Source organism: Streptomyces sp. NBC_01716 (assembly GCF_036248275.1).
Classification (GTDB): Bacteria; Actinomycetota; Actinomycetes; order Streptomycetales; family Streptomycetaceae; genus Streptomyces.
The window spans coordinates 4703236-4922566 of sequence record NZ_CP109181.1; the positions used below are offsets into that span (position 1 = coordinate 4703236).

228 protein-coding genes, 1 tRNA gene, 6 pseudogenes and 1 riboswitch (2 of these 236 running past the window's edge) are annotated in these 219331 nt (G+C 69.9%); of the genes and pseudogenes, 128 read left to right on the top strand and 107 right to left on the bottom strand.

Features of this window, described 5'->3' with window-relative positions:
* Window positions 1–567: the 5' portion of a hypothetical protein gene (locus tag OIE74_RS20565; protein ID WP_329385724.1), read on the bottom strand. It extends 306 nt beyond the left edge of the window; 567 of the gene's 873 nt are visible here — the first part of the coding sequence; it begins with the start codon at window positions 565–567; its stop codon lies off the left edge, out of view.
* Between the two features lie 244 nt (window positions 568–811).
* Window positions 812–1120: a hypothetical protein gene (locus OIE74_RS20570; RefSeq protein ID WP_329385727.1), complete on the bottom strand. Its 309-nt coding sequence runs from the start codon at window positions 1118–1120 to the stop codon at window positions 812–814.
* Window positions 1121–1620: 500 nt separating this feature from the next.
* On the opposite strand from OIE74_RS20570, the gene OIE74_RS20575 reads away from it, so the two are divergent.
* From OIE74_RS20575 to OIE74_RS20600, 6 genes are all read left to right on the top strand, one after another.
* Window positions 1621–2037 (top strand): hypothetical protein, encoded by a 417-nt coding sequence (locus OIE74_RS20575; RefSeq protein ID WP_329385730.1) that lies wholly within the window; start codon window positions 1621–1623, stop codon window positions 2035–2037.
* A gap of 35 nt (window positions 2038–2072) precedes the next feature.
* Window positions 2073–3878 carry an alpha/beta hydrolase gene (locus OIE74_RS20580; protein WP_329385733.1) on the top strand — a complete coding sequence of 602 codons (1806 nt, stop codon included), beginning with the start codon at window positions 2073–2075 and terminating at the stop codon, window positions 3876–3878.
* Between the two features lie 263 nt (window positions 3879–4141).
* Window positions 4142–4471, top strand: coding sequence for a hypothetical protein (locus OIE74_RS20585; protein ID WP_329385736.1), 330 nt, complete (start codon window positions 4142–4144; stop codon window positions 4469–4471).
* 54 nt (window positions 4472–4525) lie between these two features.
* Window positions 4526–6175, top strand: a complete 1650-nt coding sequence (locus OIE74_RS20590; protein ID WP_329385739.1) for a serine/threonine-protein kinase — start codon at window positions 4526–4528, stop codon at window positions 6173–6175.
* Between the two features lie 76 nt (window positions 6176–6251).
* A complete protein-coding gene (locus tag OIE74_RS20595) occupies window positions 6252–7262 on the top strand; it encodes a C40 family peptidase (protein ID WP_443076369.1) in 1011 nt (336 codons plus the stop codon).
* Window positions 7263–7588: 326 nt separating this feature from the next.
* Window positions 7589–8314 carry a phosphatase PAP2 family protein gene (locus OIE74_RS20600; RefSeq protein ID WP_329385745.1) on the top strand — a complete coding sequence of 242 codons (726 nt, stop codon included), beginning with the start codon at window positions 7589–7591 and terminating at the stop codon, window positions 8312–8314.
* An 18-nt stretch (window positions 8315–8332) separates the two neighbouring features.
* On the opposite strand, the gene OIE74_RS20605 is transcribed toward OIE74_RS20600, so the two are convergent.
* Window positions 8333–9955, bottom strand: coding sequence for an FAD-binding oxidoreductase (locus OIE74_RS20605; RefSeq protein ID WP_329385748.1), 1623 nt, complete (start codon window positions 9953–9955; stop codon window positions 8333–8335).
* Between the two features lie 371 nt (window positions 9956–10326).
* Here OIE74_RS20605 and OIE74_RS20610 point away from each other — a divergent pair, with 371 nt between their 5' ends.
* Together OIE74_RS20610 and OIE74_RS20615 are read left to right on the top strand one after the other, a co-directional pair.
* Complete coding sequence (locus tag OIE74_RS20610; protein WP_329385750.1) at window positions 10327–11160, top strand: hypothetical protein; 834 nt, start codon at window positions 10327–10329, stop codon at window positions 11158–11160.
* Between the two features lie 105 nt (window positions 11161–11265).
* The gene (locus OIE74_RS20615) at window positions 11266–11442 is read left to right on the top strand and encodes a hypothetical protein (RefSeq protein ID WP_329385752.1); all 177 of its coding nucleotides are present in this window, start codon (window positions 11266–11268) and stop codon (window positions 11440–11442) included.
* A 111-nt stretch (window positions 11443–11553) separates the two neighbouring features.
* Here the strand turns inward: OIE74_RS20615 and OIE74_RS20620 are convergent, their stop codons facing one another.
* Window positions 11554–11952, bottom strand: a complete 399-nt coding sequence (locus OIE74_RS20620; protein ID WP_329385754.1) for a metal-sensitive transcriptional regulator — start codon at window positions 11950–11952, stop codon at window positions 11554–11556.
* 210 nt (window positions 11953–12162) lie between these two features.
* On the opposite strand from OIE74_RS20620, the gene OIE74_RS20625 reads away from it, so the two are divergent.
* The gene (locus OIE74_RS20625) at window positions 12163–12783 is read left to right on the top strand and encodes a DUF47 domain-containing protein (RefSeq protein WP_052582416.1); all 621 of its coding nucleotides are present in this window, start codon (window positions 12163–12165) and stop codon (window positions 12781–12783) included.
* 5 nt (window positions 12784–12788) lie between these two features.
* A complete protein-coding gene (locus tag OIE74_RS20630) occupies window positions 12789–13787 on the top strand; it encodes an inorganic phosphate transporter (protein ID WP_329385757.1) in 999 nt (332 codons plus the stop codon).
* Between the two features lie 143 nt (window positions 13788–13930).
* On the opposite strand, the gene pstB is transcribed toward OIE74_RS20630, so the two are convergent.
* The 4 genes from pstB to pstS form a co-directional block, all read right to left on the bottom strand.
* Window positions 13931–14707: a phosphate ABC transporter ATP-binding protein PstB gene (pstB, locus tag OIE74_RS20635; RefSeq protein WP_329385759.1), complete on the bottom strand. Its 777-nt coding sequence runs from the start codon at window positions 14705–14707 to the stop codon at window positions 13931–13933.
* 53 nt (window positions 14708–14760) lie between these two features.
* Entirely contained in the window at window positions 14761–15837 is a 1077-nt protein-coding gene (gene pstA / locus OIE74_RS20640) for a phosphate ABC transporter permease PstA (protein WP_329385762.1), read from the bottom strand.
* On the bottom strand, window positions 15834–16829 hold the full coding sequence (gene pstC / locus OIE74_RS20645) for a phosphate ABC transporter permease subunit PstC (protein ID WP_329385765.1): 996 nt from the start codon (window positions 16827–16829) through the stop codon (window positions 15834–15836). The genes pstA and pstC overlap by 4 nt, the downstream gene beginning before the upstream one ends.
* A 107-nt stretch (window positions 16830–16936) precedes the next feature.
* Window positions 16937–18070 (bottom strand): phosphate ABC transporter substrate-binding protein PstS, encoded by a 1134-nt coding sequence (gene pstS, locus OIE74_RS20650; protein WP_329385769.1) that lies wholly within the window; start codon window positions 18068–18070, stop codon window positions 16937–16939.
* A 156-nt stretch (window positions 18071–18226) separates the two neighbouring features.
* Between pstS and OIE74_RS20655 the strand changes: the two genes are divergently transcribed.
* The 3 genes from OIE74_RS20655 to OIE74_RS20665 all read left to right on the top strand — a co-directional run bounded on the left by OIE74_RS20655 (window position 18227) and on the right by OIE74_RS20665 (window position 20426).
* Complete coding sequence (locus tag OIE74_RS20655; protein WP_329385772.1) at window positions 18227–19195, top strand: phosphotransferase family protein; 969 nt, start codon at window positions 18227–18229, stop codon at window positions 19193–19195.
* A gap of 171 nt (window positions 19196–19366) precedes the next feature.
* Window positions 19367–19813: a hypothetical protein gene (locus OIE74_RS20660; protein WP_329385775.1), complete on the top strand. Its 447-nt coding sequence runs from the start codon at window positions 19367–19369 to the stop codon at window positions 19811–19813.
* A gap of 34 nt (window positions 19814–19847) precedes the next feature.
* Window positions 19848–20426 carry a hypothetical protein gene (locus OIE74_RS20665; RefSeq protein WP_329385777.1) on the top strand — a complete coding sequence of 193 codons (579 nt, stop codon included), beginning with the start codon at window positions 19848–19850 and terminating at the stop codon, window positions 20424–20426.
* 106 nt (window positions 20427–20532) lie between these two features.
* Here OIE74_RS20665 and OIE74_RS20670 read toward each other — a convergent pair whose 3' ends face one another.
* The 7 genes from OIE74_RS20670 to OIE74_RS20700 form a co-directional block, all read right to left on the bottom strand.
* Window positions 20533–21015, bottom strand: a complete 483-nt coding sequence (locus OIE74_RS20670; RefSeq protein WP_329385779.1) for a JmjC domain-containing protein — start codon at window positions 21013–21015, stop codon at window positions 20533–20535.
* Window positions 21006–21239: a hypothetical protein gene (locus OIE74_RS20675; protein WP_329385782.1), complete on the bottom strand. Its 234-nt coding sequence runs from the start codon at window positions 21237–21239 to the stop codon at window positions 21006–21008. The genes OIE74_RS20670 and OIE74_RS20675 overlap by 10 nt, the downstream gene beginning before the upstream one ends.
* Before the next feature lie 26 nt (window positions 21240–21265).
* The gene (locus tag OIE74_RS20680) at window positions 21266–21715 is read right to left on the bottom strand and encodes a hypothetical protein (RefSeq protein ID WP_329385785.1); all 450 of its coding nucleotides are present in this window, start codon (window positions 21713–21715) and stop codon (window positions 21266–21268) included.
* Between the two features lie 90 nt (window positions 21716–21805).
* Window positions 21806–22066, bottom strand: a complete 261-nt coding sequence (locus tag OIE74_RS20685; protein ID WP_329385788.1) for a DUF397 domain-containing protein — start codon at window positions 22064–22066, stop codon at window positions 21806–21808.
* Between the two features lie 107 nt (window positions 22067–22173).
* On the bottom strand, window positions 22174–23037 hold the full coding sequence (locus OIE74_RS20690) for a helix-turn-helix domain-containing protein (protein WP_329385791.1): 864 nt from the start codon (window positions 23035–23037) through the stop codon (window positions 22174–22176).
* A gap of 29 nt (window positions 23038–23066) precedes the next feature.
* Window positions 23067–23594, bottom strand: coding sequence for a DUF6879 family protein (locus tag OIE74_RS20695; protein WP_329385794.1), 528 nt, complete (start codon window positions 23592–23594; stop codon window positions 23067–23069).
* Entirely contained in the window at window positions 23572–23799 is a 228-nt protein-coding gene (locus tag OIE74_RS20700) for a hypothetical protein (protein ID WP_329385796.1), read from the bottom strand. Before OIE74_RS20700 ends, OIE74_RS20695 begins: the two co-directional genes overlap by 23 nt.
* 233 nt (window positions 23800–24032) lie before the next feature.
* Here OIE74_RS20700 and OIE74_RS20705 point away from each other — a divergent pair, with 233 nt between their 5' ends.
* From OIE74_RS20705 to OIE74_RS20715, 3 genes are all read left to right on the top strand, one after another.
* Entirely contained in the window at window positions 24033–24521 is a 489-nt protein-coding gene (locus OIE74_RS20705; RefSeq protein WP_329385799.1) for a helix-turn-helix domain-containing protein, read from the top strand.
* Window positions 24514–24882, top strand: coding sequence for a DUF4180 domain-containing protein (locus OIE74_RS20710; RefSeq protein WP_329385802.1), 369 nt, complete (start codon window positions 24514–24516; stop codon window positions 24880–24882). Before OIE74_RS20705 ends, OIE74_RS20710 begins: the two co-directional genes overlap by 8 nt.
* Window positions 24883–24990: 108 nt before the next feature.
* Window positions 24991–25731: a class I SAM-dependent methyltransferase gene (locus OIE74_RS20715; protein WP_329385805.1), complete on the top strand. Its 741-nt coding sequence runs from the start codon at window positions 24991–24993 to the stop codon at window positions 25729–25731.
* Between the two features lie 109 nt (window positions 25732–25840).
* On the opposite strand, the gene OIE74_RS20720 is transcribed toward OIE74_RS20715, so the two are convergent.
* The gene (locus tag OIE74_RS20720) at window positions 25841–27652 is read right to left on the bottom strand and encodes a bifunctional metallophosphatase/5'-nucleotidase (RefSeq protein WP_329385808.1); all 1812 of its coding nucleotides are present in this window, start codon (window positions 27650–27652) and stop codon (window positions 25841–25843) included.
* A 214-nt stretch (window positions 27653–27866) separates the two neighbouring features.
* Here OIE74_RS20720 and OIE74_RS20725 point away from each other — a divergent pair, with 214 nt between their 5' ends.
* The 12 genes from OIE74_RS20725 to OIE74_RS20780 all read left to right on the top strand — a co-directional run bounded on the left by OIE74_RS20725 (window position 27867) and on the right by OIE74_RS20780 (window position 39155).
* Window positions 27867–28307 carry a DUF1016 N-terminal domain-containing protein gene (locus OIE74_RS20725; protein WP_329385811.1) on the top strand — a complete coding sequence of 147 codons (441 nt, stop codon included), beginning with the start codon at window positions 27867–27869 and terminating at the stop codon, window positions 28305–28307.
* A 38-nt stretch (window positions 28308–28345) separates the two neighbouring features.
* Window positions 28346–28789 carry a PDDEXK nuclease domain-containing protein gene (locus tag OIE74_RS20730; protein WP_329385814.1) on the top strand — a complete coding sequence of 148 codons (444 nt, stop codon included), beginning with the start codon at window positions 28346–28348 and terminating at the stop codon, window positions 28787–28789.
* 38 nt (window positions 28790–28827) lie between these two features.
* On the top strand, window positions 28828–29748 hold the full coding sequence (gene mshD / locus OIE74_RS20735) for a mycothiol synthase (protein ID WP_329385816.1): 921 nt from the start codon (window positions 28828–28830) through the stop codon (window positions 29746–29748).
* A gap of 99 nt (window positions 29749–29847) precedes the next feature.
* Entirely contained in the window at window positions 29848–30282 is a 435-nt protein-coding gene (locus OIE74_RS20740; protein ID WP_329385820.1) for a GntR family transcriptional regulator, read from the top strand.
* Window positions 30279–31178, top strand: coding sequence for an ABC transporter ATP-binding protein (locus OIE74_RS20745; protein WP_329385823.1), 900 nt, complete (start codon window positions 30279–30281; stop codon window positions 31176–31178). Before OIE74_RS20740 ends, OIE74_RS20745 begins: the two co-directional genes overlap by 4 nt.
* Window positions 31175–32131, top strand: a complete 957-nt coding sequence (locus OIE74_RS20750) for an ABC transporter permease (protein WP_329385826.1) — start codon at window positions 31175–31177, stop codon at window positions 32129–32131. Before OIE74_RS20745 ends, OIE74_RS20750 begins: the two co-directional genes overlap by 4 nt.
* 264 nt (window positions 32132–32395) lie before the next feature.
* Window positions 32396–34621: an RNA degradosome polyphosphate kinase gene (locus OIE74_RS20755; RefSeq protein ID WP_329385829.1), complete on the top strand. Its 2226-nt coding sequence runs from the start codon at window positions 32396–32398 to the stop codon at window positions 34619–34621.
* The gene (locus tag OIE74_RS20760) at window positions 34587–35747 is read left to right on the top strand and encodes a CHAD domain-containing protein (RefSeq protein WP_443076175.1); all 1161 of its coding nucleotides are present in this window, start codon (window positions 34587–34589) and stop codon (window positions 35745–35747) included. Before OIE74_RS20755 ends, OIE74_RS20760 begins: the two co-directional genes overlap by 35 nt.
* Window positions 35744–36193 (top strand): NUDIX hydrolase, encoded by a 450-nt coding sequence (locus tag OIE74_RS20765; RefSeq protein WP_329385832.1) that lies wholly within the window; start codon window positions 35744–35746, stop codon window positions 36191–36193. The genes OIE74_RS20760 and OIE74_RS20765 overlap by 4 nt, the downstream gene beginning before the upstream one ends.
* A gap of 142 nt (window positions 36194–36335) precedes the next feature.
* Window positions 36336–36737, top strand: a complete 402-nt coding sequence (locus OIE74_RS20770; RefSeq protein ID WP_329385835.1) for an effector-associated constant component EACC1 — start codon at window positions 36336–36338, stop codon at window positions 36735–36737.
* Window positions 36730–38136, top strand: a complete 1407-nt coding sequence (locus OIE74_RS20775; protein ID WP_329385838.1) for a caspase family protein — start codon at window positions 36730–36732, stop codon at window positions 38134–38136. Before OIE74_RS20770 ends, OIE74_RS20775 begins: the two co-directional genes overlap by 8 nt.
* Window positions 38137–38192: 56 nt before the next feature.
* Window positions 38193–39155, top strand: a complete 963-nt coding sequence (locus tag OIE74_RS20780; protein WP_329385841.1) for a phosphatidylinositol-specific phospholipase C — start codon at window positions 38193–38195, stop codon at window positions 39153–39155.
* Window positions 39156–39233: 78 nt separating this feature from the next.
* Here OIE74_RS20780 and OIE74_RS20785 read toward each other — a convergent pair whose 3' ends face one another.
* On the bottom strand, window positions 39234–39788 hold the full coding sequence (locus OIE74_RS20785) for an RrF2 family transcriptional regulator (protein ID WP_329385844.1): 555 nt from the start codon (window positions 39786–39788) through the stop codon (window positions 39234–39236).
* A 198-nt stretch (window positions 39789–39986) separates the two neighbouring features.
* Between OIE74_RS20785 and OIE74_RS20790 the strand changes: the two genes are divergently transcribed.
* Window positions 39987–40727, top strand: a complete 741-nt coding sequence (locus OIE74_RS20790; RefSeq protein WP_329385847.1) for an SDR family oxidoreductase — start codon at window positions 39987–39989, stop codon at window positions 40725–40727.
* 23 nt (window positions 40728–40750) lie between these two features.
* On the opposite strand, the gene OIE74_RS20795 is transcribed toward OIE74_RS20790, so the two are convergent.
* From OIE74_RS20795 to OIE74_RS20815, 5 genes and pseudogenes are all read right to left on the bottom strand, one after another.
* Window positions 40751–42172, bottom strand: a complete 1422-nt coding sequence (locus tag OIE74_RS20795; RefSeq protein ID WP_443076176.1) for a sensor histidine kinase — start codon at window positions 42170–42172, stop codon at window positions 40751–40753.
* A complete protein-coding gene (locus OIE74_RS20800) occupies window positions 42169–42945 on the bottom strand; it encodes a response regulator transcription factor (protein ID WP_329385849.1) in 777 nt (258 codons plus the stop codon). The genes OIE74_RS20795 and OIE74_RS20800 overlap by 4 nt, the downstream gene beginning before the upstream one ends.
* Window positions 42946–43037: 92 nt before the next feature.
* Complete coding sequence (locus OIE74_RS20805) at window positions 43038–44099, bottom strand: S1C family serine protease (RefSeq protein ID WP_329385852.1); 1062 nt, start codon at window positions 44097–44099, stop codon at window positions 43038–43040.
* A gap of 85 nt (window positions 44100–44184) precedes the next feature.
* Window positions 44185–44679 (bottom strand): annotated as a pseudogene (locus OIE74_RS20810) (SDR family NAD(P)-dependent oxidoreductase); the annotation flags it as partial.
* Window positions 44642–45547 (bottom strand): AraC family transcriptional regulator, encoded by a 906-nt coding sequence (locus OIE74_RS20815; protein WP_329385855.1) that lies wholly within the window; start codon window positions 45545–45547, stop codon window positions 44642–44644. The gene OIE74_RS20815 and the pseudogene OIE74_RS20810, both read right to left, overlap by 38 nt.
* A 142-nt stretch (window positions 45548–45689) precedes the next feature.
* Between OIE74_RS20815 and OIE74_RS20820 the strand changes: the two genes are divergently transcribed.
* On the top strand, window positions 45690–46007 hold the full coding sequence (locus OIE74_RS20820) for a putative quinol monooxygenase (RefSeq protein WP_329385858.1): 318 nt from the start codon (window positions 45690–45692) through the stop codon (window positions 46005–46007).
* Window positions 46008–46083: 76 nt separating this feature from the next.
* Window positions 46084–47043, top strand: coding sequence for an alpha/beta hydrolase (locus OIE74_RS20825; RefSeq protein WP_329385861.1), 960 nt, complete (start codon window positions 46084–46086; stop codon window positions 47041–47043).
* Window positions 47044–47086: 43 nt separating this feature from the next.
* On the opposite strand, the gene OIE74_RS20830 is transcribed toward OIE74_RS20825, so the two are convergent.
* Together OIE74_RS20830 and OIE74_RS20835 are read right to left on the bottom strand one after the other, a co-directional pair.
* Window positions 47087–48109: a LacI family DNA-binding transcriptional regulator gene (locus OIE74_RS20830; RefSeq protein ID WP_329385864.1), complete on the bottom strand. Its 1023-nt coding sequence runs from the start codon at window positions 48107–48109 to the stop codon at window positions 47087–47089.
* Between the two features lie 24 nt (window positions 48110–48133).
* Window positions 48134–49036, bottom strand: a complete 903-nt coding sequence (locus tag OIE74_RS20835) for a response regulator transcription factor (RefSeq protein WP_329385867.1) — start codon at window positions 49034–49036, stop codon at window positions 48134–48136.
* Between the two features lie 398 nt (window positions 49037–49434).
* Here OIE74_RS20835 and OIE74_RS20840 point away from each other — a divergent pair, with 398 nt between their 5' ends.
* The 7 genes from OIE74_RS20840 to OIE74_RS20870 all read left to right on the top strand — a co-directional run bounded on the left by OIE74_RS20840 (window position 49435) and on the right by OIE74_RS20870 (window position 53839).
* The gene (locus tag OIE74_RS20840) at window positions 49435–49689 is read left to right on the top strand and encodes a MoaD/ThiS family protein (RefSeq protein WP_329385871.1); all 255 of its coding nucleotides are present in this window, start codon (window positions 49435–49437) and stop codon (window positions 49687–49689) included.
* A gap of 10 nt (window positions 49690–49699) precedes the next feature.
* Window positions 49700–50962, top strand: coding sequence for a hypothetical protein (locus OIE74_RS20845; protein ID WP_329385874.1), 1263 nt, complete (start codon window positions 49700–49702; stop codon window positions 50960–50962).
* 113 nt (window positions 50963–51075) lie between these two features.
* Window positions 51076–51822, top strand: a complete 747-nt coding sequence (locus tag OIE74_RS20850) for an LmeA family phospholipid-binding protein (RefSeq protein ID WP_329385877.1) — start codon at window positions 51076–51078, stop codon at window positions 51820–51822.
* Between the two features lie 203 nt (window positions 51823–52025).
* Window positions 52026–52133, top strand: a complete 108-nt coding sequence (locus tag OIE74_RS20855) for a putative leader peptide (protein ID WP_023540667.1) — start codon at window positions 52026–52028, stop codon at window positions 52131–52133.
* Between the two features lie 144 nt (window positions 52134–52277).
* Window positions 52278–53117, top strand: coding sequence for a sulfurtransferase (locus OIE74_RS20860; RefSeq protein ID WP_329385880.1), 840 nt, complete (start codon window positions 52278–52280; stop codon window positions 53115–53117).
* Between the two features lie 56 nt (window positions 53118–53173).
* Window positions 53174–53461 carry a DUF1416 domain-containing protein gene (locus OIE74_RS20865; protein ID WP_329385883.1) on the top strand — a complete coding sequence of 96 codons (288 nt, stop codon included), beginning with the start codon at window positions 53174–53176 and terminating at the stop codon, window positions 53459–53461.
* A gap of 96 nt (window positions 53462–53557) precedes the next feature.
* A complete protein-coding gene (locus tag OIE74_RS20870) occupies window positions 53558–53839 on the top strand; it encodes a DUF3099 domain-containing protein (protein ID WP_329385886.1) in 282 nt (93 codons plus the stop codon).
* Window positions 53840–53893: 54 nt separating this feature from the next.
* Here the strand turns inward: OIE74_RS20870 and OIE74_RS20875 are convergent, their stop codons facing one another.
* Window positions 53894–54256, bottom strand: a complete 363-nt coding sequence (locus OIE74_RS20875; protein ID WP_329385888.1) for a DsrE family protein — start codon at window positions 54254–54256, stop codon at window positions 53894–53896.
* A 264-nt stretch (window positions 54257–54520) separates the two neighbouring features.
* On the opposite strand from OIE74_RS20875, the gene OIE74_RS20880 reads away from it, so the two are divergent.
* From OIE74_RS20880 to ygfZ, 3 genes are read left to right on the top strand one after another with little or no spacing between them, the layout of a single operon-like run.
* Window positions 54521–55093, top strand: coding sequence for an FABP family protein (locus OIE74_RS20880; RefSeq protein ID WP_329385891.1), 573 nt, complete (start codon window positions 54521–54523; stop codon window positions 55091–55093).
* A 43-nt stretch (window positions 55094–55136) separates the two neighbouring features.
* Window positions 55137–55574: a Fur family transcriptional regulator gene (locus OIE74_RS20885; RefSeq protein ID WP_329385894.1), complete on the top strand. Its 438-nt coding sequence runs from the start codon at window positions 55137–55139 to the stop codon at window positions 55572–55574.
* A 51-nt stretch (window positions 55575–55625) separates the two neighbouring features.
* On the top strand, window positions 55626–56606 hold the full coding sequence (ygfZ, locus tag OIE74_RS20890) for a CAF17-like 4Fe-4S cluster assembly/insertion protein YgfZ (protein ID WP_329385897.1): 981 nt from the start codon (window positions 55626–55628) through the stop codon (window positions 56604–56606).
* Between the two features lie 64 nt (window positions 56607–56670).
* Here the strand turns inward: ygfZ and dtd are convergent, their stop codons facing one another.
* Window positions 56671–57108: a D-aminoacyl-tRNA deacylase gene (gene dtd / locus OIE74_RS20895; protein WP_329385900.1), complete on the bottom strand. Its 438-nt coding sequence runs from the start codon at window positions 57106–57108 to the stop codon at window positions 56671–56673.
* A gap of 125 nt (window positions 57109–57233) precedes the next feature.
* On the opposite strand from dtd, the gene OIE74_RS20900 reads away from it, so the two are divergent.
* The 3 genes from OIE74_RS20900 (at window position 57234) to OIE74_RS20910 (ending at window position 60193) form a co-directional block, all read left to right on the top strand.
* Entirely contained in the window at window positions 57234–57827 is a 594-nt protein-coding gene (locus OIE74_RS20900; RefSeq protein WP_329385903.1) for an RsiG family protein, read from the top strand.
* A gap of 45 nt (window positions 57828–57872) precedes the next feature.
* Window positions 57873–58877: an asparaginase gene (locus tag OIE74_RS20905; RefSeq protein WP_329385906.1), complete on the top strand. Its 1005-nt coding sequence runs from the start codon at window positions 57873–57875 to the stop codon at window positions 58875–58877.
* A 68-nt stretch (window positions 58878–58945) separates the two neighbouring features.
* Window positions 58946–60193: a GNAT family N-acetyltransferase gene (locus OIE74_RS20910; RefSeq protein ID WP_329385908.1), complete on the top strand. Its 1248-nt coding sequence runs from the start codon at window positions 58946–58948 to the stop codon at window positions 60191–60193.
* A 40-nt stretch (window positions 60194–60233) separates the two neighbouring features.
* On the opposite strand, the gene OIE74_RS20915 is transcribed toward OIE74_RS20910, so the two are convergent.
* Window positions 60234–60404, bottom strand: a complete 171-nt coding sequence (locus OIE74_RS20915) for a hypothetical protein (protein WP_329385910.1) — start codon at window positions 60402–60404, stop codon at window positions 60234–60236.
* A 247-nt stretch (window positions 60405–60651) separates the two neighbouring features.
* Here OIE74_RS20915 and OIE74_RS20920 point away from each other — a divergent pair, with 247 nt between their 5' ends.
* From OIE74_RS20920 to OIE74_RS20930, 3 genes are all read left to right on the top strand, one after another.
* On the top strand, window positions 60652–61542 hold the full coding sequence (locus tag OIE74_RS20920; RefSeq protein WP_329385912.1) for a GntR family transcriptional regulator: 891 nt from the start codon (window positions 60652–60654) through the stop codon (window positions 61540–61542).
* Window positions 61543–61859: 317 nt separating this feature from the next.
* Window positions 61860–62588, top strand: coding sequence for an HAD family hydrolase (locus tag OIE74_RS20925; RefSeq protein WP_329385914.1), 729 nt, complete (start codon window positions 61860–61862; stop codon window positions 62586–62588).
* Window positions 62589–62785: 197 nt separating this feature from the next.
* Window positions 62786–64966, top strand: a complete 2181-nt coding sequence (locus OIE74_RS20930; protein WP_329385916.1) for an aminoglycoside phosphotransferase family protein — start codon at window positions 62786–62788, stop codon at window positions 64964–64966.
* A 28-nt stretch (window positions 64967–64994) separates the two neighbouring features.
* On the opposite strand, the gene OIE74_RS20935 is transcribed toward OIE74_RS20930, so the two are convergent.
* Together OIE74_RS20935 and OIE74_RS20940 are read right to left on the bottom strand one after the other, a co-directional pair.
* Window positions 64995–65765 carry an ABC transporter permease gene (locus tag OIE74_RS20935; RefSeq protein ID WP_329392369.1) on the bottom strand — a complete coding sequence of 257 codons (771 nt, stop codon included), beginning with the start codon at window positions 65763–65765 and terminating at the stop codon, window positions 64995–64997.
* Between the two features lie 10 nt (window positions 65766–65775).
* Entirely contained in the window at window positions 65776–66780 is a 1005-nt protein-coding gene (locus OIE74_RS20940) for an ATP-binding cassette domain-containing protein (protein ID WP_329385918.1), read from the bottom strand.
* A 106-nt stretch (window positions 66781–66886) separates the two neighbouring features.
* On the opposite strand from OIE74_RS20940, the gene OIE74_RS20945 reads away from it, so the two are divergent.
* The 3 genes from OIE74_RS20945 to OIE74_RS20955 are packed head-to-tail and all read left to right on the top strand — an operon-like array spanning window position 66887 to window position 69842.
* A complete protein-coding gene (locus OIE74_RS20945; RefSeq protein WP_329385920.1) occupies window positions 66887–67720 on the top strand; it encodes a TetR/AcrR family transcriptional regulator in 834 nt (277 codons plus the stop codon).
* A gap of 9 nt (window positions 67721–67729) precedes the next feature.
* On the top strand, window positions 67730–69283 hold the full coding sequence (locus OIE74_RS20950; RefSeq protein WP_329385922.1) for a carboxylesterase/lipase family protein: 1554 nt from the start codon (window positions 67730–67732) through the stop codon (window positions 69281–69283).
* Window positions 69284–69308: 25 nt separating this feature from the next.
* The gene (locus OIE74_RS20955) at window positions 69309–69842 is read left to right on the top strand and encodes a GNAT family N-acetyltransferase (RefSeq protein WP_329385924.1); all 534 of its coding nucleotides are present in this window, start codon (window positions 69309–69311) and stop codon (window positions 69840–69842) included.
* On the opposite strand, the gene OIE74_RS20960 is transcribed toward OIE74_RS20955, so the two are convergent.
* Both OIE74_RS20960 and OIE74_RS20965 read right to left on the bottom strand, forming a co-directional pair.
* Window positions 69823–71334 carry an MFS transporter gene (locus OIE74_RS20960; RefSeq protein ID WP_443076178.1) on the bottom strand — a complete coding sequence of 504 codons (1512 nt, stop codon included), beginning with the start codon at window positions 71332–71334 and terminating at the stop codon, window positions 69823–69825. The two genes, OIE74_RS20955 and OIE74_RS20960, sit on opposite strands and share 20 nt — an antisense overlap.
* A 107-nt stretch (window positions 71335–71441) precedes the next feature.
* Complete coding sequence (locus OIE74_RS20965) at window positions 71442–71930, bottom strand: MarR family winged helix-turn-helix transcriptional regulator (protein WP_329385926.1); 489 nt, start codon at window positions 71928–71930, stop codon at window positions 71442–71444.
* An 87-nt stretch (window positions 71931–72017) separates the two neighbouring features.
* On the opposite strand from OIE74_RS20965, the gene OIE74_RS20970 reads away from it, so the two are divergent.
* Window positions 72018–72665, top strand: coding sequence for a TetR/AcrR family transcriptional regulator (locus OIE74_RS20970; protein ID WP_329385929.1), 648 nt, complete (start codon window positions 72018–72020; stop codon window positions 72663–72665).
* Window positions 72666–72712: 47 nt separating this feature from the next.
* Window positions 72713–74821 carry a HelD family protein gene (locus OIE74_RS20975; protein WP_329385931.1) on the top strand — a complete coding sequence of 703 codons (2109 nt, stop codon included), beginning with the start codon at window positions 72713–72715 and terminating at the stop codon, window positions 74819–74821.
* Window positions 74822–74827: 6 nt separating this feature from the next.
* Here the strand turns inward: OIE74_RS20975 and OIE74_RS20980 are convergent, their stop codons facing one another.
* Window positions 74828–75772 carry an aminoglycoside phosphotransferase family protein gene (locus tag OIE74_RS20980; protein WP_329385933.1) on the bottom strand — a complete coding sequence of 315 codons (945 nt, stop codon included), beginning with the start codon at window positions 75770–75772 and terminating at the stop codon, window positions 74828–74830.
* Window positions 75772–76203, bottom strand: a complete 432-nt coding sequence (locus OIE74_RS20985) for a cytidine deaminase family protein (RefSeq protein WP_329385934.1) — start codon at window positions 76201–76203, stop codon at window positions 75772–75774. Before OIE74_RS20985 ends, OIE74_RS20980 begins: the two co-directional genes overlap by 1 nt.
* Window positions 76204–76322: 119 nt before the next feature.
* Here OIE74_RS20985 and OIE74_RS20990 point away from each other — a divergent pair, with 119 nt between their 5' ends.
* Window positions 76323–76817: a GNAT family N-acetyltransferase gene (locus tag OIE74_RS20990; protein ID WP_329385935.1), complete on the top strand. Its 495-nt coding sequence runs from the start codon at window positions 76323–76325 to the stop codon at window positions 76815–76817.
* Here OIE74_RS20990 and OIE74_RS20995 read toward each other — a convergent pair.
* Complete coding sequence (locus tag OIE74_RS20995) at window positions 76796–77500, bottom strand: GNAT family N-acetyltransferase (protein ID WP_329385937.1); 705 nt, start codon at window positions 77498–77500, stop codon at window positions 76796–76798. The genes OIE74_RS20990 and OIE74_RS20995 overlap by 22 nt on opposite strands.
* Window positions 77501–77609: 109 nt before the next feature.
* Here OIE74_RS20995 and OIE74_RS21000 point away from each other — a divergent pair, with 109 nt between their 5' ends.
* Window positions 77610–78812: an epoxide hydrolase family protein gene (locus tag OIE74_RS21000; RefSeq protein ID WP_329385939.1), complete on the top strand. Its 1203-nt coding sequence runs from the start codon at window positions 77610–77612 to the stop codon at window positions 78810–78812.
* Window positions 78813–78873: 61 nt separating this feature from the next.
* Here the strand turns inward: OIE74_RS21000 and OIE74_RS21005 are convergent, their stop codons facing one another.
* The gene (locus OIE74_RS21005) at window positions 78874–79299 is read right to left on the bottom strand and encodes a hypothetical protein (RefSeq protein WP_329385941.1); all 426 of its coding nucleotides are present in this window, start codon (window positions 79297–79299) and stop codon (window positions 78874–78876) included.
* A 696-nt stretch (window positions 79300–79995) separates the two neighbouring features.
* Here OIE74_RS21005 and OIE74_RS21010 point away from each other — a divergent pair.
* The gene (locus tag OIE74_RS21010) at window positions 79996–80955 is read left to right on the top strand and encodes a slipin family protein (protein WP_329385943.1); all 960 of its coding nucleotides are present in this window, start codon (window positions 79996–79998) and stop codon (window positions 80953–80955) included.
* An 85-nt stretch (window positions 80956–81040) separates the two neighbouring features.
* Here OIE74_RS21010 and OIE74_RS21015 read toward each other — a convergent pair whose 3' ends face one another.
* Together OIE74_RS21015 and OIE74_RS21020 are read right to left on the bottom strand one after the other, a co-directional pair.
* Window positions 81041–81901: a class I SAM-dependent methyltransferase gene (locus tag OIE74_RS21015; RefSeq protein ID WP_329385945.1), complete on the bottom strand. Its 861-nt coding sequence runs from the start codon at window positions 81899–81901 to the stop codon at window positions 81041–81043.
* A 146-nt stretch (window positions 81902–82047) separates the two neighbouring features.
* The gene (locus tag OIE74_RS21020; RefSeq protein WP_329385946.1) at window positions 82048–82653 is read right to left on the bottom strand and encodes an XRE family transcriptional regulator; all 606 of its coding nucleotides are present in this window, start codon (window positions 82651–82653) and stop codon (window positions 82048–82050) included.
* A gap of 93 nt (window positions 82654–82746) precedes the next feature.
* Here OIE74_RS21020 and OIE74_RS21025 point away from each other — a divergent pair, with 93 nt between their 5' ends.
* Window positions 82747–83847: an NAD(P)/FAD-dependent oxidoreductase gene (locus OIE74_RS21025; RefSeq protein ID WP_329385948.1), complete on the top strand. Its 1101-nt coding sequence runs from the start codon at window positions 82747–82749 to the stop codon at window positions 83845–83847.
* 54 nt (window positions 83848–83901) lie between these two features.
* Here OIE74_RS21025 and OIE74_RS21030 read toward each other — a convergent pair whose 3' ends face one another.
* Entirely contained in the window at window positions 83902–84531 is a 630-nt protein-coding gene (locus tag OIE74_RS21030) for a helix-turn-helix domain-containing protein (RefSeq protein WP_329385950.1), read from the bottom strand.
* A 127-nt stretch (window positions 84532–84658) separates the two neighbouring features.
* On the opposite strand from OIE74_RS21030, the gene OIE74_RS21035 reads away from it, so the two are divergent.
* The 5 genes from OIE74_RS21035 (at window position 84659) to OIE74_RS21055 (ending at window position 89223) form a co-directional block, all read left to right on the top strand.
* The gene (locus OIE74_RS21035) at window positions 84659–86233 is read left to right on the top strand and encodes an MFS transporter (protein ID WP_443076179.1); all 1575 of its coding nucleotides are present in this window, start codon (window positions 84659–84661) and stop codon (window positions 86231–86233) included.
* A gap of 42 nt (window positions 86234–86275) precedes the next feature.
* Window positions 86276–87472: an MFS transporter gene (locus OIE74_RS21040; protein ID WP_329385951.1), complete on the top strand. Its 1197-nt coding sequence runs from the start codon at window positions 86276–86278 to the stop codon at window positions 87470–87472.
* An 84-nt stretch (window positions 87473–87556) separates the two neighbouring features.
* Window positions 87557–88033, top strand: coding sequence for a helix-turn-helix domain-containing protein (locus OIE74_RS21045; RefSeq protein WP_329385954.1), 477 nt, complete (start codon window positions 87557–87559; stop codon window positions 88031–88033).
* Between the two features lie 17 nt (window positions 88034–88050).
* A complete protein-coding gene (locus tag OIE74_RS21050; RefSeq protein ID WP_329385956.1) occupies window positions 88051–88764 on the top strand; it encodes a hypothetical protein in 714 nt (237 codons plus the stop codon).
* A 123-nt stretch (window positions 88765–88887) separates the two neighbouring features.
* On the top strand, window positions 88888–89223 hold the full coding sequence (locus tag OIE74_RS21055) for a DUF2516 family protein (RefSeq protein WP_329392372.1): 336 nt from the start codon (window positions 88888–88890) through the stop codon (window positions 89221–89223).
* A gap of 98 nt (window positions 89224–89321) precedes the next feature.
* Here OIE74_RS21055 and OIE74_RS21060 read toward each other — a convergent pair whose 3' ends face one another.
* The 3 genes from OIE74_RS21060 to OIE74_RS21070 all read right to left on the bottom strand — a co-directional run bounded on the left by OIE74_RS21060 (window position 89322) and on the right by OIE74_RS21070 (window position 93132).
* Complete coding sequence (locus OIE74_RS21060) at window positions 89322–90614, bottom strand: PP2C family protein-serine/threonine phosphatase (protein WP_329385958.1); 1293 nt, start codon at window positions 90612–90614, stop codon at window positions 89322–89324.
* A 320-nt stretch (window positions 90615–90934) separates the two neighbouring features.
* On the bottom strand, window positions 90935–92110 hold the full coding sequence (locus OIE74_RS21065) for a C40 family peptidase (protein ID WP_329385960.1): 1176 nt from the start codon (window positions 92108–92110) through the stop codon (window positions 90935–90937).
* A 146-nt stretch (window positions 92111–92256) separates the two neighbouring features.
* The gene (locus tag OIE74_RS21070; RefSeq protein ID WP_329385962.1) at window positions 92257–93132 is read right to left on the bottom strand and encodes a class I SAM-dependent methyltransferase; all 876 of its coding nucleotides are present in this window, start codon (window positions 93130–93132) and stop codon (window positions 92257–92259) included.
* 214 nt (window positions 93133–93346) lie between these two features.
* Here OIE74_RS21070 and mshA point away from each other — a divergent pair, with 214 nt between their 5' ends.
* The 3 genes from mshA (at window position 93347) to OIE74_RS21085 (ending at window position 97116) form a co-directional block, all read left to right on the top strand.
* Window positions 93347–94690 (top strand): D-inositol-3-phosphate glycosyltransferase, encoded by a 1344-nt coding sequence (gene mshA / locus OIE74_RS21075; protein ID WP_329385964.1) that lies wholly within the window; start codon window positions 93347–93349, stop codon window positions 94688–94690.
* On the top strand, window positions 94683–95324 hold the full coding sequence (locus OIE74_RS21080; protein ID WP_329385966.1) for a YbjN domain-containing protein: 642 nt from the start codon (window positions 94683–94685) through the stop codon (window positions 95322–95324). Before mshA ends, OIE74_RS21080 begins: the two co-directional genes overlap by 8 nt.
* Before the next feature lie 124 nt (window positions 95325–95448).
* Window positions 95449–97116 (top strand): N,N-dimethylformamidase beta subunit family domain-containing protein, encoded by a 1668-nt coding sequence (locus OIE74_RS21085; RefSeq protein WP_329385968.1) that lies wholly within the window; start codon window positions 95449–95451, stop codon window positions 97114–97116.
* Window positions 97117–97122: 6 nt separating this feature from the next.
* On the opposite strand, the gene OIE74_RS21090 is transcribed toward OIE74_RS21085, so the two are convergent.
* Window positions 97123–98445, bottom strand: a complete 1323-nt coding sequence (locus OIE74_RS21090) for an MDR family MFS transporter (RefSeq protein ID WP_329385970.1) — start codon at window positions 98443–98445, stop codon at window positions 97123–97125.
* 158 nt (window positions 98446–98603) lie between these two features.
* On the opposite strand from OIE74_RS21090, the gene OIE74_RS21095 reads away from it, so the two are divergent.
* Window positions 98604–99365: a phosphoglyceromutase gene (locus OIE74_RS21095; protein WP_329385972.1), complete on the top strand. Its 762-nt coding sequence runs from the start codon at window positions 98604–98606 to the stop codon at window positions 99363–99365.
* A gap of 83 nt (window positions 99366–99448) precedes the next feature.
* Here the strand turns inward: OIE74_RS21095 and OIE74_RS21100 are convergent, their stop codons facing one another.
* Both OIE74_RS21100 and phoU read right to left on the bottom strand, forming a co-directional pair.
* Window positions 99449–99598: a hypothetical protein gene (locus OIE74_RS21100; RefSeq protein ID WP_329385974.1), complete on the bottom strand. Its 150-nt coding sequence runs from the start codon at window positions 99596–99598 to the stop codon at window positions 99449–99451.
* A 177-nt stretch (window positions 99599–99775) separates the two neighbouring features.
* Window positions 99776–100456, bottom strand: coding sequence for a phosphate signaling complex protein PhoU (gene phoU / locus OIE74_RS21105; RefSeq protein ID WP_329385976.1), 681 nt, complete (start codon window positions 100454–100456; stop codon window positions 99776–99778).
* Between the two features lie 267 nt (window positions 100457–100723).
* On the opposite strand from phoU, the gene OIE74_RS21110 reads away from it, so the two are divergent.
* On the top strand, window positions 100724–101983 hold the full coding sequence (locus tag OIE74_RS21110; protein ID WP_329385978.1) for a sensor histidine kinase: 1260 nt from the start codon (window positions 100724–100726) through the stop codon (window positions 101981–101983).
* Window positions 101980–102660 (top strand): response regulator transcription factor, encoded by a 681-nt coding sequence (locus tag OIE74_RS21115; RefSeq protein WP_189110519.1) that lies wholly within the window; start codon window positions 101980–101982, stop codon window positions 102658–102660. The genes OIE74_RS21110 and OIE74_RS21115 overlap by 4 nt, the downstream gene beginning before the upstream one ends.
* Window positions 102661–102860: 200 nt before the next feature.
* Here the strand turns inward: OIE74_RS21115 and OIE74_RS21120 are convergent, their stop codons facing one another.
* The gene (locus OIE74_RS21120; RefSeq protein ID WP_329385982.1) at window positions 102861–103613 is read right to left on the bottom strand and encodes a DUF461 domain-containing protein; all 753 of its coding nucleotides are present in this window, start codon (window positions 103611–103613) and stop codon (window positions 102861–102863) included.
* A 693-nt stretch (window positions 103614–104306) separates the two neighbouring features.
* Between OIE74_RS21120 and OIE74_RS21125 the strand changes: the two genes are divergently transcribed.
* The 7 genes from OIE74_RS21125 (at window position 104307) to OIE74_RS21155 (ending at window position 111896) form a co-directional block, all read left to right on the top strand.
* Window positions 104307–104789: a CarD family transcriptional regulator gene (locus OIE74_RS21125; protein WP_003953493.1), complete on the top strand. Its 483-nt coding sequence runs from the start codon at window positions 104307–104309 to the stop codon at window positions 104787–104789.
* A gap of 506 nt (window positions 104790–105295) precedes the next feature.
* A complete protein-coding gene (ispD, locus tag OIE74_RS21130) occupies window positions 105296–106042 on the top strand; it encodes a 2-C-methyl-D-erythritol 4-phosphate cytidylyltransferase (RefSeq protein WP_329385984.1) in 747 nt (248 codons plus the stop codon).
* Window positions 106032–106577 (top strand): 2-C-methyl-D-erythritol 2,4-cyclodiphosphate synthase, encoded by a 546-nt coding sequence (gene ispF, locus OIE74_RS21135; RefSeq protein WP_329385986.1) that lies wholly within the window; start codon window positions 106032–106034, stop codon window positions 106575–106577. The genes ispD and ispF overlap by 11 nt, the downstream gene beginning before the upstream one ends.
* Window positions 106578–106746: 169 nt before the next feature.
* Window positions 106747–107154, top strand: coding sequence for a PPOX class F420-dependent oxidoreductase (locus OIE74_RS21140; protein WP_329385988.1), 408 nt, complete (start codon window positions 106747–106749; stop codon window positions 107152–107154).
* Window positions 107155–107341: 187 nt separating this feature from the next.
* The gene (gene cysS, locus OIE74_RS21145; RefSeq protein ID WP_329385990.1) at window positions 107342–108763 is read left to right on the top strand and encodes a cysteine--tRNA ligase; all 1422 of its coding nucleotides are present in this window, start codon (window positions 107342–107344) and stop codon (window positions 108761–108763) included.
* 178 nt (window positions 108764–108941) lie between these two features.
* Window positions 108942–109892, top strand: a complete 951-nt coding sequence (rlmB, locus tag OIE74_RS21150; protein WP_329385992.1) for a 23S rRNA (guanosine(2251)-2'-O)-methyltransferase RlmB — start codon at window positions 108942–108944, stop codon at window positions 109890–109892.
* A gap of 207 nt (window positions 109893–110099) precedes the next feature.
* Window positions 110100–111896, top strand: a complete 1797-nt coding sequence (locus tag OIE74_RS21155; protein WP_329385993.1) for a DoxX family protein — start codon at window positions 110100–110102, stop codon at window positions 111894–111896.
* Window positions 111897–112064: 168 nt separating this feature from the next.
* On the opposite strand, the gene OIE74_RS21160 is transcribed toward OIE74_RS21155, so the two are convergent.
* From OIE74_RS21160 to OIE74_RS21170, 3 genes are all read right to left on the bottom strand, one after another.
* Window positions 112065–112781, bottom strand: a complete 717-nt coding sequence (locus OIE74_RS21160; protein WP_329385994.1) for a nucleotidyltransferase family protein — start codon at window positions 112779–112781, stop codon at window positions 112065–112067.
* A 38-nt stretch (window positions 112782–112819) separates the two neighbouring features.
* Window positions 112820–113242 carry a hypothetical protein gene (locus OIE74_RS21165; protein ID WP_078076561.1) on the bottom strand — a complete coding sequence of 141 codons (423 nt, stop codon included), beginning with the start codon at window positions 113240–113242 and terminating at the stop codon, window positions 112820–112822.
* Window positions 113243–113450: 208 nt separating this feature from the next.
* Window positions 113451–114590, bottom strand: a complete 1140-nt coding sequence (locus OIE74_RS21170; protein WP_329385996.1) for an ABC transporter ATP-binding protein — start codon at window positions 114588–114590, stop codon at window positions 113451–113453.
* A 204-nt stretch (window positions 114591–114794) separates the two neighbouring features.
* On the opposite strand from OIE74_RS21170, the gene OIE74_RS21175 reads away from it, so the two are divergent.
* Window positions 114795–114868: transfer RNA gene (locus tag OIE74_RS21175), tRNA-Thr, on the top strand.
* Between the two features lie 128 nt (window positions 114869–114996).
* Here the strand turns inward: OIE74_RS21175 and OIE74_RS21180 are convergent.
* Together OIE74_RS21180 and OIE74_RS21185 are read right to left on the bottom strand one after the other, a co-directional pair.
* Window positions 114997–116610, bottom strand: coding sequence for a tyrosine-type recombinase/integrase (locus tag OIE74_RS21180; RefSeq protein ID WP_329385998.1), 1614 nt, complete (start codon window positions 116608–116610; stop codon window positions 114997–114999).
* On the bottom strand, window positions 116607–117278 hold the full coding sequence (locus tag OIE74_RS21185) for a helix-turn-helix domain-containing protein (RefSeq protein WP_329386000.1): 672 nt from the start codon (window positions 117276–117278) through the stop codon (window positions 116607–116609). Before OIE74_RS21185 ends, OIE74_RS21180 begins: the two co-directional genes overlap by 4 nt.
* Before the next feature lie 111 nt (window positions 117279–117389).
* Here OIE74_RS21185 and OIE74_RS21190 point away from each other — a divergent pair, with 111 nt between their 5' ends.
* The 6 genes from OIE74_RS21190 (at window position 117390) to OIE74_RS21215 (ending at window position 123325) form a co-directional block, all read left to right on the top strand.
* A complete protein-coding gene (locus OIE74_RS21190; RefSeq protein WP_329386002.1) occupies window positions 117390–117629 on the top strand; it encodes a hypothetical protein in 240 nt (79 codons plus the stop codon).
* A gap of 212 nt (window positions 117630–117841) precedes the next feature.
* The gene (locus OIE74_RS21195) at window positions 117842–119104 is read left to right on the top strand and encodes a DUF3631 domain-containing protein (RefSeq protein WP_329386004.1); all 1263 of its coding nucleotides are present in this window, start codon (window positions 117842–117844) and stop codon (window positions 119102–119104) included.
* A 432-nt stretch (window positions 119105–119536) separates the two neighbouring features.
* Window positions 119537–120271 (top strand): DUF2637 domain-containing protein, encoded by a 735-nt coding sequence (locus tag OIE74_RS21200; protein ID WP_329392373.1) that lies wholly within the window; start codon window positions 119537–119539, stop codon window positions 120269–120271.
* Between the two features lie 343 nt (window positions 120272–120614).
* Window positions 120615–121142, top strand: coding sequence for a plasmid mobilization relaxosome protein MobC (locus OIE74_RS21205; protein WP_329392374.1), 528 nt, complete (start codon window positions 120615–120617; stop codon window positions 121140–121142).
* On the top strand, window positions 121139–122782 hold the full coding sequence (locus OIE74_RS21210) for a relaxase/mobilization nuclease domain-containing protein (RefSeq protein ID WP_329386006.1): 1644 nt from the start codon (window positions 121139–121141) through the stop codon (window positions 122780–122782). Before OIE74_RS21205 ends, OIE74_RS21210 begins: the two co-directional genes overlap by 4 nt.
* A gap of 123 nt (window positions 122783–122905) precedes the next feature.
* Window positions 122906–123325, top strand: a complete 420-nt coding sequence (locus tag OIE74_RS21215) for a hypothetical protein (protein ID WP_329386008.1) — start codon at window positions 122906–122908, stop codon at window positions 123323–123325.
* Window positions 123326–123590: 265 nt separating this feature from the next.
* Here OIE74_RS21215 and OIE74_RS21220 read toward each other — a convergent pair whose 3' ends face one another.
* Window positions 123591–124409, bottom strand: coding sequence for a DUF317 domain-containing protein (locus OIE74_RS21220; protein ID WP_329392375.1), 819 nt, complete (start codon window positions 124407–124409; stop codon window positions 123591–123593).
* A gap of 705 nt (window positions 124410–125114) precedes the next feature.
* Here OIE74_RS21220 and OIE74_RS21225 point away from each other — a divergent pair.
* The 5 genes from OIE74_RS21225 (at window position 125115) to hemC (ending at window position 130674) form a co-directional block, all read left to right on the top strand.
* On the top strand, window positions 125115–126074 hold the full coding sequence (locus OIE74_RS21225) for a serine/threonine protein kinase (protein ID WP_329386010.1): 960 nt from the start codon (window positions 125115–125117) through the stop codon (window positions 126072–126074).
* 47 nt (window positions 126075–126121) lie between these two features.
* Window positions 126122–126697, top strand: a complete 576-nt coding sequence (locus tag OIE74_RS21230; RefSeq protein WP_329386013.1) for an ABC-three component system middle component 2 — start codon at window positions 126122–126124, stop codon at window positions 126695–126697.
* A 5-nt stretch (window positions 126698–126702) separates the two neighbouring features.
* Entirely contained in the window at window positions 126703–128718 is a 2016-nt protein-coding gene (locus OIE74_RS21235; protein ID WP_329386016.1) for a DNA recombination protein RecN, read from the top strand.
* A gap of 252 nt (window positions 128719–128970) precedes the next feature.
* Complete coding sequence (locus OIE74_RS21240; RefSeq protein ID WP_329386019.1) at window positions 128971–129441, top strand: hypothetical protein; 471 nt, start codon at window positions 128971–128973, stop codon at window positions 129439–129441.
* 288 nt (window positions 129442–129729) lie between these two features.
* A complete protein-coding gene (hemC, locus tag OIE74_RS21245) occupies window positions 129730–130674 on the top strand; it encodes a hydroxymethylbilane synthase (protein WP_329392376.1) in 945 nt (314 codons plus the stop codon).
* Here hemC and OIE74_RS21250 read toward each other — a convergent pair.
* The 13 genes from OIE74_RS21250 to OIE74_RS21310 form a co-directional block, all read right to left on the bottom strand.
* Window positions 130667–131641, bottom strand: coding sequence for a hypothetical protein (locus OIE74_RS21250; RefSeq protein WP_329386022.1), 975 nt, complete (start codon window positions 131639–131641; stop codon window positions 130667–130669). The genes hemC and OIE74_RS21250 overlap by 8 nt on opposite strands.
* A gap of 154 nt (window positions 131642–131795) precedes the next feature.
* Complete coding sequence (locus OIE74_RS21255) at window positions 131796–131957, bottom strand: hypothetical protein (RefSeq protein WP_329386025.1); 162 nt, start codon at window positions 131955–131957, stop codon at window positions 131796–131798.
* Between the two features lie 103 nt (window positions 131958–132060).
* Entirely contained in the window at window positions 132061–132207 is a 147-nt protein-coding gene (locus OIE74_RS21260; protein WP_329386028.1) for a hypothetical protein, read from the bottom strand.
* A 161-nt stretch (window positions 132208–132368) separates the two neighbouring features.
* Window positions 132369–132980, bottom strand: a complete 612-nt coding sequence (locus OIE74_RS21265) for a hypothetical protein (protein ID WP_329386030.1) — start codon at window positions 132978–132980, stop codon at window positions 132369–132371.
* 7 nt (window positions 132981–132987) lie between these two features.
* A complete protein-coding gene (locus OIE74_RS21270; protein WP_329386031.1) occupies window positions 132988–133137 on the bottom strand; it encodes a hypothetical protein in 150 nt (49 codons plus the stop codon).
* Window positions 133138–133284: 147 nt separating this feature from the next.
* Window positions 133285–133899, bottom strand: coding sequence for a DUF6624 domain-containing protein (locus OIE74_RS21275; protein WP_329386034.1), 615 nt, complete (start codon window positions 133897–133899; stop codon window positions 133285–133287).
* Window position 133900: 1 nt separating this feature from the next.
* Entirely contained in the window at window positions 133901–134443 is a 543-nt protein-coding gene (locus tag OIE74_RS21280; protein ID WP_329386036.1) for a hypothetical protein, read from the bottom strand.
* Window positions 134444–134483: 40 nt separating this feature from the next.
* Window positions 134484–135704: a hypothetical protein gene (locus OIE74_RS21285; protein WP_329386038.1), complete on the bottom strand. Its 1221-nt coding sequence runs from the start codon at window positions 135702–135704 to the stop codon at window positions 134484–134486.
* Window positions 135701–135922, bottom strand: a complete 222-nt coding sequence (locus OIE74_RS21290) for a DUF5999 family protein (RefSeq protein ID WP_329386040.1) — start codon at window positions 135920–135922, stop codon at window positions 135701–135703. Before OIE74_RS21290 ends, OIE74_RS21285 begins: the two co-directional genes overlap by 4 nt.
* 16 nt (window positions 135923–135938) lie before the next feature.
* Window positions 135939–136301 (bottom strand): hypothetical protein, encoded by a 363-nt coding sequence (locus OIE74_RS21295; RefSeq protein ID WP_329386042.1) that lies wholly within the window; start codon window positions 136299–136301, stop codon window positions 135939–135941.
* Window positions 136298–136768, bottom strand: coding sequence for a DUF6415 family natural product biosynthesis protein (locus OIE74_RS21300; protein ID WP_329386043.1), 471 nt, complete (start codon window positions 136766–136768; stop codon window positions 136298–136300). Before OIE74_RS21300 ends, OIE74_RS21295 begins: the two co-directional genes overlap by 4 nt.
* Entirely contained in the window at window positions 136765–137205 is a 441-nt protein-coding gene (locus tag OIE74_RS21305; protein ID WP_329386045.1) for an ATP-binding protein, read from the bottom strand. Before OIE74_RS21305 ends, OIE74_RS21300 begins: the two co-directional genes overlap by 4 nt.
* A complete protein-coding gene (locus tag OIE74_RS21310; RefSeq protein WP_329386047.1) occupies window positions 137192–137533 on the bottom strand; it encodes a recombinase family protein in 342 nt (113 codons plus the stop codon). The genes OIE74_RS21305 and OIE74_RS21310 overlap by 14 nt, the downstream gene beginning before the upstream one ends.
* 312 nt (window positions 137534–137845) lie before the next feature.
* On the opposite strand from OIE74_RS21310, the gene OIE74_RS21315 reads away from it, so the two are divergent.
* From OIE74_RS21315 to OIE74_RS21330, 4 genes are all read left to right on the top strand, one after another.
* Window positions 137846–138952, top strand: a complete 1107-nt coding sequence (locus OIE74_RS21315) for an XRE family transcriptional regulator (protein ID WP_329386048.1) — start codon at window positions 137846–137848, stop codon at window positions 138950–138952.
* Window positions 138953–138972: 20 nt separating this feature from the next.
* Window positions 138973–139551: an HD domain-containing protein gene (locus OIE74_RS21320; RefSeq protein ID WP_329386050.1), complete on the top strand. Its 579-nt coding sequence runs from the start codon at window positions 138973–138975 to the stop codon at window positions 139549–139551.
* A gap of 577 nt (window positions 139552–140128) precedes the next feature.
* Complete coding sequence (locus OIE74_RS21325; RefSeq protein WP_329386053.1) at window positions 140129–140971, top strand: DUF4231 domain-containing protein; 843 nt, start codon at window positions 140129–140131, stop codon at window positions 140969–140971.
* Window positions 140972–141189: 218 nt separating this feature from the next.
* Window positions 141190–142482 carry a PaeR7I family type II restriction endonuclease gene (locus OIE74_RS21330; protein ID WP_329386055.1) on the top strand — a complete coding sequence of 431 codons (1293 nt, stop codon included), beginning with the start codon at window positions 141190–141192 and terminating at the stop codon, window positions 142480–142482.
* Between the two features lie 113 nt (window positions 142483–142595).
* Here OIE74_RS21330 and OIE74_RS38655 read toward each other — a convergent pair.
* The 5 genes and pseudogenes from OIE74_RS38655 to OIE74_RS21355 all read right to left on the bottom strand — a co-directional run.
* Window positions 142596–143221, bottom strand: a pseudogene (locus OIE74_RS38655) (phosphotransferase enzyme family protein).
* A gap of 154 nt (window positions 143222–143375) precedes the next feature.
* Complete coding sequence (locus tag OIE74_RS21340; RefSeq protein WP_329386059.1) at window positions 143376–143654, bottom strand: GntR family transcriptional regulator; 279 nt, start codon at window positions 143652–143654, stop codon at window positions 143376–143378.
* Window positions 143655–143945: 291 nt separating this feature from the next.
* Window positions 143946–144482: a hypothetical protein gene (locus tag OIE74_RS21345; RefSeq protein ID WP_329386061.1), complete on the bottom strand. Its 537-nt coding sequence runs from the start codon at window positions 144480–144482 to the stop codon at window positions 143946–143948.
* A 100-nt stretch (window positions 144483–144582) separates the two neighbouring features.
* Window positions 144583–145581, bottom strand: coding sequence for a DUF4365 domain-containing protein (locus OIE74_RS21350; protein ID WP_329386063.1), 999 nt, complete (start codon window positions 145579–145581; stop codon window positions 144583–144585).
* A 289-nt stretch (window positions 145582–145870) separates the two neighbouring features.
* Window positions 145871–146537, bottom strand: a pseudogene (locus tag OIE74_RS21355) (tyrosine-type recombinase/integrase); the annotation flags it as partial.
* Between the two features lie 273 nt (window positions 146538–146810).
* Between OIE74_RS21355 and OIE74_RS21360 the strand changes: the two are divergent.
* Both OIE74_RS21360 and OIE74_RS21365 read left to right on the top strand, forming a co-directional pair.
* Window positions 146811–147720, top strand: a protein-coding gene (locus OIE74_RS21360; protein ID WP_443076370.1) for an IS5 family transposase whose coding sequence is annotated in 2 segments (ribosomal slippage) — window positions 146811–147257 and window positions 147259–147720 — 909 coding nt in all. Because the reading frame shifts where the segments join, the coding sequence is not laid out codon by codon here.
* A 373-nt stretch (window positions 147721–148093) separates the two neighbouring features.
* Window positions 148094–148936 (top strand): hypothetical protein, encoded by an 843-nt coding sequence (locus tag OIE74_RS21365; RefSeq protein ID WP_329386065.1) that lies wholly within the window; start codon window positions 148094–148096, stop codon window positions 148934–148936.
* A 145-nt stretch (window positions 148937–149081) separates the two neighbouring features.
* Here the strand turns inward: OIE74_RS21365 and OIE74_RS21370 are convergent, their stop codons facing one another.
* Window positions 149082–149978, bottom strand: a complete 897-nt coding sequence (locus tag OIE74_RS21370; RefSeq protein WP_329386067.1) for a PIN domain-containing protein — start codon at window positions 149976–149978, stop codon at window positions 149082–149084.
* A gap of 256 nt (window positions 149979–150234) precedes the next feature.
* Here OIE74_RS21370 and OIE74_RS21375 point away from each other — a divergent pair, with 256 nt between their 5' ends.
* The 3 genes from OIE74_RS21375 to OIE74_RS21385 all read left to right on the top strand — a co-directional run bounded on the left by OIE74_RS21375 (window position 150235) and on the right by OIE74_RS21385 (window position 152441).
* The gene (locus tag OIE74_RS21375) at window positions 150235–150384 is read left to right on the top strand and encodes a hypothetical protein (protein WP_329386069.1); all 150 of its coding nucleotides are present in this window, start codon (window positions 150235–150237) and stop codon (window positions 150382–150384) included.
* Between the two features lie 425 nt (window positions 150385–150809).
* The gene (locus OIE74_RS21380; protein ID WP_329386070.1) at window positions 150810–151478 is read left to right on the top strand and encodes a hypothetical protein; all 669 of its coding nucleotides are present in this window, start codon (window positions 150810–150812) and stop codon (window positions 151476–151478) included.
* A gap of 21 nt (window positions 151479–151499) precedes the next feature.
* Window positions 151500–152441, top strand: coding sequence for a phosphotransferase family protein (locus OIE74_RS21385; protein ID WP_329386073.1), 942 nt, complete (start codon window positions 151500–151502; stop codon window positions 152439–152441).
* A 9-nt stretch (window positions 152442–152450) separates the two neighbouring features.
* Here the strand turns inward: OIE74_RS21385 and OIE74_RS21390 are convergent, their stop codons facing one another.
* Window positions 152451–153845, bottom strand: a complete 1395-nt coding sequence (locus tag OIE74_RS21390) for an NAD(P)/FAD-dependent oxidoreductase (RefSeq protein WP_329386075.1) — start codon at window positions 153843–153845, stop codon at window positions 152451–152453.
* On the bottom strand, window positions 153842–154258 hold the full coding sequence (locus tag OIE74_RS21395; RefSeq protein WP_443076182.1) for a rhomboid-like protein: 417 nt from the start codon (window positions 154256–154258) through the stop codon (window positions 153842–153844). The genes OIE74_RS21390 and OIE74_RS21395 overlap by 4 nt, the downstream gene beginning before the upstream one ends.
* Before the next feature lie 116 nt (window positions 154259–154374).
* On the opposite strand from OIE74_RS21395, the gene OIE74_RS21400 reads away from it, so the two are divergent.
* The 3 genes from OIE74_RS21400 to OIE74_RS21410 all read left to right on the top strand — a co-directional run bounded on the left by OIE74_RS21400 (window position 154375) and on the right by OIE74_RS21410 (window position 156393).
* The gene (locus OIE74_RS21400) at window positions 154375–155235 is read left to right on the top strand and encodes an aminoglycoside phosphotransferase family protein (protein ID WP_329392377.1); all 861 of its coding nucleotides are present in this window, start codon (window positions 154375–154377) and stop codon (window positions 155233–155235) included.
* A gap of 24 nt (window positions 155236–155259) precedes the next feature.
* Window positions 155260–155802 carry a GNAT family N-acetyltransferase gene (locus tag OIE74_RS21405; protein WP_329386076.1) on the top strand — a complete coding sequence of 181 codons (543 nt, stop codon included), beginning with the start codon at window positions 155260–155262 and terminating at the stop codon, window positions 155800–155802.
* An 87-nt stretch (window positions 155803–155889) separates the two neighbouring features.
* Window positions 155890–156393: a hypothetical protein gene (locus tag OIE74_RS21410; RefSeq protein WP_329386078.1), complete on the top strand. Its 504-nt coding sequence runs from the start codon at window positions 155890–155892 to the stop codon at window positions 156391–156393.
* Between the two features lie 42 nt (window positions 156394–156435).
* On the opposite strand, the gene OIE74_RS21415 is transcribed toward OIE74_RS21410, so the two are convergent.
* Both OIE74_RS21415 and OIE74_RS21420 read right to left on the bottom strand, forming a co-directional pair.
* Window positions 156436–157491 carry a zinc-binding dehydrogenase gene (locus OIE74_RS21415; protein ID WP_329386080.1) on the bottom strand — a complete coding sequence of 352 codons (1056 nt, stop codon included), beginning with the start codon at window positions 157489–157491 and terminating at the stop codon, window positions 156436–156438.
* 104 nt (window positions 157492–157595) lie between these two features.
* Entirely contained in the window at window positions 157596–158762 is a 1167-nt protein-coding gene (locus tag OIE74_RS21420; protein ID WP_329386081.1) for an NAD(P)-binding protein, read from the bottom strand.
* A gap of 137 nt (window positions 158763–158899) precedes the next feature.
* On the opposite strand from OIE74_RS21420, the gene OIE74_RS21425 reads away from it, so the two are divergent.
* On the top strand, window positions 158900–159628 hold the full coding sequence (locus OIE74_RS21425) for a pentapeptide repeat-containing protein (RefSeq protein WP_329386083.1): 729 nt from the start codon (window positions 158900–158902) through the stop codon (window positions 159626–159628).
* A gap of 145 nt (window positions 159629–159773) precedes the next feature.
* The gene (locus OIE74_RS21430) at window positions 159774–160394 is read left to right on the top strand and encodes a GOLPH3/VPS74 family protein (RefSeq protein WP_329386085.1); all 621 of its coding nucleotides are present in this window, start codon (window positions 159774–159776) and stop codon (window positions 160392–160394) included.
* A gap of 324 nt (window positions 160395–160718) precedes the next feature.
* Here OIE74_RS21430 and OIE74_RS21435 read toward each other — a convergent pair whose 3' ends face one another.
* Window positions 160719–161216: a hypothetical protein gene (locus tag OIE74_RS21435; protein ID WP_329386087.1), complete on the bottom strand. Its 498-nt coding sequence runs from the start codon at window positions 161214–161216 to the stop codon at window positions 160719–160721.
* A 180-nt stretch (window positions 161217–161396) separates the two neighbouring features.
* On the opposite strand from OIE74_RS21435, the gene OIE74_RS21440 reads away from it, so the two are divergent.
* Window positions 161397–162890 carry a M1 family metallopeptidase gene (locus OIE74_RS21440; RefSeq protein ID WP_329386089.1) on the top strand — a complete coding sequence of 498 codons (1494 nt, stop codon included), beginning with the start codon at window positions 161397–161399 and terminating at the stop codon, window positions 162888–162890.
* A gap of 161 nt (window positions 162891–163051) precedes the next feature.
* Here the strand turns inward: OIE74_RS21440 and OIE74_RS21445 are convergent, their stop codons facing one another.
* Complete coding sequence (locus OIE74_RS21445) at window positions 163052–163627, bottom strand: TerD family protein (protein ID WP_329386091.1); 576 nt, start codon at window positions 163625–163627, stop codon at window positions 163052–163054.
* Window positions 163628–163773: 146 nt separating this feature from the next.
* Here OIE74_RS21445 and arfB point away from each other — a divergent pair, with 146 nt between their 5' ends.
* Window positions 163774–164205, top strand: a complete 432-nt coding sequence (gene arfB, locus OIE74_RS21450; RefSeq protein WP_329386093.1) for an alternative ribosome rescue aminoacyl-tRNA hydrolase ArfB — start codon at window positions 163774–163776, stop codon at window positions 164203–164205.
* Between the two features lie 60 nt (window positions 164206–164265).
* On the opposite strand, the gene OIE74_RS21455 is transcribed toward arfB, so the two are convergent.
* A complete protein-coding gene (locus OIE74_RS21455; protein ID WP_329386095.1) occupies window positions 164266–164847 on the bottom strand; it encodes a flavin reductase family protein in 582 nt (193 codons plus the stop codon).
* Between the two features lie 427 nt (window positions 164848–165274).
* On the opposite strand from OIE74_RS21455, the gene cdgB reads away from it, so the two are divergent.
* A complete protein-coding gene (gene cdgB, locus OIE74_RS21460; RefSeq protein WP_329386097.1) occupies window positions 165275–167164 on the top strand; it encodes a diguanylate cyclase CdgB in 1890 nt (629 codons plus the stop codon).
* Between the two features lie 196 nt (window positions 167165–167360).
* A complete protein-coding gene (locus OIE74_RS21465; RefSeq protein WP_329386099.1) occupies window positions 167361–168404 on the top strand; it encodes a carbohydrate-binding protein in 1044 nt (347 codons plus the stop codon).
* 40 nt (window positions 168405–168444) lie between these two features.
* On the opposite strand, the gene OIE74_RS21470 is transcribed toward OIE74_RS21465, so the two are convergent.
* The 4 genes from OIE74_RS21470 to OIE74_RS21485 form a co-directional block, all read right to left on the bottom strand.
* Window positions 168445–169326: a class II fructose-bisphosphate aldolase gene (locus OIE74_RS21470; protein WP_329386101.1), complete on the bottom strand. Its 882-nt coding sequence runs from the start codon at window positions 169324–169326 to the stop codon at window positions 168445–168447.
* Complete coding sequence (locus OIE74_RS21475; RefSeq protein WP_329386103.1) at window positions 169304–170272, bottom strand: 1-phosphofructokinase family hexose kinase; 969 nt, start codon at window positions 170270–170272, stop codon at window positions 169304–169306. Before OIE74_RS21475 ends, OIE74_RS21470 begins: the two co-directional genes overlap by 23 nt.
* Window positions 170273–170513: 241 nt before the next feature.
* The gene (nagA, locus tag OIE74_RS21480; RefSeq protein ID WP_329386105.1) at window positions 170514–171701 is read right to left on the bottom strand and encodes an N-acetylglucosamine-6-phosphate deacetylase; all 1188 of its coding nucleotides are present in this window, start codon (window positions 171699–171701) and stop codon (window positions 170514–170516) included.
* Window positions 171701–172594 carry an ROK family protein gene (locus OIE74_RS21485; RefSeq protein ID WP_443076371.1) on the bottom strand — a complete coding sequence of 298 codons (894 nt, stop codon included), beginning with the start codon at window positions 172592–172594 and terminating at the stop codon, window positions 171701–171703. Before OIE74_RS21485 ends, nagA begins: the two co-directional genes overlap by 1 nt.
* A 332-nt stretch (window positions 172595–172926) precedes the next feature.
* On the opposite strand from OIE74_RS21485, the gene OIE74_RS21490 reads away from it, so the two are divergent.
* Genes OIE74_RS21490 through otsB form a run of 3 tightly spaced genes read left to right on the top strand, consistent with a single transcriptional unit; the run spans window position 172927 to window position 175333 of the window.
* Complete coding sequence (locus OIE74_RS21490; protein WP_329392378.1) at window positions 172927–174147, top strand: extracellular solute-binding protein; 1221 nt, start codon at window positions 172927–172929, stop codon at window positions 174145–174147.
* Window positions 174148–174159: 12 nt separating this feature from the next.
* Complete coding sequence (locus OIE74_RS21495; RefSeq protein WP_329386109.1) at window positions 174160–174441, top strand: DUF3263 domain-containing protein; 282 nt, start codon at window positions 174160–174162, stop codon at window positions 174439–174441.
* A gap of 49 nt (window positions 174442–174490) precedes the next feature.
* Complete coding sequence (otsB, locus tag OIE74_RS21500; protein ID WP_329386111.1) at window positions 174491–175333, top strand: trehalose-phosphatase; 843 nt, start codon at window positions 174491–174493, stop codon at window positions 175331–175333.
* 26 nt (window positions 175334–175359) lie between these two features.
* Here the strand turns inward: otsB and OIE74_RS21505 are convergent, their stop codons facing one another.
* From OIE74_RS21505 to OIE74_RS21515, 3 genes are read right to left on the bottom strand one after another with little or no spacing between them, the layout of a single operon-like run.
* Window positions 175360–176796 carry an alpha,alpha-trehalose-phosphate synthase (UDP-forming) gene (locus OIE74_RS21505; protein ID WP_329386113.1) on the bottom strand — a complete coding sequence of 479 codons (1437 nt, stop codon included), beginning with the start codon at window positions 176794–176796 and terminating at the stop codon, window positions 175360–175362.
* 59 nt (window positions 176797–176855) lie between these two features.
* Window positions 176856–177038, bottom strand: a complete 183-nt coding sequence (locus tag OIE74_RS21510) for a hypothetical protein (RefSeq protein WP_329386115.1) — start codon at window positions 177036–177038, stop codon at window positions 176856–176858.
* 48 nt (window positions 177039–177086) lie between these two features.
* The gene (locus tag OIE74_RS21515; RefSeq protein ID WP_329386117.1) at window positions 177087–178028 is read right to left on the bottom strand and encodes a glucosyl-3-phosphoglycerate synthase; all 942 of its coding nucleotides are present in this window, start codon (window positions 178026–178028) and stop codon (window positions 177087–177089) included.
* A 117-nt stretch (window positions 178029–178145) separates the two neighbouring features.
* Window positions 178146–178273: riboswitch (SAM riboswitch) on the top strand.
* Window positions 178274–178288: 15 nt separating this feature from the next.
* Between OIE74_RS21515 and thrC the strand changes: the two genes are divergently transcribed.
* The 4 genes from thrC (at window position 178289) to groL (ending at window position 182478) form a co-directional block, all read left to right on the top strand.
* Window positions 178289–179587 carry a threonine synthase gene (thrC, locus tag OIE74_RS21520; RefSeq protein WP_329386119.1) on the top strand — a complete coding sequence of 433 codons (1299 nt, stop codon included), beginning with the start codon at window positions 178289–178291 and terminating at the stop codon, window positions 179585–179587.
* 40 nt (window positions 179588–179627) lie between these two features.
* Window positions 179628–179903, top strand: coding sequence for a MoaD/ThiS family protein (locus OIE74_RS21525; RefSeq protein ID WP_329386121.1), 276 nt, complete (start codon window positions 179628–179630; stop codon window positions 179901–179903).
* Between the two features lie 418 nt (window positions 179904–180321).
* Complete coding sequence (locus OIE74_RS21530) at window positions 180322–180525, top strand: cold-shock protein (protein WP_005315736.1); 204 nt, start codon at window positions 180322–180324, stop codon at window positions 180523–180525.
* A 327-nt stretch (window positions 180526–180852) separates the two neighbouring features.
* On the top strand, window positions 180853–182478 hold the full coding sequence (groL, locus tag OIE74_RS21535) for a chaperonin GroEL (protein ID WP_189110057.1): 1626 nt from the start codon (window positions 180853–180855) through the stop codon (window positions 182476–182478).
* Between the two features lie 154 nt (window positions 182479–182632).
* On the opposite strand, the gene OIE74_RS21540 is transcribed toward groL, so the two are convergent.
* From OIE74_RS21540 to OIE74_RS21560, 5 genes are all read right to left on the bottom strand, one after another.
* Entirely contained in the window at window positions 182633–183466 is an 834-nt protein-coding gene (locus OIE74_RS21540) for an ABC transporter permease (protein ID WP_329386124.1), read from the bottom strand.
* Window positions 183463–184461 carry an ATP-binding cassette domain-containing protein gene (locus tag OIE74_RS21545; protein ID WP_329386127.1) on the bottom strand — a complete coding sequence of 333 codons (999 nt, stop codon included), beginning with the start codon at window positions 184459–184461 and terminating at the stop codon, window positions 183463–183465. Before OIE74_RS21545 ends, OIE74_RS21540 begins: the two co-directional genes overlap by 4 nt.
* A gap of 195 nt (window positions 184462–184656) precedes the next feature.
* Complete coding sequence (locus OIE74_RS21550; protein ID WP_329386129.1) at window positions 184657–185493, bottom strand: DUF4097 family beta strand repeat-containing protein; 837 nt, start codon at window positions 185491–185493, stop codon at window positions 184657–184659.
* A 115-nt stretch (window positions 185494–185608) separates the two neighbouring features.
* On the bottom strand, window positions 185609–186136 hold the full coding sequence (locus OIE74_RS21555) for a hypothetical protein (protein ID WP_329386131.1): 528 nt from the start codon (window positions 186134–186136) through the stop codon (window positions 185609–185611).
* A gap of 123 nt (window positions 186137–186259) precedes the next feature.
* Window positions 186260–187570, bottom strand: coding sequence for an erythromycin esterase family protein (locus OIE74_RS21560; protein WP_329386133.1), 1311 nt, complete (start codon window positions 187568–187570; stop codon window positions 186260–186262).
* Between the two features lie 314 nt (window positions 187571–187884).
* On the opposite strand from OIE74_RS21560, the gene OIE74_RS21565 reads away from it, so the two are divergent.
* Window positions 187885–188892, top strand: coding sequence for a superoxide dismutase (locus OIE74_RS21565; RefSeq protein ID WP_329386135.1), 1008 nt, complete (start codon window positions 187885–187887; stop codon window positions 188890–188892).
* Between the two features lie 81 nt (window positions 188893–188973).
* On the opposite strand, the gene OIE74_RS21570 is transcribed toward OIE74_RS21565, so the two are convergent.
* The gene (locus OIE74_RS21570) at window positions 188974–190341 is read right to left on the bottom strand and encodes a tetratricopeptide repeat protein (RefSeq protein ID WP_329386136.1); all 1368 of its coding nucleotides are present in this window, start codon (window positions 190339–190341) and stop codon (window positions 188974–188976) included.
* A gap of 133 nt (window positions 190342–190474) precedes the next feature.
* On the opposite strand from OIE74_RS21570, the gene OIE74_RS21575 reads away from it, so the two are divergent.
* Window positions 190475–190729, top strand: coding sequence for a DUF6400 family protein (locus OIE74_RS21575; protein ID WP_329386138.1), 255 nt, complete (start codon window positions 190475–190477; stop codon window positions 190727–190729).
* The gene (locus OIE74_RS21580; protein ID WP_329386140.1) at window positions 190713–190934 is read left to right on the top strand and encodes a hypothetical protein; all 222 of its coding nucleotides are present in this window, start codon (window positions 190713–190715) and stop codon (window positions 190932–190934) included. Before OIE74_RS21575 ends, OIE74_RS21580 begins: the two co-directional genes overlap by 17 nt.
* A gap of 22 nt (window positions 190935–190956) precedes the next feature.
* Here the strand turns inward: OIE74_RS21580 and OIE74_RS21585 are convergent, their stop codons facing one another.
* Window positions 190957–191616, bottom strand: a complete 660-nt coding sequence (locus OIE74_RS21585) for a response regulator transcription factor (protein ID WP_329386142.1) — start codon at window positions 191614–191616, stop codon at window positions 190957–190959.
* Window positions 191613–192797, bottom strand: a complete 1185-nt coding sequence (locus OIE74_RS21590) for a sensor histidine kinase (protein WP_329386144.1) — start codon at window positions 192795–192797, stop codon at window positions 191613–191615. The genes OIE74_RS21585 and OIE74_RS21590 overlap by 4 nt, the downstream gene beginning before the upstream one ends.
* 154 nt (window positions 192798–192951) lie before the next feature.
* Between OIE74_RS21590 and OIE74_RS21595 the strand changes: the two genes are divergently transcribed.
* On the top strand, window positions 192952–193536 hold the full coding sequence (locus tag OIE74_RS21595) for a hypothetical protein (protein WP_329386146.1): 585 nt from the start codon (window positions 192952–192954) through the stop codon (window positions 193534–193536).
* Here OIE74_RS21595 and OIE74_RS21600 read toward each other — a convergent pair.
* On the bottom strand, window positions 193533–194417 hold the full coding sequence (locus tag OIE74_RS21600; protein WP_329386148.1) for a hypothetical protein: 885 nt from the start codon (window positions 194415–194417) through the stop codon (window positions 193533–193535). The genes OIE74_RS21595 and OIE74_RS21600 overlap by 4 nt on opposite strands.
* 161 nt (window positions 194418–194578) lie before the next feature.
* Between OIE74_RS21600 and OIE74_RS21605 the strand changes: the two genes are divergently transcribed.
* Together OIE74_RS21605 and OIE74_RS21610 are read left to right on the top strand one after the other, a co-directional pair.
* Complete coding sequence (locus OIE74_RS21605; protein WP_329386150.1) at window positions 194579–194989, top strand: MerR family transcriptional regulator; 411 nt, start codon at window positions 194579–194581, stop codon at window positions 194987–194989.
* Window positions 194990–195106: 117 nt separating this feature from the next.
* On the top strand, window positions 195107–195862 hold the full coding sequence (locus OIE74_RS21610; protein WP_329386152.1) for an SDR family NAD(P)-dependent oxidoreductase: 756 nt from the start codon (window positions 195107–195109) through the stop codon (window positions 195860–195862).
* A gap of 63 nt (window positions 195863–195925) precedes the next feature.
* Here the strand turns inward: OIE74_RS21610 and OIE74_RS21615 are convergent, their stop codons facing one another.
* On the bottom strand, window positions 195926–196186 hold the full coding sequence (locus OIE74_RS21615) for a DUF397 domain-containing protein (RefSeq protein ID WP_329386154.1): 261 nt from the start codon (window positions 196184–196186) through the stop codon (window positions 195926–195928).
* Window positions 196167–197009 carry a helix-turn-helix domain-containing protein gene (locus tag OIE74_RS21620; protein WP_329386156.1) on the bottom strand — a complete coding sequence of 281 codons (843 nt, stop codon included), beginning with the start codon at window positions 197007–197009 and terminating at the stop codon, window positions 196167–196169. Before OIE74_RS21620 ends, OIE74_RS21615 begins: the two co-directional genes overlap by 20 nt.
* A gap of 124 nt (window positions 197010–197133) precedes the next feature.
* Here OIE74_RS21620 and OIE74_RS21625 point away from each other — a divergent pair, with 124 nt between their 5' ends.
* From OIE74_RS21625 to OIE74_RS21635, 3 genes are all read left to right on the top strand, one after another.
* Window positions 197134–197376, top strand: coding sequence for a hypothetical protein (locus OIE74_RS21625; RefSeq protein ID WP_329386158.1), 243 nt, complete (start codon window positions 197134–197136; stop codon window positions 197374–197376).
* Window positions 197373–197606 (top strand): hypothetical protein, encoded by a 234-nt coding sequence (locus OIE74_RS21630; protein ID WP_329386160.1) that lies wholly within the window; start codon window positions 197373–197375, stop codon window positions 197604–197606. Before OIE74_RS21625 ends, OIE74_RS21630 begins: the two co-directional genes overlap by 4 nt.
* An 81-nt stretch (window positions 197607–197687) precedes the next feature.
* Complete coding sequence (locus tag OIE74_RS21635) at window positions 197688–198344, top strand: Uma2 family endonuclease (RefSeq protein ID WP_329386161.1); 657 nt, start codon at window positions 197688–197690, stop codon at window positions 198342–198344.
* A 60-nt stretch (window positions 198345–198404) separates the two neighbouring features.
* Here the strand turns inward: OIE74_RS21635 and murQ are convergent, their stop codons facing one another.
* Entirely contained in the window at window positions 198405–199379 is a 975-nt protein-coding gene (murQ, locus tag OIE74_RS21640; protein ID WP_329386163.1) for an N-acetylmuramic acid 6-phosphate etherase, read from the bottom strand.
* Window positions 199380–199444: 65 nt separating this feature from the next.
* Complete coding sequence (locus OIE74_RS21645; RefSeq protein WP_329386164.1) at window positions 199445–200362, bottom strand: MurR/RpiR family transcriptional regulator; 918 nt, start codon at window positions 200360–200362, stop codon at window positions 199445–199447.
* Window positions 200363–200451: 89 nt separating this feature from the next.
* Here OIE74_RS21645 and OIE74_RS21650 point away from each other — a divergent pair, with 89 nt between their 5' ends.
* Together OIE74_RS21650 and OIE74_RS21655 are read left to right on the top strand one after the other, a co-directional pair.
* On the top strand, window positions 200452–200850 hold the full coding sequence (locus OIE74_RS21650; RefSeq protein ID WP_329386166.1) for a hypothetical protein: 399 nt from the start codon (window positions 200452–200454) through the stop codon (window positions 200848–200850).
* Between the two features lies 1 nt (window position 200851).
* Window positions 200852–201127: a DUF4031 domain-containing protein gene (locus OIE74_RS21655; protein ID WP_329386167.1), complete on the top strand. Its 276-nt coding sequence runs from the start codon at window positions 200852–200854 to the stop codon at window positions 201125–201127.
* A gap of 28 nt (window positions 201128–201155) precedes the next feature.
* Here OIE74_RS21655 and OIE74_RS21660 read toward each other — a convergent pair whose 3' ends face one another.
* Window positions 201156–202031, bottom strand: coding sequence for a glycosyltransferase family 2 protein (locus OIE74_RS21660; protein WP_329386169.1), 876 nt, complete (start codon window positions 202029–202031; stop codon window positions 201156–201158).
* Window positions 202032–202262: 231 nt separating this feature from the next.
* Between OIE74_RS21660 and OIE74_RS21665 the strand changes: the two genes are divergently transcribed.
* Window positions 202263–202805, top strand: a complete 543-nt coding sequence (locus OIE74_RS21665) for a hypothetical protein (protein ID WP_329386171.1) — start codon at window positions 202263–202265, stop codon at window positions 202803–202805.
* 129 nt (window positions 202806–202934) lie between these two features.
* Here the strand turns inward: OIE74_RS21665 and OIE74_RS21670 are convergent, their stop codons facing one another.
* From OIE74_RS21670 to OIE74_RS21685, 4 genes and pseudogenes are all read right to left on the bottom strand, one after another.
* Window positions 202935–203579 carry an HD domain-containing protein gene (locus tag OIE74_RS21670; protein WP_329392379.1) on the bottom strand — a complete coding sequence of 215 codons (645 nt, stop codon included), beginning with the start codon at window positions 203577–203579 and terminating at the stop codon, window positions 202935–202937.
* Window positions 203580–203666: 87 nt separating this feature from the next.
* Window positions 203667–204491 (bottom strand): annotated as a pseudogene (locus tag OIE74_RS21675) (YihY/virulence factor BrkB family protein); the annotation flags it as partial.
* A gap of 212 nt (window positions 204492–204703) precedes the next feature.
* Window positions 204704–205552: pseudogene (locus OIE74_RS21680) on the bottom strand (ThuA domain-containing protein); the annotation flags it as partial.
* Window positions 205553–205722: 170 nt separating this feature from the next.
* The gene (locus OIE74_RS21685) at window positions 205723–208023 is read right to left on the bottom strand and encodes a heavy metal translocating P-type ATPase (RefSeq protein ID WP_329386172.1); all 2301 of its coding nucleotides are present in this window, start codon (window positions 208021–208023) and stop codon (window positions 205723–205725) included.
* Between the two features lie 138 nt (window positions 208024–208161).
* Here OIE74_RS21685 and OIE74_RS21690 point away from each other — a divergent pair, with 138 nt between their 5' ends.
* Both OIE74_RS21690 and OIE74_RS21695 read left to right on the top strand, forming a co-directional pair.
* The gene (locus OIE74_RS21690; protein WP_329386174.1) at window positions 208162–209142 is read left to right on the top strand and encodes a hypothetical protein; all 981 of its coding nucleotides are present in this window, start codon (window positions 208162–208164) and stop codon (window positions 209140–209142) included.
* A gap of 114 nt (window positions 209143–209256) precedes the next feature.
* Window positions 209257–209961 (top strand): copper homeostasis protein CutC, encoded by a 705-nt coding sequence (locus OIE74_RS21695; protein WP_329386175.1) that lies wholly within the window; start codon window positions 209257–209259, stop codon window positions 209959–209961.
* 539 nt (window positions 209962–210500) lie between these two features.
* On the opposite strand, the gene OIE74_RS21700 is transcribed toward OIE74_RS21695, so the two are convergent.
* Entirely contained in the window at window positions 210501–211073 is a 573-nt protein-coding gene (locus OIE74_RS21700) for a signal peptidase II (protein WP_329386177.1), read from the bottom strand.
* Between the two features lie 14 nt (window positions 211074–211087).
* The gene (locus OIE74_RS21705) at window positions 211088–213109 is read right to left on the bottom strand and encodes a HelD family protein (RefSeq protein WP_329392380.1); all 2022 of its coding nucleotides are present in this window, start codon (window positions 213107–213109) and stop codon (window positions 211088–211090) included.
* Between the two features lie 497 nt (window positions 213110–213606).
* On the opposite strand from OIE74_RS21705, the gene OIE74_RS21710 reads away from it, so the two are divergent.
* Window positions 213607–213816 carry a hypothetical protein gene (locus OIE74_RS21710; RefSeq protein WP_329386179.1) on the top strand — a complete coding sequence of 70 codons (210 nt, stop codon included), beginning with the start codon at window positions 213607–213609 and terminating at the stop codon, window positions 213814–213816.
* 119 nt (window positions 213817–213935) lie between these two features.
* The gene (locus OIE74_RS21715; protein WP_329386181.1) at window positions 213936–215279 is read left to right on the top strand and encodes a glycosyltransferase 87 family protein; all 1344 of its coding nucleotides are present in this window, start codon (window positions 213936–213938) and stop codon (window positions 215277–215279) included.
* On the opposite strand, the gene OIE74_RS21720 is transcribed toward OIE74_RS21715, so the two are convergent.
* The gene (locus OIE74_RS21720; RefSeq protein ID WP_329386183.1) at window positions 215237–216880 is read right to left on the bottom strand and encodes a DNA repair helicase XPB; all 1644 of its coding nucleotides are present in this window, start codon (window positions 216878–216880) and stop codon (window positions 215237–215239) included. The two genes, OIE74_RS21715 and OIE74_RS21720, sit on opposite strands and share 43 nt — an antisense overlap.
* A 267-nt stretch (window positions 216881–217147) precedes the next feature.
* Between OIE74_RS21720 and OIE74_RS21725 the strand changes: the two genes are divergently transcribed.
* Window positions 217148–217756: a VanZ family protein gene (locus OIE74_RS21725; RefSeq protein ID WP_329386185.1), complete on the top strand. Its 609-nt coding sequence runs from the start codon at window positions 217148–217150 to the stop codon at window positions 217754–217756.
* 3 nt (window positions 217757–217759) lie between these two features.
* On the opposite strand, the pseudogene OIE74_RS21730 reads toward OIE74_RS21725, so the two are convergent.
* Window positions 217760–217951, bottom strand: a pseudogene (locus tag OIE74_RS21730) (WYL domain-containing protein); the annotation flags it as partial.
* Window positions 217952–217988: 37 nt separating this feature from the next.
* Window positions 217989–219331, bottom strand: partial view of a beta strand repeat-containing protein gene (locus tag OIE74_RS21735; RefSeq protein WP_329386187.1) — the end only. 4162 nt of this gene lie beyond the right edge of the window; the window shows 1343 of its 5505 coding nt (coding positions 4163–5505); its start codon lies off the right edge, out of view; its stop codon occupies window positions 217989–217991.

Genomic DNA, 219331 nt, shown 5'->3' on the forward strand with positions numbered 1-219331 from the left:
GTCGGCGGGAGCATTTCCCTTGGCGTCGAGACCGAGTTTGGCCAGGAACTCCGGAGAGTAGGCCTCGTCCTGCGGCCCCTTCAGTTTCGCGGCAGCGGCAGGCGTGTAGATGGTGTCGACGATCCTGTGCCTGCTGTCGCTGTTGAACATGCCGTCAGAGCCGAGGGCTACCGCGTAGTTGGAGGCCGCGCTCTCCGCCCCCTGCTCATCCTTCGCGAACCCCGAAGGAATCCCCCCGTTCTTCCCCGTCACCGGCTTCACCCCCGACGCCGCCGTCGGGTCCGTGCCCGACGCGTTGTCGGCGCCTCCCGTGCCCGACGCGTCCGTGTCGTCGCCGCCCCCGCGGTTCGCGAACGCGATAGCCGCGATCAGCAGCACCACCACGCCCACCATCGCGATCAGTGAGCGTGAACTCCGTTGGGGGCGGCGGGGGCCCCCGTATCCGTCGCCGGCCCCGCCGTCCGGCAGGCGCGTGCGCGTCTGGCCCATGCCGCCGAAGCCGTCGTCCGCCGTCCGGCCGGGGTCGTTCCCGTGGCCGTGCTGGCCGTGCTCGTCGCCGAAGCTCATGCCGCGTCCGTCCCCTCGACCGGTTCGACCGTGTGCGGTGCCGCTTGCGGTACCGCGTGGCACGACGGGCACGACGGTAGCCGCACTGGTTTCCGCGCGGACGCGGTGTGGTGACTCGACATCAGGGAGACGCAACCTCGGCGGATGGGCGCGACGGACGGATGGTGAGGGGACGGATGGTGTCGATTCGGATGATGTTGAGGGTGGGCCGGGCGGACCCGGCGTGGATCGGACCGAAGTGACGCTAAACAGCCATCCCGTACACAATCGTGAAGACCGTCCCGAGGGACCCGATGATGAAGACGCCGGTCAGTCCGGCGACGATCAGGCCCTTGCCCTGCTCCGCGCTGAAGGTGTCCCGCAGCGCGGTCGCGCCGATACGCTGCTTGGCCGCACCCCAGATCGCGATGGCGAGACAGAGCAGGATGGCGATGGCCATCACCACCTCGACAATGATGCGCGCTTCCGTGCCCAGGTTCCCGAAGGGCCCCCAGCTCGGAGCGATACCACCGATGATGGTGTTGATGTCGCCCTTCTCGGCGTCCACGTCCATGCAACTCACCGCCCCTGTTGGGTTGTTAAGTGACCGCGCCCCGGCGGCACGGATCGCCTTCTATCTTCGCTGATGGAACCGGCCTCGTATGCCGACTTGGCGGGTCTCTTTACCCGATCCCCGCACGTTTGACCGATCCGACCGCCCTGACCTGCGTCGTGAACCGGAGTATGCGAGTACGCGTACGGTCACTCTGTGTATCACGGAGAGTGACTCCGGGCAATGATTGGCGTTGTGCACTCTTGCGCCCGCCGCGGTTTTGCGTCCGTGCGCCATCCGTGCGCCAGTCGCGGGCGGAGGCAGGCCCACCGTACGGGTGAACCTGCCCGGGACGCCGCGACGTTGCCGGGCGCGGCCGATGCCAACGGGGAGCGGGGCTTCGGTCCTTCCGTGGCGGCTCCGTCCGTTCTTCCGCCTCCTTTAGGTGCGGCGTCTGTCCGGTCCCGGGTTGGGACAGTGCCACCCGACATCCCGGACAACAGAGGACAGGGGCGGGTGGCATGACTGGCCATACGGGCGGATTGCGGGCGCTGGCCGACGAGGCGGGCAGGGGGCCGGAGGTCTCGGGCGCGGCGCCGGGGCAGCGGCTGTCGCACAGCGACGGGCCGTGGACGCGGGCGGCGGGCGGGGCGGAGGTGATGCGTACGCAGCTGGCCTGTCTGAAGGCGGAGTTCGAAACGGCGCACGAGGGCGTGGCGGGCGGCGGGGAAGGGCTGAGCGTCGTCGGGGTGCTGGCGACCGTACGTACGTCATGGGAACGGCGCATCGAGGCAACGCGCGACGAGTGCGGAAGCCTGGCGGGGCCGTTGCGGGCGGTGGCCAGGACGCAGGGTGAGCACGACACCGCGATCGGGTCGGGAATCGCCGCGGTTGACGCGGGAGTCGATGCGGGAGTCGACGCGGGGGTCGTGCGGTGAGCGGTGGCGGGCTCACATGGGAGCGGTTACGGGATGTGAGATGCGCCGAGCTGGAGGGCGCGGCGGACGGCTGGGGCAAGGCGAGCAACCGCGCGGACGCGGCACGCGACCGGATCGACAAGCAGCTGCTCGCGGGGCTGACCGCGGCTCAGGAGGGCGAGGCGGCGCGGGCCGCGGTGGGGCGGTTGCGGGCGCTGGGGCGGAACTTGTCGTACATCTACACGGAGTGCGGGCTGGTCCGTACGACGCTGAACAGCCTCGCCCAAGATCTGCGGGGCCCGCAGCGGCAGCTTCAGTACGCGCTGGAGGAGGCGGGCGGCCTGGGGCTCACTGTGCAGGTGGACGGGTCGGTGAGTTATCCGGAGGCGGGGGAGGATCCGTTCACGAAGGAGAGGCTGCGGGGCGGTACGGCGTCGGGCCACGCGTATCTCCGGTCGGCACCGCCGGCCGGGTTCACGAGCCCGAACCCGCTCGCGGCGAAGGCGCAGGCCATCGCGGACCGGATCGCCCGTGCGCTGAGCGGGGCGGCGGAGATCGACGCGCGGTACGCGGAGACGCTGCGGAAGCTGACCGCGCGGGACGGCCTGAAGGTCACGGCCGCGATGTGGGCGGACGCGAGCGGGGACGCGGCGGCGGTGCGCGCGCTGACGGCGGATTACCTCAGGGCGGCGATCCCCCACGAGGCGACGGCGGCGGAACGCCTGGCCTGGTGGCGGGGCCTGACGGCGGAACAGCGGGAGGAGTACCTGGCGGTCCACCCGGACCTGATCGGCAACCTGGACGGCATCCCGGCCACGGTCCGCGACGCGGCGAACCGCGACAACTTGGCGCTGCTGATGGGGAAGCTGGAGGGGGCGGAGGACGACAGGTCGCGGACGATGCTGGCGGGCCTGAGATCCATCGACGGGCAGTTGCGGGCGGGCGGTCATCCGCCGATGTTTCTGCTGGGTATCGGGGACGAGGGGAATGGGCGGGCGATCGTGTCGTACGGGAATCCGGATACGGCGAGGAATGTGTCGGCGTATGTGCCGGGACTGGGGACGGGGTTGGACGAGAGTTTCGCGGAGGACGATTTGAAGCGGGCGAGGGATACGTGGATGGGTGCGCAGGAGTACGACGCGTCCACGGCGTCGATCGTGTGGCTCGGATATGACGCGCCGCAGCTTTCGCTGGACGACATCCCGGGGAATTCGGACGTGATGTTCACGGACCGGGCGGAGGCGGGAGCGTCGGCGTACGGCGGCTTCATGGCGGGGATCGCGGCGACGAACGAGAACGAGAACCCGCATGTGACGGCGGTGGGCCACTCGTACGGTTCCCTGACGGTGGGCCAGGCCGCGCAGAGGGACGGCGGTATTCCGGGCGTGGACGACATTGTGCTGGTGGGCAGCCCGGGAACGGGCGCGGATTCCGCGGACGAACTGGGAGTGGGCAGAGGCCATGTCTACGTCGGCGCGGCGGAGAACGACCCGGTGACGCGAGCGCCGGCGAAGGCGGAGGCGCAGGGCATGGGGATGGGCGCGCTGGGGGGAGCGTCGGCGGGGGCGGTGCTGGGAGGGCCGGTGGGTGCGGCGGTCGGCGGGGCGGGGGGTGCGACGGCGGCGTATTTCGCGCAGGACGCGCAGACGAGGGAGAGCGAGATCTGGTTCGGCACGGATCCGGCGCACGAGGATTTCGGAGCGAGGAGATTCAGGGTGGATGACGGGCCGCATTTGGTTGTGGGTGGGGTGCAGGCGCATTCCAACTATTTCGACCCGGATCGTGACGAGGTGTCGGCTCGTAACGTGGCGAAAATCGTCGCTGGCAGAGGGCACTCCATCAGCAGTCAGGACCCGCGATGAGAATTCCACGATTCTCCTGCGTCCTGCTGCTGATCGCGGTGGCTGGTTGCGGTATTACGTCGGGCGCCAACGCCCCGGAGGGGAAGCGGTCAGATATGAACATGCAGCAGGCGGCCGAGTCGGCAGATGAAATCCTGCAGCAGACGATCGATTCGGTGGAGCCGAGGCTTCGCTGGAACCATGGGCCGTCGAACGACAAAATCTGTACCGACTTCAAGAAGGACTCTCACGGCACGGGGTCGGTGAGGCGTCGCGTAGCGATCATGACCGTCGTCTCGAAGCAGCGACGCGGCAGTTTGCTCGGTGTCGTGGAGCGTGATTGGCAGTCACGCGGGTACGAGATCACCAGCGTGGATACGGACGAGGACCTGCCCGCCATCTATGCGTCCAGTCCGGAGGGGTTTCGCATGAGCGTGGCTGTCGCGGGCGAAGGCCAGTTCTTCTTCTCCATCACCACCCCGTGCTTCGCCGAGTCCGACGTCGCCGAGCCCCGGACCCGGCCGAACACCCCGCACCGTGAGGGTGTGTACCCCCAGCGTCCCGACGTCCACGACGACTTCTGGTCCGCGGTCACACCCACACCCCGTACCTGAGCCGCAGTCAGCTCCGCATGCCCCCGGCCCCGCCCCTGTGGCACAGTCGTTCCCGTGGATGCCCTCAGAGCCCAGGACCCCGCGCGCATCGGTGACTACGTGCTGCTCGCGCGGCTCGGGGCGGGTGGGATGGGGCAGGTGTATCTCGGGCGGTCGCCCGGGGGGCGGCTCGTGGCCGTCAAGGTCGTGCGGGAGGAGATCACCGAGCATCCCGAGGCTCTCGCCCGGTTCCGGCGGGAGGCGGAGACCGTTCGCGCCGTGCGCAGCGCGTACACCGCGAACCTCATCGACGCCGGGCTGGACGCCGCCCCGTACTGGATCGCCACCGAGTACGTCACCGGCCCCACCCTGGCCCGCGCCGTGCACGAGCGGGGGCCGTTTCCCGCCGAGACCTGTCGGCGGCTGATCGCCGCCATGGCCGAGGGGCTGGCCAGTGTCCACGCGTACGGCGTCACGCACCGCGATCTGAAGCCGCAGAACGTTCTCCTGGCCGCTCAGGGGCCTCAGTTGATCGACTTCGGCATCGCCCGTGGGGCCGGCCAGACCGCCCTCACACAGGACGGCCAGGCCCCCGGTACGCCCGGCTACACCGCGCCCGAGGTGCTCGCGCGCAACGAGGTGGGCGATGCCGCCGACATCTTCGCTCTCGGCGCGACCGTCGCCTACGCGGCCACGGGGCGCGCGCCGTTCGGGGTCGGGGACGGCGCCGCCGTGAGTTACCGGGCCGTTCACGGGGAGATCGACATCGCCGGGGTCGAGCCCGCCCTCGCCGCGCTCATCCATGAGTGCGTCGCCAAGGATCCCGCCCACCGGCCCGATCCGGCGGAGCTCATCCGGCGGTGCGCCGTGGACACGGCCCTCGTGGACGATCCCGCCTACCAGCCGCTGGTCGCCATGGCCGACGTGGTGCCGGACACGCCCCAGCGCCCCCAGCACGCGACGCCGCCGGCGATACACCACCTCCCGACCCAGGCACCCCCGCCGTCCGTCCCGACACGCCCCTCCCGGCGCGGTACCCCGTGGCTCGTCGCCACCGCTGTCGGCGCCGTCGTCGGGGTCTCCGTCGCCACGGCCGTGTGGCTCCTCCCGGGAAACGGGGGCGACGGCGGAAAGAGCGACGGCGCCGCCCCGAGCAGCGGTGACCCCAAGAAGCCCGCCAGCGACGCCACTCCCGACGGCCCTCCCCAGTACATCCAGGACATCGGCACCTCGCGGCACGCCTGGAACGGTCTCAGGGACAGTTGCAACCTTCCAGGCGAGGAGGAGCCGCCGCTCCAGTTCCAGTACTCCGTCACCACCCCCGAGACCGACTTCACCGGTGAACTCCCGCCCGGCAAGGTGGAGATCGGCTACCGGCTCAAGTACGAGGAGCCGAACCTTCCCCCGTACTACCTCGCCGTCGAGATCAAGCCTCCCCACCGGCTCGACGCCGACGGACGCCCCGGCACCTCGGACCAGAACAGCGACCGGTTCGGCTTCGTGAGCAAGGCCGCCGATTTGTACGAGGGCGACGAGACCGAGTGGATGTTCCTCACCTACCCCGACGACTTCTCCTTCCGCGCCGACGGCAAGGTCCGGCCCGCGCTGCCGCTCTCCGACGACCCCGGCGAGTGGACTGTCGTCTACCACCACGCCACCTCGGACAAGGCCCACAAGAGCGTCCTGTGCACCGGATTCATGTCCACCGAGTCCGTGTCCGAATAGAACCGACACGACAGACGGAAAAATGGCGGTGAACGTGTCCTGGATGGGGGAGGGTTGAGAGGTGCGGAAATTCTGGATCGGCGGTGCGATCGGGCTCGGGCTGAGCCTGAGCTTTGTCGCGCTGCTCGTCGTCGGGACGTTCTCCGCGGCCGCGGGGCTCGGCGGCGCCGGAGGCGGTGGGGCGGTCGCCCTGGCCAAGGGGGCCGTGCCCGCGAAGTACCAGCGGCTGGTGCAGGACTGGGGCAACCTCTGCCCGGCGATCAATCCCGCGCTGCTCGCCGCGCAGCTCTACCAGGAAAGCGGTTGGGACCCCGACATCGTGAGCCCGGCGAAGGCCCAGGGCATAGCGCAGTTCATCCCGGGGACCTGGGCGGCGCACGGGGTCGACGGGGACAAGGACGGCGACCGCGACGTCTGGGACCCGCAGGACGCGATTCCGTCGGCGGCGACGTACGACTGCAAGCTCGCCGGGTACGTCGACGACGTGCCGGGCGACCAGACCAAGAACATGCTCGCGGCCTACAACGCGGGTGCGTACGCGGTCATCAAGTACGGGGGCGTCCCGCCGTATCCCGAGACGCAGAACTACGTGAAGGTCATCACCACCCTCGAACAGAGCTTCGCCCGCCCCGTCGGCCGCGTAGAACCCTCCCGCCAGGCCGCCGGTGCCATCTACTACGCGCAGAAGAAGCTCGGGACCAAGTATCTGTGGGGCGGGAACGGGACGCCCGAGCAGCAGGGGCGGTTCGACTGTTCCGGGCTTACTCAGGCTGCCTATCGGTCCGTCGGGATCGAGCTGCCCCGTGTCGCCAACGATCAGTACAACGCCGGCGAGCATCCCTCGCGCGATCAGCTCATGCCCGGCGATCTCGTGTTCTTCTCCGACGACCTCACCAACTCGCGGGCCATCCGGCACGTGGGCATCTATGTCGGTGGCGGGTACATGATCAATGCTCCGTACACCGGCGCCGTGATCCGGTTCGACAAAATCGACACTCCTGACTACTTCGGCGCGACCAGGGTCACCGAAGACGGCGCGAAATCGCTGCCGACCGATCTGCCCACCGGGCGGAAGTCCGATACGTGAAACGGCTGACGGGGCGTCGGTCCGACGGGTCGTAGGATGGGCCGCGAGTTGACATCCGGAAGGGTGGACTCGGGCCCGTCACAGGACGCGCGTGGCCGGAATTCTTCGTTCGTTCACCGCTCTGAGCTGCGACGATGTGTCACTCTTCGATAACGTCCTGGAGATCGTCCGGTGAAGTCTGGAACCTGGTGGGGTATCAGGCCGTTCCCTGGACTGGGGCTGTGGCGTTGATCGCGCAGCGCTGACCGCATGCACCACGGGGGTTGGTGGAAGCGACACGCCCGCAGGTGTGTCGTGGTGGGCAACAAGGCAAGGGGCCGCAGCACATGGCTGGACTCGCTATCGATGGGTCGAACCCCGACGTCAGCCTGCTCTACGACATCAACGGTCTGGCCGGGTCGGCCCCCGACTGGTTCGACCGCGGTGCGGAGTTCGCCGGCAAGTACGGGATCATGACCGCGCTCGTTCTCGTCGGGCTCTGGTGCTGGTGGAGCGTGCGGCGGCAGCGGGCGGCCGAGGATTCGGTGGCCGCCGTCGCCGGGCTGCTGTGGGCGCCGCTCGCCGCCGGTGTCGCGCTGCTGGTCAACATCCCGATCCGGGAGTTCGTCGGGCGCGAACGCCCCTACGTCGACCACCCGGGGCTCGATGTCCTCGTGCCCCTCCGGACCGACTTCTCCTTCGTCAGCGACCACGCCACGATGGCCATGGCCCTGGCCACCGGCATCTTCGTCGCGCACCGCGGGTTCGGGCTCGCCGCGATCGGGCTCGCGCTGGTCGAGGGCTTCAGCTGGGTCTACATGGGCGCGCACTACCCGACCGACGTCATCGGCGGACTCGCCCTCGGTACGGCCGTGGTGCTGCTCCTCGCGCCGCTCGCCATGGCGCTGCTCACCCCCCTGGTGTCGGCGGTCTGCCGGTCGGGGCGGGCGGGGCTGCTCGTACGGTCGCGGGCCGCGCGGGACGCCGACCGGGCCGAGGCCGCCGAGGCGCCGGGGACCCGGCCGCTCGGCATCCCCGAGCAGCGGCCCGACGACAACAACCTCGCCGCGTAGGACCTGTCCGGGCGTGTCTCAGAGGGCCTGTGGGAAGTCGAACAGGCGGCCGGGGTCGTACCGTTCCTTCAGCTTCCTCAGCCGTCCCGCCGCCGGGCCGTAGTACGCGGTACGCCAGTCGGTCAGCGACGGGTCGGTGTAGTTCTGGTACGCCGCGCCCGAGGCGTGTCCGCGCAGCGCGCCCTGGCCGGTTTTCAGCCACGCGCGCTGCGCGGTGCCGGATGTGCCGGGGCGCCAGGACGCCACGTACTGCGCGAGCATCCGGGAGCGGCGGTGCACGAAGGCCGTCGCCAGGGGGTCCACCCGGTTGATCGCGCCGCCGAGCGCCGTCAGCGTGATCGTGCCCGACCCCGCGCCGTCGGCGGCCTTGATCCGGCTGAAGTCCCGTACCGCCGACAGCAGGGCGTCGATGCCCGCCGGCGGGAGCGACCGGTCGAAGAAGTCCGAGGTCGCGGCGTACGTCTCCCGTCGCAGCGCGCCGTTCGTCCCACGGCCGGGCGTCGTGCCGGGCAGCCGGCACTGGTCCTCGCCGAGTCCGGCGCAGCCGGCGTACGCGCGCATCGCCTCCTCGTAGGTGCCCGGACGCAGCGAGACGAAGCTCGCCGATGAGCCCGCGCGGTCGGCGAGCCGGTCGGCGGCGTTCTTGAGGTCGGCCTCGCTGCCGAGGGTGAAGGCGGACACCGCGACCGTCGGGTCCGCGCCACCACCCGCGCCGCCGCCCGCGCCCACCGCGACATGGAACGACGACCAGATCTCGTCCGGCTGGTCGGGGCCCCACTCCTGCCAGGCCGCCAGCACCGAACGGGCCTTTGACCACGGCCAGTTGAAGTTCGCCGCGACGCCGGTGGTGGCGGGGTGGGTACGGAAGCGGAGCTCGGTGACGACACCGAAGTTGCCGTTGCCCGCGCCCCGCAGGGCCCAGAAGAGGTCCTGATTCTGCTCGGCGTCCGCGGTCAGGCGCCTGCCGTCGGCCGTCACGACCGTCGCGGAGGTGAGGCTGTCGCAGGTCAGACCGTACGCGCGGGAGACCACGCCATGACCGCCGCCCAGCGTGAGACCGGAGATGCCGACGGTGGCGCAGGAGCCGCCCGGGATCGTGAGTCCCTTCCGGGCGAGCGCCCCGTAGACCCCGGCGAGCTTCGCGCCTGCGCCGATCACCCCGTCCGACGCGGCGTCGCCGAGGCCGTCGAGGGAGGAGACGTCGATGACGAGCCGGCCGTTGCCGCTGGACCAACCGGCGTAGGAATGGCCGCCGTTGCGAATCGAGACGGGCGTGCCGTACCTCCGGGCGAAGGCCAGGCACTCCCTGATGTCGTCCTCGCCGGCGACGTACGCGACGGCCGCCGGCTTCAGGTCGTCGAAGCGGGTGTTGTAGAGCTGACGGGCCGTCGCGTACTCGCCGTCTCCCGGCCGTACGAGCCGCCCCGTGAGCCCCGAGGCGAACGCGGCCCAGGCCGGGGAGGAAGAGGTACGCGCCGACGGGGGCCGGTTCGCCGAGGCGCCCGGCGAGCCCTTTTCGTCGGCCCCGCCTGCCCCGCCTGCCCCGCCCGCCCCGTCGTCCCCGCCGCCGCCCGTGCAGGCGCTGACCGCGCCTGCCGTGGTCATGGCCAGCGCGGCGGCCAGCAGCGTGCGCCGTTCCATCGGGCGGCCCTCCCCGTGTCGGTCCGGTCAGTGTCCCGCCTGATGGGACGCGGCGTCCGTTCTCGCCCGGTCGCGGGAGCGGCGGGCCGGTCCCGACCAGCCGCATGTGCAGCGGGCGGTTAAGAACGAGCCTCGTTCGAAGGTCGATGTGAAGTGGCGTTCGTGGGGGGAGGCGGGCGGATCCGACCTCTCTTGGTCGCGCACCTTCACACCGTACTCGCGCGCGCGTCCCTGGCCACGCGGGTGGTGCGTGACGACGCGCGCGGGGCGTCGTTATGGGGACAAGGCGGCTCTCGGACGGACAGCGCGAGCAACGGCGAGCGACGGCGGACAACTGCAAGCAACGGTAGGGCGTTGGGGGTTGGCAGGCGATGGTGCAGCAGCACAGACGCAAGGGCATGGCGGTCGTCGCCGCTGCCGTGACGGTGGCGGGAGTCGTGGCGGGGAGCGCCGGCTGTTCCGGGAGCGAGGGCGTCATGGCCGCCGACGACCGGCCCGTCGGTGACCCGGCCGCCGTCCTCAGATCCGCCGACGTCCTGGTCGACGCGGGCAGTTCCAAGGCCCGGACCTCACTGGTGATGGCGACGGGCGGGACGCGCGTGACCATCAGGGGCGAGGGGCGGTACGACTTCCGTAAACAGATGGGGCAGCTCTCGGTCGTGCTGCCCACGGACCCCGCGGGCGCCGAGGAACACCGGCCGATCTCCGAACTCCTCGCCCCGGCCGCCCTCTACATGAAGAACCGGGGCGCCGGGGTGCCCGACGACAAGTGGGTCATGCTCGACTCCACGGCCCTGGACGACGGCAATCTGGTCACCGGCGGCGCCACCGATCCGCTGACCGCTGCCGAACTGCTGCGCGCCGCGAAGGACGTGGCCTATGTCGGCGAGCAGGAGCTGGCCGGGGTCCGGGTGTCGCACTACCGGGGCGTCACCGACATCGGGCGGGCCGCGAAGCGGGCGGCGCCGTACGCGCGCGAGGCGCTGGCCGCGGCGGCGCGGGGCTTCGCCGAGGACGTCGTGCCTTTCGATGCCTATCTGGACGACGCGGGGCGGCTACGCAAGGTCAGGCACCAGTTCAGCTACCGGAATCAAGGCCGTACGGTCGCTGTCGCGTCCACCACACTCCTGTACGAGTTCGGGGTGTCCTTCGGGGTGCGACTCCCCCCGAAGGACCAGATCTTCACCGGGAAGATCAAGCTGTAAATGGTCCGGACGTGCCATGCGCGTCACGTCTCACCCTCCTTACCCTAGGAAGTCGGCAGTCGACACCGCCAGGAAGACGACACCGGCAGGAAGAGGTGAACGCACGTGGCTCTGTCGCGCACTCCGACCGTCCAGGACCACGTGGCCCTCGCCGAGATCGAACTCTGCGGAGAGCTGATGATCGCGGCGTCGGCCGCGGACGGTGAGCGGCTCAGTCCGGACCGTATCGACGAAGTGCTGAAGGTGGGCGTGGAGCGCGCCGAGAGATCAGCGCGCTGCTGAGCCCGCTGAACGCACCGGACGCACCGAACGCACTGAGCCCGCTGAGCTGCTGAGTACGTCCAGAGTCCGCCCGGTCCCTGTCCCCGTTCCCCGTCCCGGTCCGTCGGCCCGTCAGGTACGCAACAGCCGCGCGATCGCCTTCGTGGCCTCCTGCACCTTTTCGTCGATCTCGTCGCCGCCCTTGACCGCCGCGTCCGCGACACAGTGCCGCAGGTGCTCCTCCAGCAGCTGGAGCGCGAAGGACTGGAGCGCTTTCGTGGAGGCCGAGACCTGGGTGAGTATGTCGATGCAGTAGACGTCCTCGTCCACGAGCCGCTGGAGACCGCGGATCTGGCCCTCGATCCGGCGGAGCCGCTTGAGGTGCTCGTCCTTCTGTTTGTGGTAGCCGTGCACACCGCGGTCGTGGTCGGTGACGATCTCGTCGCCCGCCACCGTGGCCGTGGCTCCCGTCGCGGTCGTGCCGGAGGTCGCGTCGTTGGTCGCCGCGCCGGCCGCCTCGGTGGTCGTCATCGCGTCCTCCTGGTTGGTGTTCGAGGTGAATGTCCGAAAGGGGAGAAAATACCCCAGGTAGGTATATGGTACCCAGTCGCGCACGAAGGGGCAGGGGCACGTCATGATCGTCGTGTCCTATGCAGCACACTGAAGAACACCGGTTAGCCGTGGCCGGATGATGCGCTTAGCATCAGCCTGACCGAATTCCATGTAACCCGAGGATCCCCCGTGCGCTTTCGTCTGACCCCCAGGGAGACGAGCTTCTACGACATGTTCGCCGCGTCCGCGGACAACATCGTCACGGGCTCCAAGCTCCTCATGGAACTGCTCGGAGCGGATTCGTCCGCCAGAGCCGAGATCGCGGAGCGGATGCGGGCGGCCGAGCACGCCGGGGACGATGCCACGCACGCGATCTTCCACCAGCTGAACTCCTCGTTCATCACGCCGTTCGACCGCGAGGACATCTACAACCTCGCCTCGTCCCTCGATGACATCATGGACTTCATGGAGGAGGCCGTCGACCTGGTCGTCCTCTATCAGGTCGAGGAGCTGCCCAAGGGCGTCGAGCAGCAGATCGAGGTGCTGGCGCGGGCGGCGGAGCTGACCGCCGAGGCGATGCCGCATCTGCGGACGATGGACAACCTCACCGAGTACTGGATCGAGGTCAACCGGCTGGAGAACCAGGCCGACCAGATCCACCGCAAGCTGCTCGCCCAGCTCTTCAACGGCAAGTACGACGCCATGGAGGTGCTGAAGCTCAAGCAGATCGTGGATGTGCTGGAGGAGGCCGCCGACGCGTTCGAGCACGTCGCGAACACGGTGGAGACGATCGCGGTCAAGGAGTCCTGAACCACGTGGACACCTTCGCCCTGGTCGTGACCATCGCTGTCGCGCTCGGCTTCACCTACACCAACGGCTTCCACGACTCCGCGAACGCCATCGCGACATCGGTGTCAACGCGTGCGCTGACCCCGCGCGCCGCGCTCGCGATGGCCGCGGTGATGAATCTCGCAGGGGCGTTTCTCGGCCAGGGCGTCGCCAAGACCGTCAGCGAAGGGCTGATCGAGACCCCGCACGGGCAGCGAGGGATGGGGATCCTCTTCGCCGCGCTCGTCGGGGCGATCGTCTGGAACCTGGTCACCTGGTACTACGGTCTGCCGTCCTCCTCGTCCCACGCGCTCTTCGGCGGCCTGGTGGGCGCGGCGCTCGCGGGCGGGACCGATGTGATCTGGACCGGGGTACTGGAGAAGATCGTCATCCCGATGTTCCTGTCACCGATCGTCGGTCTGCTCATCGGCTATCTGGTGATGGTCGGCATCATGTGGATGTTCCGGCACGCCAATCCGCACAAGGCCAAGCGCGGGTTCCGGATAGCGCAGACCGTCTCGGCGGCCGGGATGGCGCTGGGCCACGGTCTCCAGGACGCGCAGAAGACGATGGGCATCGTGGTGATGGCGCTGGTCATCGCCGATGTCGAGGGGCAGGGCGACGAGATCCCGGTCTGGGTGAAGATCGCCTGTGCGGTGATGCTCTCGCTCGGTACGTACGCGGGCGGCTGGCGCATCATGCGGACGCTGGGCCGCAAGATCATTGAGCTGGATCCGCCGCAGGGGTTCGCGGCCGAGACGACGGGGGCGTCGATCATGTTCGGCTCGGCATTCATCTTCCACGCGCCGATCTCGACGACGCACGTGATCACCTCGGCGATCATGGGCGTCGGTGCGACGAAGCGGGTGAACGCGGTGCGGTGGGGTGTCGCGAAGAACATCGTCATGGGCTGGTTCATCACGATGCCGGCGGCGGCGCTCGTCGCCGCGCTGAGCTTCTGGATAGTGAACCTGGCCTTCGGCTGAGTGCCGATGGCTGGGTGGGCCCCAGGGCCGTGACCCCGTAGCTCATAGACGTGAGTGGGCCCGCCCCCTGGGAGAGAGGGCGGGCCCTTCGCCTTGCGGTGGCACCGCCATGCAGCACCGCAGGACGGCTTTCCTGCCGGGGCCTATCCGAAGCGGCCGGAGATGTAGTCCTCCGTGGCCTGCACGGACGGGTTGGCGAAGATGCGCTCCGTCTCGTCGATCTCGATGAGCTTGCCGGGCTGGCCGACAGCGGACAGGTTGAAGAAGGCCGTACGGTCCGAGACCCGCGCCGCCTGCTGCATGTTGTGCGTCACGATGACGATCGTGAAGCGCTCCTTGAGCTCACCAATCAGGTCCTCGATCGCGAGCGTCGAGATCGGGTCGAGCGCCGAGCACGGCTCGTCCATCAGCAGTACGTCCGGCTCGACCGCGATGGCGCGGGCGATGCACAGGCGCTGCTGCTGACCGCCGGAGAGGCCGGAGCCTGGCTTGTTGAGGCGGTCCTTGACCTCGTTCCAGAGGTTGGCGCCCTTGAGGGACTTCTCGACGATGTTCCCGAGCTCGCTCTTGCGGTACTTGCCGTTGAGCCGCAGGCCCGCCGCGACGTTGTCGAAGATCGACATGGTCGGGAACGGGTTGGGCCGCTGGAAGACCATGCCGACCGTGCGGCGCACGGCGACCGGGTCGACATTGGCGCCGTACAGGTTCTCGTCGTCCAGGAGCACCTTGCCCTCGACGCGGCCACCGGGCGTGACCTCGTGCATACGGTTGAGGGTGCGGAGGAACGTGGACTTGCCGCAGCCGGACGGGCCGATGAAGGCCGTCACGGAGCGGGGCTCGACGGTCATGGAGATGTCGTCGATCGCCCGGTGGGTGCCGTAGTACGCGGTCAGGCCGCTGACGTCGATTCGCTTGGCCATCTGAATCACTGCTTTCTGCGTGACCCCGCTCGGCGGAGCCGGATTTCGGGGCCTCAGCGGCCGGTCTTGGGGGCCTTCCAGCGGGCGATGCCGCGGGCCACCAGGTTGAGGAGCATGACGAAGGCGATCAGTACGAGCGCCGCTCCCCAGGCGCGCGCGTGCGAGGCGTCGGTGCCGACCGCGTACTGCTCGTACACATACAGCGGCAGTGACGACTGGGCGCCGTCGAACGGGTTCGAGTTGATCAGCTTCGTACCGAACACGAGCAGCAGCACGGGCGCGGTCTCGCCGGTGATTCGGGCCACCGCGAGCATCACGCCGGTGGTGATGCCACCGATCGCCGTCGGCAGGACCACCTTGAGGATGGTGCGCCACTGCGGCACACCCAGCGCCAGCGATGCCTCACGGAGCTCGTTCGGAACGAGCTTAAGCATCTCCTCGGTGGAGCGCACGATCACCGGCATCATCAGGATCGAGAGCGCCAGGGCGCCGGCGAAGCCGGAGAAGCCGAAGTCGAGGATCACGATCCACAGGCTGAGGACGAACAGACCGGCGACGATCGAGGGGATACCGGTCATCACGTCCACGAAGAAGGTGACCGCGCGGGAGAGCCTGCCCTGCCCGTACTCCACGAGGTAGACGGCGGTCAGCAGACCGATCGGCGTGGCGATCACCGAGGCGATCGCGACCTGCTCGATGGTGCCGAGCAGCGCGTGGTAGATGCCGCCGCCCTCGTCCGTGTCGAGGAGTCCGCTCATCGAGTGGGACAGGAAGTACCCGTCGACGACCGAGGAGCCCTTGCTGATGGTGGTCCAGGCCAGCGACAGCAGCGGGACGACGGCCAGGAGGAAGCAGACCCAGACGAGGCTGGTCGCGACCTGGTTCTTGCCCTGGCGGGGGCCTTCCACCTTGGCGGTGATGAAGTACGTGCCGGCGATGAAGATCAGCGCGGCCAGCAGGCCCCACTGGATCCTGCTGTCGAGACCGCCCACCACACCGATCAGGCAGCCGAGCACCGCGGAGCCGGCGGCGATGGCCAGCGGGGCCCAGCGGGGCATGCGCGCGCCGGAGAGCGAGCCTTGGGGGTCGTCGGCGACCGCGGGCCGCTTGTCCTGAAGCGTGTGGCTCATGCGTTGGCCCCCGAGTACTCCTTGCGGCGGGCGATGATCATGCGGGCCGCGCCGTTGACCAGCAGTGTGATGATGAAGAGGACCAGGCCGGAGGCGATGAGGGCGTCGCGGCCGAACTCGTTCGCCTCGTTGAACTTGGCGGCGATGTTCTGCGCGAAGGTGCCGCCGCCCGCGTCGAGGATGTGCAGGGAGAGCAGGAAGTTCGGCGAGAGGACGACGGCGACGGCCATCGTCTCGCCGAGCGCGCGCCCGAGGCCCAGCATCGAGGCGCTGATGATGCCGGAGCGGCCGAACGGGATGACCGACATCCTGATGACTTCCCAGCGCGTGGCACCGAGGGCCAGAGCGGCTTCCTCGTGCATCTTCGGCGACTGGAGGAAGACCTCGCGTATGACGTTGGTGATGATCGGGAGGATCATGATCGCCAGCAGGATGCCCACGGTGAACAGGTTGCGGGCGATTCCCTCGCTCGTCTTCTCGAAGATGTACGTCCAGCCGAAGTACTCGTTGAGCCACTTGTTGAGGCCGTCGAGGTACGGGACGAGGAAGACGGCGCCCCAGAGGCCGTAGATGATGCTCGGCACGGCTGCCAGCAGGTCGACCAGGTAGGCGATCGGGGAGGCGAGCCGGCGGGGCGCGAAGTGCGAGATGAAGAGCGCGATGCCGATGGCGATCGGGACGGCGATCACCATGGCGATGATCGAGCTGACGATGGTGCCGAACGTGAGGACGGCGATACCGAAGACCGGCTGCTCGCCCTGTGGGTTCCACTCGAAGGTGGTGAGGAAGTTCCCCTCGTCCTCCGCGATCGCGAGTGCGGCGCGATAGCTGAGGAACGCCGCGATGGCGGCCATGATGACCAGCAGGGTGATACCGGAACCCCGGGACAGACCCAGGAAGATCCGGTCGCCGAGCTGTTTCGGCGCCTTGGGCGCGCCCTTGTCGAGAGTGGGGGGTGGTGGTGCGTCGTTGGGTGCGGCTTCTGTTTCCATCTGGGTTTTTTCTCCGGTCTGCGGAGCCGGGTCGCGGCTCCTGGCGGCGGTGCACCGGAAGACGTGGCCGGCCCCTCTTGTTCAGAGGGACCGGCCACGTCCGGGGGTCAGGACAGGGTGGGGACGATCTCGCGGACCTTGGCCGCGATCTCGGTCGGGAGCGGGGCGTAGCCGGCCTCGCTCAGGACCTTCTGGCCCTCGTCGCTGACGGTGTAGTTGAGGAACGCCTTGACGCTGGGCAGGGTCTCGGCCTTGTTGCCCTTGTCGCAGGCGATCTCGTACGTCACCAGGATGATCGGGTAGGCACCCTCGGCCTTGGTGGCGTAGTCCAGCTCCAGGGCCAGGTCGCTGCCCGTGCCCTTGACCTTGGCGGCGGCGATGGCCTTGGAGGCGTTCTCCGTGGTGGCCTCGACCGGCGCGCCGGCGCCCGTGTCCACCTTGACGGTGGTCAGGTTGCTGGCGGTCGCGTAGGAGAGCTCGAAGTAGCCGATGGCACCTTCGGTGTCCTTGACGCTGGACGCGACGCCGGAGGAGCCGCTGGCGGCCTGGCCGCCCTTGGCCTCCCACGACTTCGAGCTGTCGTCGTACTTCCAGTCGGCCGGGGCCGCGGCCTTGAGGTACTTGTTCAGGTTCTGCGTGGTGCCCGACTCGTCCGAGCGGTGGAAGGCCTGGATCGCGGTGCTCGGGAGCTTGGCGTCCGGGTTGAGGTCGGCGATCGCCTTGTCGTCCCACTTCTTGATCTTCGAGTCGAAGATCTGGGCGAGGGTCTGGGCGTCCAGGACGAGGCTGTCGACACCGGGCACGTTGAAGCCGATGGCGACGGGGCCGCCGACCATCGGGAGGTTGATGCCCTTGCCGCCCTTGCAGACTTCCTCGGAGGCGGTGACTTCCTCGGGCTTCAGGGCGGAGTCGGAGCCCGCGAAGGCGACCTGGCCCTGCGTGAACTTGGTGATACCACCGCCGGAACCGATCGGCTGGTAGTTGATCTCGACGCCGGCGCAGGCCTGCTGGAAGTTCTTGACCCAGAGGTCCATCGCGTTCTTCTGGGCACTCGATCCGGCGGCAAGGATCTGGCCCTTGGCGTCGTCACACTTGATGCTGGACGCGGCCGCGGTCTTGTCGCCGTCGCCGGATTCCTTCGTGTTGTCGTCCGAGCCGCACGCCGAGAGAACCAGGGCGCCGGAGACGGCGAGGGCACCGAGCGCGGTGGCGCGCAGCCGGTTCTTGCGCTGAAGCTTCACTTCGGGTGTTCCTTCCAGAAGCCGCCTGTGTGCGGTTGTTCGCACTTCTACGGCGGCGTGCGTCGAGTTGGTGGGTCCGGCGGTGTGCCGGTCACCGTGTAAGGCCGAAATTAGGCAGATCAGGTGAAGTGGCTGACGGATGGGAGTGAACGGGAGGTGAACCGTGACGGACAGCCTGGTGCGGCTCCGGCGCTGATCGCGGCCCGACACGGCGTGGCGGCGGAGAATGTGCGCCCGATGCTGTCGGGGGTCGCGAACCGGGCATATCGCCTGGGGCCGGATCTCGTTCTGCGGGTCCCGCGTACGGAGGAATTCGTCGCGGACCTGGTGAAGGAGGCGGCGGTGATTCCCGTCGCGCGGGCGGCCGGTGTGCGTACGCCGGCGCTCGTCGCCTTCGACGACAGTCGTACGGTCGTGGACGTGCCGTACATGGTGCTGGAGCGGGCTCCGGGTGTCGACCTGGCGAGCCTCGGCGGTGGCGCCGGTGGGGTGGTGAGTGACGCGTCGCGTGAGGTGGGGGGCGTCTTCCGGGACGTGGGGCGGGACCTGGCCCGGCTGCACCGGGTGACGCCCGCGGGCGCGGGGGAGCCGGCCCGCGTTCCGGTGGAGTACGACCCCGATGCCGGGGCCCCGCACCGGCTGGTCGAGGGTCTGCTGGCGGACGGCATGCTCGACGCGGAGGCCGCGCGCTGGCTGGGTGGCTGGTTCGGCCGTCTTGCCGAGCGGATCCCCGATGGGGTGTCACACGTCCTCGTACACGGCGACATCGCCCCGCAGAACCTGCTCGTGACCCCGGGACCTCCCGGGCCGCTCACGCTCACGGGAATCGTCGACTGGGGCGACGCGATGTGGGCGGATCCGGCGGTCGAGTTCGCCAAGACACCGCTCTCGGGCGTCCCGGCGATGCTCGACGGCTACCGCGAGGGCGGTGCGGCGGACGGGGGTGAGTACGCCTTCGAGGCCCGCGTCCTGCGCTACCACCTCACCTGGGCGCTCGCCCGCCTGAGGAACCCCGCGCCGGTCCCGGGCGAGCGCCATTGGACGGCGCCCCCGGCCGCACGGCTGCTCGGCATCCTGCGGTTCTTCGCCTCCTCGCCGCCCGCGCCCTGGGCGGCTCTCGTCTAGCCGGCCGGCCCCGCCTATATCACCCGCCCCGTGCGGCTCGTGGTGGGGGTGATTACATCCATTTTCCAACTCCCTGCTATGGAACGCCGGTTGGGCGGCGCCCACACTCGGAAGTGCCGGTGGCCGGCTCGTATTCGCGAGGGGTGTGCGGGCAGGGAGAGAGGGAGTGGGATGGGAGTCAGGCACGAGGAAGCACGGCTCCGGGTGTGGATCGTCAGTTGTGTCGTCGGGGTGGCGATCCTGACCGTTTTCGGCACGTTCGTCTTCGGGGGCGCGGGGTGGATCACCGCACCGTTCCGGGGCGCGGCCGAGGAGCGGGAGGACACCGTCGGGTCGGGTGCCTTCCGGCAGTCGAGCTACCAGGAGTTCTTCGATCTGTGCGAGGCCGCGCAGAACGCCGAGGGTTCGATCGAGGCGCTCCAGGAGGAGCGGGACGCCGCTTCGGCCGCCCGCAGAGGCCAGATCGACCAGTCCATCACGGCCCTGAAGGCGACGCGGACCGAGTCGATCAACGAGTACAACTCGAAGGCCGCCCAGGAGCACCGCGCCCCCTTCCGCGACAAGGACCTGCCGTACCGCCTGAACGCCGGGGCCGACAAGACGACGTGCGCCAACTGAGCACCGGCCTTCCGGGGAAATGGGGCAGCACAGCATGAAGACGATCACTCGAATCGCCATGGCCTCCGCGGCGGCGCTCACCCTGATGCTGGGTCTGGCCGCCTGCGAGGACGACTCCAGCCAGAGCAAGGAGACCAAGGCCAAGCAGAAGAGCTACGACCAGCTCGTGGCGAACCAGCCCGCCGGGAGGATGGAGTACTCGCCGACCCGGGAGGCCATCAACCAGTGGGTGAAGACCTGGGGCAAGAAGGGCAAGCTCAGCTACGTCTACATCCAGAACGCCAAGGGTGAGTACGGCTACTTCGTCATGAAGGGCATGCCGGTCGCGCGCTGCCAGATGCTCACGCCGACGGAGAAGGTGGACTCCGACACCAACGGCAAGGCGGTCGTGCCGCTGCCGGGTATGGACGGTACGTACTCGGCGGGCTCGATGTGCGACACGTACTACGGCTTCGATGCCACGACGGGCGTGTTCATGGAGTTCACGGTCGGGACGAACCAGTCGTTCTTCCTCTTCGACCGGCCGATGACGATGCCGGAGTACGCCAGTGCCAAGCAGCTGGGTCCGACCTCTGTGAAGGACGTGAAGGACGGCAGCGGGGTGAAGGACTGAGCCTGGGGCCGAGACCGCGTCCGGGGGTGTGCCCCGGCCGGTCGCGGCCTACGGCGCTGCCCTACCCCAGGGCCGGGGCTGCCCCCGGTACTGGGATCCCGCGCGATCAAGTCATGTACTCCAGCTCGATCATGGCGGCTCGGCGTACGGCGAGGGCGAGTTCGTCCACGTCCAAGGCCGCGAGATACGTCACGAGCGCATCGCGCGTCTCCCGCACACGCTCGGCCAGCGCCGCGCCGCCGATGTCGCCCGGCGCGATGATCCGACGGAACGTGGGCTCCTCAATCGCACCCGCGACCAGCTTCTCGGCCAACCAGACCGGGGTGCGCTCCCGGATGGCGAACGTCAGGTGGACGCTGCCCTCGTCGGCGTCCACCACATGCGGATTGTGGACCCAGCCCCTCGGTAACAGGAGTGACTGCCCCGGGCGGAGGTCGACCACCATGTCCGGTCCGGCAGCCTCCCAGTCCGGGATGTAGTTCTCGCGCCATACCCGCCAGGATTCGTTGAAGTCCCTCATCGGCGCTTCGACGGGTGGGCGCCACAGTTGCCACCGTTTGACGCCCGAGGACTGCACGATCACCGCCATCTGCTGATCCCAGTGGTGGCGAAGCCCCTGATTCGGCCGGGGGCTTTCACCACTGCGATTTCGCTCGCGGGCACGCACCCGGTGGCGACGTAGTCATCGAGAGACGCCGAGGTCACGGTGCGGTCGAGTTCCGTGGTGTCGCGCTGGTAGACGCGAGGTTCGTCCGGCCAAGAGGTCAACAGGTCGGCTACGCCGGTTTCCGGGAGCAGAAGGCTGAGCGACATGGCATCCTTTCCCGCCCGCTGGTCGGTCAGCGAGGCGGCAGCGGGCACGGGATCTCGGGGAGGAAGCGTTGCGGGCAGCACACGACCGAGAACGACACCAGATTCGAGGACTTGGTGTAGTGGACCCAGACGGCGTCGCTGCCCCGTCTGAGCGAGTCCTCCGCGTAGCCGACCTTCGTAGGCAAGTCGAGGTAGGCCCGCTTGCCGTCCTCACGTTCGAAGGGCAGATTCGCTCCGTAGGCCGTCTTCAGCCAGTCCAGGGCGTCGGGGAGATCCGTCCACGCGCGGTCCGCCGAAGTCTGAGTCCGGCGCGTCAGCCAGTGGCCGGTCTGCATGGGCGGCATCGTGGAGGAGAGGAACGCCCGGGTCTGCTCGTCGTTGGGGTGGGTCCCCGGGCGGCGTAGTCCTTCCTGCCCGTACGCGTTCCTGCTGCCGGTCCAGGGGCCGTACCCATGCCAGTGTCCTGACCAGCTCATCGGTGCCTTTCTTGGCGCGTCGTGGGCTGCACCCGGACAGCCCGAGTACAGCCCGCCTCGTGCTGAGCGTGCTGAGGAGGGCGGCCCTGATCACAGCGTGAGGCCCTGTTTCCTCACCCACCCAACGGCGAACTCGTCGAGTTCCTTCTCGGTGAAGCGAAGCTCGCGGCCGGCGCCTTCAGGCTTGCTGTCGTGGAGGACGTACGAAGGCGCGGCGCCGGGAATCGCGGCGACCTCGACGCACGACTCGTGCTCGCCGCCCAGGTTGCCTCCGCAGAAGTTCTCGAACTCTGCTTCCTTGGCGGGGAGGTTGTAGATGGTCTTGAGCGGCTCGATCTCGACTTCTGTCACGGTTGCCACGGTGATCACCTCGCGCTGTGTAACGCTTACCGACGTTGAGTAGAGCATCGGCCCATTCGGCTGCGGACCTCAACGAACTTCTACGGGCTTGCATGGATTCACCCGAGCGCGTCACTCGCGGCCGTGATCAACTCGCGGGCGTTGGCTCCGTAGACCGCGATGTTGGACAGTTCTGTGAACGTGCGTGCGTACTCGGCGACTTCACGCGGCTGCGTCACCGTAAGGCTGGCCGACACCAGTTCCACGGATGCCTGTGCGTCATCGAAAAGAGAGAAGGACTCCGTCGGCCAGGCATTGCCACGCTCGGCCCCCATGGGGATTACGCCGAGGCTCACGGACGGTTGGGATGCCGCTGCGACGAGATGGCCCAGTTGATCGCTCATGATGCGGGCATTTCCGATCACCGTGCGGAGAACCCACTCCTCAACGAGCATGGCGAATCGCTGATGGCCCGAGCGAAGGAGGCGTTGACGTTCCATCCGGGCCACGACAGCGGCATCGACGTCATCCGGAGCATCCCGCAGTGCCACGACCGTGTTGAGTACCGCACGGGTGTAGTCCGGAGTTTGCAGCAGCCCGGGGACGACCCATGACTGGTAGAAGCGGAAGCGCCGGGTTCTCTCGAAGAGGGGCAGTACGGACTGCTGTACCTGCTTGAGGCCGCCCCTGTCCAGGCGCCTCCACTCTACGTACATGCCTTCGATTCCACGCGCCGTCGCTATGAGGTCGGCGGTCTGATCCTCCGCATCGCACAGCCTGGTCCAGAGGCGGACGTCGGCGGCGGATGGTGGTGTCTTGCCGTTCTCGATGCGCGAGGTCTTCGACTCGTGCCATCCGGCCGCCGCGGCCAGAGCGCGCGCCGTCATGCCGGAGTCCTTCCGGATCTCGCGCAGGCGCGATCCGAGGGCCTTCTTGGCCTGCTGAACGCTTGACGACGGGGACGATGGCGACGACGGAGCCACGGGGGAACCATGCCTGTTTCGCTCGTGGTTCAGGACGGCCTGTACTCCTCGTGTGGGACCGCCCGTTCCCACACCGCCTCGAAGGCCGCCGAACAGAGCCGGACGACGGCCGGATCGGCCGTGCGCTCCTCGTCCCCCTCCGGGGACAGTTCGCCTTCCCCGGTGAAGTGGAGGAACACGACCAGGCTGTCGTCGTACAGCCAGAAGTCGTTGCCAGGAAGGGCCAGATCAGAGGCCCGGCGGCGGGGAAGCCAGCGGACTTGCTCGCCACCCGCGGCGTTGCCGGCCGTCAGATGACGTTCGAACCGGATGTAGTCACTGATCGGCTCGGAGACGATGCGAGCCCGCCGAACCTGTACGCCGCGAGCGGTGATCTCCCGCATCAACTCCTGCCAGGGACGCTGATCCGGGTCGCCTTCGGCGGAGACGCTGCCCGGGTCCCGCTGCCAGGCGATGAAGCGAGGATCCGACCGCATGTAGCCGTCCCGCATCTCCAGGTGCACCGCCGAGCGCCTGGCCAGCCGGAACAGTTCGTCAAACGTCGGTTCCGCCGCCACCGCTGACCTCCGGGAAGAACTTGACCATGTACTTGGGGATCTCGGCGACAGTCTCATGGTCGGGCAGATCCATCTGGGACAGTCGCTCTTCGTCAAGCACCTTCAGACCTTGGACCAGGTACTTGTCCGCCACGTCGTCGTAGTACACGGTCGGGGACTTGCCTTCGGGAGAGTTCGGGTCCTTGCCGAGCAGGTGCAGGGCCATGATGACCTCCAGTGTGTCGCGGCCGGCAATCTTTCTCAGGTTGCCCCGAACTCGTATGAGACGACACGAACTTGCATGAACTTGCGCAGATTCGCCGATCCGGGGGCGTCTCCGCAGGGCAGCCGCGCAGGGCGGCTGGGGCGACCACCTGCGGTGAGACCTGCTGTTACGCTACTTCGCTCATCGTTCCCTATTTTCCTATTCTGGCGATGCTTGGAGTAGTATTCGTACACATGGAGAGCGATGATCGCGAGCTGTACTCCGTCGGCGAAGTCGCCGAGCGGCTCGGGCTGCATGTGCGGACCGTGCGGAACTACGTCCGGGACGGGCGGCTGAAGGCTGTCCGGATCGGTAAGCAGTACCGCATCAGCCGCGCGGACTTCGAGGCGCTGACCGGGGGTGCCGAGGCCGAGGAACCCGCCGCGGCCAAAGCTCCGCGCGTGCGGCACGTCGAGGTGTCGAGCATCGTGCAGATCGAATCGGTCGGCCCCGAAGCGGCGAGTCGGCTGAGCACCCTCGTCACGGCCGGCGTGCAGGCCGTGCGGGACACCCCGGAATCCCTGCGTATCCAGGTGGTCCACGACCGGGAGCGGGCCCGGATGAAGATCGTGATCCTCGGTGGGGCCGGGGACACCGCCGCCGTACTGAACATGATCGACAGCGTCCTCGGCCCGGAGAATGGCCTGCTGTCCACCGAAGGACGGGAGAGCGACCATGCCTGATCTGCTCGTGGAACACCACGGCGTACCGGTGCTCGTCTGCGACGCCGGCGGCGCGCCGATCGCGACCGAGCAGGACGCGCTCGACCATCTGATCGGGGCGGCCTTCGCGGAGCCCGTCGAGCTGATCGCCGTCCCGGCGGAGCGGTTCGACGCGAGCTTCTACGACCTCAGCAGCGGTCTCGCCGGTGCGATCCTCCAGAAGTTCTCCAGTTACCGGCTCCGGCTGGCCGTGGTCGGGGACATCTCGGGTCATCTACGGGCCAGTTCGGCCCTGCCCGATCTCGTACGGGAGGCGAACCGGGGCCGGGACGTCTGGTTCGTGGCGGACCTGGAGGAACTCGTCGCGCGGCTCTCGGCCTAGGGCTCGTCCGGCGGATCACGGGCCGGGCCAGGGCCGGGCCGAGGCGAGGGCCGGCCAGTGCCCCGAATCGTGTTGACCGCCCCGGGCAGGCAGTGCTGGAGTCGGCACGTGGACAGCATCCCCGCCAACCGGCGGCTCTGGAACCGGATCAGCAGCGCCTACCAGCACGAGCACGACCCGCGGATCGGCGCCACACCCCGGCTGTGGGGCATGTATTCCATCCCCGACGCGCACCTGCACGCCCTGGGCGACGTCACCGGCAAGCGCGTCCTCGAACTCGGCTGCGGCGCCGGCCAGTGGTCCAGGGCGCTCGCCGCCGAGGGCGCCACCGTGATCGGGCTCGACCTGTCCGAAGCCCAACTCGCCGCAGCGGCCCTCGCGATGGGGGCGGCCCGCTACCCGCTGGTGCAAGGCGCCGCCGAACAACTCCCCTTCGCCGCCGACAGCTTCGACCTGGTGTTCTGCGACTTCGGTGGGCTCAGCTGGGCGCCCCCGCACCTGGCCGTCCCGCAGGCCGCACGCGTCTTGGGCCGAGGCGGGCGCCTGGTGTTCAACGTCGCCAGCCCATGGTTCGAAGCTTGCTACGACGAAGCCGTCAGCCGCGTGACCACGACGCTGCGGCAGGACTACTTCGGGCTGAACACCATCGCCGAAGACGACGGCGCGACCAGCTATCAGCTCACCTACGGCGACTGGGTCAAGGTCCTGCGCGGCGCGGGTCTCATCATCGACGACCTCATCGAGCCGCGGCCCGAACTCGGAACACCCAACGGCTACAACGAAACCGACCCACCCGACTGGGCGCACCGCTGGCCGGCGGAACTGCTCTGGGTAACCCACAAACCGTAAGTTCCGCCACGCCGAGACGTGAAGGCATCCCCTCGCCGGACAGGTCATAGGCGTTCGCGAAAGGGCGGCGGGACGTGTGTCCGTCCCGCCGCCCCTCCCCGCTCGGTGACTACTTGATGATCGTGATCCGGTCCGTCGCCGGCGGCGCCAGCGGCGCCTCGGCCGTGGAGTGCGCCGCCAGGTAGGCGTTGAACAGGTCCAGGTCGGACGGGCCGACCAGCTTGTTCGTGCCCTGGCCCAGGGCCGCGAAGCCGTCGCCGCCGCCCGCGAGGAACTCGTTCATCGCGACGCGGTACGTCTTCGCCGGGTCGAGCGCCTCGCCGTTCAGCTTCACGGAGTCGGTGACGATCCGGGCGGCGCCCGTCTTGGTCATGTCCAGGGTGTAGGTGAAGCCCTTGGAGACCTGGAGGATCTTGTTCGACGCCTCGTTGGAGCCGCTGACCTGCTGCTGGAGCGCGGTGACGAGCTGCGCGCCGGTGAGGTCGACGACGTTCATCATGTTGGTGAACGGCTGGACGGTGAACGCCTCGCCGTACGTCACCACACCGTCGCCCTCGCCGGCGGACGCCGCGTAAACGAGGTCGGCGCGGATACCGCCCGGGTTCATGAACGCCAGCTGCGCGCCGCCCTTGTCGGCCGGTGCCAGTCCTTCGAGCTGCGCGTCGGCGATGACGTTGCCGAGCGGCTGCTCCGGCGTACCGGCGCCGCGGCCGTTGATGTCGGCGGAGATGAAGCCCTGCGGGGCGCCCGCGATCGGCGCCGCGGTCTTGTTCCAGCGGGCGATCAGGTCGGTCATGTCCTTGGCTTTGGCCTGGTCACGGGTGACCACGTGGTTGGCCGACTTCACCTTCGTACGGACGATGTCCTTGGTCCGCAGGTCGTAGGTGAGCGTGGTGTCCGTGTAGACCTTGCCGAACGACGACGCCGATGTGACCATGCGGTCGTTGCCCGCCGGGTCGGGGACGGTGCACGCGTACGCCTGGTGCGTGTGGCCCGTGACCAGCGCGTCGACCTTGGGCGTGATGCCCTTCGCGATGTCCACGATCGGGCCCGAGATGCCGTCGCCGGGGCCGGGGCTGTCGCAGTCGTAGTTGTACGAGGTGGAGGCCGGGGCCCCGCCCTCGTGGATGAGCGCGACGATGGACTTGACGCCCTGGCGGTCGAGCTCCTTGGCGTACTTGTTGACGGTCTCGATCTCGTCGTGGAACTTCAGGCCCTTGACGCCCTCGGCGGTGACGATGTTCGGGGTGCCCTCCAGGGTCACTCCGATGAAGCCGACCTTGACGCCGTTCTTCTTCCAGACGGTGTAGGGCTTGAGGACCGGCTTGCCGGACTTCTCGTACGTGGCGTTGGCCGCCAGGTAGGGGAAGTCGGCGCCCTTGAACTTCTTGCCCTTCTCGTAGCAGCCCTCCGTCGGGTGGCAGCCGCCCTTCTGAAGGCGGGTCAGCTCCGCGGCGCCCTCGTCGAACTCGTGGTTGCCCACGGCCGTGACGTCGAGGTCCATCTTGTTGAGCGCCTCGATGGTGGGCTCGTCGTGGAACAGCCCGGACAGCAGCGGGCTCGCGCCGACCATGTCGCCGGCCGCGGCGGTGACGGAGTACGGGTTGCCCTTGCGCGCGGTACGCAGCGAGCTCGCCAGGTACTCGGCGCCACCGGCGGGAACGGCCTTGACCGTGCCGTCGGCCTGGATCTCGTTGACATTCCCGGAGGACCCGGCGGGCGGCTCCAGGTTCCCGTGCAGATCGTTGAAGGAGAGCAACTGCACGTCCACGGTCCGGGGCTTGGGGTGCCCGTGCCCGTTGCCCCACCCCTGCGCCCCGGCGGCGGGCGCGGCGGCGGCGAGTGCGCCGACCGTGACAAGTCCGGCCACGGCGGCCAGCACCCGCCGGGCCGCGCGGTTTTTCTGCGGTGTAGCTGACATCGGTCCCCTTGTTGCTTCCGCTTGTAAGTTCCGTCAGAGGGAGAAGAGCTGCGACGGGCAGCCTAAAGTCCACGCGCGTAGAGGAACAGGGGTGTTCGGGTTACGACCTGGTTGCCAATACCCGTCAAGGGACGGTCGCCCCCTATCACCCGTATGGCGGACTTCTGAGAGCAGGAACGTCACCGCACACGCAAACGGCACAAGTGTGTACGTCATGGACAGCAAGATCGCGGCGAAAGCCGTCGTACCGGGCCAGGCATCCGAACTGCCTGCCGCCTTCTTTGAGTTGATCGACGATCTCAAGTCGCTCGTGCGTGGTGCGCACGTACGGGCCCAGCTCAAGGTCAACACCGAGATGATCCAGATGTACTGGGACATCGGCCGAACGATCCTGGAGCGCCAGCGCGAGGAGGAGTGGGGAGCGAAGGTCATCGACCGGATCTCCGCTGAACTCCGGACGGAGTTCCCCAATCAGCGCGGCTTCAGCCGCAGCAACCTTCACCACATGCGGCAGATGGCGCGCACCTGGCCGGAGCCAATTGTCCAACAAGCTGTTGGACAATTGCCCTGGGGCCACATCGTGGTCCTCATGAGCAAGTGCGACACCCGCTTCGAGCTGGACTTCTACGCTCAGCACGCCGTCCACAACGGCTGACCGCCGAGGCCGCCGAGCGTGACCTCGAAGACGCCCTCGTGGACAACCTCGTCCACTTCCTGACCGAACTCGGCTTCGGATTCGCCTTCGTCGGACGCCAGTACCCCATCACCGTCGGCACCAGAGAGTTCCGCATCGACCTGCTCTTCTACCACTTCAAACTGCACCGGTTCGTGGTGATCGAGCTCAAGACGACAGAGGCGCAGCCCGCACACCTCGGGCAGCTCGGCTTCTACGTCGGCGCCGTGGACGCCTTTCTGCGCGATCCGGACCGCGACGACGACACCATCGGCATCCTGATCGCCGAGAGCCGCGACAAGGCCTCCGTCGAGTTCGCCCTCCAGCTCCAGAATCAGCCCCTCGCCGTGGGCACGTATGCCGGTCTGCCGGACGAGGTGAAGGAGCTGATGCCCAGCGCGAACGATCTGTCCAGGATCGTGGACAAGGTCCTTCGCCCCGAAGCCGCCGACGGCCAGGGGTGAATCCGGGGGATCGTGCGGGCGCGCCGTACCCTCGACGCATGGATGAAACGGCAGCCCTCGACCCGGGCCGGCAGATCGACACCCTTGATGAGATCACCCCTCAGCAGGCACGGGACGTGCTTGAGCTGCTCGACGCGGCTGCCCGTGCCGACGGGGTGCAGGCCGTGTCCGAGCAGGGGCGGTTGCAGTTGCGCGGAGGGTCGAGGGTCGGGGTGCGGCATTTTCTGCTGACCGTCGGCGGAGAGCTGCTGGGGTACGCCCAGTTGGAGGAGACCGATCCCGTCGAGGCGCCGGCCGCCGAGCTGGTCGTGCATCCGTCGCACCGGGGGCGCGGGCACGGGCGGGCGCTCGGGGCCGCGTTGCTGGCAGCGTCCGGGAAGCGGCTGCGCGTGTGGGCGCACGGCGGCAAGTCGGCCGCCCGGCATCTGGCGCAGGTGCTCGGGCTGTCCATGTTCCGTGAACTGCGCCAGATGCGGCGGCCGTTGGAGCCCCTGGACATCCCGGAGCCGGTGCTGCCCGACGGTGTCACCGTCCGTACCTTCGTGCCCGGCCGGGACGACGCCGCCTGGCTCGCGGTCAACGCCGCAGCCTTCGCCCACCACCCCGAGCAGGGCGGACTCAGCCAGCGCGATCTCGACGACCGCGTGGCCGAGCCGTGGTTCGACCCGGAGGGCTTCTTCCTGGCGGAGCGGGACGGGCAACTCGTCGGCTTCCACTGGACCAAGGTGCACGCCGCCGAACAGCTCGGCGAGGTGTACGTCGTCGGCATCAGCCCGGACGCGCAGGGCGGCGGTCTCGGCAAGGCGCTCACCGCGATCGGGCTGCGGCACCTGGCCGCGCGGGGCCTGCCGACCGCGATGCTCTACGTCGACGCCGACAACACGGCCGCTGTGACGGTCTACGAGCGCCTGGGCTTCACGACGCACGAGGTCGACCTCATGTATCGCACGGAGTCGTAAGCACCTCAGCTGCCAAGCACCCGAAGGGGCGGTGGAGTTGACACCGCCCCTTCTCCGTTCCATGCTTTCACTACTTCCCTAGTGAAAGGGTGCTTGCGGGTGATCGAATTCCGCATCGACCGGCGCAGCGGTGTCGCCACATACCTCCAGATCGTCCAGCAGACCAAACAGGCCCTCCGGCTCGGCCTGCTGGAGCCCGGCGACAAACTGCCCACGGCACGCGAGGTCGTGGAGGCCACCGCCATCAACCCCAACACCGTCCTCAAGGCCTACCGCGAGCTCGAACGCGAGGGCCTGGCCGAGGGCCGCCGCGGCCTCGGCACCTTCGTACGCGGCACCCTCGGCGGCGACTCGGCCGACCACCGCGCCCTGCGCGCCGAGTTGCGCGCCGAACTCGCCGCGTGGACCGAACGGGCCCGCGCGGGCGGGCTGGAGAAGGACGACCTGGCCGCGCTCTTCGCCTCCGTCCTGGACGAGCACTTCGAAAAAGCGGGCCAGCAGAAAACGGACCAGCAACAGGGGGATCCCTCATGACCGCCGCCGCTATCGAGGCCACCGGCCTCGGCAAGCGCTACCGGAGGAAAGGCCGCCCGGCCGTGCGTGACTGCTCGTTCCGCGTGCCCGCCGGCCGCGTCTGCGCCCTCGTCGGCCCCAACGGCGCAGGCAAGTCCACCCTCCTCGCCCTGGCCGCCGGGCTGCTGCCGGCCACCGAGGGAAGCGTGCGCGTCCTCGGCGAGCGTCCCGCCGATGCCCGCGACCGCGTCGCGTACGTCGCCCAGGACAAGCCCCTGTATGGGCAGTTGACGATCCGCGACACCCTGCGCATGGGCCGCGAGCTGAACCCCGGCCGCTGGGACGCCGAGACCGCCGAGCGGATCGTCACCGAGGGCCGGCTCGACCCCGCCGTACGCGTCCGGACCCTCTCCGGCGGCCAGCGCACCCGCGTCGCGCTCGCCCTCGCCCTCGGCAAACGTCCCGAACTGATGCTGCTGGACGAGCCGATGGCCGACCTCGATCCACTCGCCCGCCACCAGCTCATGGGCACGCTCATGGCCGAGGCCGCCGCGCACCACACCACGGTCGTGATCTCGTCGCACATCCTCACCGAGCTGGAAGGCACCTGCGACTTCCTGCTGCTCGTCGACGGCGGCCACATCCGGCTCGGTGGCGAGACCGAAGACCTGCTCACCGCGCACCGGCTCGTCAACGGCCCCGTACGGGACCTCGCCCCTCACACGGTCGTCGAGTCCCGCACCACCGGCCGTCAGCTCACCGCGCTGATCCGGCCCGAAGGTCCCGTCGACACCGACTGGGAGACCCTGCACCCCTCCTTGGAGGACCTGTTGCTCGCCCATCTGCGCTCTCCCGGGGCGCCCGTACTCCTCACCCCCAGCGCCGACCACAACGACCGCGCGGCGGTGACGGCATGAGCGCGCTGACGCCTCGCGGCCCGGCCTGGGTCGCGGTACGGCAGCACCGCCCCGCCCTGTGGACGGCGCTGCTCCTCACGGTGCTGACCGTCGCCTGCGCGGTCGCGGCCCGTGTCTGGATCGGCTCGGCGGGGGCTGTGGTGAGCTGCGGCAAGGGGTGTTTGAACGGTACGGCGGCGAGCGGCTGGTTCCGCTGGGCGGAGAACTACGTCGGGGGCGCCACCGTCCTGCTGCCACTGATCGTCGCGGCGTTCACCGCGGGTCCGCTGATCGCCCGTGAACTGGAAACGGGCATGTACCGACTGGCATGGACCCAGTCGGTGTCGCCCGCCCGCTGGCTCGCCGTCCGACTCGTCGGCACCGCCGCGATCGCCACGGCGGGTGCCGTCCTCCTGGCCGTCACCTTCCGCTGGAGCAGGTCCCGCAGCCAGGAAGACGTGCTCCTGTCCATGTCCCGGTCCTGGAGCGATCGCGAGGTCTACCCCGCCTTGGGTGTGACCGCTGTCGGCTATGTCCTGCTGGCGGTCGCCGTCGGCGCGCTGGCGGCCGTAATCCTGCGCCGTACCCTCCTGGCGATGGCCGTCGGCCTGGCCGCCACGGCGGGAGTCTCACTGGTCTTCGCCTGGGTGCGGCCCTACCTGTGGCCGGTCGTCAAGGCCGAGGGGGGCGCGGAGATGAGCCCCTTCACGACGTCGCCCGATCCCTGGATCGTACGAGAAGGCGTCATCCTCGCCGACGGCAGCCGGATGACCTACACGCAGTGCTTGGACATGGGTTTCTCGAAGTCGCCGTGCGCCCCGGACACCGCTTCCACGGCCGGCACACACTTCTTCGAGTACCACCCCGACTCCCACTTCTGGCCCCTCCAGCTCGTCGAGACCGGCATCGTGCTCCTGCTCGCCACCGCGTGCGTGTTCGGCGCGTTCAAGGTATTGGGGCGGCGGCACGGCTGACCCACGGGGACAGGCGTAGGGTCCCGTCCGCCACAGGGGGGCGGACGGGACCCTCTCCGTTCACCTCGTACGATCCCTGGCACCGCCCCGCCACGCCCCGCCCCGCTTCCCTGCACGTCATGTCGCCGTTACCGGCCATTCAGACGCGCTTGCGACCCTCTCGGAATGCAGCCCGCTGTGCCCCCCACTCCGAACGGCAGGTTCCGGCTCACCCCCGCCGGTTCCGACGCGCCCGTCGTGCCCCCCGCGCGGAACAATGGAGGTATGAGCCAGCAGCCTGCCGAGATCCCGGTCCACCCGCAACCGTCCGTCGGGTCCATCGCCGCACACCGGCCCCACGCGGTCGGCGCGCCCACATCCGATCTGGAGCCCGACCTCGACGGCGACCTCGACTCGTACGGTCAGGACGGCGACACCGGGGGAGGAGAGCTGCCCCAGGGCCGCTTCCTCGACCGCGAGCGCAGCTGGCTCGCCTTCAACGAACGCGTACTGGAGCTGGCCGAGGACCCGGCCACGCCGCTACTCGAACGGGCGAACTTCCTCGCCATCTTCGCGTCCAACCTGGACGAGTTCTTCATGGTCCGCGTCGCCGGCCTGAAACGGCGCATAGCGACCGGCGTCGCCACCCGTTCGGCCTCAGGGCTCCAGCCCCGCGAGGTGCTCGACCTGATCTGGACCCGGTCCCGGGAGCTCATGGCCCGGCACGCCGCCTGCTTCCAGCAGGACGTCTCCCCGGCGCTGGCCGACGAGGGCATCCATCTGATCCGCTGGGGCGACCTCACGGAGAAGGAGCAGGCGCGCCTGTTCACCCTCTTCCGGCAGCAGATCTTCCCCGTCCTGACGCCGCTGGCGGTGGACCCCGCGCACCCCTTCCCGTACATCTCGGGCCTCTCCCTCAACCTCGCCGTCGTCGTCCGCAACCCCGTCAGCGGCCACCGGCACTTCGCGCGCGTCAAGGTGCCGCCGCTGCTGACGCGCTTCCTGGAGGCGTCGCCGCAGCGGTACGTGCCGCTTGAGGACGTCATCGCGGCGCACCTGGAGGAGCTGTTCCCCGGGATGGAGGTGCTGGCGCACCACATGTTCCGGGTCACGCGCAACGAGGACCTGGAGGTGGAGGAGGACGACACGGAGAACCTCCTGAAGGCGCTGGAGAAGGAGCTCACGCGGCGCCGCTTCGGCCCGCCGGTGCGGCTGGAGGTCGAGGAGTCGATCGATCCGTACGTACTGGACCTGCTGGTCCGCGAGCTGAATGTCCGCGACGCCGAGGTGTATCCGCTGCCGGGGCCGCTGGATCTGACCGGGCTGTTCGGGATAGCCGCGCTCGACCGGCAGGAGCTGAAGTTCCCCAAGTTCATCGCGGGCACGCACCGCGACCTCGCGGAGGTGGAGTCGGCGTCGGCGCCGGACATCTTCGCGGCGCTGCGGGAGCGCGACGTACTGCTGCACCATCCGTACGACTCGTTCTCCACCTCCGTCCAGGCGTTCCTGGAGCAGGCGGCGGGCGACCCGGATGTGCTGGCGATCAAGCAGACGCTCTACCGGACGTCCGGCGACTCCCCGATAGTGGACGCGCTGATCGACGCCGCCGAGTCGGGCAAGCAGGTCCTGGTCCTCGTCGAGATCAAGGCCCGCTTCGACGAGCAGGCGAACATCAAGTGGGCACGCAAGCTCGAAGAAGCCGGCTGCCATGTGGTGTACGGGCTGGTCGGGCTCAAGACGCACTGCAAGCTCTCGCTCGTGGTGCGGCAGGAGGGCGAGACCCTGCGCCGCTACAGCCACGTCGGCACCGGCAACTACCACCCGAAGACGGCACGGCTCTACGAGGACCTCGGCCTGCTCACGGCCGACCCGCATGTCGGGGCCGACCTCTCGGACCTCTTCAACCGGCTGTCCGGTTACTCGCGGCGCGAGACCTACCGGCGGCTGCTGGTCGCGCCCAAGTCGCTGCGCGACGGGCTGATCACGCGGATCAACAAGGAAGCGGCGCACCACCGTTCGGGCCGGCCCGCCTACGTACGCATCAAGGTCAACTCGATGGTGGACGAGGCCGTGATCGACGCGTGCTACCGGGCCGCGCAGGCGGGCGTGCCGGTCGACATCTGGGTGCGGGGCATCTGTGCCGTGCGCCCCGGCGTGCACGGCCTGTCGGAGAACGTACGGGTGCGCTCCGTCCTCGGGCGCTTCCTCGAACACTCGCGGATCTTCTCCTTCGGCAACGGCGGCGAGCCCGAAGTGTGGTTCGGCAGCGCCGACATGATGCACCGCAACCTCGACCGCCGTATCGAGGCTCTGGTACGGGTCACCGACCCCGCGCACCGCGCGTCCCTCACCCGGCTCCTGGAGACCGGCATGGCGGACGACACCGCCTCCTGGCATCTGGGGGCGGACGGGAACTGGACCCGGCACTCCGTCGACGCGGACGGCCAGCCGCTCAGGCACGTACAGGAAATGCTCATTGACGCCCGGAGGCGCCGGCGTGCAGCACCATGAAGCAGACACCGCCGGCTCGGTCGGTACCGCCCGGCCTGCCGGGCCCTCCCCCGCGAACGACGCCTTCGAGGCGACCGCGGGGCAGGTGCTCGCCGGGTATCTGAACACCCGGTGCGGGGACTTCCTGCGCAGCCTGCGGCTGTACGGGGAGAGCGGTTCGGACACGGCCGCTGCCGAGGAGGCGGCGTCGGCGCTGCGCTGCTCGGCGCGGCGGATCGGGGGCAGCCTGCACACGTTCCGGGTACTGCTGGACCCGGCGTGGGCGGACCAGCTCCGGACGGAACTGGGCTGGCTGTCCGGCACTCTCGCGCAGGAGTACGCGTGCACGGACCGGCTGCACCGGCTGGTGTCGGCGCTGGCGCGGTTGTCGGGGGCGGGGCCTGCGGGAGCGGCGGTGCCGAAGGCCCGTAGCAACGGCGAGGGTGCAGAGGGCGGCAAGGCCGGTCCGGGCCCGGAGAGCGGCGCCGACCCGGGCTCGGGCGCCACGGCGGCTCCGGGCGCGCTGACCGTGGGGGCCTCGCGCGCCGGGGCGTTGCTGGAACGGCAGTTGACCCTCGCGCGTACGCGGGCGCACTCCGCGGCCCTTCAGGCGCTGGGCTCGTCGCGCTTCCACGCGGTGGCCGACGCCGTCGCCGTACTGGCCTCCGAGGTGCCGCTGGCACCGGTCGCCGGGGCGCCCGCCGCGGAGATCCTCGCGGCGCCGCAGAGCGCGGCCGAACGAAGACTCCTCGACGCGGTGTCCGTGCTGCCGCTGGCCCGCGCCGCGCATCCGTACAACGCGGAGGCCCTGATCCACGGCCTCTCCACGCCCTCGGACGGCGAGACCCAGGACGCGCCGTGGCACCAGGTGCGGCTGCTGCTCAGACTGCACCGGTACGCACAGGAGATCCGCCACGTGGGCGGCGCCCCGGACCCCGTGCTCGCCGACGCGGGCCGTGCCCTGGACCGGCACCGCGACGCGGCCGAGGCCGCCGCCGCGGCGGCGAACGCGGCCCGTACGCCGCGGATCGCCCCCGCGACGGCGTACGCGCTCGGCGTGCTGCACGCGGACCAGCGCCACGAGGTGGAGGCGGCGCGCTACGAATTCCTCCAGATCTGGCAGCGGAGGGCGGCGACCGCCCTATGAGCGAGAGGGCCGACACCAGGGCGGGAACCATCTTGGCCGCGGGCTGCGTGCTGTGGCGGAAGTCGCCGTACCGCGCGGACGGCACGGAGATCTGCCTGGTCCACCGGCCGAAGTACGACGACTGGTCGCACCCGAAGGGCAAGCTGAAGCACGCGGAGGACGCCCTCGCCGGCGCGCTGCGCGAGGTCCTGGAGGAGACGGGCCACCACTGCGCCCCGGGCGCCCGGCTCGGCACCGTCAGCTATCTGGCCAACGGCCGCCCCAAGCAGGTCATCTACTGGGCGGCCGAGGCGACGGACGGTGCCTTCGCGGCGAACGACGAGGTGGACCGCATTCTCTGGCTCCCGCCGCCCACGGCCCGCGACCGCCTGACCCAGCCCCGCGACCGCCTGCTGGTGGACGCGCTGCTGGCGGCTCTGCCGGCGAAAGGCGCGCCGAAGGGGTGAGGGGCGTCGCCTGAAGCGGCCAGGAACACGCCCTGGCCGCAGCCGAGTTCGTGCTCGGTGGGGATGCTCCGGGGCATCCCCGGGACGGTCGAAGTTTCCCCGTTCGTCCCGTTCGCCGTTCCGGGTCTGGCACGATGCCGCCATGACTGACCTCGATGCGCGGGCCGCGGCGTTACGGCTGTCGGTCGATGTGCCGGACGACGCCGTTGGCCGTGACCAACTCGGCTCGCTGTACGCGTGGTTGCGTGAGGTGGACGCACTGCGGGGAGTCGTCGCACTGCGTGGCGCGCCGCCGGTGGCCGGGACCATGGGGGCCGCACTCGATGTGATCACCGTCGCTGTCGGCTCCGGTGGCGCCGCCGGTGTTCTCGCGCGGTCCGTCGTGTCGTGGCTCATCCAGGGACGGCGCTCGGACGTCAAGGTCACCGTCACCACCGAGAACGGCCGGAGCGTGGAGATCGATGTGCGGGGCGCCCGGGATCCGGAGGCGCTGATGCGGCAAGTGGCCGACATGGCCCGGCGGCCGGCGGGCTCGGATGACTGATCTCTGGTATCCGGACGGCGACTCGTCGCGTGTCCTGCTGGTCGGGGCGGCCGACTACGCCTCCGACGAGCTGCCCGGGATCCCCGCCGTTCACGGCAATCTCGCTTCTCTGCGGACCGTGCTGGCCGAGTCGCCTCGTGCTCTGCTGCCTCCCAAGCACTGCCGCGTTCTGGGAGGCCGGGGCGACCGTAAACCGGTGACGCCGGTCTCCGTCGGCGCGGCTCTCGCTTCCGCGGCGCGCGAGGCGACCGATCTGCTGCTGGTCTACTACTCGGGCCACGGGCTCCTCGATGACGGAGGGCGTCTTCATCTGGCCCTGGAGGACACCGATCCCGACCCCGAGACCGTCGCGTTCAGCGCGGTTCCCGTGCAGCAGGTGCTGCGTCTGGTGGGGCGGGCCAGGGCTCGGGCGCGCGTGCTCGTTCTGGACTGCTGCTATTCGGGGCGCGCGGTGGCGGCCATGGCGACCCGAACGGGCATCGTGGCCGACCAGTTGGAGCGCTCGGGGACGTACACCCTCACCTCCACCACGCAGACCGAGCTCTCCTTCGCGCCGCCCGGTGACCCGCACACCGCTTTCACCGGCGCGCTGTTGCGTGCCCTTGAAGGGCCGCGTGTCCTGACGCTGGACGAGATCTACCACTTCGTCGACGACGACCTCAACGGGCGGTCCCTGCCGAGGCCCCAGCGGCGCGCCGTGAACGCGGCCGGCGATCTGGCACTCGTCGAGGCGCCTGTCCGGGCGGCGCCGACGATGGTGCCGGTCCGTCGGTCCGTGTCGGCGGCGGGGCGGGAGACGACCTCGGGGGCCCCGCATGACGGGGGCGATGTCGTGTTCACCCGGCCTCCGGAGACGCGTGAGGAGCGGCGCCAGATTGCCCGTTTCTGCTTGTGGGCCGCGCTTGTTCTCGCTGTGGCCACCTGTGTTCTCTGGGTGGCGTACGGGGCGTCGAAAGCGATGTGGACCGCCGCAGCCCTGCCGTCGTGCGCCGTCGTCTTCGCCGTCCGTGAGAAGGCGGGCGGGACGCTCGTGCTGGACGGCGGCGGAGTCTCCGTACGCGGCAATCCGTCGGCGCCGGACCTGGACATGCACATTCCCTGGGCGGACATCCAGTACATGGGGCTGCTCCACGAGGTCGAGGCCGCCACCGCGAACGAGACCACCGAGAGGCATACGAACGTCATTCTGGTGAGACTCCAGCCGGACTGCACTCTTCAGCCACCGCGCCTGAAGGGGGACACCATCGGGCGCCTCGGCTACCACTCCTTGGGCAGACTCAAGGACTACCGCGCAGATCCGGTCCTTCTGCGCGAGGCCGTCATGCGGTTCAGACCGGACATCTACCGCACCAACAACGAACTCCTCGATCTGGATCTGCGTCTCAGCCAGACCATTTAGGTCCAGACCATTTAGACCCTGTCCGCGCGTCATGTGGGCACGCCATAATTCGGGTCATGGTCACAGACAGCGGATCAACACCCCCCACCAGTAACGGACTTGCCCGTCGAGGAATCCTCGCCGGCGCCTTCGCCCTCTCCGCCACCGCACTTGTCGGTGCGGGCACGGCTGCGGCGGCGACGCGGGCCGAGGCGGCGGCGAGCACCGCCGAGACGGCGAGCGCCAGGGCACGGCGTGCCCTCGCCCCCTCCGACTGGCTCTCCGGGATCGGCGACTCCACTCCCGTACAGCGCCTCACCCTTCCCGGCACCCACAACTCCGGCGCACGCAGCGGCGGTCTGTATGTCGCCTGCCAAGGGACCACCATCGCCGACCAGTTGAACACCGGCGTCCGGTTCCTGGACATACGCTGCCGGGCGTTCGAGAACGCCTTCCCGATCCACCACGCCGCGTATTACCAGAATCTCAACTTCGACGATGTCCTGGTCGCCTGTCGCGACTTCCTCCGGGCGCACCCCTCCGAGACCGTCCTGATGCGCGTGAAGCAGGAGTACTCGTCGGTGGCCGACACGGAGTTCCGGCGGATCTTCGACACCTATCTGGACGGGAAGGGCTGGCGCTCCCTCTTCCGGCTCGACAGCGGTCTGCCCACGCTCGGCCAGGCACGCGGCAAGGTCGTGCTGCTCGCGGACAGCGGCGGGATGCCGGGTGTGCGGTACGGGGACGGCGGGCTCTTCGACATCCAGGACGACTACATGGCGGAGCCGATCGCCAAGTTCTCCAAGATCGAGGCGCACTTCCGCAAGGCCGCGGCGCAGCCGGGCAAGCAGTACATCAACTTCGTCAGCACGGCCGCGCTCCTGCCGCCGCGCTGGAACTCCGACCGGCTGAACCCGCAGGTGCACTCGCTGCTCGACAGCTCGACGGGCGCCGGGTGGCGCGGTCTTGGCATCGTGCCGCTGGACTTCCCCGAGACCAGGGGCGGGCTGGTGGACTCGCTGATCCGCCACAACGGCTGACGGATGTAACGACGGAGGAGAACAGGGCCTGGGGGTCGTCCGGGAGGGCGGCCCACCAGGGGCCCGGCAGGCGCGCGATCAGCGTGCGGGAAGCGACGCGTCGCCGTCCCTGTCGCCGGTGCCGCCTCTGTCGCCGTTGCCGTCGCCGGCGCTCCCGCCCGGCCCGGTCAGCCAGGTGCGGATGCCCCCGAGCGCGGTGGGACCGTAATCCTCCTCGACGCCCCTCGCCAGGTCCGCGACGGATATCGCCTCCAGAGACGCGCGCCAGGCGGCGTCGGCGGCGGCCATCGCGCGCGAGATCGCGCAGGGCCGCGTACAGGCCTCCGGCGGCGAGGCCATCGGCCCGCGCTGCCGGATCTCCGTACAGACGAACGCGGGCCGGTCCCCGTCCACCGCCGTGACGACATCGAGGACCGTGATCAGCTCCGGGGCCCTGGTCAGGACATATCCGCCCGCCTTGCCCTGGACGGATGTGACGAGCCCCGCGCGCGACAGCGCCTGGAGCTGTTTGGCGAGATAGCTGCCGGACACGTCGTGCAGCTCCGCGAGCCTTGCCGCCGGCACCGGCTCCGTACCCGTGGTCAGAACCACGCAGCAGTGCAGCGCCCATTCGACCCCGCCTGACAACTTCATACGCTTGCGCCTCCCCTCGCTTGACGCAGTGCAGCGCCCATTCGACCCCGCCTGACAACTTCATACGCTTGCGCCTCCCCTCGCTTGACTCGGACAAAGGCTATCCGACTAGTATCCCGGACAAGGAGTATCCGAGTTTGGGGTGCGTCCTGCGCGCACCCCCGTGTGCCCGTTGGCGTGCCGTGAAAGGTGGCGGAGATGAAGTTCACGGTGATCGGCGGGACCGGACTGATCGGTTCCCAGGTGGTCGCGAAGCTGACCGACGCGGGACACGAGGCCGTGCCCGCGGCGCTCCAGACCGGCGTCGACCTGCTGACGGGCAAGGGCCTTGATCAAGCGCTGGAGGGTGCCCAGGTCGTGGTCAACCTGGCCAACTCGCCGACGTTCGACGAGAAGTCCTTCGAGTTCTTCCGCACTTCCATGGGCAATCTGCTCGCCGCGGGGGAGAAGGCCGGCGTCGGGCATCAGGTCATCCTCTCCATCGTCGGCGTGGAGCAGGTGCCGCAGCTGGACTACTACCGGGCCAAGGCTCTCCAGGAGGAGCTGCTCCGGGAGGGGCCGACGCCGTACTCGATCGTCCGCGCCACCCAATTCTTCGAGTTCATGAACGCGGTCATGTCCTGGACCTCCGACGACAAGACCGTCCGGCTGCCCGTGACCCCGGTCCAGCCGATGGCCGCCGCGGACGTGGCTTCGGCCGTCTTCGAGGTCGCGACCGGCGCGCCGCTGGGGGGTATCCGGAACGTCGGCGGACCGGACCGCTTCCCGCTCGACGAACTCGGCCGGGTCACGCTGGCGGCACAGGGCGACGCCCGGAACGTCGTCGTGGACGACCAGGCCGGCATGTTCGCGGTGATCGAGGGCGACGTACTGCTTCCCGGGCCGGACGCGCATCTGGCGGGCACGCACTACCGGGACTGGCTCCGCGAGTCGCACTGATCGCGCGGGCCGGCCAAGACGCCTTACGCGCCCGGCCGGCCCGGCGGCGGGGTCGCCGCGCCCGGGATGCGGATCGCCGCCACCGTGCCGCCGCCCGCCGCCGGGCGCAGAGCGATCTCGCCGCCCGTCTGCTGCACGGTGCGGGCCACGATCGACAGCCCGAGGCCCGAACCCGGCAGTGCGCGGGCCGACGGCGAGCGCCAGAAGCGTTCGAAGACGTGGGGGAGTTCCTCCGCCGGGATGCCGGGGCCGTGGTCCCGTACCGTCAGCTCGCCGTGCGCGTCCAGCGCGACCGCGATGGCCGCGCCCGGCGGGCTGAACTTCACCGCGTTGTCGAGGACGTTGACCAGCGCCCGCTCCAGCGCGGCCGGTTCGGCCCGTACGTACCAGGGCCGCAGTGCCACCTCGATCGTCAGGTCCGGCCCGCGCAGCCGGGCGCGTTCCAGCGCGCTCTCCACGATCGTGTGCAGTGCGACGACCTGGAGCGGGCCGGGGTCGGGGGCGTCCGGCCTGGAGAGTTCCTGGAGGTCCCCGATCAGCGAGGCCAGCTCCGTCATCTGCGCCTTCACCGACGCCATCAGCGCCGTACGGTCCTCCGGGGGGATCGCGCGGCCGGTCTCCTCGCTGCGGGCGAGCAGTTCGATGTTCGTACGCAGCGAGGTCAGCGGCGTACGAAGCTCGTGCCCCGCGTCGGCGATGAGCCGCGCCTGGCGGTCGCGCGAGGAGGCGAGCGCGGCTGTCATGGAGTTGAAGGAGCGGGAGAGGCGGGCGATCTCGTCCTCGCCCTCGGCCGGGATGCGCAGGCTCAGGTCCTCCGTCCGCGCGACATGCTCGACCGCGCGGGTCAGCCCGTCGACCGGCCGCAGACCGGTCCTGGCGACCCAGAGCCCGGCGGCGCCCGCCCCGATGACGCCGATGCCCGCGACGGCGGTCAGCAGCAGGGCGAGCCGGTTCAGTGAGGCGTCGATCTCGCCGAGCGGGCGGGAGACGGAGACGGCGACCCGGTCGAAGGGCGGGCCGACGAGGACCCGCTGGGTGTGGACGCGCACCGCCGCGCCTTCCGAGGTGGTGGAGTCGTGCAGCGTGCTCTGCTCCGTGCCGCGAGCCACGGCCACGTCGGAGGGCTGGACCTTCACCGGCTGGGACGAGGCGTCCACGCACCGGCCGCCGCTGTCGTCGACGACCTGGACGTAGGCGAATCCCGACTCGGACGGCTCCGGGGGAGTCTGGACCGTCCCGCAACTGGCCAGTGTGTCCCGTACCAGACTGAGGGGCGCGGAGGTGTTACGGAGCGAGTTGTCGAGCTCCGCCTCCAGCTGGGAGCGGGTCAGCAGCCAGCATGCGACGGCAGCCGCCGCCACAGCCACGGCGACCGCGGTGGCGACGAGCATCGCGAGGCGGGAGCGGAGGGGCAACGTACGCAACCGGCGGGCGAGCGAGGTCACTCCGAACCGCCGTGCCCGCTCGCCCCCGAGGGACCCATGGGACCCCCGGGACCGCCCTCGGCGCGCAGCGCGTAACCCACCCCGCGAACCGTGTGCACCAGCCGAGGCTCGCCGCCGCTCTCTGTCTTGCGCCGCAGATACATCACGTACACATCAAGGGAGTTGGAGCTCGGCTCGAAGTCGAAGCCCCAGACGGCCTTGAGGATCTGCTCGCGCGTCAGCACCTGACGCGGGTGCGCGAGGAACATCTCAAGGAGGGTGAATTCGGTACGGGTCAGCTCCACCCGGCGCGTGCCGCGTGTGACCTCGCGCGTGGAGAGGTCCATCCGCAGATCGGCGAAGGCCAGGACGTCGTCCTGCGGCAGCTCGCCCCCGGCGGAGCCCGCGTACGAGCTGCGGCGCAGCAGCGCGCGGATACGGGCGAACAGCTCGTCCAGCTCGAAGGGCTTCACCAGATAGTCGTCGGCGCCCGCGTCGAGCCCGGTGACGCGGTCGCCGACGGTGTCGCGCGCGGTGAGCATCAGGATCGGTACGGTCGAACCGGTGGCACGCAGCCGGCGGGCCGCCGTCAGCCCGTCCATGCGCGGCATCTGGATGTCGAGCACGATCAGGTCGGGCTGGTAGGCGGCGGCCTTGGCGAGCGCGTCGACACCGTCGACGGCGACCTCGGTCCCGTACCCGTCGAAGGCGAGGCTGCGCTGGAGCGCCTCGCGGACGGCGGGCTCGTCGTCGACGATCAGGACGCGTTGCGCATCGCCTTCGGCGGGGCTCATGTCGTCGCTCTTTCTCTGAACGGCTCTCGGTGACGTCTCTCGGTCTTTCTCGGTCTCTTCAGCCTCGCACGTCAGGTGCGCCGTGGTCGCTGTCACCCGTCGCGCAGTGCGCTCAGGTCCGCCTTGACGGTGTTGACGGGGATGGAGAAGCCGAGGCCGACGCTGCCGGCCGTCGAGCTGTCGGCGCTGGAGCCGCTCGCCGAGAACATGGCCGAGTTGATGCCGATGATCTCGCCGTTCATGTTGATCAGCGCGCCACCGGAGTTGCCCGGGTTGAGCGACGCGTCGGTCTGGATCGCCTTGTACGTGGTGGTGGAGGAGCCCGTATCGCCGTTGAACTGCTGACCACCGAACTCGAACGGCCACCTGCCGCCGCCACCGCCCTGCTGTTGCTGCCGGCCCTGCTCCTTCGACACGGTGACATCCCGGTCGAGCGCGGAGACGATACCGCTGGTCACGGTGCCGGTCAGTCCCTCGGGCGAGCCGATCGCCACGACCTCGTCGCCGACCCGCACGCTGTCGGAGTCGCCGAGTGCCGCCGTCTTGAGACCGCTCGCGCCCTGGAGCTTGATCAGCGCGAGGTCCTTGTCGGGGCTGGTGCCCACGACATCGGCGGTGTACGTCTTACCGGTGCTGAGCTGCACCTTCACGGTCTGTGCGCCCGCGATGACGTGGTTGTTGGTGATGATCTCGCCGTCACTGGTGATGACCACACCGGACCCGGTGGACTGCCCCGAGCTGGACGCGGCCTGGATCTCCACTATGGCGGGGGAGACGGCCGCGGCCACGCCCGCGACGGTGCCCTTGCTGCTCTGCGAGACGGTCGTACCGCTGACGGTGCTCGCGGCGGTGGCGGGGGAGTCGTTCATCAGCGTCTCGGTCAACGCGGCGGTCCCCCCACCCACGACGGCAGCGACGAACGCGGCGGCGGCGAGCAGCGCGACGGGCCGCCTGGCCCGCCGCGCGTGCGTGGGCCCGTGCGCCGGCGCGGCGGCACCCCAGCCCCACGCGGCATGCCCCGGCTGCGCGTGCTGCCCACCGCCGTGCTGCCCACCGCCCGCCGGCCCGTACGGAGGCGGCGGCGGGTACGCCTGGCTGCCGGGGCCCTGCTGGTTCGCGTCTTCGTCGCCGCTGCGACGGTAGTTGTCGTCCATGTCTCCGAGATTCCGCCCGCAAGATGAGAGCAGTCTGAAGACGTCCTGAGAAGCCCGACAGAACCGTGTATGTCCCATGTAAAGACGGCTCACCGGCAAGGGCGAGGGACGCGGTGAACCCCTCGATGGCCATCTTGCCGGCCTTGTAGACGGCCGAGAGCGGCATGTGGCCCAGCACCACGCTGGAGGTCACGTTGACCACCACGCCGGAGCCGCGCTCCCGGAACTGGGGCAGCACGGCCTGTGTCGTCGCCATGACGCCGAACGTGTTGGTCTCGAACACCTCCCGTACCTGGGTCATCGGGGTCCCCTCGAACACGCTGATCGAGGGCACGCCCGCGTTGTTGACCAGGACATCGACGGGTCCCGCGGCCTCGAACGCGGCGGTGACGCTCTCGGGTTCGGTGACGTCCAGCTCGACGATGCGCAGCCGGTCCGACTCCGGCAGGATGCCCGGACGCCGCTTGCGCACGGTCGCGATGACGTTCCACCCCCGCGAGTGGAAGTGGAGGGCGGTCTCCCGCCCGTCATCCGGAAGGTGCTTACGGCATGACGCCCGCGGGCGTGCGTACGGCGTCACGCAGGCGGGCCGCGTCCTGGCTCGGGGGCGCGCCGAACTGGCGGCGGTACTCGCGGCTGAACTGCGACGGGTTGTCGTAGCCCACGCGGTGGCCGACCCCGGTGACGTCGCCCGGGTGGGTGGAGAGCAGCAGCCGGGCCTCCTGGAGGCGGATCTGTTTCTGGAACTGGATGGGGCTCATCGCGGTCACCGACTGGAAATTGCGGTAGAAGGCGGAGGTGCTCATGCCGGACAGACGTGCCACGTCCTCGACCCGGAAGGGCTCGGCGTAGTGCTCGCGGATCCAGCGCACCGCGCGGGAGACATGGCTGAGACCACTGTCGGCCAGGCCGAACTGCCGTACCGCCGCGCTCTGTTCGCCCGTGATCAGGCGCCACAGGATCTCGCGTTTGACCAGCGGGGCCAGTACGGCGCGGTCGCGGGGTTCGTCGAGCAGGCGCAGCAGCCGGACCACCGCGTCCAGCAGTGCGGGCGGGGCGTCGCCGACGGCGATTCCCGACGGCGCGCCCGCGCCGCCCCGGGGGGTGTCCCCGGGGCCCGCCCGCAACAGGAGTTCGGCGACGGCGGACGGTTCCAGCATCAGCCCGAAGCCCAGGGCCGGCAGGCCGGGCTCGGCCTGGGTGAACTGTCCGGTGACGGGCAGGTCGACGGAGGCGACCAGAAACTGCCCCGGGCCGTACTCGTAGACCCGGTCGCCCAGCGCGAGCCGTTTGGCGCCCTGGGCGATGACGGCGAGCACCGTGCCGGACATGGAAGGCGCGGGCGGATCCGCCCGGTCGACCTTCGAGATGAGGACGCCGTCGATGGAGGTGGTCCAGTCGGCGCGGGCGTGCCGGTCGAGCAGGCTGCGGAACTCTTCTAGGGGCATGCGTGCATTGCAGCACCATTTCCCGAGCCGTTCTCAAGGTTGCGAGGATCGTGCAAGTGCGAGGAAGCATCGTTCTAGCGTCTCCGCAGGTCAGGCGGATTCAATGGGATCAGTTCACTCCACCGCTGAGAAGAGGATTCCCATGATTGCCACCTACGGATTCAACGCCACCCTGACCGCCCGCCCCGGGATGGGCGACCGGCTGGTCGACCTGCTGCTGACCGGTCTGAACGAGGGAAGCCCCGGCGCGAGCGAGCACTGCCTCGTCTACCTCGTCTCGCGTTCCGCGTCCGACCCCGACGTCGTCCACGTCACCGAGGGCTGGACCAGCGAGGAGGACCACCACCGGGTCTTCGCCGGTGAGGCCGCCCAGGCCATCGTGGCGCAGATCGACGGGCTGCTGGCCAAGGACTCCGAGTACACCGACTACGTCCCGGTCCGCGGCAGGGCCGCCTTCTGACGCGGCCCCACGCCCGACACCCCACACCCCACGCCCGTCCGAACACCCGGCACCGTCCCATGAAAGGCCAACGGCCATGACCACAGCACGCCCCGCCCTGGACCCCGAACTCAGCGCCCTGCTCGCCGACATGCCCCTGATGTCCCAGCTCACCCCCGACGTACTCGCGCAACTGCGCCAGTACCCCTCGACGCCCGTCGATTCACTCCTCGCGGGCCGGCAGGCCGAGCTGCGCGAAGTCACCGTGCCCGCGGCGGACGGTGCCCCGATCCGGCTGTCGGTCTTCACCCCCGCGACGGCGGACCGCACCACCGGTGCGCCCTGCGTCTACTGGATGCACGGAGGCGGGATGGTCATGGGCGACCGTCTCTCGCAGATCGACATCCCGCTGGAGTGGCTCGACGAGTTCGGCGCGGTCGTGGTCTCCGTGGAGTACCGGCTGGCGCCCGAGGCCACCGGCACCACACCGGTCGACGACTGCTACCAGGGGCTGCTCTGGATCGCCGAACACGCCGAGGAGATAGGCGTCGACCCCACCAGGATCGTCGTGGCGGGCGCCAGCGCGGGCGGCGGCCTCGCCGCCGGCGTCGCCCTGCTGGCCCGTGACCTCGGTACGCCCGCCATCGCCGCGCAGGTGCTGATCTGCCCGATGCTCGACCACCGCAACAACACCGCCTCCAGCCACCAGTTCGCCGGGGTGCCCGGCGTCTGGACCCGCGAGATGAACGAGTTCGGATGGCGCTCGGTCCTCGGCGACCTCACCGACGACGAGGTGCCCGCGTACGTTTCGCCAGCGCTGGCCGAAGACCTCTCGGGCCTGCCGGCCACCTACATCGACACCGGCTCCGCCGAGGTCTTCCGCGACGAGGACATCGACTACGCCTCCCGGCTCTGGGCGGCCGGGGGCCGGGCCGAACTCCACGTCTGGGCAGGCGGATTCCACGGTTTCGACGCCCTGTACCCGCAGGCTCAGATCTCCGCGACAGCCCGCCGGACCCGCACCAGCTGGCTCGCCCGGCTCCTGCGCTCCGCGTGACACCGCCGCGCCCGGGAGCAGATCTCCCGGGCGACGCGACCGCTCAGACGCAGCCGCAGGACCGCCGCACGATCAGTGCCGACGGGAACTGCTTCACCCGTTCCCTGCGGGACCCCACCACCCGCAGGCCGTCGTCCAGCACCAGGTCCACCGCCGCGCGGGCCATCGCCGGGCGGTCGGAGGAGACCGTCGTCAGTGGGGGGTCCGTGAGGCCGGCCTCCTTGACGTCGTCGAAGCCCGCCACCGCCAGTTCGCCCGGGACGTCGATCCGCAGTTCGCGGGCGGCGCGCAGGACGCCGATCGCCTGGTCGTCGGTGGAGCAGAAGATCGCCGGGGGCCGGTCGGGGCCGGCCAGCAGCGTCAGCGCGACGTTGTAGGCGTCGTAACGGTTGTAGAGGGCCTTGAAGAGCCGCCCCTCCGTCGAAAGACCGGCCTCCCGCATCGCGCGGCGCCAGCCCTCGACATGGTCGGTCACCGGGTCGCCGACGACCGGGGTCGACTCGACGCCGCCGAGGCAGGCCACATACGGATAGCCGTGCTCCAGCAGATGACGGGTGGCGAGCTGGGCGCCCCCGATGTCATCGGTGACGACGGCGACGTCGTCGATGCCCTCGGGGCGCTCGTGGAGCAGTACGACGCGGGCGTCCCACGCCTCTATCTCCGCCGCCGCGCGCTCGCTCGGGCCCTGGCTGACCAGGATCAGCCCCGAGACCCGCATACCGAGGAAGGCCCGCAGATAGTGGACCTCGCGCTCGTTGCGGTAGTCGGAGTTGCCGACGAGCACCATCTTTCCGCGCTCGGCGGCGGCCTGTTCGACCGCGTGCGCCATCTCCGCGAAGAAGGGCTGGCGCGCGTCGGGCACCACGACCCCTATGAGGTCGGTGCGCCGCGACGCCATCGCCTGCGCGACCCGGTCGGGCCGGTAGCCCAGCTCCTTGATCGCGGCGAGTACACGCTCGCGCGTGGCCGGGGCGACCGGCCTCGGTCCGTTGTTGATGACGTAACTGACGACCGCGGTCGAAGTTCCCGCCAGTCGTGCCACGTCGTCCCGCGTCACCTTGGCCACGCGCGGCAGTCTACGCGTGGTGACCTACCTCCCGGCAGGCCGGACGGCCCCTTCGCGTACGTCGGCCGTGTCGGCCGAATGCGTGGTGTCGTCGTTCGCGCCCCGCGGCACGCTCTGAACCGCCTCGCGCGCCCCCTCGCGGGAGCCTTCGGGGGCACCCTCCGGCGGGGCGTCGGACGGCGGTCGCGTCGCCTTCACCTTCGCGGCCGCCTCGGCGATGGCCTTCGCCTTCGCCTCCTCCGCCGCGCGCTCGACCTTCTCCGGTGTGACGAAGCGGTAGCCGACGTTACGGACCGTCCCGATCAGCGACTCGTGCTCGGGGCCGAGCTTCGCGCGCAGCCGCCGTACGTGCACGTCGACCGTCCGCGTACCACCGAAGTAGTCGTAGCCCCACACCTCTTGGAGCAGCTGCGCACGCGTGAACACCCGGCCGGGGTGCTGCGCCAGATACTTGATCAGCTCGAACTCCTTGAAGGTCAGGTCCAGGACCCGCCCCTTCAGCTTCGCGCTGTAGGTCGCCTCGTCCACCGAGAGATCACCGTTGCGGATCTCCATCGGGGAGTCGTCCGGCGAGATCTGCTGGCGCCCGGTGGCCAGCCGCAGCCGCGCCTCGACCTCGGCCGGGCCCGCGGTGTCGAGCAGGACGTCGTCGAAGCCCCAGTCGGCGGTGACGGCGGTGAGACCGCCCTCGGTCACCACGAGGACCAGCGGGCAGCCGGGTCCGGTGGAGCGCAGCAACTGGCAGAGCGAGCGGACCTGGGGCAGGTCGCGCCGGCCGTCGACCAGTATGACGTCGGCACCCGGGGTGTCGACGAGGGCCGGGCCTTCGGCCGGGGCCACCCGCACGTGGTGCAGAAGGAGTCCGAGGGCGGGCAGCACCTCCGTCGACGGCTGGAGGGCGTTCGTGAGCAGCAGCAGAGAACTCATCGCCGCCCACCTCCCCGGGTCGGACAGTATTCACATGTCTGCATCGTTGATTCGCCCATTACGTCGGTTCCTCCTCGGTCCCTGCAAGGGGGCACCTCCCACACCGGTGAGGGGGTGGGGGCGTATGTGGCACCACTGACCGGCCGCGCCCTGGGGCCGGAAAGCGCAAAAGGACCCGGGGGCTACATTGCCCGGATCCTCTTCGGAGGAGAATAACCCACGGGCGCTCGCTGTCAGAGGGTGCGGACAGCGAGTCATCGGTTCCACCGGCCGGCTCCGGACGACCGGAGGGGCCGCGGATGCCGTGGCGGGGCTGGGGATCGGCCATCATGGAGCGCCGGCGGAATCCAATGGAATCCGACCTGAATATTGCCGAGAAATTAGCGGGAGGAGTCGCCATGGCAACGGGAACCATCCGCTACTGGGCCGCGGCCAAGGCGGCGGCGGGCGTCGCCGAGGAGCCGTACGCGGCGGACAATCTGGCTCAGGCGCTCGACGTCGCACGCGAGAAACACCCGGGTGAGCTGGTCCGCGTACTCCAGAGGTGTTCGTTCCTCGTCGACGGTGACCCCGTAGGGACCCGCGGGCATGAGACCGTACGGCTTGCCGAGGGCGGCACGGTCGAAGTGCTCCCGCCGTTCGCAGGAGGGTGAACCGCAGAGCATGAGCGACGACCAGCACGACCAGAACCACGGCGCGGGCCGGCACGGGCAGGACTACGGCTCGGGCCGGCAGGGGCAGACGGGCCGGACGGGCCGGAATTACGACTCCGGGCAGTACGGACAGCAGCAGTACGGCGTACCGGGACCGGCCCAGTCGTACTACGACCCGCACCAGCAGCCCTCGTTCCCCGAGCCGTCGCACCAGGAGCCCGGCAACGGGCAGGGCGCGCAGACCTGGGAGGACCAGACCTGGGACACGCAGTACCAGCCGCAGGTCCAGTACCAGCAGCCCCAGCAGCCCCACCCACAGCAGGCCGCCGCCGAGACGGCCTATCTGCCGCAGCAGTCCGCCGCGTACCCGCTGCCGCCGGAGGTCCCGGGATACGGCCACCCGCCGTACCGGCAGCCCGCACCGGCCGCCGTGGCCCCGGCCTCCGCAGTGGCCGCCGCGCAGGCCGCGCCCGCCCCGGACACCTACAGCGCGCCCACCACCATGGGCAACGCCCGCATCACCGACGCCCAGCGCGCCCGCGCCGAGGGCCGGTCGCCGATCATCCCGCCCGGCATCCAGCCCGCCGGGCTCACCGCCGTGCTCGGCCTGCTGCTCGCGGGCGGCGCGGCCATCGGCCCGTACGCGCTGGCCGTCCCGCTGGTGATCCTCCAGGCCGTCACCGCCGCCGGCTGGTTCCGGCTGAACGGCATGTGGCCCGCCCGCCAGGGCATCGCGCTCGCCTTCGCGGGCGCGCTCGTCGCCGATGTCGCGGTGCTCGCCGTCGACGAGGAGCACACACTCGCGGCGATCCTCGGCACGCTCGGCGCGTGGGTGCTGCTCACGGTCGTGCTGCAACTGCGCAGTCACGCGGGGGCCGACGAACGCATGCAGGGCCTGATGGCCACCGTCGCCTCGGCCTCGCTGGCCATCATCGCCACCGGGAATCTCGCCGTAGCGGCGGACGCCGTGACGGTCGGCGCGCTCGCCGTCGCGGCCGCGACCGTCGCCCGCGCGCTCCCGCTGCCCGGCTTCGTCTCGATCGTGGTCGCGCTCGCCGCCGCCGCGGGAGCCGGACTCGCGGCGGGCGAGCTGACGGACCTCGGCGGCCAGGGCGTGGTCCTCGGCCTCGGCGCCGGCGTGTGCGCGCTGATCGGGCTCCGGGTCGCGAGCTACGACTACCCCTCGCGCTTCGTGCACATGACGGCCGGGGTGGCGCTGCCGCTCACGGTGGCCGTGCCCGCGATCTATCTGCTCGGACGGGCGCTGGCCTGACGCCCGTCCGGCGGGCGCGGATCCCCGCCGGGAACCGAACCCGCGCCCCGGGCGTCGATTAGGCTCACCGACGTCATGGGGGCTGGTACGACCAGGGTGGGGGACACCGAGCAATGCGCGCACTGCGAATTCTTCTGATCGTCGTCGTGATCCTCGGCGGGCTGTTCGTCGCCGCCGACCGGGCCGCGGTGTACTTCGCCGAGACCGAGGCGGCGAGCAAGATCAGGAGCAGTCAGGGCCTCAGCAGCGAGCCCGACGTCTCCATCAAGGGCTTCCCCTTCCTCACCCAGGTCCTGGGCTCGGAGCTGGACGAGATAGAGGTCAGCATCGGCGGGATAACCGCCACCACCGAGGGCCGCGAGGTCGAGGTGACCGAGGTGAAGGCCGAGCTCCGCGACGTGCGCGTGAACAGCAGCTTCTCCTCCGCGATCGCGGGCAGCGCGGAGGGCTCGGCACTGATCTCGTACGAGGACCTCACCAAGTCCGCGCCGAAGGGCGCGACGGTCGGCTACGCCGGGGCTGAGCGGGCCGCGAAGGGCCAGGTCAAGGTCTCGGGGCCGCTGGACGAGCTCGCCGAGGGCGCGGGGATCGATGTGCCGGACGCCTTCAAGGGGCTGCTGAAGGAGAACTTCACGACCTACAGCACTGTCTCGCTGGAGGGCGGCGACAAGGTCCGGCTGCGCGCCGACGATCTTCCGAAGCTGCCGGTGCCGGGCGCGAACGACAAGCTGAAAGAGGTCGTGGACTACGACCTGACGATCGACGGGCTGCCGTCGACCATCAAGCTCGACAAGGTCACGGCGGCGGAGGACGGCCTCGGCTTCTCCGGCACGGGCAAGGACGTCGACCTCACGAGCTGACGCGCTGACCCGGTGGCCTGCCCACCGGCCGCCGTATCGTGAGACGCGGATGTCCATCCCGTAGATGCGACAGGGGTACCAGAGACGCCGGGGCCGCGCCCCGGTCACCCGGAACGCCCGGTCGTCCCACATCTCGGACGATCGCGTCTCATCATCCGACACATCGGTGACACCGCACCGTATCCGTCCCTACGATCGGACGCATGCAGTGCTTCATCAGCGGTCTCCAGCAGCGGGGACAGGCGAACCTCACGAAGCGGCGGGCAGTCGACCTGTGCCGCGTCGCCGCCATGCTCTGTCGCACCGCCTGAGCGGGACACGTCCGCCCCGCCACCTCTCCCCGGCCCTTCGACCACGTCAGGGCCACCCGTGCCGTACGCAGCCCGCCGCGCCCCCGTGCCCGGAAGGCGCCGCCGCCCGCACCACCCGCCGCACACTGCCCCGGAGGAGAACACATGAGCCGCAGCGACGTCCTGGTAGACGCCGACTGGGTCGAGGCCCACATCGACGACCCGAAGGTTGTCATCGTCGAGGTCGACGAGGACACCTCGGCGTACGAGAAGAACCACATCCGTAACGCCGTACGCATCGACTGGAAGCAGGACCTCCAGGACCCGGTGCGGCGCGACTTCGTCGACCAGGAGGGCTTCGAGAAGCTCCTGTCCGCGAAGGGCATCGGCAACGACGACCTCGTGATCCTCTACGGCGGCAACAACAACTGGTTCGCGTCCTACGCGTACTGGTACTTCAAGCTGTACGGCCACGAGGGCGTCAAGCTCCTCGACGGCGGCCGCAAGAAGTGGGAGCTGGACTCGCGCGACCTGGTCGACGCGGTGCCCGAGCGCGCGGCCACGCAGTACAAGGCCAAGCCCCAGGACACGTCCATCCGCGCCTTCCGTGACGACGTCGTCGCCGCGATCGGGGGCCTGAACCTTGTCGACGTGCGGTCGCCCGACGAGTTCAGCGGCAAGCTGCTCGCCCCGGCCCACCTCCCGCAGGAGCAGTCGCAGCGCCCCGGCCACGTGCCGAGCGCCCGCAACATCCCGTGGTCGAAGAACGCCAACGACGACGGCACCTTCAAGTCGGACGACGAGCTCAAGGCCCTCTACGAGGAGGAGCAGGTCGACCTGGCGAAGGACACCATCGCCTACTGCCGCATCGGTGAGCGCTCCGCGCTCACCTGGTTCGTGCTGCACGAGCTGCTCGGCCAGGAGAACGTCAAGAACTACGACGGTTCGTGGACCGAGTACGGCTCCCTCGTCGGCGTGCCGATCGAGCTCGGCGCGGCGAAGTAACCGGCCGCGGCGAAAGCAACCCCAGACCACCCGCCTGACTCGGAGGACAGATCCCTATGTGCGGAGCGAAGGCCGGCGGCCCGGACGCCTCGACGATCAAGCCCGGTGAGACCACCATCCAGGGTTCCGTGACCCGTGACGGCGAGCCCGTCACCGGCTACGTACGCCTGCTGGACTCGACCGGAGAATTCACCGCGGAGGTCCCGACCTCGGCGACCGGACAGTTCCGCTTCTACGCGGCCGAGGGCACGTGGACCGTGCGCGCGCTCGTGCCCGGCGGTACGGCGGACCGTACGGTCGTGGCGCGGACGGGCGGTCTGGCCGAGGTGGCCATCGCGATCTGAGCCACGCGGCACGTTCGGCCGGAGGGCCGCGCCCCACGGGAGTTGGACGCTTCCAGACACGGGGCGCGGTCCTTCGTGCCGTCGTAAGCTCGATGTATGTATACGCGACGCCGTCGCCGCTACTTCATGCTGATGGGCGGGTGCATCGCCCTGTTCGTCTCGGCGTGGGCGTTCGTGCGCCTGTGGTCGGTGCCGGTGGCGATCGGCATGTGCGTGGTCGCCATGGTCATCCCGCCGGTGGCGGCGATCGTCGCGAACAGACGCGGCCCGGACGACCGCTGGTGGGACGACCCGCCGGGCGATCCGAAGTCCGGCGACCCCAAGTCGGACGAGTGGTGGGACGAACTCGACGGCCGGAAGAAGCCCCCGTCGAAATGACGCCGTGGAGCGGCCCGCGGAGCGCGCCGTGGAGGGCCCCGCACCACCTGTGCGTCAGTACACCAGCGCCTGTACGCCGTCGGCCATCGCCTCGCTGACGAAGACCTGGGCGCCCGCGATCCGTACGCCTTCCAGCACGTCCTTCTCCGCGATGTCACGCCGCGCCGCGCACTGCGTGCACAGGGTGATCCGGCCCCCCGACAGGACCGACTCGATCAGATCCGGCAGCGGCGCGGCATGCGGCAGTTCGAACGTCGCGGCCCGGCCCGGCAGGGCGAACCACGCCGACTCACCGGTCAGCCAGAGGGACACCTCCACCCCACTGGCCACGGCGACCGCCGCCACGGTGAAGGCCTGCGAGCAGCGCTCGGGGGCGTCGGCACCTGCGGTTACCTTGATCACGAGCTTCTTCGCCATGTCCCGAACTGTAATGCGCGGCCGAGGGCGCGGAGAGCGGCCGGTCCCCACCCATTAGGCTGGGGGCCGGCCTTTGTACCGCCCGTTCCGACGCTCTTCGAGGAGCACCCCGTGCTTGAGGACTTCTTCTCCGCCCTGCTGGCCTTGATCGTCGTAGGTGTCATGGCCTTTGCCGCGTACGCCGTGAAGAAGCTGTACCAGGGCCAGAACTGACCGCGCCCGCTCCTCGCCCACTCGAATCCCTACAGATCGCCTGAGCCGCTCATGATCGAGATCCCGTCCGACCTCAGCCCGGACCTTGTCCCGCTCGCCTTCCTCCTCGGTGACTGGGAGGGCGTGGGCGTCTTCGACTTCCCCGGTGAGGAGAAGGCCAACTTCGGCCAGGAAGTCTCCTTCAGCCATGACGGCAGGGACTTCATCGAGTACACCTCGCACACCTGGGCGCTGGACTCCGACGGCAAGAAGCTCCGCCCCATCGAGTCCGAGTCCGGCTACTGGCGCATCGACAAAGACCGCAAGGTCGAGGTCGTCATGGTGCGTGACCAGGGCGTCGTGGAGATCTGGTACGGGGAGCTCGCCGACCAGAAGCCGCAGATCGACCTCGTCACCGACGCCATCGCGCGTACGGCGTCCGCAGGCCCGTACAACGGCGGCAAGCGGCTCTACGGCTACGTCAACAGCGACCTGATGTGGGTCGGCGAGAAGTCCACCCCCGAGGTCCCGCTGCGCGCGTACATGTCGGCGCACCTGAAGAAGGTCGTCTCGCCGGAGCAGGTCGCGGCCTGGGCGAAGGACCTCGGCGATCTCCCGGACGACGGCATCGCGTTCTTCAAATAGGCGGACCGGCCCCATCGCGGCCCGCGCTGCCTACACTGGGTGCGTGGTGAGCACCGACTGGAAGAGCGACCTGAGGCAGCGCGGCTACCGCCTGACCCCGCAGCGCCAGCTTGTCCTCGAAGCCGTCGACACCCTGGAGCACGCGACGCCGGACGACATCCTCGGCGAAGTACGCAGGACGGCGTCCGGCGTGAACATCTCCACCGTCTACCGGACGCTGGAGCTGCTGGAGGAACTGGGCCTGGTCTCCCACGCGCATCTGGGGCACGGCGCGCCGACGTACCACCTCGCGGACCGGCACCACCACATCCATCTGGTCTGCCGCGACTGCACGAACGTCATCGAGGCGGACGTCTCGGTCGCCGCCGACTTCACGGACAAGCTGCGCGACACGTTCGGCTTCACGACGGACATGAAGCACTTCGCGATCTTCGGCAGCTGCCGCAACTGCACCGCCCGCGCGGCGAGCGGCGATTCGTAGCCGGACCGTACGCCGGGCCGTACCCTTCAGCCGGGTCGTACGCTTGTCGGTATGCAGCGACAGTCAACGACCAGCCCGCTCCTCACCCTGCCCGGTGCCGTGGCCGCCGAAGGACAGGACGAAGGTGTCGCCGCGCACTACGGCGATCTGTTCCGTGAACAACGCGCGCTCGCCGACGGCAAGGGCCTGGTGGACCTCTCGCACCACGGTGTCGTCACCGTCACCGGCGAGGACCGGCTGAGCTGGCTCCATCTCCTGCTCACCCAGCACGTCAGCGAGCTGCCCGCCGGCCGGGCCACCGAGGCGCTGATCCTCTCCGCGAACGGCCACATCGAGCACGCCCTGTATCTCGTGGACGACGGCGAGACGGTGTGGACGCATGTGGAGCCCGGTACGCGCGATGAGCTGATCGCCTATCTGGAGTCGATGAAGTTCTTCTACCGCGTGGACGTCGCCGACCGTACGGACGACTTCGCCGTGGTCCATGTCCCGGCCGGGTCCATCGCGGAGGCGCCGGACGGTGCCGTCGTACGGGAGACGCCGTACGGCCGCGACATCTTCCTGCCGCGCGCGGACCTGGAGTCGTACGCGCGGCTGTACGGCCCGCCGGCCGGGATCCTCGCGTACGAGGCGCTGCGCGTCGAGGGCCATCGGCCGCGGCTGAACTTCGAGACCGACCACCGCACCATCCCGCACGAGGTGGGCCTGATCGGCGGCGCCGTCCATCTGGAGAAGGGCTGCTACCGGGGCCAGGAGACGGTCGCGCGCGTCCAGAACCTGGGGAAGCCGCCGCGCCGGCTGGTCTTCCTGCATCTGGACGGGAGCGAGGTGGTGCTGCCGGGGCACGGTACGCCCGTACGGCTCGCCGCCGACGGCGAGGATGGCCGGCAGCTCGGCTTCATCACGACCTCGGCCCGCCACCACGAGCTGGGGCCGATCGCGCTGGCCCTGATCAAGCGCAATGTGCCGCTGGACGCCCCGCTGTTGGCCGGGAACACACCGGCGGCGCAGGAAGCGGTCGTGGAGGCCTGAGCGGGCCCTTCCCGGTACGCGTACACGAGCGGGTGGGGCACGTGCCGTGGCACGCCCCACCCGCTCACATCTCCAACTGCACCGTGAACGGGCCGTGGTTGGTGAGCGAGACCCGCATGTCCGCCCCGAACCTGCCCGTCTCCACGGTCGCCCCCAGTTCGCGCAGCCGCGCCACGACCTCGTCGACCAGCGGTTCGGCCAGCGCTCCCGGCGCCGCCGCGTTCCAGGTGGGGCGGCGGCCCTTGCGGGCGTCCCCGTAGAGAGTGAACTGAGAAATCACCAGGAGGGGCGCGTTCACTTCCGAGCAGGACTTCTCGTCCGCGAGAATCCGCAGTGTCCAGAGTTTGCGGGCCAGTTGGGCCGCCTTCTCCTTCGTGTCCTCGTGGGTGACCCCCACCAGCACACACAGCCCCTCGCCGACGATCCTGCCGACCGTCTCGGTCCCCGACTCCGTTACGACATCGACGCTCGCGCCGTCGACTCTCTGCACCACTGCTCGCATACGGACCAACCTATCCAGGGCCCGTCGTCCGCCGTATCCAGGGCCGAACGGGTGCAGATCGTCTGCAGGTGCACGTGCAGGGGTGGCACGATGCACGCAGGCGGAGAGAGGGGAAGTAAGCACGCATGAGCACATCTGGTGCCGGGCGGTCGCCCGGTCCTGTACCGATCACCGGCGGTACGACGTCCGGCAGGGGCCCGGGTGCCGGTGCGGGGACGGTCCGTCCCCCGGCACAGTGGGCGGCGGACGGTGAGAACGCCCTGGGGCTGCCGGAGTTGCGGGCGCTGCGCCGGGACGCGACGCGCGACGAGGCCGATCTCAGCTATCTGCGCCGGCTGCTCCAGGGCCGTATCGACATCCTGCGGGCCGAACTGGCACGGCGGGCCGCGCCCGAGACGCCGGTCGTCGACCGGCTCTCCGAGATCCTGGCGGACACTCCTTCGCTCCACAGGTCGTCGGCCCGGCATGTGACTCTTTCCACACCACGGAACGAGGAGTTCCGGCTGCTGGCCGCCGAGGCGCTCGCCGAGGTGGAGCTCTCCGACCTCGCCGCCCGTACGGACGAGGAGCTGCACGCCGCGATGGGCCGGCTGATCCGGCATGAGCAGCAGGTTTCGCAGCGGCGGCATCTTCTCCAACGGACGGCGGACGAGTGCAGCGCGGAGATCGCGCGCAGGTACCGTGAAGGCGAAGCACAAGTAGACGACCTGCTCACGTAATGCCATGACTGCCTTCCGTAGCGGTCCCCGCCCGGAAGGCCGATGATGACGACTCGCAGGACCACGACCGGCGCCGCCGGTGCCGTATCCCCGTCCGCCGCCCCTGATTCCCTTCCTCCGGTCCTCGCCGAGGTGGTGCGGTCCGGCTTCGTGGAGGGCAGGCACCGCGGCTCGCTGGTGCTGCTCGGGGCGGACGGCGGTGTGGAGTTCGCGCTCGGCGACGTGGACGTGCCGGTCTTTCCGCGCTCCAGCAACAAGCCCCTCCAGGCCGCGGCCGTGCTGCGCGCCGGGGTCGAACTCTCCGGTGAGCGGCTGGCGTTGGCGGCGGCGAGCCATTCCGGCGAGGCCTTCCACCTCGATCTCGTACAGAAGATGCTCGCCGAGTCGGGACTGACGGCGGACGATCTGCTGAATCCGGCCGATCTGCCGCTGGACCGGGTGGAGGCCGAGACGTATCTGGCGGCGGGGCGGGTCAGGGACCGGGTCACCATGAACTGCTCGGGCAAGCACGCGGCGATGCTGGCGGCCTGTGCGCGGAACGGCTGGCAGCTCGGTACGTATCTGGAGCCGTCCCATCCGTTGCAGCGTCTTGTCGCCGAGGTCGTCGAGGAGGCGTCGGGGGAGCGGGTCGCCGCGGTCGGTACGGACGGCTGTGGTGCCCCGCTGATGGCCATCGGCCTCACCGGACTCGCCCGCGCCTTCCGGCACTTCGTACTCGCGGAGCCCGGTACGGCCGAGCGCCGGGTCGCGGACGCGATGCGCGCGCATCCCGAGTACGTGGCCGGTACGCGCAGGGCCGACACCTGGCTGATGCGCGAGGTGCCCGGCGCGCTGTCGAAGATGGGCGCGGAGGCCGTGCAGGCGGTGGCGCTGGCCGACGGCCGCGCGCTGGCGTTCAAGGTGGACGACGGCGGCCTGCGGGCGCTGGGGCCGGTACTGGCGCGGGCGCTGGGGCTGCTGGGGGTCGAGGGACCGGTGGTGGCGCGCATCGGGCGGGCGCCGCTGCTGGGGGGCGACGCGGAGGTGGGCGAGGTCCGGGCGGTGTTCTGAGGTCTCTTCCGCCTGGCCGGTGGAAATCCGCAGGACTTCCCACCCTTCCTGTGTTTAGCGTACGGAGCATGGCCATAGACGTCCGAGTGATCAGCGAATCCGACTTCCCCGACTGGCTCCGCGCCCTGAACACCGGCTTCCTCAGGCCGCCAGGACCGAGCGAGAAGGAGGTCGAGGACCGCAGGGCGTACATGGACCCGAGCCGTACGCGGGGCGCGTTCGACGACGGCCGCTGCGTGGCGACGTACCGCACCTTCCCGCAGGAGCTGACCGCCGTCGGCGGCGCCGCGCTGCCGGCCAGCGCCGTCTCCAACGTCACGGTCTCGGCCACGCACCGCCGCCGCGGGCTGCTCAGCCGGATGATCAACGACGATCTGGCGGAGGCGAAGGAGCGCGGCGACATCGTGTCCACGCTGATCGCGGCGGAGTACCCGATCTACGGGCGGTACGGCTTCGGCCCGGGCGCCTGGACCACCGAGTGGTCGATCGACGTACCGCGGGCGGGCCTGGACCCGCGCCGGAGCGGACAGCCGGACGACGGCGGGCGGATCGACCTGGTCGACGGCGCGGAGTCGCGGAAACTGGGCCCCGAACTGCACGACCGGCTGCGCTCGGTCAGGCACGGTGTGATCAGCCGCAACGAGCGCTGGTGGCAGGTACTCACGGGCATGGTGACCCCGCACGGAGTGCCGTGGGTCGAGCCGTTCCACGCGGTGTACCGGGACGCGTCGGGCGAGGTCCAGGGCCTGCTGACGTACCGGGCCGACGAGGTGTGGGGCGACGCCAAGCAGCCGCTGAACACGGCGACGGTGCTCGACGCGATCGCCGTGACGCCGGCGGCGGAGCGGGCGCTGTGGCTGTACGTCTGCTCGATCGACTGGATCCAGACGGTCCGCACGGGGCGACGCGCCCCGGACGACCTGCTGCCCTTCTTCCTCCCGGACCCACGCGCGGCCAGGATCGTCACGCAGGCGGACTATCTGTGGGTGCGGATCCTGGACACCGTTCGCGCGCTGGAGTCCCGTACGTACGCGGCCCCCGGCACCCTGGTCCTGGACATCCACGACCGCGCGTCCCTGGCCTCGGGCCGCTACCGCCTGGACACCACGGCCACGGGCACCACCTGTGCCCCGACGACCGAGTCGCCGGATCTGACGCTGGACGTACGGGAGTTGGGCGCGCTGTATCTGGGGGACGAGTCGGCGGTCCGGCTGTCGGCGCTGGGCACGGTGACGGAGGAGAAGCCGGCCGCGGCGTCCCGTGCGGACGCGCTGTTCCGCACCTCCCGCCGACCGTGGTGCCCGGACCTGTTCTGAGACGGCTTCCGACGGGCCGGCCCGGTGGGCCGACCCGCGGTCAGCCCATTCCCGGCTGCATGAAGAGCAGGGCCAGGACGACGGCGCCGATTCCGGCGCAGGTGGAGCTCCTGAACTTGATACCGCCGGTGAGCATGAGGAACGCTCCCGCGCCTAAGACGCCGTATTTCAGCTGGACGGCTTGCTCGAGTACAAGGGTGAGAACTGGCATGACGGCCCCTCCAGGCAGAGTGGAGAACTCAGAGCTGTGCGGATGCGTGGCACACGTGGCGTGAGGGACGCGACTGGAAGCGCGTGGGGCGAGCCCGTACGACGGTGGACGGGCGACGAGTGGAGCGAGTAGTTCCGCCAAGTTCTTCAACTTGGTTGCCAACTACTGAAGTTGTTCCCGGTTATCGGGTGGTGTAACCAACTCCATGTACCTGACGAGAGATGGCCATAAGTTGTAACGTTCTTGTGTGAACTCTGAACGCAGTGCACTGAACGGCACGGACAAGCCGACGTCGGAGGACGTGGCGGAGGTTCTCCGTGACCGGATGGATTCCGGCGAACTCGCCGTCGGTGACGCCATGCCGACGCAGGCTGCCCTGGTGAAGGAGTTCGAGGTGCAGCGCAGTGTCGTACGGGGGGCCCTGAAGCTGCTCCAGGAGGAGGGGCTGCTCACCGAGCCCACCCGGGGTGCCCCGGCCCGCGTCGCCGACCGCTCAGCCCGTACGGAGGCGGCGGACGGCACGCCCCGGGAGACGATGGTCGCGCTGGGGCCCCGGATCGACGCGGCCTTCGGCGCGCAGGACGTCCGGATAGACGCCCTCTGCCTCACCGCGGAGTCGCTGAGCGCGGCCTTCGGCGAACAGCGCAGGCTCATCGCGACCCGGGACTCCACGCCGGCCACGGTCCGGGTCCGCGTGCTGATGCCCAACCGGGACATCGACCTGGCCTTCCCCCGGATGATCGGCGATCCGGAGGAGGACGACCCGGTCCATCTCCGCTGGCTGAAGATGCGCAACGCGCACGGCACGGTCCTCAGTGACCATCTGCGGGGCCTGGGTGCCGCACACGACATCGACGTGGACGTGCAGTTCAAGGCGCTGCCCTTCACCCCTCCGGTGAAGCTGTATCTCCTCAACGGCACGGAGGCGCTGTTCGCGTACTACCGGGTCACGGAGCGCGAGGAGCAGATCAACCGGAAGCCGGTGGCGGTGTGGGACACGCTGGGCGGCGAGTCTCCGCTCTTCTCGTTCGGGGCGGGGGCCGGGCAGCCCCACCGGGACCACGCGTTCGTCCGCCAGTCGCAGGTCTGGTTCGACGCCCTGTGGACAACCATCGCCACCGACCTCAACCTGGTCTGAAGGCCCGCCGGTTCGGGATCCGGCGCCGCCCGCTTCCCCGGCCGCTCACCAGCCCGGCGGCAGCGCCCGCCTGGGCGTGCGCGCCCGGCGGCCAACCGCCGCCGAACAGCCGGGAGTTGGCTGGCGGCCGTCGGTGAGACACGGGGCATGGGGGGCTGTTGGGGGCCGTATCCGGGGGTCACGGGGTAGCGTTCTTGCGTGGTTCCGCCGATGCCCGAGCCGCCCCGAGAAGACATCCCGTACGGGAGGGGGGAAGTGCCGAAACGTATCCGCACTCCCGACTCCCACCACCGACTGTTGCCGACGGACGGAACGATGTGGCTGACCTGCGCGAGCTCTTCGACTCGACGGCGTGTGTGCTCTTCGACTTCGACGGCCCCGTCTGCGGGTTGTTCGCCGGATACCCGGCGCACCGCGTGGCCGCCGAACTGGTGAGCTGGCTCCGCAGACAGGGCCGGGAATCCCTGCTGACCAGGGACGAGGCCGGCTCCGACGACCCGCACGCGGTGCTGCGGGCGGTCGCGCTCACCGCTCCGGACAGCGGATTCCTCGGGGAGCTGGAGGCCCAACTCACGGAGCACGAACTGCGGGCCACGGATACGGCGGAGCCCACCGAGTACGCGGACGAGCTGATCCGGGCCCTTAGGTCGCGCGGGCTGGGGCTGGCCATCACGACCAACAACTCGGCCCGCGTCGTCGAGCGTTATCTGGAGGCTCGCGGACTGGACGACTGCTTCGGGCCCCACATCCACGGCCGTACGCGCGACCTCCACCGGCTCAAGCCGGACCCGGACTGTCTGCTGCGGGCTCTGGACTCCACGGGGGTCGCCGCCGAGCGGGCGCTGATGATCGGGGACACTCCCGCGGACTGCGTGGCGGCCCGGAAGGCGGGCGTCGCCTTCGTCGGCTACGCGCGTAACCAGCGCAAGTGGAACCTGCTCGTGGGTGCGGGCGCGCCGACCGTCGTCTCCTCGCTGAAGCCGATGCTGGACGTGGTCGCCCGCAAGCCAGGGGGCGCCAGAAACGGTGGTTCTCCTCGTATCTGACGAGGCTTGGCGGGAATTCGCCGGTCAGGTCACCCGATGACCCGTCCGGAGTAACCGTCCACTCACTTGGCGGAGTTTCTGATTCAAGTGGCCGCTGAGCGTCCTGGGTTGGCGGTTAGGATGTGCACCCCACCGTGTGTCGGTAGAACAATCAGAACCACCTCTGTGGGCATTCCCCCGTGAGGTGCAGAGTTCAGGTGTCCGAATATCAGTCGTTGGAACCGCACAGGACCTTCGCGGAGTACGCCCAAAACAAGGGCGTTCGACAGCGAGGCCATCACAACGACAACTATCTGGTGGCGCCGACCGAGGAAGTGGCGGCCACCCTCGGTCTGGAACCTGGCACGAAGGTCATGCTGCGGCGCAGGAATCCGGCCGCGCTGCCCGTCGTGCCACGGACCTGGCCGGACGAGCCGGAGATCCTCCGTTCGCTCAGGGGCCGTCTGGCGTACGTCCCCGAATGCCTCGCCACGATGGGCGACTTCGCCGTGCACACCTATGTGGAAGGCGTCCCGCTCTCCGCGGTCTCCTCCGACGGCCAGATCCTTGACGCCGGGCTGCTCCGGGCGGTCGCCGGCCTGCTGGCGGAGATGACCACCGTTCGCCGCCGGCATCTGCCCGAGCTGCCCCCGTCCTGGCCGCGGGACGGCGCGAGCCGCTCCTTCCTGCGGACCCTCGCGGCGCTCACGGACCAGCAGGTGCGCCGCCCCAACTGGCCTGCTTTCGGCGGGCTGTTCGCCACCCTCGGGGTGCCGGAGGGAGCCCTGAGCGGCTTCGCCGAGAGAGTCCCCGCGATGTCCGCGAGGCCGTTCGGGCTCCTGCACACGGACCTGCACCGCGACAACCTGATTCTCCGCGAATCCCCGTCCGGGACCCCGGTGATCTGCGTCGACTGGGAGCTGGCCTCCTACGGGGATCCGCTGCACGACCTCGCCACCCATCTCGTACGGATGCGCTATCCGGCCGAACAGTGGGACGACGTCAAGGAAGCGTGGGCGCGGGCCGTGGCGGACACCCGCCCGCAGGCCGTGAACGGTCTGGAGACGGACCTTCTCCACTACCTGGATTTCGAGCGCGCGCAGTCCGTCTATCCGGATGTGATCCGGGCGGCCCAGTCGCTGGGCCCCGACGCCGGGCCCGGCAGTCTCAAGAAGGCCACCGAAGCCGTACAGACCGCGCTCGAACTGGCTCGCCGCCCGCTGAGGCTCAGCCGCGTCGCGGGGGCCGCGGAGATCAGCAAGGCACTCCGCCGCTGGGAAGCCTCGCAGCCCGGCCGGGAGGACCGGGCGCTTCACCCCGTCGGTACCGTCCCCTGGGAGCCCGACGACGAAGTCCACGGGTGGAGCGGATATCCCCTGGAAGCCGTCTCACGGGCGCTGTCGGCGGAGGGGGCGGCAGGCGCCGGGCAGGTCTTCAAAGGCACCGGGCACCTCAACACCGTCGTCCGGGCCGGCCGCGACGGTGAGACCGTGGTCGTACGGCGCAGGCTCGACGGCGGCAACCGCCGGGAGCGCGGCTTCCTCGACGAGCATCGGGTCCTCCAGGCGCTCGAATCCGTCCGGCCCCGGGTGCGCGCGCCCGAGGTACTGGCCCGTGGCACCAGCGGCGGCGACGACCGGTTCGTCATCCACTCGTACGTCGGGCCCGTCGGCGGCGCCCATCCGCCCGAGCATCCCGCCGACGGGCTCAGCCTCCGCGAGGCGGACGACCTGGTCGACCAGCTGTGCGCGCTGACGGACGTTCCGACCCACGGGCTCGGCCCCGACGTGGCGCACGGCGACTTCTACCAGTGGCTGAGCGGCCGGCTCATCGACATGGTCGCCGGCCTGCCCAGGGAGTCGCTGCGCCGTGCGGCGGTGCTCGGTCTGCCCAACGCGAACCGGCTCAGGGAACTCCTCACCCACACCTTCGTCGCGCCCCGGAAGCGGGTGCTGCTGCACGGTGACCTCAACCCGTGGAATCTCATCAGGAACGAGAAGCGCGACAGCCTGACGATCATCGACTGGGAGATGGCCGTGGTCGGCGATCCCCTCTACGACCTCGTAAGGCATCTCCATCTCACCCCGCACGGCCCGCAGACCAGGGAGCGGATGTTCCGCCGGTGGTACGGGAAGCTGGACTCGCAGTACACCAAGGGCTGGGAGGAGGACTGGCGGTTCTACCGCTGGATGGAGATCGTCCGCTCCGCCTACATCGACCTCGACCGGCTGCTCACCGGCGAGAGCCTCGACACGCCCAACGTCCGCAGGGCGGTCGACTCGTACTCCCTGACCCTCTCCGGCGCCACCGCCTCGCTGGGGCTGCGGACCAGGCACCTCGACCATCGGTATCTCGCGCTGGACCTGCCGGGCGTTGACCTGATCGGGGCGGACGGCTGAGCGTCGGGTCGTCGAGTGCGTCTCGCCGTCACGCCGTCCGGCTCCTGAACAGCCGCCCCGAGACCCCCACCGCCACCAGCAGAATCCCCCCGCACCAGCCCAGTGCCACCCACGGATCCGTGCCCACCGGCTGGTTCAGGAGGAGGCCGCGGAGGGATTCGATCAATGGGGTGACCGGCTGGTTGTAGGCGAAGCCGTGGATCCAGGGCGGCATCGTGGCGATCGGGGCGAACGTGCTGCTCGGGTATGTCAGGAACATCATGAAGAACGAGAACGCCCCCGCCGCCTCCGGGGAGCGGGTCAGCAGGCCCACCGCCGCCGCCAGCCAGGAGATCGCCAGGATGAAGGCGAGCAGCAGGCCCGCCGCCGCGAGGGCGGCCGGGAGGGTGGGGGAGGGGCGGAAGCCGATCAGGAGCGCCACGCCGAGGACCAGGACCGTCGAGACGATGTTGCGGACCGCGCTCGAAGCGACATGGCCGGCGAGGATCGACCTGCCTCCGACGTCGAGCGAGCGCAGGCGGTCGATGATGCCGCCCTTCATGTCCTCGCTGACGCCCACGGCTGTGCCGGACGAGCCGAAACCGGCGCAGAGCAGCAGGACGCCGGGGACGACGTAGGCGACGTACGGATCGCCCGTGCCGGTACTGATCGCGCCGCCGAAGAGATAGACGAAGATCAGCATCAGCATGACCGGCAGCATGAGCGAGGTGAAGATGGCATCGACGTTACGGCTGCTGAGCCGGGTCGAACGGGCCGTCATCACCAGGGAGTTGTTCAGCACCCGGCCGGCCGGGGACATCGTCGCCGGGTCAGACATGGGCCGGCTCCGCGGTGGTGCGGCCGGTCAGGGCCATGAATACGTCGTCGAGCGAGGCGCTGTGCACCCTGAAGCTCACGACGTCCCGGCGTGCCGGGTCGATCTCGTCCAGCAGCGCCCGTACCCGCGTCGCCGTGCCGTCCGTCGGCAGGCCGAGCGTGAGCGTGTCGGCCGACCGCTGTACGGCGAGGGGCGCGAGGCGCTCGTACGCCGCCGCGTCGGCGACCACCACATCGAGACGATGGCCGGCGACCCGGGCCTTCAGCTCCGCCGCGGTGCCCTCGGCGGCCACCCGGCCCGCGTCGAGCACGGCGATACGGTCCGACAACTGGTCGGCCTCCTCCAGGTATTGGGTGGTGAGGAAGACCGTGGAGCCGCCCGCCGAGAGATCGCGCACCACCTGCCACAGCTCCTGGCGGCTGCGCGGGTCGAGCCCGGTCGTCGGCTCGTCCAGGAAGATCACCTCCGGTTCGCCGACCAGTCCGGCGGCCAGATCGAGCCGCCGCCGCATACCGCCCGAGTACGTGCCGGTGAGCCGCCGCCCCGCGGCCGTCAGACCGAACCGCTCCAGCAGTTCCGCGGCGCGGCCGCGCGCCGCCGCGCGTGAGAGACCGCCGAGGCGCGCCATCATGCGCAGGTTCTCCTCGCCGGTCTGTTTCTCGTCGACCGAGGCGAACTGGCCGGTCAGGCTGACCGCCCTACGCACCTGGCGGCGCTGGGTCCGTACGTCGTAACCCGCCACCCTGGCCGTGCCGTTGTCGGCGTCGGCGAGCGTGGCGAGGATCCGGACGGCGGTCGTCTTGCCCGCGCCGTTGGGGCCGAGCAGGGCGAAGACCGTGCCGCGCTCGACGGTGAGATCGATGCCGTCGAGCACCTTCACCCGCCCGTCCCCACGCCCGTAGGACTTCTCCAGACCGATGGCGCTGATGGCTCGTGTGCCGTGTGTGCCGTGTGTGCCGCGTTCGCCGCGTGTATCGCGTTGCTTCTGGGGACTCATGGCCGCCGCTCCTCCGTTATGCGTATGCCTTACGCTTGATGTGTAAGGGTTACGCATAACTAGGATGGCGTCAAGCGCGGGCAGGCAGGACGGGGAGGAAAGAGACGTGACGGGCGAGAACGACGGGAACGGCGACAGCACGGGAGACACCGGGCTGCCGGCCAGCATCGAAGCCGCCTGGGGCCTGCGCGAACGCCCGACCAAGGGCCGTAAGCCCGGCCTCACCCTTCAGCGGATCGTCGACACGGCCGTCACCGTCGCCACGACCGAAGGGCTGCCCGCCGTCTCGATGGGCCGGGTCGCCAAGAAGCTCGGCGTCTCGCCGATGTCGCTCTACCGGTACGTGGCGGCCAAGGACGAGCTGTACGTGCTGATGCAGGAGGCGATCATCGGTGACCCGCCGGCACCCCCACCGCCGGGCACCGACTGGCGCACGGCGATGGCGGAATGGGCCTGGGCGATGCGCGGGATCTTCTACGAGAACCTGTGGGCGCTCCGTATCCCCGTCTCCAGCCCGCCCGCCACTCCCCGGATGGTGGCCTGGTGGGAGTCGGGGCTGGTGGCGCTGGAGGGGACGCGGCTCGACTGGGGCGAGAAGCTGTCGGTGATTCTGCTGGTCAACGGCTACGTACGGCACGAAACGACGCTGATGGCCGACCTGGCGGCAGCCGTGACGGCCAGCGGCAAGCCGGCGGACGTCGTGCTCGCCCGCTACGGGCGCACGATCCAGAAACTGGCCGACCCCGCGCGCTACCCGTCCGTCGCGGAGATGCTGGCGTCCGGGGTGATGGAGATCCCGGACGAACCGGAGAGCCCGGACCACGAGTTCACCTTCGGACTCGAACGCATCCTGGACGGCATCGAGGTGCTCGTACGGGAGCGCGGCGGGGACAGCGGCGTGGGCGGAAACAGTGGCGTCGGCGGGGCGCGCATTCCGTAAGGTGCGGGCGTGGATCTCTTTCAGACGGTGAACGGGCGGGTACGGGGGCGTCGGACCGCCCCCGATGTCGTCGCGGTGCTCGGCATCCCGTACGCCGCACCGCCGTTCGGAGCCGACCGCTTCAACGCCCCCCGCCCCGCGACCCCGTGGCAGGGCGTACGGGAGTGCGCCGGCTTCGGGCCGATCGTGCCGCAGTCGGCGGAGCTCCCGGGATCGCCCGCGTGGTCACCCGGCGACGAGGACGTGCTCAACCTGAACGTCTGGACGGCCGGGAACGCGGCGGGGAAGCGGCCCGTGCTCGTCTGGATCCACGGCGGCGCGTACACCTTCGGCTCGTCGGCCCAGCCCGACTTCGACGGTACGGCCCTGGTCCGCGCCGGGCTGGTCGTCGTCACCCTCAACTACCGGCTCGGCTTTGAGGGGTTCGGCCACATCCCCGGCTCCGACCGTCCCGACAACCGCGGTCTGCTCGACCAGATCGCCGCCCTGGAGTGGGTGCGCGACAACATCGCGGCCTTCGGCGGCGACCCCGCCAACGTCACCGTCGCCGGGCAGTCGGCGGGGGCGGCGTCCGTGGCGTGTCTGACGGTGATGGAGCGGGCGCGCGGGCTGTTCCACCGCGCCGTCGCGCACAGCGCGGTCGGCCCGGTCTACCCGCGCCAACTCGCCGCCGACACCACCCGGTTGGTGGCGGACGCCGCCGGAGTCCCGGCCACGGCCGACGGGTTGACGGCGGCGTCCCCGTACGACCTGGTCCACGCCTCCGACCAGGTCGTCGCCCGTCTGCGCGAGGACCCGGCGGCGGGGGCACGGCACTACGACCCGGTGCTCTACGGCCCGGTCGCCGACGGCGAGTCGCTGCCCGCCGACCCGCTCGCCGCCGACGCGGCGGACCGCGCCGACGTCGACCTCCTCGTCTGCCACACGACGGAGGAGTACTGGCTGATGGACGCGGTCGGCAGCAGCAAGAAGATCACGACGGACGGTCAACTCGACGCCTTCGCACGGGACTTCGGGCTGCCAGACGATCTCGTACCGGCCTACCGGGCGCTGCTGCCCGACGCGCCGGTGCTCGACCTGTACCTCGCGATCTACGGCGACATGTCCTTCGCCGAGTACAGCAGCCGCCTCGCCGAGCGGCATGCCGGCGCGGGCCGCAGGACGTATCTCTCCCGCTTCGCCAGGCGGCGCGTCACGGAGAGCGGAGTCGTGCACCCCTGGCACTGCGCCGACGTCCCGTTCGTCTTCGGCACCCTCGACGTGCCCGAACTCGCCTTCCTGATCGGCGGCCCGCCGTCGGCCGAGGACCACGAACTGTCGCGCCGTATGGTCCGGGCGTGGGCGGACTTCGCCGCGACGGGGGATCCGGGCTGGCAGCCACTGGACGCGGACGGCGACGCGGGCGGCGAGGCGGACACCGTACGGATCTGGGGGACGGGGGACGCGCACGACGGTGACGCGCACGACGGTGACGCGCACGACGCCGGTGCGTACGACGCCAGTGCGCACGACGCCTTCCGTGCCGCGTGGCGGGGCGTCGACTACAGGGCCGTACACCCCTGACCACCACCCCTGACAGGATGGGCGCATGACCGAGATCCGCACGCCCCGCCTCCTCCTCCGCCGCTGGACCGACGACGACCTCGCCCCCATGGCCGAGATCAACTCGGACCCGCAGGTCATGCGCTGGGTCGGCGACGGCTCGGTCCGCGACCTGGACGAGACCGCCGAGGCCGTCGAGCGCTGGGAGGAGGAGTGGGACGAGGAGGGCTTCGGGCTCTTCGCCGTCGAACTGCTCGCCTCGGGCGAACTGATCGGCTTCGCCGGCCTCTCCGTACCGGAGTATCTGCCCGAGGTACTGCCCGACGTGGAGATCAGCTGGCGGCTCGGCGCCCAGTTCTGGGGCCAGGGTTACGCCTCCGAAGCCGCCCACGCCGTACTGGAGTTCGCCCTCCAGGACCGGGGGCTTGAGCGTCTCGTCGCCGTGAACCGGCTGGGCGACGACCTGTCCGAGAACGTGCTCCGCAAGCTGGACATGGTCCTCGACCGGGAGACGAAGCACCCGGAGTACGGCTTCGCGCTGAACATCCACACCATCGACCTCAGCGAGTACGAGGCCTGAGCACCGCGTACGCCACCACGAACGCGGTCACGAGCAGTCCGGCCCCGACGCCGAAAGCCAGGTGGTAGCCGGAGGTCAGCGCCTCGGCCTCGCTCGCGCCGCCCGCGAGCAGGCGCTCGCTCCGCGAGGCCGCCAGCGTCGACAGGACGGCGACGCCCACCGCCATCCCGATCTGCTGGGTCGTGTTGAACAGCCCGGAGGCGAGCCCCGCGTCCTCCTCTCCCGCGTCGGACATCCCGAGCGACGTCAGCGCGGGTAGGGCCAGCCCGAAGCCGGCGGCGAGCGGCATCAGGGGCAGCACGTCGGTCGTGTAGGTCGCGTCGGCGGGTATCCGGGTGAGCAGTACGAGGAGGGTGATCAGCAGCAGGAGGCCGGTCAGCAGGACGTTGCGCTCGCCGAAGCGGGCGTTGAGCCGGGCGGAGACGCCCAGTGACACGGCGCCGATGACGATCGCGGCGGGCAGCATCGCGAGGCCGGTCTCGCCGGCGCCGTAACCGAGCACCCGCTGGAGGTGCAGCGCCAGGATGATCTGGAACGAGAACAGCGCGGCGACCATCAGCATCTGAACCGCGTTGGCTCCGACGACAGCGCGCGAACGGAAGATCCGCAGGGGCATGAGCGGGGTCGCGGCGGTCGCCTGGCGGGCGACGAACGCGCCGACGAGGGCGGCGGCGAGGGCGCCGAGACCCAGGGTGTGCGCCGAGACCCAGCCGTACCGCTCGACCTTGACGACGGTGTAGATGCCCAGCATCAGGCCCGCCGTGATGAGCAGCGCGCCGCTGACGTCGGCGCCGGCGGCGAGGCCGCGCGTGCGCCTGCCCGTGCCGGTGCTCTTGCCCGCGCCGGTGCTGGTGCCGGTGCTCGTGCTGGTGCCGGTGCCTGTGCCTCTGTCGCCGGGCAGGACGCGGACGGCGAGCGCGAGGGCGGCGAGCCCGATGGGCAGGTTGATGAAGAAGATCCAGTGCCAGTTCAGTGCGTCGGTGAGGAGCCCGCCCGCCACCTGGCCGATGGAGGCTCCGGCCGCGCCGGTGAAACTGAAGACGGCGATGGCCCTGGCCCGTTCCGCCGGCTCGGTGAAGAGCGTGATGAGGATGCCGAGGCTGACCGCCGCCGCCATCGCGCTGCCGACGCCTTGCAGGAAACGCGCCGCGATCAGTACGGCGGGCGAGGTGGCGACACCCGCCAGGAGTGAGGCGGCGGTGAACACACCCGTACCCGCGAGGAACACGCGCTTGCGTCCCAGCAGATCGCCGAGCCGCCCGGCCAGGAGCAGCAGGCTGCCGAACGCGATCAGATACGCGTTCACGACCCAGCTCAGGCCCGCCGGGGTGAAGCCGAGGTCGTCCTGGATGGCGGGCATCGCGACGGTGACGATGGAACCGTCGAGGACGATCATCAGCATGCCGGAGGCGAGGACGCCGAGGGCGAGCGCGCGTGCGGTGTCTGCTGGCGTGCCGCTGCTTTTGCCTGCGACCGTGGCTGACTCGGGCATGGGGTCTCTCCTGTCGATGGATCGCCTCGATGGGCCGACAGGTGAGACCTTAATGGATAGTTCTGTTGCAGACTATCTTTCTCGGAAGTTCCTTGGCGCTCGGCTGCCTACTTCTCGCGCTGTCGCGCCCGCCGTGCCGTCCTCGGAGTCTCGGACGCGGCGGCCAACTCCCCCTCGGCCAGGGCGTTCATGAACCGCAGCAAGGTCTCGCGGTCACCGTCCGAGAGCCCCGCCAGCGCCTGCCGGTGCACGTTGTCGACGATCTCCTGGCTCCGTACGGCGAGCCGGGCGCCCTCCTCCGTGACGGCGATGATCCGCGCGCGCCGGTCCGTGCTTGACGGCTTGCGCTCGGCGAGTCCGGCCTTCTCCAGGGCGTCCACGGTGACGACCATCGTCGTCTTGTCCATGTCGCCGATCTCGGCGAGCTGGATCTGGGTGCGCTCCTCCTCCAGCGCGTGCACCAGAACGCAGTGCATCCGCGCGGTGAGTCCGATCTCGGCGAGCGCGGCCGACATGCGGGTGCGCAGGACATGGCTGGTGTGATCGAGGAGGTAGGAGAGGTCCGGCTCGGTGCGGGTGGGTGTCATGGCGGTCATGTTCATCAGCGTAACAATTCGGCCCGTTGCGGATTATCCGGAAGGGTATTTGCTAGGGAGTCCCGGCCTCTGCGTAGCCTTCGGCCCATGGATGAGACGACGGACATGGCGGACGGTCTGCGCGAGCGCAAGAAGCGGCAGACGTACGAGCGCCTGTCCGAAACGGCGATCGCGCTCTTCCTGGAGAGGGGCTTCGAAAAGGTGTCGGTGGCCGAGATCGCGGCAGCCGCCGAGGTCTCGAAACCGACGCTGTTCCGCTACTTCCCCACCAAGGAGGACCTGGTCCTGCACCGCTTCGCGGACCACGAGGACGAGGCGGCGCGGGTGGTGACCGGTGCGCGCGGGGCGGGCCCGGCGCTGGACGCGCTGCACGCGCACTTCGCCGACGGGCTGGCCCGCCGGGACCCGGTGACCGGGCTCAACGACGATCCGCGGGTGCTGGCCTTCCATGGCCTGCTGTACGGGACTCCGTCGCTGGTCGCGCGGGCGTACGCGTACCAGCGCCGGTCGGAGGCGGCGTTGGCGGGCGCACTGGGAGGCGCGCCCGGGGGGCCGGTAGGGGTGCTGCTCGCGGCCGGGCAGATCGTCGCCGTGCAGCGGGTGCTCGCCGAGGAGAACTGGCGGCGGATCGCGGCCGGCGAGAGCGCCGACCGCGTGTACCCGGACGCGGTGGTGGCGGCGGAGCTGGGGTTCGGGCAGCTGCGGGACGGGTTCGCGTCCGGCGGCCGAACCTAACTGATGCTCGGTATCAAACTTTACTTGGTTGCGTTATTCTCGATGGAATGACGTCACTCGACCATGAGCTGAGCCATGCGCTCGGCGAAGAGCGGACCTACCACGACATCTGCCGTACGGCCCTGAAGGGCATGATCGACGGTGCGGACGAACGGGTCGCCACCGGCGCGGACGTCTCCGCCTCCGGGGCCGACGCGGAAGTTCTCGGCTACCAATTCCGCAGCCATGCCAAGGAGTTGGCGGAACTCCCGGAAGGCCCGCTGTTCTTCGGGCGGCTGGACTTCGGGACGGAGGACGGCGCGGAGGACGGCGCGGACGATGGCACCGGGGACGGTACCAAGGCCGGCGCCGGCGATCACGCCGGGCAGAGCTATCACATCGGCCGTATCCGCGTCAGCGAACACCCCGCGTCCCCGCCCCTCGTGATCGACTGGCGCGCCCCGGTCTCGCGGGCCTTCTACCAGGCCCGCGCCGCCGACCCGCAGGGCGTCGCCGTCCGCCGCCGGTTCGGCTGGGCGCCGTGGAGCAAGGGACTGTCGGAGGACCTGACGGGCCTGGAGGACGAAGTCCTCCGGCGGGCCGGGCCCGGCACCGTACGCGCGAACACCGCCCCCGGCGCGATCCTCGCCGGTGAGATCGAGCGCCCCCGCGTCGGCCCGATGCGCGACATCGTGGCCACCATCCAGCCCGAGCAGGACGATCTCGTACGCGACGAGGTCGCCGTGTCCGTCTGCGTCCAGGGCGCCCCCGGCACCGGCAAGACCGCAGTCGGCCTGCACCGTGCCGCGTACCTCCTCTACACCCACCCCGACCGGATCAAGCGCGGCGGACTGCTCATCCTCGGGCCCAACCGCACCTTCCTCTCGTACATCTCCGAGGTCCTGCCCTCACTTGGCGAGACGGGTGTCCGCCAGTCCACGATCGAGGACGAGGTCGCCCGCCACCCGGTCCGGGCCGAGGACGACGCGGCCACGGCGCTCGTCAAACACGACGTGCGGATGGCGGCCGTGCTGCACCGCGCGCTGTACGGGCGGGTGCGTACCCCCGCCAACTCCCTTGAGGTGCCCGACGGTTCGTACCGCTGGCGGGTTCCGGTGGCGGAGCTGGCACGGATCGTCGCCGACGTACGGGAGGAGGCACCGCCGTACGCGATCGGCCGCGAGCGCGTCCGCACCCGCGCCGTACGGCTGATCCAGCGGCAGGCCGAGCGGCGCGCGGGGGTCATGAACAACGCCTGGCTCCAGAGGATCTCCCGCGCCCGGCCGGTGTCCGCGTTCGTGGACGAGGTCTGGCCGAAGGTGAGCCCGGAGGAGGTCGTGGCGGAGCTGCTGTCCGATCCGGACGGGCCGGCGGGTCCGGCCGACGGCATCCTCGACGCGGACGAGCGGGGCGCGCTGAGGTGGACGCGGCGCCGTTCCGCGCGTACGGTCCCGTGGTCGGCGGCCGATCTGCTGCTCCTGGACGAGGTGGCGGGGCTTCTCGAACGCCAGGAGAGCTACGGCCACATCGTGGTGGACGAGGCGCAGGACCTCTCCCCGATGCAGTGCCGCGCCATCGCCCGCCGCGCCGGATTCGGCTCGCTGACCGTGCTCGGCGATCTGGCGCAGGGCACCACCCCGTGGGCCGCCCGCGGTTGGCGGGAGCACCTGGCGCATCTGGGGGCGCCCGACGCCTCGGTGGCCCAACTGACCGTCGGATTCCGGGTGCCCGGGGCGATCGTGGCGCTGACGAACCGGCTGCTCTCCACCCTGGGGGTGGACGTACCGCCCGCCACGTCCCTGCGCGCGGACGGTGACCTGCGGATCGAGAGGGTGCGGGAGGCGGCGGGGATGGGTGCGGCCGTGGTGGACGCGGTCCGTGCGGCGCTGCCGTACGAGGGGTCGGTCGCCGTCATCGCCGCCGACACCGATCTGGCGCGGCTGCGCGAGGCACTGACCGCCGCGGGTCTTGCACCCGCGTCACCCGGCGAACTGGGCGCCCGCGTCACGCTGTTGGCCGCCTCGCTCGCCAAGGGTCTGGAATACGACCACGTGGTGGCCGTCGAACCGGCCACGATCGTGGCGTCCGAACGACGCGGCGCGCACCGGCTGTACGTGGTGCTGACGCGGGCGGTGTCCCGGCTGCATGTGCTGCACAGCGCGGAACTGCCCTTCTGAAGCTGCCTACTTGGCGCTGCGGGCGCGGTGGTCGGCCAGGACCTCACGGATCACATGGCGGGCGTTGGCCGCGATCCGCGGGTTCGTGTGCAGGTAGTACGGGAGCTGGATCAGCGCCATCGACAGCGCCCGGCCGCGACCTCGCGCCCACGTCGCGTCGTCGGCGGCCAGGGCAGTGCGGAAGCCGTCCCGTACGCCGGCCGGGAAGAGGTTCCAGGCGGGGATCAGGTCGGAGGCGGGGTCACCCACCCCCATCGTGCCGAAGTCGATGACACCGCTGAGCCGTCCGCCGTCCACCAGCAGATTGTCCGGCATCAGATCGGAGTGGACCCAGACGGGTGGGCCGTCCCAGTCGGGTGCGCGCAGATCGGCGTCCCAGGCGGCGGTCGCCGCTTCGATGTCGATGGTCCCGCCCACCGCACCCAGGTCGCCCAGTTCACCCCGGTCGCCCAGCTCGCCCAGCTCGCGCAGGTCGGAGAGGGCGGCGCGGGTCGGGTCGTCGTCCTCGGCCAGTGGCCCGCTCCGGTAGGCGCGCGGCGCGTCCGTGGTGTCGAGCGGGCGCAGTGCCATGACGAAGCCGGCCAGGTCCGCCGCCAGCGGCCCCGGTTGGGCGAGCCGGCCGGCTTCCGGGTGCACACCGTCGAGCCAGCGGTTGACCGACCAGGGCCAGGGGTAGCCCTCGGCGGGCTCGCCCAGGCCGAGGACGGTGGGGACGGGCACCGGCAGACGCGGGGCGAGCCACGGCAGCCACCGGTGTTCCTTCGCCACGTCGGCCACGCCGCCCTCGATACGGGGGAGCCGTACGGCCATGTCGTCGCCGAGCCGGTACACGGCGTTGACGGTGCCGCCGGACGGGAAGTGCTCGACGGGGAGCCCGGCCCAGTGCGGGAACTGCGCGGCGAGCAGCCGGCGCACGAGATCCACGTCGGTCGGCACCTCGTCGGCGTGCATCACGCGGGGTCCTCGGGGCCGGGGTCCGCCGGGTTGTTCCGGGCGACCTCGTACGCGTACGGCAGCAACTCCCGTACCGGCACGGTCCGGAGGCCGTCCTTTGTCGGCACGATGACATCGACGCGCGGGAAGTAGTCCAGCAGCACCTGCCGGCAGCGCCCGCACGGCGGCAGCACACTCCGCCCGTCGCTCCCGTCGCGCCCGACGGCCACGACGGTGACCAGGTCGTACGCGCCGACGGCCGCGGCGGCGCCGATGGTGACCAGCTCGGCGCAGGGGCCACCGGTGAAGTGGTAGACGTTCAGACCGGTGACGATCCGGCCGTCCCGGTCCCGGGCGGCGCAGGCCACGGTGTGGTCGTCGCCCTTGGCGCGGGCGACGATCAGCCGGGTCGCGGTGTCGACGAGCTCATGATCGAGGTCTGCTGTCACGCGCGGAACGGTACTCGCGGCTGCCCCGGCCGGCCCACCGAAATACGGCGTCGGGGCCGCGCCGAACCCGGGCGAAATTGCTGTCCATGACCTGGTCCCGGCCAGGTAGCGTGCCGGACATGGCCGACATTCAGCAGCTCCGACTCGATCACGCTCCCGCACTGCTCGCGTTCGAGCTGGAGAACCGCGCCTACTTCGCCGCGTCGATTCCCGACCGGGGCGACTCGTACTTCTCCGCCTTCGCCGAGCGGCTCGGCGATCTGCTCACCGATCAGGCCGCCGGCCTGCTCTTCTTCCATGTGCTGGTGAGCCGCGACGGCGGTACGGCGGACGAGATAGTCGGGCGCGTCAACCTTGTCGACGTGCGGGACGGCACCGCCGAGCTGGGCTACCGGATCGCGGAGAAGGCGGCGGGCAGGGGGCTGGCGACGGACGCGGTCCGGCGGATCTGCGTGCTGGCCGCCGAGACGTACGGGCTCGGCACACTGCGCGCCAAGACGACCCACGACAACCTGGCCTCGCACACCGTACTGACACGTACGGGATTCGTGCCCACCGGCGAGATCGACATCAGCGGGCGCCCGGGGACGACCTACATCCGCACACTCAGCTGAGTTCCCAGCTCCCGGAATCCGAGGCCCGCCGCCACCCGCCGCGAGGCGTACGGCCGGGCCCGCCACTGCGGCAGCAGACCGGCGCCGAGCGCGTGCGACACGGCGGCCGACGCGACGATCCCGGCCAGGCCCCGGCGGCGCCGGTGCGGGGCGACGAGGACGCACAGATGGGCGACCGCCCGCGGCCAGACCAGGTAACCGGCCGCCGCCACCACATCCTCGCCCTCGCGCAGCAGGAACGCCGGCGAGGTGATCTCACCCAGCCCGCTCTCGTCCGCGTCGGCCGTCCCGACGGCGGCCAGCAGGGCGGCCGGCGCGGAGTCGCCCTTCTCCACCCGCCCAGGAGACCCGGGCACGAACCCGTCCCGCTCCAGGTAGAAGAGCGCGGCAGGCCCCAGCACGTCGAGCACCGGGGCCCTACCGCTCAGCGCCTCGCTGAGCCGGGCCGGGTCGACCAGTTCCGCGCACGACAGCTTCCCCGCCGCCTCGCGCATCGCCTGGGCGCCCCGCACGTCGGGCGCGGTGACGACGGCGGCGTCGCCGATCCGTACGATCCCGGCCCACCCCGGCGGACAGAGCAGCGAGCCGGGCGCGACCACGACACCGGCGGGGGAACCGAACTCGACCTGAACACCGGCGAGTTCGGTCCACAGCGCGCACGCCCGAGCGGTGACGTCGTCCATGCGGCAACGGTAGGACGGAACGCGAGCGTGCCGCGACGGACTTCTCCCGGTGAGGGCGCGGCGAATATTCGTGATGCGCTCAGCGGTGCCGGAGCTAGCATGCGCGGCCATGAGCACCGAACAGTCCGCCAGTTCGTCCCGTATCGACCCGTACCGCATCGACATCCCCCAACGCGACCTGGACGAGCTTCACGACCGGCTCGACCGCACCCGCTGGCCCGACGAACTGCCGGGCGCGGGCTGGGACTACGGCATCCCGGGCGACCAGCTCCGCGCGCTGGCGCACCACTGGCGGCACACGTACGACTGGCGGGCGGCCGAGGCCGAGCTGAACCGGTGGCCGCAGTTCACCACCACCGTCGACGGCGCGCGCATCCACTTCGCGCACATCCGCTCCCCGGAGCCGGACGCCACGCCGCTGATCATGACGCACGGCTGGCCGGGCTCCATCGTCGAGTTCACCGACGTGGCCGGCCCGCTCACCGACCCCCGCGCGCACGGCGGCGACCCGGCCGACGCCTTCCACCTGGTGCTGCCGGGCATCCCCGGCTTCGGACTCTCGGGCCCCACGCGGGAGAAGGGCTGGGAGTACCGTCGGGTGGCCGCCGCGTTCGCCGTACTGATGGAGCGGCTGGGCTACGAGCGGTACGGCGCCCAGGGCGGTGACTGGGGAGCGGCCGTCTCCCGCGAGCTGGGCCGCATCCGGCCGGGCCGGGTCGTCGGCGTACACCTCAATCTGCTGCCCGGCGGCGGCGCGGCGCACGAGCCGACCGGGGCCGAACTGGCCATGCTGAGCCCGCGGGAGCGCCGGCGCACGCGCGAATCCTGGGAGCGGGGACGGGAGTTCGCCCGCGACCGTCAGGGGTACGCCGACATCCAGTCGACGCGCCCGCAGACGCTGGCGTACGGGCTGAACGACTCGCCCGTCGGCCAACTGGCCTGGATCGCCGAGAAGTTCCACGAGTGGACGGACACGACGGACGGCCGCCCCTACGGCGCCGTCGACCGCGACCGGCTGCTCACGAACGTGATGCTGTACTGGCTGACCGGCACGGCAGGCTCGTCCGCCCGTATCTACTACGAGCGGACCCACGCGGACTACTGGGGTTCGCCGCCGGAGCCGTCCCCGGTCCCGACCGCGCTGGCCGACTTCCCGCACGACAACTTCATCCCCCTGCGCCACATCGCGGACCGCACGAACAACATCACGCGCTGGACGTCGTACGACAGAGGCGGCCACTTCCCGGCGCTGGAGGTCCCGGATCTGCTGGTGACCGACATCCGGGCTTTCTTCCGCACCTTGAGGGACTGAACGGGGGCGCCCGGGGGAGCCGGCGGGGCCGGCGTCCGGGCGCCCTGTGCGGAGCGGGAGATCAGGCCGCCCACACGCCGGTGGCCAGGCCGTTCGTCTGGAACTGGAACTTGAACTTGGTGCCGTTCGCCACATTGGTGGCGATCGTGTTCCACTGGCCCGACAGCGCGTATTTGTGGGCCGACTGGCAATAGGGAGCGCCGGAACTCGGGTCGAAGCAGACCTTGATGTATCTGTTCGTGTTGGGCCGGATATTGATGTCGGCGCAGTTGCTCGTGGTCGTGAGCCAGGTGCCGGTCGGGTAGCCCGTCGGGTAGTAGAGGTAGTTCGCCGACTTGGAGTAGGACTTGGCCGTGTCGTAGCAGGCCAGAACCGTGTTCTCGCCCTGCGGCGCGGCAGCGGCGGTGGTCGCGCCGCTGATCGTGCCGGCGGCTGCCAGCGTCAGACCGGCCGCGATGGCGCCCAGCCGGGTGGTGTTGTTCCGCATGATATTTCTTTTCCTTCCGCCCTGTTCTGCTCCGCTGTGCTGAATCCTCGGTCAGCCTCGCAGAGGGCAAAGTGAAGGCAAAGATGATTAATGGACACGTACCCCACGGCATTTGGCCCCTCCGTTTTTACGGAGCAGATCCGTCCGAGGCGGAGAGGAATTGCGGGTCATTCCGAATTTCGCCTTCCGGATTATCGGCGCAGGTCGAATTGCCTGCCGGACCATTTGTGTCGGCTGATCGACGGATACGGAATCGCGCCTTTCGCCGATTCCTGTTGGCGGGTGGGCGCGTCGGGGGCGGCGGCACGTACGAGGGCGTCGACCGCGGCGCGTCTCGGACCCGAGCACCTCGGACCCGGAGCCGACCCGGGTGGCGGCGTACCGCAGGCCCGGGTGCGCCCCGTCGAGGACCAGATTGTCCTCGGCCCGGTACGCCCGGCCCACCTTGCCCGGCCGGCCGGGTCGCCGAGCGTCAGCTTCACAAGACGCTCCGCCACATCACGCGCGTCGACCGGCTGCAGCTTCACGGGGCCCGCCCTGGTCAACGGCTCGCCGGGGTTGGTGATGGCGCCGGGTGGCCGGGGGACCGTGTGGCTGGGCGGCCGGGTGACTGGTGACCGGGGTGACCGGTGGGTCATTACGGGCATATCGTAGTTAGTGAGACAGGCCTCGGTCCGGCGGCGTCGGGAGGTCATCATGGTTGAGGGACTGGTCATAGGGGTCGTAGCGCTCATCTGCGTATGCGGGATCTACGCGATGTCGGCGGCCCGGGTCGTCAAGCAGTACGAACGCGGCGTGGTCTTCCGCCTGGGCCGGCTGCGAGAAGGCATCCGGAGGCCCGGATTCACGCTGATCGTTCCGTTCGTGGACAGGCTGCACAAGATCAACATGCAGATCGTGACGATGCCCGTCCCCGCGCAGGACGGCATCACGCGCGACAACGTGACCGTGCGCGTGGACGCGGTCATCTACTTCAAGGTGGTCGACGCGGCGGACGCGCTGATCCGGGTCGAGGACTACCGGTTCGCGGTCTCGCAGATGGCGCAGACATCGCTGCGGTCGATCATCGGTAAGAGCGATCTGGACGATCTGCTCTCGAACCGCGAGAAGCTGAACCAGGGTCTTGAGCTGATGATCGACAGCCCGTCGGTGGGCTGGGGCGTGCAGATCGACCGGGTCGAGATCAAGGACGTGTCGTTGCCGGAGACCATGAAGCGGTCCATGGCGCGCCAGGCCGAGGCGGACCGTGAGCGCCGCGCGCGGGTGATCAACGCGGACGCGGAGCTCCAGGCGTCGAAGAAGCTCGCGGAGGCGGCCCAGCAGATGGCCGGACAGCCTGCCGCGCTTCAACTGCGGCTGCTGCAGACGGTGGTGGCGGTCGCCGCCGAGAAGAACTCCACGCTCGTGCTGCCCTTCCCGGTCGAACTGCTCCGCTTCCTGGAGCGCGCGACACCGGCCGAGAAGGAACAGGCGGTGCGGGTGGTGTCGGACGCGGTGAAGAGGGCGCCGATGCCCCAAGCGATGGAAGGCAAGAAGGAATTCAAGGACGAGAAGGAAGACGAGAAGGAAGGCGGGAAGGTGGAGAGGAAGGAAGAGAGGACCCACGCCTCCGTCGGTCCGGGAGATATGGGCGGAGAACGCCGAGCCGGACGATGAGGAAGCGCGCCGTTCGAGGGGGGATCCGGACCCCGCCCAACGGGACACCACCGACGGCCCGTTCGGGGAAGCGTGGGGCCGCTGTTCAGATACGGCGTGCGGCCCACACCGTTCGCTCGGTACGGACCGTCAGGTCGTCGCGGCGCAGGATGCTGTGGGGGCCGGCGGTGTCGAGCAACTGGTCGAGCGCGGTGAGGTCTTCCGCCGCCAGCTCCTCGGCGACACCGCCGCGGAGACGGGTCAGGCTGCTGAGCGCGTAGCGGCCGACGGCCTCGGTGTGGGGCGGGCCCAGGTCGACGGTGATGGTGCGTTCGCCCTCGACGGTGAAGCCGGCGGCGGTCAGTTTGGGGCCCCAGTCGGCGCCGCGGTGGGGCAGGTGCTCGGTGTGGTGGCGGTCGATCGCGGCGTGGCAGCGTTCTTCGAGACCGGGGCGGTCCGCCGGGGCGTCCTCGGGCAGGAAGCGCGGGAAGCCGGCCAGTTCGACGACCGCGAACAGCCCGCCGGGCCTGAGCATGTCGTGGACTCGGCGGAGGGCGCGGTCGGGGTCGGCCATGTGGTGCATGGAGGCCGACGCCCAGACCAGTTCGGGCGCGCCGAGCTCGGGCCAGGCCCCGTCGAGGTCGGCCTCAACGGTCCGTACCCGATCGGCGAGACCGGCCGCCTCGGCCTTGTGCCGCAGGCGGTGCAGATGGCTGGTCGATGAGTCGACGGCGATGACGTGCGCGCCCGGGAAGCGCTTGAGCAGGGCGAGGGCGCCGGCGCCGGTCCCGCTGCCGAGATCCACGATGTGGCGGGGGTCCGCCTTGACGGGGAGCCAGGCGGTGATGGAGGCGATGTGTTCGGCGAGTACCTCGGCGTCCAGGTCGAGGATCTCCGACTGGTCGTCGGGGTTGTGGCCCGCTCCGTGGTCGTGGTCGTGGGCCGCGTGCGGGGAGGTGTCTGTCATGGCGCCCACGCTATGGGGATCATGAGCGTGCGGCCGGGTCGCTTTCCGGAAGAGCAAGATGCTGGTGCTCGGCCTGCTCGCCGCGCAAGAAGCGACGCGAGGAAGCGAAGAGGCGAAGGAGCAGGGGTACGGGCCTGGGCCCGGGGTCAGGGCGACAAGCTCTTCTCGTCCCCGGTCCTGTCCCCGCCGTCGTCGCCGCGCTGATGCCCCCGGCGCGCGTCACGGTCGAAGATGCCGAGAATGTCGCACGGCCCGCCTTCGGCGCCGAGCGCGTGCGGCAGCATCGTGGGGAACTCGGCGGCCTGGTTGGTCTCCACGCGGAAGCGCCGGTTCCCCAGGAGCAGGACGGCCGTGCCGGAGAGCACGACGAACCATTCGCGGCCCGGGTGGGCGCGCATCCGGGAGGGGCTGTCGGGCGGCGGGGTCGTCAGGCGCAGCCGTACGACACTCATGCCCGGGTCCGCCCGGACCGCCCAGCGCATCTGCTGGTGCGCGGCGTCGATCGTCGGGCTGGAGATGACGTCGTCCGCCGCCGTCTCGACGAGCTGGTCGAGCGTGGTGTCCAGGGCGCGGGCGAGGGTGACGAGCTGGTCCAGGGCGAGGCGGCGCTGACCGTTCTCGATTCGGCTGAGCGTGGAGGGGCTGAGCCGGGCGCGGCCGGCCAGCTCGTCCAGGGACCAGCCCTGCGCCATGCGCAGAGCGCGGATCCGTTTGCGTACCAGGCTGTCGAGATCGCCATCATCTTGCGTCATAGGCAACATGCTATGCCTCGTACGCAAAACCTGCTTACTGTCGGCCGTACCGGGCCCGCTCGGGCCCCGCTCACCGCGAGGAGAGGTACGCACATGCCGCTCAGGACGTCTGACGACGCGATCAACGCACTCGACCCCCGCTCCGACCTCCGCTCCGACTCCGGCCCCGACTTCCGTTCCGACTCCGGCCCCGACCTCCGCTCCGACTCCCGCGAGACCGTCGATGCCGTGGTGATCGGCGGCGGAGCCGCAGGCCTGAACGGCGCGTTGATGCTCGCCCGCTCCCGCCGCTCCGTCGTCGTGATCGACAGCGGCGCGCCCCGCAACGCGCCCGCCGACGGCGTGCACGGCCTGCTCGGTCTGGAGGGCGTCCCGCCGGCGGAGCTGCTGCGCCGGGGGCGCGAGGAGGTGCGCGGCTACGGCGGCAGCGTGCTGTCCGGCGAGGTGGTCTCCGCCGTCCCGGCCGCCCCCTCCGCCGACGGCGATCCGCGCTTCACCGTCACGCCGGCCGACGGCGGCACCCTGCGGGCGCGCCGACTGCTGGTCGCCACCGGCCTGCGCGACGTACTCCCCGACGTCCCCGGACTGGCCCGGCACTGGGGGCACGGCGTCGTGCACTGCCCGTACTGCCACGGCTGGGAGGTACGCGACGAGCCCATCGGCGTCCTGGCCACCGGCCCGGCCTCCGTCCACCACGCCCTGCTCTTCCGGCAGTTGACCGACGACCTGGTCTACTTCACCCGCGGCACCGACCTGGACGAGGAGACCCGCGCGCGCTTCGCCGCTCGCGGCATCCGGGTCGTCGACACCCCGGTGGCGGCGGTCGAGTCCACGGAGTCCGCCGGGTCCACCGAGTCCAGGGACGACGGCGGGATCGCGGGCGTGCGGCTGACCGACGGGCAGGTCGTGGCCCGCCGCGTTCTCGCCGTGGCGACGAGCATGCGGGTCCGCACCGAGGGCCTGGCCGGTCTGAACCTCCCGACGCAGGACCTGCCCGGCGGCATGGGCCACCACTTCGTCACCGGTACGGCCGGCACCACGCAGGTCCGGGGCGTATGGGTGGCCGGCAACGCCACCGACCCGACCGCCCAGGTCGGCGCGTCCGCCGCGGCGGGCGCGCTGGCCGGCGCGCACATCAACGCCGACCTGGCCACCGCCGACACCGATGCGGCGCTCGCCCTCGTGAACGCCTGAACGCGTGAACTCCTCAGCGCCTGAACGCCCGAGCGCGCCCGCCCTTGTGAACGCTCAGGTGCGTTCTTCGCGGGTGGCGCGCTTCGGCGCCGCCCGCACGTGCGCCCGTTCGCCCTGCTTGCCGATGAGGCTGAGGAACTCGACGGGCCCGGAGCCGGTCACTCCGAACCAGTGCGGGGTACGGGTGTCGAACTCCGCCGCCTCGCCGGGCCTGAGTACGAGATCGTGCTCGCCGAGGACCAGGCGGAGCGTGCCGTTGAGGACGTAGATCCAGTCATGGCCCTCGTGCGTACGCAGGACGGGCTCGACGTCGCCTCCCGGTGACGGGGCGGGCAGGACGAACTTGTACGCCTGGATACCGCCCGGCCTGCGGGTCAGCGGCAGCACGGTCGATCCGTCCTTGCAGGCGATGGGCCGCAGATTGATCCGGGGGTTGCCGGTACGGGGCGCGTCGACGAGCTCGTCGATCGTGACGCCGTAGACACGGGCGAGCGGCAGGAGCTGTTCGAGCGTGGGGCGCCGGAGCCCGGCCTCCAGTCTCGACAGGGTGCTGACCGAGATACCGGTGGCCTCCCCGAGGTGGGTCAGCGTGATGTCCCGGCCGAGGCGCAGCTGCTTCAGGCGGGGACCGACGGCATCGAGGGTGCGGCCCACTTCCGCGGCATCCGTTTCTGCGTCATCCATGCGCACCAGTCTGCCGCCGTTTTGCCGATCGGCAAACAATTTTGCACAACTCGCGGGGACTCGCCACGATCGTCCCCGCCCCGCCAGGGCGATCCCCGCCCGACCCACATCCGAGAGGCCCCGCCCCATGAGTACGAACCGGCCGAGCACGGACCAGCCCGCGCAGGCGGTGAGCGCCGTAACCGCCGCCCCCGACACGGAGATTCAGGACCCGCGCCGGCGCCGCGCGATCCTCATCACGGTCTGTATCGCCCTGATGGCCGTCATCGCCTCGGTGTCCGGCCTCAACGTCGCCCAGCCGGACATGGCTGTCGCGTTCGACGCCTCCCAGAGCTCGATCCTGTGGATCATCAACAGCTACACCCTCAGCCTGGCCGCGCTGCTGCTGCCGCTCGGCGCCGTCGGCGACCGCTGGGGCCGTAGGCCCGTACTGCTCATCGGTCTGACCGTCTTCGGTGTCGCCGGTGCGGCGGCCGGACTCGCCACGACGACCGAGGTCATGATCGCCGCACGCGTCCTGAGCGGTGTGGGCGCGGCGATGATCATGCCCGTCACCCTCGCCGTCATCACCTCCACCTTCCCGGAGGGAGAACGCGGGCGGGCGATCGGTGTGTGGACCGGTGTCGCCGGCGGTGGCGGCATCCTGGGCATGTTCCTGTCGGCCGCCCTTGTCGACGTGGCGAGTTGGCGGTGGCTCTTCGTGCTCCCCGTGGCGCTCGTGCTCGTCGCCGGCGTCATGACGGTGCGGTTCGTACCCGACTCGCGCGAGGCCTCGAAGCACACCTTCGACACGGTCGGCGCGCTGACCTCGGTGCTCGCCGTGGTCGGGCTCATCTTCGTCCTCCAGGAAGGACCCGAACGGGGCTGGACCGCCCCCGTGACGCTCCTGAGCCTGCTGGTCGGCGTCCTCGCCGCCGCCGGCTTCGTGGCGTGGGAACTTCGCCGGCACGCACCGCTCCTCGACATCCGCCTCTTCCGCGAACGGGGCCTGGCCAGTGGGTCCGTGGCGCTGCTCGCGGTCTTCGGCGTGCAGGCCGGGATCTTCGTGGTGCTCTTCCCCTTCCTCCAGGCCGTACTTGGCTGGTCCGGCCTGCGGTCCACGCTGGCGCTCATGCCGATGGCCGTGCTGATGATGGCGACCTCCGGCCTCGCGCCGCGCCTGGCCGAACGCGTCGGCAGCCGCTCGACCATGGCCCTCGGAATCCTGCTGGGCGGCGCGGGCCTCGCCCTCATGGCCACCCTCGTCTCCGTGGACGGCGGCTACCTCTCCGTACTGCCCGGCATGCTCGCCATGGGAATCGGCATGGGTCTGACGATGACCCCGGCCACGGAGGCCATCACCGGCGCCCTGCCCCGGGAACGCCAGGGCGTCGCGTCCGCGCTCAACGACGTCACGCGGGAGTTCGGCACGGCACTCGGCGTCGCCCTCCTCGGAGCGCTCCTGTCGTCCGGCTACCGGGGCGCCATCGACAGCCAACTCGACGCCGTACCCGAGGAAACGGCCGATACAGCGCGCGAGGGCATCGCCAACGCCCTGGAAGCCGCCGACAGTTCGGGCCCGCACGCGGAGGCGCTGATCCGGGCGGCCCAGGACTCGTTCGTCGACGGGTGGCAACAGGCGATGTGGGCGGGCGTCGCGGTCATGGCTCTCCTGCTCCTCTACATCCTCGCCCGAGGCCCTCAACGCCGGTCGCCGCGCTGAGAATCCCGCCCGCGCCCCCGGACGCCCCCCAGACTTCGGCGTATGCGCAGCTACCAATCCCTCTTCCGCACCCCCGAGTTCACACCTTTCCTGCTCTCCTTCGCCGCCCTCGCCGCCGCCCAGACGATCGCAGGTCTGGCCCTCGGGACCCTCGTCTTCCGCGCCACCGGGTCCCCGTTCCTGTCGGCGGTGAGCATGTTCGGGCCGCAACTGGCGCAGTTGCTGGGGGCCACGTTCCTGCTCTCGGGCGCCGACCGGCTGCCCCCGCGCGCGATCCTGTCCGGTATCGCCCTCGCCTTCGCGGCGGGCACGGCGATCCTGGCGCTGCCCGGCCTGCCCCTCTGGGCGGTCTTCGCCGTCCTGCTCGCGCAGGGCCTGGTGGCGTCGCTGGGCGGGGGCGTGCGCGGGGGACTGCTGAACGAGATCCTCACCAAGGACGGCTATGTGCTTGGCCGTTCGGTGTACAACATGCTCTGGGGCCTGACACAGATGGCCGGTTTCGCGACGGGCGGCGTACTGCTGGCGCTCCTGTCCCCGCGGACCTGTCTGCTCCTCGCGGCGGCGCTGTACCTGGCGTCGGCCCTGGTCACCCGCCTCGGCCTCACGGCACGCCCACCACGCACCTCCGGCCGCATGTCCGTCACGGCGACGTGGCGCACCAACGCCCTCCTGTGGTCCTCCCGCCCCCGCCGCCTCACCTACCTCGGCCTGTGGGTCCCCAACGGCCTGGTGATCGGCGGCGATTCGCTCTACGTCTCCTACGCCCCCGAAGCCGCCGGCACGCTCTACGCGTGCGGGGCGCTGGGCATGTTCCTGGGCGACCTGACGGTGGGCCGCCTCGTACCGCCCGCACTGCGCCCCCGTCTCACGACCCCGCTGCGCCTGCTGCTGGCGGTTCCCTACCTGTTCTTCGTCCTGCGCCCGGGAGTCGCGCTGTCGGCGGTGGCCGTCACGGCCGCCTCCGCCGGCTTCGCGGCAAGCCTGACCCTCCAGGAACGCCTGCTGTCCCTCACCCCCACCCACCTCACGGGCCAGGCCCTCGGCCTGCACGCCACGGGCATGGCCGCCATGCAGGGCGCCGGCGCACTCCTCGCCGGCACCCTGGCCCAACTGACCTCCCCGGCAACGGCGATAACCCTGATGGCAACGGGATCACTCACGACGACCCTGACCCTCGCGACCCTCGCCAGACCCAAGGAACCGACCACCCCCGCGAAACCCGCGCCCACGGACTCCTAACCCACAGCCCCGCGGCCGTGTCGGGTGGAACACTTTTGCAAGCGGGTGCTTGCAAAAGTTAGCAAGTGTGGGCACCCTGGAGACATGGCATCACTCAACGTCGGAAATCTCGGTGAGTACCTCCGCGAGCAGCGGCGCAACGCGCAGCTGTCGTTGCGGCAGCTCTCCGAGGCCGCCGGGGTGTCCAATCCGTATCTCAGCCAGATCGAACGCGGTCTGCGCAAGCCCAGCGCGGACATCCTGCAGCAGCTCGCCAAGGCGCTGCGGATCTCCGCCGAGACGCTGTACGTGCAGGCCGGGATGCTCGATGAGCGGGAGCGTGAGGAGCTGGAGACGCGTGCCGTCATCCTCGCCGACCCGTCCATAGACGAGCGGCAGAAGCAGGTGCTTCTGCAGATCTACGAGTCCTTCCGTAAGGAGAACGGGCTCGGCAGCGGGAACACGGAAGCGAAGGCGACCGCGGGACCGGCCGGTAAGGGCGCCGGTACCGGTGACGGGGACGCCGACGGGGATACGCCCGGTACCGCCGGCGGCGGTGCCGACACCCCACCCTCACACTGATCCGGAGGACCACAGTCATGGCAATCGCCGATGACCTGCGCAAGACGTTCAGCGACCCGACCCCCCTCTACTTCGCGGCCGGTACGGCGGATCTCGCCGTCGAGCAGGCCAAGAAGGTTCCCGGGCTGATCGAGCAGCTGCGCGCGGAGGCCCCGGGCCGTATCGACGCGGTGCGCAACGCCGACCCCAAGCGGGTCCAGGACAAGGTCGCCTCGCAGGCGAAGGAAGCGCAGACGACCGTTCAGTCCAAGGTCAACGAGGTGCTCGGGTCGCTCGACACCGACCTGAAGAAGCTCGGCGAGACCGCTCAGGACCTGGCGCTGCGGAGCGTCGGTGTGGCCGCGGAGTACGCGGTCAAGGCCCGTGAGACGTACGAGAAGGTCGCCGAGCGCGGCGAGCAGTCGGTACGGAGCTGGCGCGGCGACGCCGCGGACGGGGTGGCGGAGATCGCCGTCGCCGTCGAGCCCCGGTCCGGCGCGAAGCAGGCGACCCGGCCCGCCGCGGCCAAGCCGGCCGCCGCCAAGCCCGCTGCCGCCAAGCCCGCAGCGGCGAAGACCGCGCCCGCAAAGGCATCGGTCAAGAACGAGACCAAGGCCAAGCCGGAGGCCAAGGCCGCCGGTGCGAAGCCCGCCGCGCGGAAGACCGGCGCCGGCAGCGGCACCACCGCCAACGCCGCCGTCCGCAAGCCCGCCGCCCCCGCGAAGAAGCCCACACCTCCCGCGAGCAAGTAGGCGAACACTCGCCAAGCGGACAGCTACAGAGACGGACCGGGCACCACAGGGGTGCCCGGTCCGTTGTACGGGTACCTTGGCGGCACATGATGGGGACAGAAAGGGGCGGTGGGTAACGTGTTGATGGCCGGCTTCGACGGGCTCGTGGCGATGTTGAGTATCCCGCTGAGCGTGTTCAGCGTCTTCGCGCTGGTCGACGCGTTCATCCGGCGTGAGGACGCGTTCCGCGCGGCCGACAAGCAGACAAAGCCGTTCTGGCTGATCATTCTTTCGATCGCCCTCGTGGTGAGCCTGATCTTCCCGATCCTCAGCTTCCTGCCGATCATCGGGCTGATCGCGGTCATCGTGTACTTCGTCGATGTGCGCCCCGCGATCAAGCAGGCCGGCGGCGGGGGCGGCAGCCGACGGGGCGGCTCCAGCAGCGACGGGCCGTACGGGCCGTACAACGGCGGTCGCTGAGCCGGGCAGGACCGGGCCAGGCCGAGCCGGGCAGGACCGGACCGGGCCGGGCCGGACAGCGCCGATACCGACCGGGCGGAGCGGGGCGGCCGTCCCGCTCAGACCGTGACCGGCGCCGCCCCCGGCACCTGCTCCGCCGCGCGCACGCGGTCCAGCAGCAGCACGGCCACGTCGTCCGTCAGCTCGCCGCCGTTCAGCTCGCGCACCTGAGCCACCGCGGCCTCCAGCAGTTCCTCGCCGCTCAGCCCCCGCGCCAGCTGGTCGGTGATCATCTCGACCATGCCGTCCTGGCCGAGCCGCTGCTTCGTATCCGCCCCGACGCGGCCCTCTATCAACCCGTCCGTATACATCATCAGGCTCCACGCCTCGCCCAGCTCGACCTCGCGGCGCTGCCAGCTCGCGCGCGGGAGCAGGCCGAGCGCGGGGCCGCCCTCGTCGTACGGCAGCAGCTCGGGCGCCCGGCCGTCGCGGACGACCAGCGGCGACGGATGGCCCGCCAGGCAGAGCCCCGCCCGCCGTCCGTCCGGCGCGATGTCGATCGTGCACAGCGTCGCGAAGATCTCCTCGCTCTCCCGCTCGTGCTCCAGGACCTTCTGGAGTGTGGCGAGCAGTACGTCCCCGCTGAGCCCGGCGAAGGTCAGCGCCCGCCAGGCGATCCGGAGCTCCACCCCCAGCGCGGCCTCGTCCGGGCCGTGGCCGCAGACGTCGCCGATCATCACGTGGACCGTGCCGTCGGGCGTACGGACCGTGTCGTAGAAGTCGCCGCCGAGCAGCGCACGGGAGCGGCCCGGCCGATATCGGGAGGCGAAGCGCAGATTCGAGCCCTGGAGGAGCGGGGTGGGCAGCAGTCCGCGCTCCAGCCGGGCGTTCTCCTGGGCCCGCAGCCGGGACTCGGTGAGCTGGCGCTGAGCGACGTCCGCGCGCTTGCGTTCGACGGCGTACCGGATCGCGCGGCTGAGGAGCCGGCTGTCGAGTTCGTCGCGGAAGAGATAGTCCTGCGCGCCCACGCGCACCGCCGCTGCGGCACGCTCGCTGTCACCCTCGGCGGCCAGCGCCAGAACGGCGTGGCGGGGCGCGAGCCGCAGCACATGCTTGAGCGGCGCGAGGCCGTCCAGGTCGTCGTCGCCCCGGCCAGGCAGGGCGAGGTCCACGAGGATGCACTGGATGTCGTCGGTGAGCAGCCGTTCGGCCTCGGTGAGGTTGCGCGCGGTACGGATACGGACCCGGGTGCCGGCCGCGTCGGGCAGTTCCGGCGCGTTGAAGGTGCCCGCGGGATCGTCCTCGATCACCAGGAGCGTGAGGTCGCCTCCCGCGCCGGAGGTCTCCGGGGCGGGCGCACTCTCGACTGTCGAGCCGGTGCGCTGTCGCGGCACCGGTACAGGTACGGCCATCGGTCTGTGAGTCCTTCCCTCCCCCCGAGGGCGCGGTGGAACGACGATCGACGCCCCACCGACCGGGACCCTAGCGCTAGCCGACCTCCGAAAGGAATGGCGTACGGAACGCCGTACGGAGAAGATCCCGCGCCATATGCCGCTTCCCACCACGCATCCGGCACGATCGGCCCATTCGGAGGGCCCGAAACGGCCATGACAAACATCACGTGGGAGGGGGTGAGAGGGACGAGAGGGATGAGGAGGGGTGAAAGGGATAAGGGGTGTACGGGACCTCGCGGGCCCGAGCCCACGCGGAACCGAGCGCCCGCGAACCCGTCCTACTTGTCCGGCCTCACGACCCCGAGAATGAGCATCGAGCCCGCCCCCGTCAGCGTCACGTGCCGGCCCGGCCGCGGCGCGTGGACGATCGAGCCGTCGCCCACGTACATCCCCACATGGCTCGCGTCCTCGTGGTAGATGATCAGGTCGCCCGGCCGCATGTCCGCGACCGGGACGCGGGGGAGCAGCCGCCACTGCTCCTGCGAGGTACGCGGGATGACCTTGCCGGCCGCCTTCCACGCCTCGGAGGTCAGCCCCGAGCAGTCGAACGACCCCGGGCCCTCGGCGCCCCACACGTACGGCTTGCCGATCTGCGCCGTCGCGTACGCGATCGCCGCCTTGCCCTGGGCGCTCGCCTTGCCGTTGATGTCCTTGAGCGTGCCCGAACCCAGCCAGGCCGCCTGCGCCTTGGCCGCTTCCTGCTGCTCCAGCATCAGCAGACGGTCGCGCTCCTCCTTCTCCAGCCCCGCCTCGATCTTCTTGGCGGCCTTTATCTGCCGGCTGATCTCGTTCTTCGCCTTCGCCTGCTTGAGCCGGTTCGCTTCGAGCTTGGTCCACTCGACGCCGGCCTTTTTTGTGTACGCCGTCAAGTCGTCCTGCGCCTTGGTCATTTGACCGAGGAGGTCCTTCGTCGCCTTCTGGCCGCGCTGGATCCGGCCGGCTCCGTCAAGGAAGAGCTGCGGGTCGTCGGTGAGCAACAGCTGGGCCTCGGGCGGCAGTCCGCCCGCGCGGTACTGGGCACGGGCCGCGGCGCCCGCCTGGCGCTTGAGCCTGTCGATCCTGACCTGGCCGTCGACGATCCGGCTGGCCAGCCTGACCAGTTCGGCCGACTGGTTGTCGGCGCGCGCCTCGGCGAGGTTGTACGCGTCGGTGGCCGACGCGGCCTTGCTGTAGAGCCCGTCGATCTTCCTGCGCGTCGCTTCCAGCTTCGAGTCGTCCGCGCCGGTCACCTTGTCCTCCGCTCCCGGCGGCAGCGACCGGTCGAACGGCCGGGGCGCGACCGGCGGATCGCTCGGCGATGCGGGGAGCGCGGGGGAGTTGGGAAGCGCGGGGGATGCCGGAGCCGTCGGCGACGCCGGAGCCGCGTACGCCTGGTTCAGCAACGCCGGTGACGTGAGCACCGACAGAGCGCAGACGACGGTGATCGCGGCTGTGACACAGCGGCGTCGGTTCACGAGCTCCCCCTATCTGATTTACTGTCAGTAACTGTTCTCCGCCGACGTGATCGTGCCACGCCGATCCCCGGAACGACAGAGGGCACTTCCGGCCGACGGTCGTATCCAGGGCGTGCCCTACCCGTGAGGGACGAACAGCCCGCCCCTCACGTTCCCTTGAACGCATCCGTTTCGCCAGAGTTCGGCTTCAGCGCCGCCCATTCCACCGTTACTTCACCCTGCCGCCATCTGCTCCGCCCGCCACCCGCCGCCGGGCCGGCCAGCGGCCAGTCCGCCGACAGATCCTCGACGGCCCTGAGCCACCGCTGCCGCGCGCCCAGCGAGGCGTACGGGGCCGCCGCCGCCCACGCCCGGTCGAAGTCCCGCAGGAACGCGTGCACCGGTTCCCCCGGCACATTGCGGTGGATCAACGCCTTCGGCAGCCGCTCCGCCAGGTCCGAAGGACGGTCGAGCGAGCCGAGCCGGGTCGCGAAGGTGACCGTGCGCGGACCCTCCTTACCGAGGGCGACCCACACATGGCGCCGCCCGATCTCGTCGCATGTCCCCTCCACCAGCAGCCCGCCGGGTGCGAGCCGCGCGCGGAGCCGGGTCCAGACCTCGGCGACCTCGCTCTCCTCGTACTGCCGCAGGACGTTCGCCGCCCGGATCAGCAGCGGGCCGCGGCCGGCGCCGGTCCGCTGCTGTGCGGCATCCGGCAGCGGGATCTCGAAGCCGCCGTGCACGAAGCTGAGCCCGTCCTCCTCGTAAGGAAGCGCCGCCGCGACCCGCGCGGGATCGATCTCGACTCCCACCACCTCGGTACGCGGCTCGGCCGCGCGCAGCCGCCGCAGGAGCTCGACCGCGGTCCAGGGCGCGGCGCCGTATCCGAGGTCGACGGCTACGGGGTCGGCCGAGCGGCGCAGTACGGGTCCGTGTACGGCGGCGATCCAGCGGTCCATACGGCGCAGCCGGTTCGGGTTGGTCGTACCGCGCGTGACCGTGCCCACTGGACGGCGGGGCGAGGAGGGCTGGCGCGCGGGCATGCGCGTGAGCCTAACGACCTGACGAGGCACCGGTCCCGCACCCGACGAGGCACCGGTCCCGCACGCGGGTGTCCCCGACCCCCGCCGATGGTTGAGCGGCCGAGCTAACGATTGGGCAAAGCCGGAAATGAACCGGGCCCGCTCCGGTGTTACGCGCCCATAGAGGGTCCCCCATGCCCTCTCCTAGTCATGCTCCGAGCGAGAGGCCGTCGACGTGAGCCAGTACGTGTCCAGGCTTGCCGGCACCCTGGTGTCACCACCCCGGCTCCGGATTCCCGGCCATCCCCGCAAACCGCGGCGCGTCGCCATGCTCAGCGTCCACACCTCCCCGCTGCACCAGCCGGGGACGGGCGACGCGGGCGGCATGAACGTCTACATCGTCGAGCTGGCCAAGCGCCTCGCGGCCATCAACGTCGAGGTCGAGATCTTCACGCGCTCGACCATCGGCGGGCTTCCCCCGAGTGTCGAGCTGGCGCCGGGCGTGCTCGTACGGCACGTGGACGCCGGTCCGTACGAAGGGCTGGCCAAGGAGGAGCTGCCCGCGCAGCTGTGCGCGTTCACGCACGGTGTGATGCAGGCATGGGCGGGCCAGCACGCCGGCTACTACGACCTCGTCCACTCCCACTACTGGCTCTCCGGCCACGTCGGCTGGCTCGCCGCCGAGCGCTGGCGTACGCCCCTCGTCCACGCCATGCACACCATGGCCAAGGTCAAGAACGCCGCGCTCGCCGAAGGGGACACCCCCGAGCCGGCGGGCCGTGTCATCGGCGAGACGCAGATCGTGCGCGCCGCCGACCGGCTGATCGCGAACACCTCGGAGGAGGCCGACGAACTCGTCCGCTTCTACGAGGCCGCTCCCGGCAAGGTCGCGGTCGTCCACCCCGGCGTGAACCTGGATCTCTTCCGCCCCGCTGACGGCCGGGCGGCGGCGCGCGCCCGGCTCGGGCTGCCGCAGGACGCGTTCGTCCCGCTCTTCGCCGGCCGTATCCAGCCGCTCAAGGCGCCCGACGTCCTGCTGCGCGCCGTGGCCGTCCTGCTGGACCGCGATCCCACTCTCCGTAGGAGGCTGGTCGTTCCGGTCGTGGGCGGCCCGAGCGGCAGCGGTCTGGCGAGGCCGGAGGGGCTGCACAAGCTCGCGGCCAGGCTCGGTATCGCCGATGTCGTACGGTTCTGTCCGCCGGTCGGCCAGGAGACGCTCGCCGACTGGTTCCGCGCGGCGTCCGTGCTGGTCATGCCGTCGTACAGCGAGTCCTTCGGCCTGGTCGCCATCGAGGCGCAGGCGACGGGGACCCCGGTGGTCGCGGCCGCGGTGGGCGGCCTTCCGGTCGCGGTACGGGGCGGGAAGACCGGCTTTCTGATCCCCGGGCACGAGCCGGAGGCGTACGCCCAGGCGCTCGCCCGCTACATCGACCGGCCCGAGCTGGTGGAGCGGATGGGGGAGGCGGCCTCCCGGCACGCCCAGTCCTTCGGCTGGGACACGGCGGCGTCGGCGACGGCGGACGTCTACACGGCCGCGATGCATGATCACCACGGTCGCGTACGCTCGGATCATGGCTGACGAAGCGCGAGCCGACGCGACCGGAAGCACCGACGCGACCGGAAGTAACGCGAGCGGAAGCTCCGACGTAAGCACTGATACGAGCGGAAGCAACGCGAGCCGGAGCACCGACGAGACCGCCCGAGCCACCCGCCTCGTCGAGCGCGGCCTGAAGTCCGCGGCCCTCGACTCCGGCCTGGCGTGGGAGAGTCCCGAGCCGGGCTCCTTCGCCGTCACGCTCCCCGGCACCCGCAAGCTCTCCACGACCTGCTCCCTGCGCGTCGGCCGGCACTCCCTCTCCGTCAACGCCTTTGTGGTCCGTCACCCGGACGAGAATGAGCAGGGCGTCCACCGCTGGCTGCTGGAGCGCAACCTCAAGCTGTACGGGGTGGCGTACGCGGTCGACCGGCTCGGCGACATCTACCTCTCCGGCAGGCTGCCGCTCTCCGCCGTCACCGAAGACGAGGTGGACCGGTTGCTCGGGTCCGTACTCGAAGAGGCCGACGGCTCCTTCAACACGCTGCTGGAGCTGGGGTTCGCGAGCGCGATCCGCAAGGAGTACGCGTGGCGGGTGTCGCGTGGTGAGTCTACGAGGAATCTCGACGCCTTCGCGCATCTGACGCGGGAGCCGAGCCCGCCCCGGCCGACCGGCTGAGTCTCCCCCGCCCCGGATCCGGCCATACCCGCATTCGGTCCTCCCGGGGTCGCCCGTCGGCCCGTGCCCGCCCAGGATCGTCCTGACAGCGACAGCACACGGGCCGGACATACGGGACGGGCTGATGGACCACGACGCGGAGCACCGTGACCACCGGGAGCGCCCTGCGGAGCACTCCGGGCGTGCGGAGCACTCCGGACGTCTGGACCGCCGGCATTTTCTGGGGGCCGCCGCGGCAGGGGCCGCCGGCATCGCCATGGGGGCGGCGGCCGGCTGTGACTCCTCGGCCCCCGGGGGCCAGGAGGCCGCGCCCGAGCGCACCGGTGCCGGTGCCGACTCGACGGACGCCGCTGCCGCGGCCGAGCGGGCGCTGCCCGGCAGTCCCGACTGGCGCATCCGGTCCGTGGGGCCGCCCGACGCGATCGAGGGGTACACCGACAAGGTGAGCGTGGAGCCGGGCGACGAGTTCGGGCTGTGCGTCTCGACCACCGCACGCGGCTTCCGGGTCTCGGCCTACCGGGTCGGCTGGTACGGCGGCGCCCAGGCCCGGCTGGTCTGGCGCTCCGGCCGGGTGGCGGGCCGCGTCCAGCGCGACCCGCGCCTGGACACCTTCACCGACACTGTGCGGGCGGACTGGGAACGTACCCTCGCCGTCCGCGCCGACGGCTGGCCCGAGGGCGCGTATCTGCTGCGGCTGGACGCCGAGAACGCACACCAGCGGTATGTTCCGCTGATCGTCCGCTCGGCGAGTGCCACCGGCCGGACGGTACTGATGCACGCGCCCGCGACCTGGCAGGCGTACAACCTGTGGGGCGGCTACTCCCTCTACGAGGGCAAGGACGGCGCGTACGGAACCCGTTCGCTGGCCGTCAGCTTCGACCGGCCGTACGACAAGAACGGGGCCGAGAAGTTCCTGGTCTACGAACGCGCGGTCGTGGTCCTCGCCGAACGCCTCGGCATCCCGCTGGCGTACACGACCGGCGTGGACGTCCATCTCGCCCCGTCGTCGCTGCGCGGCGCCTCGTCGGTGGTCTCGCTCGGGCACGACGAGTACTGGACCCCCGAGCAGCGGAAGCATGTCACCCGGGCCCGCGACACCGGCACCAACGTGGTCTTTCTCGGTGCCAACACCTGCTACCGCCGGATCCGGCTGGAACGGGAGAACGGCAAGGGGCCCATCCGTACGGTCGTCTGCTTCAAGTCCGACTTCCAGAACGATCCGCATCTCGTCGAGCACCGCACCATGGTGACCACCGACTTCCGGGCGCCCCCGGCCGCCGACCCGGAGTCCTCCCTGACCGGCGTCCTGTACGAGGGTTTCCCCACGGACGCCCCCTACGTCGTCCACGGCGCGGACCACTGGATCTTCGAGGGGACCGGAGTGAAGGGCGGCGACTCCTTCGACCACCTGGTCGGCGTGGAGTACGACCGGGTGACCCCGGGGCAGCCCACGCCGTCGCCGCTGGAGATCGTCGCCCACTCCCCGCTGGTCTGCAAAGGCAACGACAGCCACGCGGACTCCGTGTACTACACCGTTCCCAGCGGCGCGGGCGTCTTCGCCTCCGGGACGATGCGCTGGGTCGAAGGCCTCATGGCGGGGACCCGGGAGAACGGCCGCAACCACGGGATGGACGCGCGGACCGGCGCCTTCGTCACGCGCACGACGGAGAACGTGTTCCGTGCCTTCGCGGCGGGCCCGGCCGGGCGGAGCAAGCCGGCGCCGAAGGACAACGTACGGAGCGTGTACGGGCACGAGGCGACGGAGAACGGGTCCCCGACGCCGGTGACTTGAGCTGTCTCACAGCCGTTCGGGCGCCTCGCTCGGCACGACGCGCTCCGCGACGGGTGCCTCGTGCTCCGCCACAGGGTTCGCCGCCGGATTCTCCGTCAGTTGTCCCTCGCGGTCCCCCGACCCCAGCCCCCTCATCAGCAGCCAGTACCCGCCCGCCGCCACCGTCCCCAGCACCGCACACGCGGACCACAGCCAGTCGGCGCCGTAGTGGTCGATCAGGAAGCCGGACATCAGCGGCGCGATCAGCCCGGCCACCGACCACGACATCGTGTACATGCCCTGGTAGCGGCCGCGCCCGTGGACCGGTGACAGCCGGACCACGAGGCTCGTCTGCGTCGGGGCGTTGATGATCTCCGCCATGGTCCACACGGACACCGCCAGCGCGTAGACCCCCAGCGACCCCGCGAAGGCCGTCAGCCCGAAGCCGTACCCCGCGAGCGCCGAGGAGAGGATCAACAGCCCACGGGTGTCCCGGTGTTCGATGAACCGGGTGACCGGGATCTGGAGCGCCACGATCAGCACACCGTTGAACGCGATGATCATCCCGAAGTCGGAGCTGCTGAACCCGTCCGCGCCCATCGCGACCGGCAGCCCCACGAACCCCTGCTGGAAGATCAGCGCCACGATGAACGACAGCACCACCACGCTCATGAAGCGGCCGTCCCGCAGGACCGTCCGCATCCCGGTCTCCGGCCCGCTCTTCCCGTCCGCCTCGGCGCGTTCGGGCCGGGACTCGGGCAGCTTGAGGAAGATCACCACGGCGCAGGCCAGCGTCATCGCCGCCTCTCCGAGGAATCCGGCGAGATAGCTGAACTCGGCGATGAAGCCCGCCGCGACCGACGAGATCGCGAACCCCATGTTGATCGCCCAGTAGTTGAGCGAGAAGGCGCGCACCCGGTCCTCGGGCTTCACGATGTCCGCCATCATCGCCTGGACGGCTGGGCGTGAGGCGTTGGAGGTCATGCCGACGAGGAACGCGACGGCGGCGATGGCCGCGGGGTCCTGCATGAAGCCGAGCAGCGCCACCGAAGCGGCCGTCGACAACTGCGCGATCAGCAGCGTGGGCCGCCGCCCGAGCCGGTCGGTGAGCACGCCCGCGCCGACGGAGGAGATGACTCCTCCGAGTCCGTGGAGCGAGGCGACGAGACCGGCGTACGACGCCGAGTAGCCGCGCTCCAGGGTGAGATACAGCACCATGAAGGTGGCCACGAAGGCGCCGAGCCGGTTGACCAGCGTGCTCGTCCACAGCCACCAGAACTCCCGGGGCAGCCCCGAGACGCTCTTTCTGATGCTCTCGCCCGTGGCGCGTCTCAGTCCGGCTATGGACATGCGTCGTTCCCCCCGAGGGACGGCGGCCGGTCCGTGCGGACCGGCACTGGCGGAGTAAGTGGCCGAGTGGTCAACCGCAACTTACGTACGGGCGTCGCGGAGCCGCCAGTCAATTGACGGCAGGCGTCAATCGGGCCCGTTCGATTAGGCTCGGGCCCATGGCCGACGCACCGTACAAGTTGATCCTCCTCCGCCACGGCGAGAGCGAATGGAACGCGAAGAACCTGTTCACCGGCTGGGTGGACGTGAACCTCACGGAAAAGGGCGAGAAGGAGGCCGTGCGCGGCGGTGAGCTGCTGAAGGACGCCGGTCTGCTGCCCGACGTCCTGCACACCTCGCTGCAGAGGCGCGCGATCCGCACCGCCACGCTGGCGTTGGAGTCCGCCGACCGCTCCTGGATCCCCGTCCGCCGCTCCTGGCGCCTGAACGAGCGGCACTACGGCGCGCTCCAGGGCAAGGACAAGGCGCAGACGCTCGCGGAGTTCGGCGAGGAGCAGTTCATGCTCTGGCGCCGCTCGTACGACACCCCGCCGCCGGAGCTGGCGGACGGCACCGAGTTCTCGCAGAGCGACGACCCGCGCTACGCGACGATCCCGCCGGAGCTGCGCCCGCGCACCGAGTGCCTGAAGGACGTCGTGGTCCGCATGCTGCCGTACTGGTACGACGGCATCGTCCCGGACCTGCTGACGGGCCGTACGGTTCTGGTCGCCGCCCACGGAAACAGCCTGCGCGCGCTGGTGAAGCACCTGGACGGCATCTCGGACGCGGACATCGCCGGCCTCAACATCCCCACGGGCATCCCGCTCTCCTACGACCTGGACGCGGACTTCCGCCCCCTGAAGCCGCGCGGCACCTACCTGGACCCGGACGCGGCGGCGGCGGCGATCGAGGCTGTGAAGAACCAGGGCAAGAAGAAGTAGCCTTCTTAGAAAGGCACTTGGGGTCATATGTTGCAGGGCCCGGTCCGGGTGGAGGTTCCACCACCGGACCGGGCCCTGGTCCGTCAGCCGCAGCTGCCCCCGCAGGCGCACGGTCCGCCCGACTGGCAGCCGCAGCCGCAGCCCGAGCCGCAGCCGCAGGCGCCGAGGATCGGCAGCCGCGCCCGTTCGAGAGGCGCTTCCTGCTGGGTTTCGGTCATGGGGGACTCGGCCATGGTTTCCTCCTCGAAGGCGTGCATGGGAGTACGGGGTGGCGTCCACGCCCATTGCAACCCCACCGTGGCGGGCGCATCAACGGCGCATGCGCGCAGGCGCCGGCCAGTACCACCCCGATACGCCCCCTGCGCCCCCAGGGCCGAAACCTCCCCGGGCCGACAGAACGGGCCCGGCCGTCAGGCTCCCTCGACCGGTGCCTCCGCCTGCTGGATCTCGTCCGCGTGCTCACCCGTCACCAGGTACACCACGCGCTTGGCCACCGACACCGCGTGGTCCGCGAACCGCTCGTAGTAGCGGCCCAGCAGCGTCACGTCCACGGCCGTCTCGATGCCGTGCTTCCACCGGTCGTCCATCAGGTGCTGGAACAGCGTGCGGTGCAGCAGGTCCATCTCGTCGTCGTCCTGCTCCAGCTGGAGCGCCAGGTCGACGTCCTTGGTGATGATGACCTCGGCCGCCTTCGCCATCAGCCGCTGCGCGAGCTGCCCCATCTCCAGGATGGTCGCGTGCAGGTCGTGCGGCACGGCGTGGACCGGGAAGCGGAGCCGCGCCAGCTTGGCGACGTGCTGCGCCAGGTCGCCCGAGCGCTCCAGGTCCGCGCTCATCCGCAGCGACGTGACCACGATCCGCAGATCGGTGGCGACCGGCTGCTGCCGCGCCAGCAGTGCGATGGCCCTGGCCTCCAGGTCGTGCTGGAGGTCGTCGACCTTCTGGTCGGCGGCGATCACGCTCTCGGCGAGCTTCAGATCCGCGTCCAGCATGGACGTGGTGGCGCGCCCGATCGCCGACCCGACCAGCCGGGCCATCTCGACCAGGTCCTCGCCGATCGAGTCAAGTTCCTCGTGGTACGCGTCCCGCATGGGTGTCCCTCTCTGGATTCTCGTGCTGGTGGTCCGGGGTGTCCGAGTACGTGTGCCGACCCCCGGACGGCGCCGTCCTCGTCACACGGACCGCCAGGGGCAGGGAGTTTCGAGCCCCCTACAGTGCCACGCTCGGCCCGCGAGGAGTCCGGCTGCTCCCTCCCAAGTGAACCGGCACTTTCCCCACAGTGAACTCTGGGCGACGAGTGTTCCAGGAGACACCGGTACGGCTGGGAGAGTGTCGCCCACCGCGCATAACCTGGCTGCATGGACGTGAACGCGGCAGTCGCCGCATTGGCAGCGATCGCCGGGGCATGTACCGGCGTGATCGCCATGCTGGCGTTCCGCTGGAGCGAGCGCGACCAGGCCAGGCCCACCCGTAGCTCACTGCATACGGAGGCCGGTCTTCCGCCCGGCGTCGACACCGTCCTCTCCGTTCTCCGCTCCTCCGCCGTCGTCCTCGACGAGAGCGACTCGGTGGTCAAGGCCAGCTCGGCCGCGTATGCGCTGGGCCTGGTCAGGGGCGGCAAACTGGCCGTCGACCCGATGCTGCACATGGCGCGCGACACCCGCCGTGACGGTGAGATACGTCAGGTGGAGCTGGATCTGCCCAGGCGCGGCACCGGCCGCGGCGAGGCCCTGGCCGTCTCGGCCCGGGTGGCACCGCTCGGCTCCCGTCTCGTCCTGCTCCTGGTCGAGGACCTCACGGAGGCGCGCAGGATCGAAGCGGTCCGGCGTGACTTCGTGGCGAATGTCAGCCATGAGCTCAAGACCCCCACCGGGGCGCTCTCCCTGCTCTCCGAAGCTGTCATGGACGCTTCGGACGACCCCGAGGCGGTCACCCGCTTCGCCGGCCGTATGCAGATCGAGGCGACCCGGCTCACCAATCTCGTACAGGAACTCATCGACCTCTCGCGGGTGCAGAACGACGACCCGCTGGAGGACGCCGAACCAGTACGCGTGGACGAACTGGTCGCCGAGGCCATCGACAGGTCCCGGCATGCCGCGTCCACGAAGCAGATCACCATGGCTGCCGGCGGCGCCGCCGATCTGCGAGTCTGGGGTAACCGCGGCCAGCTGGCCGCCGCCCTCGGCAACCTCGTCGAGAACGCCGTCAACTACTCCCCGGCCCGCACACGTGTGGGCGTCTCGGCCCGGCATGTGTCCGCGCCCGGCGGGGATCTGATCGAGATAGCCGTCACCGACCAGGGGATCGGCATCTCCGAGAAAGACCGGGAGCGGGTCTTCGAGCGGTTCTACCGCGTCGATCCCGCCCGCTCCCGAGCCACCGGTGGTACGGGCCTCGGCCTGGCCATCGTCAAACACGTGGCCGCCTCGCACGGCGGGGAGGTCACGATGTGGAGCTCCGAAGGCCAGGGCTCCACCTTCACCCTGAGGCTCCCCGAGGCGGGCGCCGGACGGGACCGCACACCCACCGGCCCGGACGATGTCGCCCAGCGCCGCTTTCACGACGTCAACGATCTTGACCAATCGACTGAGATCCCTGCCCCGGAGGTCCTTCCGTGACCCGAGTGCTCGTCGTCGAGGATGAGGAATCCTTCAGCGACGCCCTTTCCTACATGCTCCGCAAGGAAGGCTTCGAGGTCGCGATCGCGACCACCGGGCCCGCGGGGCTCGACGAGTTCGAACGCAACGGCGCCGATCTCGTCCTCCTCGACCTGATGCTGCCCGGTCTGCCCGGCACCGAGGTGTGCCGGCAGCTGCGCGGCAAGTCCAATGTCCCGGTGATCATGGTGACCGCCAAGGACAGCGAGATCGACAAGGTCGTCGGCCTGGAAATAGGAGCCGACGACTATGTGACCAAGCCCTTCTCCTCGCGGGAGCTGGTGGCGCGTATCCGCGCCGTTCTGCGCCGCAGGGGCGAACCGGAGGAGGTCGCGCCGGCCGCCCTGGAGGCGGGGCCGGTCCGGATGGACGTGGACCGTCACGTCGTGACGGTCTCCGGCGGCAAGGTCGACCTGCCGCTGAAGGAGTTCGACCTCCTGGAGATGCTGCTGCGCAACGCGGGCCGTGTGCTGACCCGTATGCAGCTCATCGACCGGGTGTGGGGCGCGGACTACGTGGGGGACACCAAGACCCTCGACGTCCACGTCAAGCGGCTGCGCGCCAAGATCGAGCCCGATCCGGGGGCGCCCCGGTATCTGGTGACGGTGCGCGGTCTCGGCTACAAGTTCGAGCCGTAAACCGCCCCGAACCCGAGCAGGGCCCCGCTTTCGCCCGCGTCCTTCGCGGGATTGAGCGCGGGTCCAGATGTCGCGTGCGCGCGGAGCGGTAGTGCGTACGGCTTCGTGTGTACGAGGGCGCCGCACCGGAATGCTCCGGTGCGGCGCTCTTACGCGTACGGCTGCCGGTCCCGGGACTGCCGGTCCGGGAACGCCGCTCGTCAGTTCTCGGTGTTCGCCGACGCGGACGCGGACGCGGCGTCCGTCGGCGTCTCTTCTTCCTGCTCGGTGCCCTCGTCCGCGCCTTCGACGGTGCCCTCATCGGCGCTGCCGCCAGGCGCACCGGTCTCCTCGTCCGCGGGCGCACCGGACGCGCCGTCGGTGGACGCGCCCTCCGTGGACGCACCCTCGGTGGCGGTGCCGCCGGGCTGTTCCGACTCCCCGGCCGCCGGCGAAGGCGGCGCGCTCGGCCCGAAGTCGGTGAAGGGGCCGGTCGCCGGCACGACGAAGGCATCGAGCGCGACGTCGCCGGTGTCGCTGAACTGGAAGACGACCCGCTGGGCGTCGCCGTTGCGTGCCTGCTCGTCGCCGCTCTCGATCACGGCCGAGGCATTGCCCTCGCCGCCGATCAGGACCGAGCCGCCGCCGGGCACGGTGAGCGGACCCTTGCCCTTCGCCGGGGTGATCTTCACCGTGGCACCGCTGTCCGGCAGCGTGATCGCGTCGAGCGTCTGCTGGGTGCGGCCGTTGTTGAAGACCTTCGCCGTGACGATGGCGGGGCCGTCGCCGGTGGCTTCCGGCTGGGTGACGACCGTGGCGTTCTGGACGGTGATGTCGCCGATCGAGGTCGCGGCGTTGTCAGGTCGGACGCCGAGCGTCTGCGCCTCGATGCCGGCACCGCACGCGGCGAGCGAGGCGATCGAGAACGCGATGGCAGACGCGGCGAGGGTGCCGCGTCGAAGGCTGCGGCTCACGGCGGCGGCAACTCCTTGGACGTACGGACAGGCTAATGACGGATCAACGATGGTTCAGCGGGCCCAGGTTACCGAGCCCCCCTCACGCCCTCGCACCCGACCCGCCCTCAACGGCGCCCGGCACACGGCGGTCCCGCCGCCCGTCCTTCTCGGCGGAGTACGGAGCGGACCGCGCGGCGGAGTACGGAGGGGAGCACGGAAGTGAGTGTCGGGGACATGTTTAGTACGCCGTTCACATAAGTCCGGTGATCAATTCCCCGACCCGACACACATTCCTTACGAATTGCGCCCGACGGCTTCGGAATCCCATGCCATACGCGGCGCGATACGCCACTTCATACCCGGCCCGATACGTCGCAGGCGAGGGCCCGGGTGATCGAATTCGGATTGGGTTCGCACTTCCGTCCGTACGCGTGACCGACATCCGAACGGAGTATGGGAAGTTCCGCCCTTGGAACCAGACAAATGGTGACGTTTACCCCCTCAGGGTGGGGGTTCCGGTGGTGGAACGTGCGTGTTTCCGACCGGCTTCGCAGCCGCTCCCACCTGCGAATACCCGCTTCCGGAAGCCGCTCGCAGCACGTTCCTATTGCTGTTGTCAAGCCCCGAGAACCGTCCTGACCTGCGAAAACGCCATTCAGAAGAAGCCGTTCCCGTGTTACCCTGGATAGCCACGGAAGGGGTACCTGTCACATGACGTTCAAGGTTGGCGACACCGTGGTCTATCCCCATCACGGGGCCGCGCTGATCGAGGCTATCGAAACTCGCCAGATCAAAGGCGTGGACAAGACCTATTTGGTGCTCAAGGTCGCCCAGGGCGACCTGACGGTTCGTGTCCCCGCGGACAATGCGGAGTTCGTCGGAGTACGCGATGTGGTCGGTCAGGATGGGCTGGACCGGGTCTTCGAGGTGCTGAGGGCGCCGTACGCAGAAGAGCCGACGAACTGGTCCCGGCGCTACAAGGCAAATCTTGAGAAGCTCGCCTCCGGCGATGTCATCAAGGTCGCCGAAGTGGTCCGTGACCTCTGGCGTCGGGAACGAGAGCGTGGACTCTCCGCAGGTGAGAAGCGCATGCTCGCCAAGGCGCGCCAGATTCTGGTGAGCGAGCTCGCTCTCGCGGAGAACACGAACGAGGACAAGGCCGAGGCCCTGCTCGACGAGGTTCTCGCGTCCTGACCGGGGCCTGACCCGGACGTCCCGGCTGTTCCACACGGTCGATGTGCGCGACAGCGCGCACCTGCCCCGATCAGCAGCCGGGCGTGAACAGGACTGTGCACGACAAGGTCGTACGACAACGTCCATGCACGAATGCCGCGGTGCCCGCTGACCAGCAGTGATTTCTCATGTTGCGTCGCCGGGCACTGCGGCATGTCCGGGGATCACACGGGTGGAATCTTTGTCAGGAGCCTGTCCGGGGCCTGATCCAGCGGCTTCCACCGGGCCCTAGGATCTACTCTCGGCTGTGACACCCCGTCACACCAACCGAATTTCCCGCAGTTCCCGTGTCCGCATTCGCATCCGGCACACACGCCTGTACCGGTTCCTGGTGTGCCGGGCCCGGGGCAGCTGGCGCAGCTGGTCTCAACCAGTGTCACGGAAGGGTCCGGTCAAGGTGCCGCGCCCGGCACGCTTGAGGCCATACCCATGTCGGCCGAGGAAACAAACCTGCCGGAGTGCAACCGATGTCAGACGAATCGAGCCGACACCGCACCGCCGCCGTGATCCCCGCGGCGGGCCGTGGCATACGGCTCGGCCCCGGCGCCCCCAAGGCGCTGCGCGCCCTCGGGGGCACCCCGATGCTGGTCCACGCGGTCCGGGCCATGGCGGCGTCCCGCGCGGTCTCCCTCGTGGTCCTGGTGGCCCCGCCGGAGGACACCGCGGCGGTGCGGCTGCTCCTCGACGAGCACTCGCTGCCCACCCGTACGGATTACCTCGTCGTGCCCGGCGGCGGGACCCGCCAGGAGTCCGTACGGCTCGGCGTGGAGGCCCTGCCGGACGACATCACGACCGTTCTCGTCCACGACGCCGCCCGGCCGCTCGTGCCGGTCGACACCGTGGACGCGGTGGTCGACGCCGTACGGGCCGGCGCGCCCGCCGTCGTACCGGCCCTGCCGCTCGCGGACACCGTCAAAGAGGTGGAGCCCGGCGAGCGGGACCAGCCCGAGCCCGTCGTGGCCACGCCCGAGCGCGCCCGGCTGCGCGCCGTACAGACCCCGCAGGGCTTCGACCGCGAGACGCTCGTACGCGCGCATCTGACCGTCCCCCTGGCCGGCCAGGGCGCGACGGACGACGCGGGGCTCGTCGAGCGGCTCGGTGAGCCCGTCGTGGTCGTGCCCGGCCACGAGGAGGCATTCAAGGTGACCCGGCCGCTGGACCTGCTGCTCGCCGAGGCCGTACTCGCCCGCAGGAGGGCCAACGATGGATTCTGAGTCCGCCTCCCGGCCGGGGGCCGCGCCGTCGGCGGGTCAGTTGCCTGCCGGGCTGCCGCTGATCGGCATCGGTACGGATGTGCACGCCTTCGAGGCCGGGCGTGAGCTGTGGTGCGCCGGTCTGCTGTGGGAAGGACCCGAGAACGACGGCTACGGCCTCGCCGGGCACTCCGACGGCGACGTCGCCGCCCACGCCGCCTGCGACGCGCTGTTCTCCGCGGCGGGCGCCGGCGACCTCGGCGCCCACTTCGGGACCTCGCGGCCCGAGTGGTCGGGCGCCTCCGGCGTCACGCTCCTCAAGGAGGCGGCCAGGATCGTCCGCGCGGAAGGTTTCGTCATCGGCAACGTCGCCGTCCAGGTCATCGGCGTACGGCCGAAGATCGGCAAGCGGCGCGCGGAGGCGATGAAGGCGCTGTCGGAGGCCGTCGGCGCGCCCGTCTCCGTGTCCGGCACGACCACCGACGGGCTCGGGCTGACCGGGCGCGGCGAGGGCCTGGCGGCGATCGCCACGGCGCTGCTGGTCCGCGCGGGCTGACGCGCCGGGTGACCCGGGCCGCGCGCCGATCGGGCGACACGGCGACCCGGGCCGCGTGCCGACCGGACAACGGGGCCCGAAATACCGTGGGACCGGGCCCGGTTGACGAGACATCGCCGGGTCCGCGTCCCCGTACCGCAGTGGCCCCCTCCGTAGGAAGGCATCACCCATGGCACCCGCCCTTCTCTCCGACGAGCTCAAGAAGCTTCTCGACGGCCCCGTCTTCGTCGCCATCGCCACCATCCAGCCCGACGGCAGCCCCCAGGTCTCGCCGGTATGGGTGAAGCGTGACGGCGACGACATCCTCGTCTCGACCGCCGTCGGCCGCCGCAAGGCGGAGAACCTGCGCCGCGACCCGAGGGTGACCGTCATGTTCCAGCCCTTCGACGCCCCGTACGCGTACGCGGAGATCCGCGGCTCGGCCACCCTCACCACGGAGGGCGGACAGGAGCTCATCGACGAGCTGTCGGTGAAGTACACCGGCAAGCCCTACGCCGAGTTCAACCCCGAGGGGGCGCGGGAGGGACAGCGGGTCGTCATCCGGATCACGCCCCGCAAGGTCGTCGGCCGCATCTGACGCCACCGAGCCAGGGCCTGTCCCCGGCGCCACGCCGCTGTCCGATGACGGACAGCACCCGGGCCGGCGCCTGCCGGCGCTCCGACCACCTATGACGAGGGTCGTCCGGCGCGCACAACGTCACGCTTCGGTGTCCCGTGGCCCCAAGGGGCCCGGGGCACTGCCTCCGGAGCACTACCCTTGTTCCGTGACCATTCGGCTGTACGACACCGGCGCCCGGCAGATCCGTGACTTCTCCCCGCTCGTCGCGGGCTGTGTCTCGATCTACCTCTGTGGCGCCACCGTGCAGGCCGCCCCGCACATCGGGCACATCAGGTCGGGGCTCAACTTCGACATCCTGCGGCGCTGGTTCGCCTACCGGGGCTACGACGTGACCTTCGTACGGAACGTCACGGACATCGACGACAAGATCATCGCCAAGTCGGCCGCCCAGGACCGCCCCTGGTGGGCGATCGGATACGAGAACGAGCGCGCCTTCAACAGCGGTTACGACGTCCTCGGCTGCCTGCCGCCCACCTACGAGCCGCGCGCCACCGGCCACATCCCCGAGATGATCGAGATGATGCGCGGCCTCATCGAGCGCGGCCACGCGTACGCGAGCGAAGGCAACGTCTACTTCGACGTGCGGTCCTTCCCCGAGTACCTCCAGCTCTCCAACCAGGACATCGACGATCTGCGCCAGCCGTCCGCCGAGGGCGAGACCGGCAAGCGCGACCAGCGCGACTTCGCCATGTGGAAGGCCGCCAAGCCCGGTGAGCCCTTCTGGGAGACCCCGTGGGGCCCCGGCAGGCCCGGCTGGCACCTGGAGTGCTCCGCCATGGCGCACAAGTACCTCGGCAGCGCCTTCGACATCCACGGCGGCGGCCTCGACCTGGTCTTCCCGCACCACGAGAACGAGATCGCGCAGGCCAAGGCGTACGGCGACGACTTCGCCCGGTACTGGGTGCACAACGCCTGGGTCACCATGAGCGGCGAGAAGATGTCGAAGTCGCTCGGCAACTCGGTGCTCGTGAGCGAGATGGTCAAGCACTGGCGGCCCATCGTCCTGCGCTACTACCTGGGCACCCCGCACTACCGGTCGATGATCGAGTACAGCGAAGAGGCCCTGCGCGAGGCCGAGTCCGCCTTCGGGCGGATCGAGGGCTTCGTCCAGCGCGCCACCGAGCTGGCCGGCCACACCGTCGCGCCGGCCCACGAGGTGCCGCCCGCCTTCGCCGAGGCGATGGACGACGACCTGGGTGTCCCGGGGGCCCTCGCGATCATCCACACCACGGTCCGCCAGGGGAACTCGGCGCTCGGCGCCGACGACAAGGAAGGCGCGGTCGCCCGGCTCGCCGAGGTCCGCGCGATGCTCGGTGTTCTCGGTCTGGACCCGCTGGACGCACACTGGACGGGAGCGGGCGCGGGCGAGGACGGCCTTGATGGGCAGGTCAACACCCTGAACGGCGTCGTCGACCACCTCGTACGGCTGGTGCTCGACCAGCGCGAGGCCGCGCGCGGCCGCAAGGACTGGGCCACCGCCGACGCCATCCGCGACCAGCTCCAGCAGTCGGGCCTGGCCATCGAGGACAGCCCGACGGGCCCGCGGTGGACACTGGGCCCGCGCTGAGCGGGACCGACGCCGCGACCTCCTGAAGAGGCGGAGCCGCGGCAAGCCGAAGGGCCCTGACCGGGGCCCCGATTGTGCTGTCCGGCCGCCGGACGGCACACTCGCGTGAACGAAGTGAAGCTCTCGTTCTCATTTCGGACTTCTCACGAACCGACGAAAGCAACGAAACAGGTAGGTCATGGCCGGGAACAGCCAACGCAGGAACCGCCGCACGTCCAACAAGAAGGGCGCGCAGGTCGGCAGCGGTGGCAAGCGACGCCGCGGCCTGGAGGGCAAGGGCCCCACGCCGCCCGCGTCCGCCCGCAAGGGGCATGTGCAGAACCGTGTCGCCAACTCCAAGGCCAAACTGACCGCCCGCCGCCAGGTCGCCCGCCGGGGCGGCAAGGGCACCAGCGAGATGGTCGTCGGCCGCAACTCGGTCTTCGAGGCGCTGCGCGACGGCGTACCGGCGACGATGCTCTACGTACAGCAGTACATCGAGAACGACGAGCGCGTGCGCGAGGCCCTTCAGCTCGCCGCCGACCGCGGTGGCATCCACCTGATGGAAGCCCCTCGGCCCGAGCTCGACCGTATGACGAACGGCCTCAACCACCAGGGCCTGGTGCTCCAGGTCCCGCCGTACGAGTACGCGCACCCCGACGACCTGGCCGCAGCCGCCTTCGACGACGGCGAGGACCCGCTGATCGTCGCGCTCGACGGCATCACCGACCCGCGCAACCTCGGCGCCGTCGTCCGCTCCGTCACCGCCTTCGGCGGTCACGGTGTCGTCGTGCCCGAGCGGCGCGCCGCCGGGATGACGGCCGGCGCGTGGAAGACCTCGGCCGGCACCGCCGCCCGTACGCCGGTCGCCCGCGCCACCAACTTGACGCGGGCGCTGGAGAGTTACCGGAAGGCGGGCCTGACGATCGTGGGTCTCGCCGCCGACGGCGACACCGAGGTCGGCGACCTTCCGGCGCTCGGCGGACCGGTCGTGATCGTGGTCGGCAGCGAGGGCAAGGGCCTGTCCCGGCTGGTCGGCGAGACCTGCGACTTCTTGGTGCGGATCCCGATGCCGGGCGGCGCCGAATCGCTGAACGCGGGTGTCGCGACCGGCGTGGTGCTGTACGAGGCGGCGCGCCGCCGCTCCTGAGCGGGCCCAGCGGTCGGGCCGGGCCCAGCGGTCGGGGGCCGGGCGTGCGCCCCGCGCGGGGTGGTCGTACGGGCGGGTGGTCGGGCGGCCCGGTGTGGGCCGGATGGCCCGGTCTTCGTACGAATGTCCCTATCTCGCCACTCTTGACGGGTCTCGGACATTTATCGGCCGTCAAAGCAGTGTCCTAAACACAAGTCACTCGGTTAGATGAGTGTGGACACCAGAAAGCCCCGGCCCGGGTTCGACGAACAGCCCCCGCTGAGCATGGTCAAGGTGGACTGCGATCCCGCGCAGGTCATCGTGAACCACGCCAGCTTTCGGGTGAAACTCTCACCGAGCCGGCGCCCCAGCCCCGCACGCGCCACGCCGGACACCGCGCGGATTCCCGCGATGAGCGGCGGCGGAGGCGCGGCACGCCGCCGGGCTCCCGTCGTCTGGAGCGGCAGGTCGGAACCGGGCGACCTCGGAGCCACCGGGCTCCTCCAGGCCGTACGGAACTCCTCGGCGTCGGCGACCGGCGCGAGCCTCGGCGAGACGCCGGGCCGCTCCCACGACCAGGGGGCCGCCGGATCCACCCAGGTCATCCCGCGGATCGACCTGGGCGACGACACCATGCCCACCCCTCGCGTGCCCCGCCACGGCGGCGGCCCCGACACGCCCCTGCTGCCTCCCATGCGGCGGGCCGTGGGCGCGTACGACATCCCGCAGCACGACACCTTCGGCGACACGGTCGACCTGTACGGCGCGGGCGGCGCACGCCACCGGGGCGAGCACGACGACCGTGACGACCGCGAGTACGAGCGCGACTTCGGCCGCGAGGGGCGCGACGGCCGCGACGGCCGCGGCGCGCGTGACGGCTTCGACGTCCGCGACTACGACGACCCGCGCGGACAGCGCCACGACATCTCCGGCGCGCAGGCCGCCGACGCCGCCGTACGGCACGCCTACTACCCAGGCCGGCGCATGAACCTCGGAGTGGTGCTCCTGCCGCTCCGGGTCTTCCTCGGCCTCATCTCCATCTACGCCGGCATGGGCAAGCTCTGCGACCCCGTCTACTTCGACGGCGGCGAGCGCGGCTCCATGGTCACCTGGCTCACCTCGCTCCAGCCGTGGGCCCTCGCCGAACCGCTGCGCGACTTCGCCCTCTCGCACCCCGTCGGCGCCGGACTCAGCGTCGCGTTCCTCCAGGTCGTCGCCGGTGTCCTCACCGTCCTCGGCCTCTGGCAGCGGCTCGCGGCCTCTTTCGGGGCGCTGCTCTCGGCCGCGCTGATCCTCACCGTCAGCTGGCGCACCGTCCCCGCGTACGACGCGCCCGACATCATCTACCTGGCCGCCTGGTCCCCGCTGATCATCGCGGGCGCCCCCGTCTACTCGGTGGACGGACGCCTCGCCGGTGAGGCCTGGCGCAAGCTCGGCCCGCGCACCCACCTCAGGGACCTGCGGCGCCGTGTCCTGCGGCGCGGCGCGCTCGTCGCGACCGTCGTGATCGGCCTGACGCTGCTCGTCGGCTCGATCCTCGGCGGAGCCGTACGGTCCACGGAGATGGTGACCGTGCCGGGACCGAACAACCCGGTCAACCAGCTGCCCGGATCGCCCCTGCCGCAGAAGTCCGGCAAGAGCAGCGCGTCCGGCTCGCCCACCGGCGAGGCCCGGCCGAACGGCGGCAGCGCGTCCCCGACGGCCGGCCAGACCAGCGGCCCCGCGGCCGAGCAGTCGGCGCCCGGCGATGAGCCGACGGCCGGCAGTCCGGGCAGGACCGGCACGGGCGGGCAGCCCAGCCAGTCCCAGGGCACCGGCCAGGCGCCCCCGCAGACCTCGCAGCAGGCACCCCCGCCGTCCAGCAGCCAGGGTCCCGCCGCGAGCAGCGGCTCGACGGGCGGGGCCGGCTCGGGCAGTGGCTCGACGGGTGGCGGCGACGGCGGTGGCACCACGGGCGGCGGCGACGGCTCGTCCACCGGCGGCGGTGGTGGCGCCAGGAACCCGATCGGCGGCCTGCTGGGCTGACGCGGCGGCGCGGCACGTGTACGAGGGCGGCCACCCGGCAGGACCGGGTGGCCGCCCTCGTACGTGCGCTGTGTGCCCGTCTGCGGGCCTGGGAGGTCCGGTACGACCAAAGGGCGTGCGGGCCCCTGGAAAGGGCGCCCAGGCCCTTGGGGAAGCTCTCAGCCGGCGTCAACGCGCCGCGGCGGCCAGCTCCTTGGCGGCCTCGGTGAGGTCCTTGGCGGTGTCGATGGCACGCCAGTACGCGCCCTGCGGCAGCGGGAAGCCCGCCAGCCGCCGCTCACGCGCCAGCCGGGGAAACGTCGTCCGCTCGTGGTCGCCGCGGTCGGGCAGCAGACTCGCGAACGCCGAAGAGAACACGTACACACCGGCGTTGATCAGATACGGCGACGGCGGCGACTCGATGAAGTCCAGTACATGGCCGAACTCGTCGGTCTCCACGGCCCCCCAGGGGATCCGCGGCCGGGCGAGGGCCAGCGTCGCGACGGCATCGCGCTCGGCGTGGAACGCGGCCATCTCGCGCAGCGAGAAACGCGTCCAGATGTCGCCGTTGGTGGCGTACCAGGGAAGACCGGGATCGGGCAGCCGGGCGGCGGCGTACTTGAGGCCACCGCCGCGCCCCAGAGGTTCGTTCTCCACCACGGTCGTGACACGCAGCGGGAGTTCCGACGAGTCCAGCCACTTCTGGAGGACATCGGCGAGATGGCCGCACGAGATCACGGCGTCCGTGACGCCCTCGGCGGCCAGCCAGGCGAGTTGGTGGCCGATGATCGGGGTCCCCGTCCCGGGGATCTCGACCATCGGCTTGGGACGGTCGTCGGTGTACGGGCGCAGTCGCGACCCCTGGCCGCCCGCGAGGATCACGGCCTGCGTCGGATACGTATGCATGCCGTGAACGATAGGCGGGCCGGTCGGGGATGCGGCGCTCAGTGCCCCGCGGTCTGCTGGGAGACCCCGTAGGCGAACGAGGTGTCGCAGACGGGGCGGGAGAACGACTGCGCGCGCGTGGGGCCGTAGTGCGCGACGGCGGCCCTGCCGAGCGCGCGGGCCAGCGACATGCAGTGCTTGGCGAGCGACGGGCGCTCCTCGATCTGGCGCTGGAGGTGGGTAAGGGCGATGCCCGGGTCCTTCTCCTGAAGCTCCACGAGCAGCTTGTCGCGGAGAACGTCCTGCGGAGCACGGGACTTGGCGCGTACGGAGGCCTTGTCCGATGAGGCGGTGAGGATCTGCGCCTCGGAGTTCTTCGCCGCCCACGGGACGGTCGCGACCGCCAGGGTTCCGGAGAGTACGAGGACGACGGGCAGTACGAGGGCGAGAGTTCGGCCGATTCGGCGGGCTGTGTGGGTCACGCAGGCGAGCGTAGCGGTCAGTGATGATTTGGCGACATTTAGTCACCCGTGCGAGGGATGGTTCGACAGGGCTTTTCGAATCGGGTGTTGACGCACGCGATTCGAAATGTCCCGTGTGCCGGGGTATTTGGGCGTCCGGGCGCCGAAAGACAAACGGCCCCGCACCGAAGTGCGGGGCCGTTAGTACGTTCTTACGGTCGGGTCACCGTCAGTCGCTGAGGCGCTCGCCCGTGGACGACGCGAACACGTGCGTCTCGCCCGGACGCGGCACGACGTGCAGCTTGGCGCCCTTCTCGGGAACGGCACGGCCGTTGACGCGGACCACCAGGTCCTTGTGCTCGCCGCCGACCTGCGCGTCGCCGTAGACGTAACCGTCGGCGCCCAGCTCCTCGACGACGTTGACGGTGACGGCCAGACCGGCCGGCGCGTCGTCGGTGTCCTTGGACAGCGACTTCGCGGCGTCGCCGCCGCCCTGCTCCACGATGTCGAAGTGCTCCGGGCGGACACCGACGGTGACGGTGCTGTCACCACGGTCGGCCGCGGCGGAGAGCGCCTCGCGCGAGACGGGGACGACGCTGTTGCCGAACTTCACGCCGCCGTCGGTGATCGGGACCTCAACCAGGTTCATGGCCGGGGAGCCGATGAAGCCGGCGACGAAGAGGTTGGCGGGACGGTCGTACATGTTGCGCGGCGAGTCCACCTGCTGGAGCAGACCGTCCTTGAGGACGGCGACCCGGTCGCCCATGGTCATGGCCTCAACCTGGTCGTGCGTGACGTACACCGTCGTGATGCCCAGGCGGCGCTGGAGCGAGGCGATCTGCGTACGGGTCGACACACGGAGCTTGGCGTCGAGGTTCGACAGCGGCTCGTCCATGAGGAACACCTGCGGCTCACGCACGATCGCGCGCCCCATCGCCACACGCTGGCGCTGACCACCTGAGAGCGCCTTGGGCTTGCGGTCCAGGTAGTCGGTGAGGTCGAGGATCTTCGCGGCCTCCTCGACCTTCTTACGGATGTCGGCCTTGTTGACGCCGGCGATCTTCAGCGCGAAGCCCATGTTGTCGGCGACGGACATGTGCGGGTAGAGCGCGTAGTTCTGGAACACCATCGCGATGTCCCGGTCCTTGGGCGGCAGATGCGTGACGTCGCGCTCACCGATGCGGATGGATCCGCCGTTGACGTCCTCAAGACCCGCGAGCATCCGCAGGGAGGTCGACTTGCCGCAACCGGAGGGCCCGACGAGTACGAGGAACTCGCCGTCCGCGACGTCGAGCTGGAGCTGGTCGACAGCGGGCTTGGTGGAACCCGGGTACACACGGGTCGCCTTGTCGAACGAGACAGTGGCCATGGTGATGTGGTCCCTTCACCGGCAGGAACGTGCCGGACGATCCGAGTAAAGGAATGGCTCCCCCGCCGTAGGACGGAGGATGGGTCTAGTCCACCTGGATGAACTTGAGGTGACGGTACCCCCCGTTTCAAGATCTGTCAGTAGCTGGGCCCCACGAAATTCCCGCCTGACCTGTGATCCCCGCCGGTTATAGTTTCCCCACAGGCCTCCTTAGCTCAGCTGGCCAGAGCAACGCACTTGTAATGCGTAGGTCGTCGGTTCGAATCCGACAGGGGGCTCAACGAAACCCCAGGTCATGTAGGTCGTGACCTGGGGTTTTCTGGTGTCCGGGGTGTGACGCAACCGGCGGTTGCGGTGCCGGGGAAGGGCTTGCGTGAGCGATGCGTGAGCGGAGGGTCGTCGGGACCTACTCCCCGGGCTTCTTCCGCTTCGTCTTCTTCTTGCCTCTGGCCTGGGCCTTCTTGGCGCGCCGGGCCTTCCTCCGGGCTTTCTCCTCCTTGCGGGAGGCTTCCTCGGCCTCGGCCTTGCGCTGGAGGGGGACCAGCTTGGCGGTGGCTTCGGCGGCGTGCTTGCCGACGTGGGGCAGAACGCTCTGGTAGATGTCGCGCGTGATGCGGGTGTCGCTGTGGCCGAGGGTGTCGGACACGATTTTGATGTCGATGCCGGCGGCGAGCATGAGGGTGGCGGCGCCGTGGTGGAGGTCGTGCAGCCGGATCGGGGGGAGGCCGGAGGCTGCGACGAGTCGTTCGAAGAGGTCGGTGACCTTGCCGGGGTGAAGCCAGGAGCCGTCTTCCTGGGTGAAAAGGAGGCCGGTCTCGACCCAGACTGATCCCCATTCCGCGCGGTCGGCCTTCTGCTGCTTGCGGTGCTGTTCCAGGACGCCGGCGGTGTCGTCGTCCAGGGCTACGACGCGGAAGCCGCTGTCGGTCTTCGGTTCGGACGCCTCGACATCCCACCCGTCCTGGACGAGTTGGCTGGAGACGGTGAGGGTGTGCCGGTCGAGGTTGGTCTCCGACCAGGGCTGGCCGCACGCCTCGCCGCGGCGAAGGCCGCGGAAGGCGATGAGGTGCCACATGGCATAGAGCCGGTCTGCGGCGACGAAGTCGAGGAAGGCGCCGGTCTGTTCGGGTGTCCAGACCATGACGGGGGAGGGCTTCTCGCCGGTCTGCTGCCACCGGGCAACCCGTTCGTCCGTCCATACCAGGGCCTTCGGCTTGCGGACGGGGTCGATCTCCACATGGGCGGCCGGGTTGAACGTGATGATCTGCTGGCCGATCGCGTCGTTCAGGGCGGCGCGGAGCGTGGCCTTGATGTGCTGGCGCGTGGAGGGCCCGGTGATGCGGCGGAAGCCCGGCATCGCGTCGATCGCCGTCTTCATTGCCTTGCGGCGTGCCCGGCTCTCCGCGCCTTTCCATGGCACGGTCGCCAGTTCCTCGACTGCCGCCCGCCGTTGGGCGTTCTGCTCCACGATGTCGACGTTGGCGTCGGTGATGGCGGTGAACATCTCGCTGAGGTGGCTCACGCGCAGCCGGTCGAGACGCCGGGGCCCGAGGTGGGGCTTGAGGTGGACGCGGACGTCGGTCTCGTAGCGGCTGATGCCCGATTTCCGGATGCGCTTGCCCGCGAGCCACCGGTCCAGCCACTCGGCCACGGTGAGGCTGCCGACGAGGTCCTGTCCGGCGTTGAGGCGCCGCCGTGTCTCCTCCACCTCGGGGAGGGGCAGCTTGTCGCGGCTGACGTCGGACAGCATCTCCGCGATGAGGTGGATGCCCTCGGGGTCGTCCGCGTCGGCGAGGCCGAGAAGCGCGCGGACGTGGTCGAGGTCGGCTTGCGCGGCCTTGAGGGTGTCGTAGCCGGCGCGGTTGAAGGAGCGGCGGGTGCCGTCTTTGCGGGGTGGGAGTTCCTGGCGTATGGAGTAGGAGCCGTGCTTGCGGCTGGTGAGTTTGGGGCACTTTTTGCCCAGTGGTCTGCCGGTCTTGGGGTCGCGGCAGTAGCAGCGGCGGTGGGTGGAGCCCTTCAAAGGCGGTCCTCCGGTCTCCGGTTGGTGCTGTTCATGGTTTCGGGGATGTCGACGTCGGCCAGTGCGGGCGGGAGGTCGGGCGGGGTGGCCCCGTCGTCGCGGAGGTCGCGGCGGAGGTAGCGCAGCGTGTACTTGGCGGAGATGGCCTGATCTCCGTACGTGGACCGTCTGCGTTCGGCTTCTTCCTTCTCGGCACGGCTCGTTGCCGTCTTGGCCGCGAACCGGGCCTGTTCTTCTTCTTCGAGCGCGGCGATGGCGGTGTGGACGAGGCTGGTGTGGGCTTCGAAGTCGGGCACCAGCCCCGCGTCGTAGTCGCGAACGTCTTCCTCGCCGGTGAAGCGCCGCAGGGCGTCCCAGGTGGGCACGAGGGACTGGAAGGGCAGTTCCTGGGTCTCTTCGACGTAGCCGACGGGGAAGATCAGGCAGCCCGGGTACGTCTTGAGGGCGGCGGCCAGGACCATGACGTCGACCAGCGGAAGGCTCGCGCGGCGTCCGGATTCCATGTTGGCGATCACGTTGCGCGGGATGGGATGGCCCAGCCGCTCGCACTCGTCGGCCAGTTCCTGCGCGCTCCACCTCATTTCCTTTCTCCTGCGCCGGACTTCGCCGGCCACGTTCGCCTGGACGCGGTCCACCCATTCCGGGAAGTCGTCCTCATCAGCATCCACACCGCGTTGTGTCATGAGGACACATTAACTTGAGGATCCTTATTGGTGTCGCCTGGAGCCGGACGTGATTGCCGCGTTCGCCGAGGGCTGTACCGAGAAGGGGCGCACCGTATGCGCGAAGACGCGGCCGACGGCCGGATGAAGGGTTCGAAGGGGATGAGCCGGGAGGAGCTGCTCGCTCTGCCGGTGGCTGTTGACCTGGATACGGGCAACCGTGCTCTGGGGCTCGGCCGGAGCAAGGGGTACGAGCTGGCGAAGCGGGGCGAGTACCCGTGCAAGGTGCTGCGGCTGGGCAAGGCGTACCGGGTGGTGACGGCGGATCTGCTGGGTCTGCTGGGGCTGGCGGCGTGAAGGGGCGGCAACGTAGCAGACGGTTCTGCGTTGAGCTGACACAGAAACGCTGGACTGTTGCCGGGCGTGGACGTACGGTCCGTGTTCCCTCGGGAGACGGAGTGGCCCTCCGGCGCGGCAACGCCCAAGGCCACCGCAGCCCCGAGCGGTCCGTGAGTCAACCCGGCGGCAAGGGCGTGAAGGCCCGCCACCGCCAGAGAAGGAGCCGCCCGGTGGAACAGCCCCAAGCCGAGCCCCATTCCGCGCCCAGCAAGCCGTCGTGGCCGCCCGTCGCCGTCCCCGGCCAGCACATCGGCGACGGAGCGCCTGACGCCGCTTCGGCGGATCTGCCCGCCGATCAGGTCGCGCCGGAGCCGGAGTCGACGGCTGCCTCAGCGTTGCTGGACGAACTGCGCGGCCAGATAGCGAAGTTCGTGATCCTGCCCTCGGTGGAGGCTCTGGATGCGGTGACGTTGTGGGTGGCGGCGACGCATCTGCAGCCCGCCTGGCAGCACGCGCCGCGTCTGGCGGTGGTGGGGCCGGCGAAGCGGTGTGGCAAATCGCGGCTGCTGGACGTGCTGACCGAGACGGTCCACGAGCCGATGCTCACCATAAACACCACCCCGGCGGCGATCTTCCGGTCGATCACCGAGGAGCCGCCCACGCTCCTGGTGGATGAGGCGGACACCATCTTCGGCACGCCGAAGCAGGCGGAGAAGAACGAGGAGATGCGCGGTCTGCTCAACGCCGGCCATCAGCGCAACCGGTACGTCACCCGTGTCGTCGGCAACGACCACACGCCCCACAAGTTCGCCACCTTCGCCATGGCGGCCCTTGCGGGGATCGGCGACCTGCCCGACACGATCATGGACCGGTCGGTCGTGGTCCGCATGCGCCGCCGCGCGGAGGGGGAGCGTGTCAAGCCCTTCCGCTCCCGCCGGGACATCCCCGCCCTGCACGATCTCCGCGACCGGCTCGCCGAGTGGGCCAGACCGCTGCTGGAGACGGCGGCAGAGCTGGAGCCGGGCATGCCGGTGGAGGACCGGGCCGCCGACACCTGGGAGCCATTGGTCATCATCGCCGACCTCGCCGCCGGGCCCTGGCCCGACTTGGCCCGCACGGCGTGCGTGAGGATGGTCGCCACCGAGGTGGAGGCGGAGGAGGACCAGCCTGGTGGAGCGCGGATCCTGGCCGACATCCGCAGGGTCTTCGCCGCCCAGCGCGAGCCCGACAGCCTGCCGACGGACGACCTCCTCCACCAGCTCCGCCAGGACGCCGAGAGTCCGTGGGCGGAATGGGGGCGCAACGGGCTGAGCGCCCGGGATCTGGCGTCCGTGCTGCGGGAGTTCGGCGTCAAGCCGGGCAACGTCCGGCTGCCGGACGGAACCCAGCGCAAGGGCTACATGCGCAACAAGTTCCTCGACGCGTGGCGGCGCTACTGCCCCACCGTCCACCCCGTAGATCCACCGCCCGGCGCGGGGCCCACCACGGGCTGAGCCCGCACCCCAGGCCGCCGTCCCTGCCGTCCCTGCCGTAATCCCGCAGGTCACACACCCTGCGGACAAGACGGCAACTGGCCCCAAGACGGCAACACGATCATGAGACCCACGCCGCCCCACCGGGACAGTGCCCGGATCCGTCTTGTGCCGTCCCGCGCGTCCCCGCCGTATCTCCCCAGGTCACAGCGGTGCGCGCTGGGACGGCATGGCACAACAGTCCCGTCCCGCCCCCGGCCGGGACGGCAGGGGAACGCCACGGCCGTCGGCCGTGACGCCACACCGGAGCACCTGCCGTCCCTGCCCTGACCTGCGCTTGCAACGGCCAAGACGGCTAATACGGACCACCGCGACCCGAGGAGAACCCGCTTGCCCCACCCCACCACCATCCGGCACCAGATCACCAACGCGACGACGCAGGGCCAGGGGGTGATGAAGCACACGGCTGAGCGGTATGCGCTCGTGGCCGCTGGCGCCGTCATCGTGGCCCTGACCACCGGGGCGTTCTGGCTCTCCTACGCGCATCTCGCCGAGGTCGCAGGAAAGCACGGACTGGGCGGCTCACCCGTCCGTCAATGGGCCTGGCCGGCGACCCTGGACGCGTTCATTGTCGCGGGCGAACTCCTCATGCTCCGCGCCGGTCTGCGCAGGGTCACCGACGGATGGGCCATCGCCGTGACCGCCACCGGATCGGTCGGCTCCATCGCCCTCAACGTCGCAGGCGTCAGCGGCACCGACAACACCAACGCCGTGCCGCTGCTTGACTACGTGGTCGCCGCGGTCCCGCCCACCGCAGCCCTGCTCGCTTTCGGTGTCCTGATGCGGCAGATCCACCAGCTCGTCGACCAACCCACAGGCCATCCGGACACGGTTTCCGACCAGCCTCCCGGCCTGCCGACCACCGCGTCCGCCGAGACGCCGGAATCACCGGCCCCGGTGGTGGAGAGCAAGCCGCGCGGTGGCCGTCCGGCGAAAGCCCCGGTCGAGGAGCTTGTGGAGATCGGCCGGACCGCTCTCGCTGAGCACGGCAAGCTCAGCCGGTCCCTTCTCCGGAAGGCCATCAAGGACAGGGACTTGACGATCGGCAGTGAGCGGCAGACCGAGGTGATGGACATCCTCCGGCCTGAGATCGAAGCCGGAGCCGGGTCCGGTCAGGACAGCGGGTGACCGGAATCCCAACGGGGTGACCGGAACCCCTTCCGGTCACCCCGACCAGCCGACCACCCGCACTCGTTGCCCCCGTCCACAGCTGTGGATATCGCGCCTGACCACAGCAGCCGCCCGCCCTTCCCTGTGGACCACCCGCCCTGCCCCGCCCACTTTCGGAGAACCGTTCGTGACCTACCGCCCGCACCGCCCCGACCACACCCCCGACGAGCCGACGACACCGAAGTCGCCTGGGCAGACGGAACGTTTGCAGCGGGAGATGACAGCCACCAGCACCAGCGGAGCAAGGTATGCCGTTGGACGGTCCAAGGGCCGTTCCAACGGGGGCGTCTCCGCCCCGGGGGTGGCGGAGGGGTTCGGGCACCAGGGGGTGCCCGAGCAGAACGATCCCGCTGACGTCTCGACGTCTGCTGTTGTGCCGTTGCCGCGTGCTGCTGATCATGCCGCGCTGCACCGCGTCGCCCACCGTCGTGAGCGCCAGGACGAGCAGCGCAAAGAGCGTGTCGATGTCCGCTACAGCGTCGGTGAGAAGACCGGCATCCTCGGCATGGCCCAGTCGCTGAACATCGCCGCCGCCCACTACGTCGGCGCTGTCGTCATGGCCCACGTGCACGGTGACCTCGCCCTGCCCGGCCAGCGCACCGCGCTGGACGACTACATCGACGAACTCAACGCGCTGCGCGCCCAGGTCACCCACATCGGCCGCAACCTCAACCAGGTCACGAAGAAGCTCAACTCCGGCGGCCACCCACACTCCGGGGACAGCGCCCTGCTCGCCCAGACCGAGCGCACCCTGACCGCTGCAGGCGCGGCCGTGCGGGACATCGCACAGGCCGCGAACCAGGTGGTCAGCAAGAGGGCCGTCCGTTGATCGCGAAGATCAACAGTGGCAAGAGCACCGCCGGCCTGGTCCGCTACCTCTTCGACACGGAGAAGGCGAAGGGCCACACGGACCCGCACCTGGTCGCGTCTTTCGACGGCTTCGCGCCCGACCCCGGCCGCGCCGAGGACTCCGACGCCGTCAGGAAGCTCCTGGTCGCGGATCTCGACCTGCACGTCAAGCAGGCCAAGAGGCTGGGACGCGCCCCGGACCAGCATGTGTGGCACTGCTCGGTCCGCGCCGCCGAGAGCGACCGCATTCTCACGGACGAGGAGTGGGCCGATGTCGCCCGCCGGGTCGTTCATGCCACCGGCATCGCCCCCGAGGGTGATCCGGACGGGTGCCGGTGGGTGGCGGTCCGGCACGCACCGGACCACATCCACATCGCCGCCACCACCGTCCGGGCGGACCTGCGGGGCGCCCGGCACTGGAACGACTACCTCACCGCGGACCGTGAACTCGCCGCCGTCGAGAAGCACTACGGCCTGCAGCAGGTCGTACGCGGCGACCGCACCGCCGCCAAACGCCCCACCCGCGCCGAGCAGGAGAAGGCCAAGCGCGCCGGCAGCAAGACAACGGCCCGTGAGCGTTTGCGTGCCGCGGCCCGTACGGCGGTGGCCGCCGCGAGGAGTGCGGAGGAGTTTCTCGTCCTGCTGGAGCACACCGAGGGGGTGCTCGTCGAGGTCAAGCGCTTCCCCTCCGGCGACATCCGCGGCTACACCCTCGCCCTGGAAGGTGACACCAACAGCGAGCGGGAGCCGGTCTGGTACTCCGGGTCGAAGCTCTCCCCTGACTTGTCGTGGCCCAGGGTCAGCGAACGGCTGACCGGCACAGGCGCCACCGCGCGCCCGTGGCAGGACGCGATCACCGCCATCGAGGACATTCCCCGTGCTCTCGCGCACGACGGGGCGCCGGCCGCGCAGGCCCACATCACGGCACTCGGCGAAACCCTCGACGCCCTGCCGCTGCTCGCTCCCGCCTCCCACCGGGAGGAACTCCGGCGGGCGGCAGCGGCCTTCGAACGCGCCTCCCGCTCCCGCGTCCAGGCTGAGAACCACCACGCCGCGCGGCTGCGGGGAGCGGTCAGGACCATGCTCCGCACCCCACCACTGAACAGTTCCGACGGCACGCTTCTGGCCCTGTTGCTCGACACGATCGTCCTGGCCACCGCTGCCACCTTGCGATGGCACGACCTGCACCACCACGACCAGCAGGTCACCGCCACGCGTGATGCCCTCACCCACCTCCACGTGGCCGCGGACCAGGCCGCCGTCACCGCCCTCGCCGCCGTCAAACGGACAGGGCCGAGCAGTCCCGTGGTCCGGCTCCGGTACGAGGGCGTCGTCCGCATGGTGCTGCCCGAACACGCCGACCAGATCCTCAACACCCGCGACTGGGAGGCGCTCGCCGCAACCCTCGCGCGAGCCGACACCCGTGGCCTCGACCCCGTCGACGTCCTGCGCGCCGTTACCCAGCGCCCCCTCGACGACGCCCGGTACCCCGCACGCCTCCTCGCCTGGCGCATCCAACAAACCACCCACACCACACAGACACCCCGCACCGCACCGCCGGCACCACAGCCCACACCAAGTCTGGCGCGCCAGCCCGGCGGGCCGCGCACCCGCCACTGACCCCCGGAAGCCAAGTCCAGCGAGTCATGGAGGTACCTCATGCCCCGCGCACCACCCCGCGATTCATCGCGAAGCGCTCACCAGCTCAGCCCCATCCACACCACATTGCACAAGGAACCGCCCATGCCCCAGACCCACATCCGCCCCGACGTCGTCGCCCTTCTCGCCGACGTGGACTGGCACGGCCGCCGAGATGAACGCCCGTACCACCGCGACGGCCGTCCCTTCACCCTCGCCGAGCAGCGCCTGGTCAGCACCGTCACCCCGGAAGAAGGGGCCGCCGCACGCCAGCAGATACGGCGCGAGAACGAGTGGCTGGACGAAGTCGACGCGATGAGGGACGACTTCGTCGCCCTCGTCAGGAAGTACCTCGCCCGGCTCCCCAAGGGCTCCGTGGTCGCCGACGCCATCGGCATCATGACCGACGAGGACTACGCCGAGTACGAACGCCTCGTCCCGATCGTCACCGCACAGGACACCCTCGAATACCGCGCCACCCACGGAAACTCGACCGAACACCTCACCGGACCCACGGAGGACTGACCGCACACGCCGACAGCGGGCGAGCCCCAGAGCCCTAACGGCTGCCGCGTGCCCGCCTGAAGCCACCACCGCACACAGAAACGCACCGCAGCCCCGCATGCCGAAACGGCACGCGGGGCTGCGCAGTTACGAGCCTCCGGCGTGAACACACCTCACTATGAGGCCGGTTCGGACCCGAGGCAGGGGTGAGGCGACGGGCTTGGCACCGGACCCGCTGACGGAGAGCGGCCCCCGTCTCCCTGGGCACGGACGACGACGGTGCCCGTCAGCCGGCCGGAGCGCGCAGGAGCCGGTCCTTGGTGCTCTCGGGCAGCACCCGGCGCAGGACCGGAGCCGAAGAGGCAAGGGATGCGGCAAATGCCGCGACGAGATCCTGCGGCACACCGGCGGAGAACGACGCCGCCCACAAGTACGGTGCGCCAAGGGCGGGTTCGGCCCACGCCTGCCACCCCGTGGCACCTGCTTCGTCGGCCGCCACGGTCAGGGCGCGCGGGTCACCATCCTGGATGAGCGGCGGCACCTCGCCGAGGCTCACGCACGTGGTGAACATCGGGTCCACCGCCCCGGAACGGGGATGATCGATGTCGCGCAGCCAGCCGCGCGTGGTGAGCGTGTCGAGGACCAGCTCGGGCCCCACGGACGAGGCCGTGGGCTGCTCACGTTTGTTGAGAGCGGCGAGGAAGTCGCCGAGGACCTCACCGGGGATGCCGGGGGTGAAGTAGGCGGACCACGCGGCGAGCGGACTGCCGGTGTCCTCACGGGCGGAGACCTGCCAGGCGACCGGCAACTCCCCCAGGAGAAACGGCTCATCTGCCAGGACCCACTGGGCCCAGCGCAGCGTGTCCTGGCTGATGTGCAGAACGGTACTGCGCAGAACCTGCCGGTCCTCCGCTGCTTCATCCTGCTCGCGCCTGCCACGGACAACCGTGAGATTCGCCCAGCCGAACCCGGTGAGCGTGTCGGCCACCCTCTCGTAGAGCAGGTCGTCGTCACCGGCCAGATACCGGGGACCAACCCAGAACGCGGAAGGCGGGTCGGAGGGGAAAGGATCGACAGGGTGGTGCGGGTGCAGAAACACCTCCAGGAATCGAGCGGGCCTTACTGCCCACTGGCACGGCGCGCGGAGCGGCGCTGGACCGGGCCCTGAGGCGAGGACAACGTCGAGATCGCGCGGCCGAAGCCACCGGTGGAGTGCAAACTTCGGCGGGAAACGCCGACTCGCCGAAGAGTCCAGCACGCGCTGGGCAATGATGCGGACCGCGGACGGTTATGGAAGGAACCAGGTCTCAGAGGAGCACGGTCACGGGCTTCCATCTCTCTGACTTAGGAGTTTCCTGGAAGGTCATCCACGTTGACATGCTTCTGAAGCCGTTGCCAGTCCTTCTGGGGATCTTTCCTGTCTGCCCCCGGCGAATCTTCCCTTGCAATCCAATCGAGGCGTTAACGGCGAATCCAGCCGTTTCGGCTTCTCCGACACTGAATCTAGTCGTGAGGCCGCACGGCATTCCCCCATTCGGCCTTGGCGTACGTGCACCGGAGGAGATGGTCGTGTCCATCACCGTAGAGATCATCGCCCACGCCAACGGGGCGAGCGGACTACCGCTGTTTCTGCGCACCGGCCCCATCCAATGTGCCGTAGCCGAGATACTGCCACCGCACACCTTGAGTGATTGATCCCGCAACACTTACGCTGACGGCCGTTACTGTGTGTGGCGCAGGGTGAACAGCCCGCTGAACATGGTTCGTTCGGGTTGTCTGCGGGATGCGGGGGTGCAGGTTGGACAACTCCATGCCGGTGGCAGCTGGTGTGCCGCCGATCCATTTTGGAGTGCACGCGCTGCGAACCGGAAGCGCGGACGGGGCGCGGGCCGACTTCGAGCAGATGCTCGCGCAGCTAGCTAGTGCGACCAATCCGAACGTCCGCATGATCGCGGCGAATCCGGGCGACTGGGGAATTGACGCCTTCGCCGGTGACCTCGGGGGCGCCATCACGGTCTGGCAGTCCAAGTACTTCATGCCGAAGACCACCACCAGCCAGTCCCAGCAGATTCGCGACTCTCTCGCGAACGGCCTCAAGGCCGCTGCGGCCAACGGTCACACCATCACGCTCTGGATCCTGTGCGTCCCCTCCAGCATGGACGGGCCGGCAGCCAAATGGTGGGACGGCTGGAAGAAAAGGCAGGAGAAGGCGCATGGCCTCGTCATCGAGCTGTGGGACGAGACCACACTCGTGAAGAAGCTGCAGAGCCCCGAAGGCGACCACGTTCGACGCGCCTATTACGAGCCCTTCACCGCGCCCGCCGCCCCCGCCCAGGGGCAGATGCGTCTCGTGCTGGACGTGGAAGAGGGCACGGCGACGGCGCTCGACTCGGCTCTGTTCGTACGCCAGATGACCGAGGCCGGCCACGTCGAACTGGACTCGGCCAAAAGGCAGTTCTTCAACGCCGACCTGGTGGCGCGCGAAGTTGCACACAAGGGCGTGCCGACTGAGGTCGCTGCGCTGAGCTCTGCTGACGCCACCCTTCACGGCGTGTGGGAGATGCAGTTCAACGAGTGCTCGGCCGAGGGCACCCTCACCGCTCTGCACGGCCGGGTGTGGCGCGAGGTGCGCGGAGAGCACGACAAACTGCCCAAGGTGCTGCGTCTGGAGGTGACGCACAGCTGGGGTCTGGTCCACCGACTGGTCGACAACCGGCGGGCAGGGTGGGTCACGCACTGGCGACAGATCGCGAGTGGTCATGGCGATTGAGATCTCCCGACCGTCCGTATCGCGCGACCACCGATGAGGAGCATGCCGTGCAAGCAGACCGACCGGTTGTGATGCCCGAAGACGAGGTTCCTTTCCGCCTCGCTCAACTGCTTTTGCTCCTCGACGCCGTTGCCGCGCAGGACGCGAACGGGGCGACCCTGGAACGCATCGGGTACTACGACTTCCTGTCCGCGAACCCCTTCCTCGTCGTTCCCTCCGAGGGGCGGGAAGCAAGCCTCCTGCGGCTGGCCGGATTCGACCCGCAGGTCCTCGCCTACGCCTCCTCCTCACAGCGATTCACGAGCCGGCGCGAACGGATCCAGCACGACCTGGCGCTCCTGGTGGCCCACGGGTACTGCCGCATCCGAAATCGCAACGGCTCCCTCACCTACTCGATCACCGAGGCCGGTCAGGAACTCGGCGGGCAGTTCACTGCCACCTACGCCACCTCCTTCGCTACCGCCGCCGACATCGTCGTCCGCCAGCTCCGCAAGCTGACCGACAAAAGGCTGCGCGAGCAGACCGCGCTGTGGCTCAGGCCGGATGGGCCCGGCGGACCTGCGGCTGCCCTCATGAGCGTCCTGGGGCCAGGACCCGTGCTGGAAACGTCCTGGGAGGGATGATCACCATGGAGCCGCTTCCCGGCATCCGCATCCGCCGCCTGCGCCTGGTCGGCATGGAGCGGTCCTACGACGTCGACTTCACTGCCGAACAGCGGGTACGGAACCTCTCCGTCATCGCCGGGGCGTTCAGCTCCGGCAAAACAGCGGTACTGGAGTTCATCGCTTACGGGCTCGGCGCGAAACGGCACCCCCGCCACCAGGAGGTACTGCGCAGAGTCCGTTCCTGCCTCCTGGAAGTTGAGCTCTCCGGCGAGCCGCACGTGATCGAGCGATCGGTCGGAGAGCCCTCGAAGGTCGCTTTCGTACGCCGCGGAACGCTCGACAGCAGGCCCGTGCCCAGGGCCGAGAGCAGGCCCGTCGACCCGCCCGGGGCACCGGAGAGCCTGTCCTCCCTCCTTCTGAGCCACTGCAAGCTCGAAGGCGTCCAGCTACGCGAAGCGCCCACCAACAGCGAGTCCCGCACGGATCCGCTTAGCTTCCGCGACTTGATGTGGCTCGCCTTCCTTCCCAACGAACGCGTCGCGGACAAGAACTTCCTGTTCGAGAACGACCACATGCGCAAGCACAAACTGAGGCAGGTCGTCGACGTCGCCTTCGGGGTCCACGACGACCGCGCCGTCGAACTCGGCCAGCGCATCCAGGAACTCGGCGGCAGGCTCAACCGCGCCAAGACCGAACTCGAAGCAGCCCGTACCTTCGTCGTCGAGCAGGCTCCCACCGCACTGAACGGCGAACCCACACCCGCCGTCCACGAACGGCAGCTGGCCGACATCACCAGCCAACTGGAGGAGTTGGACCGCCGCGCGCAGGCGGGAACCCAGTTCGCGGCCCAGCTGCGCTACCAGCACAAAACGGCGGCCGAGAACTCTCGCCGGGCGGCAGCAGTCCTGCGGGACTGCGAAACGCAAATCCAACGCCTGATGCCTCTCCGAGCACAGTACGCCGACGATCTCCTCAAGCTCGGCATGCTCGGCGAAGCACAACGGCTCTTCGACCCCTTGAGCGTCACCACCTGCCCCGCCTGCCTGAACCGGCTGTCCGCTCTCCCCACCGTCGACAACGGACGCTGCAGCCTCTGCCGTCACGAACTGACTTCAATGGAAGGGGCATTGACCCTGGGTAGTGCCGACACCGGTAGCCAGGCCGGGGACAGCCGGGTGGACGTCGCGGCCGAGACCCGGTCCACCAAGGCCCGCCTCAAGGAGATCACCAGCTACATCGATGAGCTAGGCGCCTCGCTCGCCTCACTCAAGCTCCGGGCGGAAGACGCGGCCCTCCGGGAAGAGGAAGCCGCCACCGCGCTGGACGCCGCCACGTCACCTTCCGTCTCACCCTTCCTCGCCGCCCGCGACAACCTGCACCGAAGGCGCGAACAGGTCCTGCGCCAACTCGAACAGGCTGAGAGCGCGCTCAAGCTCCGCGAAGGACTCGCCAAACGGGCCGACGCCGTGCAACGCCACGAAACCCAGATCGCTCGTCTCCGCGAAGAACTTGCGCGGCTCGGGGACGCCTCCCACGACCGTGATCGGGTCATCGCCAAGATCAGCGGCCGGTACGGCGAACTCCTGCGGGCCTGGCGCTACCCCAAGGTGAGTACGCCCTTCATCAAAACCGACCTCACCCCGTTCGTGCGCGGTGAGCCGTACCAGGAAGCCTCGTCTGGCGCCCGCACCCTGCTGACTCTGGCCTGGCAGCTGGCCGTCTTCGAGGTCGCCGTCGAAGAAGGGGCCGCGCACCCGGGATTCCTCATGATCGACAGCCCTCAGAAGAACCTCGGCCACGGCGGCACCCTTGATGCCGTGATCGCGGACGCCGTCGCCATCGACGACTTCTACGGCCACCTCTCCCTCTGGCTCGCGGACCGCGGCAGTCGAGCACAGCTGATCGTCGCCGACAACAGCCCGCCACCGCTGGTGGAAGGCAGCGTGGTGGTGCGCTACAGCCGCAACGAGGACCGTCCGCCGTATGGGCTGATCGAGGACGAAACCAGCGCGGACGAAGAGGCGGAAGCCGGCGCGTGAAAGGCACTCCCAGCCACAGGGCCTTTCCTCGGTGGCAGGCTGATCCAGAAACCGCAGCGTTGCGGATCACTCACTCAGCAGTTGAGGCGCGGGTTCGGGTCTGATGGCAGCCCGGCAGCCACATGTCGATGCCGTCAGCCTGGTGATCAGTCGGTGACGACGCCGCGTACGTATCTGCCGTACGGGGGACACACACTGGGCGCCGCCCTTGAGCGCACGGCTGCGGGTCAGCCGGCGGCGACAATCGCGGTCATGACATCGATGACGGAGACCTTCCGCCAGGCCCTGCAGACTGCGCTGGCCGGCCGGGAGACGGTGAGCATCCGCAGCACGCTGATCGAGACGCTGGAACGGGATCCCTCCAAGGGAGAGATCTCGGCAGCTAACAAGGCGGCCCGGAGGATCGCCGAGAACGGGGACGCGGTTCTCATCTCCCTGCTTCCCGACCAGGCCGGCGCCGACGCCTACGTGCCCACGGCTCCTGGGGCCAGGGGGCGTGCGTCGAACTACCTGACCCTGGACGAGAAGATCATCAAGGACTTGCCCTGCCGCGTCGAGTTCGCCACGGAGAAGTGGGACGCGCTCATCGACGAAGGCATACGGCTCAGCCAACAGATGATCGAGAGCGACCCGCTTCTGTCGGCGGTCCTGCCCGGCTGGAAGGCCGAACCGCGGGCCGAGGAACGGGCCCGCCTTATGACGGAGGCAGCAGGGGCCAGTTGACCCGCCTTCAGTATGCCGGCGCCAGCACACAGAGTGGGAAGTGTGGCGCTGGCGGTGGAGCCTCGAAGCACCGGCACTCCATCGCCGCACCGCTTCGATGACTCCCACCTGGATCCGCGGCCCATCAGACATGGCTTAGGGCGGCCTCACAGGGGCCCTAATAGGCGGTCACAAACACCCGTCCGTGACGCCGTTGCTGTCCTGGTTAGCCGACCGGCTGTCTGTATGGGCACGCCTCCGCGAACCGTAGCCTGGTGACACTCTGACAAGATCGGAGAGTTGGTCACTGTGGCTACGTATCTCGTCGGCTCGCGCGCAAGCAATCTGGCGAAGGCCCAAGTGCGGGAGTATCTGCGGCCTTTGCGTGAGCGATTTCCGGACACCGCTTTCACGCACCGCGTGATCTTGGAGGGGGGCGACAAGGACCGTAGGTCGCTCCTGTCGGACGTCTCCGTGGTCAATGGTGGGTCGGCGTTCAGCAATGAGCAGGAGGCGGCCCTGTCGCGAGGCGACGTGGATGTGGTTGTTCATTCGCTCAAAGACCTTCCGACGGCGAACCCGAGTGGTCTGATGCTGCTGCCGCCGCCGGGGCGTGAGGACGTACGCGATGCGCTGTGCGGCTCAACCCTCGCCGGATTGAGGAAGGGTGCACGGGTGGGGACCGGTGCTCCTCGGCGGATAGCGCAGCTTCTCGCGGTGCGCCCCGACCTTGAGATCGTTCCGATCCGGGGGAACGTCCCGCCCCGCCTGAAGAAGATCGAAACGCACGGGCTGGACGCGGTAGTTCTCGCCGCTGCGGGGCTTCACCGGCTCGGACTGGACGACGCGATCGGCGAGTTGCTGCCGCTGGATCTTTTCCCGCCGAGCCCCGGACAGGGCGCGTTGGGGATTCAGGTGCGTACGGACGATTCTTCGGCCCCGTTGCGCCGGATGCTGTCGACGGTCGGTGACGTGGCCGTGGACGCGGAGATCAGGGCGGAACGTGCGTTGCTCGCCGAGCTGCATGGTGGGTGCAGTGTGCCCGTGGGCGCGTACGCCGAGACGCTGCCGGACGGGGAGCTCCGGCTGTTCGGTCAGGTCAGTTCGCTGGACGGTACCGAGCAGATCTCCGCGACGCTGGGCGGCCCGTCCGCCGAGCCGGAAAAGCTCGGTGCGGCCCTGGCCGCGATGCTCGTCGGCCTGGGCGCGCATTCGATCCTTGACGCGGTGCGGGTCGCTCTCGCCGCTAAGTGAGCTGGCGGGCGATGTCGAGCGCCGCGTACGTGAGGCTGCCGCTCGCCCCGGCCCTCTTGAGCATGGTGAACAGCTCGACCAGGAGTCGGACGTCCCGCTCTCCCGTCTCGGGCTCGACCCGTGTCATGGACGTGTACTCGCCGGAGACCGAGAACGGGAACAGGGGTGCGCGGGTGACTCCCCGGAGGGTGGCGAGCACGTCCGCAGTGAACTGTGCGGGCTCCAGCAGGATCATGTCGGCGCCGGCTGCTTCCATGCGTAAGGCCGTGTCGACGAACTGGTCGGCCCTCCCGGGGTTGATCTGGAATTCCCGGTTGAGCCCCGCTTTGGGGGTGGCGCCCATCGTGAGGCGGAATCCGTCGTACAGGCTGGACCAGAAGATCACGTGCGGCATGACGGACACGCCGTCGTACCCGGACTGGTCAAGTGCCTTCCGTACGCCGGCGACCGTGCCGAGCACCATGGACGCGGGGCCCACGATGTCCGCGCCCGCTTCCGCGTGAGCCACTGCCTGCCGGGATGTGATCTCGACGGTGGCGGCCACGTCCGGACGACCATCGCGGTCGGTGAGGTAGCAGACCCCGTCGGCGGTGTAGGAGCAGAGACACGTTTCCGTCATGACCGCGAGGTCCGGCACGGTGTCCTTGCAGGCATGCACGGCCCGCGCCATGAGCGAGTCGGGGGCGAGTGAGATTTCCGCCGTGGCGTCCCGCTCGGAGGACTCGGCGAACAGCTTCACGGACGGGATGCCCAGGTGGGCGGCGTCGCGCATCACCGCAGGAATGCCGGCGAGGGTGACCGTGGGCATGGGCCGGTCGGCAGGGTCTTCGGTGACGAGCAGCACCATCGACAGATCGGCGGGGGTGAGTACCCGCGGCTCCAGCAGTCGCCGAACGGCCGGACGGCTTCGTAACGGGCTCGTCGCCCTGGAGTCGGTCCGGGATCGGTTCTCGGTGGTGGCGGTCATCTGGGGTCCCTCGTTTCGGATGGTCAAGACGGGGTGGCCCCGAGCGGCGAACGTCGCTGATCTCCACTCGGGGCCGTTCTCGCACGCCGGGCGCTTACCGAAGTGCTCGCGGTGAGCGCTGCGGCGTTGGGGGACGGGGTGTAGCGCGTGCGCGCTACTTCGCGCCCTTCTTCTTCGCTTCCTTGGCTGCCGCCCGCCGGTCCGCCCGGTTGCCGTTCGCGTCCGGAGTGGCGCCCAGCGCTCTACTCCTGCGGACGGTGTATCCGTCCGTCGCACCACCGGTATGGGTCTGCGTCGCCTTGGGCTTCTTCGTCACCTGGTTCCCCCTTGTTATGTCTGGGTGGTGACCGTTCCGGCGGGGCCGTTGCTTGCCCTGCCCCGCCCCGCCGGAACGGTGTTCATCGAACTGGCCGGCCGCCCTATGCGGCGAGCAGCGTGCCTACCAGGTCGAGCGGTTCGGCGCCGTCGCTGCTACTCCGGTCGCCCAAGGTGGTGGGCTTGGCCGTCTCGGTGTCGCTCCCGGTGGTCTCGGGCTGGTCGGTCTCGGGCGTGATGGTCGCGGCCATGCCGCGCCCCCCTTCTCTTGGTGGTTCCGGGCCCGGTTGGGCTCGGGGTTGCCCGTCCGTCCGTCACAGCGGAACGGGCGCCCGCCCTCGGTCGGACTGCCGGCTGTGATGGATACCGGCAGCCCTGGGAAGTCCCCGCCGAGGACGGAAGCTGGTGACCGCTACGGAAGATCCACGACCGTCACGTCCCGCAGCTGGCGGTGAAGTCGGGCCGCGAGCATCCCCGGGTGCCGGGGCTTGCCGTAGGCGGAGATCACGTCGTTCTCGGAGGCGCGCCATCCGTTCGCCGTGAAGGTGTAGATGGTCCCCGACACCCCGTACAGGTGGGGTTTTCGCACCCGCAGCAGTACGTGTTCGCCCCGGCCCAGAAACGGGCACTGCCGCACCGACACCCGGGCGTGTTCCACGCACAGCGGGGGCATGAAGGTGATCGAGCGTTCGGGCCACGTCGCGGGCGAGTCCTCGGTCCGCCAGTCGAAGAACAGCCAGCCGTCCCTGTTCCGGTCGGCAGGCTCCGCACAGACCTGGCACAACATCTCTTCCATGCAACGGCGTTGGCGCCCTGAGTGCAGGGAGTCGAACAGCGGGCGCCCCGGGTCCGGAGACGCTTCCGTGCGGATCCACGGGTTGCCGTGCTTGTCCCTGTCTTCCGGCCGCAGGTCCTTGTATGTGAGCCGGGGCTGACCGTTGGAAAGGAACTCGATGTCCAGCGCGGATTCGGGCACGCCCTTGTCGGTGCTCCGCGCGACAACGTAAGGGGTGATGAGCGGCATAGGCCGCTCACCCCAGCCGGGCATTGGCTCGGGCCATTCGCTGTGCGCGAAGGAGCATCTGGGCGGCGGTCATGTCCCGGCGGGGCTCACCCCACGCGTCGAACTGGCCAGCGAGGAAGTTCGGGCTGACGCCGAAGGCGGCTGCGAGCTTGTTCATGGACTCGCCGTCGCGATACCGCTCGATAATCCGGCTCATACTTTTCCGCACGCGAGCCCGTGCGGCCTCTCGCTGGCGTGGGGTGCGCGCCATTTCTCTCAATCTCCTTGCGACGTACGGTCGTTCGGGACACGCTTCGGGGGTCGGTTATCGGGCTGCCGCTCCCGTCGGCAAGAGGACTTTCCCTGCCAGGGGTTCGTCCCGGTCGGCGTAGGGCCGGTCCGTTTCCGCTGTTCCGGGCTCGCGGAGGTGGCGACGTCGCAAGGTTTCGTGGGCGACGGCGAAGGGCGGAAGCCCGACGCTGGCCCGGCGGTTGTCCAGGCCGGCGGGTTCCATGACAGGCAGGACCGTCATTCCGGCCGGGCCGTGCTGGTACTGGGTGCCGTAGAGCTGGCGCTTCCCCGCGTTGACGCTGCACCGGTCGTAGAGGTGCGCCCACTGCTGGATCATGGCCTCGCCCCGTTCGACGGCGGTGGCGAGCAATCGCAGTGCGCGGCGCTGGAGTTCGGGCTCGACGTCCGCGTACAGAGCGATGAGCCAGGCGGCGTCCGCGCCGGCGTCGCCGACCAGGGTGCGGCCGGGCCAGCCGTGCTCGGCAACCACCCGCCGCAGGAGCCGGGCGTTGGCGAAGTCGCCGTGCCGTACACGGTCGATGTCGGAGCGCTCCAGCCGCCCCCGTGTCAGGGGCGCGTGATAACGGCGGGCGGCTTGGGCCCGGTCGACCAGGACGCGGGCGATGTCGGGCCGGAGCGGTGCTGTCATGTCAGGCCCCGAACTGGAGGGCCATCAGCAGACGGCGGGCGGCGTTCACATCGATAGCCTTCAACGACAGCCCCGCGCGGCCCCGGTGGTAGCGAGGATCCTCGATGTCCTCGATGCGCAGGACTCCGCCGGTGGCTCTCTTGAAGCCTGTACGCAGGCGGTCCGCGATGGTCTGCGCCCCGATCGCCGAGCCGGGGTCGCGGTCCGGTTCGCCCAGAAGGCGCGCCAAGCGGTCGGCCGCTGGTAAGGAGACGTGGCCGATCGAGACCTTGTTGTTCTCCACGCCCAGGTCGGGCAGGTCGAGATCGTGAGCCTCGAAGGCGGAACGTAGGGAGTCGGCGACCTTGTGAGTGCGCGTGAGTGCCTTACGGATCAGCCGGGCGACCTCAACGGCGGTCTCCGGGTCGATCGCACTCAGGGCGATCTTCGGCGTTCCGCGATCGGTCATGGGCACGACGGACAGTGCCCCCAGTCCTGCTGCTCGAAAGGCATGGCCCAGTTCGCATGCCGCGCCCTGATGGGCAGCGGCGGTTGTGTCGTTCATGAAGTCTCCGGGGGGTGAACCAGCGGCAGTAGAACTGGGGTTAGGCGACGCGTTCGGGCTGGGTGAGGTGCAGGAGATCGAGGAGTGAGGCCCCGATACAGGCGGCTCTCCATACGCGTTCGACGGGTTCCGTGGGCAGCTCCGCCAGGGCGGTGACCGCCGCGCGGCGCACTCGCGTTTCGTCTTCCGCGGTGAGCCGGCGGTTGACGGCCAGCGGTATGAAGTAGCCGACCGAGGCCCGCAGCACTCGTATCTGCTCGCTCACCTCCGTGGTGGAAGGGGAGGAGCGTGTGCGGCACCGCCACCAGGCATGGGAGACCCGGACGGTATGCCGGACCTCATCCGTGCTCAACCGCACGGCCGACACCTCGCCCTTCAGTACCTGGGCCGCGTTCAGGACCCTGACGGGCGGCCGTAGGGGAAAGGGGAGATCCGTGCGCACTACGGGGGTGCCCTTGGGGAGGATGGCGAGCGTGCCCTCGCCGGCCATCAGGCGCAGGGCCGCCCTCACGTTCGGCCCCGACGACACGAGGCTGCGCGCGACGTCGGTCCTGACGGGCAGAAACGTACGCGGCGGATAGACGCCGTCCGCGATCAGCGTGGTCATCCACTCGGCGATCCGGCGTGGCCGGTCGGACTGGTCGCCGCCGGGGATCCGTGGGCGCCCGTTGACTCCGAGGGTGATCGTCCTGGCTTCGGCCAGGTCCTGCAGTGCGAGGTGCACGCGCGCAGCGGGGATGTTCAGGTCGGCCGCGATGTTTCCGGCGAACGGAGCGGAGCCGGGAGGGTAGGTGCCCGAGTCGATCAGGTGGGTGATGCGCCGGGCGACCTCGGCGACCGGCACACAGGGCTGCTCCGTCTCGATGAGCGCACGCAGAAGATCCCGCGCCTGCCCGACCAGGACCAGCAGCCCCTCGTACGTCGCGCCGGCGATGCTGCCGCCGGCCGGGCACTGGACCGCGCTGATCAGCCGCTGCCAACGAGCCGTGTCGCTGAGCGAGTCGGACGACTCCTCAAGACGCTGGAGGGCAAGGTCGATCCAGGGGCCGGTGACCTGCCAGACGAGCCGGTAGCCCAGCACGACCGCGCCCAGGGACGCGGCACCGTGCACGTTCCCCGCGGAACGGAGTTGGACAAGAGCCTGCCGCAGCCCGCGCTCACGGAAGGCGGACGCCAGCCCATCGCTGTCCGGCGTCCGGACCGTGACGCCGTCCTCGGAGAGGTCACGCAGCCGAGGGGCCGCCACGGAATACGGGGTCATGCCGCGACCACTCCCTGCGCCGGCATCGAGAGGGACGAAGGGGCCGGCCGGTGCGGGGCGATGACCTGCCCGTCCGGTAGCAGTTCGCCGGTGTCCTCGAACAGCAGGACGCCGTTGCAGAGCAGGCTCCAGCCCTGCTCCGCGCGGGCGGACAGCGTGTGCGCCGCTTCACGGTCGGAGTCGACGGCCGCCGGGCACGGCGGCTGATGCATACACATAAGGGTCCTTACGCGGCTAAGTGGCCAGCAGTGAAGGTGTGATGGACGCGAGGCAGGGGTCCATGAGCGGCAGGACGGAGACGACTCCGGCAGTCCAGGTCCAGCAGCCCGCCTCGGTGGGCAACACGAACGCGTACGGCCGTCCGCAGCGCAGTTCCTGCACTGCCACCGCCACGGCCCGGTGATCACCGAGCCAGGCCCAGGCCGTGCCGAAGCTCTCCCGCCCAAGGCCGGGCAGGGCGGCGCGGACCGATTCCCGCACCCAGTCGACGGCCAGGCCCGGATACGGAGCGGTGGTACCGACGGTCGCGATACGCACGCGCACCGGACCCTGGTAGCCGCGGTGGCACCAGTACGTGCGGGGCAGCAACTCCGTCATGGGCGGCCCCCGCCCAGAGCAGCCGACGCCGCACCGGTGTGCCGGTCGTCGTCGCTCACCAGCTCCAGCACGTCCAGGACGGCCAGCGCCAGGAGCCGCAACTGCCCCCGTGCCGAACCCAGACCACCGGGCGCCGGATCGCCGAGTTGCTGCACGCGCCGCACGACGGCAACCAACTGCCCCGCCGCCTGACCGGTGTTGCGCTGCACAGCGATGTTCACCAACTGGCCGATGATCTTCCGTAGCCGGGGCGTGAGCCTGTCGATGTCGTCGATCGACAGCGGTGTGTCGGGGTCGAGGCTCGCGTTCAGCACGTCATCCAGCTCGTCGTCCTCAATGAACGATGTATGCAGTCGCGCGAGGAGGCGTCCGACGGACCACGAGTCGACGGAGAAGCTGGCCGGAGTGTCCAACTCACATCTGCGGTAGGGCTGTTGCGGGGCGATGGGGGAGTCCAGTGCACTCATGCCTCTGCCTCCTTAGAAGTCGTACGGAATGCGATCCACACGCGCTTCCCGTGTCGGCCGGGGGCGAGTTCGCTGCCCCACCGGTCGACCATGGCCGCGACGAGCTCAAGCCCGCGACCGGACTCGTCCCGTTCACCGGCGAACCTGCGACGCGGCTGGACCGAGGACGGATCACCGACTCCGATCAGCAGCTCGTCGGCCGTGCACCAGGCAGACACGGTGACCGTCTCGTCGTTGTTCCCACACCCGTGCTGAATGGCGTTCGCCATCAACTCGCCGGCCGCCAGCAGCGCCACATCGGCGAAACTCTCCAGCCCCCAGGCGCCGAGCAGTTCACGGACCGCGCACCGAACGGACGCCACATGGGCAACGTCGGCGGCGAACGCCACCTGAAAGAACCGCCCACCCGCCTCGGCCGGTGCCTCAACCCCCGCCACAGCCAAGCACCTCCCCGCGGGACCTCCTCGGCTCCAGCAGAAAATGCGCCGTAGCGCCGAGCGACTCAAGCCGCCGGCGCACGTCCATCTGGTGCCTGCGCTCCAGCTCTATCTGGGCTTCCTTGAGCACCAGTACCGTCTGCGCATCACCATGAGTGAGCAGCTTCATCACCAACTGCCACTGAGGCCGCTGCGCACCCCGCGTCGCCAACGGGCACAGGTCGTACAGCTCGGCGTGAACCACCCACCCCCGGTCCAGCGCACGGCTACGCAACAGCCGCAGCGTCGTGACCGGATCACTCAGCTCATGGCACGCGTACAGCACCACCCGGGTACCAGGCCGGCTGACGGGTCCAGAGGACTGCGGTAAACCCGGAGCATGGTTCGCCCCATGCGTCGTAGGCCCCAGCGCGAGGGCGGTCCGCTCGCCCGCACGGGCACAGGTCAGAGCATCGTGCTCAGGCTTCATGGGGGATCCTCCGTCATCGGCGAGGAATGGCTGACTTCGACGGCTGCGGCGTCAACTCCGTTAGTCGGCAAGGACCCTGGCTGATTCCGCGTCTTGACCGTACGGTCGACGCAAATGGAGTAGGACTGACTGCGGGTACGTGTTAGTTAGCTGAGCGCATCGGGGAGCCTCATGGCCGACAAGGCGCCTGCACAGCGAAGGGCGGCCACCGGCATCGTCGCCGGGTTCGTGCTGCGCCTGATCAGGGAGAGCGTTCCCCGAACCCAGATCGAGTTGGCGGAAGGACTGGGGGTCGACCTCGCTACAGTCCAGGGCCGCGAGTCTGGACGTCGCCCGCTGGCCCACATGAAAGCAGGCGCGTTCCTGGATCTGCGCCGCCGGCTCCTGGCTTTGGGCGCGGACCCCACACTCCTCGGGCTGCTGGACGCCGCCATGGACGCCGATCGCATCATCGGCGCAACGCTTCTCGCCCCGGAAGACGCTCAGCGCCATCCGCTCGCCGACTGGGTACATACGCGGGACACCGCGCACATGATCGCCTGGGCACTGAATGGCACGGCTCCACCAGCCGTTTCTAACCATCCGACCAAGGCCCGCCGCGGCCCCGTGGCTTCCGCACCGCTACTCCCAGCACCCGATCGCAGTCTGTTTTTCTCCCGGCTCCGGAACTCCGCCGAAGCCGCCGAGTACGTCGGGGAGAACGGCCTTCTGCTGCAGCGCCAGGCGCTCTACCTGAGCTCCTACGACAAAGCGCCGGAAGCCACGTCATGGACTGCCTACGCTCTGCACGCCCGCCGGGATCTGCTAGCCGCACGAGGTTGGACGCCCCACTGGGCAGCGGCGCGTTCGACCGCAACGGCACTGGCACGCCTGGGTGACCGCCAGCCCCTGCTCGACTTCATCGAACGGGCGATGGTTGACGACGACACGGCGGAGATCGCGAATCTCAACTACTGGGCCTACTGGTTCGGCGCTCTTCGCCAGCCGCAAGCGGACGACGGGTTCATGCGCGACTGCGGTCCTTCGGAGTGGGAGCCGGTCGCGTTGATGCGCAGTCTCGTAGAAGGGCTGCATCGAGCACCTGGGTACGTCGACCTCTACGCCCACTCGCTGTGGGCTCTGCTGACAGCTCACCGGTGGCTTCCGCTCGCATCGCCCGGTCTGGCCGACAGGCTCAGCCGGCGGGCGGAGCAACTCCTCGACGGCGGACTGATCTCCTCACGAGCAAGGCAGGAACTGACCGCCGTGCATTACGTTTTACGCGAGAACCGCACGTGACAGACCGGAGGACACACCACATGGCCGATGACACGGGACAGGCAAAAGGCACCGCGGGCTTCCTGCTCGAGATGGGCATGCTCAAGCGTGCCAAGCGAAGCGGATGGTGGATCGCCGGAGTCAAGGACCCCGAGACGATCGCCGAACACAGCTTCCGTGTCGCCCTCATCGGCTCGGTACTCGCCATGATGGAAGGCGCCGACCCGGCGAAGACCGCCCTCCTCGGCCTGTGGCACGACACCCAGGAAACGCGCGTCAGCGACATCCCGCACATCGGCCGCCGCTACCTGGACGCCGCCTCCAACGAAAAGGTCACCGCGGACCAGGTCTCCGCAGCTCACCCAGCGGTACAGGAGGGCGCCCGGCGCATCGTCGAGGAATACGAGAACGGCGACTCACTCGAAGTGATCTGCGCGCACGACGCGGACAAGCTCGAATGTCTCATCCAGGCCGTCGAGTACCGGGAGCAGGGCTACTCAAACGTCCAAGGCTGGATCGACAGCAGCCTCCAGAAGCTCAAGACCGCATCTGCCCAGGCACTCGCCGAAGCCGCGTTGAACATGACATCGGTGGAATGGCAGAAGACCTACCTCCCATGACAGGCCCCTGCGCGAAATGCGCTGCTCGAAAGCACCAGGGACCGGATCCAGCACCCACCCGCCGAGACAGCCAAGCCCTCCCCCAGTGCCACCGAATGTCGCCCCGATCGGAGACGATGAGACCCAGATCATCGTCTCCGAGCAATACGCTCGTCGTCCCCATCGGCGCCGGCCGCTCGCTGCTGGGACCGCCACCGTCGGCGACGAGATCGGGCACGTCAGCCCTTCGCCGGTGACTTGGGCCGCCAACTCCCGCCGCCTCGAAGCCGTCGTGACCGTGACCGACCACGACATCAGCACCGCCGTGGCGTTCGCATTCAGACACCTGAAAGTCGTAGCCGAACCGAGTGGAGCCTGCGCCCCCAGCTGTACGCCGCGGCCGACCGACGCCGGGTGCAGTCACCCGGCGCGGTCCAGCGCCTGCGGTGACGGCAACTCATTCAACTCCGCACGTCGCACAGCGCCGCGGCCCTATCGTGCGGGTTGGTGAATGGAGATGGATCCGGTCGTTGGCTCGCGGAAATAGAGATCAAGTCCGAGTCGAGACCAGCCCGAGCAGAACAACAAGGGAGAATGGGTGCCCACCCCACCAACGCTTGGACCTGTCGCACGCCTGCGTGAACGTAATGAACGGGTCCTGAAGCTGCGGCAGCAGCTCAGGGAGGTGAACCTCCGTCAGCGCCTGATGCGTGGCTTCGGTGCAAGTGTCGTGCTCGGCGTGCTCGGCGTCGCCGTCCCTACAGCGCTGACGTGGAAGCGCTTCGACCTGGCACCCATCAATACGGTGATCGTCCTCCTGGCCATCGTATCTGCTGTTGGGTTCGCGGCGTCCGCTTCAATGGAAACGATTAGGCACGCGAGCCCACGGCCTGGAGCGTTTGGGGCTCGGCTGACTCGCGAGGAGCTGGAACTAGATCTCGAAATTGCGATCGAGAACCGGCTAATCGACGCCACCCCACTAGACATCCCCATCCGCAATAGGCAGTTCGCCTATAGCGAGTCCGTACCCGAAGAACTGGATCAACTCCGCAAGGAGAGCCACCGTTACCGCCGGCGTCACAACTTCTTCCAGCTTCTGATCATCATCGGTTCGATCGCCAACGCCGGGGCGCAGACGTTCAGTGACACCACCCAGCCACTCAAATCGATCATCATTGGCCTGACGATGTTGGTCGCCATCTGCGCAGGCGTCACCGGTTACTACAAGTTCCGGGAACGCAGCTTCAACTTGCAACAGACCGCAGACTCTATCGAAGAGCATGCTAATGCTTTCCACCTCGGTCTGCCGCCCTATGACAGCACCGACCCTGCAACCAACCTCGCGCTCCTCACTGCCAAGGTCGAATCCCTCCGCGTGGAACAAAGACGCCGAGAGCAACAACTCGACCAACCGCCAGAAACACGCGATCCGTCAAACTGATTCCTAGCCTCGCAAGTCGATGAACGCTTCGGCAGAGGTGCGCGCTGCCATGCGACTGGACATGGAGCCGACGCACGCGCCACCGACAAAGGCGCGTACTGCCCCGCAGGTAAGGCAAGTTCCGTGCCCGCGCGGCACGAGAGATGCCAGGCTGGTGGGCACCGTTACTCGGACATGCCTCCCAACATATGCACGATGTAATTCGTTAAGAGGGAAAATTGGAATCAGTAAGTGAGGCAGCGAAGCAGTTCTGGGCCCCAGACGGCGGCTCGGTCGGTCCATACGACCAAGCCGGGCAACGTCTCGAAGTAGCCCTGGTTACCGAGCTCGTCGCTCGCGGTGTGGACCCGGCTTGGATTAAGCGGGGGCGCGATGCAACCCTTCCGATGGTGCAAGGTGTTGATCGAAGCTGGGATCTTGTGATCAGCAAGGACAGCGTTCCACTCGCGGCAATAATTTGGAAGGCGAGTTCCGCAGCCTCCTTCAGGAAAAATATGCGGAATCATATGCAGGAACTGAGCGCCATCGCCGTCGACGTAAGAATGCGTTACGGACATCCGGACCTGTACCGCATCCGACCGCACCTTGGCTTCGTATTCATCGAGGAAGAACGTCAGGAGCGTACTGCACTTCCCGGCAGGGGCAGGCGGCATGCGCGCGTTGAGTTGCGTTCAAGTACCCTCAGTCGCGTTTCAGACCACTTCTACGAACGGCTCATACAAACTCGCCTCTACGATAATGCTTGCTACATCGTCTCGAATGGAGACCCTAACTCCGCGCCGAGTCAACCGCATCGATCGATGGAGTTGGGCAGTTTTATCGAGCAGTTGGCGGAAGATGTACTCGTTCTGGCAGCGCGCCATGAACGAAACGGACTAACTATCAACGCATACTTCGAGCTGCTCTCCAAAAAGAATGACATCAGTCACCTGCGCACCCAGGGGGACGAAGCCGCTTTTGAGGAGATGTTGTCGAGTAAGCTGACGGAGGACGCTCTTTTCGAACTCAAGCAGGGATTCTGCACTGTCAACGACCCGATGAAGTTCGATGATAGAAATTTCGACAAGATTCTAAAAATCGCGTCAGCGATGGCCAATACAGGAACAGGAGCGGAGGGGGTGATCCTTATAGGCGTTGCAGATGATACTCAAGACGCGGCCGCAATCAAGCGATTTTCTTCAGTAAATAGCATTGAGGTTGGGGGGTTCTATATCACCGGAACGATGCACGAGATAGATCGCCTAGGAAGAAGTATTGATGAGCATTTCCGCTGGCTCGTTAGCAAGATAAGGAATGCTAAACTGACGCCTCGGTTCGCTGAAGAAGTGGCCTCGTCGTTGACCCCCTTCACTTATAAAGGGTATCTACTCTGGAGAATCGACATCAGGGCCATGAACACTCCTGTTACCTATGACGGAAAATTCTATGTGCGTAGTGGCCCAGGTGTGCGCGAGGTAAGCGGGGACGCCATCGTCGATTTGGTCCGCAAATTCGACACGCGTGAAGATTAGAAGGGAGCCGAGTCTCGGCGTGATCCGCCTGACCGGAAAGTCGCTACCCGCTTCTCAACCTCGTAAGCGGCCCGAGGGTTTGGGGCCCGCGTTCTGCGAGAGCCACGTGACTATCAGAGTTCTCGAACACTCCGCAGCACTGCGTACCCGACCCATTCACGCGCGTCGAAGACGTAACCAGCCACGAAATCCGCATACTCTGCTTCCGTATGCCATCCAAAGCTGTCGTGGTATATGGCTGTTTGCGTCAGGTCCCACTCACGGGGGGCCGTGGCGAATCCGTCCAGGTCAATTACGCGCGGATGTCCGGCCGCGTCACGCAGGACATTACCCACGTTGAAGTCACAGTGCAGGTGACCCGACGGAAGCGAGAATTCGAGGCGCTCATACTCGGACTTCAAATCTCTCGCCATCGAGCGATGAAATGCACGAATGCTCTCCGGGATGGCAGTACCCTCCAGGCGGCTCGCGACCTTGTCAAACGGCTGGAGTCGCGGCAGTGAAAAGGTGGCGGCTCTAGGTCGTGGAGCCGCCGTAGCAGCACGCCCATTTCCGCCGTACTCGCGTAGGTGTCGCCGTCTGCGAGCACTTCCCCGAAGGTGACCGGTTGGTCTTCGATCACGATTGGCTGTTCGGCGTCCGTGACGAGATGGGCGGCGGGATACCCCTGGTCCACGAGCCACCGGGCAACGGCTAACTCTCGCCGCACCGAGGTAAGGCGGTCGGCGCCCCTTCCCACCCGCGCGATGATCCGGCCACCGTCGACACGGAAGACGGCATGGTCGCCTAGCCGAAGGATCTCGATGCCGTCCGGCTCCAGGTCGGCGACTGCGCATGCCCGGCGAAGGATGGCTCTGCCGCATCCGCGTCGAACTCCGTGCGTTCTGTCGTCGTCATGCCGTCTGCGCCTCCCGTTCGGCCGGCAGCGTGAGGACTTCCCTCTCTCGCCCTGCCCCCTTCCCGATCAGCCCTTGACCTTCCATCTGCTCGATGGCAGAGCGCACGGCGGTCCGGGACGCGCCAAACCGCTCGCACAGCTTCTTCTCGGTCGGGAAGCGGTCGCCCACCTTCACCCCCTCGCCGCGCAACAGGTCAGTGCGCCGCTCGACCAACGGCCGGCGGTCGCCAGTCCCGGCCACGAACCATCCGGCGCCCTGTACCGACTCGATCACACCATCGGCCTTGAGCGCGGCGAGCGCCCGCTCGATGGTGCTGCGGCTCAGCCATACTCGCTCACGAGTGCTGACTGAGACGGCAGCGCTTCAGTGATCTCGCCGTCTCTGAATCTTCTCGCGGAGGGATTCGGAGACCTCCAGGTACGTACCTCGCGGACTGCCCTGCGGCACGTGGGCTCCCTTCCTCGACCTCGGCGGTGGCCCGTGGGCACCTAACGGAAACAAGGTTGCCACGTACGCTGCGACTGAACGACGGTCTCGTATCCGGTGAAGCCCCTCGATGGCCGGTTAACGGTGCGGACGACCAGCATCGGCACGGTTGCTGTCATTCCAGATGTGGACAGCGAAGGTTCCTGAGCCGTACCAGCTCTCGGGCCCCACCTCGGCCGTGAGAGACGGGTACTCGCTGATGAGCTTCCAAATCTCAGCCAGGTTGACCTGCCTGTACGGCTGGTTAAAGACCAGAGCGGGCCTGCTCGTGTGGTCGTAGAACCCCGGCCTGCCGTGGCAGTCCCTTTTGGCGCAGCGGCCCTTGTCAAGCCAGTGCAGTCCAGACGAACACCCTGTGCTGCCACTCCTGAGGTCGTATCGGTCCGCCCAGTCCAGCAGGTCCGCGCGCATATAAACGTAGACGTTCGGGCCGAAGGGCCAGTCCACACCTTCGGCATCACGGGTGAGCACGTCCCGGGAGCGGTCATCCAGAGAGCTGATTAGCTTCTTCTGGCTGGCGCTCTGGCACCGCGAGCACCACCACTTCGCTTCTTTCCCGGAGCCGAAGAACAGCCCCTCCCGGCTGGGACGCCCGCATCCCTCGCAGTCATACATAATCCTGCTCCTTCGCTTCCCCGGGGACCATTCGGCGCTGTGAGAATCGGTCGTACCCGCCCGAAATCACCGGGTACGCACACGCTAGACCGCAGTTGACTCACATATCGGGTTCGAGCTGCCTTTTCTTGCGGTCACGAGCGAACCCGACGAAACTAATAATCAAGAATTTGAGACCGAACGATGGCACGAGGATTCCTGCATAAATCCAAAATGCACCCCACCATCCACCATCGCCGTTAGGGTCCATTATTGGGATCCAAAGAAAGTTGCTCGCAATGATAGAGAGCCACCTCCCCGTCTCCCTAGGGACTCGCCCGGCCCTGAATTCGAAGAATATGGTAAGCGCCATGAACAGCATGAAGTGGTAGAGACTGAGCACCCAGACGACTGGGTTCACCCAGTCTGCGGACCCTTCAGCGAAGCTGATTTGCCGAGGCCACTCCCACAGCATGATGAGAACTAGAACTTGGATGGGGAGGGATCGAATTAGATCCTTGCGAAAAACACGGAGACGTTCTTCATGCCGAAGCGCAAAGTCGGCAAGGTCCTCAAATAGCGGGTTGGGTGCCGTTTCAGGATCTAGCCCATGCCTGGCTCGGACCGCTTCGGTTAGCGCATCCTCCTGGTTCGCCGCGCGAATCCGCATCCTGGCATCACCAGCATAAGCCGCAACCTCCGCATAGAAGGTGTCAATCGTGTCAGAGTTAAGCCGCGAGGTGTTGGCTACTTGAACCCATCCGGGGCTCTCATCTAAGGACTGTAACTGTTCAGTAAGGTTTACCCAGAACAGTTCCTTCTTTTTCATGTCGTAGACGACGCCAATGATGGGGATGCGACTCTGTCGCCAGTCGCCGAAATGGTCATCTATGGGGATGGCGTACCCTTTGACCCTTTTATACTTCTTGCCACTTTTCACCTGAATGGCAATCCAGTAAGGCGTCCTCTTGCTGCCGCGCGTGAAGTTAACGATCATGTCCTCGCCGTGATCGTTGCCTCCGTCGATCTCCTGAACGAGGTGATCGTGTTCCTCAAGAAGGGCGCGAAGGGCGTTGACGCCCGCCCTCTCGATCTTGCGACTACCACGGACAGTTGACACTGGCCCCCCTGAAGTCAGCGACCGCCAGGATAACGGCAGGCACCGACAACCCGGGCTGGTCACGTCCGCATAACCACGCGCTGACCTGGCCTTCTCAAGGGTCGTTCGTTGTCCTGGTCTTTGTTCAGCGCGCTGACGGCCGGCGTCGTACACTGCCGTCTGCTTACCGTTCTCCCACTACCTCGTCGACTGATGCGCGCATGGAGGCCCGGAAACCTTTGGCGGTTTCCGGGCTCCGTCGCGCTAATCGGGCTTGGAGCTGGTCTTTAGACCGCACTTGATGGCGGGTTCATAGCTGTCGATGTCTCATACCTTCCGGGCTCCTCGCCCGGTCCACTACCTGTGCGCAAGTCTCGTCGAACGCAGCGACGACAGTGCCGCGGACTTGGGTCTCGATCTCCTGGCCGGGGCGCCGTGTGGTGTGCCACCGGACCGGCAAGTCCGTGTACAGATCGGTCTCGAACTCGCAGGCCAGCGCGGACAATTGCTCAGGGCTGCCGATGTTGAGCCGTTCGCCGCCGGGCAGGAACTCGGCATGGGCGTGATGGACGCACCGGCGGTCGGGAATCCGGTCACGGAGCCCGGATGCCCTCAGATCGCGGTTCCCAATCCATGATGCGGTCGACGACCGCTTCGGATACGCCGAGGATGAGCAGAACAGTCGCGGCAGTGTGCCGGGCGTCGTGGAGGCGGCCGTCACGGACTTTCGCCGCCTTGCGTAGATCTTTCCACCGGTGGAGGTCGGTGTTGGGATTGAGCGGCCTGTCGGTCGGCGAGGTGAACACGTACCCCTTCTCCACCCAGTCCTAGGCAAGGGACTGCTCCTGCTCCTCCTTGTGCCGCATCAGGAGCTCCTCGGGCATACCGATCGGACGCTTGCCAGCGCGCGTCTTGGTGTCCTTCGTCTCGCGCCGTTTCCCGTGGTCCATTTGTGGTCCCAGGTCAGTACCGCAGCGGCTTCTAAGCGCCTTTCATGCAGGTCAGATGGCATTGTCGTCGCGCGATCCGCACCGTCTTGAAAACCGTCGTGGCACGGAAGGATTGGATCTGGACGGGGTGAGTGTCTTTGCGAGCACGGCGCTTCAGAACAGGGACGGGGGGAAGATGATGTGGTCAACGGGCCGTCCTCAGCCCAGGATTGCTCGCAACGCAGCCGCCAGCCGTTGCAGCGGCTAGGACTTGTCCGGCCGATCATGTGACTACTCCGCGTCCAGGTCGTTGATGTGGACATGGGGCGGGGTGATCTGAGCGATGCCGAGTGGGAACGGTTGCGGCCGTTCCTGCCGGTCAGTAATAGGCGTTGTGGCAGGTGGCGGTGCCACCGGCAGGTGATCGACGGGATTCTGCACCGGGTTCGGACCGGCGTGCAGTGGCGTGACCTGCCCGACCGGTACGGGCCGTGGAAGACCGTCTACGAACGGCACCGTCTCTGGTCCGGTGACGGGACGTGGGAGCTTCTGCTCCAGCAGGTCCAGGCCGCCGCCGATGCGGCGGGTGAGATCGACTGGGACATCTCGGTTGACTCCACCGTCGTGCGGGCGCATCAGCATGCGGCCGGCGCCCGCACCGACCCGCCGCCGGCCCCAAAGGGGGCCGAACTGGCAGAACACCAGGGCGAGACCGCGTGGCAGAGCCTGCACGCCCGCCTGGTGGAGGTGGTGCGGGAGGTGAGGGCCTGGGCCGCTCGCCAAGCTCCACCTGAGCGCGGACGGCCGCTGCCGCCCGCTGTCCCTGATCGTGGCTCCGGGCCAGGGGGCGGACTGCGCCCAGTTCAAGCCCGTCCTGGACAAGATCCGCGTACCGAAAGCCGGCCCGGGACGGCCCCGCAAGACACTGGACAGCGTCGCGGTGGACAAGGCTTACAGCAACGGCCCCTGCCGCAAGTACCTGCGGCGCCGGGGCATCCGGCACATGATCCCGGAGAAGACCGACAGCCAGGCCGCCCGCTTACGCAAAGGCTCACGCGGCGGACGGCCACCCGGCTTCGACGAACACCGGTACAAGAAACGCAACACCGTCGAACGTGCCATCAACAGGCTCAAGCAGCACCGAGCCGTCGCCACCCGCTACGACAAACGCCGCTACGTCTACCTCGGCACCGTAACCGCCGCAGCCCTCACCATCTGGCTCCGAACATGATCGGCCGGACAAGTCCTTTGCGGACTGTGGGACGGCGTCCGGCAGTCTGGACGCACGCAGGGCCGGTTGCTGGGCGTGCGCGAGGTCCAGGCGGCGGGCCGCCAGGTCGATACGGCGCGCTTCAGTGGCGGCGACCACCTCAGATCCGCGCTCGAACGTGAGCGGCGGGTCCATGTCGGCTGCGATCTTCGAGACGGTCGAGCCGGGGCGCTTGATGGCGCGTGCGATCTCGTTCCGCCCCTTGCCCTGACTGTGCAGGCGGCGCACTGATGCACGGTCTCCGTCGGTGATGGGGCGCGCCACGGTGTGTCACCTCCGTAACGGTGCTCAAGATCAGTCCCCCGAGTCACATTCGTATGTGCAGCATGGGCACGTGGAGGTTTCAAAGCTTGTTCTTGAATATCTGAAGGTCGTCATTTGGCCCGTGACGGTGATCGGGCTCATGTGGTTCTTGCGAGCACACCTACGTGAAGCATTTGGACGCTTGACGAGGTTGGAAACTCCGCTTGGAGCCGCGGACTTCGAAGCTGATGCACGTCACCTGCGACTACGTACCGACGAGTTGCCGGAGCCGGAGCCGGAGCCGGAGCCGGAAGAGTTGCCGGAGCCGGAGCCCGAGTCGGAAGAGTTGCCGGAGCGGGTGCCGGTGTCGGTGCCGAGAGAGGAGACTGCAGGCACGCGAGTGCGAGCGCGGTTGGCGGCGCTGGTGCGACTGAAGGAGTTGGAGCGAGAGCGGCTGGAAGTGCTCGAAGCGCTGAAGACCTTTGAGGAGTCGGAAAACCGGCTACAGGCGTCGGGGGCGCGAGCGCGGTTGAGGGCGCTGGAGACACAGGTGCGGGGGCTTATACCGGAGCTGGGAGGGTCTTCCAGCTCAACGGAGAGTGCCTGGGCTAGAAGGCTAGATGAAGCGGGCGCCGTGGCCGCCGTATCCCCTGTGGGAGCGATCATCACTGCGTGGGAGGCAGTTCGCGATCTGGGTGAGCGCATTTTGCCAGCAGCGTGGTCCGGTCCACGGGCTGGCCGGCCTCGCAACCTCGCGGATGAGATGCGTCGTGCGGGTATGCCAGCCTCGTCGGTGAAGAACCTGAGCGAATTGAGAGCGCTCCGAAACCGAGCCGTGCATGGTGAGCCTGTATCAGTGCAAGGCGCGCTCGATTTTGTTGCGGCTGCGCGCGGATTGTCTTATGAGCTGGAGCTCTTTACGCGCTCTGGTTAATGGCTTCAACGACGTGTGCTGGGGAGTGGCTTGCTGCCGGTGACGACTAATTGCGGCGCCGCACCCTGCCCCGTCGCGCACGAGACGGCCGGCTCGCCCCCCCCGGCTGTCACAGGCTCCGGCCCTCCTGTTCACGGGTGCTGCGTCAGTCGGCGGCGTCCGTGGAGGCCATGCCGGCCTCCGCGGTGACGGTGATCTCTTCCAGGCCCTCACTCGTCTCCGCCGCTTTGGCCTGCTGGTCGACGCTGTACTTCGCGTCGAGTTTGCCGGCCTTCAGGCCCCAGGCGAGTGCCCGCGCTCGCATTCCGTTATCCCCGGTGATCACCGTGACGGGGGTGGGGGCGATGGCCTGCTGGAGGTAGCTGGCGCGCGCGACGATCTCGTCGTCGTTGTTCGGCAGTCGCACATGGCCGGGCTCATCCCGCAGGATCTCGATCACGGTCCCTCCCGGCGTCCTGTACTCCCCCGTGGTCTCGATGGCCGTCATGGTCTCCTCCAGCAGCGAGAACACCGCGCGGGCCCGCTTACGGACGTTGCCGTTGACGGTGTACGACTTCTTGTCGATCTCGTCCACCACCACATGAGGGATGACCACCACCGTGCCCGGCCTGTACGCCTTCTCCCACGGGATCGTGTCGTACCGGGACCAGTGCAGCAGGTCGTTGGTGTCCAGCACGAGAGTCCGGACTCGGTGGTTCTTGTGCCGCTCCTGCATCGCGAACAGGTCGTTGGTCAGCTCCATGAAGTACGTCCGCAGCTCCTGGATCTCCCCGTGGATCAGCTGCGCCCACCGGTCGGACGGGAACTGTCCGTGCACGATGTAGCTGTACCGGTCACCGCGCACCCGGGCCGCGACCGAGCGATCCGCGAACAACTTCAGCAACTGCGTGGAAGCCGTCAACGTCCACTCGTCGTACTTGCGGCGGGCGTGTCCTACCGCCGCGTCCTGCGCGTGTCTCTCCGAGGTCGACGACACGTTGAAGGGGGTGTAGGGGAAGTGGGGTACGGCGCTCTGGACTCCGTTGAGGCCGCCTGTGGTCAAGTTCTGCAGAAATTTGATCGCGTCATCACAGTTCGTACCGGGCCGCAGCATGGGCCAATCCCTTGTTTGCCCTGACCGCCGCGTCGTTGCGGTGGACCAGGTACATCGTCGCACCGGCAGGCTCCCGTATACGGCGGTTCTCGGGGGCGGGGAACAGGGATGTCAGATCGTGTACCAAGTCATCCAGCTCAGGGCTCCGTTGCCCAGTCCTTCACGCGCTCCGAGTGAGCCCTTGGGGAGGATCGGACCGCAGTTTATGAGGGACAGCGACGCACCCGTCGTTGTCCTGGCCAGCGACGATGCGAGGCTCACCGGCTTCGACGAGTTCCTCGAAACTGCCGCCGACCAGAAGGCATTCCCACTTGACCACAGCCTCTTCGGGATTGAAGTCCCCAAAGGACAGTGACTCGAATGCCCGCCCCGGTCCGGTCGGGAGGGCCCTAGACCCGCCGACGTGTCGTCCGGCGCGACGAAGAACTTCACGATGAGACTCACCCGGGCATCTTGCCCGACAGCTCACAACCATGATCGGCCGGACAAGTCCTCGGCCGGCCGTGTGCGTGAGCGATGCGTGAGCGGACGATATGGCACGGGGTTGGACCACGCGTCAGTCTGATCGCGGCTGCACGTCTCTGACCAGGCGAAACAGGATTCGGCGGTACCGCCTAACATCACTCGGGATGATCTTGCAGGCCCTTGTAATGCGTAGGTCGTCGGTTCGAATCCGACAGGGGGCTCAACAGGGAACCCCAGGTCACCTTGCCGGTGGCCTGGGGTTTTTTGAGGTGCCGGGGGCCGTCGGCCTTCGGGGTGGTGGGTAGCGTCGTGGTCGTGAACCTCAACCTCTTCGACGATGTGCCTGATGGTTTGACTCTGCGAGCCCGATCGTTCGTCCGCGCGCACGGCGTCAAGGCCGATGTCCGGCCGGTGGAGGGGCACAGGCAGTGGTGGCTTGAGCGAGGCGTTCCTGCGGCGGTGATCGACCGGATGGCGGCCTACCAGGAGAGATGGGGCGGTCTCGTGCTGCCGCCCGCGCCGCACTACGACGGAGGGCCCAAGTACTTCGATCCGGACTCGCCCGAGTCGGATTCCGCGGGGTCGTGGTTCGAGGCCGGGCCGCAGCGGGCCTCGGTTCCCTACTCGTTCATGATCGGTCCGCGTGGTGAGTTCGGAATCCATGGGGATGGGTGGGTGCCTCTCCACGCGACCGTCGAGGGCTGGGTGGAATCGCTCGCGCTGGCCCACCACGCTTCCATGTGGGCGAAGCAGGTCACCAAACTCGTCGGCGATGACGTCGACGGGGTCGCGCTGGACGGCTACGAGCCGGTGCGCGAGACAATGGGTCTTGCTGACACGTGGTGGAGAGGCCCTGACTCCCTGGTGGCGTTCTACAACGGGGAGGCGGAATCCCTCGGCTTCCCTAGAGGCCGAGTCGCGTTGGTCTACTCGGGGCTTGACGAGTGGGGGCTGCGAGGAGGCGTCGAGGCGGATGGTGGCTGAGATCGCTGCGGTGTGTGTGTCGTGAGTGAGCACGCTGTCCGGCCGTTGACTCTGGCCTGGGTGGGCGAGCACCTGGAGGTCGGTGAGCGGGTCGTCGGGGTCGAGGCGCTGCGGGGTGGGATCACCGCCGAGATGCGGCGGTTGACCATCGGAGCGCGGGGCGGACGGACCCGTGAGCTGGTGCTGCGGACCTTCGTCGGCGTGGGGGATGCCGAGGACTCTCTGAAGAGGGAAGCCGGTGCTCTGAGGTTGCTCGTGGGGAGGGGGGTGACGGCTCCTGGGCTGGTCGCGGTGGACGCGGGCGGGGCGCATTGTGAGTATCCGTCGCTCCTCATGACACATCTCGCGGGGCGGACGGTCCTCGACGACGAGGGGTTGGAGACGCGCGTCCCTCTGCTGGCCCGTCAGCTCGTGGCGATCCACGCGTTGCGGCCCGCCGAACGGCCCCCGGAGTACGTGGCGTTGACGACCGCCGACACCATCGTGACTCCGAAGGGCGCGGACGCGGCGGCATGGGCCGCGGCGATCGACGTGATCCGCAGGCCCGCGCCCTCCTATGAAGGGCGGTTCCTGCACAGGGACTTCCATCCCGGCAACGTGCTGTTCGACGTGCCGCCCCCAGGGCGGGCAGGTGTCCGGATCAGCGGAGTTGTCGACTGGGCAGGGGCCTCCTGGGGGCCGGCGGATCTCGATGTGGCGCACTGCTCCACCAATCTCGCCCTGCTGCACGGCCCGGGGTGGGGGCCGCGGTTCGCCGAGGCGTACGAGGAGGCCGGCGGGGTCCTGGCGGCGGGCGCGAGTGAGCGGTTGTACTGGCAGGTGCGGGACGCGCTGGCGTTCTCAGAAGACGTGCGGTTGGTGGCACGGGCATGGCAGGAGACGGGGAGGGCCGAGCTGACGACGCGGGCCGTGGAGGAGCGACTGGATGCCTACGTCAGCATCCTGATGGACACGTTGGGCTGAGCCGAAGTGTCAGTGGCGGCCCGAGACGCGGTTCGCCAGGCGGGCCAGGCGGGGGGTTGTGGGGGTGTGGGACGTGGACTCCTGGTGGTCCGCCGTGCGGTAGGCCGCGTAGAGGGTGTGGACTCCGAGCCAGCGCAGGGGTTCCGGTTCCCATTTGCGGACCTTGTGGTTGACCCAGGGCAGGGTCGTGAGGTCCGTGGGGCCGCCCTGGGCGGAGTCCTGTTGGATCAGGTCGCGCAGGGTGCGGGCCGCGAGGTTGGTGGTGGCGACGCCCGAGCCTACGTAGCCGCCCGCCCAGCCGAGGCCCGTGGCGCGGTCGAGGGTGACCGTGGCGCACCAGTCGCGGGGGACGCCGAGGACGCCGGACCAGGCGTGGTCGATGCGGGCGCCCGCCGCGGTGGGGAAGAAGCGGACCAGGATGTCGCGCAGGGCGGTGATCGTGGCCGGCTGGGTGCGGCCGTCGTTGTCGGTGCGGGAGCCGTAGCGGTAGGGCACGCCCCGGCCGCCGATCGCGATGCGGTCGTCGGCGGTGCGCTGGGCGTACATGTAGGCGTGCGCCATGTCGCCGAGGGTTTCGCGGCCCTCCCAGCCGATGGTGTCCCAGATCTCGGGGGACAGCGGTTCGGTGACGATCATCGAGGAGTTCATGGGGAGCCAGGAGCGCTTCTGGCCCTTGAGGTTGGCGGTGAAGCCCTCGGTGCAGCGCAGGATGTAGGGCGCTCGGACCGTGCCGTACGGGGTGATCGCGTGTTTGGGCTTGATCTCGGTGACGGGTGTCGACTCGTGGATGGTGACGCCGAGCGCTTCGACGGCCCCGGCGAGGCCCTTGAGGAGTTTGACGGGGTGGAGCCGGGCGCCGTGCGGGGTCCAGGTGGAGCCGACGGCTCCGGTGACCCGTACGCGCTCCGCCGTCTCGCGGGCGCCGCGCAGGACGCGATCGGTCTCGCCGAAGGCCGTCTCGGCGGTGTGGAAGTCCTTGAGCCGGGCGAGCTGGGCCGGGGTGTACGCGACTTCGAGCACGCCGCCCTGGTGGATGTCGGCATCGATGGTCTCTTCGGCGGCGACGCGTACGACTTCGTCCACGGTGGCGTTCATGGCCTGCTGGAGGCGGACGGCGGCGTCGTGGCCGTGGGTGCGGGCGTAGGTGTCGCGGCCCGCGATGCCGTTGTAGAGCCAGCCTCCGTTGCGGCCGGAGGCACCGTATCCGCAGAACTTGCCTTCAAGGACGGTGATGTTGAGGAAGGGCGCGGCCTTCTTCAGGTAGTACGCCGTCCACAGGCCGGTGAAGCCGCCGCCGACGACGCACACGTCGGCCGTGGCGTCGCCGGAGAGGGGTTCGCGGGGCGCCGGTATGCCGTCCTGGGCGTACCAGAAGGAGATGCCGCCGTTGATGGTGCTGCTCATGGGGGTGTTCGTACACCTCGCTCCGTGCCTGTGTCCAGGTCCCGGGTACGGGGGAGGCGGCGGGTGAGGGGATAGCAGGCGAGGCCGATGAGGACGGCGGTGAAGCGGCCGATGTCGGTGAAGTCCGGGCCCGCGATGAGCGGGACGCCGTAGAGGATGACGACGGCTCCTCCGTACGGAGGCCGCCACGGCGGGGCGATCCGGTAGGTGAGGACGGCGACGACGCCCGCGAGCGCGTAGCCGCCGCCGACGTCGAGGGTGCCTGCGGCGGCCTCATGGGCGCGGCCCTGCCGGATGGCCCGGTCGAGGGCGGCCTCGCTGACGAGGGTGGCGCCGAGGTGTGCGGCGACCGCGGTGGTGACGAGGGCCGCGGGCCGGAACATGTGGGCGGCCTTGCGGAGATGGCGGCGCATGGGGTGATTCACCCACGGGGGCGGGTTCTTCGCGGGGATCGACATTCCGGGCGGGGCGTCGCGCCCGTAGGCTCGGTGCGGTGGAGATCCCGGCGGAGTTGGTACGGACGCAGTCGATGTTTCTGGGTGCGCGGGGGCGTGCGTTCATCGCCGCGCTCCCGGAGCGCGCCGCGGACTTCCTCAAGAGGTGGGAGCTGCGGCGTACGGGCCCGGCGATGCACGGCATGTGCGCGCTTGTGCTGCCGGTGGAGCGGGCGGACGGTACGCCGGCGGTGCTGAAGTTGCAGAGCCTCGACGCGGAGACGGCCGGTGAGCCGCTCGCGCTGCGGGCGTGGGACGGCGACGGCGCGGTACGGCTGCTGGAGTACGACGAGGAGTCGGGCACGCTCCTGCTGGAACGGCTGGACGCGGCAAGGGACTTGAACGCCGTCGGCGTACGGGACGGGGTCCGGGTCATCGCGGAGCTGCTGGCCCGGCTGACCGCGCGGCCCGCGCCGGCGGGGCTGCGCGGGTTGGGGGACATCGCGGAGGCGATGCTCGACGAGGCGCCGACAGCGGTGCGTCTGCTCGCCGACAGCGCGGAGCGGCGGCTGCTCCGGGACTGCGCGGCGGCCGTACGCGAGGTGGCGGGCAAGCCGGGGGACCGGCTGCTGCACTGGGATCTGCACTTCGCGAACGTGCTGGCGCCAACACCCCGTAGGGGTGAGGACCGTGGGCCCTGGCTGGCGATCGATCCGAAGCCGCTGGGCGGGGATCCGGGGTTCGAGCTGCTGCCGGCGATCGCGAACCGGTTCGACGAGGGCGACATCCTTTGGAGGTTCGACCTGATGACGGAGGTCATGGGGCTGGACCGGGAGCGCGCGCGGGCGTGGTCGCTGGGGCGGGTGCTCCAGAACTGTCTGTGGGGCTTGCGCGAGGGCGAGCGGGCGCTGGCACCGACGTGGGCGGCCATGGGCCGGACTCTGCTGGCGCGGTAGCCGCCGAGAGGGCAGGCTGCGGTCATGATTCGTACGGCGACGGCCGCTGACGTTCCGGTGATCCACGCGATGATCCGTGAACTGGCGGCATACGAGAAGGCCCCGGACGAGGCGCGGGCGACCGAGGCGCAGTTGCGGGAGGCGCTGTTCGGGGAGCGGCCCGCCGCGTACGCGCACATCGCGGAAACGGACGGGGGCGCGGTGGCCGGGTTCGCGCTGTGGTTCCTGAACTTCTCGACGTGGCGCGGGGTGCACGGCATCTATCTGGAGGACCTGTATGTCCGTCCGGAGCTGCGCGGCGGCGGGCACGGGAAGGCGCTGCTGACGGAGCTGGCGCGGATCTGCGTGGAGCGCGGGTACGAGCGGCTGGAGTGGTCGGTGCTGGACTGGAACGAGCCGTCGATCGCCTTCTACCGGGCGCTGGGGGCTCGGCCGCAGGACGGGTGGACGGTGTTCCGGCTGACGGACGGGGAGTTGGCGAAGCTGGGTGCGGCGGGTGCGGCGGGCGCCGCGAGTGCTTCGGGCTCGGGGAGCGGGGCGGGCTCGGCGGGTGCGCTCGGCGCGTGAGGCCGGTGATCGGCGGCTCGATTGTCAGTGGGTGCCTTTACTCTCGGTGACGAGTGCAGATGTCGCCGATTTTCCAGTGGGGGACCCGTGTCCGAGTCGACCGAGACCGTGGAGCAGCAGCCCGATCCCGATCCCGTGATGGCCGAGATCGGGCGCGGTATGGAGCTGGGGCGGCGGGGGGAACGGGACGCCGCCCGGGGGGTGTTCACCGGCGTCTGGGACCGGCTGGGCGCGGACGGCGATCCGTTCCACATATGCGCGCTCGCCCACTCGATGGCTGATGTCCAGGACGACCCGCGGGAGGAACTGGTCTGGGATCTACGGGCGTTGGAGGCGGCGGATCTGGTGTCGGACGAGCGGGCTCGGCGTGCGGGGGTGGTGAGTCCGGTGGCCGCGTTCTACCCGTCGCTGCATCTGAACCTCGGCGATGTGTACCGGCGGCTCGGCGAGTTGGAGCCGGCCCGGGAGCATCTGGCGCGCGGGCTGGGCGCGGTGGGGGCGCTGGGCGACGACGGGTACGGGCAGTTGATCAGGGGCGGGCTCGACCGGCTGGCCGAGCGGTTGGAGGCGCCCGGCGCGTCGTCGGACTGAGCCCGGAAGAGCGCCCGTTCGGGCCGAGCGCGCCCGGCGGGCTCAGGCGCCGGTTCCGTTGACCGGCGGCTCCAGGACCACCTTGCCGATCGTGCCGCGTGTCTCCAGCGCGCGGTGCGCACGGGCCGCTTCGGCGAGCGGGAAGCGCTGTACGGCGGGACGGAGGCGGCCGGCCGCTGCCTCTTCCAGTGCGCGGATCTCCAGTGCGCGTACGTCGCCGCCCGCCTTCTGGAGCATCACGGGGCCGAGGACGCCCTCGGAGGTGATGCCGCGCGCCGCCTGCTCCTCCTCCGAGTAGCTCAGCGGCTCCCCGTCGTGCAGGCCCGCGCCCGACCAGCCGAACACGATGTGCTTCCCGCCCTTGCCGAGGAGGTCGACGGCGGCGCGGGCGGTGTCACCGCCGACCGAGTCGAAGACGACGGTGGCGTGGCGTCCGGCATGGTGTCCGGCGAAGTGTCCGGCGCGGCGTTCCGCGAGGTGGGTGCGGACCTGCTCGGGCCAGTCGGGCAGCGTGTAGTCGACGGCGAGGTCGGCGCCGTTCTCGGCGACGCGCGCGACCTTGGCGGGGCCGCCGGCCAGGCCGATGACGGTGGCGCCCGCGTTCTTCGCGTACTGGACGAGGAGCGTGCCGATGCCTCCCGCGGCTGCGGGGACGATCGCGACATCCTCGGGGCCGAGGGTCGTGAACTGGAGGATGCCCATGGTGGTGCGGCCGGTGCCGATCATGGCGACCGCCTCGGCGGCGTCGAGGTTGCCCGGGATCTCGTGGAGCCTGGCGGCGTCGGCGACGGCGAGTTCCGCGTAACCGCCGGGGACCATGCCCAGATGGGTGACGACCCGCTTGCCGAGCCAGCCCGGGTCGGTGCCATCGCCGAGCGCGTCGACCGTGCCCGCCACCTCGCGGCCGGGGATGGTCGGCAGCTCGACGGGCGCGGGGAACGGTCCCGGCATGCCCTCGCGCAGGGCGGTGTCGAGGAGATGGACCCCGGCCGCGGCGACGGCGATCCGGACCTGGCCGGGGCCGGGGACCGGGTCGTCGGTCCGCTCGTGGAGAAGGTTCTCGGCGGGCCCGAAGGCGTGGAGGCGGATGGCGTGCATGGCTGGCTCCCTCGTGGTGTCCGGGCGCGGCGCGTGACCGGTGTGCGTGTCCCGGTGCGGTGCCGTGTACGGAAGCCAGCCTCCGACCTCAAGCGGACTTGAGGTCAAGCCGAGCGGCGGAGCCGTACCGACGCGACCCTCCGCATCGCGAGCGAGGCGGCCTCGATCGCGCTGTTGAACGACACCTCGGACAGCACGCCCGGCGCCGCGACCTGGTCGCCGACGAGAAACACACCGTCGCCCCGGTCGATGCGCGGCCGGTCGCGCCAGGTCGTGCCCGGCCGGTCGACCGCCCCCGTACGGCCGGCGGCGAGCGACTGGCGCCGCCACACGGCGCGTTCGCGCCAGTCGGGGAAGCCGAGGTCGAGCAGGCCCTCGGCGCGCGCGATGCCCATGGCCGAGGACTCGTCGGGGCCGACCGGGAACTGGCCCTGGAGCAGTTGTTCACCGGCCGGCGCGAGGGAGGGGTCGGCGGCGGTGAACCGCTCCAGCCAGCCCGGCGCGTCCAGATCGCAGATGACGAACGGATCGCCCTTGCGCGTGGTCAGCGCGAGATCCAGCAGGGCGGTGCGCCCGCTCTCCCACCGCAGGCTGTCGTCGCCGAGCAGTTGCCGGGCCGAGTCGAGCGACGTCGCGACGATCACCGGTCCGTCCTCGGGGAGGGTGTCGACGCGCGCGACCGTCTCGATGCGTACGCCCAGATTCCAGGCCCGGCCGAGCATCCGGTCGATGACCTGGCTCCAGCCGCCGACCGCGACATGGGCCTCCGGCGGGATGGTCGCGGCGCGCCGGAGCCGCTCCTGGACGAAAGCGGCGGAGAGCGAGCCCGGGTCGTGGTGGAAGAGCGCGACGGCGGAGTAACGGGCGGCGGCCACGGCCGCGTCGTGGCCGTGCCGTTCGGTGGCCCAGGTGTGGAAGTCGACGTCCACGGGCGCCAGTTCGGCCCTCATACGGCTCGCCTTGAGCAGCCCGAAGGGCGGTGCCTTGCGGAGGGCGCCGTCGCGGCGGAAACGGAAGCGGGCGCCTTCCAGGGCCGGCACGCGCGCCATCGGGCCGAGGAGATCGCGCTGCCGGAGCCAGGCCCAGTGCGGGCCGCGATGGTAGAAGACGTGCGGGCCCTCGTTGGCGCGGTACGGCCCCTCGGAGGTGCGGGCCCGCCCGCCGAAGGTGTGGTGCGCCTCGAAGACGGTCACCCTGGCGCCCGACTCGGCCGCCGAGATGGCCGCGGTCAGTCCGGCGAAGCCGCCGCCGACGACGGTGATGTGGTCCATGGCTGATGCCCTTCGCTCGTTCACGGTCTCCATGTGTGCAGAGGTCTCCCAGTAAGTGACGGAACCGAGGGCCTGTTTGTGACACCGCGGAGGCCCTGTTCGGGGGCGTTGTCAGTGGTGTACGTCACGATGGGGTCATGGCTCGGAGAACAGCGGCAGGGAAGACAGCGGCGGGTAGGACGGGGAAGACGGGAACGGCGGGCAGGGGTGTGCTGGCGGCGCGGCGGCCGGAGGTCCGGCTGCCGCCACTGGTGTCGTACGAAGGGGAGCTGGAGCCCGACGGGGAGTACGACGGGCAGGAGTTCGGCGGGCTGGATCTGGCCGACCAGGAGGGTCCGGGGGCGCGGTTCATCGACTGCGCGCTGCGCGAGTGCGGGCTCGACCGGACGGATCTGGGCCGGGCGCGCTTCATCGACTGCGTCCTGGAGAGCATCCGGGGGGTGGGCACGGATCTCGGGGGAGCGTCGCTTCGCGATGTCGAGGTGGTGGACGCGCGGCTCGGCGGGGTGCAGTTGCACGGCTCGGTGTTCGAGCGGGTGCTGATCCGGGGCGGCAAGATCGACTATCTGAATCTGCGGAAGGCGAAGCTGACGGACGTGGTGTTCGAGGGCTGTGTCCTCGCCGAACCGGACTTCGGGGGAGCGGAGTTGGAGCGCGTCGAGTTCCGTGACTGTGTCCTGAAGGAGGCGGACCTCAGCGGCGTCCGGATGAAGAACGTCGACCTGCGGACCGTCGCCGAGCTGGGCATCGCGCGCGGGGTCGACAGGCTGGCGGGCGCGGTGATCAGTACGTCGCAGCTGCTCGATCTGGCGCCGGCGTTCGCGGCGCAGATCGGCGTACGGGTGGAGGACGCGCCGGGCGGCTGAGCGGGGGGAGCCGGGGGCGCGGGATGCAGGTGGCGCCCTTGATCCGTACGGTGGAAGGTGGTGGTGATGGTGCGTGCGTGCCGACGGGGCGCCGACCGGCCACCCAGTCGCCCGTAGCGGCTGTGCACCCGACGTGGAGCCGTCCATGACCACACCACGGGACCTGTTGATCACCACCTTGGGGATGGCGTCCGGCGACCTTCCGGGACAGGGGGATCTGTCGCTCGCGCTCGCCGGAGCCGAGCTGATCGACCTCCTGAACGCGGGGGTCGCGACGCTGGAGGACGACCGCGTCGTGCCGGGTGAGACCGTGCCGGGTGAGGACGGGGCGATCAGTGACCGTCTGTTGAACGAGGCGTCGTCCGCGCTCACCCGGCAGGCACCGTACGAGACGGTCGAGGACTGGCTGTGGCGCAGAGGCGGCGGTCTGGCGGCCGAGTACCTCGCGGCTCTCAGGTCCGAGGGGCTGATCACCCAGCGGCGCCGCTCACGGTGGATCCCCTTCGGGACCAGCCGCCTTGTGCTGACCGTTTCCCCCGCCCGCCGCTCGGCACTCGACCGCTGGACATCGAACGAGCCGGTCCTCGCCTCGCTCGGTACGGCCCTCCGTATACGAGACGAGCCCGAAGGCCCTCCGGGTGCGGCCGACGAGCCGACGGCGGCGGTCCTGGCCGCCGTCCACAACGCGCTGAGGGACCTGGAAGCCGAACGGCAGCGGCGCTCCATCGAGCAGGCGGCCTTCGACAACATCTGGCGAGGCGAATGACACCGTCTGTCCGCCGAGGCCAATGACGCCACCTCTGCGGAGAGAGCGGAAGACCCCGACCGTGGGGGGGGGCGGGCCGGGGTCTTCAATGTGCTCCGGGGGCTCAGCCATGTGGGGGGTGAACCGGCGTGGCGGTTCCTGGTGGCGACCCGGCACAAGTGCGCCTGCCCGGCTTCGTTGGTTGTACTCCTGCCAATCCGAAAACGTCCGACAGGGGCGCGAGGGTCCGCCCATCTCACCCCACATGAGGCGATGTCGGACCACGTCGTAGCAGGTCGGAATGGCGATGCGAATCGGAACGCGACTCGGAATGCGAAGGGGCGGTCAGACGCGGGGGAAGCGGGCCTGGACATCCCAGATCATCGGGTTGTCCATCAGCCCCTCGTGCATGTCACCGAGATCGGCCAGCAGATCGTTCAGGAAGTCGCGCGCCTCGCGGCGCAGCAGCCGGTGCCCGAAGGTGAGCGGGGCCTCGTCGGCCGGCATCCAGTCGGCGGTCACGTCCACCCAGCCGAACCGCCGCTCGAAGAGCAGGCGGTCGGTCGATTCGGTGAAGTCCAGCTCGGCGTACTGGCGGTGGGCCGACCGGTTGCCGCGCGGGTCGCGGTCCAGCTGCTCCACGATGTCGCACAGCGCCCAGGCGAAGTCGAGCACCGGTACCCATCCCCAGCCGGTGGACACCTCACGGTCGGCCTTGGTGTCGGCCAGATACACGTCCCCGCAGAAGAGATCGTGCCGCAGGGTCCGGACGTCGGCGTTGCGGTAGTCGGTCTGCGGAGGATCGGGGAAGCGACGGGAGAGGGAGTAGCCGATGTCAAGCACGCACCCGATGGTGTCACGGCGCCGCGCTGCCCCGGCGCGGTGGGGAGCACGGCGCCATGGTGAGCACGGCGCCACGGTGAGCACAGTGCCGTCGAGAGCACGGCGCCGCAGTGACACCGCGCCGCGCGGACGAGTTTCCGCCCGCCGGGGAGCGGGGCGGGCGCGGCCTACGATCACCGCGTGCACCAGGACCAGAGCCCGCGCCGGCAGCAGCGCCCACCCGCGCGGCGCCCGCACCGCACCGCCGCCGCCCCCCGCACCGCCACCCCCCTCGCCGCCGCCCTTCTGATCCTCGCCCCCGTCCTCGGCGGCCTCACGGCCTGCGAGGGACAGAGCGAGCCGGCCGGCCCGTCCGGTCCCGCCACTCCGGGCGCCGCCGGCCTCGGTGACCCGTACTTCCCCGAGCTCGGCAACGGCGGTTACGACGTCACGCACTACGGCCTGACCCTCGACTACACCCCCACCACCGGCCGCCTCGACGCCACCGCCCGGATCACCGCCCGTGCCGGGCAACGGCTCAGCTCGTTCAACCTCGACCTCGCCGGGCTGACCGTCGGCCGCGTGACCGTCGACGGCGAGCCGGCCCGGGTACGGCGCGCCGACGCGGAGCTGACGCTGGTGCCGCACACGGCCATCGGGCGCGGTGCCACTTTCCATACGGTCGTCCGCTACTCCGGTGTCCCGCGGACCATGCTCGACGGCGACGGGGTACGGGAGGGCTGGCTGCGTTCGGGGAAGCGTTCCGTCGCGCTGGGCGAGCCGAGGGGTTCGATGGCCTGGTTCCCCGGCAACCATCATCCGAGCGACAAGGCGGCGTACGACATCAAGGTCACCGTGCCGAAGGGCCAACAGGCCATCTCCAACGGCGAGTTGACAAGGGAGCGGACGGCCGGCGGCCGTACCGCCTTCAGTTGGCACTGTGCCGAACCGATGGCGAGCTATCTCGCGACGGTCGCCGTCGGCCCGTACCGGACCAAGACCTTCCGCTCGCGCACGTCGAGCCGGGCCGGCATCCAGATCCACACCGCCGTCGATCCGGCCGTGGCCGACGCGGGCGAGAGTCTGCGCAAGCGGATTCCGGCGGTCATCGAGTGGGGCGAGAAGACCTTCGGCCCCTATCCGTTCTCCTCCGCCGGCGTGATCATCGGGCGTCCCGAGGACGCCGACTACAACCTGGAGACCCAGAACAGGCCGTTCCTGCCCGGCCCCAACGGGGTCGAGATCCTTGTCCACGAGCTGGCCCACCAGTGGTTCGGCAACTCCGTGACCCCCAAGTCCTGGCGGGACATGTGGCTCAACGAGGGCTTCGCGGAATACGCGGAGTGGCTCTGGGCCGAGTCCATGAACGAGGTCCCGGCGAAGACCAGCTTCAACCGGGCGTACGACGACCCGGAGAACTGGGGCTTCCCGCCGGCCAGGCCGCCGAACGCCGCCCAGCTCTTGGGGCGGCCGGTCTACGGGCGCGGCGCGATGGTGCTGCATCAGCTCCGGCGGGCGGTCGGCGACGACGAGTTCTTCGCGCTCGTACGCGGCTGGGCGCGGACGTACCGGCACGGCAACGCGTCCACCGCCGACTTCACCGCCTTCGCCCAGAAGCGGACGGACCGCGATCTGACGGCTCTCTGGGACACCTGGCTGTACGGCTCCGAGAAACCGCCGCGACCGGGCGACTGACGCGCTGCGGACCGCTCCGGCCGCTGCCGCACGCCAAAGGCACGCGAAAGACAACGCCAAGACAGGCCAAGACAGGCCAAAGGCCCCCGGCCGCAGCCGGAGGCCCTTCGCACTCACACGGCCGGCGAACCCACTCGGTCACCGGCCGGGACGTCGGTGACTCAGAGGTTGACGCCGAAGTCCGTGGCGATGCCCGACAGGCCGGAGGCGTAACCCTGGCCGACCGCGCGGAACTTCCACTCGGCCCCGTTGCGGTACAGCTCACCGAAGACCATCGCGGTCTCGGTGGCGGCGTCCTCGCTCAGGTCGTAGCGCGCGATCTCGGCGCCACCCGCCTGGTTGACGATGCGGATGTACGCGTTGCGGACCTGGCCGAAGTTCTGGCTGCGGGTCTCCGCGTCGTAGATCGAGACGGGGAAGACGATCTTGTCGACGTCGGCGGGCAGACCCGCCAGGTTGACGTTGATCGCCTCGTCGTCGCCCGCGCCCTCGCCGGTGCGGTTGTCACCGGTGTGGACGATGGTCTGGTCCGGCGTCGACTTGTTGTTGAAGAAGACGAAGTGACCGTCGGAGACGACCTTCCCGGTGGGGTTGACCGCGATCGCCGAGGCGTCGAGGTCGAAGTCCGTACCGGTGGTGGAGCGGACGTCCCAGCCGAGGCCGACCGTGACGGCTGTCAGGCCCGGTGCCTCCTTGGTCAGCGAGACGTTGCCGCCCTTGGACAGGCTTACAGCCATGGGGATGGTCCCTTTCGTTGTCTACGAACTCTGGTGCGGGCTTCGATCGGCTCCGAAGCTACCGTCACCCCGCATAACGCAGACAGAGGACTCAGAGGTTCCTTAACGCCTTTGATTTGTCTGTGCGGACACGGGACCATGGACACATGTCCGGTTCCCCGCACGTCATCCGCGGCTCCGTCTCGCTTCCCGAGGCCGAGCTCATGTGGCGTTTCTCGCGCTCGTCGGGACCGGGCGGGCAGCACGTCAACACCAGCGACTCGCAGGTGGAGCTGCGCTTCGACCTCGGTAAGACGGAGGCGCTGCCTCAGGTGTGGAAGGAGCGGGCGCTGGAGCGGCTCGCGAGCCGACTGGTGGGCGGCGTCGTGACCGTACGGGCGTCCGAACACCGTTCGCAGTGGCGCAACCGTGAGACGGCCATGGTCCGGATGGCCTCGCTCCTCGCGGAGGCGACGGCACCGCCGCCCCGGCCGCGCCGGGCCACGAAGATCCCGCGCGGCATCAACGAGCGCAGGCTGCGCCAGAAGAAGCAGCGCGCGGAGACGAAGCGCGGGCGCAACGGCCGGGATTGGTCCTAGGTCCTGTCCCCGGCCACACCCGCAGCCGAAGTAGCCCCCGCCCTCAGCGGCAGTTCCCGCTCAGCTCTTCCCCAACTGCCGGTATTTCCCCCGGAAGTACGTCAGCGGCCCCGCGTCCCCGGTCCCGCCCGGCACCGACGCCGTCAGCACCCGCCCCACCACCAGCGTGTGGTCGCCGGTCACGATCCGCTGTTCCGTACGGCACTCCAGCACCGTCAGCGCCCCGTCGATCAGCGGCGCCCCGCTCACCTCGCCACGTCGGTAGGAGATGTCCTCGAAGAGCAGCCGGTCACTGATCCGGCCCTTCATGGAGAAGCGGCCCGCGATCTGCACCTGCTTCTCGGAGAGCATCGACGCCGCCCACATCGGCTGCTCGTCCAGCAGGTCGTCCATCCGGGAGCCGGTGCGCAGGCTCACCACCACCAGAGGTGGGTCCAGGGACACGGACATGAAGGCCGTGGCCGTCATCCCCGCGTCCGCGCCGTTCGGGCCGTCGTCCGGGTCGTACGCGGTGACCAGCACCACCCCGGCGGCCAGCCGGGAGAGCGCGGCACGGAACTCGTCATTACTCACTTCCTCAGGATGGGGGACGGCCTCGGTAGGGACGGCCTCGGTACCGGGGGCGGTTGTCTTCTGCAGCACGTCGTCCACGCTAGCCCCGGCGGTGGCATACCCGCATCGGGCCACAGGACCAGCCAGGACCTAGGTCCCGGCCGGATCCGGCACCGCGTCGGCGGGCTTCGCCGCGACCGCGCGCCGTCGTGTGGACCCTCGATGCGCCCCCTTCGTGCGCCCCTGACCCGCCCCCGTACCGCCCCCGCCTCATCCCCGCTCCCGCCCCCGCCGTACGTCCTCCGACCTCGATATTTGCGTTCATGAAACCTCTGGAGCGCTCCCACGCTCCCACCCAACTCTCCTGCCTCTCATGTGACTTGGCTCACAGGGCCCAGGAATTGTTGACCCTGTGTACCGACTGCACAGCTCGCTGTGATTCAGTGGCCGGGATACCGCATCAAGCGAGCCGATGAGAATTCTGGAGTTGCTGTCGAGGTCTCGGGGAGAGCGAACGATGGAGACCGAGTCGGAGCCGTACGTCCGCCTTGCGACCCTGCGGCAGCTGCACGACGTTGTCGGCGAGCTCAACACCGCGCGCAGCCTGGCCGACACCTTGCAGACGGTTGCCGACGGCATAGTCAAGGGTCTGGGCTACGAGCTGGCCTGCGTCAATCTCGTACAGCCCGACGGTGACCTGGTCGTCGCGGCCTTCTCCGGCAACGCATCCGCCGAAGCGCTGATCACCGGCCGCGTCGGCGCGCGCGCCTCCTGGGAACGCCGGCTCAGCATGGGCGAGAGCTGGGGCGAGCTGCGGTACATCCCCCACACCGAGGGCTGGATCCTGCTGGAGGACGACGTTCCCCAGTGGTACACCGAGGGACCCGATCCGCGCTTCGAGGACGAGTGGCACCCCCAGGACCGCCTCTACGCGCCGATGTACGCCTCTGGGGGCGGACGTGAGCTCCTCGGGGTCATATCCGTCGACCGGCCGCGCGGCGGACGCCGTCCGGGCCCCTGGGGCCGTGAGGCGCTCCAGATGTACGCCTCCCAGGCCGCCATTGCGATAAGCAACGCCCGCCTCAGAGCAAACATGCAGCGCGCGCTGGTCCGGCTTGAGCGTGAGCAGCAGGCGCTGCGCGCCAGCGAGGAGTCCTTCCGGCAGGCCTTCGAGTACGCGCCCAGCGGTATGGCCATCGCCGAGATGGGCGGGGACCAGCACGGCAGGCTGCTGCGGACGAACGACGCGCTCTGCCGGCTGCTCGGCCGCTCCGCCTCCGCGATCCGCCGCTACTCCTTCTCCGACCTCGTCCACCCCGAGGACATCGGCACCCTGCTCCGTACCTCCGCCGAGGGCGGGCGCGCCGAACTGCGCCTCGCGCGGCGGGACAACACCTATGTGTGGGTGTCGCTGCGCAACTCCGTCGTCGCCGACACCACCGACGGCCCCCGCTTCCTCCTCACCCATGTCGAGGACATCGAGGAGCGCAAGCGCAACGAGCTCCAGCTCGCGCACCGCGCCTCGCACGACTCCCTGACCGGGCTGCCCAACAGCGCCGAGCTGCGCGCCCGCCTCAGCGCGCGTCTCTGTGAGCGGCCCAACGCGATCTCGGTGCGGGAGACGGCCGTACAGACCGTTGACAAGGCGTTCGGCGGTTACGACGCCGCGTACGACCCCAACGCGGGCAACGGCAACGGCGGCTACGACGAGGCCTCTTACGGAGGCGTCGTCCCGTACGGCTCCGGTCCCGCGGCCTACAACGGCACCAGCGGCGCCTCCTACGCGCCCGTGCCCGCCGCCGGCTACGGCCAGCCCCCGGCCGGCGCCGGCTACGAAGGCTATGAGCCGTACGAGGCCTACGAACCGTACGAGCCCTATGAGCCGTACGGTGCGGACCCATCCGGCGAGCGCTCCTTCCACGGAGACGGCTTCGACCGGTCCTCCGGAGTCGCGCCGCTCGACCACCACGTGCACACCGTCGCGCCGGGCGCCGACCCCGACGACGGCAGCAAGGGTCTCGCCGTCCTCTTCTGCGACCTGGACGGTTTCAAGTCGATCAATGACCGTTTCGGCCATAACACCGGCGACGCCGTCCTCATCGAAGTCGCCCGCAGGCTGAACACGGGGGTGCGGGACGGCGACACCGTCGCGCGCCTCGGCGGTGACGAGTTCGTCGTCCTGGCCGACGGCCTTGGGGCGACGGACGCCGCTGACCTGGCGGTTCGGCTGCGGAACGCGATCATCCCGCCGATCAGGGTGGACGGCAGGGCGGTCCGCGTGGGCGCCAGCTTCGGTATCGGCTGGGCGAGTTGCGGCATGACGGTCGAGGAAGTGCTCAAATCCGCTGACCAGCGGATGTACATCGAGAAGCGCTCGCGGAGCAAGGTCCACCGCCGGGCGGGATAACGTCGGCGGTGTGCCGGGGCCCGCCGTGTCCTATCTCTCTGTACGGCGGATCACCGCTGTCCACCGATGTCCCCGGAAGTTCATCGTGGGAACGGGCAACCGCCCACTCCCGTCAAGGCCCGTCCGTATGCTTGCCCAATCGAGGTAGGCTCGGCCGGTCGGCGACGCTGGCGAGATGGTAAGGAGTGACCCAGGGATGACGGCCGGGAACAACGGCGCGAGTACACCCGAGGACGACGATCCGTTCGGCTATCTGTACGAGGACGGACAGACGGCGGCGAACGGTGCGCAGGCCCGGCGCGGCGGCTACGGCTACCCCGGTCCCGCCTCCCAGCCAGGTGTGCCGAGAACGTCGTACAACCAGGTCAGGACGGTCGGCGAGCGCCAGTACGGCCAGGTCCCGCAGCAGGGTCCCTACGGACAGCAGCCTCAGTACGGAGGACCGCAGCAGGGCCAGCAGCCGTACGGCCAGCAGGCGCCGAACGGCCAGGCACCGTACGGTCAGTCCCCCTACGGCCAGGCACCCGACGCGCACTACGCGGCGCCCGAGACCGGCGGTGCCCAGACCCGTACGGTTCCCGCCCAGCGCGGTGGCGGCCGGGGCAGCGGCGGCGGGCCCAACACGAAGGGCCTGCTCATCGGCGCGGTCGCCGTGGTGGCGGTCGTCGTGATCGGAATCACGGCGGCGCTGCTCACCAACGGCGATGACGACAGCAAGAACGCCGACGGCGGTCCGACGGACGGGCCGACCACGGGCGAGTCCGCGGCTCCCAGCGAGGAACCCGGCAACCAGGACCCCGATGAGGACAAGTCGGTCGAGCTGCCGAAGCAGGACGCGGCGACGCTCAAGCTCGGGGCGCCGGCGGTGCTGGCGAAGGACATCCCCGGTGCGAAGGGCGCGGACGGTGCGTATGTGACGTTCAACGGGCCCGGCGGGTCCGCCAGTTGGACGGTCGACCTGCCCGAGGCCGGTCAGTACACGCTCTTCATCACGTACGGCGTGCCGGGCAAGGACGCCAAGACGTCGCTCACGATCAACGACGAGAAGCCCCGCTCGGTGAACATGTCCAACTTCGCCAAGGCGAAGGAGGGCGACTGGGAGAAGGGCTGGACCACCACCTACGCCTACGTCAACCTCGACAAGGGCAGCAACACGCTGAAGCTCTCGTGCGAGGCGGGCGACAAGTGCGAGGCCATCCTCGACCAGGTCTCGCTGGAGCAGGGCCAGTCGAAGGGCTGAGCCCCGCGCCGGTGAGCCCGCGCCCCGGCGGCGCCCCGGCTCATCCGGCGATCACCTTCAGGAACGCCGCCACCGTCCCGGTCATCGCCTCGCGAGCCGGGACGAGGTATTTCCGGGGGTCGACCGTGCTCGGGTCGGCCTCCAGGAAGGCGCGGACCGCGCCCGTGAAGGCCGTGTTCAGCGCCGTACCGACGTTGATCTTGACCATGCCCGCCGCGACCGCCCGCCGGATCTCCGCGTCGGGGACGCCCGACGAGCCGTGCAGCACCAGCGGTACGGGGACGGCCCGGCGCAGCGCGCCGATCAGGTCGTGGTCCAGGGCCGCCGTGCGGTCGGTCATCGCGTGCGAGGAGCCGACAGCGACGGCCAGCGCGTCGACGCCCGTGGCGCGTACGTACGCGGCGGCCTCGGCCGGGTCCGTACGGACGCCGGGCGCGTGGGCGCCAAGCGCGGGCTCGCCGTCCTTGCCACCGACCTTGCCCAGCTCCGCCTCGACCCAGATGCCGCGCGCGTGGCCCCAGGCGACCGCCTCCGCCGTGGCGGCGACGTTCTCGTCGTAGGCCAGTCTCGACGCGTCGAACATCACCGAGCCGAAGCCCTCGCCGTCGGCCGCGCGCAGCAGCTCCGCCGATTCGACGTGGTCGAGGTGGAGCGCGAGCGGGGCGTCCGAGGCGCGCGCGACGGCGGCGGTGGCGGCGGCGACGGCCGTCAGCCGGCCGCCGTGGAACTTCACCGCGTTCTCGGAGATCTGGAGGATCGCTGGGCGGCCCGCGCGTTCGGCGCCGGCGGCGATGGCCTCGGCGTGCTCCAGCGTGATGACGTTGAACGCGGCGATGCCGTACGGGCGTTGGCCCGCTCCGGCGGGCGAAGCCGTACCGGCCGCGGCTGCCGAGACGAGTTCAGCGGTGCTGACGAGTGGCATGCGGCCCCTGTCCCGGCTGCTCGGACTGCTCGGTCACTTCGGTCACTTCGACCTGTCGCAACAGGTCCGCGTACGCCTCCCGGTCGAACTCGCCCGCCGCCGGTGCGAGGACCGTCGCCGTCGACAGCGCGACCGCCCTTGTGAGCCGCTCGGGCCACGGCAGCTCCTCCACCAGACCCGACAGCAGCCCCGCCACCACCGAGTCGCCCGCGCCCGTCGGGTTGCCCCGCACGGTCCTCGGCGGCGTCGCCCGCCACGCGCCGTCCGCCGTCGCGGCGAACATCCCGGCGGCCCCGAGCGAGGCGATCACGGCCCGGCCGCCGCGCCTGCGCGCGTCACGGGTCGCGCGGACCGGCTCGCGCGAGCCGGTGAGCTGCGCGAGTTCGTCGGCGTTGGGCTTCACGAGGTCGGGGCGGGCGGCGATGCCCCGGCGCAGCGGTTCGCCGCTGGTGTCGAGCAGGACGGGCCGCCCGGCCGCCCGCGCGGCGCGGACCAGTTCGGCGTACGCGCCGACGTGGATGCCGGGCGGCAGGCTGCCGCAGAGCGCCACGGCGTCGGCGCGGGCGACGAGCCCTTCGTAGGAGGCGAGGAACGCGGCCCACTCGGCGGGTGTGACGGTCGGGCCGGGCTCGTTCAGCTGCGTCGTGTCGCCGGTCGCCTCGTCCACGACGGCGATGGTGCGGCGTGTGGTGCCCTCGATGGCCACGAGAGCGTCGGTCGGGCCGTCGGCGGCGAGCAGTTCGCGCACCGCGTCCCCCGTCCGGCCGCCGGCGAATCCGGTCACGACGGTCTCGTGGCCGAGCGCCGACAGCACACGGGCGACGTTGACGCCCTTGCCGCCGGGCCGCTCGGAGACCTCGGCGACGCGGTTGGTGGTGTGCGGGGTCAGTGCGGGGGTCCGGTAGGTGATGTCGAGGGCGGTGTTGAGGGTGACGGTGAGGATCATGCGCCTTGCCCTCCCTCCGGGATACGTCGGGGGAGCGGGCCCGCCTGCCCGCTCCGTTCCGGACCTGATCATGCCAAACGCGAAGCGTCCGGAGGAGGGGCCGCCCCCGAACACTCGCGCGAGCTCCCGACGAGACGCACGGCGCACCGGCCCTGGACCTGGAAAGTCCCGTCCGGCCCGCGCGCCCGCTGCGGAGCGGCCGATGACTCGCCGGCACGCGCGCTCTCTTTCCGGGCACCCCCTAGCCCAGCTGGGGCTTGACCACCCATTCGCCCCGGCGCAGCACCCCGGCGACCGTGAAGTCGCCGTCCAGGATCACCAGGTCGGCGTCCTTGCCCGGTTCCAGTGAGCCCACCCGGTCGTACACGCCCAGCAGCTTCGCCGGGTTCGCGGAGATCGCGCGCACGATGTCGGCGACCGGCAGCCGGTCGACCGTCACCGCGCGTCTGAACGCCGTGTCCAGGGTGAGCGTCGAGCCCGCGATCGACCCGCCCACGGCGAGCCGCGCGACGCCGTCCTTGACCTCGACCTCCAGCGGGCCGAGCTGGTAGACCCCGTCGCCGAAACCGGCCGCGTCCATCGCGTCCGTGATGAAGGCGACCCGGTCCGCGCCCGCCCGGTGGAACGCCAGCTCCAGCGCCGCCGGATGCAGATGCGTGCCGTCGTTGATCAGCTCGACGGTGATCCGCTCGTCCTCCATCAGCGCGGCGATCGGTCCCGGCGCGCGGTGGCCGAGCGGCGGCATCGCGTTGAACAGGTGCGTCGCGACGGTCGCGCCCGCCTCGATGGCCTCGACGGTCTGCTCGTACGTCGCGTCCGTGTGCCCGATCGCGGCGATCACGCCGTGCTCGGCCAGCAGCCGTACGGAGTCGATGCCGCCCGGCAGTTCGGTGGCGAGGGTCACCATCCTGGCCGTGCCGCGGGACGCGTCGAGGAGCTTGCGCACCTCGGCCGGGTCGGGGTCGCGCAGCAGCTCCTCGCTGTGCGCGCCCTTGCGGCACGGCGAGATGAACGGGCCCTCGAAGTGGATACCGGCGAGGTCGCCCTGCTCGACCAGTTCGGAGAGGAATCCGGCGCGCTGGGCCAGGAAGTCCATCTCGCCGGTGACCGTGGAGGCGACGAGCGTGGTGGTGCCGTGTTCCTGGTGCGTACGCACGCCCTTGAGGACTGCGTCCGCGTCGCCCGAGGTGAAGGACGCGCCGCCGCCGCCGTGGTTGTGCATGTCGACGAAGCCGGGCACCACCCAATGACCGCGCAGATCGAGCGCCCCGGCGTCTCCTTCTACGGAGCCCGCCCCGCTCACGGAGCCCGTCGGTCCCGCCTCGGTGATCCGTCCGCCCTCGACTCTCACCCGTCCGTTCTCCACCACCCCGGTCGGCAGCACCACCCGGGCGCCGGCGAGAACAGTGCTTTCGGCGCGTGCGGCCATCAGGCGGATACCTCCGTGGAGAGTAGATCCCAGGCGAGCAGGCCCGCGCCCAGGCATCCGGCGGTGTCCCCGAGGGCCGCCGGGACGATCTCGGGCAGCTTCTGGAACGTGACCCGCTCCTCGACCGCGGCCCTCAGGGGTGTGAACAACGTTTCCCCGGCCTCGGCGAGACCGCCACCGATGATCAGCCTTCGGGGGTCGAGCAGGGTGAGCGCGGTGACCAGCCCGGCGGCGAGCGCGTCGACCGCGTCCGCCCAGACCGCCACGGCCCTCGGGTCGCCGGAGGCCACCGCCTTCGCGCAGTCGGCCGCGTCCGCCTCGGGATCGCCGCTGGCCGCGGCCCATGCCCGGGTCACGGCCGCCGCCGACGCGATGGTCTCCATGCAGCCGGTCTGCCCGCAGCCGCACACGGGTCCGTCGGGCCGGACCACGACATGCCCGATCTCACCCGCGTAGCCGTGCGCGCCGGCCTCGATGGTGCCGTCGATGCCGATGGCGCCCGCGATACCGGTGCCGAGCGGTACGAAGAAGAACCGGTCCGCGCCCCTGCCCGCGCCGATCCGCCCCTCGGCGAGCCCGCCGGTGCGTACGTCGTGCCCGAGGGCGACCGGTACGCCGCCGAGGCGCGCGCAGAGCAGATCCCGCAGCGGTACGTCACGCCAGCCGAGGTTCGCCGCGTACACAGCTGTGCCGCGCTCGGCGTCGACGATGCCCGGTACCGCGACCCCGGAGGCGACCGCGCTCTCGCCGAAGTGCTCGATGCCATGGGCGCGCAGATCCGCCGCGAAGCCGAGGATGGACTCGACGATCGCGTCGGGGCCGCGCTCCCTGCCGGTGGCCCGGCGCGCCTCGTACAGCAGCGCGCCGTCCGTCCCGACCAGGGCGGCCTTCATTCCGGTGCCGCCCACATCCAGGGCGATGACGTGTCTCACAAGCGCATTCTCGCGCGAAAACCCGGGAAAGGTCTAGTCCACTGTGGTGGATTGTTGCCAGTCCATACAAAGCCTTCATCAAACCCTTCTGGCAAAGAAGTTGCCGAAGCGATACAAGGCCGGCGTAGACCTCCGGCAGCGCATCGTGGAAAATCGCAGCTCGTCAACGCAGGACGTCACGGGGGACCGACTGGGTGGGAAACGCCGTGCAGACGGCCGAGCGAAAACAAGGGTGGGAAAAGGCTGTGCAGCAGCGCTTCCTCAAGACTTCCGCGGCGATAGCCGCACTGGGCATGACAATGGCGCTGAGCGGCTGCGGCAGCTCCGGCGGATCAGGTGACATCACCCTGAAAGTCGTCGCGGCGGACTACGGCAACAGCCCCGCCAACAGCTCGGAGAAGTACTGGAACAGCCTGGCCAAGGAGTTCGAGGCCGACAACCCGGGCATCAAGGTCGACATCGATGTCCGTTCCTGGAAGACCGTCGACGCCGATGTGGCGAAGATGGTCAGGGAGGGCGAGGCCCCCGACATCGCGCAGATCGGCGCCTACGCCGACTACGTGAAGAAGGAAGAGCTCTACAGCGCGGACGAGCTGCTCTCCATCCCCACCCAGGCGAACTTCCTCTCCCGCTTCGCCGACGCCGGAAAGGTCGAACAGACCCAGTACGGAATGCCGTTCGTCGCCAGCACCCGGCTGCTCTTCTACAACAAGGGCCTCTTCGCGGAGGCCGGTCTCTCGGCGCCGCAGAACTGGGCCGACATCAAGTCGGACGCCGAGGCGCTCAAGGAGCAGGGCGTACCGACCCCGTTCGCCCTCCCGCTCGGCGCCGAGGAGGCACAGGCCGAGACCATGATGTGGATGCTCAGCGGTGGCGGCGGCTACACGGACACGGTCGACGACTCGTACGCGCTCGACTCCGAGCCGAACATCAAGACCTTCGAATGGCTCCGGACGGAGTTGGTCGGCAAGGGCCTCACCGGTCCCGTACCGCCCGGTGAACTGGACCGCGCCGACGCCTTCAAGGCGTTCACCAGCGGCAAGGTCGGCATGCTCAACGGGCACCCGACGATGATGCAGGAGGCCGAGAAGGCCGGCGTCCAGGTCGGGATGGTGCCGCTGCCGGGCGCCACCGGCAAGTCCAAGTCCACGATGGGTGTCGCCGACTGGATCATGGCCTTCAAGCAGGCCGGGCACCGTAAAGAGGCCGGCAGATTCCTCGACTTCACCTTCGAGGACAAGAACGTGATGGACTTCGTCGGGCAGTACGACCTCCTGCCCGTCACCTACAGCGCGTCCGAGACGATGGTGGCGGACAGCGAGCACAAGGAGCTGCGGAAGTTCCTGGAGGCGCTGCCCACCTCGGAGCTGTATCCGTTCGGCAAGACGTCGTGGGCGGGTGTCAGCGAGGACATCAAGAAGAACATCGGCAAGGCGGTGCAGCCCGGCGCGGTGCCCTCCGAGATCCTGGCGAGGATCGGCCGGGACGCGACCACGGCGGAGAAGTCCGAGTAGCGTGTCAGCCCTATGACCGCGCCTACTCCCCAGCCGCAGCCGCAGCCCCAGCCGCAGCCGCAGCCCGAGCCCGAACTGACCGAGCGGGACCGGGCGGTCCTCGCCGTGGAGGCCCGCTCGTGGCCCGGCCCCGGCGCCAAGGAGCGCGACATCCGGGAGCGGCTGGGCATCTCGCCGACCCGCTACTACCAGCTGCTGGGCGTGCTCATCGACGATCCGCTGGCCCTCGCTCACGACCCGGTGACCGTCAACCGCCTGCGCCGGATCAGGGACGCCCGCCGCGCCCGCCGCTGAGCGGTGTCTTTCGCCGCCCCCGGCGGCCCCGCGCGGATAGGCTCGGAGCATGGGCAGCCACTCGCACCCCCTGCCGACCCCCGTCACCTCCGCCGGCGCCGAAGGCCTGGCCGCGCTTCTCGCCCGGCCCGGGAAAGCCGTCGTCGCGCTCGACTTCGACGGCACGCTCGCCGACATCGTCCCCGACCCCGAGAGCGCCCGCGCCCACCCCGGCGCGGTCCCCGCGCTCGTCGCCCTCGCCCCGCACGTCGCCTCCGTCGCGGTGATCACCGGCCGCCCGGCCGCTGTCGCGGTGCGGTACGGCGGCTTCGCCGGCGTACCGGGCCTGGAACACCTCGTGGTCCTCGGCCACTACGGCGCCGAGCGCTGGGACGCGGTCAGCGGCACCGTGACCGCTCCGCCGCCGCACCCCGGGGTCGCAGCCGCCCGTGACGAACTCCCGGGGCTCCTCGAACAGTTCGCGTCCTGGAGCGGTACGTGGATCGAGGAGAAGGGCCAGGCGGTCGCCGTCCACACCCGCAGGGCCGCCGACCCGCAAGGGGCCTTCGACGCCCTGCGCGGACCCCTCGCAGACCTGGCGGCCCGGCACGGCCTGGTGCTCGAACCGGGCCGCATGGTCCTGGAGTTGCGCCCGCCCGGCGTGGACAAGGGCGTGGCCCTTCAGGAGTACGTCCGCGAGGTCGGCGCCGAGACGGTCGTCTACGGCGGTGACGACCTGGGCGACCTCCCGGCCTTCGCCGCGGTCAACGCCCTGCGCGCACAGGGCCGTCCGGGTCTGCTGCTGTGCAGCGGTACGGGGGACGTCCCCGAACTCGCCGGGCAGGCCGACCTGGTGCTGCCGGGCCCTGGCGCGCTGGTCGGTTTCCTCGCGTCGGTGGCGGCCCGCCTCTGACGGGCGGTAGCCGCCCCCGAGCGCGCTCAGCCGCTCACCAGCGCGTCCAGCTGGTCCAGGAACCACCGCTGCGGCGGCAGTGCCGTCGCAGCGGCGGCCAGGCGCTTCGTGCGTGCCGTGCGGTCGTCGTCGTCCATCGTCAGGGCCTCGTGCAGCGCCGCCGCCGTGGCCGTCACGTCGTACGGGTTCACCACCAGCGCGTCCTCGCCCAGCTCCTCGTACGCGCCCGCCTCCCGCGACAGCACCAGCGCGCAGCCGTTCTCGGAGACGACCGGGATCTCCTTCGCGACCAGGTTCATGCCGTCGCGGATCGGGTTGACCAGCGCCACGTCCGCCAGGCGGTACGCGGCGAGCGAGCGCGCGAAGTCGTCCTTGACGTGCAGCACCACCGGTGTCCAACCGGGCGTCCCGAACTCGGAGTTGATCTCGTCGGCCACTTCCTGGACCCGCGCCGTGTAGTCGCGGTAGACCGCGAGGTCCTGCCGGGACGGATAGGCGAACGCCACGTGCGTGACCCGCTCGCGCCACTCCGGCCGGTCGGTCAGCAGCTGCCGGTACGCGAGCAGGCCGCGCACGATGTTCTTCGACAGCTCCGTGCGGTCCACGCGCACGATCGTCCTGCGGGGCGCGTCGGCGGTCCCGCCGATCTGCTCGCGGAGCTCGGCGAGGCGCTCGTCCACGTCGGGCCGGTTCGCGCGCTCGCGCAGGAAGTCCGCGTCGGCGCCCAGACCGTGCACGCCGATCCGTGTCTTGCCCGTACCGCCCAGCAGCTCCGTACAGCACGCGGTGAACGCGTCGGCCCAGCGGTGGGTCAGGAACGCGGCGCGGTCCGCGCCGAGGATGCCGCGCAGCAGCTGGCGCGCGACGTCGTCGGGCAGCAGCCGGAAGTAGTCCACCGGCGCCCACGGCGTGTGCGAGAAGTGCCCGATCCGCAGGTCGGGGCGGAGCGCCCGCAGCATGCCGGGCACCAGGGCCAGGTGGTAGTCCTGGATCAGGACGGCCGCGCCGTCGCCCGCCTCGTCGGCCAGGGCCTCCGCGAACGCGCGGTTGTACGCCTCGTACGACGCCCACTGCGCCCGGAACCCGCTGCCGAAGGCCGGCTCCAGCGGTGTCTGGAAGAGCAGGTGGTGGACGAACCAGAGCGTGGAGTTCGCGACGCCGTTGTACGCGTCCGCGTACACCTCCGGCGGGATCCCGAGCATCCTGACGCGCTGTCCGCCCGTGTCGGCGGTGTCCAGCCGGCCGCCGGTGCGCCGGACCGCCTCGCGGTCGCCGTCGCCGAGGGCCGCGCAGACCCACACGGCGTTCGTGTCGGGGCCGATGGCCGAGAGGCCGGAGACAAGGCCTCCGCCGCCGCGCCCGGCGGTCAGGGCGCCGTCCTCACCGAGCTTGTACGAGACGGGACCGCGATTGGACGCGACAAGGACCTGGGCGGGCGGCTCGGGGACCATCTCGGAGACCATGTGGCGAAACCTAGCCCTTCGCGGAAACGCTCAAACGTACGGTTTCAGGTCGGCGTGGATCAGCCACGGCCCCTGCCCCTCCCATGGACTGCCGCCAGCGCCACCACCCCCGCGCCGACGAGGGCGAGGGCCATGCCACCCAACAACCAGAGTTGTTCAGAGGTCAGGGCCGAAACGGCCATCGCGCTCATCGCGGTCGTCGCGGTCGTCGCGGGCATCGCGCTCATCACAGTCATCGACATACCGGGCAATATAGGCAAATCGATACTTAGATCATACGAACCGAACGGCTAGGCCGCGCGGCGCGCCGCGTACTCCGCGATCTCCCGCATCGGCGGCCGCTCCTCGGTGTCCACCGCGTACGTACGCGCCTCGAAGCCCCCCTCGCCCCGCTCGAACTGCGTCAGCTCCGGCCGCACCAGATGCCCCCGCGACAGCCGCAGCTGCGCCGTCCGGTAGATCGCCGCCGCCATCCGCCCCAGCGCCTGCCCGTCCTGGTGCCGGTGCCTGCGCACCCCGACGTCGACCTGGCCGAGCGCGTCGAGCCCCACCGTGTGCAGCGCGTCCACCAGCAGCCCCAGTTCCACCCCGTACCCCACGGGGAACGGCAGCCGCTCCAGCAGCGAGCGCCGTACCGCGTACTCACCGCCCAGCGGCTGCACGAAGCCCGCCAGCAGCGGCCAGTGCAGATTCAGCAGCGGACGCGCCACCAGCTCCGTCACCCGGCCGCCCTGCCCCGGCTCGTCGCCGAGCGGGCGGTCGTACATCGCCTTCACGAACTGCACGTCCGGATCGGTGAGCAGCGGCCCCACCGTCCCCGACACGAACCGCGCCGAGAAATCCCTCAGATCCGCGTCCACGAAACAGACGATGTCGCCGCTCGTCACCAGCAGCGAGCGCCACAGCACCTCGCCCTTGCCGGGCACGGCCGGCAGCCTCGGCAGTATGTCGTCCCGGTGCACCACGCGAGCCCCGGCCGCCGCCGCGAACTCTCCCGTACGGTCGGTCGAGCCCGAGTCGATCACGACCAGTTCGTCGACGAGCGGCGCCGGGCCCGCCATCAGTTCACGCCGGATCACCGACACGATCGGGCCGACCGTCGCCTCCTCGTTCAGGGCCGGGAGCACCACGCTGACCCGCGCTCCCTGCTTGGCGGTGGCCAGCCGGTCGACCGGCCGCTCTGCCGCAGGCCAGGACCGCCGGGCCAGCCAGCGCTCCACTTCTCGCAGCACGTGATCTCCATCTCGCGGATCGGACGAGGGTCTCAACCGTCCAGGGGTTCGGTTACAGTCTTGAACAACGCGAATGACCGTCGCATGTCGGGGGTCAGGACGCCGATAATCGAATACCGCTCATCCAGAGGGGCAGAGGGAACGGCCCGTTGAAGCCCCGGCAACCCTCCCGCCGACCGCGAGGTCACGGTGGGGAAGGTGCCAATTCCGTCTCGCGGCGAGATGCGTCGCGAGGAAGATGAGGAAAGGGCCTCGCCTTCATGGCTGTGCAGACCGTCCAGCAGAACACTTCCGGCACTGTCGACCTCGGACCCGCCGCCGCCCTCTCGTGCCGCGAATGCGGGGAGCGCTTCGAGCTCGGCCCGATCTTCGCCTGTCAGAGCTGTTTCGGCCCCCTCGAAGTAGCCTACGACCTGCCGACGGGCGACCCCGAAGACCTGAAGAAGCGAATCGCCGCGGGTCCCGACAACATCTGGCGCTACGCGCCGCTGCTGCCCGTCCCCGCCGACGTCGCGTCGAAGCCGAACATCAACCCCGGCTTCACCAAGCTCGTCAAGGCCGACAACCTCGCCCGTGAGCTGGGTGTCACCGGCGGCCTGTACGTGAAGGACGACTCCGGGAACCCGACGCACTCCTTCAAGGACCGCGTCGTCGCCATCGCCGTCGAGGCCGCCCGCGCCTTCGGCTTCACCACGCTCTCCTGCTCCTCCACCGGCAACCTCGCCGGCGCCGTCGGCGCCGCCGCGGCCCGTGCCGGCCTCCGCTCCTGTGTCTTCATCCCGCACGACCTGGAGCAGGGCAAGGTCGTCATGGCCGCGATCTACGGCGGCGAACTCGTCGGTATCGAGGGCAACTACGACGACGTCAACCGCTTCTGCTCCGAGCTCATCGGGGACCCGCTGGGCGAGGGCTGGGGCTTCGTCAACGTCAACCTCCGCCCGTACTACGGCGAGGGCTCCAAGACCCTCGCGTACGAGATCTGCGAGCAGCTCGGCTGGGAGCTGCCCGACCAGCTCGTCATCCCCGTCGCGTCCGGCTCGCAGCTGACGAAGATCGACAAGGGGCTCAAGGAGCTGATCGCGCTCGGCCTGGTCGAGGAGAAGCCGTACAAGATCTTCGGCGCGCAGGCCGAGGGCTGTTCTCCGGTCTCGGTCGCCTTCAAGGCGGGCCACGATGTCGTACGGCCGCAGAAGCCGAACACCATCGCCAAGTCACTGGCGATCGGCAACCCGGCCGACGGCCCGTACGTCCTGGACATCGCCCGCCGCACGGGCGGCGCCGTCGAGGACGTGAACGACGAGCAGGTCGTGGACGCGATCAAGCTGCTCGCGCGCACCGAGGGGATCTTCGCCGAGACGGCGGGCGGGGTGACCGTGGGCGTGACGCGCAAGCTCATCGAGACGGGGCTGCTCGACCCGGCGCTCACGACGGTCGTACTGAACACGGGTGACGGGCTCAAGACGCTGGACGCCGTCGCGCCGACGACGGGGCCGACCGCGACGATTCCGCCGAGCCTCGACGCGTTCCGCGCCGCCGGCCTGGCGCGTTCGAGCCGTTGAGCCCCTCAAGAAGCCGCTACTCCCCGGAAGGCAGAAACCGATGAGCGTGAACGTCCGTATCCCCACCATCCTCCGTACGTACACCGGCGGAAAGGCCGAGGTTCCGGCCGAGGGCACGACCCTCTCCCAGGTCATCGAGTCCCTGGAGTCGAACCACCCGGGCATCGCCGCCCGTGTCCTGGACGACCAGGGCAAGCTCCGGCGATTCGTCAACGTGTACGTGAACGACGACGACGTCCGCTTCGAGCAGGGCCTGGAGACCGCCACCCCGGACGGCGTGGGGATCTCGATCATCCCGGCGGTCGCCGGCGGCTGAGCGACGGGCCGGACAGCGGCACCCGGCCGAACGGCAGCGCCCGGCCGAACGGCACGCACAGTGAACGGTGTTGCCCCCTCCGCGAGAGAAGTGGAGGGGGCAATTCCATGAGGTTGAACGCGATAGAGTTGGGGTAGCCCCGCCGCCGCCGGTGTCGCGACCGTGCCCCGTGCATATGAGTTCGCGACAAGATGCGGTCAAAGTGTGGACGCTGTTTGCGCGGTTCCTTGCGCTTTGCCCGGCCCGACTTGCCCCTGGTAGCCCGGCATTTCACCTCTTTGCGTGTTGTGGCATGCCCATAATTCTCGTCCGATTGACCTGTTGCAGAGGGCAGTTGGGCAGATACATTCAGCCGCGGTCGACGCGTTCCGGCGCGAAGTGCGGTCCCGCGCAGGGGCCAGTAATAGGGGAGTTGGGCATGGCTCAGGGCACCGTCAAGTGGTTCAACGCGGAGAAGGGCTACGGCTTCATCGCGGTCGACGGTGGTGCGGATGTTTTCGTCCACTACAGCGCGATCCAGATGGACGGTTACCGCACCCTTGAAGAAGGTCAGCGAGTTGAGTTCGAGATCTCGCAGGGCCAGAAGGGTCCGCAGGCGGACATGGTCAAGCTCGCCGTCTGATTCCGGCGCGATCGGCCAACGACGCACTCACACACGAGGGGCTCGCATCCCAAGAGGGGATGCGGGCCCCTCGTGCGTGCGCGGTCCGCGCGCGGGGCTGTGCGCGCGGGGTCAGGGGGTGCGCCGCTCGGGAGTCGCTTGCACTCAAGGGGGTCGAGTGCTAATCATTGGCGTTAGCACTCTGCAGGTGAGAGTGACAACTTATGGACCGGGTCAGCGAGGCCCGAGAGCCTGTGGGGCAAGGAACCGCAAGGCTCTTCGGCCGTCCGTCGCGGGCGCGGACACGGTCCGGAGCAATCCACCCCCTGTCCGGGAGGACCACTTCACATGGCCAAGATCATCGCGTTCGACGAGGAGGCACGGCGCGGTCTCGAGCGCGGGATGAACCAGCTCGCCGACGCCGTCAAGGTAACCCTTGGCCCCAAGGGCCGAAACGTCGTCCTCGAGAAGAAGTGGGGCGCCCCCACGATCACCAACGATGGTGTTTCCATCGCCAAGGAGATCGAGCTCGAGGACCCGTACGAGAAGATCGGCGCCGAGCTGGTCAAGGAAGTCGCCAAGAAGACGGACGACGTCGCCGGTGACGGTACGACCACCGCGACCGTCCTGGCCCAGGCCCTGGTCCGCGAGGGCCTGCGCAACGTGGCCGCCGGCGCCAACCCGATGGCCCTCAAGCGCGGTATCGAGAAGGCCATCGAGGCCGTCTCCGGTGCCCTCCTTGAGCAGGCCAAGGACGTGGAGACCAAGGAGCAGATCGCTTCGACGGCCTCCATCTCCGCCGCCGACACCCAGATCGGCGAGCTCATCGCCGAGGCGATGGACAAGGTCGGCAAGGAAGGCGTCATCACCGTCGAGGAGTCGCAGACCTTCGGTCTTGAGCTTGAGCTCACCGAGGGCATGCGCTTCGACAAGGGCTACATCTCGGCGTACTTCGCCACCGACATGGAGCGTATGGAGGCGTCGCTCGACGACCCGTACATCCTGATCGTCAACTCCAAGATCGGCAACGTCAAGGACGTCCTGCCGCTCCTGGAGAAGGTCATCCAGTCGGGCAAGCCGCTGCTGATCATCGCCGAGGACGTCGAGGGCGAGGCGCTGTCCACGCTCGTCGTCAACAAGATCAAGGGCACCTTCAAGTCCGTCGCCGTCAAGGCCCCGGGCTTCGGTGACCGCCGCAAGGCGATGCTGAACGACATCGCCATCCTCACCGGCGGCACGGTCATCTCCGAGGAGGTCGGCCTCAAGCTGGAGAACGCCGGTCTCGACCTGTTGGGCCGCGCCCGCAAGGTCGTCATCACCAAGGACGAGACCACCATCGTCGACGGTGCCGGTGACAGCGAGCAGGTCGCCGGCCGCGTGAACCAGATCCGTGCCGAGATCGAGAACTCGGACTCGGACTACGACCGCGAGAAGCTCCAGGAGCGTCTCGCGAAGCTGGCCGGCGGCGTGGCCGTCATCAAGGCCGGCGCCGCGACCGAGGTCGAGCTCAAGGAGCGCAAGCACCGCATCGAGGACGCGGTGCGCAACGCCAAGGCCGCCGTCGAGGAGGGCATCGTCGCCGGTGGTGGCGTGGCTCTGCTCCAGGCTTCCTCGGTGTTCGAGAAGCTGGAGCTCGAAGGCGACGAGGCGACGGGCGCCGCTGCCGTCAAGCTCGCGCTGGAGGCCCCGCTCAAGCAGATCGCGGTCAACGCGGGTCTTGAGGGTGGCGTCATCGTCGAGAAGGTCCGCAACCTCAAGATCGGTCACGGCCTGAACGCCGCGACCGGCGAGTACGTCGACATGATCGCCGAAGGCATCATCGACCCCGCGAAGGTCACGCGTTCCGCCCTGCAGAACGCGGCGTCCATCGCGGCGCTGTTCCTCACCACCGAGGCCGTCATCGCCGACAAGCCGGAGAAGGCCGCCGCCGGCGGCGCGCCGGGCGGCATGCCGGGCGGTGACATGGACTTCTGATCCTGACGGATCGGCGGTTCATGGCGTAGCGGTACGCGCTTCCCGTACGTGCTTGTACGGACCGAGGGCGGCACTCCCTGGAAAGGGGGGTGCCGCCCTCGGGCGTTCGGCGGGCTCAGCAGCGGGCTGATCGGCCGCAGCGCACTCCGCGCGTTCAGCGCCGGAGCTCGCGGTTGAAGACCGCGCGGGACCAGAAGTAGCCGAGCAGGGCGAGGCCGGTGCACCAGGCGAGCGCGATCCAGCCGTCGTTGCCGATCCCGGTGCCGAAGAACAGACCGCGCAGGGTCTCGTTGATCGGGGTGAAGGGCTGGTACTCGGCGAACCAGCGCAGGGCGGTCGGCATGGACTCCGGCGGGACGACCGCGCTGCCGAGGAAGGGCAGGAAGGTCAGCGGCAGCGGGGCGTTGCTCGCGGACTCGACGGTCTTGGCGCCCATGCCCATCGCGGCGGACAGCCAGGCCATGCCGAAGGCCAGGAAGAGCAGCAGGCCCATGGCGGCCACCCACTCGACGGCCGAGGCGTCGGGCCGGAAGCCGATCGCGAGGGAGACGCCGGTGATCAGGAAGAGCACCGCGGCGACCTGGAGGACACTGCCGAAGACATGGCCGGTGAGGATGGCACCCCGGGAGATCGACATCGTACGGAAGCGGTTGACGATCCCTTCGGTCATGTCGGTGCAGACGGAGACGGCCGTCGCGACGGCCCCGGAGGTCGCCGACATCAGGATGATGCCGGGTACCAGGTAGTTGATGTAGTCGCCGCGGTCGCCGCCCCCGCCGATACCGGCGCCGAGGGCGCCGCCGAAGACGTACACGAACAGCAGCAGCATCAGCAGCGGCATCACGAGGATCGAGATGGTCATCGAGGGGTAGCGCCGCATGTGCTTGATGTTGCGGCGCAGCATCGTCATGGAGTCGCGCATCGCGTACGAGCGGGCGGACCTGGCGGTCTTCGCGGACTTGGCCGGGGTGAGGGTGGCGGTGCTCATCGGTTCGACTCCTTGCGGGCGGCGGGGACGGTGTCGGCGTTCTGGTGGCCGGTCAGGGTGAGGAAGACGTCGTCGAGGTCGGGGGTGTGCACGGTGAGCGACTCGGCCCGGACCCCGGTGCTGTCGAGGATGTCGAGCAGGGCGCGGAGATTGGCGATCGAGCCGTTGCTGGGGATCTGGAGGGAGAGCGACTCGTCGTCGCGGGTGGCGACGCCGAAGGCGGAGGCCGCGGTGGCGAGGTTGGTCTCGTCGGCGAACTGGAGGCGGACATGGCCGCCCGGGATCAGCCGCTTCAGCTCCTCCGACGTGCCCTCGGCGACGAGCTTGCCGTGGTCCAGCACCGCGATGCGGTCGGCGAGTTGATCGGCCTCGTCCAGATACTGCGTGGTGAGGAAGATGGTCACGCCCTGGTCCGCGACCAGGTTCCGGATGAGCTCCCACATGACGCGGCGGCTGCGCGGGTCGAGGCCGGTGGTCGGCTCGTCGAGGAAGATGACGCGCGGCCGGCCGACCAGGGTCATCGCGAGGTCGAGCTTGCGGCGCATACCGCCGGAGAAGGTCGCGACGTTCTTGCGGGCCGCCTCGGTCAGCTCGAACCGCTCCAGGAGTTCGGCGGCGCGGCGGCGGCCCTCGGCGCGGCTCAAGTGGTGCAGGTCGGCCATCAGGAGCAGGTTCTCCTCGGCGGTCAGCAGGCCGTCGACGGCGGCGAACTGGCCGGTGACGCCGATCTGGCCGCGTACGGAGTCGGCGTCGGCGGCCACGTCGTGGCCGCCGACCCGCGCCTCGCCCGAGTCGGCGGTGATCAGCGTCGAGAGGATTTCCACGGTGGTGGTCTTGCCCGCCCCGTTGGGGCCGAGGAGGGCGAAGACCGTGCCTTCGGGGATCCGCAGGTCGATGCCGTCGAGCACGACCTTGTCGCCGTACGACTTGCGCAGGCCGAGCGCGGAGATGGCGGCTGCGCGGGTGGGGCCGGCCGCTGTGGTCGGGGTGTTCATGGGAGCGGGCCCTTCTATTGAGGGGATCGGGACTGCTGGTGGGCGTGGGGTGGTGCCAGGGTTTGGCGCCGTGGTGCGCTTGCGTCATTATGATGGCACAAGAGTGGCGCCATATCGAGTCATTATGGCGCCATCGTGGTTCGGGGTGGCGCCGGGGCTCCGGGCCGGCTCGTGCCGCCGGCCCGGAGCGGAGCGTCAGGCGCGGCGGATCACGATGTCGCCGACGCTCGTACGGCCGTGGATCTCGACCCTCTCCTCGGACTGCTCGGGGCCCCGCGCGCGTCCGAGTTCGTTGCGGACACGGCCCGCTCTGGCCTCCATGTCCAGCCAGGCCGCGGTGCCCTTGGCGATGCCGATCTCCAGGCCCCCCGCCGAGGACTCCACGGTGATCCGCCCCCGTATCACCTGGTCGATACGGATGGGGCCGTTCGACGTCCTGGCGGTGACCGAGGACTCCGCGCGCACGACGCCGACGGGGCCGTTGGCGGAGGTCACCTCCAACTCGCCGGTGACCTCGCCGATCGTGGTCTCGCCGTTGTGGTTCCTGACGGTCGCGTCCCCGCCGATCCGGCCGACCCGTACCCGGCCCGACCCGCGAATCTCGGTCCCGCCCGTCACACGGTCCACCGTGATGTCGCCGTGCGCGGTCTTCAGCCGTACGGTCGTGGCCTCTTCCAGATGGATGTCCCCGGCGCCGGACGTCAGACGGCAGTTGCCGAACCGGCCCTCGCCGATGAGGTCGCCGAGACCCGTGCTGCCGATCAGCTCCGAGCCGGCGGGCAGTTGGACGGTCACGTCGACCGAACCGGTCCTGGTGAAGGGCGAGTGGCTCTTGGGGCCCTTGACGAGCAGTTCGCCGTCCGCGTAAGCGACTTCGGTGTCCTCGGCGGCGAGTACGTCCCGCTTGTCGCCGGGGTCGCTCGGCGCCACATCGACCACGGTGTCGGTGCGCTTGCCGGCGATGATCCGGGCCCGTCCGACCTCGATCTTGACGGTGGCGGAGATGGCTTCGGTGGTGTCGAAAACAGGCATGGCTGTGCCGTCCTTCTGGCGAGTGGAGGTGGGTGCTCTGGTGAGGTGCGCTGGTGAAGCGCGTTGATACGTGGGTGAGTTGGCGTGCCACTCGGGCCTTCGGGCCTTCGGGCTTTCAGCTGACCCAGCCGGTGAAGCGCTGCCCGGCCGCCGCGCCGATGCCCGTCGTACGCCGTCGGTCCGCCGTGGTTTCCAGGGCGGCGGCGACGGAGCGGACCAGCCAGGCGTTGACCGACAGGCCCTCGCGGCCCGCGGCCTCCTCGACCCGGTGCTTGAGCTGGGCGGGCGGGCGGAAGTTGATGCGCGAGGTGCCGCCCTCGTCGGCCTCGTGCGGAACCGGGGGCGCCGGAGGTGTCGGCGCCCGTACCGGGATGTCGGCGGCGTCGAAGGCGTCGACGGCCGGTGGCACCGTCACCACGAACTCGGGGTCGCGCCCGCGCAGCCGCAGGTCCACCGAGCCGGGCGCCAGCTCGCGGGTGACCTCGTCCATCGCGTCGGACAGGGCGTTGAGCAGCGCCAGCCGGACGGCCGATTCGAGCGGGCCGATGAGCCGTTCCGCCAGGGCGCGGGCTTCGTCATCGCCCGCCTCGGCACCGACTCCCAGCTCGTGGCGGAGGTTGTCGACGTACGGGGTGAGGTCCATGACGTAATAGTGGCACCATCATGGCGCCATGGCAAGTTATCTGGCGCCATCGGGCGCCAATCTGTTGTCGGGGTGGTGTCAGGGGTCCTTCCTGTGGCGCTATGGAGTCACGGCCTCATGGCTTCACGGCCTCACCGGGCGGTACGGCGGGATCGGGCGGGAGTCCGTCGAGACCGCGACGTACGCCAGGCCGTCGTACTCCTCCGACAGCCGGACCGCAGTGACCTCGCGCCGGTAGAACCAGCGCGTCACCAGCGCGCCGAACGTCCGCGTCCCGTGCGTGGCGCCGACCCACTCCCGTACGGCGGCGGGCGCGTCGTCCGCCTCGGCCGCGCGCAGGTCCAGCAGATGGTCCGCCGGTGTGGCGGCGGCGAGTTGGGCCTCCACCGCGGTCTTCGGTGCGGGGCCGATCGGGTTGCCATCGGCGATACGGCCCGTCAGCCCGCCGACGCCGCTCCAGGGCCCCGGCCAGAGGCGGTGGGCACGGAAGGTGCCCTCGCCGAAGAGAAGCCCCATGGCGTAGTACCCGTCGCCGTACCGCTCGCGCAGGTGGCCGCCGAGCGGCGCCGGTGCCTCGGCGTCGTCCGTACGGCCCTTCGCCACATGGCTGTTGTGGCCCCAGAGCACCACCTTGGCCGCCGGGTCGTCCAGGATCTCCCCGACCGCCTCGGCCATGTACCGGTCGCGCGCGGCCAGAACCGTGCGCTCCGGGTCCGGGTGCTGTCCGTTGCGCGTCACCAGATCGGCGGCGCGGACCAGGATCCGGGCGTGCCGCACCGCCACGGCACCGGCCGGGGTGTCCTCATGGCCGCGTACGTACTCCAGCAGGTTCACCGCGTCGCGCATCAGCTTCTGCTCCGGGTCCGGGCGCGAGCCCGGATACGCGGTGGCGAGCACGCCGAGCGCGGAGTGCAGGGCGGGCAGCCGGTCGGGCGCCACGCTGGTCAGGAACGCCTCCAGCACCGCCAGCGAGTCCCCGGCGCGCTGCGGGTCGATGCCGGCGAAGCGGACCTGCTCGCTCTCCGGGCGGCCGTCGTTGTACGTCCGCATCCACTCGATCGTGTCCAGGACCTCTTCGGTCCGCCAGGTCCAGAATCCCAGCCCGGTCAGTACCTGAGCGGCGTCGCCGACACCGCCCCGTACGTACGCGTCGACGGCCGGTCCCGCGGACGCGCTCGCCTCCATGGCCAGCGTCGTGAAGCCCAGCTCGGTCACCAGATACTCCAGCAGCCGGTGTTTGAGCTGGAAGAACTCGCGTGTGCCGTGCGTGGATTCGCCCAGACCCACGACCCGTACGCCGTCGAGTACCTCCTTCAGCGGCCGGAGGTCGGTGGTGGGCGCGCCGGCGGTCAGACCGCCGTTCAGGGGCAGGGCGTTCTCCGAGAGCCAGGCCGTCACCTCGCCGGACAGGGTCTCGCGATCATTCGCTGACATGCCGCCGAGGCTACAGCCGGGCGGGGGCGGTATCGGCACGGGGAACTCGGCCGCGGGTGCGGGGCGTTGTCTGTGCGCCCAGGGCGTGTTTTAGAAGTCCCGTCTGGCCCACGACGCCTGGCACGCACGCTCGCTGCGTTGTCGGAGTCATCCAAGTACGTCCAGTACGAGGATGATCCTCCGCCTTGCGATCGCACGCGCCAGACGCCGCGGGCCCCGCCCTGAGGGCGGACGACGCTACTTCTCAAACACGCCCTGGCGCACCGGAGTTGTCCCTGTCCCCAGGCACCCCGAAGCCCCGGAGGCTCGACGCCATGTCTCTGACACCATCCGACTCTTCCCGCCCCGCCGGCCCCTCGCGCCGGGCCCTGCTCGGCGGCGCGGCAGCCGCCACATTGGCGCTCGCCGCGACGGCGGCCGGTGCGGGCGCGGCCACGGCGCACCCGCGCGCCGACCGTCCCGCGCGCCCCGGCCGCGCGTCCTGGCCCACCGACTTCCCGCTGCCCGACGGCTTCCGCCCCGAGGGCATAGCCATCGGCAACGGCCCGTACGCGTACATGGGTTCGCTCGCGGACGGCTCGATCCGCCGCGCCGACCTGCGTACCGGCGAGGGCCGTACCGTCCTGGCGGGCGCGACGGGCGGCGCCGCGACCGGTCTGAAGCTCGACCGGGACGGGCTGCTCTACATCTCGGGCGGCGTGAGCGGTTCGATCCGGGTGTTCGACACCCGTAGGAACAGGCTCACCGCCACGTATCAGCCGACGACCGTCGGCTTCGTCAACGACGTGATCCTGTACGGGGACCGGGCCTGGTTCACGAACTCGAACGCGCCCGTCCTCTACAACGTCCCGCGCGGCGGCAGGCGCCGGGGCAAGGACGACCTGCGCAGCGTGCCGCTCGGCGGCGAGTGGGAGCAGGCGCCCACGGGCATCAGCGCCAACGGCATCGAGACGACGCCCGACGGCCGCGCGCTGATCGTCGTCAACAGCCCGACAGGCAAGCTGTTCCGGGTGGACCCGAAGACCGGGCACGCCACGAACATCACCCTCAAGGGCGCGCCCGACGTCGTCAACGGCGACGGTCTCCTGCGCGTCGGCGACCTGCTGTACGTGGTGCAGAACCGCCTCAACCTGGTCACGGTGTTCCAACTGGACGCCGACGCCCGCAAGGCGACGCTGCGCCGCTCGATCCTCGACCCGCGCTTCGACGTCCCGACGACGGCGGCGCGCCTCGGCAACCGCCTCTACCTGGTCAACGCCCGCTTCACGACGACGCCGACACCGGAGACGACGTACAACGCGGTCGCGGTCCCGCTCCGATAGACGTACACGGACGCGCCTGCCGGACCTCACCGAGAAGACGTGCACCGGGCTCCGCCCCGAGCCCGGTGTACCTCAGCGGTGTCAGAACGGGGGTTCGGCGGCGAAGGTGCCCGTCCAGAGGTGGGTGGACGGCTCGGGTGCGCGTTGCTGGAGGAGCGTCACGGCGTCCTTGACCCGGCCGAGGGTGATGAGGTGGCCGGCTTGTGGGGCCGGGTTGGCGGGGGCGTACGGTTCCAGGACGGCGACGGCCTCCTCGGTGCGGCCGGCCTCGGCCAGCAGGTCGGAGACGGTCCACGCCGCGTACGGGGAGTCGCGCTCGGGGTGCGTTCGCGCCCGCTCGATCGCCTCGTCGAGCCGGCCGCAGTCGGCCATGAGCCGCAGCCGCAGCCGGAACAACTCCCATTCCTCTTCGCCGTCTTGAAGAGTCCGGCGTGCGTTCAGTGCGTCCAGGTGGGCCAATCCGTCCTGGGCGCGGCCCTGGTCGGCGTACAGGGTGCACAGCGTGTCGACCAGCCAGTCGTCCGAGCCGCCGGGGGAGTCCACGAGCGCGGCCATCACCTCGATCGCCTCGTCGCCCCGGCCGTGCCGGGCCAGGAGCCGCGCCCGTCCCACCGCGGCGTGATGCCGGCGGAGCGGTGAGTCGGCCGATTCCCGGTACACGGTGATCGCGCCTTCCACGTCGCCGCGCTCCTCCAGCACCTCGGCGAGGCGCCGTGCGGCGTCCCCGAGGGGTGCGGACGCCGCGTACTCGCGCAGTTCCCCGATCCGGTCGTGCCTGGCCAACAGATCGGCCAGTTCGTCGTGGTTGTTGACGGGGGTGATGTCCTGCCGGGTGCGCAGCAGGGTTATCGCCTCGTCCACGCGGCCCTGGCGTTCACGGATCGTGGCGAGCAGCCCGATCGCCGTGTCGGGTTGGAGGCCATGGCAGCACCACGGGCTGTCGCACCGGTGCCCGGCCGGGATCCGGGCGGTCAGCAGGGCGGCGACGGCCTCGTCGTGGGCCGTTCCCCCGGCGATGTCGACCAGGGCGGTGGCAAGGACCCAGTCCTCGATCCCGGCGCTCAGCAACGTGACCGCCTCGTCCTCGCGTCCGTGCCGGGCCAGCAGCCGCGCGAAGAACTCCAGCGCGGTCCCCCCGACCGCGGCGTACGGCCGCGCCAGTTCGATGGCCTCCTCCGCGCGCCCCCAGCTCTCCAGCGATTCCGCCTTGGCGCGGGCGGCGGGCCACCAGCCGGTGGCGACGTACGGAGCGAGTACGTCCAACGCCTCCGCCTGCCGGTCCCGGTCCCCGAGCAGCCGCGCCCACTCACGCGCGCAGAACCATTCGCCGCGGCCGGCCTGGTACTCCACCTCGTCCTCATGGCCGAGTTCCAGAAGCCGTGTGACGAGGAGCGGAGGAATGCAGCCGGACTGGGTCCGGGCCCGTTGGTCAAGAACAGCAGCGTCCATGAGGGTGCACCCTAGCCACCAGAGAGCGGATCGTCGCCCCAGGTCACCGGGGGTTACTTAGGGCACCCTTTCCTCTTGTGGGGGATGCCTGGTACATATGGAAGTGTTCCATCGGCACATCGGAAGTCTTGCCATGAACCAGGAAAACACCGACAACGACCTCACCCCCTTCACGATCGACCTGACCCCCGACGAAGCCCGGCGGCGGGCCGAGGTCCTGGCCGCGCTGGGGCCCGACTGGGACCCGGTGGAAGCCCTCCGGGGCGAGGACGAGGCGTACGCGCTCCTCTACTCGGGGCTGGACGACGAGCAGCAGCGCATCTACGACCGGCTCGTGGCGGCCGGTGTCCTCCCAGGGGACGAGCCGGGCCGTGCGGCTACCCATTGACCCCCAGGCGGATGCCTCCCGCCGCGCCTGGCTCCCCTGCCCGGTCTGCGACGACGCCCGCCACTGCGAAACGTGCGCGTCCCGCCGCAACTGCGGCGACCACTGGCGCTACCTGATATCCAACAACGGCCCGGTACTCCACCTCCAGTGCCCCCACTGCACCCACACCTGGTCCCTCAACACCCGCCCGGACACGGCGCGTTGAGACCCGTCGTCGACCGGCAGGCTCACGGGTAGAGGCCCGCGCGGAAGGTGAAGGAGACCAGTTGGGCGCGGTCGCGGGCGCCTACCTTTGTCATCGCTCGGACCGCGTGCGTCTTCACCGTGAACGGTGACACCGACATCTGCGCCGCGATCTCGTCGTTGCCGAGGCCGCTCGCGACCAGGACCACCACGTCCCGTTCCCTGGGCGTCAGAGCGCCGAAGCGGCGGAGCAGTTCCTTGTCGATCACCGGGGGCGGGCTGTCCGTCATGTGACCGATGAGCGCGGCCGTCGCGGCGGCCGACAGCGCGCCGCCGCCGGACACGACCTCGGTGATTCCGGCGACGAGTTCGGCGGGGCTCACGGTCTTGCTCAGGAAGCCGTTGGCGCCCGCGCGCAGGGCGGCCAGAACGATGTCGTCCTGGTCGAACGTGGTCAGCACGATCACCCGCGTCTTCTCCGGTGGATGCTCCGCGCGGATCCGGCGCGTGGCCTCGACACCGTCGATGCCGGGCATCCGGATGTCCATCAGCACCAGGTCGACGGGGTGGTCCCGGAGGAAGGGGACGACCTGGAGCCCGTCCGAGAGATCAGCCGCGACGACGAGACTCGGGTCGAGCCGGAGCATCGTCCGGATCCCGGCCCTGATCTCGGCCTGGTCGTCGACGATCAGAATCCGTGTCATCGGACGACGGCCCCCAGCGGGCTGAACTCCGCGTGGACCCGGAACCGCCCGTCGTCACTGTCGATCGTCAGCCGCCCGCTGGAGGACTCCACGCGCTCCCGCATCCCCACGAGCCCGAGCCCGCTGCCCGGGTCGGCGCCACGGGGCGAGCGACCCACGCCGTTCTCCACGGTGACGCGGATCCTGCCGTCGTGCTCCCGCACATCCACCGTCGCCGTCCCCTCCCCGTGCCGGTAGGCATTCGTGAGCGCTTCCTGAACGACCCGGTAGACCGTCACACCGACGCTCGGCTCAACGAAACCGGCCGGGATGTCGAGGGACGGCCGCACGTCGAGGCCGATGCTCTCGAAAGAGGCGATGAGTCCCTCCAGGCCGCTCAGCGCCGGTGTCGGCCGGAGCGCCTCGTCGCCCGAGACGTCGTCCCCGAGGCGCAGAAGCGCGAGGATGCGCTGGGTCTCCACGACGACGGTACGGGCGCTGGCCCTGGCCGATACGAGGGCCTGCCGGGAGGAATCGGCGTCATCGGGCAGCCCGATCTCCGCCGCACCGAGGTGCAGGCTCAGCATCGCGACCTGGTGGCCGATGACGTCGTGGAGGTCCCGGGCGATACGGAGCCGTTCCTCGGTCACCCGCCGGGTGGCTTCGATCTCGCGGGTGGCGATGGCGATCTCGGCCCGTTCGTCCAGGGTCCACCAGTGCTCCCGGTGGATACGGAGCGCGGCCCCCGTCGCACCTCCCGCCATGGCCGAGAAGAGGGCGGCGGCTCCCACGACCGCGCCGCCGCGGAATCCTCCGAGCGTCATGAACGCCCCCAGGAAGAACGCCGCCACGATGGCGGTTCCGACCAGCGGCTGCTTGCCCCTGAGGGTGACCGAGAACAGCACGAGCACGGCCATCATCCACACCGACAGCGGGTCGTGCCCCACCGCCGTGACGGCGAAGGACGCGCCGCTCGTCACGACCAGTCCCGCCCACGGCTTCCACCACGAGAGGGCGACGCCACCGCCGGCGAGGAGCACGGACAGGGCCGTCGGCCAGTCCGACCCCCGCACGATCGCCGCCACGATCTGCCCGGTGAACACCAGCGCGGCCACCGAATAGGCGCCCCGGTGCAGCACCTCGGGGCGGCGGACCCACAGCGGTGCCGCGGGCCCGTCCTGACTGTTCTGCGACGTGACCATGAGCCGATTCTCGTTCGCGTGAGCGGTGGCCGTGTACTTCGAACGATGTAGACGCGGAAGTACTTCGTTCGAAGTACGCGGCCCCTCCCGAGGCGGCTGAAACTCGTCGTCGAGGCGACCGTCTCACTCCGTCACCATCACAACGGGACACTTGATGACTCAGACCACCGTAACTCCGACCCTGGCAACGGCGACGCCCTCCGGGCTCCGCTCGCTCCACCTGATCCGGGTCGCCTTCTCCCTGATCTGGGTGGCACTCGTCTTCTCGACCTCCGCCAAGCTCGTGTCGGCGGACGAACCCACCGTGATCGCGGCCGTGCTGCTCTTCGTCTACCCCCTGTGGGACGCCATCGCCACGCTCCTTGAGCGCCGCCTGGCAGGCACCGACTCCACGGACCGCGTCCGTACCGTGAACCTCGGACTCGGCCTCGCCGCCACCGCCGGAATGGTCGTCGCCGCCTTCTCCACCATCGGGACAGCGCTTCTCGTGTTCGGCGTCTGGGCCCTGCTCGCCGGAGCCCTCCAGCTCACCGTCGCGATCCGGCGCCGGCGCACCGTCGGCGCCCAGTGGCCGATGGCCATCAGCGGCGGACAGTCCGTCCTCGCGGGTGCCGGCATCGCCGCCATGTCCGCCTCGGAGACGAGCAGCCTGTCCACCGTCGCCGGATACTCGGCCTTCGGCGCCTTCTGGTTCCTCGTCTCCGTGATCGCCCTGACCGTCCGCAGCCGGCGCGTCTAGGAGGCGGCGGAACCGGACAGTTCCCTGAGCACCCGCGTCGTCACGGTCAGTTCCGGCACCAGCGCGGCCAGTGTCCGTCCGTCCGGGGTGTGTACGTACACCGTGTTGTAGCAGGGGCCATCGGCCCCGCCCCTGGGGAACGGCAGCCCGGCGACACGCCAGTCGGCGCTCCAGGGCAGATGGCCGCCGTCCGCGTCGTAGATTCCCTCGCGCGTCAGCGTCAGTTCACCCAGCCGCACCTTGCCCTCCCGCTCGTACATCTCGCGGATACGCCGGGTGATCCCCTCCCGGGTGCGGTCGACTATCAGGGCCGACAGCTCCTCCTGCCGGGACGATCCGAGCAGCGGCAACCGCTCGCCGGTGCCCGCCAGGGCCAGCTCGCAGAGAGCGGGGAGGGTCTTCGCGCCGACGCCGGGGAGAGCGGCCCCGGGGGTGGTGAACTCCTGGCGGTGCCAGACGACTCGTACGGCATCCCAGGGGATCACGAGCCGCCCCTCATGGGTGACGAGTACGAGTCCGTCCGTATACGCCTTGTACGGCCGCGACTTCGGCGGGAACTCGCGTACCAGCGCACCGGGGTCCGGCCGGTCGCCGCCGTACAACTCCCCGAGCGCGACGTACTGTTCGGTCCCCTCGTCGGCGTCCTCGTAGGCGGGGGCGGGCGGCGGTCCGCCGAGCGGGTTGGACAGGGGCCGCGCGGCCCGCGCCTGCGCTTCGAGGGCGCGGTGCTGGGCCCGGCCCAGGAGCCCGAGTGCGGCCATGACCGCACCCCCGGCGATCAGCGCGACCCCGCCGCCCCACCCGAACTGGACCCCCACCGCGGCCCCGACGCCCACCAGCAACGTGCCGAAGGCGATGAACCCGGCCAGCATGCGGCGCATGAGACGTTCCCCCTGATCCCTGGTTGCCCGATCCCCGGCCGTGACTCGGTCGCGAAGTATACGAACGTGCTTCCCCGCTCCGGAACGCTAAACCTTTCCACTAATGTGAAGGTTCAAGCGTGGGCCGTCGCCTGCGCGCATGCCTGGTGAGGGAGAGCGGCATGAAGATCGGAGAGCTGTCCGAGAAGACGGGCGTCTCGACGCGGTTGCTTCGCTATTACGAAGAGGTCGGCATCCTGACCCCGTACCGGAGCGCCAACGGCTACCGCGGCTACGGCGAGCCGGCCATCGACCGTGTCCTTCAGATCCGCGAACTCCTCGAAGTCGGCCTGACGACGGAGATGATCCGCGAGGTGCTGCCCTGTCTCGGGAAGGCGAAGGACGAACTGCCGCCCGAGGACTGCCCGGCGGCAAAGGACCTGGACGGGCTGCGACGTCAACTCGGCAACGTCAAACGACGCATTGACGTGCTCCAGCGCAATCAGCGCGCGATCGAGGTCTATCTGCGCACCTGGGAGCACGCCATGGCCGGTACGCCTCAACCCGCTGGTGAGGTCCCTGTCTCGGACTGAGTGCGCGAACGTTCAGTGACGGCTGTCACGGCCGCCGAGCTTGACCTTGACAGTAGTGTCAATCTTTAGCTTCGGCTGGGTAGAGCAATCCGCTGAACAGCGCGAGGAGACATTGCCATGCCCACTGCCTTGACAGGAAAGACCGCTCTCGTGACCGGAGGGTCACGGGGCATCGGTGCGGGGATTGCCCGTGAACTGGCACGCCAGGGCGCGAGCGTTGCCCTCACCTACCGGAAGTCGCGCGAGCAGGCGGAAGAGGTCGTCGCCGAACTGGTCGCCCTCGGGGTGAAGGCGGTCGCCGTGCAGGCCGACCAGTCCGTTCCCCACAAGGCGTCGACCGCTGTGGAGGAGGCCGCCGAGTTCCTGGGCGGCCGTATCGACGTGCTGGTGAACTCCGCCGGAGTCGCCGTGATGGGCACGGTCGACCAACTGGACCAAGACCTTCTCGACGGGGTCCAGAACATGTTCGCCACCAATGTGATGGGGACGGTCGTCACCACCCATTCCGCGACCCGGTATCTGCCCGACGGCGGGCGCGTCATTCTGGTGGGAAGCACCGTCGCCGAGCGGATTCCCACCCCTGGCGTCGCCGCATACGCGGCGAGCAAGGCGGCGATCGACCAGCTCGGTCGCGGGTGGGCGCGCGACTTCGGCCCGCGCGGCATCACCGTGAACGTGGTGCGGCCCGGCGCGACCGACACGGACATGAACCCCGCGGACGGTCCGTTCGCGGCCACCCAGGTGGCCATGACGCCGCTCGGGCGCTTCGGCAGGACCGACGACATCGCAAAGGCGGTCGCCTTCCTGGCGAGCGAGGAGGCGGCGTTCATCACGGGCGCGCTGCTGACCGTCGACGGCGGATCCAGCATCTGAGCCAGGTCGCCACACACCACGCGGAGCTCCGGTGCTGGACGGCACCGGAGCCTTGCCGCGTCTTCATACGGCAGTGGCGGTACCTGTCTTGAGGCTCGTTACGAAGGCGGACCAGGCGGCAGCCGGGAAGACGACGCCGGGGAGTTCGGGGGACTTGGAGTCGCGTACGGGGACTATGTCGGGGAGCCCGTCGGCGACTTCGAGGCAGTCACCGCCGCTGGCGCCGCTGTACGTGGACTTGCGCCACGTCGCCATCTCCAGGCAGTTGCCGCCGCTGGCGTCGCTATACGTGGACTTGTGCCACTCAAGGCTGCTGCGCTTCATGGTCGTAATCCTCCGCCAACTGGTCGATGAGGGCCAGGGAGTCGCGCGGTGACAGCGCGCTGGCCCCGACCAGATCGTATGCCAGCTCGTACTGCGCGACGGAGGCTGGATCGTCTAGCAGTTGGCCTGACCCCATGCTCTGGAGATAGGCGAGCGGAGGGGCGTCGGAGAAGGACATCAGCTTTAGTGCGCCCTCAAGAGCCATGTGCGCGCCTGCGCTGAACGGCAGCACCTGCACGATGACTCGGTGACGGCGCGCCAGGCTCGCCACACGGCGCACTGCCTCCGCCATCACAGCCGCGTCGCCCACCTGCCGTCGCAGCGTCGCCTCATCCAGAATTCCCCAAAACAGTGGGGTAGTTGGATCCGACAGCAGCTTGGCTCGTTCCAGTCGAGCTTCGACCAGTTCGTCGATCACGTCCTGCGTGGCAGTCGGACGACCCGCACGGAACACCGCTCGCGCGTACGCCTCCGTCTGCAACAACCCCGGGATCAGCAATGGCGCGTACTCCTTGATTGCCGCTGCGATCGCCTCCGCCTCCGCCGCGTCGGCGAAGTGGTCCGGGTACTTCGACTTCGTCGCCGCGTCGCAGTTCCGCTCGAAGAAGCCGTTCGTGCCCAGGATCTCGTCCAGCTTCACCGCGTACTCCAGTTGCATCCGCCGCGTGCCCGACTCAAGTTGGCCGATGAACGCCCCACTCACGAACAGGGGCGCGCCCAGTGCCTCCTGGGTCATTCCCGCTCTCTCCCGTGCGTGCCGCAGCTCCGCTCCCAGCAGCGCTCGTGGTGAGGACGACGGGTCGAGCTTCTTGGGGCCGGGCATGGCAACTCCCATCAACGGCACGTTAATCACGTGGGCTTGTTGGCCGAATGTCTCTGTTCAGGCTAACCACAGACAACCACGCTGTGTGGTGAAAGAGGGCACTCAGAGTGGAGGTTGGCGTTCAGTGGACAAGACTGGGAAAGAGCGGCGCAAAGCGGCTGTGGATCAGGTAAGGGCGGCGGAGGAAGCCGTCGCGCAGCTCAAGTCCGGGCTCGCGGCGGCCGGGATCAAACTCCCGTCGCTGCGGGTCGACCCGGTCTCGTGCGCGGGCAACGAGCCGGCCAATCCGCTGGTGGAGCTGGGGCGTTGCAACCTGGCGACCGCGCGGCAGATGGCGGCGGCGCTGGAAGAAGGGGCCCGGCCATGAGCGGCTGCGCGGGCGGCGGGTTCGTGCCGGTGGTCGGGACGTACGCCGTGGATTCGCGGGACGGACGTGTGGGCCGGGTGATGGCGCTGGAGGACAACTGCGTACAGCTACGGCCGCCGGGCGGCGGTGTGGAGTGGGACGTTCCACCGGGCTGGATCCATCCGGCCCCGCCGAACGAGCTGCTGCGCGCGAAGGTCACGGAACTGAACCGCGCGCGGCGCCTGCCGTGAGCCCGGCATAGGGGGCCGCACTTCCCCGGGCGGGTCGGCCGCCCGGGGGAGCGCCCGTCATTCACAGAGAGGTAACTCCCCATGACCACAGGGACGTTCGAGATCGACCCGTTGACCGGGTTCCGTGCGTGGCAGTACCTGTTGGCGACATGGCGGGCACTGGATGTGCCCGAGGGGTGGCGTGCCGAGATCGACGAAGGGCGGATCGTCCTCGCACCGCCGCCGTCCAGGCATCACCAGAGCATCGCGGCCGGTGTGCAACGTCGGCTCTATGAGGGGCTCTCGGACGAGTGGGGGATCTACCGGACGCTCGGCGTACACATCGCGCCGCTCGACAAGCTCTACGTGCCGGACCTGGTGGTCATGCCGGCCGACGCCGTCGACCCGGACAGCAACGACCCGATCGACGCCTCCGAAGCGCTGCTGACCGTGGAGATCACCTCGAAGGGGAGGAGCGCACGGGACGACCGGACGAAGAAGTACCGGGCCTATGCCCGCGCGCTGGTTCCGCTCTACCTGCTCATCGACCGGTTCGACACGCGCGGCCCCATCGTCACGCTCTTCACCGAGCCCAGCGAGGACGGTACGTACAAGCACTCCGAGCAGGTGCCGTTCGGGAAGCCCATCGCGCTGCCCGAGCCGTTCGGGACGACACTGGGGCTTTACGCGTCGTCCTCGCCGAAGACGCGGCGGAACGCCTCGTCGTGCGGGACGCCGAGCGATTCGCCGCGGCGTTGACTCTCCCGATAGGCGGCCAACGCTCGCATCTCCTCAAGCTCAAGGGCGTCCGCGAGTGGGTTACCGGTCTCCTTCACGTACCCCACCGTATCGAGGAGCCTGGCCCCGCGAGGCCTCAAGCGCCACCCGCAGGTGCCCGTGCGAAGCCGCCAGCAGCTCAGCCGCCCTGGGGCCGTCGACCGCGCCCAGGATCGTGAGGATCGCGTTCTTCACCTCGCCGTCCGTCGCCGCCAGTGCCGCCTCGATCTCGTCGTCCGCCGCGCCCGTCGCGAGCGCGACGATGCGGCGGGAGCGGGCGCGCAGTTTGTCGTTGGAGGCGCGGACGTCGACCATCAGGTTTCCGTACGTCTTGCCGAGGCGGATCATCGTGATCGTGGAGATCATGTTGAGGACGAGCTTCTGCGCCGTACCGGCCTTCAACCGCGTTGATCCCGTGAGCAGTTCGGGGCCCACGACGATCTCAAGGCCGTGCTCGGCCGCTGCCGCGAGCGGGCTGTCCGCGTTGCAGGAGAGGCCGATGGTGAGTGCGCCCAGGGCGCGCGCGTGCGCGACCGCGCCCACCGCGTACGGGGTGCGGCCCGAGGCGGAGATGCCGACGACCGTGTCGTTCACGTCCACCTTCAGCTCGTCCAGGTCCGCCGCCGCCAGTTCCTTGGAGTCCTCCGCGCCCTCGACGGACTTGACCATCGCGCCGGGGCCGCCGGCGATCAGGCCGACGACCTCCGACGGGTCGGTGTTGAAGGTGGGAGGGCACTCGCTGGCGTCCAGGATGCCGAGGCGGCCGGCCGTGCCCGCGCCCGCGTAGATGAGCCGGCCGCCACGGGCCATCCGCTCGGCCGTGGCGTCGATGGCGTGGGCGATGCGGGGGAGCTGCGCGGCGACGGCGGCGGGGACGGTCTGGTCCTCGCCGTTCATGACGCGGGCGATGTCCTCGGTGGAGCGGCGGTCGATCTCGGCGAGTTCGGGGCGGAACGCCTCGGTGGTGAGGGTGGCGAGCTCGGCGCGGAGTTCGCCGTACGAAGGCATGGAGGTCATGGAGAAGCGGCTCTTTCTGGCGAGCTGGCAGAAACCTGAGGAAGCCCCGTTATTTGTCGCGCGGGTCAGCGCGTGCGCGGCGCGTGGCGGTGCGCCAGCGCCTCATAGGACGCGGCGAGCGCGGGTGCGGCCGTCTCGTACGTCCGTTGTGCGACGCCCACGAACAGGCAGTCCACGACGAGGAGTTGGCTTGTACGGCTGGACATCGCCGCCGGCCGCAGCTCGCTCTCGCGGGCCGTGGACGTGGTGAGGACGTGGTCCGCGTACTGCGACACCGCGCCGTCCGGGCGGCCGGTGATCGCGACCGTCGTCGCGCCCCGGTCGAAGGCGACGCGCAGCGGTTCTATGACGTCTCCCGTCGAGCCGGAGTGCGTGATCGCGATGGCGACGTCGCCCGCGCGGAGTTGGACGGCATTCGTCACGGCGAGGTGCGGATCGCTGTGCGCGTGGGCTATCAGGCCGATGCGCAGGAGCTTCTGCGCGAGGTCCATGCCGACGAGACCGCTGGCGCCGATGCCGTAGATGTCGATACGGCGGGCGGATGCGGCGGCGGTGATGACGGCGCCGAGCTGGACGGTGTCGAGCGCGGCGGCCGTGTCGGCGAGGGTCTGCTGCTCGTCGTAGGCCAGCTTGGCGACGACGTCGGCGATCGGGTCGTCGACGGCGATGTCGGCGGTGACCGCGGGGGCGGCGCCCGATTCCTGGTGGGCGGCGAGGCCGGCGAGGGCGAGACGCAGATCGCGGTAGCCGGGGTAGCCGAGGAGGCGGGCGGTCCTGACGACGGTGGCCTCGCTCGTGCCGGTGAGCTCGGCGAGACCGGTGACGGTGAGGGCGGCCGTGCCGGCCGGGTCGGCGGCCACGGCTTCGGCGACGCGCTGCATGGAGCGGGTCATGGAGGGCGCGAGGGTACGGACCTTCGCCGCGAGGGCGGCGGGGGCGGGCGGGGCGCCGCCGCTGTAAATTTCCTTCACGTCACTGGTCACAACTGAAAGATAATTTCAGGGCGCGGAGGCGTCAAGGGTGCCGCGGTCGCTTGCGGTGGGTCGCGGGGGCGGCGTACGACAATGGGGGCATGGAAGACATGAACCCCCTGGAACAGGCGCTGCACACCGCACGCGCCCTGGTCCTCGCCGACCTCGCGGCGGGTGACGTCGCACGGCCCGAGATCGTCTCAGTGGTGGAAGACGCCGTGTCGCATCGACGCTGGTGGGTGGAGCAGTGGCCGGAGGGGGCCGAGTACGTCGCGGGGCTGATCGCCCAGGACGTACAGGACGCCCTCCTGGAGTCCCACGGGCGGTGGCCGCTCTGCCCCGTCTGCGGCGAGTCCCGGACCGAGCTGGCGGCGGAGGGCGGCCCCCACGCGCTGGAGATCGAGCCGGAGCTGGGCCCGGATCCGCACTGGGTGTGCGGGAAGGCGGCGGTCGTGGTGGCTCCGGTGGGGTCGCTGGGCGCGGTGCTGGGGGCCGGGTGACGTGACGGTCTACATCGACCCGCCGACATGGGCGGGGCACGGGCGGATGTGGTCGCACCTGGTGAGCGACGAGTCGTACGACGAACTGCACACGTTCGCGGCCTCCATCGGCTGCCCGCCCCGCGCGTTCGAACGCGACCACTACGACGTGCCGTCCAACCACTACGGCGCCGCGGTCCGCGCGGGCGCGGTGGCGGTGGACTCCCGCGAACTGGTGCGGAGGCTGACGGGGGCGGGGCTGCGGCAGCGGAAGAGGTGGGAGGGCCGGGCGCGCTGACCCCGGTGGCGCCCGGCTGCCCCGCGCTTCAGATGACGGGCGGCCGGCCCAGTCGGGTCATCTGCCACACCGTGGACCACCGCATGGGCCGACGGGGCGGGCACGGGGTCCGCACGCCCTCGGCGAACCCGCCGAACCACGCCCGAAGTCCCGCCGCCGACCGGGTGCGGGCGACGGTCAACGCGGTCCAGACGCCCAGGTAGACGGGGACGAGGACGGAGGGAAGGTGCCTCTTGGCGAGCCAGACGCGGTTGCGGGCGACCATGCGGTAGAAGACGGCGTGCCGGGTGGGCGACGTCCACGGATGCTGTAGCACGAGCCCGGGTTCGTAGAGCACCTTCCAGTCGGCGTCCAGCGCCCGCCAGGCGAGGTCGGTCTCCTCGTGCGCGTAGAAGAACGGCTCGGGCCAGCCGCCGATCTTCTCCAGCATCGGCATGGACAGCCCGTGCCCGCCCCCGAGGAATGTCGTCACGAGCCCGCCCCGCATCGGATCCGTCGCACGCAGCCGGGGGACGTGACGGCGCTGGGTTCGGCCCCGCTCGTCGGCGACCCGGAAGCTGACGATGCCCAGCCGCTCGTCCCTCTCGTAGAGCTCAACGAGACGGGTGAAGACGTCCGTACTGATCAACAGGCCGTCGTCGTCCAGGTCCACCACCACGTCGACGTCCCCGAACTCCCGCAGCCGGGCGAGCGCGGCGTTCCGCCCACCGGAAATGCCCAGGTTCTCCGGCAGCTCCATGCGGGTGACCCACTCCGGCAGGGGTGGCAACGGCGAGCCGTTGCCGACCACCACCACCCGCGCCGCCGGCGTGTCCTGCCCGGCGACCGACTGCAGCAGGGCCGTCAGCTCGGCGGGCCGCGTGCCCATGGTCAAGATGGCAACGCCGACGCGTGGGTGACGCACAGGTGAACTCTCCGTTCCTCGGCTTCGGTGACGGCGATGCTAGCCGCCCCGGCATGGTTGACCGGGCAATCGATGTGCCCAGTCGGTCAGCGGACGGGGCGCAGGGGCGTGCGCCCGCTTGTGAGTGGATACCTCGGGAGCTGGTATCACCCTTTCAGTGGCTATGACCTTCATGTGTTGGTTTCTACCTTGACGGAGGCATATCGCATCGGTCTATATCGAGGAGGAACCATGCCGACCATGCGTACCGGCTTCACCACCGTCGCAGTGGCAACACTGCTTGTGGGCGCCACCGCGGCGGTAGCTGCGCAGAGCGACACCAGCACGGGTGGGCACGCGTCATCAACGGTCACAGGAATCAAGCACCTGCACACCCAGGTCGACCTGCCTGCCGGCACCTGGACCAGCACTCCCCTGGAGGTCACCCTCCCCAGAGCCGGTACCTACGAACTCGACGCAGACGTCCGCGGGCGTCTCTCGGGTGTTCCCCCGATCAACACGTTCATCACCGCCCGGCTGTGGAACGTCACGTCCGGCACAGCCGTGCCGGAGAGCGAGCGACTCATCAACCAGATCATCGACTCCAACACGGGTGACGCCGAGACGGGGAGCAACCAGACCGCACCGATCAGCGAGCTGATCAAGGTGAAGAAGCCGACGAAGATCCGGCTGCAGGCCCAGCGGACCGACGCCGCGGGGACGGCAACCGTCGGTCAGATCTACTCCGACGTCAACGGCTTCACCTCCCTCCGCTTTCAGCGGGTCGGCCACTAGCGGAGTTGTCCCTTCCGGATAGATGTGTGGCCCTTGCCCCGGACAGTCCGGGGCAAGGGCCACACGTCCGTGTGGTGGTGGCGCATCGTCGACGCCGCTCCGCCCGGCGCGCCCGGCTCCGCCACCCCGTCAGTGGGAGAGACGCGTCAGTTCGCCGTTGAGGTTGGTGCGGGCCCGCTGCTCCCAGTGGGCCGCGCCGTACGGTGTGCGGAACAGCCTTTCCAGGTCCAGGAGTTGGCGCAGTACCGCCGCCCGGCCCGCCCGGAAGGCGTCGTCCGGGACGAAGTCGTACTCTTCCCGGACCGCGCGTGTGTACGCCTCGTACGCCTCTGGATCGCTCGCAAGGATCGCGAGATCCGCGTCGCACAGCACCTCGCCGTTGGTGTCGCCGGGCGCCGGGTCGTGGGTGACGGTGAGGCGGACGAGGCGGGCGACCTCTTCCGTGAGATCGGCCGGTACGCCCGCGTCGGTGAGCGCGCGCACCGCGACCGCCGCGCTGCGTTCCTCGTTCTCGGAACGCTCGGGGTGGTAGACGGCGTCGTGGAACCAGGCCGCGAGGCGTACGGCCTGCGGGTCGGCGGCGTGGTCCGCGAGGGTGTCGATGTGGTCCAGGACCGCGAGGAGGTGATCGGTGGTGTGGTAGCGGCGCTGGTCCTCGGCCCAGCGGGCGAGGAGGTTGTCGGCGTAGGGGAGCGCGTCGGGGGTGGTCTTCCCGTTCCGCGCCGTTTCGAGGGTACGCAGCCAGCGCATCCGGAGTGCTTCTTGGACTGACATAGGGGCAGAGCCTAGGCCCGCCCGCTCCGCGGCCAGCTCCGCGTTGAACTGGGCGCCCGCCACCAGCGACAGGTTCGACAGCCACACCCAGACCAGAAAGACGACGCTGCCCGCGAGCGAGCCGTAGACCCGGCTGTACGTCCCCGAGTGGGACGCGTACACCGCGAACAGCGCCGACACCAGCAGCCACAGCAGCACCGCGAGCACCCCGCCGGGCAGCGCGCGCCGCAGATGGCGGGTATCGGGCGGGCCCGTGCGGAAGACGATCAGGACCAGGACCGCCGCGAGCGCCAGCAGCAGTGGCCACTTCGCCACCGTCCACACCACGGTCGCCGTACTCCCGACGCCCAGCACCGGACCGACCTCGTGGACCACGTCGCCGGTCAGGACCAGCGTGAACGCGGTCGTGACGAGCAGCGTGAGCAGGACGACCGCCGTGATCACGAGGCGCGGGGCCTTGCGCCACGGAGGGCGGTGGTCGACGGCGCCGTTCATCCGGTGCAGCGCCCGGCGGAAGACGCCGAGGTAGCTGGAGGAGGACCAGAGCGCGCCGACCGCGCCGAAGATCAGCAGCAGCCAGGCCGCGGTGCGCTGGTGCGCCATCTCGCGCAGTGCCTGGCGGATCAGGTGCCGGGACTGGGCCGGGACGAGCGAGGTGATCTCGTCGGAGAGTTCGTTGGTCGCCTGGGAGCCGGCGAGGCCGATGGCGGCGACGGTCACCAGGAGGGCCGGGATGATCGCGAGGACGGTGTAGTAGGTGAGGGCGGCGGCCCAGTCGGTGGCGTCCTCACGCCACAGGGCCAGGGGGATGCGGCGGAGCGCGCTCGCGTAGTGGCGGCCGTCGCGTCGGGGGCGGGGGGTGCGCCGTGGATGCGGGGGCCACCAGTGGTGTGCCTGATGGGACTTGGGCACTCTGGTCTCCCCGTTGGGCGGTCGGCGGTCGGGCGGGCCGTGGTCGGCGGTCGGGCCGGGCGGCGGTCCTGTCGTGCTGCCCGGCCTTCAGGGTGCCCTGCGACGGGGGGAGAAGTGTTGGAGGCCGGTGCCACGACGGGTATCGCGTCGTGGCACCGGCCTCGGCGGCGGGGGCGGGGAGCGGGCGGCTCAGCCGGTGGCTACTGCGCGGCCAGCCACTTCAGGCCGTTGACCACGAAGCGGTTCTGCGTCGCGCTGTCGAACGTCGACGACAGGCCCGTGTTGGTGTTGTAGTCCATCGCGTTGTGGCCGAAGTTCGCGTACAGCATCTTGTAGTCGCTGTTGGTCCACAGGATCGGGTAGTCGCCGCTGTACCAGGACTGGTTGGGGTCCGTACCGAGCGGGAAGCTCGACTGGTCGACCGAGGCCAGGACCTTGATGTTCGGGTTCGACCGGAGGTTGTTCGACCAGCTGTACCACTCGCTGACCGACGAGGTGAAGGTCGCCGGGATCCCCGCGAGCGCCGGGTGCGAGGCGTTCTCGGTCTTCAGCTTGGCGGTGGTCGGGCCCCAGGTGTTGGACCTGAAGTTGCCGCTGCCGAGGAACTCGTTGTGGTACCAGGGCCACGACTGGGCGCTCGTGGTGAAGGCGGAGACGTGGAAGCCCATCCAGCCACCGCCGTTACGCATGTACTGCTCGAAGCCCGACCGCTGGGCCGCGCTCTGCGGCAGATCGTCGAGGAAGAGGACGACGTCCACGCCCTGGAGGCCGGTGCCGGTCAGCCGGTTCCAGTTGTTGGTCGACTCGTACGAGAAGTTGTTCGCCGCGGCGGTCTGCGGGAACCACTTGTTCGCCTCTTGAACGAAGTTGATGTGCGCGGCGTCCCAGGTGCCGCTGTAGAAGCCGAGGACCTTGAAGTCCGCGGCCTTCTGCGTCGTGGGGGCCGCCGGGGCCGCCGACGCGGTGCGGCCGGTGCCGGGGAGCGCGGCCAGGCCGAGGAGGACGGCGAGCAGGAGGAACAGGCGGAGCGGGTGTCGTACGAGACGTGTCCTGGTGAGCACGTGACGATCCCTTCCTGGGTGGGGGGTGGTGGGGTTGGCACGGGATTGCCGATTGCCATGTCTATGACAGAAAGCGCTTCACTTCTTTGATCTAAGAAGTGAAGCGCCACCCTGTCAAGACTCTGGTCTGGACCAGACGGGGCAAGCCGTGCCCCGGCCATTCGTGCCGCTCAGACGGTCGCCTTGAAGCCCCGCAGCCGCAGCGAGTTGCCGACGACGAAGACCGACGAGAACGCCATGGCCGCGCCCGCGATCATCGGATTCAGCAGCCCGGCCGCCGCGAGCGGAAGCGCGGCGACGTTGTAGCCGAAGGCCCAGAAGAGGTTGCCGTGAATGGTGCCGAGGGTCCGGCGGGCGAGCCGGATGGCGTCGGCGGCGGCACGCAGATCGCCGGTGACGAGGGTGAGGTCGCCGGCTTCGATGGCGGCGTCCGTGCCGGTGCCCATGGCGAGGCCGAGGTCCGCCTGGGCGAGTGCGGCGGCGTCGTTGACGCCGTCACCCACCATCGCGACCGATCTGCCCTCCGCCTGGAGGCGCTTGACGACGTCGACCTTGTCCTCGGGCATGACCTCCGCGATGACCTGGTCGGCGTCGATCCCGACCTCCTTGGCGACCGCTTCGGCGACGGTGGTGTTGTCGCCGGTGAGCAGGACGGGGGTCAGCCCGAGCGCCCGCAGACGGCGGATCGCCTCGGCGCTGGTGTCCTTGACGGCGTCGGCGACTTCGAGGATGCCGCGCGCCTGCCCGTCCCAGGCGACCGCGACGACCGTACGGCCCGCGGCCTCCGCGGCCCGCTTCCTGGCCGCCAGGTCATCGGAGAGGTGGATCTCCCACTCGGCGAGAAGTTTTTCTCGGCCCACGAGGACGGCATGGCCCTCCACGATGCCCTGGACTCCCAGGCCGGGGACGTTGGCGAAGTCCTCCGGGGTGGGGAGGGGGCCGGTGCGGTCGGCGGCCCCGGTGGCGACGGCGCGGGCGATGGGGTGCTCGGAGGCGTGCTCCAGGGCGCCGGCCAGGCGCAGGAGTTCGGTCTCGTCCGTGCCTGGGGCGGGGTGGCCGGCGAGGAGGGTCATCCTGCCGGTGGTGACGGTGCCGGTCTTGTCGAGGACGATCGTGTCGACCTTACGGGTGGACTCCAGCACCTCCGGGCCCTTGATGAGGATGCCGAGTTGGGCGCCCCGCCCCGTACCCACCATGAGGGCGGTCGGGGTCGCGAGCCCGAGGGCGCAGGGGCAGGCGATGATCAGTACGGCGACGGCGGCCGTGAACGCGGCCGTCAGCCCCGCCCCGTTGCCCAGCCAGAAGCCGAGCGTGCCGAGCGCGAGCGCGATGACGACCGGGACGAAGACGGCGGAGATACGGTCCGCGAGGCGCTGGGCCGCGGCCTTGCCGTTCTGCGCGTCCTCGACCATCCGTGCCATGCGGGCGAGTTGGGTGTCCGCGCCTACGCGGGTGGCCGTCACGACGAGGCGGCCCCCGGCGTTGAGGGTGGCGCCGGTGACGGTGTCGCCGGGACCGACCTCGACGGGGACGGATTCGCCGGTGAGCATGGAGGCGTCGACAGCGGAGGTGCCCTCGGTGACGGTGCCGTCGGTGGCGATCTTCTCCCCGGGCCGTACGACGAACCGGTCGCCGACCGCCAGCTCACCGGTGGGCACGGTCACTTCACGGCCGTCGCGCAGGACGGTGACCTCCTTCGCGCCCAGCTCCATCAGGGCCTTGAGCGCGGCGCCCGCCTTGCGCTTGGCGCGGGCCTCGAAGTAACGGCCGGCCAGGATGAAGGCGGTGACGCCCGCCGCCGCTTCGAGGTAGATGTTCCCCGCGCCGTCACCGCGCTCGATCGTCAGCTCGAAGGGGTGGGTCATTCCGGGCGTGCCCGCCGTACCGAAGAACAGCGCCCACAGCGACCAGAGGAACGCGGCGGACGTACCGACCGAGATCAGCGTGTCCATCGTCGCCGCGCCGTGTTTCGCGTTGGTCCACGCGGCGCGGTGGAACGGCCAGGCGGCGTAGGTGACGACCGGGGCGGCCAGGGTCAGCGACAGCCACTGCCAGAACTCGAACTGGAAGGCCGGGACCATCGCCATCGCGACGACGGGCACGGAGAGGACGACGGCCGTGATCAACCGCTGGCGGAGCGGGCGCAGTTGGTCGTCCTCGCGGGCGGGGGTGTCGGGCGCGTCCTGCGGGGGTTGGGGCGGGGGTGGCTCGGTGGCGGTGTAGCCGGTGGCCTCGACGGTGGCGATCAGGTCGTGTACGGAGAGATCGCCCTGCGCGTAGCTGACCTTGGCCTTCTCCGTCGCGTAGTTGACGGTCGCCTCGACGCCGTCCATGCGGTTCAGCTTCTTCTCGATACGGGCCGCGCACGAGGCGCAGGTCATGCCACCGATGGCGAGCTCGACGTCGGCCTTGGCGGGGGCCGGGGCGGTGGGGGCGCCGGTGGGTGTGTCGGTTGCCGGTGTGGTGCTCATGACTCGCCGTCTCCTCTGCGTCCAGGTGGATACCCCTGGGGGGTATGTGGTTCCTGGTCCAGGTATACCCCTCGCCCCTATCTGAAGCAAGGGTAGTTCCTCGCTTGACTTTATACCCCCTGGGGGTATCTTCGAACCATGGACATCAACGCGAACACCGGAGTCAGGATCACCGCGTACGCCGCCGCGCTCGCCGCGACGTTCGGCATCGCGTACGGGGTCGGGACGGGGACGGATCCCGTCGTGGCGGAGAAACCGCCGCCCGCGAAGCATGAGCGGGAGCATGCGGCGGGGACGGGCTCGGACACGGGAAAGGAGGCGGGAAGGGAGGCGGACGGCTCGGCGGGTGAGGGTGCGGCGAAGCCGGCCGCGGGCGGGCTCCAGATCTCGGACGGCGGTTACCGCCTCGCCCTCGAAAAGACCGCGATCGCGGCGGGGGCCCGTACGCAACTGAAGTTCTCGATCAAGGACGGGCACGACCGCAATCTCATCTCGTACAAGCGGGAGCACGAGAAGGAGCTGCACTTCATCGTCGCGTCGCGCGATCTGACGGTCTTCCGTCATCTGCACCCGGTGCGGGCGGGTGACGGTGTCTGGTCGATCCCCGTCGAACTGCCCAAGGCGGGCGACTACCGCGTGTTCGCAGACTTCACGCCGGGTGGGGCGGGCGGGGTCGAGGAGAAGGGTGAGGCGCACGGCGACGGCGGGCACGCGGCTGCCGCGACGAACCTCACACTGGGCGCGGACCTCGCGGTATCGGGGCCGTACGAACCGTCTGCTCTCCCGCCGGTCCGCGCCACCGCCGAGGTCGACGGTTACCAGGTCGCGCTCGACGGCGAGCTGACCCCCGGCAAGGCGAGTGACATCAAACTGACGGTCAGCAAGGACGGCAGGCCCGTCACCAACCTCCAGCCCTACCTGGGCGCGTACGGCCATCTCGTCGCCCTGCGTGCCGGAGACCTCGCGTATCTGCACGTCCATCCGGACGGGCGGTCGGGCGCGAGGGTGTCCTTCGGGGCGACGGCGCCGAGCGACGGCGCGTACCGGCTGTTCTTCGACTTCCGGCACGAGGGGGAGGTGCGGACGGCGGCGTTCACGGTGCGGACCGGGGGTCACTGATGTGAAGTGCGGGGTGTTTGGTGATGCGGACGCGGTGTGCGGCATCGTAGGCTGCCTATTGGACTAGACCTGTAGCACCCCCCACGACCGGCCTCCCGAACGGAATGGTTTCCCATGAGCAAGCGCGCAGTCCTGGAGGTGATCGCTCTCGACGCCGAGGACGCAGTCGCGGCCCAGGCCGGCGGGGCGGACCGCCTTGAGCTGGTCACCGACATGGCGGCGGACGGCCTCACCCCGGCGGTCGAGACCTTCGCCAAGATCCGTGCCTCCGTCGACATCTCGCTGCGCGTGATGCTCAGACTCCAGGACGGGTTCTCGGCGGGCTCACCCGAAGAGGTGGAGGCGCTGGTGGACGCGGTGGGCGCGCTGCGGATGGAGGGCGCCGACGAGTTCGTACTCGGCTTCCTCGACGTCGCGGGCAACCCGGACCTCGTCACCGTGGAACGGCTGGTCGCGGAACTGGACCCGTGCCGCTGGACGTTCCACCGGGCGATCGACCGCGCGTCGGACCGCGACGCGCTGCGCAAGCAGCTGGCGGACCTGCCGGGCCTGGACACGTATCTGACGGCGGGTTCGGCGGGCGGGGTCGACGCGGGCGTCGCGGTGCTGCTGGCGGAGGCGGCGTCGGGGGTCGACGGCGAACCGGGCTACGGCCCCGAACTCCTGGTCGGCGGCGGCCTGCGACTGGACCACCTGCCCCAACTCCGCGCGGGCGGCCTGAACGCTTTCCACATCGGCAGCGCGGCCCGCCCGAACGGCTGGTCGTCACCGGTATCGGAACGAACGGTCCGCGAGTGGCGCGAGGCGATTGACGGGTAGGTGGGGGCGGGGGCCTGTAGGTGCGGGGTGCGGGTGTCCGTACGTGCGGTGCGCGGGCGTTGGGTGCCGGTCGTGACCGGTTACCCCGCCAGCTTCGCTGGCGGGGAGCACCGGGCGGCGGCCGGGGGCGGCAGGGGGCGGCCGGGCGTGGGCATCTTGCGGTGTCTGACGTGCGTTCGGCGCGGTCCTGTCGTGGTCGATCACCTTGCGGGTGCGTCGGCGGGCGGCGTCGGACGGGCCGGTGCGCCGATCGTCCGGGCGAGGCCATCTCGCAGTGCCTGGCTTGCGATCGATACGGGCTGACCGTGGTCGGGTACTCCGCCGGCTTCGCCGGCGCGCGGAGGCGGGTACTCGCGGCCTCGGCCGGGCGGGGGCGCGGCCCGTTCCGGCCCGTCGCGAGACCCGGTGCGCCGGTGACGGCGGGGCCTGGCCGGGCGAGGTCCTCTCGCGGAGCCTGACGTGCGGTCGGCGCGGGCCCGTCGTGGTCGGTCACTCCGCCGGTTCGCCGACGGCCGGCCGCGTCGCCTATGCGGGGCCCGTTACTCCGTCGGCTTCGTCCGCTCCGCGGGGTCCGTCGCCTCTATTCCCCTGAACGAGAGCACCACGATCGTCACCGCCCCCGCGAAGATCCCGATGTCCGCGACGTTGCCGACGAAGAAGCCCGCGTAGTCGATGAAGTCCACCACGTGCCCGCGCCCGAAGCCCGGGTCGCGGAGGAGGCGGTCGCCGAAGTGGGACGTGGCGCCGCCCAGGAGCAGGCCGAGCGCGTATGTCCACGGGACGGAGCGCACGCGCCACGCGTACCAGCCGATCGCCACCACGGCGACCCCCGCGAAGACCGTGAAGATCCAGGTCACGCCCGTGCCCATGGAGAACGCGGCGCCCGGGTTGTAGACGAGCAGGAAGCGGATCGCGTCACCGATGACGGGGATCGTCTCCGAGTCGCCCAGCGCGCTGACGGCCCACCACTTGGTGCCCTGGTCGACCACCAGCAGCGCGAGGGCGACGGCCAGCGCCGACCAGAACAGCCGGCGGGTGGGGGGTGCCGCGTCCGCACCCCCCGTACCCGCCGTCGCCACCGTCTCCGCCTCGGGCTCATCGTTCGAGTTCACTCGCACAGTGTCGCCTACGCGGCCGACCCCGCCCAGGGTGAGTCCAGCTCATCCGGCAGCGGGGAGCCGTGGAGCACGACCAGGCCCGAGACCGCTCGGGTCAGCGCCACGTACAGGCGGCGCAGGCCCGTGCGGGCGTCCGGTTCGCCCGCGACCACCGCCGACGGCTCGTCCAGGACCACGTAGTCGTACTCAAGGCCCTTCGCCAGCGACGCCGGGACCAGAGTGAGGCGGGAGGCCGCCGTCGTCTCCTCGCCCGGGGCGAGATATGGCAGGCCCGCGGCCGACAGCGCGGCGGCCAGCGCCGGGATACGGGCGTCCGCCGCGATCAGCCCGATCGAGCCCTCGTGGCGCAACGACTCCACGCAGGCCCCCACCACCGCCGCGTCCGACGCGCCCGCCTCCACCGCCCGTACCTCCAGCGACCCCGGCGACTCACGCACCGACGCCACCTCCGTCAGCCCCGGCGAGATCGCGGGCAGCAGGCGTGACGCGTAGGCGATCACCTCGCGTGGTACGCGGAAACCGGCGGTCAGTTCCTCGACGACCGCGTCCGGCTTGCCCAGATGCGTCAGCGCCTCCGCCCAACTCGCCGTCGCCCAGGGCGTGGTGCCCTGCGCGAGATCCCCGAGCACCGTCGCGGAACCGGTCGAGCAGCGCCGCCCCACCGCCCGGTACTGCATCGGTGACAGATCCTGCGCCTCGTCAAGTACGACATGGCCCAGCGAGTGCGTACGGGACACCAGGTCGTTCGCCTCGTCGATCAACACCGCGTCCGCCGACGACCACTTCGCCGTCTTCAGGCTGCGCGGTGGCTTCTCCCACAGCAGCGCCTTCTGCTCGTCGGCCGTGAGCAGCCCCTCCGCGTGCTCGGCGAGGAACTCCGCGTCGGAGAGCAGCCGCAGCACCAGCTTCGCCGGATCGACCGCGGGCCACACCGCCTTGACGGCCGCCTTCACGGCGGGGTTACGCGCCACCGCGTCCTGCACGCGGTCGTCGGGCGCCTCGCCGGCTCTCTCCATCTGGACGAGCACTGCGTGCGCGATGCGCTGCGGCAGGGCGTCGTGCGCGGCGCCGTAGCGGATGTCGCGGTCCATCAACTCCCGTACCAGTTCTTCGAGTTCGTACGCAGGAACCCGCCAGCGCCGGGAGCCGCGCACCACCATGACCGGCTCCGTCGGCAGCGTGATGTGCGAACGGACCGCCCGGCGCAGCACCTCCGCCATGCGCGCGTCGCCCTTGACGACGGCCGTCGCCGCGCTGTCCGCGCCCTGTACCCGCACCTGGCCGGGCGCCGATGCCACCAGTTCGTCGACGGTCGCCTGCTTGACCTCCAACTCGCCCAGCGCGGGCAGCACTTGCTCGATGTAGTGGAGGAAGGAGGCGTTCGGTCCGATCACGAGCGTGCCGGTACGGGCCAGCCGGTCGCGGTGCGCGTACAGCAGATACGCCACCCGGTGCAGGCCGACCGCCGTCTTTCCGGTGCCGGGACCGCCCTGCACACAGACGGAACCGCCGAGCCCGGACCGGACGATCTCGTCCTGCTCGGGCTGGATCGTCGCGACGATGTCGCGCATGGGGCCGACGCGCGGGCGCTCGATCTCGGCCTGGAGCAGCCTGCTGGAGCGGGCGGTCTCGGTCGGGTCGGCCGTCGGGCCGGAGAGGTGCTCGTCCTCGTACGCGGTCAGTTCACCGGCCGTGTAACCGAAGCGGCGGCGCAGGCCGACGTCCAGCGGTTTCTTCTTGGAGGCCTGGTAGAAGGGCTGCGAGACGGGCGCGCGCCAGTCGATGACCATCGGGTCTCCGTCGGCGTCGTGGACGTGCCGCCGGCCGATGTAGAAGCGCTCGCCCTCCGCGCCCTCGGCCTCGTCGGCGCCGACCGGGTGCAGATAGTCGAGGCGGCCGAAGAAGAGCGGGGTGTGGGAGAGGTCGGCGAGCGCCTTGATGCGGTCCTCGATCTGCGCTTCGAGGACGGCGGCGTTGACCCAGTTCGCCGTCACGTCGCGGATGTCGAGGGCCTGGACGTCCTCGCGCATGGAGCGCAGGGCGGCGCGGGAGGCGCTGAGGTGGGTGCGTTCGCGGGCGAGGAGCGGATCGACGGCGGTGGCGGTGTCTGTGCCGGTGATCGACTGGGTCGGTGCGGGGTCGTGCGCGGACACGGTGGTGCCTCCGGAATGTACGCAGGCCGACGGGCCGCGACCCGGTGGCGCGGGGCGGCGGCGAGCGTCGGGGGTGGATCACGTCAGGGCAGCCGCCCGGTTTCCGACCGGGCAGCGGCGCTCCTCGGAGGGAGGCGGGAGAAGAGGAAGAGTGTAGTCATCGGGCGACGGCGGGGCGAATGGGTTTTTCCGCCCGGCCGTCCTGGTCGTGCTCGTTCTCCACGTGCTTCCGCGTGCTACCCCCGTAGGGGTCCGGGGGCGTGTGTGTAGTCCTCGCAGGGGATGGCCGCTTCTCTGGAGGCGTACGGAGGGGGCATTTTCGATTCCCCCCGCAGAGCGATGTGTTTCGGTCCGCGGAGAAGGACCATTGAGGTATGAGTACAGCGACCTTCACCCCCATCCAGTCCGCGCACGTCGGACCCCCGCGCAGCGGGGCGACGGCGCTCGGTTCCGCCCCTCACTCCGGCCCGCACGCCCCGCACCGGGTGGGCAACGCACTGCGTGCGGTCAAGGTGTTCGTGACAGCCGCGTTCAGCGTGGCCGTGCTCGGTGAGTACGGGGAGGAGGCGGGCATATTGCGCTGAGCCGCCGATCGCGATGATCGCGACGATCGCCTTCGGCGCTGAGTCGGCACCGCCCCCGTCCCTCGACCGACACCGTCGTCAACGTCTCACCGGGGTCCTGATCCGCTAGTGTCGCGGCCGTGACGTACCCGACCGTGACTGTCCGGTCACTTCTCGCAGTTGGCGCACTCGCCCTGTCGCTGACCGCGCTCGCTTCGTTCGCCGCGTCCTGCCCGGCCCTGATCGACCGGTTCGCCGAGCCCGTTCCCGTCGCCGACCGCTTCATGGTCACCGAGTGGCGCCTGCCCGCCACTTCTCCGCCCTTCGCCGCCATCCTGTTCGTCCCGGCCACCTGGCTGCCCGCCGCCACACTCAACGCCGTTGCCGCCGCGGCCAACATGCTGCTTCTCGCTCTCCTCGTCCGGCTGTCCTGGCGGTTCGCCGGGCGGCTCCACCACGCCTCGGCCTACGTCACCCCTGTCCCCACGCCCGCACCGACCCTCGTTCCCACGACCGCACCCACCCCCGTCCCGGCCACCGTCCCCGCCACCGTCCTGCTCGGCCTCCCCGTGCTCGTCGCCCTCGGGCTGTGGCTCGAACCCGTCCTGCGTACCCTCCTCTTCGGCGAGATCAGCCTCGCGCTGACCTGCCTCGTCCTCTGGGACCTGACCAGACCCGACCACGCCCTCGGCAAGGGCTTCGCCCTGGGGATCGCGGCGGGCGTCGAGCTCACTCCGGCCCTCTTCATCGCCTATCTGCTGCTCACCGGCCGGGCCGAGTCCGTACGCGCGGGGCTCACCGCCCTCGCGTCGCTCATCGGCACGATGCTGCTCGGCGCGCTCGTACTCCCCCGGTCCAGCCTCGACTTCTGGACCCTACGGGTGTTCGAGACCGGCCGCCTGGGCGAGGGATGGGCGGTGGAGAACCAGTCGCTGCAAGGGCTGTTCGCCCGCGCCCTGCACACCACCGAGCCGGGCGTCGGCTGGGCGGTCGCCTGCGTCGTCATCACGTTCGCCGGTCTGTGGCTTGCGCGCAGAGCCGTCGTACGGGCGGGGCTCGACACCTGGGGCGTTCTCGTCACCGCGCTGACCGCGCTGCTCGTCTCGCCCGTCAGCTGGTCCCACCACTGGGTGTGGTGCGTGCCGTTGCTGGCGGTCCTGCTCGCGGAGGGCCGCTGGCGTACGGCGTCGGCGGTCGCGCTGGTTTTCGCGACGCGGACCTTCCGGCTCGTACCGCACGAGGGCGGGGCGGAGCTTCAACTGCCCTGGTGGCAGCAGTTGTTGGCAGCGCCGTACGTGCTGCTGGCGCTGGCGCTCCTCGCGTACGCGGGGTGGCGCGGCCGGCGTCCGGCCGGGCAGGGCCCGCCGCCGGCCACGAGGGCACCCCGGTGCCGGCCCGCCACGTCCCTTCAGCCCCTCCAGGCCCGCCGCCCCGCCGGGACTCAGCTGCCGGCCAGCAACTCGTCGGCGTCCACGATGCGGTAGGCGTACCCCTGCTCCGCGAGGAAGCGCTGGCGGTGCGCCGCGAAGTCCTGGTCGATCGTGTCGCGGGCGACCACCGAGTAGAACCGCGCCTCGTGGCCGTCCGCCTTCGGACGGAGCACCCGGCCCAGCCGCTGCGCCTCCTCCTGCCGGGAGCCGAACGTGCCCGACACCTGGATCGCGACCGTCGCCTCCGGCAGATCGATCGAGAAGTTCGCGACCTTCGACACGACGAGCACCGAGATCTCGCCCTGCCGGAACGCCTCGAAGAGCTTCTCCCGCTGCGCGTTGCTCGTCTCGCCCTTGATCACCGGGGCGTCCAGATGCTCGCCCAGCTCGTCAAGCTGGTCGATGTACTGGCCGATGACCAGCGTCTGCTCGCCCTTGTGCCGCCGGACCAGCGCCTCGGTCACCTTGCGCTTCGTCGCCGTCGTGGCGCAGAAGCGGTACTTCTCGTCCTGCTCGGCCGTCGCGTAGGCCAGGCGCTCGCTGTCGGTGAGATTGACCCGTACCTCGACACAGTCCGCGGGCGCGATGTAGCCCTGCGCCTCGATCTCCTTCCACGGCGCGTCGAAGCGCTTGGGCCCGATGAGCGAGAAGACGTCCGACTCGCGGCCGTCCTCCCGTACGAGCGTCGCCGTCAGCCCCAGCCGGCGCCGCGCCTGGAGGTCGGCGGTGAACTTGAAGACCGGCGCGGGCAGCAGATGCACCTCGTCGTAGACGATCAGGCCCCAGTCGCGGGAGTCGAACAGCTCCAGGTGCGGATAGACGCCCTTACGGCGGACCGTGAGCACCTGGTACGTCGCGATCGTGACCGGGCGGATCTCCTTGCGCGTACCGCTGTACTCGCCGATCTCCTCCTCGGTCAGCGACGTCCGCCTGATCAGCTCGTGCTTCCACTGCCGGGCGGAGACGGTGTTCGTGACGAGGATCAGCGTTGTCGCCTTCGCCTGCGCCATCGCGCCCGCGCCGACGAGCGTCTTGCCCGCGCCGCACGGCAGTACGACGACCCCGGACCCGCCGTGCCAGAAGCCCTCGACGGCCTGCTTCTGGTACGGGCGCAGGGACCACTCCCGCTCGTCCAGCTCGATGGCGTGCGCCTCGCCGTCCACGTAACCGGCCAGGTCCTCCGCGGGCCAGCCGAGCTTCAGCAGCGTCTGCTTGATCTGCCCGCGCTCGGAGGGGTGCACGACGACGGTGTCCGGATCGATCCGTGCCCCGACCAGCGGCTGGACCTTCTTAGACCGCAGGATCTCCTCAAGCACCGGACGGTCGGTGCTGGTCAGCACGAGACCGTGGGTGGGGTGCTTGGAGAGCGTGAGCCGCCCGTACCTGGCCATGGTCTCGGCGACGTCCACGAGCAGCGCGTGCGGCACCGGGTAGCGCGAGTACGCCACCAGCGCGTCGATGACCTGCTCGGCGTCGTGTCCGGCGGCGCGGGCGTTCCACAGGCCGAGCGGGGTCAGCCGGTACGTATGGATGTGCTCGGGCGCGCGCTCCAGCTCGGCGAAGGGCGCGATGGCACGACGGCAGGCGTCGGCCTGGTCGTGATCCACCTCCAGCAGCAACGTCTTGTCGCTCTGGACGATGAGAGGTCCATTCACAGCTGCGCCCTTTCGTCCTTCGTACGGCCACGACACGCGACCAAACGTCCAGTGTCGCGCATCGCCCCGGCTTTCGGTGCGGATGGGGATACGGACGCGGTCGGGCCGGGGCGGGGGCTACGCGGCTCACGCCCGCCGAGCCCCGGAGATCAGGTGCGTAGGCACGCCCGGTGGGGGCAAGTGGGGGCTATGGCGGCTGAGAGCGAACGGACCGGGGAGCGGGCAGGAAGTCGGGCGGGGTGGCGGGAGTCGTGGGGTGGGGCCGTCGTGCGGGTCGTGGTGCTCGGGGTCGCGCTCGTGCTGCTTGTCGGGTTCGCCGCCGTACTCGCGGAGTTGACGCTCACCCCGTCGCCCGCCTCGTCGGAGATCGCCGGGGCCAATCTGCGGCCGGGGCGTTCGCTGCGGCAGTACGCCGAGGACTACACGTTCCTCGCCGCGTGCAAGCAGGTCGGCGGGAACGTGCTGATGGGCGCGCCGTTCGGGCTGTTGCTGCCGGTGTTGGTGCCGCGCAGGTTCCGGCTATTGCGGGTGGTGGGGCTGACCCTGGTCGTGATGACCGTGGTCGAGCTGGCGCAGGGTGCGATCGTCGAGGGGCGGGCCTTCGACGTGGACGACGTGATCATGAATACGACCGGTGCGTTCCTCGCGTATCTGCTGCTGGGGCGGCGGTTGAGCCGGCACTTTCACACGCTGGGGTTCGTGGTGAAGCGTGAGCCGGCGGCGGCGAAGGCGGTTATGAAGAAGGCGGTCGCCGCGAAGCCACCTGCCAAGAGGGCGGTCGCGAAGAAGACCGCCGCCAAGAAAGAGGCCGGTTCGAAGAAGAAGGCCGTCGGCAAGAAGAGGACGTTCCCGGGGCGGCCGCGTCCCCGGACGTAGGTGTCAGGCCGGGTCGTCCGCCAGTTCCGCGACGCCCGTGATGCGGTGCAGTGGGTATGTGCGGACCTCGTCGGCCGTGTGGTCGTATGCCGTCACGAAGCCGCCCTCGACCCGTACCGGTGCGATCACGCGCTGGCCCGCCGCGCCGTCCGCGTTGACGTAGCCGATCCAGAGCGCACGCCCGCGTCGGGCCGCGGTGTGCGGCCCGACGCGGTCTGTGCGGCCGGGTGGGTTACGGGACCGGCGGGATCGGGACGAAGGTCAGGCTCGCCGTGACCGAGGACCGTGCGAAGCAGCCCGCCGCGGCGAACGACGCCGTGTAGCTGGCCGCCGTCACGATGGTGCTGGGAACGGTGACGGTGGGCGGGGCGAGGGTCGCCACGCCGCTGGCGTCGGTGACGGCCGTGCCGATCAGGATCGGCCCGCTCACCGCGTTGGCGGTGAAGGTCACCGTCATGCCGGGGATCGGTGCGTTGGTCGCGGCGTTCCTCAGCGTCGCGTTCATGGTCTGGATGACGAAGGTGCCGTTGAGCCGCAGCCGGACCTGCCGGGGTGCGGCCGTGAGAGTGGTGGCCACGCTCGTCGCGTTGATGACCACGGAACCCGTCGACGTCCCGAAGCACGGGGCGCCGTTGTAGCGGGCGGTGATGGTGCCTGAGGACAGGCTGGTGGAGCTGAAGCAGGCCTGGCCGGCGGCGTTGAGCGCGACTGTCGCGTTGAGCCCGCCGGGGCCGGTGAAGGTCACTGTGCCGGTGGGCGTGCCCGAACCGGGCGCGTTGGTCGTGACCGTCGCGCACACCGTCACCGTCTGCCCGCAGACGGACGGGTTCGGTGTCGCCGTGACCGTCGTGGTGGTGGCGGCGGGGTTGACCGTGGCGGTGGCCGTGCCGGTGGAGCCGGTGAAGCATGGGGCGCCGTTGTAGTGGGCGGTGATCGTGCCGGTGGCCAGCGACGTCGTGGTGAGGCAGGCCTGGCCGGCGGCGTTGACGGCGACCGTCTGGTTGAGCCCGCCGGGGCCGGTGAATGTCACTGTGCCGGTGGGTGTGCCCGAACCTGGTGCGTTGGTGGTCACCGTCGCGCACACCGTCACCGACTGCCCGCAGACCGACGGGTTCGGCGTGCGCGAGACCGCGGTGGTGGTGGCGGCGGGGTTGACCGTGACGGCGACGGTGCCGGACGAGCCGGCGAAGCAGGGTCCCTCACCGTTGTATGTGGCGGTGATCGTGCCGGTGGACAGGGAGGTGGTGGTGAGGCAGGCCTGACCACTCGCGTTCAGCGGCACTGTCTGGTTGAGCCCGCCGGGGCCCGTGAACGTCACCGTCCCGGTGGGCGTGCCCGAACCGGGCGCGTTGGTGGTGACCTTGGCGCAGACCGTCACCGACTGACCGCAGACGGACGTGCCGGGGGTCGCGGTCACGATCGTGGTGGTCGCCGCCTCGTTCACGGTGACGGCGGCGGAGCCGCTGGAGCCGCTGACGCAGCTGGTGCCGTTGTAGTGGGCGGTGACGGTGCCGGTGGACAGGGAGGTGGTGGTGAGGCAGGCCTGACCACTCGCGTTCAGCGGCACTGTCTGGT

What these genes read in the sequence shown, in the direction of transcription:
- OIE74_RS21295 (WP_329386042.1), bottom strand. Translation starts at nt 136,301, where the DNA reads ATGACGGAGTTGCTGCCCCGCACGTACTGGTGCCACCGCGGCTACCAG.
- OIE74_RS21540 (WP_329386124.1), bottom strand. Translation starts at nt 183,466, where the DNA reads ATGAGCACCGCCACCCTCACCCCGGCCAAGTCCGCGAAGACCGCCAGG.
- OIE74_RS21555 (WP_329386131.1), bottom strand. Translation starts at nt 186,136, where the DNA reads ATGGACCTCACCCCGTACGTCGACAACCTCCGCCACGAGCTGGGAGTC.
- OIE74_RS20700 (WP_329385796.1), bottom strand. Translation starts at nt 23,799, where the DNA reads ATGGCCCTGCACCTGCTCGGCAAGGACCCGAACTCTCCCGAAGGCAAG.
- OIE74_RS21100 (WP_329385974.1), bottom strand. Translation starts at nt 99,598, where the DNA reads ATGGCCGAGTCCCCCATGACCGAAACCCAGCAGGAAGCGCCTCTCGAA.
- ygfZ (WP_329385897.1), top strand. Translation starts at nt 55,626, where the DNA reads ATGCAGCGACAGTCAACGACCAGCCCGCTCCTCACCCTGCCCGGTGCC.
- OIE74_RS21615 (WP_329386154.1), bottom strand. Translation starts at nt 196,186, where the DNA reads ATGAAGCGCAGCAGCCTTGAGTGGCACAAGTCCACGTATAGCGACGCC.
- OIE74_RS21270 (WP_329386031.1), bottom strand. Translation starts at nt 133,137, where the DNA reads ATGAACAAGCTCGCAGCCGCCTTCGGCGTCAGCCCGAACTTCCTCGCT.
- OIE74_RS21530 (WP_005315736.1), top strand. Translation starts at nt 180,322, where the DNA reads ATGGCTCAGGGCACCGTCAAGTGGTTCAACGCGGAGAAGGGCTACGGC.
- OIE74_RS20605 (WP_329385748.1), bottom strand. Translation starts at nt 9,955, where the DNA reads ATGGAACGGCGCACGCTGCTGGCCGCCGCGCTGGCCATGACCACGGCA.
- OIE74_RS21690 (WP_329386174.1), top strand. Translation starts at nt 208,162, where the DNA reads ATGGACATCAACGCGAACACCGGAGTCAGGATCACCGCGTACGCCGCC.
- OIE74_RS20880 (WP_329385891.1), top strand. Translation starts at nt 54,521, where the DNA reads ATGATCGAGATCCCGTCCGACCTCAGCCCGGACCTTGTCCCGCTCGCC.
- OIE74_RS20660 (WP_329385775.1), top strand. Translation starts at nt 19,367, where the DNA reads ATGGGAGTCAGGCACGAGGAAGCACGGCTCCGGGTGTGGATCGTCAGT.
- OIE74_RS21060 (WP_329385958.1), bottom strand. Translation starts at nt 90,614, where the DNA reads ATGGCCGTACCTGTACCGGTGCCGCGACAGCGCACCGGCTCGACAGTC.
- OIE74_RS21605 (WP_329386150.1), top strand. Translation starts at nt 194,579, where the DNA reads ATGAAGATCGGAGAGCTGTCCGAGAAGACGGGCGTCTCGACGCGGTTG.
- OIE74_RS20705 (WP_329385799.1), top strand. Translation starts at nt 24,033, where the DNA reads ATGGAGAGCGATGATCGCGAGCTGTACTCCGTCGGCGAAGTCGCCGAG.
- OIE74_RS21565 (WP_329386135.1), top strand. Translation starts at nt 187,885, where the DNA reads ATGTCTCTGACACCATCCGACTCTTCCCGCCCCGCCGGCCCCTCGCGC.
- OIE74_RS21010 (WP_329385943.1), top strand. Translation starts at nt 79,996, where the DNA reads ATGGTTGAGGGACTGGTCATAGGGGTCGTAGCGCTCATCTGCGTATGC.
- OIE74_RS20720 (WP_329385808.1), bottom strand. Translation starts at nt 27,652, where the DNA reads ATGTCAGCTACACCGCAGAAAAACCGCGCGGCCCGGCGGGTGCTGGCC.
- OIE74_RS20815 (WP_329385855.1), bottom strand. Translation starts at nt 45,547, where the DNA reads ATGCCCCTAGAAGAGTTCCGCAGCCTGCTCGACCGGCACGCCCGCGCC.
- OIE74_RS21235 (WP_329386016.1), top strand. Translation starts at nt 126,703, where the DNA reads ATGGAGCCGCTTCCCGGCATCCGCATCCGCCGCCTGCGCCTGGTCGGC.
- phoU (WP_329385976.1), bottom strand. Translation starts at nt 100,456, where the DNA reads ATGCGGGACGCGTACCACGAGGAACTTGACTCGATCGGCGAGGACCTG.
- OIE74_RS21610 (WP_329386152.1), top strand. Translation starts at nt 195,107, where the DNA reads ATGCCCACTGCCTTGACAGGAAAGACCGCTCTCGTGACCGGAGGGTCA.
- pstC (WP_329385765.1), bottom strand. Translation starts at nt 16,829, where the DNA reads ATGGAAACAGAAGCCGCACCCAACGACGCACCACCACCCCCCACTCTC.
- OIE74_RS20805 (WP_329385852.1), bottom strand. Translation starts at nt 44,099, where the DNA reads ATGGACGACAACTACCGTCGCAGCGGCGACGAAGACGCGAACCAGCAG.
- OIE74_RS20570 (WP_329385727.1), bottom strand. Translation starts at nt 1,120, where the DNA reads ATGGACGTGGACGCCGAGAAGGGCGACATCAACACCATCATCGGTGGT.
- OIE74_RS21240 (WP_329386019.1), top strand. Translation starts at nt 128,971, where the DNA reads ATGACATCGATGACGGAGACCTTCCGCCAGGCCCTGCAGACTGCGCTG.
- OIE74_RS20610 (WP_329385750.1), top strand. Translation starts at nt 10,327, where the DNA reads ATGGTGCAGCAGCACAGACGCAAGGGCATGGCGGTCGTCGCCGCTGCC.
- ispD (WP_329385984.1), top strand. Translation starts at nt 105,296, where the DNA reads ATGTCAGACGAATCGAGCCGACACCGCACCGCCGCCGTGATCCCCGCG.
- OIE74_RS21505 (WP_329386113.1), bottom strand. Translation starts at nt 176,796, where the DNA reads ATGGTCTCCGAGATGGTCCCCGAGCCGCCCGCCCAGGTCCTTGTCGCG.
- OIE74_RS21260 (WP_329386028.1), bottom strand. Translation starts at nt 132,207, where the DNA reads ATGGCCGCGACCATCACGCCCGAGACCGACCAGCCCGAGACCACCGGG.
- OIE74_RS20960 (WP_443076178.1), bottom strand. Translation starts at nt 71,334, where the DNA reads ATGCCCGAGTCAGCCACGGTCGCAGGCAAAAGCAGCGGCACGCCAGCA.
- OIE74_RS21190 (WP_329386002.1), top strand. Translation starts at nt 117,390, where the DNA reads ATGCGCGAAGACGCGGCCGACGGCCGGATGAAGGGTTCGAAGGGGATG.
- OIE74_RS21390 (WP_329386075.1), bottom strand. Translation starts at nt 153,845, where the DNA reads ATGAGCAGCACCATCAACGGCGGCATCTCCTTCTGGTACGCCCAGGAC.
- dtd (WP_329385900.1), bottom strand. Translation starts at nt 57,108, where the DNA reads ATGCGAGCAGTGGTGCAGAGAGTCGACGGCGCGAGCGTCGATGTCGTA.
- OIE74_RS21525 (WP_329386121.1), top strand. Translation starts at nt 179,628, where the DNA reads ATGAGCGTGAACGTCCGTATCCCCACCATCCTCCGTACGTACACCGGC.
- OIE74_RS21575 (WP_329386138.1), top strand. Translation starts at nt 190,475, where the DNA reads ATGAACCAGGAAAACACCGACAACGACCTCACCCCCTTCACGATCGAC.
- OIE74_RS20845 (WP_329385874.1), top strand. Translation starts at nt 49,700, where the DNA reads ATGAGCGACGACCAGCACGACCAGAACCACGGCGCGGGCCGGCACGGG.
- OIE74_RS21285 (WP_329386038.1), bottom strand. Translation starts at nt 135,704, where the DNA reads ATGACCCCGTATTCCGTGGCGGCCCCTCGGCTGCGTGACCTCTCCGAG.
- OIE74_RS20980 (WP_329385933.1), bottom strand. Translation starts at nt 75,772, where the DNA reads ATGCACGCCGACGAGGTGCCGACCGACGTGGATCTCGTGCGCCGGCTG.
- OIE74_RS21035 (WP_443076179.1), top strand. Translation starts at nt 84,659, where the DNA reads ATGAGTACGAACCGGCCGAGCACGGACCAGCCCGCGCAGGCGGTGAGC.
- OIE74_RS21090 (WP_329385970.1), bottom strand. Translation starts at nt 98,445, where the DNA reads ATGTCCATAGCCGGACTGAGACGCGCCACGGGCGAGAGCATCAGAAAG.
- OIE74_RS21080 (WP_329385966.1), top strand. Translation starts at nt 94,683, where the DNA reads ATGGCTGACGAAGCGCGAGCCGACGCGACCGGAAGCACCGACGCGACC.
- OIE74_RS20905 (WP_329385906.1), top strand. Translation starts at nt 57,873, where the DNA reads ATGACGACTCGCAGGACCACGACCGGCGCCGCCGGTGCCGTATCCCCG.
- cdgB (WP_329386097.1), top strand. Translation starts at nt 165,275, where the DNA reads ATGGAGACCGAGTCGGAGCCGTACGTCCGCCTTGCGACCCTGCGGCAG.
- OIE74_RS21320 (WP_329386050.1), top strand. Translation starts at nt 138,973, where the DNA reads ATGGCCGATGACACGGGACAGGCAAAAGGCACCGCGGGCTTCCTGCTC.
- OIE74_RS21550 (WP_329386129.1), bottom strand. Translation starts at nt 185,493, where the DNA reads ATGCCTGTTTTCGACACCACCGAAGCCATCTCCGCCACCGTCAAGATC.
- OIE74_RS21650 (WP_329386166.1), top strand. Translation starts at nt 200,452, where the DNA reads ATGGAAGACATGAACCCCCTGGAACAGGCGCTGCACACCGCACGCGCC.
- OIE74_RS21495 (WP_329386109.1), top strand. Translation starts at nt 174,160, where the DNA reads ATGACCGCGCCTACTCCCCAGCCGCAGCCGCAGCCCCAGCCGCAGCCG.
- OIE74_RS20850 (WP_329385877.1), top strand. Translation starts at nt 51,076, where the DNA reads ATGCGCGCACTGCGAATTCTTCTGATCGTCGTCGTGATCCTCGGCGGG.
- OIE74_RS21470 (WP_329386101.1), bottom strand. Translation starts at nt 169,326, where the DNA reads ATGCCACTCGTCAGCACCGCTGAACTCGTCTCGGCAGCCGCGGCCGGT.
- OIE74_RS20955 (WP_329385924.1), top strand. Translation starts at nt 69,309, where the DNA reads ATGACCGAGATCCGCACGCCCCGCCTCCTCCTCCGCCGCTGGACCGAC.
- OIE74_RS21475 (WP_329386103.1), bottom strand. Translation starts at nt 170,272, where the DNA reads ATGATCCTCACCGTCACCCTCAACACCGCCCTCGACATCACCTACCGG.
- OIE74_RS21590 (WP_329386144.1), bottom strand. Translation starts at nt 192,797, where the DNA reads ATGGTCACGTCGCAGAACAGTCAGGACGGGCCCGCGGCACCGCTGTGG.
- OIE74_RS21415 (WP_329386080.1), bottom strand. Translation starts at nt 157,491, where the DNA reads ATGCACGCCATCCGCCTCCACGCCTTCGGGCCCGCCGAGAACCTTCTC.
- OIE74_RS21215 (WP_329386008.1), top strand. Translation starts at nt 122,906, where the DNA reads ATGCCCCAGACCCACATCCGCCCCGACGTCGTCGCCCTTCTCGCCGAC.
- OIE74_RS20900 (WP_329385903.1), top strand. Translation starts at nt 57,234, where the DNA reads ATGAGCACATCTGGTGCCGGGCGGTCGCCCGGTCCTGTACCGATCACC.
- OIE74_RS21345 (WP_329386061.1), bottom strand. Translation starts at nt 144,482, where the DNA reads ATGTATGACTGCGAGGGATGCGGGCGTCCCAGCCGGGAGGGGCTGTTC.
- OIE74_RS20785 (WP_329385844.1), bottom strand. Translation starts at nt 39,788, where the DNA reads ATGAAGTTGTCAGGCGGGGTCGAATGGGCGCTGCACTGCTGCGTGGTT.
- OIE74_RS21125 (WP_003953493.1), top strand. Translation starts at nt 104,307, where the DNA reads ATGACGTTCAAGGTTGGCGACACCGTGGTCTATCCCCATCACGGGGCC.
- thrC (WP_329386119.1), top strand. Translation starts at nt 178,289, where the DNA reads ATGGCTGTGCAGACCGTCCAGCAGAACACTTCCGGCACTGTCGACCTC.
- OIE74_RS21510 (WP_329386115.1), bottom strand. Translation starts at nt 177,038, where the DNA reads ATGTCGATGACTGTGATGAGCGCGATGCCCGCGACGACCGCGACGACC.
- OIE74_RS21420 (WP_329386081.1), bottom strand. Translation starts at nt 158,762, where the DNA reads ATGGACCACATCACCGTCGTCGGCGGCGGCTTCGCCGGACTGACCGCG.
- OIE74_RS20775 (WP_329385838.1), top strand. Translation starts at nt 36,730, where the DNA reads ATGACTGATCTCTGGTATCCGGACGGCGACTCGTCGCGTGTCCTGCTG.
- OIE74_RS20990 (WP_329385935.1), top strand. Translation starts at nt 76,323, where the DNA reads ATGGCCGACATTCAGCAGCTCCGACTCGATCACGCTCCCGCACTGCTC.
- OIE74_RS21275 (WP_329386034.1), bottom strand. Translation starts at nt 133,899, where the DNA reads ATGACAGCACCGCTCCGGCCCGACATCGCCCGCGTCCTGGTCGACCGG.
- OIE74_RS21020 (WP_329385946.1), bottom strand. Translation starts at nt 82,653, where the DNA reads ATGACGCAAGATGATGGCGATCTCGACAGCCTGGTACGCAAACGGATC.
- OIE74_RS20780 (WP_329385841.1), top strand. Translation starts at nt 38,193, where the DNA reads ATGGTCACAGACAGCGGATCAACACCCCCCACCAGTAACGGACTTGCC.
- OIE74_RS21000 (WP_329385939.1), top strand. Translation starts at nt 77,610, where the DNA reads ATGAGCACCGAACAGTCCGCCAGTTCGTCCCGTATCGACCCGTACCGC.
- murQ (WP_329386163.1), bottom strand. Translation starts at nt 199,379, where the DNA reads ATGACCTCCATGCCTTCGTACGGCGAACTCCGCGCCGAGCTCGCCACC.
- rlmB (WP_329385992.1), top strand. Translation starts at nt 108,942, where the DNA reads ATGGCCGGGAACAGCCAACGCAGGAACCGCCGCACGTCCAACAAGAAG.
- OIE74_RS21070 (WP_329385962.1), bottom strand. Translation starts at nt 93,132, where the DNA reads ATGCCCGCGCGCCAGCCCTCCTCGCCCCGCCGTCCAGTGGGCACGGTC.
- OIE74_RS20585 (WP_329385736.1), top strand. Translation starts at nt 4,142, where the DNA reads ATGACCGTCGTCTCGAAGCAGCGACGCGGCAGTTTGCTCGGTGTCGTG.
- OIE74_RS21140 (WP_329385988.1), top strand. Translation starts at nt 106,747, where the DNA reads ATGGCACCCGCCCTTCTCTCCGACGAGCTCAAGAAGCTTCTCGACGGC.
- OIE74_RS20725 (WP_329385811.1), top strand. Translation starts at nt 27,867, where the DNA reads ATGGACAGCAAGATCGCGGCGAAAGCCGTCGTACCGGGCCAGGCATCC.
- OIE74_RS21290 (WP_329386040.1), bottom strand. Translation starts at nt 135,922, where the DNA reads ATGTGTATGCATCAGCCGCCGTGCCCGGCGGCCGTCGACTCCGACCGT.
- OIE74_RS21485 (WP_443076371.1), bottom strand. Translation starts at nt 172,594, where the DNA reads ATGAAGGCCGCCCTGGTCGGGACGGACGGCGCGCTGCTGTACGAGGCG.
- OIE74_RS21005 (WP_329385941.1), bottom strand. Translation starts at nt 79,299, where the DNA reads ATGCGGAACAACACCACCCGGCTGGGCGCCATCGCGGCCGGTCTGACG.
- OIE74_RS21425 (WP_329386083.1), top strand. Translation starts at nt 158,900, where the DNA reads ATGGCTCGGAGAACAGCGGCAGGGAAGACAGCGGCGGGTAGGACGGGG.
- OIE74_RS21085 (WP_329385968.1), top strand. Translation starts at nt 95,449, where the DNA reads ATGGACCACGACGCGGAGCACCGTGACCACCGGGAGCGCCCTGCGGAG.
- OIE74_RS21315 (WP_329386048.1), top strand. Translation starts at nt 137,846, where the DNA reads ATGGCCGACAAGGCGCCTGCACAGCGAAGGGCGGCCACCGGCATCGTC.
- OIE74_RS20680 (WP_329385785.1), bottom strand. Translation starts at nt 21,715, where the DNA reads ATGAGCTGGTCAGGACACTGGCATGGGTACGGCCCCTGGACCGGCAGC.
- OIE74_RS21685 (WP_329386172.1), bottom strand. Translation starts at nt 208,023, where the DNA reads ATGAGCACCACACCGGCAACCGACACACCCACCGGCGCCCCCACCGCC.
- OIE74_RS21630 (WP_329386160.1), top strand. Translation starts at nt 197,373, where the DNA reads ATGAGCGGCTGCGCGGGCGGCGGGTTCGTGCCGGTGGTCGGGACGTAC.
- OIE74_RS20670 (WP_329385779.1), bottom strand. Translation starts at nt 21,015, where the DNA reads ATGGCGGTGATCGTGCAGTCCTCGGGCGTCAAACGGTGGCAACTGTGG.
- OIE74_RS20855 (WP_023540667.1), top strand. Translation starts at nt 52,026, where the DNA reads ATGCAGTGCTTCATCAGCGGTCTCCAGCAGCGGGGACAGGCGAACCTC.
- nagA (WP_329386105.1), bottom strand. Translation starts at nt 171,701, where the DNA reads ATGGCCGCACGCGCCGAAAGCACTGTTCTCGCCGGCGCCCGGGTGGTG.
- OIE74_RS21400 (WP_329392377.1), top strand. Translation starts at nt 154,375, where the DNA reads ATGTTTCTGGGTGCGCGGGGGCGTGCGTTCATCGCCGCGCTCCCGGAG.
- OIE74_RS21030 (WP_329385950.1), bottom strand. Translation starts at nt 84,531, where the DNA reads ATGGATGACGCAGAAACGGATGCCGCGGAAGTGGGCCGCACCCTCGAT.
- otsB (WP_329386111.1), top strand. Translation starts at nt 174,491, where the DNA reads ATGGGCAGCCACTCGCACCCCCTGCCGACCCCCGTCACCTCCGCCGGC.
- OIE74_RS21095 (WP_329385972.1), top strand. Translation starts at nt 98,604, where the DNA reads ATGGCCGACGCACCGTACAAGTTGATCCTCCTCCGCCACGGCGAGAGC.
- OIE74_RS21560 (WP_329386133.1), bottom strand. Translation starts at nt 187,570, where the DNA reads ATGTCAGCGAATGATCGCGAGACCCTGTCCGGCGAGGTGACGGCCTGG.
- OIE74_RS20820 (WP_329385858.1), top strand. Translation starts at nt 45,690, where the DNA reads ATGATTGCCACCTACGGATTCAACGCCACCCTGACCGCCCGCCCCGGG.
- OIE74_RS20575 (WP_329385730.1), top strand. Translation starts at nt 1,621, where the DNA reads ATGACTGGCCATACGGGCGGATTGCGGGCGCTGGCCGACGAGGCGGGC.
- OIE74_RS21545 (WP_329386127.1), bottom strand. Translation starts at nt 184,461, where the DNA reads ATGAACACCCCGACCACAGCGGCCGGCCCCACCCGCGCAGCCGCCATC.
- mshD (WP_329385816.1), top strand. Translation starts at nt 28,828, where the DNA reads ATGGATGAAACGGCAGCCCTCGACCCGGGCCGGCAGATCGACACCCTT.
- groL (WP_189110057.1), top strand. Translation starts at nt 180,853, where the DNA reads ATGGCCAAGATCATCGCGTTCGACGAGGAGGCACGGCGCGGTCTCGAG.
- OIE74_RS20865 (WP_329385883.1), top strand. Translation starts at nt 53,174, where the DNA reads ATGTGCGGAGCGAAGGCCGGCGGCCCGGACGCCTCGACGATCAAGCCC.
- OIE74_RS21445 (WP_329386091.1), bottom strand. Translation starts at nt 163,627, where the DNA reads ATGGCTGTAAGCCTGTCCAAGGGCGGCAACGTCTCGCTGACCAAGGAG.
- pstA (WP_329385762.1), bottom strand. Translation starts at nt 15,837, where the DNA reads ATGAGCCACACGCTTCAGGACAAGCGGCCCGCGGTCGCCGACGACCCC.
- OIE74_RS21465 (WP_329386099.1), top strand. Translation starts at nt 167,361, where the DNA reads ATGACGGCCGGGAACAACGGCGCGAGTACACCCGAGGACGACGATCCG.
- OIE74_RS21570 (WP_329386136.1), bottom strand. Translation starts at nt 190,341, where the DNA reads ATGGACGCTGCTGTTCTTGACCAACGGGCCCGGACCCAGTCCGGCTGC.
- OIE74_RS20750 (WP_329385826.1), top strand. Translation starts at nt 31,175, where the DNA reads ATGAGCGCGCTGACGCCTCGCGGCCCGGCCTGGGTCGCGGTACGGCAG.
- OIE74_RS21225 (WP_329386010.1), top strand. Translation starts at nt 125,115, where the DNA reads ATGCCGGTGGCAGCTGGTGTGCCGCCGATCCATTTTGGAGTGCACGCG.
- OIE74_RS21710 (WP_329386179.1), top strand. Translation starts at nt 213,607, where the DNA reads ATGAGTACAGCGACCTTCACCCCCATCCAGTCCGCGCACGTCGGACCC.
- arfB (WP_329386093.1), top strand. Translation starts at nt 163,774, where the DNA reads ATGTCCGGTTCCCCGCACGTCATCCGCGGCTCCGTCTCGCTTCCCGAG.
- OIE74_RS21265 (WP_329386030.1), bottom strand. Translation starts at nt 132,980, where the DNA reads ATGCCGCTCATCACCCCTTACGTTGTCGCGCGGAGCACCGACAAGGGC.
- OIE74_RS21375 (WP_329386069.1), top strand. Translation starts at nt 150,235, where the DNA reads ATGAGGGACAGCGACGCACCCGTCGTTGTCCTGGCCAGCGACGATGCG.
- OIE74_RS21045 (WP_329385954.1), top strand. Translation starts at nt 87,557, where the DNA reads ATGGCATCACTCAACGTCGGAAATCTCGGTGAGTACCTCCGCGAGCAG.
- OIE74_RS21040 (WP_329385951.1), top strand. Translation starts at nt 86,276, where the DNA reads ATGCGCAGCTACCAATCCCTCTTCCGCACCCCCGAGTTCACACCTTTC.
- OIE74_RS21585 (WP_329386142.1), bottom strand. Translation starts at nt 191,616, where the DNA reads ATGACACGGATTCTGATCGTCGACGACCAGGCCGAGATCAGGGCCGGG.
- OIE74_RS21670 (WP_329392379.1), bottom strand. Translation starts at nt 203,579, where the DNA reads ATGTCAGTCCAAGAAGCACTCCGGATGCGCTGGCTGCGTACCCTCGAA.
- OIE74_RS21430 (WP_329386085.1), top strand. Translation starts at nt 159,774, where the DNA reads ATGACCACACCACGGGACCTGTTGATCACCACCTTGGGGATGGCGTCC.
- OIE74_RS21595 (WP_329386146.1), top strand. Translation starts at nt 192,952, where the DNA reads ATGACTCAGACCACCGTAACTCCGACCCTGGCAACGGCGACGCCCTCC.
- OIE74_RS21160 (WP_329385994.1), bottom strand. Translation starts at nt 112,781, where the DNA reads ATGCATACGTATCCGACGCAGGCCGTGATCCTCGCGGGCGGCCAGGGG.
- OIE74_RS20825 (WP_329385861.1), top strand. Translation starts at nt 46,084, where the DNA reads ATGACCACAGCACGCCCCGCCCTGGACCCCGAACTCAGCGCCCTGCTC.
- OIE74_RS21490 (WP_329392378.1), top strand. Translation starts at nt 172,927, where the DNA reads ATGACAATGGCGCTGAGCGGCTGCGGCAGCTCCGGCGGATCAGGTGAC.
- OIE74_RS20975 (WP_329385931.1), top strand. Translation starts at nt 72,713, where the DNA reads ATGACGTCACTCGACCATGAGCTGAGCCATGCGCTCGGCGAAGAGCGG.
- OIE74_RS20940 (WP_329385918.1), bottom strand. Translation starts at nt 66,780, where the DNA reads ATGAGTCCCCAGAAGCAACGCGATACACGCGGCGAACGCGGCACACAC.
- OIE74_RS21025 (WP_329385948.1), top strand. Translation starts at nt 82,747, where the DNA reads ATGCCGCTCAGGACGTCTGACGACGCGATCAACGCACTCGACCCCCGC.
- OIE74_RS21635 (WP_329386161.1), top strand. Translation starts at nt 197,688, where the DNA reads ATGACCACAGGGACGTTCGAGATCGACCCGTTGACCGGGTTCCGTGCG.
- OIE74_RS21405 (WP_329386076.1), top strand. Translation starts at nt 155,260, where the DNA reads ATGATTCGTACGGCGACGGCCGCTGACGTTCCGGTGATCCACGCGATG.
- OIE74_RS20840 (WP_329385871.1), top strand. Translation starts at nt 49,435, where the DNA reads ATGGCAACGGGAACCATCCGCTACTGGGCCGCGGCCAAGGCGGCGGCG.
- OIE74_RS20755 (WP_329385829.1), top strand. Translation starts at nt 32,396, where the DNA reads ATGAGCCAGCAGCCTGCCGAGATCCCGGTCCACCCGCAACCGTCCGTC.
- OIE74_RS21015 (WP_329385945.1), bottom strand. Translation starts at nt 81,901, where the DNA reads ATGACAGACACCTCCCCGCACGCGGCCCACGACCACGACCACGGAGCG.
- OIE74_RS21200 (WP_329392373.1), top strand. Translation starts at nt 119,537, where the DNA reads ATGAAGCACACGGCTGAGCGGTATGCGCTCGTGGCCGCTGGCGCCGTC.
- OIE74_RS20665 (WP_329385777.1), top strand. Translation starts at nt 19,848, where the DNA reads ATGAAGACGATCACTCGAATCGCCATGGCCTCCGCGGCGGCGCTCACC.
- OIE74_RS20995 (WP_329385937.1), bottom strand. Translation starts at nt 77,500, where the DNA reads ATGGACGACGTCACCGCTCGGGCGTGCGCGCTGTGGACCGAACTCGCC.
- OIE74_RS21665 (WP_329386171.1), top strand. Translation starts at nt 202,263, where the DNA reads ATGCCGACCATGCGTACCGGCTTCACCACCGTCGCAGTGGCAACACTG.
- OIE74_RS21395 (WP_443076182.1), bottom strand. Translation starts at nt 154,258, where the DNA reads ATGCGCCGCCATCTCCGCAAGGCCGCCCACATGTTCCGGCCCGCGGCC.
- OIE74_RS20675 (WP_329385782.1), bottom strand. Translation starts at nt 21,239, where the DNA reads ATGTCGCTCAGCCTTCTGCTCCCGGAAACCGGCGTAGCCGACCTGTTG.
- OIE74_RS21695 (WP_329386175.1), top strand. Translation starts at nt 209,257, where the DNA reads ATGAGCAAGCGCGCAGTCCTGGAGGTGATCGCTCTCGACGCCGAGGAC.
- OIE74_RS21110 (WP_329385978.1), top strand. Translation starts at nt 100,724, where the DNA reads ATGGACGTGAACGCGGCAGTCGCCGCATTGGCAGCGATCGCCGGGGCA.
- OIE74_RS20765 (WP_329385832.1), top strand. Translation starts at nt 35,744, where the DNA reads ATGAGCGAGAGGGCCGACACCAGGGCGGGAACCATCTTGGCCGCGGGC.
- OIE74_RS21705 (WP_329392380.1), bottom strand. Translation starts at nt 213,109, where the DNA reads ATGCGCGAGGACGTCCAGGCCCTCGACATCCGCGACGTGACGGCGAAC.
- OIE74_RS20860 (WP_329385880.1), top strand. Translation starts at nt 52,278, where the DNA reads ATGAGCCGCAGCGACGTCCTGGTAGACGCCGACTGGGTCGAGGCCCAC.
- pstB (WP_329385759.1), bottom strand. Translation starts at nt 14,707, where the DNA reads ATGGCCAAGCGAATCGACGTCAGCGGCCTGACCGCGTACTACGGCACC.
- OIE74_RS20870 (WP_329385886.1), top strand. Translation starts at nt 53,558, where the DNA reads ATGTATACGCGACGCCGTCGCCGCTACTTCATGCTGATGGGCGGGTGC.
- OIE74_RS21050 (WP_329385956.1), top strand. Translation starts at nt 88,051, where the DNA reads ATGGCAATCGCCGATGACCTGCGCAAGACGTTCAGCGACCCGACCCCC.
- OIE74_RS20970 (WP_329385929.1), top strand. Translation starts at nt 72,018, where the DNA reads ATGGATGAGACGACGGACATGGCGGACGGTCTGCGCGAGCGCAAGAAG.
- OIE74_RS20875 (WP_329385888.1), bottom strand. Translation starts at nt 54,256, where the DNA reads ATGGCGAAGAAGCTCGTGATCAAGGTAACCGCAGGTGCCGACGCCCCC.
- OIE74_RS20790 (WP_329385847.1), top strand. Translation starts at nt 39,987, where the DNA reads ATGAAGTTCACGGTGATCGGCGGGACCGGACTGATCGGTTCCCAGGTG.
- OIE74_RS20910 (WP_329385908.1), top strand. Translation starts at nt 58,946, where the DNA reads ATGGCCATAGACGTCCGAGTGATCAGCGAATCCGACTTCCCCGACTGG.
- OIE74_RS21155 (WP_329385993.1), top strand. Translation starts at nt 110,100, where the DNA reads ATGAGTGTGGACACCAGAAAGCCCCGGCCCGGGTTCGACGAACAGCCC.
- OIE74_RS21170 (WP_329385996.1), bottom strand. Translation starts at nt 114,590, where the DNA reads ATGGCCACTGTCTCGTTCGACAAGGCGACCCGTGTGTACCCGGGTTCC.
- OIE74_RS21280 (WP_329386036.1), bottom strand. Translation starts at nt 134,443, where the DNA reads ATGAACGACACAACCGCCGCTGCCCATCAGGGCGCGGCATGCGAACTG.
- OIE74_RS20745 (WP_329385823.1), top strand. Translation starts at nt 30,279, where the DNA reads ATGACCGCCGCCGCTATCGAGGCCACCGGCCTCGGCAAGCGCTACCGG.
- OIE74_RS21300 (WP_329386043.1), bottom strand. Translation starts at nt 136,768, where the DNA reads ATGAGTGCACTGGACTCCCCCATCGCCCCGCAACAGCCCTACCGCAGA.
- OIE74_RS21620 (WP_329386156.1), bottom strand. Translation starts at nt 197,009, where the DNA reads ATGCCCGGCCCCAAGAAGCTCGACCCGTCGTCCTCACCACGAGCGCTG.
- OIE74_RS20620 (WP_329385754.1), bottom strand. Translation starts at nt 11,952, where the DNA reads ATGACGACCACCGAGGCGGCCGGCGCGGCGACCAACGACGCGACCTCC.
- OIE74_RS20965 (WP_329385926.1), bottom strand. Translation starts at nt 71,930, where the DNA reads ATGACCGCCATGACACCCACCCGCACCGAGCCGGACCTCTCCTACCTC.
- OIE74_RS21600 (WP_329386148.1), bottom strand. Translation starts at nt 194,417, where the DNA reads ATGCGCCGCATGCTGGCCGGGTTCATCGCCTTCGGCACGTTGCTGGTG.
- OIE74_RS20800 (WP_329385849.1), bottom strand. Translation starts at nt 42,945, where the DNA reads ATGAGCCCCGCCGAAGGCGATGCGCAACGCGTCCTGATCGTCGACGAC.
- ispF (WP_329385986.1), top strand. Translation starts at nt 106,032, where the DNA reads ATGGATTCTGAGTCCGCCTCCCGGCCGGGGGCCGCGCCGTCGGCGGGT.
- OIE74_RS20835 (WP_329385867.1), bottom strand. Translation starts at nt 49,036, where the DNA reads ATGAGTTCTCTGCTGCTGCTCACGAACGCCCTCCAGCCGTCGACGGAG.
- OIE74_RS20710 (WP_329385802.1), top strand. Translation starts at nt 24,514, where the DNA reads ATGCCTGATCTGCTCGTGGAACACCACGGCGTACCGGTGCTCGTCTGC.
- OIE74_RS21250 (WP_329386022.1), bottom strand. Translation starts at nt 131,641, where the DNA reads ATGACCGCCACCACCGAGAACCGATCCCGGACCGACTCCAGGGCGACG.
- OIE74_RS21055 (WP_329392372.1), top strand. Translation starts at nt 88,888, where the DNA reads ATGGCCGGCTTCGACGGGCTCGTGGCGATGTTGAGTATCCCGCTGAGC.
- OIE74_RS20915 (WP_329385910.1), bottom strand. Translation starts at nt 60,404, where the DNA reads ATGCCAGTTCTCACCCTTGTACTCGAGCAAGCCGTCCAGCTGAAATAC.
- OIE74_RS20935 (WP_329392369.1), bottom strand. Translation starts at nt 65,765, where the DNA reads ATGTCCCCGGCCGGCCGGGTGCTGAACAACTCCCTGGTGATGACGGCC.
- OIE74_RS20600 (WP_329385745.1), top strand. Translation starts at nt 7,589, where the DNA reads ATGGCTGGACTCGCTATCGATGGGTCGAACCCCGACGTCAGCCTGCTC.
- OIE74_RS20770 (WP_329385835.1), top strand. Translation starts at nt 36,336, where the DNA reads ATGACTGACCTCGATGCGCGGGCCGCGGCGTTACGGCTGTCGGTCGAT.